Genomic DNA, 226544 nt, shown 5'->3' on the forward strand with positions numbered 1-226544 from the left:
GTGGAACGAGATGCTAGCGGGGACAAAGACACGTGGGCCAAAATCAAAGAGCGGCTTCGCGCAGAACTCGGTGAGGACGTCTATGCAAGCTGGTTCGGCGGGGTCGAACTGGCGCGGGTCGAAGAGGGCACCGTCCACCTCACCGTCGCGACGCGCTTTTTGAAGAGCTGGCTGCGCTCGCACTATTACGACTTCGTGTACCGGCTTTGCCGGGTGGAGTGGCCGGAAGTCGACCGTATCGACTTCCAGGTGCGGCAGCCGCATTTCGCCAACAAGCCGGCCAAGCCTGCGGCGCAGGAGCCGCGCACCGTCAATGCGCGGCCGGCTGCGGCCGCCACGCCGGCCGTCACCTTGCCGATGCGCACCGGCTATAAGGGCTTCGAAGGTTCGCCGCTGGATCCGCGGCTCAGCTTCAACAGCTTCGTGGTGGGCAACACCAACAAGCTCGCCCATGCCGCCGCACAGCAGGTGGCGGGACAGTGCGCCGGCTCGCAGCAGGTGTTCAACCCGCTGTTCCTGCACGGCAATGTCGGGCTGGGTAAGACCCATCTTCTGCACGCCATTGCCTGGCAGCTGACCCAGCGCAAGCCGGAGGCCGAGGTGCTCTACCTCACCGCCGAACGCTTCATGTCCGGCTTCGTGCAGGCGCTCCGGGCGCAAGACGCCCTCGCCTTCAAGGAAAACCTGCGCAAGATCGACATTCTGATCATCGACGATATGGAGTTCCTGCAAGGGCCGACCATCCAGCAGGAGTTCTGCCACACGCTGAATTCGCTGATCGACGGTGGACGTCAGGTGGTGGTTGCCGCCGACCGGGCGCCGAACAATCTGGACAAGCTGGATTTGCGCATGCGCTCGCGGCTCGCCGGCGGGCTGGTGGCCGAAATCGGCGGCATGGACCGCGATCTTCGCCACAAGATCCTCTCCAAGCGGGCGGAAGAGGCCTGCAGCGAGACACCTGGCCTGCAGATTTCCGACACCGTGCTCACCTTCCTGGCCGAGCGGCTGACCGAAAGCGGGCGCGAGCTGGAAGGAGCGGTGCATCGTCTGCGGGCTTCCTATCAGCTCACCGACCAGCCGGTGACCATCGAGGTCGCCGAGCAGATCGTGCGCGAGCTGATGCGCGGCACCGAGCCGAAACGGGTGCGCATCGACGATATCCAGCGCACCGTTTCCAAGCATTACGGGGTGAACCGGGGCGATCTTCTCTCGGGCCGCCGCAGCCGCTCCATCGTGCGTCCGCGCCAGATCGGCATGTATCTGTCGAAGCTTTTGACCTCGCGCTCTTTGCCCGAGATCGGACGGCGGTTCGGCAACCGGGATCACACCACGGTGCTGCACGCCATACGCAAGGTGGAGGAGCTGATGTCTGGCGATGCCCAGATGCGCGAAGAGGTGGAGCTTCTCAAGCGGCTGTTGCGCGATTGAGGGGGCGGGGCAGCCAGACCGGCAGATTTCCGGGACCTTGCGTGCGCGGCGGGAAACGCCCGGCGGAGGGTCCCGAAATGGCCGTCTTTTCCGTCCTTTCTGCCGGTCTGTCCGGCGGGGCTTTTGACGCCCCTCTTGGCTTGCAAAACGCCCCTTCTCGCGGCAAGGTCATGGCCGCCCGCCAAACGGCTTTCCCAGCAGGTTTTTTGGACTTTCGCTGGAGCTTGCCCGCTCTAGCGGGCGGCTTAAACTACGCCGCCCGGGGGGCATAGCAGGAGTTCCGTTCATCCGATGCAGTTGACGATCGAAAAGACTGGGCTGGTAAAGGCTCTCGGCCATGTTGCGAGTGTGGTGGAGCGGCGCACGACGATCCCGATCCTTTCCAATGTGCGGCTGGATGCCAAGGATGGCGAGCTGAGCCTGACCGCCACCGATCTCGATATGGAAATTATCGAGACCGTGCCCTGTCAGGTGAAGACGCCGGGCATGACCACGGTGCCGGCGCATATGATCCACGACATCGTGCGCAAGCTTCCCGACGGGACCGAGATCGAGCTGGCTCTGGATGGCGAGGAGAACCGGCTGGGGATTTCCTGCGGGCCGGCGCAATTCTTCCTGCAGACGCTTTCGGCGGAGGATTTCCCCTCGCTCAGCGTCGAAGATCTGACCCACCGTTTCACGCTCTCGGCCAAGGATCTGAAGCGGCTGATCGAGAAGACGCGGTTTGCCATCTCCACCGAGGAGACCCGCTATTATCTGAACGGCATCTATCTGCATTCGCTGACCAAGGACGGGGCCGAGGTGCTGCGTGCCGTGGCGACCGACGGTCACCGGCTGGCACAGATCGAGCTTCCGGCGCCTTCCGGGGCGACGGATATGCCCGGCGTGATCATTCCGCGCAAAGCCGTCGCCGATCTGCTGCGGCTGACCGAGGATGGCGACGAAGAGATCGCTCTCGAGCTGTCGGAGACCAAGATCCGCGCCACGGCGAACAAAACGGTGCTGACCTCCAAGCTGATCGACGGCACCTTTCCCGATTACGAGCGGGTGATCCCGCAAGGCAACGACAAGCAGCTTGAGGTGGACGCCATCGCCTTCGCCAAGGCGGTGGACCGCGTCTCCACCCTTTCCAGCGACAAGGGCCGCGCAGTGAAGCTCGCCATGGAAGGCAACAAGCTGACGCTTTCGGTGCACAATCCCGATAGCGGCAGTGCCACGGAAGAGCTGCCGGTCGATTATGACGGCGATGCGCTGGAGATCGGCTTCAACGCCCGCTATCTGCTCGACATCACCGATCAGCTGGAAAGCGGCACGGCGGAGTTCCTGCTCGCCGATCCCGGCTCGCCCACCGTGGCGCGGGATTCCGGCGATGCTGCGGTGCTCTATGTGCTGATGCCGATGCGGGTATGACCGGCGGGGCGACCTCTCCGATCGATCCTTCAAGCACAGGCCGCCCGGCGTCCGAGACTCGATTTTTCGTCGAGCGGCTGACCCTCACCAATTTCCGCAATTACGCCTCCGCGCGGCTCAATCTCGATGCCCGCCCGGTGGTGCTGGTCGGCGAGAACGGCGCCGGCAAGACCAGCGTGCTGGAGGCGGTGTCGCTGCTCGGTCCAGGCCAGGGCCTGCGCAGCCGCCCCTATAAGGAGCTTGCTCGCAAAGGCGGGCCCGGCGGCTGGGCCATCGCAGCGACGATCAGCGCGAATGGCGAGCCGATCGATATCGGCACCGGCTTTGGCCTCACGCCCGGCGAAGAGAGCACCGGGCGCAGCGTGCGCATTGCCGGCAAGGATACCAGCACGGCGAGCCTTGCCGATTACGTGAAGCCGGTCTGGCTGATCCCGGCCATGGACGGGCTGTTTACCGGCCCCGCCTCGGAACGGCGGCGCTTTCTCGACCGGGCGACGCTGACCATCGATCCGGCGATGCGGGTGCCGCGGGCGCGGTTCGAGCGCGCCATGCGGCAGCGGAACCGGCTGTTCCAGATGCACGAGACCTCCCCTGCGCTGTTCGCAGGGCTCGAGGAGCAGATGGCCGAGGCCGGCACCGCCATCGCCGCGGCAAGGCTGGATGCTCTGGCCCGGCTTACGGCGCTGATCGAGACGAGCAAGGCGGATCTGATCCGCGACCGCTTCCCCTGGGCTTCGCTGGAGCTGGCCGGCACGCTGGAGGCGGCGCTTTCGGAGCATTCGGCGGTCGAGGTGGAGGATTTCTACCGCGCGCGGCTTTCCGAGATGCGCGAGCGCGACCGGGCCGCGTTCCGGGCGCTGGAGGGGCCGCATCTTTCCGACCTGGTGGTGTTCCACGGACCGAGCAACCGGGAGGCAGAGCTTTGCTCCTCCGGCGAGCAGAAGGCGCTTCTTCTCGGCCTGATCCTGGCTCAGGCGGAGCTGATCAAGACGCAAGACGGAGCAGCACCGCTGATCCTCTTGGACGAGGTGGCGGCACATCTCGATGCGGCACGGCGGGAAGCGCTTTTCGCCGAACTTCTGCGGCTCGGTTCGCAGGCCTGGATGACCGGGACCGACGAAGCCTTGTTCGCGCCGATTCTGGAGCAGGCACAGCTCGTCCAAATCGCCGACGGCACATTGCAGAATTGAGCAAATCCGTTCGAATTTGAACGATTCCCGGAAGGGTTATTCGACCTTTCACCGCTAATCTCCCATTAAATCAACACTATGGGAGTGAACGCATGACCTCGTCGGCCCGCGAGCAGACCGGCGGAACGATGCACAGCGCCGAACGCGACGCGCTAGAGGATTCGCTTTCCAAGCTTTCCCGATACCGCCACGACGCCATTCTGAACGCCGTGGCGCTCAGCGCCAAGACGCTGCTTCGCTCGCACGATCTCAAACAGTCTTTCGTCGAGGTGCTAGCGCATATCGGGACGGCTGCCGCCGTGGATCGCGTGCATCTGTTTCAGACCGACCCGGAGAATCGGGCCGCGGGAGCCACCATCGCGCATTACTGCTGGAACGCGCCCGGCGTGACTATGCCGGACGAGATGCACGACATAACCGATCAGAGCCTTCTCGATGCAGGACTGGCCGACTGGATCGGCCGGCTGCGCCGCGGCGAGGTGATCGTTACCGAGTCGAACAAGATCAGAGGTCCCGCACGCGGCTTCCTGAAACGGACCGGCGTCGGCGCTGTGGCGGTGGTGCCGATTTTCGCCGACGGCGAATGGTGGGGCCAGCTCGGCTTCGACGACCGCCAGCCGCGCAATTGGACCTCGGCGGAAATCGACACGCTGCGCACCCTGGCGGAGATCATCGGCGCGGCGGCGGAGCGGGCCGAACGCATCCAGACCCTCGCTGACGCCAAGCGGATTATCGAGGAGAGCCCGACGGTTCTGTTCCGGCTGGAGCCGAAGCCGCCATACGCCCTCACCTATATCTCCGAAAACATCCGCCGCTACGGCTATGAGGCCGAGGCGCTTCTCGCCGAACCGACGAAATGGGCTGAGCTGATCGATCCGGCCGATCACGCGGTGATGCAAGGCGACATCCGCCGCATGACGGAGGGCAAGCAGGATCATGTCCAGAGCGATTTGCGCCTGATACGGGCCGACGGGGAGCGGGTCTGGCTAGACGGCGAAGGGCGAGCCTTGCGCGACCGAGACGGCACGCCAGTCGGCATTGAGGGCGTGCTGAGCGATATCACTGAGCGCAAGCGCGCCGAGAAAGAGCTTTCCTTCTCCCACGTCCTGTTGACCACGGCGCTGGAATGCTCGCCCGATGCGGTGCTCGTGGTCGACGAGAACGGCAATATTGTTGCCTTCAATCAGAACTTCGTCTCGCTCTGGGAGGTCCCGAAAAACCTGCTGGACCGGAAACACGACCCGGCGGTGCTCGATTGGGGGGCCCGGCAAGCGAAGGATCCGGACGCGTTTCTCGCACGCGTCCGCTATCACTACGACAATCCGGAGCTGCGGAGCCATGAAGAGGTGGAGCTCAAAGACGGACGCATCCTCGACCGCCATTCCGGCGCGCTCCACGATGCCGAGCATAACTATCTGGGCCGGGTCTGGTTCTTCCGCGACATCACCGAGAAACGCCGCGCAGCCCAGAAGATCGAGGCGCTGGCGCGTTCCGACGCGCTGACCGAGCTGGCCAATCGCGGCGCCTTCGTCGAACGCCTCAAGCTGGAGTTCGCGCGTGCCAAGCGGCAGGGCAATAGCTTCGCGTTGCTCTATCTCGACCTCGACCATTTCAAGGACGTCAACGATACGCTGGGACACCCGGTGGGCGACGCACTGCTTAAAGCCGTCGCCGAGCGCTTGCGTAACTGCGTGCGGGAGACCGATTTGGTCGCCCGCCTCGGCGGCGACGAGTTCGTGATCGTGCAGGACAACCCGCCAGAGCTCGAGAGCGTCGAGACGTTGGCGGCGAAGATTGGCTCGGTTCTGGCCGAGCCCTACAAGATCGAAGGCAACCGGATCGACATCTCCGCCAGTATCGGCATCGTGCCATATCAGGGAGACATCGAAAGCCCGGAAATGATGATGACCAAGGCGGACCTGGCGCTGTACCGGGCAAAAAAGGAAGGCGGAAACCAATACCGCTTCCACGCCGCCGAGCTCGACAGAGAGGTGTGGAAACGCCTGGATACTGGGCGCGATCTGCGGCGCGCGCTGGACCAGCACGAGTTCGAGCTGTTCTATCAACCACAGGTGGAGCTCGCCACGGGGCGCATCGTCGGTCTGGAAGCGCTGATCCGCTGGAACCATCCGAGCCGCGGGCTGGTGCTGCCGAATGCCTTCATCCCGATCGCCGAGACCACCGGCAGCATCGACGCCATCGGGCGTTGGTGCATCGGCGAGGCGTGCCAGCAAATCCGGCATTGGGAGGATTTGGGACTGACACCCCCGACCATCTCGGTCAATCTCTCGGCGGCCCAGTTCAAGCTGACCTCAGATCTGCACAAGACCATCGCAGCGGCTTTGAAGCGCTACGGCCTCCGGCCGCGGCAGTTGGAGCTCGAACTGGCCGAGACGGTGCTGGTGGAGACGGCGAAGAAGCACAAAGCCGCGCTGAAGCGCTTGCGCGAAATCGGGGTGCAGATCGCCATCGACGATTTCGGCACCGGCTATTCCTCGCTCAACTATTTGCTCAATTTCCAGGTGGCGCGGCTGAAGATCGATCGCAGCTTCATCGCCGAGGTGACCAGCAATCCGAATGCCGCCACCATCGTGCGCGCGGTGATCGGGCTCGCCCGCGAGCTCGATCTGGAGGTGGTCGCCGAAGGAGCGGAGACAAAAGAGCAATGCATCTTTCTCGCCGAGGCCGGCTGCACGGTGGTGCAGAGCAACTTTTTCAGCCCGCCAGTTCCGGCCGCCAAGGCGGCAGAAATGCTGCACCGGACGCCCTGTTTTTCGCCGCTTCGGGCCCCGATACCGGCCTAGGCGCGGGGCCTCCCGGAAGGGCCCAAAAGCCGGCGCGATTCGCCGATCCGTGCACAGATAGCCGACAAAGCGGGGCCAGTGCATAGCCGGCCCTGTTCAGCCGCCGCCAACAGCCTCCCCGGAGGCTTAGTTTTTTCTTATTTTTCAATCTATTATTGGATTCGCAGCCTGGCTGTCCGGCGCGCTCCGCCAAGTTAGGACAAGCTGCCGCAAGCGAAGACGGCGGCGGCGTTTTGGGGTATAATTCGCGTCAAGGTGGAAGGTCGTTTTTCGGGCCGTTCTCCCCGCCTTTCAAGCGCACGGTTGAGATTTAGGATTCACGACTAGGTTCCACATGGCCAACACCCCGGACGAAACACCCGAGATTCCCGAATATGGCGCAGACTCCATCAAGGTCCTGAAGGGCCTCGATGCGGTGCGCAAACGTCCGGGCATGTATATCGGCGACACCGATGACGGGTCGGGCCTGCATCACATGGTCTACGAGGTGGTGGACAACGCCATCGACGAGGCGCTGGCCGGCTATGCCGACGACGTCACCGTGATCCTCAATCCAGACGGGTCGGTGACGGTGGAGGATAACGGCCGCGGCATCCCGACGGAGATGCATGGCGAGGGCATGTCCGCCGCCGAGGTGATCATGACCCAGCTGCATGCCGGCGGGAAGTTCGACCAGAACTCCTACAAGGTCTCCGGCGGCCTGCATGGCGTCGGCGTCTCGGTGGTGAATGCGCTCTCCTCCAATCTGGAGCTGACCATCTGGCGCGGCGGCAAGGAACATTTCATGCGCTTCGTGCATGGCGTCTCCGAAGCGCCGCTGGCCGAGGTGGGCCCGTCGGACGGCAAGACCGGCACGCGCATCAGCTTCACGCCGAGCTCCGAGACCTTCACCATGGTGGAGTTCGATTATGCGACGCTGGAGCACCGCCTGCGCGAGCTGGCCTTCCTGAACTCGGGGGTGCGTATCGTTCTTTCCGACCATCGCGGCGTCGAGCCCAAGGTCGAGGAGATGAACTATGAGGGCGGGCTTTCGGCCTTCGTGAAGTTTCTCGACCGGGCCAAGCACCCGCTTCTGACGGATCCGGTGATGGTCACCCGCGAGCAGGACATGATCTCGGTGGAAGCCTCGCTGTGGTGGAACGACAGCTATCACGAGAACGTGCTGTGCTTCACCAACAACATCCCGCAGCGCGACGGCGGCACCCATCTGGCCGGCTTCCGCGCCGCACTGACCCGCACGGTCAATACCTATGCCGCCGAATCCGGCATCGCCAAGAAGGAGAAGGTTTCGCTCACCGGCGACGATGCCCGCGAGGGGCTCACTTGCGTGCTTTCGGTGAAAGTGCCGGATCCGAAATTCTCCAGCCAGACCAAGGATAAGCTGGTCTCCTCCGAGGTGCGCCCGGTGGTGGAGAGCGTGATGGCCGAAGCGCTGTCGCAGTGGTTCGAGGAGAACCCCAACGAAGCCAAGCTGGTGGTGCAGAAGATCGTGGAAGCCGCCGCAGCGCGCGAGGCGGCCCGCAAAGCGCGCGAGCTGACCCGGCGCAAAGGCGCACTGGACGTCGCCTCCCTGCCCGGCAAGCTCGCCGATTGCCAGGAACGCGATCCGGCCAAGTCCGAACTGTTCCTGGTCGAGGGCGACTCGGCCGGCGGCAGCGCCAAGCAGGCGCGCGACCGGGCTTTCCAGGCGGTGCTGCCGTTGCGCGGCAAGATCCTCAATGTGGAGCGAGCCCGCTTCGACCGCATGCTGTCGAGCCAGGAAATCGGCACGCTGATCACCGCGCTTGGCACCGGTATCGGGCGGGAGGATTTCGATCTCTCCAAGCTTCGCTACCACAAGATCATCATCATGACCGACGCCGACGTGGACGGCGCCCATATCCGCACGCTGCTGCTCACCTTCTTCTACCGGCAGATGCGCGAGCTGGTGGAGGCGGGGCATCTCTATATCGCCCAGCCGCCGCTCTATAAGGTGAAGCGCGGCAACTCGGAGCAGTATCTGAAAAACGAGACGGCGCTCGAGGATTACCTGATCGATCAGGGGCTCGAGGAGGCGGTGCTGGTCACCGGCGACGGGACCGAGCGCGCCGGTGCGGACTTACGCGAGATCGTCGACAAGGCGCGCTCGGTCGTCAATGTGCTGAACGGGCTGCATAGCCGCTATCCGCGCTTCATCGTGGAGCAGGCGGCGATCGCCGGCGCCCTTACCCCGGAGGTGATGCGGGACGAGACGAAGGCGCAGGAGGCGGCGGGCTATATCGCCAAGCGGCTGGACGCGCTGTCGGAGGAGACCGAGCGCGGCTGGCATGGCGAGGCGCTGGCCGAGGGCGGCTTGCGCTTCTGGCGCGAGCTGCGCGGGGTGATGGAATCCCATCTGATCGACGGGCCGTTCGTGGCATCCGCCGATGCACGGCGCCTGGATCAGTTCGCCACCTACCTGCAGGAGGTCTTCACCCACCCGGGCAGCTTGCGGAAGAAGGACACCTCGCTGGCCATGCACGGGCCGAGCGAGCTGCTCGAGGCGGTGATGACGGCGGGCCGCAAGGGCATCTCCATGCAGCGCTATAAGGGTCTTGGCGAGATGAACCCCGAGCAGCTTTGGGAGACCACGCTCGACCTTGAGACCCGCACCTTGCTGCAGGTGAAGATGAACGAGCTGGACGAAGCCGACGAAGTGTTCTCGCGGCTGATGGGCGACGTGGTGGAACCGCGTCGCGAGTTCATTCAGGCCAACGCGCTGCAAGTCGCCAATCTGGACGTTTAGGCCAGCAGCACGGGCTCGGCCCACGGCACGGGTCATACCGGCGCAAGCCGGTATCTAATCACAGCACAGGTTTTTCCGATTTGCTGGAGGCCGGCTTACGCCTGACGGCGTTTGCCGAACGGCAGCTGCGCTTCAGCACCTTCGTCATGCCTGGCCTTGTGCCGACAATGACACCCAAAACGGCTAGTTCGACTTTTCGAGCTGCGGCTGGGTTTCGCCGCCCTGCGGGGCGAAGGATTTGCCCTCGCCGCCGAAGGTCTTCTTGATGTAGTCGACGAAATAGTCGTCGAGCACCGGGAAGTCGCGGGCGAAGCGGATGAAATCCTTCTTGGCGACGAACAGCACCTCGGTGTCCTCCAGCGCCTCGACCAGGCCGGTGCGCATGATCGGACGGATCAGCACGCGCTCGCCGAAATGCCCGCCGGGGCCGAACTCGCGCACCAGATGCTCGCCGGTCTCCTTGTTGTCGATGGTGAGCTTCAGCTTGCCCGACAACACCAGATAGAAGCCGTCCAGCACCATGCCGGGCTCGAACACCACATCGTCCTTGCGGTAGTGGATGTAGCGGGTGGCCGGCGGCGGCCCCTGGATCAGAACCAGGTTCGGCGGCATGAACACGTTGAGCAGCCAGGTAGCCAGAAGCCGCGCCTTGGCCTGGAAGCCCGGAATGAACGACAAGTAGAAACCGCGCCAGAGCAGCCAGGCGAAGAAGCCGGTGAGTTTGAGGCCATAGACATCGGCCACCGCCTTGGTGGTGCCGAGAGAGGCCAGCGCGCCCTTGGACTCGTAAGAGAACGGCTTCAGCGTCTTGCCGCGCAGCTCGGCGAGAAGATTGTCGGCCAGCTGCTTGCCCTCGCGCACGGCGAACTGCGCGGTCTGCGGCGCATAGGCCTGCGGGTCGTCGCCCGGCTCGTCCTTCATCGGGATCAGCGCCGCATCGCCCACCGCCCAGACATCGGGCTGCCCCGGCACCTGCATGAAGCGGTTGGTCTGGATGCGGCCCCATTTCATGTCGAGGCCGAGGGACGAGATCAGCTGGCGCGGCCCGTTGCCGATGGTGGCGACGATGGTGCTGGTCGGGATCAGCGCGCCCGTGGTCAGCTCGACCGCGGTGGAGGTGGCCGATTTGGTGCCGACGCCGGTCAGCACCTCGATGCCCTGCAGCTTCAGGCGCTGGGTCGCGTAATCCGCCAGCTCCTTGGAGAAGGTCGGCAGGATACGATCGGCATATTCGACCAGCAGCACCCGCACGTCGTGGCGGGTGAGATGGGGGTAATAACGCAGCGCCTGATGGATCAGCGCGTTCACCTCGCCCACCGTCTCCACGCCGGAGAAGCCTGCGCCCACCACCACGAAGGTCATAAGCTGGCGCTTGGCCGCATCGTTGGTGGCAACGTCGGCCCGCTCCAGGCAGGAGAGCACATGGTTGCGCAGCTTATGGGCGTCGGAGACCTGCTTCATGGTGAGGGCGTGCTCGGGCAGCCCCGGGAAGCGGTTCAGATCCACCGTGGTGCCAAGTCCGACGATCAGCTCGTCATAGGGCAGCTCCACCGGGATACGGCTCGCCCCCTGCACCACGATGACCATCTTCTTGTCGAAGTCGATGCCGGCCACCTCGGCCTGGCGGAACTGGACCTTGGGCAAAAGCTGGCGCAGCGGCACCACCGCATCGGAAGAGTGGATGCCGCCGGCGGCGACCTCCGGCAGAAGCGGCTGGAAAACGAAGTAGTTGTTGTCGTTGATCAGCTCGACATCGATCAGGTCGCGCCCGCGCTCCTCCAGCTCCTTGGCGGCAAATACGCCGCCGAAGCCGCCGCCTAGAACCAGGACTTTCTTCTTCGCCAATGTCTTTCCCAAATCTTCCCGGATCGCCGTAAGCGATTTGCCGCTCATCAACACAACCTTGCACCGATAGGTACGCTTATGGCGGGCTACGTCAAGTCGCCACCGCCTATCGGCCGATTATGGCTGCCAACCGGTTACGATTTGGCAATGGCGAGCGTCTCTTCGCTTTTCCGGGCACCGAGATGCGCCCAGGCCGGACGCCGGAACAGGAAGGCGAACCACGTATTCCTGACCAGCACGAAGAAGATCAGCGGGGTGATCGCCGCAACAGTGGTGACGAGCAGCGCAGTGACGCCGAGATTGAGCTCGGGTGCGAATTTCAGCAGCACGGTGCGCGTCACCGCCATGGGCAGGAAGAAGGCGAGATAGACCACGATGGAATTCTGCCCTGCGAAGCGCAAAGGCAGGGCCCAATTCCTGGTGGAAAGCAAGGCCGAGACGGCCACCACCGCCATGGCGCCCACGAAGCCGAGGCCGAGCCCGACGACGGGCAGCGCCGAATAGCCGAAATAGACCATCAGCGCCTCGAACAGTGCCCAGGCGCAGAGGAAAAGCACCGCGTCGCGCCGATTGGCCATGACGTTCTCGGCGAAGCGGAACACGTAAGGGGCGAAGGCATAGCCGGTATAGAAATAGACGAAGCGGGAGCAGAACTCGTCGACCACGACGAGGCCGGTCTCGGGCGAGGCGATCTGAAGCGCGCAGGCGGCGACGAACATCACCGGCACGGGCACGTTCCGGGCCAGCTTGGTGACCACGAAGAAGATCGGCAGCAGATAGATGAACCAGAGCGTGCCGAAAGGCTGCACAAAGGAGAGGAGATATTCCTCCACCACGCCCACCCAGCCGAGCTCGGCGGCGAAGCCCGGCGCCTTGAAGGCGAATTGGATGGTGACCCACAGCGCGTAGAAGTAAGCGAAATGGACGACTTTGCGGTCGAGATAGTCGGACCAGTCGCGGTCGATGACGCGGGCGAGAAACAGGCCGGAGATCAGGAAGAAGTCGGGCATGCGGAAGGGTTTGGCGAAGGCGACGATCCACCCCATCCAGCTCGCATCGCCGGCGGCATGCTCCACGCCGAGGGTCGAATGCATCATCACCACCATGACGATGCAAAACCCCTTGGCGTAGTCGACCCATGCGACCCGCTGGCGATCGACCTCCAATGCGCGCATCTTCGTGGCCCCGTCCTGTTGCGATACGTGGGCAAAAGACCTTGCAAGACGCGGGCAGGTCAACGCCTTGCGTCGGAAATGGTGAAATTGCCCGGAAAGCTGCACCAATCGGGGCCAATAACGGCACGCTGGCCTGCGTCTGGCGGATCAATTTGGCACAGATGAACGGATGGGACCGACTCGATACGGCGGAGAACCACGCAAGCGCCGAGGCAGCAAGGGCTTGGCGACAGGGATTTCGCGGCAAGGAGAGACGCGGCTAGGAGAGACAAGGGCTTGGCAAATCGCCCGCCCCGCCTTAAAGCTCATCCCCCGGCGCAATTGCCCTGCACAGCCGCCTCGGCTAGTGTCGCGGCACGGTAAGCACCCGTAGCTCAGCTGGATAGAGCGCTGCCCTCCGAAGGCAGAGGTCACAAGTTCGAATCTTGTCGGGTGCGCCAGTTTTCTGGCCGGTGGATCCCTCTACCGGAAGGATCCCGCCAGCTCGGTCGCGCCTTTGTCGATGCCGGCTTTCGCGGCGGACAGCTTGCCCATGGTCGCACGGACGTTGTAGGCGCCGGGATATTGCTTGGCGACGAAGGCGAGGAGCAGCCGGTTGCTGCTGGCATCGAAGACTTCAACGCCGTACATCACGGCGCCGGTGAAGGTCCCTTCGCCTCCTCGCGCGCTCTGCACCCCGTTGTAGACTGCGCCGGCCATGTCGAAGCGTGACAACATGCCGATCACCGGCTTGGTCAGGGACGCGCCCGTGAGGGTCAGCTTCACGCGGATGGTCCCCCGGCCGGGGCTGCGGGTCATCGAAAAGCGCTGGCCCAGCGCCCGCGTGAATTCCTGCTGCATATAGGCTGCGAGCACCTTCTTGTCGGTCTCGCTCACGCCGTCGAACTGACTATCCGAGCCGCGATAGATGGCGACCGAGTCGAGGATGGCCTTGTGATATTGAGACCAGGCTACGTTTTGCCGGTAGCTGTATGGGATCTTCGAGGCAGTTTTCGTGGTGTTCGGCGTCATGGCGGAGGCCGAGCCGAGCCCACTATAGCGGGTCGGCTTGGCCGTCTGGCAGGCTGCCAGGGCAAACGACGTCAGACCAATAAGAAGAACAATATTTGGAGGAACAAGCACTGTTTTGATTCCGGACGAATGACTTCAGACAACAAGATTTCGTTCCTCCAAGCATAGGAATAGGCGGCGTTACATCGTTTGTTTTAAAGTGTAGAAATGTTTCGACCGGCGAGCCGGAATGGAAGGGGCTCGAATTGCCTCAAGCAGCCGCCTTCTGTCGGCAGCGCGCGGCTCCGCGTTCGACCGGACAGTCGCGATCCTCGCCGCAGGCCTCCTCATCGCAAAGACGGCACATTGGAAAGCGGTCGTCTTCCTGCTTCACCAGCGCCTCGAGCATGCGCTCGATCAATCCCGAAAGCGCCGCTTGCTCCTTTGGCGAAAGGACGGCCAGCGCGTCGCCGAGCGCCTCGGCACGCTTACGGAGAATGGTGCGCATGCGAGCCTTGCCTGGCTCGGTCAGATAAAGGCCGAGGGTCCGGCGATCGTCGCCTCTCCGCTTTTCGATAAAGCCGGCGCGTTCGAGCTGTTGCACGGCCCGCACGGTGCTGGATTGGACGCGGCCGAGCTCCACAGCAAGACGTTCAATCAGGATCCCGGGCTGCACATCCACGGCGACAAGAATCGCCGGTCCCATCCCGCCAAGGCCGGCGATATCTTCCGCTTGCGCCTGAATGCGGTCGGACAGGGTCAGGGCGAGCGCGCCAAGAACGTTTGCAGCCTTACCGGTGGTCATCGAGACCCTCCATCGTTCGAAAACATCGCCTCCAGACAGCGGATGATTTTGCGACCGTCGGAGAGATCTGCATCGTTGTCGGGGTTGTAGCAGGCGAGCGACATACCAATCAGATGCGACGACCCGATCAAGGGCCGCACGAGTTCAATCAGCTCGGTCCAGCTCAAGCCGTTCGGCATAAGATAGTCCGAGGAGGGGAACTGCTCCTCATCGAGAACATCCCAGTCGAGATGAAGCCAGAAACGGCCAGGTCCGGCGCGCAGATGCTCTAAGGCGGCCTTGGCGGCGGAGGCCATCCCCTCGCGCCGCAGTGCATCCGCGTCACGGCGGTAAAGCGAGTCTCCGATGTCCTCCGGCATCAGGGAACCGGCCGGCGCGGCGATATACGCATCGCGATAACCCAGCATCGCGACCTCCTCCGGAGCAAGGACACCGTTCGGTCCCATGGCGTCAGCGAGAAGGTCCCCGGCACGCCCCAGCAGAAACGCCATCGGCATGTCGGCACAATCGCCCGCAGGCGAGGTCTGGCCATCGTAAAGGTCCGAGTGGCCATCGACATAGGCCAACCCGACGCCTCCAAGCACGTCGCGCGCGCCGGCCATCGCACCGATAAGGGGTGCGCAGCAGCCGCCGACGATCAGGGGCATGCGCCCCAGACCAATTTCGCGCGCAATAGCCGATCGTGTCTTTGCAGTGAGCACGACGACCTCGGGGGCCGCCTTCATGCCGCTGACCGGGTCCCGTTCGGTGCTCGCTATGGAGACCGGCAGATCGCCAATATCCGCATCGTGGGGCACCACGTCGAGAAGCCCGAGCTGCCGCAAGACACGCGGCCCCCGGGACGTGCCGGCCAATGTTCCCTCGCTGTCGACGGGCACGCCGATGATGCTGAGGTTTTCGAGCAAGACAGCCTCTCGACAAAAGATCGATGATGCATGCATCTTTATAATTCGATCATTGGACCGTCAAGGTGCGCCATTTGGCCCTGCGGGCCGCAGCCTGCCACCTTTCAAATCATCTGCTGGACTGAACTTGGCGCACCGGCTATTGTGCGACCCAACCGTCTGCGATCCGCCGGATGCCCAGCGGCCTCGCATTACCGCGCCATCAGCGCGAACACGCCCCAGCCCAGGTATTCGCGCGCGTAGGCGGCATAGCGTTCTGGGGCCGAGGTCAGCTCGGCTCGCACTTCCTTCGCGAAATCGTCGCCGGGGTTCGCTTCCAGCCATCGGCGCATGGTGAGCCACTTGGCCGCCTCGTACCGGTCCCAGCTATCTTGGTCTGCCAGAACCATTTCCACGACGTCGTAGCCGAGCGTTCCGAACGACGCGAGAAGTCCTGGAAGCATGAGAAAGTCGGAGATCGAACCGGCACGGCATCCCTTGGCGACCTCTTCCGTCGGCGGTAATTGCCGCCAGTATGGCTCACCGATGAGAATGATCCCTCCGGTGCAAAGGCTCTTGGCCAGAAGCTCGATGGCGCCGGCGACTCCCCCACCGATCCACGTGGCACCGACACAGGCTGCCACGCCGACCTTTTCGTCGGCGACATAACCAGCAGCGTCGCCATGGATGAACCCGACGCGATCGGCAACACCGAGTTCTTCGGCGCGGCGTTTCGCCTGTTCGGTGAACAACTGGCTCATGTCGATGCCAGTGCCACCGATTCCGTAATCGCGCGCCCAGGTGCACAGCATCTCGCCCGAACCGCTGCCGAGGTCGAGCACACGGGTCCCCGGTTCCAGGCGCAACGCCGCGCCGAGAGTGGCGAGCTTTTCCGGCGTGAACGGATTATGGATCCGGTGGGCACTTTCAGCGACGTTGAAGATCCGCGGAATGTCCAATGTGGAAGCGCCTTTTCGCGGTGTGAATGGGCTCGGTACGCTTGCAATACTACGTAATTATACGCGCTGCGTGTCGATCTCACACGACCGCCAGCTTCCGCCCGGCCTTTTCCCGCTCAAGGCTGAGCCAAGGCCCGGGGAACGGCGCAATACGTTTGAACGCTCTCCTCCCGGCTACCCCAATTTTCTCGGAAAATTAGATTGCCGCATCGGAATGCTTCACCTCCGACTGTAGCGCCGGCTTGGGCGCGATCGCCGCCGGGTTTGTATCATCGCGCGGCCCCCTGTCCCGCACCACTTGCGTCGCAGCATAGAAGACCAGGGCCGTGGCACAGATCAGCAGCAGGTTGAAAACCAGCTTGCGGACTCTCGGCCCATAGATCTTCGGCTTCTCCTCATACGCAATAAGGGCGCTTGCGCCCAAGACAGCAGGCAGCCGGTTGAGGGGGTCGATACGGCGGTGCTCAATCGTCATTGCTCGCTCCACAAATACAGCTCCAGACGGCTCAAGTGTTGCCGCCCCAATACGGCGGAGCCCGCCCTGAAAGCCGGCCGAATGAAGGCGCTTTGCGAAGAGATGTTTCAGCCGGTTACTGCGGTGTGACGCAGCAGCAGCGGGATGTGTTGTTTTGCCGGTTTTCGCCCATCGAGGCTCCGCAGACCGTTTTCATCAGTGTGCGGTATTTATGCACTAGTTAATTCAGACTTTTTTTATCAGCTTTTTTGACTGGCTTGGGGGCTGGGATTTTTGGGGGATGGGCGATTGCGCGGTGGGGGCTGCGCATCGAACGGCTGAATACCTCCTAATCACGTCTGGCACCTCGGACCTCGAAAACAAGTCAATCGCCGGGGACTTCCCGGCGTGTCGTGAATTTGGGAGGTAGCTTCGTGCGTACTGTGAGCATCGCGTCGCTCGCGATCATATGTGCCGGTCTCGGCTTCGATTATTCCCCTGCAAAAGCGCAAGAGACGGATCCGCCGGTTTCCGAGGTGCCAGCACCCCTGCCGCCGCCGGAGGCGGTGGCGGAGGATCCGTATGACGATGCCCTCGTGCTGCCGGAAGTGGTGGTCGAATCCGCGCCGGCCAAGCGTAACGAGAAGAAGGAGGTGCTGCGCGCGTCGGGGCCGGCGGCGACCAGCGCCGACGATACAGGCTCCGGCGACAATATCGCCGCGCTGCCCGGTGTCGTGGTGGAAGGAGAGAAGATCCTCCGCACCATGCGCGACACGACCACGAGCGTCGGCATCATCACCGGCGAAGACGTCACCGAGCGCCAGATCTTCGACCTGAAGGAAGCGATCTCGCAGACGGCAAATACCGTGGTTGCGGACGACAACTCCGGCTTTGCCATACGCGGCATGAGCTCCGAGGGCCTGACCGGGCTTCAGCATATCTCCGGCGTGCCGGTGATCGGCGTCGTAATCGACGGCGTCACACAAAATCCGGATGCGGTGCGCCGCGGCGCCCGCGGCATCTGGGATATCGACCAGATCGAGGTTCTGCGCGGTCCGCAGTCGACCTTGGAGGGACGCAACTCACTGGGCGGCGAAGTGATCGTCAAAACCAACGACCCGACCTACAAGACCGAGATCATCGCCGAAGGGACGATCGGAACGGATGAGTTGTGGGATGGCGGCTTCGTCGTCAACACGCCGATTGCGGCAGGGCAATCCGCCATCCGCATCGCCGGCTACAAGTTCGATCACACCCGGGACATCGATTATGCCGATCCGGATAACGACGTCATGGGCGAGGACCGCTACCAGAGCATTCGCGGCAAGCTCTTGTTGGAGCCCGACAGTCTGCCAGGGCTGAGCGCTCTATTCACCATCGCGCGCACCATCGACGAGCCCGGCACCTCGATGGTCTCGAGCGTCGATGGCGATCCAATCGCGACCGACGCGGAGTTCTTCAAACGCAAATTCGTCTATTCGTCGGGGTTCACGGATTTCCGGGACGCGACCTCCAACAACTACGCCGCCGATATCGCCTATGAGATCCGCCCGGATATGACGCTGCGCAGCGTCACGGCCTACGCGGATACGAATACCAAGATCAAGACGGCAGCGGACGCGGCCTTCGCGCGCTATGGCGACGAGACCGACGGCCAGGATTTCACCCAAGATCTACGGCTTGAGATGGCCAATGACGGCAACGGTCTTTCCGGCGTGCTCGGACTGTTCTACGGCTATTTCGAGCGCGACGCCTATAATGACCATGACATCTATCTGCCGTTTTTCTTCCCGGGCTTTCCGGACGAGCGGACTCCCTACGCCAAGGGTACCTATAACGCGCAGACCGACAGCATGGCGGCCTATGCCGATCTTCGTTACCGCTGGAACCGTTGGCAGCTGATCGGCGGCGGACGGCTGCTGCGGGACAAGGTCACTACGGATGTGGACTCCGTCGGGCTCGACCTGGCGACCTTCACCTATAAGACGACGGTGGAGAACTCCGAAGCGACCTTCAACGAGTTCCTGCCGAAGCTCGGACTGACCTACGATCTGACGTCCAACCAGACCATCGGCGTCAGCTACAATAAGGGCTACCGCACCGGTTTCGAGCAGCTGACCCCGGACAACCGCTACGTCACGGTCGATCCGGAATATCTGGAGGATTACGAGTTCTCCTATCGCTCGACCTGGATGAACAACACGCTCGATCTCAACTCGAACGTCTTCTACTACGACTACCAGGATCAGCAGGTCGCCGTGCTCAATCAGTATTACGGTGTGGCGGAGATCCTGAACGCCGGCAGTTCCCATGCCTATGGCGCGGAGATCGAGGGCCGCTGGCGGCCGATCAAGCCATTGGAGCTGTTCGCATCGGCAGGCTTCCTGGAGACCAAATTCGACAAGATGGTCACCAGCCAAGGCGACTTCTCAGGCAACGAGTTCCCCGAGGCGCCGCCTTTCACCTTCTCCGCCGGCGGTATGTATCGCTCCGAAGCGGGCTGGTTCGTTGGCGCCAATCTGCGCCTGACGGACGGCTATTACAGTAACGGCGGGCTCTCCAATAGCCCGCTCGTCGCCGTGGACGGCTACACGGTCGTGGATGTTCGCGCGGGTTGGGCGTGGGACCGCTTCACGCTGACGCTGTTCGCCAAGAATCTGTTCGACGAGCAGTATCTCACCCAGGTGGACCGGAACAACGCGCCGCCGCTCGCATCTGCCTACGCCTTTGTCGGCGAGGAGCGGCTGGTCGGGCTGACCCTGAACGGCACGTTCTAGGTCCGCTGGACCGCTGCGCGGTTCACATATGACGTTGAAACGGCGCTGCCTATCGCGGCGCCGTTTCTGCATCCGCTCACGTCTTCGCGGAGATGAGGAAGACCTCTTCTTCGGGCCCGGCAGACTCGCCACCGATAAGGACCTTTAGGCTTTGGCGACGTCCAGCTCGGCAAGGAACGTCGAGAGCTCCAGCATGCTGTCGAGCACGAGATCGGCATGAGGCTCCAGATCCTCCCGCGGCGACGGGCCGGTGAGGACGCCGATGCGAAGACCGAAGCCGGCGCGGCGCCCCATCTCCAGATCGTGGACGGAATCGCCGATGATGGCGCAGGCCGAGGGCGGAGCGCCGATCGACTCGGCAAAAGCAAGGCCGACTGCGGGGTCCGGCTTGGCGCCATAACCGCTGTCGCAGGCGGCGAGAAACGGGAAGAAGTCGATCAGATCGCCGCAGCGGCCCATAGAGGCGTGCAAGCCGCCATGGGTGTCGTTGGTGGCGATGCCGAGCCGGTAGCCAGCCTCCTGCAGCACGACGATTTCCTCACGCACGCCTTCCATGATGACGGCGTATTTTCCGCCACCTTCGCGCAGATGTCTGGTGATCATCTCCCGCAAATCTTCCGGGGTTGCCTCCTGCATCACCTCGGTGAAGCAGGCGATCAGGTTTTCGATCCCCGCGCCCTGGAAGATCGAGCCGGAGGCAAAGGTCTCGGTCTCGGGGTCCAGTCCTCCGGCAAGCAGCAGCGCCTCGGTCACCGCCTCGTCGCCGCCGGCAGCTTCGGTGGCAAGGTCTCGGCAGATCGGGGTCCAGGTCTTGAAGAAATCGAGCAGCGTGCCGTCCTTGTCGAAAAGGAGGCCTTGAATTTCAGCCATTGTCAGATTTTCCGTTGCTTGCTCAAGCCACGCGGACCCGGTTGCCGTCGGCATCGAAGGCAAGGATTTCGTCCGGGTTGAGATAGAGGGCGATCGGCACTCCCGGCTTGAGATCGCTCGCCCGTGGAGCGCGTACCACAAGGCGCGGCCCGGCGGTCTCGACCTCGAAGATGGTCTCGGCACCGAGCTGCTCGACCGCATCGACGGTGCCCTTGATCTCGATCGCCTTCGGCTTCTTGGCGAGGCTAAGATGTTCGGGCCGCATGCCGATGCAGGCGGACTGAATGCTGGCGCCCGGATGATCCTTGGGCAAAGGAAGCTTCAGCTTGCCCATGGTGATGGCGCCATCGGCATCGGTCTTATGAATGGGCACGACATTGATGCCGGGGCTGCCGATGAACTGGGCGACGAACTGGTTTGCCGGATCGTCGTAGACGTCGAGCGGCGTGCCGATCTGCTGGGCGATGCCGCCATTCATGATCACGATGCGGTCGGCCATGGTCATGGCCTCCATTTGATCGTGGGTGACGTAGATCATCGTCGCCTTCAGCTCGTTGTGCATCTGGATCAGCTCGCTGCGCATGGTGCTGCGCAGCTTGGCATCCAGATTTGACAGTGGTTCGTCAAACAGGAACACGGCGGGGTCGCGGATCATGGCGCGGCCCAAGGCGACGCGCTGGCGCTGACCGCCGGAAAGGGTGCGCGGGCGGGCATCGAGCATGCTGTCGAGACCGAGCGTCTTAGCGACGGATTTCACCCGGGTTTCGATCTCATCCTTCGGCATCTTCGCCAGGCGCAAAGCGAAGCTCATATTCTCCGCCACCGTCTTATGGGGATAGAGCGCATAGGACTGGAACACCATGGCCACGTCGCGCTGACGCGAGGGAACGTCCGTCACCTCGCGATCGCCGATATAGATCTGGCCGTTGGTGGGGCTTTCGAGCCCGGCGAGCATGCGGAGCGTGGTGGTCTTGCCGCAGCCGGAGGGGCCGAGCAGAACGATGAACTCTCCGTCCTCCACGTCCAGCGAGAAATCCTCGACGACGACCTTCTCTCCGAAACGCTTGTTGAGGTTCTCAAACCGCACGCTGCTCATGACATCAATCCCAGATAGACCAGCTCGAAGAGCAGGAAAATGACCACGCACCAGAATGCCGCCTCGCCGGCTTCGAGCACGTCATACTTGCGGCTCCAGCCGGCAAGCGCGAATTGGAAGGGGGCCGCGATGGCGAGGACGATTAAATGACCGATCATTCGGACCTCCCGGCGACCCGCAGAATTGCCATCGTGAAGACCGTCGCCAGCAACGGACAGACAAGAGTGGCCGTGGTGCTGATCCAGATCGGCGCAACTTTGAGGCTCGCCAAAAGGCTGCAGCTGAGGATCAGCGTCAGACAGAAGAGGAGAGCCCAGATGGCTTCCCGGTAATAGCGGATTGCGGCACCGAGCCGGCCGGCGCGCGCCTCAGCGCGCACCGGCTCGGCCACGGTTCGTCCCGCGTTAGAGGGGCCGTCCGTTTCGGTCACGGATTGACGACCTCTTCGGCTTTCTCCTGGATGTCGGCCAGGGCCTCGTCCGGCTCCATCTGGTCGGCGCCGGCAGCGCTCAGGCCTTCCATGATGATCTGCTGAAGCTGGATCCATTCCGGCAGCGCCGGGCGGGGATAAAGCGCATCCTCGTCGAGCATCTTGCGGAAGATCAGCACTGCGCCGTTGTCGTCCCAATCGGGCATTGCCAGCACATCGGTGCGGAAGGTCGCGCAGCCGAACGCCTCACAGCGGGTCTGCACATCCTTGCTTGCAAGCCACTGGGCCAGCAGGAAGGCAGCTTGCTGCTTGTCCGATTTGGACGGGATCACGAAAGCATGACCCTCGGAGACGGTCTTGTGGGTGCCGGGATGCAGGAAGTAGCCGATCTTGCCGGCGACTTCCGGGCACTCCTTCGGATCTTCGAAGAAGGCGGTGGAGTCGGCCCAGGAGGGAACCGAGAATAGCGTGCCGGAGCAGAAGCCGGAATACTCGTCGTCCCAGGTGTACTCCTTGTAGGAGGGGGGCGAGAATTTCCGCCAAGCGAGCATGGTGTCGAGGGCTTCCTTGGCTTCCTTGGTGTTGAAGCCGACCTTCTTGTCGGCAGAGACCATCTCGCCGCCCATGCCGAGCAGCATGCGCTCATAGTCGTAGACGACGGTCAGGTGGCGCTTGAAGGCGGCGGCCGTGCCGTAGACGTCGTGGTCGAGCTCGACACCGGCCAGGGTCTCGCCCTTCTTGCGTCCGAAGAACTCGGCCGCGTCGGTCCATTCCTTCCAGGTCGGCACGTCGATGACGAGATCACCGTTGAACGGAGTCTCGTAGCCGTATTTCTCCTTGAAGGCGGCCTGTTCTTTCGGGTCGGCGGCGATGTCCTTGCGGTAGATGCCGAAGGGCGGCAGGAAGCTATAGGGCATGCCGATCAGCTCGCCGTTATAGGTCATCTGCTCGACCAGGGCGGGCACAACATCGTCCAGCGAGAAGCTCGGATCGCGCAGCTTCTCGTCGTCCAGGAAGGTCTTCATGGGCACGGCGAACTTCTGCGCGCCCCAAGCGCCCGTGGAGAACGGGTTGATCTGCACCAGGTCGTAGATCTGCGTGCCGGTCAGGGCATCGGTCAGGATCTGCTGCTGGATCTGCGCGATATCGCCGGCCTCGACCTTCACGGTGATGCCGGTCTCCTTCTCGAATTCGGGGATCAGCTTCTGATAGGCAAGACACGGCGCATAGGCCTCGCAAGCCAACGTGATGGTGGTTCCGGAATAAGGTTCGGCGGCCTCTTTGAGAGACCAGGCATGGGCCGCTGATGGTAGGGCAGCAACCGCGAGCATCATCGGAGCTGCCAAGCTGCTCCTCAATGCACCCCAGAAATGCAAAGTCATGGTTCTTCTTTCGTCCTCGTTTCTTTGCGCGGTTACTGACGCCCCCACGCACTCGTTACATCCGAAAAACCATCCTTGATTGTTTGGCGCGGCTATATTTGCCGCGCTCCTCCCACTTTCCCGTATTTTTGTTCGTGATCGGACAGGATTTTTTCGAATCGCTCGTAATTGATGATCCCGTAGCCCTCGTAGCCGGCGGGCAGGTCGGGATGGAGTTCTTGCATCGAGGCCGCAACGACCTCCTCGGGCACGTGGGAGACCAGCTCCTGCACTGGCGCCCAGATATATTCACGGAGCGCGGCGACCACGGCGAAGACCGAGAGCTCGTAGCGCAACCGGTCGTCGACCTCGCCGCAGCAAATCTCGATGGCGCGATCCCACTGCTCCAGCGGCACGTCGGCATTGTTGAGAAAGCTGGAGAGGTCGTTGAAGGGGTGGCCGATGCCGCCATGGTCCCAATCGACCAGCTTTAGCTCGTCCTCCGGGCCGCCGAGAAAATTCTGCGGCAGCGGATCGTTCTGGGTCAGCACCGGGGTGAACGGGCTGATCTCCTTTTCCAGCGTGTCGAGCAGCGCGTCGTAGCGGGGCAACTCGTCGATCACCCGGCTTTCCAGGCGGCGAAGCAGCGCGACATAGCCGCGGGTGTGCTGGAAGTAGCAGACGTAACGGATTGGCCCGCGGACCGCGCCGGTGCCTTGGTGCAGGCGGCGCAGCAAGCCGATCGCCCGTTCCATGTTCTTCGGCTCTGAGGCCGTCTCGGGCCGCAGTGTGCCGCCGGGAACGAAATCCATCACCGCCAGACGCGGCTCGATATAGCGGATCGCCGGCGCAACGCCGATCTCGGCCGCCGCTCGCATCGCCGTCTGAATGAAGACGTCATACATGTCGTGATCGGGAAGATCGAAGCCGACCCGGGCGACATAGTTGGTGTCGCCGTCTTCAACCAGGAAAACCAGATTGGTGAGCCCGCCGGCCATCGGGCTGATCGCCGGTTCGCCGCTCCAAAGGGGAAGGCGCCCGATATAGGCCTTGATCGCGTCTATGGTCCAACCGGGTTCGATCATGCAGGCCAGCCGACTTCCTTATCGTTGGTAGAACCAATTTGGAACCTTCCACACTTTTGAGTGTGAATGCCAACATTTATGTTGTCAAATCCAAGTCTCATTGCGCGTGAACTTCCTCACCGCTCGCGTCATGGCGGCACCGGCTAAATCAGGGCTGCATATTGTGGGGTGGCGACCATCACCTCGATCGCGGCGGCATCGATCGCCTCGGCAAGCTCGCCTTCGGGCGCCTGATCGGTGATCAGAACGTCGAGATCCATCAGATCGCAGATCAGCTCGAGCCGCACATTGCCGAACTTGCTGTGATCGGCGAGCAGGACGGCCTTTTGCGATCGCTCGATCATCGTGCGGACGTTCCACGTGATGCTCGACAAGGATTCATAAGGCCCGTCCACTGTGAGACCGCTGGCGCCGATAAACACGGTATTGGCGCGGAATTTTTCGATAAATACACTGGTCTCGGGACCCGCCACCGCAGCCTCGTTGGGCTCCAGATCGCCGGGGGTGAGGATCACCCGGATGGAGCTATTGGCGCCGAGTGCGGTGGCCGCGTTGAGGCTGGTGGTCAGCACGGTGAGGTTCGAGGCGGACTGGGCCAGGTGCTGAGCGAATTGCAGGGTGGAGACGCCCGAGGAGATGAACAGCACCTCTCCCGGCTTCACCAGGGTGACGGCGCGCTCGGCCATGGCATCGCGGGCCGGCGCGTTGTGCTGCAGGCGCTGGTTCAAGCTCGGATCGACGCCGAGCGGCACCAGGGCGGCACCGCCATAGGTGCGGTTGATCAATCCTTGGCGCCGCAGTTTTTCCAGATCCCGGCGGATGGTCTCGCCGCTGACCCCGAACTGCTCGGCAAGCGCGCTGAGGCGGATGGAGGAATTCACCCGCAGGATCGCCAGGATGCGGCGCAGCCTTTCGGCGCGGCTCAGCTTGCGGTCGGGTGCGGGTTCGCCGGATAAAAAATCGCTCATCCTTTAACGGCTCCGAATGTGAGGCCCTGAACCAGGTGCTTCTGCACGAAGAAGGTGAACACGATAACCGGAATCGACTGAAGGACCGAGGCGGCCGCGACCTGTCCCCACAAGGTGCTGGTCTGAGACACCAGGGTCGGGATCATCACCGTGATGGTGCGGTGCTCGCCTGAGGTGAGGATAAGGGCGAAGAGAAGCTCGTTCCAGGAGAACAGCAGGACGAAGATCATCACCGTGGCAAGGCCCGGCCAGGCCATGGGCAGGCTGATCCGGAAGAACACGCCGAACGGGGTGCAGCCGTCGAGTTCGGCCGCCTCCTCCACCTCGCGAGGCACGTCCTCGAAGAAGGAGCGCATCATCCAAACCACCAGCACCAGATTGAAGCTGGCATGGGCAATGACGATCGCCGCCATGCTGTTCAACAGGCCCATCCGGTAGAAGATCAAGTACATCGGCAAGGCATAGGCGACGGGCGAGCCGAGACGCGTGGACAAGATCCAGAAGAACAGATGATGCTTCGCCGGCATGCGGAAGCGGGCAAACGCGTAAGCGGTCAGCGTGCCGATGGTGACGGCAAGGATGGTGCTGAAAGCGCCGACATAGATGGAGTTCATCAGATATCCGCCGAAGCCCTTGTCTTCGAGGATGGTCTGATAATTCTCCCAGGTCGGGGAGAAGGTGAAGCTCGGCGGGTTGGCGAAGATCGCAGCGCGCGGCTTGAGGCTCGCCAGCAGCATCCAGATATAGGGCACCAGCGCAACAAGCAGCAAAAGCGCCAGGGGAACCGCCCAGGTAATGGCTTCGGCCGCGCGGCCTGCGGGGCTATGGCGTCTCACGATGCGCTCCTCTGGTTGCGCGCCACGGCGGTATAGAACAGCGCCGCGGCGATGACCGCGAACAGCACCAGGACCTGACAGACCGCGGCGCCGTAACCGAGCTGCCAGGTGACGAATGTCGTCTTATGGGCGAACAGGGTGATCGACTCGGTGGCATCGGCGCCGGGCCCGCCGCCGGTCAGCACGTAGATGGTGTCGAAGATCTTGGAGGCGTCGATGCTGCGGAACAGCACCGCGACGATAATCAGCGGGCGAAGCAGCGGGATCTGAATATGGAACAGGATCTGCAGCGGCGAGGCGCCGTCCATCTGGGCGGCCTCGATGGGCTCCTTGGGCATGGCGCTGAGACCCGATAGCAGGATCAGCATCATGAAGGGGGTCCATTCCCAGATGTCGATCACCATCAGCGTGGCCATGGCGGATATCTCGCCGGAGAACACCGAGCCCTCGGAGAGAAATCCGAGCTGGCGCAGGTAATAGGTGAACAGACCGAAGGTCGGCATCATCAGAAAGCGCCAGGTCATGGCGACCACCACAGGCGCGATCATGGTGGGGATCATCACCAAGGTGAGCACCAGACGCCGGCCGGGAAACGGATCGAGCAAATAGAGCGCGATCAGAAGGCCGAGGGCGAATTCGATCGGCACCACCACGAGCACGAACAGCGCGGTGCGTCCGAGCGAGCCCCAAAATTGCGGATCATCGCCGAGCAGCTTGCGGTAATTGTCCAGCCCGACGAAGCGGTTCTGGCTGCCGAAGGCGGTGAGGTTCCAGGCGGTCATGCTGTCGGCCAGCGCAAGGATGCCGGGGATGACCGAGGTCAGGATCAGGAACAGAAGAAGCGGGATGATGCAGAAGAGAATGAAATTCCGCTGCGTGAGGAAATCCGCGGCGGTGGAGCGCCATGAGGGATGTCCGATTTTCTGCATCTCTTCTGCTCCCCTCTTCGCCCCTTACGTGGCCTGCTCCGGTGCGGCGGGCGCCAGAGGCAGGATCTCCACCGGCACCCGTTCCGTCCTGACCTCGACGGTGCAGCCTTGCGGCGGTTTGCCGTCGGTCCGGATATAGCCCAGCGCGATGGAGTTGCCGCCTTGGCGGGCCCCGCCACTGGTGGTCCAGCCGATCTTCTCATCGCCGAGATAGATGGCTTGCTTGCCTGAGAGGCTGGCATTTGGGTCGGCGCAGATCACCTTGGCAAGACGCCGCTCCGGCGCCGCACCCTTTCGCCCTGCAAAAGCTTCGGCGCCGATGAACTCCTGGCCGTTTGCGCTATCGATCTCGCCTTCGAGCCCGGCTTCGGCCGGCGAGTCCTCGACGCTGAAATCGATACCCCAAACCGGCTTGCCCGCCATTTGCGAGAGCCAGGAGAGAGACCGGCGGCTGGCGAGGACCATGCCCTGCTCGGCACCGGCCTCAACGATCGCGTCCCAGACGGCGAGCGCATATTCGGTCGGAACGTGGAGGGTCCAGCCGATCACATCGCGTTCCGGCTGATGCAACAGCCAGACCGGCGACAGCGCGGCGGTCGTCTCGAAGCCGGTGCCCGGCGCCAGTCCGGCGCGCCATTTGCGCGGCTCCACCACGGCTTGCAGAATTGCCGGCGCGTTGGGGCCGGCAAGACCGATAATGGCCCAGCCGGAGGTCTCATCGACGAGGAAAGCATCTTCGCGGGTCTCCACGGCGCGGCGGAGCTGCTCGAAAAGAAGCGTCGCCCGCGCCGTATCGCCGATCACCAGATATTCCTCGGCCGACTTGCACAGCACATCAGCCTCGGCGCGGATGCGCCCCGAGGGGGTGAGCATCAGCGCACGGGAAATGCTGCCGGGCTCCGCGCCAAGCGGCGTCGCAAAAACCCGCTTCAGCACAGTCGCCGCACCCGAACCAAGCACGGCGAATTTCGCCGCCGGGCTGAGGTCGCTCAGAATCGCAGTCTCCTCGGCGGCCTTACAGGCGGCAGCAGAAGAAGTATCGGAGCTTCCGTCACCGTCCGTCTCGAACCAGGCGGGGCATTCCCAGCCGGCGATGGGCTCGAACACCGCGCCGGCATGCTTCAGCCGATCGTAGAACGGCGTGCGGCGCAGCGGCCGGCCCAGCTTCTCCAGCAAGGCCGGATCGCCCATGCCGTAGTGATTGGCGAAACCTTCATACGCATGGAGCCGGACATGTTCGTCCGAGCGGTGGTGGCGAGTGAAGCGGCAGATATCGACGGGCCAGAGATCGTAGGGCGCCTCGCCTTCCAGCACCCAGCTCGCAAGCGCCTTGCCCGCGCCGCCGCCGGCAGCGATGCCGAAGCCGTTAAAGCCGGCGCCGACGAAGACACCGCGCACTTCCGGCGCTTCGCCGAGAATGAACATGCCGTCCTCGGTGAAGGAATCGAGGCCGTGCACCCAGCTGCGGATACCGGTCTCGGCCAGGGCGGGAATACGGTGCAGCCCACCGGTCATGAAGGATTCGAACTGCTCCAAATCCTCCTGGAACAGATAATAGGGCTCTTGCGGCAGCTTCGGATCGGTATAGGCGACCGGGTTGAGCTCGTAGCCGCCGAGCATGATGCCGCCCACCTCTTCCTTGACGAAGATGAGATGGTCGGGGTCGCGGATCGACGGGGCATGCAGAGGCAGGCCCTCGATCGGCTCGGTGATGGCGTATTGGTCGAGGGTCGGCTGCAGGGGCACGTTAACGCCGATGGTGGCGGCCAGCTGGCGGGTCCAGAGCCCGGCACACAGCACCACGGCCTCGCATTCGATGCGGTGCTCGCCCACCAGAACGGCGGTGATCTGGCGGTCCTTAACCTCCAGCCCGGTGACAGCGGTGTTCTCGAAGATCTTCACCCCGCGCATCCGCGCGCCTTTGGCAAGCGACACGGTGACATCGCTGGGGCTGATCTTGCCGTCGCTCGGCATCCAGGCGGCACAGAGCACGTCATCCACCTGCATGACCGGGAACAGCGATTGCGCTTCGGCCGCAGAGATCATCTGCGCATCGAGGCCGAAGGTGCGCGCCATGGAGACCGAGGCTTCGATCTGAGTGCGCCGCTCCGGCGTGCAGGCGAGCCGCAATGAACCGGTCTGCACCCAGCCCGTCGCCTGCTCGGTCTCCGCCTCGAGGCGGCTGTAGAGCGCCGTCGAATCCTGAATCAAGCGGGTGATGCTGGCGCTGCTCCTCAGCTGACCGACGGCTCCGGCGGCATGCCAGGTGGTGCCGGAGGTGAGCTGCGCCTTTTCGAGAAGAACCACATCCGAACAGCCCTGCGCCGCCAAGTGATACGCGGTGGAGCAACCAGCGATGCCTCCTCCGATAATAACGATACGGGCCTGTGTGGGAATTCTAGACAAGTGAAGGTCTCCTGCCGCCGGTCAGTCGAAGGCCTCACGGTACCTATGGATTTTCCAAACGTAAAGTGTGGATTTTCCACTACCTGATGGTTTAGAGTTTCCTTCGGTCAGGGGCGATGGGTGTCTGTGTTTTTGTCGGCGCACCGCCTAACGGCCGCTAACTAACTGATTTTGCACGGTTTTTTTGTGCAAATGGAAACGGGTCGGACTGGATCGAGGATTGCGATCGAAAGGCTGAGCGCGATGGACGGTGCCCTCATTGAGGCTTGGGCTTTGTGTGGAACCCTCCAATTTGGGGGCCGAATCACGTCTCCGGGACCGTGCGGCTTCCGTGCCGCGCGGCTTGGCACTTGCTCCGGGAGGACGTATTCGCCGTGACCTCCGTGCTTCCGACCATCCGTCCGCAGCAAACGCCGGCCTGGACTCCAGACCGCGCTTCGTCGATCCGGCAGATCGGCCTTCTGGTTCTCGACAATTTCTCGATGGTGGCGCTGTCCTGCGCCATCGAGGTTCTGCGCACCGCCAATCGCCATAGCGAGACGGCCGACTATGCCTGGAGCGTACTCGCGCTCCGGCGTGGCGCAGTGCGCTCCGTTGACGGCACGGCTGAGATCGCAGCCATCGGCTATGACGAGGCCGCGCCTCTCGATCTGGTGCTGGTCTGCGGCGGCACCGAGATCGAAGCGCCGGTCGACGATGCTCTGATTGGCTTACTGCACCGCATCGCGGGCGACGGCGCCGCTCTCGGCGGGGTGTGCAACGGTGCCTATGCGCTGGCAAAGGCCGGGCTTCTCGACGGGTATCGCTGCGCGCTGCAAAGGCCCGATTTGCCCCGTCTGCGGCGGGAGCATCCCGATGTGGTGTTCCTGGAGCGGCTTGCGGTGATCGATCGCGACCGCATGACCTGCGGCGGCGGTATCGCCACGGTCGACATGATGCTGAGCCTGGTGGCGCGGCGGCTCGGACGGGAGCTGGCGAACACGGTCTCCAAGCATGTCGGCCTGCCGCACCGCGCCGATGGCGAGCATGCTTGCGTCGAGGTCGAGCACCAGACATTGGCGACCATTATCGCGCTGATGCAGACCAATCTGGAGGAGCCTCTGTCGGCGCAGGAGCTTGCGAGCCATGCAGGGATCTCGCTGCGTCACGTGCAACGGATGTTCCAGCTGACCTACGGCACTACGCTTTCGCACTATTATCTGAGCCTGCGGCTGAGGCGTGCGCGGGAGATGGTGACGAATTCGAGCCTGTCGCTGACCGAGATCGCGGTGGCGTGCGGCTTCGCCTCGCCTGCTCATTTCAGCCGCACCTATAAGGCGCAATACGGCAAGGCGCCGAGCGCAGAGCGTCCACCAAAATGAAAACCCGCCGGCGGATGCCGGCGGGCCCTCTTACAGGTCGTGATGCTAAGCTGCGGGTTTAGCCGGCCTGCGGGAGCTCTGCCGGCTCGATGCCGTAGGTCTCCTTCACCGCTTCGGCGGTGATCTTGCCTTCGCGAAGATCGCGGGCGATGGCGGCCTTGTCGCGGGCTTTCGGATCGCCATATCCGCCGCCGCCGCCGGTGACGGCGATCAGCTTGTCGCCGGCCTGGACCAGAACGCGGTTCTTATGGATATCCATGGTGCTGCCGTCGGCACGCTCCAGGATCAGCTTCGCCGGCCGGCCCGGCCGACCTCCGGCCTTGCCCCAAGGGGCAAATTCCGGGTTGGTCTGCTCGGTGTAGAAAACCACGTCGCAGGTATCCAGGAACTCATAGACCCGCCGGATGCCGAGGCCGCCGCGATATTCGCCGACGCCAGCGGAATCGACGGCCAGCTCGGTGGTGCCGATGCGGATGGGATATTGCAGCTCGCAAATCTCCATCGGCAGGATGCCGACATTGCCGAGATAGGTATCCACCGCGCTCAAACCATCGCCGCCGGTATGGCCGCCGAGCCCGCCGCCGAGATCGTCGGACATGACGACCGGCAGGTTGGAGCGCGGATGCCGGCATTCCGCCGCCATGCTGGAGAAGCCGACAAAGGCGCCGGCGCTCTCGAGCTTCGGATTGATCTCGGCGAGCGCCCGGATCAGCGTATCGCAGACCCGCTGCGCCGCCAGGTGGCGCAGGCTGACCGCGGCGGGAAAGCGCGGATTCACCGCCGAGCCTTCCGGCAGGATCATCGTGATCGGCCGCAGGCTGCCGGCGGTCTGCTCGCCATCGGCATCGAAGCCGGCCTTGACCGCGAACATCACCGCCGCCATGGCCGCGGTGCTGGAGGCGTTCATGCCGCCTTCCATCTGCGGGCCGGTGCCGGTGAAGTCGACGACGATCTCGTCGCCCTTGATCTCCACGCTGATCTCGATGCGGACCGGCTCACCGCCGCAGCCGTCATCGTCGAGATAGCCGACGGCGTTGGACTTGCCGTCCGGGCAGGCCGCGATGGCGGCGCGCACCCGGCGCTCGGACTGGTCGATGCGCTCGGTCATGGCGCTGCCGATAACGGAGGCGCCGTATTTCTCGATCAGTGCATCCATGCGGCGGACGCCCAGCTTGGCGGCAGCAACCTGCGCCCGCAGATCGCCGAGGCTGGAACGCGGGTCGCGCACATTGTTCTCGATATAGCGGAACAGCGGCTCGCAGGCCTTGCCCTCCTCGAACAGCTTCACATACGGGAAGCGCAGGCCCTCCTCGAACACCGAGCGGTTGGCGAAGCCTTCGGTTCCCGGATTGGTGCCGCCGATATCGGCGTGGTGGGCCAAATTGCCGACCCAGGCGACCAGCTTGCCGTCGGCGAAGACCGGCGCGAAGAGGTGGATGTCCGGCGTATGGGTGCAGCCCCGATAGGGGTCGTTGCCGATGAAGATGTCGCCCGGCTTGATGGTCGGAAGCGGGTTCTCCTTCAGCAGCTCCGGCAGCGCCATCACCATGGAATTGAGCAAGGCCGGGATCACATCGTCCTGGGCCACGGTATCGCCTTCGGCGGTGAAGATGGCGCAGGAATAGTCGAACATCTCGCGGATGATCGGCGAATGGGAGGAGCGGCGGAGCGCTTCGCCCATCTCGCCAACGGTGGCTCTGAATGCGCTGCCGATAACGGCAACGGTCACTTGATCGATCACGCTGCACTCTCCTCACTGATGACCATGTTCTCGCTAGCGTCGATTTTGGCGCCGTAGCCCGGCAGCAGGACGGTGGTGGTGTCGAGCTGCTCGACGATGGCGGGGCCGGAAATCGTCGTGCCCGGCTTGAGGGCGTGGCGCTTGTAGATCGGGGTGGCGACATAGCCGCCCGCCTCGTCGAACCAGACCTCGCGGGTCTCCGGCTCGGCGGTGACCTCATCGCCTTCTTGCGTCTCGACGCGCGGGGCGTCGAACAGACCCCAGCCGATGATCCGGGCGGCAACGATCTCGGCGCGGTCGTCGACGGAGGAGTGGCCGTAGACCCGCTCATGGGTCTCGTGGAACCGCTCCAGAACCTTCTCGATGGCTTCGCCCTTCTCGCAGGGCACGGTGACCGCAAATTCCTGGCCGAGATAGCGCAGGTCGAGGGCGAACTCGACGCGGCGGCGTTCGGCCGGGATACCGTCGGTCTCCAGCACCTCCAGCGTCCGCTTCTCCAGATCGTCCTGGGCCGCTTCGATGGCGGCGAGATCGGGCTCGTCGGCAAACATGATGAGCGGCAGGGACAGATCGTGGCGGAGCTTGGCGGCCAGAAGCCCGGTGGCGCTGAGGAGCCCCGGACGCTTCGGCACCAGCACGCGCGGAATGCCGAGGGTCTTGGCGAGCGCCACGGCGTTCAGCGCGCCGGCACCGCCGGCGGCCACCAGGGTGAAGTCGCGAAGGTCGTCGCCATGGCGCGCCGCGCATTGGCGGATGGCGCCGGCCATATCGGCCTCCATGACGGCGACGACGCCGAGCGCCGCCTTCTCCACCGAGAGGTCGAGAGTCTCGGCAATATTCGAGAACGCCTCGCCAGCGGCACCGCGGTCGACACTGAGATCGCCGCCGAGCAGGCCTTGCGGGTTAAGACGGCCGAGCAGAACTTGCGCGTCGGTCACGGTCGGCTCGGTGCCGCCCTTGCCGAAGCAGACCGGTCCCGGATCGGCACCGGCGCTGATCGGGCCGACCCGCAGCGCGCCACCGGCGTCGACCCAGGCGATGCTGCCGCCGCCCGCACCGATGGTCTCGATCTCAAGATTGAGCAGGGTGAGCGGAATGCCGTTGGGCAACGGCATGTCGTGGCGCACGCGCGGACGGCTATCGACGACGATGCCGATATCGGCGCTGGTGCCGCCGACATCCAAGGTGACGAGATTCTTCATCCCCATGGGCTCGGCGGCGAAGATGGCGCCGATGACGCCGGCCGCCGGGCCTGAGAGCACCAGCTGATGCGCCTGCTCGCCGACGGAGCGGGCGGCGGTGCCGGTGCCGCCATTGCTCTGCATGATGTAGAGCGGGCAGCTCAGCCCCTCATCGCGCAGGCTGTTCTCCAGATTGGAGATGTAGGGATCCAGCAGCGGCGCCAGGGTGGCGTTGATCGCGGTGGTGGCGAAACGGGGATATTCGCGCGGCTCCGGCGAGATCTGCGCCGAATGGGCGACGTAGATGTCCGGAAATTCCTCGCGCAGCATGGCGGCGATGGCGCTCTCATGAGCGTTGTTGACGAAGGAGAACAGCCCGCCGACGGCGAAAGCCTGCACGCCGTCATCGACCAGCCGCTTGGCGGCTTCCTTCGCGGCATCCAGATCGAGCGCCTCGATCTCGGTGCCGTCGGCAGCGATGCGGCCGGGGACTTCCACCCGGCGGTCGCGCTCGATGATGGCCGATTTCTCGCGCTGCTGCAGATCGTACAGATCGGGCCGCATCTGGGTGCCGATCTCCAGCACGTCGCGGCAGCCGCGGGTGCCGATGAAACCGCCGCGCACATAACGGTCCATGATCACCGCGTTGGTGGCGATGGTGGTGCCGTGATAGACGGCGTCGATATCGCTGGCGGGAAGCCCGGTCTCGTCCAGAAGCTTCAGAATTCCGTTCAGAACCGCCCGGTCCGGATGTTTCGGCTGAGAGGGCACCTTGGCGACCGCCATGGTGCGCGCTTCATCATCGATGAGCACGCAATCCGTGAACGTGCCCCCAGTGTCGACGCCAATCCGTCGCATGCTACTCCCCTACAAGCTGGTGATGGCGCGCGGCCGGCCGGGGAACCGACCAGCCGCACGTTTTCGTGGTTTCGGATCGTGGCTTAGCGGACTGCCAGCACCCGGTCCTTGCCAGGCGTCAGCACCTCGCAGCCGGTCTCGGTGACCGCCACGCTCTCGCTGAAGCCGAGGCCATATTTGTCGGACGGGACCCAGACGCAGATCGGCAGATGGAAGGTCATGCCGGGCTGCAGCACGTCTTCGGAACCAGGCGAGATGTAGACCGGGTTCTCGGTCCAGGTCGGCTGGAAGCCCATGCCGATGGAGTAGCCGAAGCCGCCGTGGAAGTAGGTGCCTTCCGGAGCATCGTCGAGGCCGCGCTGGGCGTCCTTGGCGACATCGTCACCGGTGCGGCCCGGCTTGATGTTCTCCAGAAGCAGCTCGACCACCTTGATGCTGGCATCGGCCAGGCGCTTGGTGCCATCGGGCGGGGTGCCGACCACGGCACTGCGCATGGAGGGCGCGTTGTAGCGGTGATAGCAGCCGGAATATTCCAGATAGACCGCCTCGCCCTTGGCCACCGGAATGCGCTTATACGGAGCGTGCGGCATATAGGCCGCGCGCTTGCCGGTGGCGATCATCGGATCGATGGACATCAGCTCCGAGCCGGCCGAAACCATGGCACCGTAGCCGGCGCCGGCGATCTGGGTGTCGGTGGCACCTTCGGTGACCGCGGCGATGGAGGCCTCAAGGCCGATGGCGGTGTACTCGCCGGCCTTGCGCATATAGTCGAGCTCCTTGGCCGTCTTGATCAGCCGGACGTCGAGCACCAGGCGGGTCGCGTCGTAGAACTTGGCGGTCGGCAGCAGGCTGGCGAGCTTCAGATAGCTCTTGGTGTCGAAGGCACCGCTGGCGAAGGTCTCCGCATAGCCCATCTCAAGACCGATGGTCTTACCCTCGGCACCGAGCCCTTTCAGGATCTCGGCGAGCTGAGTGGCGGTGTCCTGGGCCTCGTACCAATAGAACACCCGGATGTCCTTGATGTTGCTCATCAGCATGGCGCAGGTCGCTTCGAGCTCAGAGGCGTGCAGGATGACATCGCCCGTGGTGCCCAGAATGCCGATGGTGTAGCCGGGCGACATGCAGGTGTCGTAGCCGGTGAGATAGCAGAGGTTCGGGGTGTTGCTGATCAGCAGAAAGTCGACGCCCTGCTCGACCATCTTCTTCTGCACCTTCTGTACACGCTCGGCGTACTCGGCCTCGGTGAACGGGAGCTCCCTGGGAAGCGGCGACTCTTGGAGTACGCTTACGAGATCCATTACTTCGTCCTTCTCTCCATGCTGTGAGTGGTGATTTTTCGGAGGGTTACTTCGTGCCGCCAGACGACGAACTGCGCGCCCTTCGGGGCTTGGGCGCCGCCGCCTGATCGTCCACGGCGAGGCTGAAGTCGTATCGGAACTTGCGGACGTCCCACATCTTGTAGACGTCGGCTTCGATGAAGCCGGGGATGCGGCTCCACAATTCTTCGCGATAGGCGCCGAAGGCGCGGTCGTCCTCCATCGCGACCTCGAACATGACGTCGTAGTCGTTGATCAGGAGGCCGATCCAGCCGACCTGCCGTTGCTGCGACAGCAGCTCCACCGCCTCTTCCATGCAGCCGGGCTTCAATTTGAGCCCGACGGTGGCGTGGAAATGCAGACCCATGCGCCAGGGATTGGGGACGGCGATCACTTCGACGACGCCGGCCTCGTGCAATTCGTTGTAGCGGCTGCGCGCGGTCGCCGGCGAAACGCCGAGACGCTTGCCGATCTCTCGGAACGAGGCACGCCCGTCTTTTTGGAGCTCCGCAATGAGCCGGCGGCTGAGCTGATCGAGCTCAAATTCATCAGTTTTGCTCATTTGATAAGCAATCCTGCTATTTGTTGTTCATATGAACGCTACTATCGAAAAAAGTAGATCATCACATTCACAAAATCAAGATTTTTCGTCATAATGATCAATGTATTCACCGCTGTTTAGGAGGTAGTCGCATGCGAGGGCTCTATCATCGCGATGCGTATGATCTCGGCCGCAAAGTGCCGAGCTTTTGGGAACACAGCGCCGGGCCGGCGCCGGACGGCTGCCGTCCCATCGATGGCGATGTGGATTGCGAGATCGCCATCATCGGCGGCGGCTACACCGGACTTTCGGCGGCGCTGCATCTGGCGCAGGACTCGGGCGTCGAAGCCGTTGTGCTGGAGGCCGGCGAGATCGGCTGGGGCGCCTCGGGGCGCAATGGCGGGTTCTGCTGTCTCGGCTCGCACAAGCTCGGCAATGAAGAGCAGATCAAGCGTTTCGGCCTGGAGGCGACGCGCGCCTATTTCAACGCGCAGGTCGAGGCCATCGACCTGGTCCGCGATCTCGGCCGGCGGGAGGCGATCGATTTCGACGCCACGGGCTCCGGCGAAACCGTGCTCGCCCATCATCCTTCGCGCCTCGCGGAGCTGCGGGAGGAGCAGGAGTTTCTGTTCGAGACCTTCGGCGTGGAATCGACGCTGCACACGAAGAATGCTCTCGCCGAGAGCGGCATGAGCAGCCCGGCGGTCCATGGCGGACTTCACGTGCCGGTCGGCTTCGGACTGCATCCGGGCAAATATGTGCGCGGGCTGGCGCGGGCGGCGATCAAGGCCGGCGCGCGGGTGGCGACGCGCAGCGAAGTGACCGGCTGGAGCAAGGAGGGCGGCCGCCATGTGCTGACCACGCCAGGCGGACGGGTGCGCGCCAAGAAAGTGCTGATCGCCACCAACGGCTATACCAGCGACTCGCTGACCAAGGCGGTTTCGGGCCGCACCTTGCCGGCCTTCTCCAAGGCGATCGCGACACGTCCGATGAGCGATGCGGAGCTTGCCGCGCAAGGCTGGACCACCACCGAGATGGTGTTCGACACGCGCACGCTGCTGCATTGGTTCCGGCTGTTGCCGGACAAGCGCATGGTGTTCGGCGCACGCGGCGACTTCAATGCCGACCGCGCGGGCGAAGCGGCGCGGAAGGCCGATCTGGTCGCCGATTTCCACGCCATCTTCCCGGCCTGGAAAGATATCGATATCCCGTTCTTCTGGTCGGGGCTGGTCTGCCTTGCCTTCGACCGGGCGCCGCATCTCGGCGCGTTCGATCCGGGAAGCGGGGTGTTCTACTCCCTCGCCTATCACGGCAACGGCGTTGCCATGGCAAGCTGGTCGGGCCGGGCGATGGCGCGGCTGATGACCGAGGGCGAGAAGGCCGCCGGCATTCCAGCGATCATGCGCAAGCCGCTGCCGCGCTTTCCGTTCCCGGCCTTGCGTCTTCTGTATCTGCGTGCGGCCTATGGCTATTACGGCCTCCGCGATGCGCTGTCCTGATGGCGTTCGGTGACGCGCTGCCTCAACCGCGGTAGCGCGTCACCCACAGTGCGATTGCCGTCATCCCGATGGTCAGGCAGATGATCACCGTGCCCACCGCATTGATGGTCGGATCGATGGTGGTGCGCAGCATGCCCCAGATCAGGGTCGACAAGGTGTTACCGCCGCCAAGGGTGAAGAAGGTGATGACGAAATCGTCCAGCGACAGCGCCATGGCGATGAGCGCACCGCCGATGATCGAGGCACGGGCCACGGGCAAGGTCACCGTCATGAAGGCCTGCAGCGGGGTGGCGCCGCAATCGCGCGCTGCCTCGACTGCCGCATAATCCATCTGCCGGAGCCTGGCATGCACCACGGCGATGACGAAGGGCTGGGTGTAGACGAGATGGGCGAGGATCACCGAGATGCGTCCGAGCGGCATGCCGATCAGCGAATAGCAAGTAAGCAGCGCCAGGCCGATCACCAGCGGCGGCAGCATCAGCGGCAGGCCGAGGGTGCTGATCGCGACGCCGGCGGTCTTCTCCTTCAACTTGATCAGGCCGAGGGCCGCGAGCGTACCGGTGATCGCGGAGGCGAGACCGACCGTGCCGGAGACCGCGACGGTGGTCTTCAGCGCGCTCCAGAATTGCGGCCAGTCGAAAACCTCGCGGTACCAGTCCAGCGTCACACCACCCATGGGAAAGGTGGTGAGCTGGTTCTTGCCGAAGGAGAACAGCACCACCAGCAGGATCGGCGTGAGCAGAAAGATCGCGACCAGAACCGCGAACCAGGTGGAGGGTCTGAGCAAACGGTCGATCATCGCGGGCTCGTCAGTCGTGAGAGGAACCAGAGGCCGATGATGATCGCCAGGCAGACCACCAGCATGGTGAAGGACATCGCCGAGCCGAGCGGCGCGTTCATGCGGAGACCGAACTGGCCTTCGATGAAATTGCCGAGCATCGAGGTCTGGGTGCCGCCGACCAGACGCGGCGTCACGTAATCGCCGGCCGAGACCAGGAAGCTCATGGCGAAGGCGGCGATAACGCCGAAGCGGGCCTGAGGCAGCACGATGCCGAGCATGACCCGGCCGCGCTTGGCGCCGAGATCGCGGGCCGCCTCGAGCGCATGATCGTCGACATCGATGAGCGAGCCGTAGATCGGCAGAATGGCCAGCGGCAGCAGGTAATGCACCAGGGTGATGATCACCGCGAACGGGCTGTAGAGCAGCATGGTCAGCGGCTCGTCGATGACGCCGACCCACATCAGCGCAGTGTTGAGAATGCCCTCGCGGCCGAGGATGGTCTTCCAGGCATAGATCTTGACCAGATAGCCGCCGAACAGGGTGAACAGCGCCATGAACAGCAGCAGCGGACCGAGCTTGCCGGCGCGGAAGCGGATCACATAGGCGAAGCCGAACGCCAGCGCCGTGGTGACGAACCCGACCGTGAGCCCGATGACCAGCGTGAACAGCAGCGAGCCGGAATACTCCTGAAAGGTCTTCGCATAGTTGGCGAAGGTGAAGGTCGGCACCAGCGCGAACAGCTTCACCTGCCAGAAGCTGACGACGAAGAACATCGACAGCGGAGCTACGAAGAGCACCGCGAAGACGATGATTGCGGGTGCCGCCGAGAGCCAACCTTGTCGTTGCTTCAGCATCTTAGGTATCGAGCGTCCGCTGTTGATCGTAGTTCCAGCCGAGCTTCACGCGATGGCCGACCTCGATATTGCAGACCGCCGTCTCGTCGGTGGTATGGGCGATCAGATCGGTGCCGTCGTCGAGATGGAAACGAAGCTGGACGTAGGAGCCGAAGAAGATGACGTCGACGAGCTCGCCCTCGATGGAGACATCCATGGGCGCATCGCCGTCGATCAGGATGTTCTCGGGGCGGACGATGACATTGACGTGGGTATCGGGGCCCTCGTCGGGAAATTCGATCCCGGCTTCGAGCTTGACCACGCCGCCCTTGCGCTCGGCGGAAAGCACGTTGGCATCGCCGATGAAGGTGGAGATGAAGCGGGTCGCCGGCTCGCGGTAGATCTGCCGCGGGCTGCCTTCCTGCACGATGGAGCCGGACTCCATCACTGCCACCCGGTCGGCCAGAGACATCACCTCGCCCTGGTCGTGGGAGACCAGCACGAAGGTGCCGCCGATGGCGTGATGAATATCGCGCAGCTCCGCATGCATGGCCTTGCGCAGCTTCAGGTCGAGCGCGGCAAGCGGCTCGTCGAGCAGCAGCACCTTGGGCCGCATGACAAGCGCGCGGGCCAACGCGACGCGCTGGCGCTCGCCGCCGGAAAGCCGCGTCACGTCGCGATCGGCGAAATCGTGCAGATGCACGAGCTTCAACACCTCGGCGACGCGGTCGTCGATCTCCGACTTGGCGACTTTGGCGATACGCAGGCCGTAAGCCACGTTCTGGCGCACCGTCATATGGACGAAAAGCCCATAGCTCTGAAACACCATGTTGCTGGGCCGGCGCTCCGGCGACAGGGCGGTCACGTCGGCGCCGTCGATCTCGATGGTGCCGCCGGAAGGCTTCACGAAGCCGCCGATCATGCGCAGCAGAGTGGACTTGCCGCAGCCCGAGGGCCCCAGGATGGCGAAGAACTCGCCCCGCTGGATGGTCAGGTCGGTCGGCTTGACCGCGATCTTGCGGCCGTATTTCTTCGTAACGCCGGTCAGGCGCAGAATGGGCTTCCGCGCCTGACCGGACGATGTCGGTCCTGACAAGGTCACGCCTTCAGGAACCGCTCGTAGCCTTCCAGCATCTCGTCATAGGTGACGTATTTGCCATCGCTCTCGAGCGGGAACATCGGATAGAGATGCGCATTGGCGAAGTACGCGTCGAGATCGCTGAAGTCGTACAAAGCCTGGACCTCTTTCTTCAACTGCGGAACCGCGTCCTTATTGACGACACCCAGCAGATTGTCATTGCCGAATTTGGCCTGAGCCTCCGCGCTGACGCACTGGTTCACGAAGGCAAGATCGAGATCGTAGTTCGGCGCATCCTTGGCGATATTGATCGTGTCCAGGAAGCCCCAGGTGCCTTCCTTCGGCTTGGCGATCTCCACCTTGGTGCCCTTCTCGGCGCACCAGACGACCATCGGCTCCCAGCCCATGATCATGGCGACCTCGCCGCGTGCCAGCATGTCGGAACCATCACCCAAACTGGCCGGCATGGCGCGGGCATGGTCCTTCTTGATCTTGATCAGCAGCGCGATGGTCTCGTCGAGCTGCTTCTTGGTCATCCGGGTCGGCGTGTCGGTGCCGGTGGCGACGCGGGCCCAGACCAGGACGTTGGTCATGGCATCGCTGAACAGCGCGACCTTGCCCTTGTATTCGGGCTTCAAGAAGTCTTCCCAGCTGGTCGGCGCCGAGGAGACCATCTCCGGATTATAAAGCAGCGCGCAGGACGAGAAGGTGAAGGGCAACGCATAGGTCTTGCCGTCGATGACGAAGTCGTCGTTCTGAAAGTTCGGCAGCAGGTCTTTCGAATTCGGAACCTTGGCGAGATCGATCGGCTCGAGCAGGCCGGCGGCCTGGCCGATGGCGACATACATCTGATTGAGGGTGGCCAGGTCGATAGAGCCGACACCGCCGGCGCGCAGCTTGGTGATGATGTCCTCAGTGGTGTTGATGTAGGTGGCGTCGAGAGTGGCGTCGTTGTCTTTGAGGAAATCGCCGATGCGGTAGACGTCCTCATAGCCCTGCCAGCCGAGGAAGGTCACGTTACTGGCGGCCGAAGCCCGCCGCGAGAAGCCACTGCCGATTGCTGCGGCACCTGCCGCTGCGCCCATATATCCAAGCACGATCCGACGCGTTACCGGCGCTTTCAAATGGCCATTCTCTCGGCGGCTCCGGCATACCGGCGCCAAGTCTTTGGTGGTCATTGCGTAACTCCCTGTTACTTCGGCGACCGCTGCGGCCGAACATCCGCAGCAACGGCACACCCCTGCTCACATCGTCCCAGTCACGATCAGCTGTTTCTGCTCAAATAGACATCAAAATGATGTTTTTTTGATCATCTGATCAATGATATTCACGATGCTAACTTATCACGTCGAAAAGTACAGGGTTTTCCGCTCAAAAGATCAATGGCGCACTCGATCATTGACGAAATGACCAGTACAGCTGGCACTCCTGTTCCGTTTGATCAGAGGACCTCTACGGGTCAGCCAGCAACTAATCGCCCCTATGGATATCAAGAAGGGCGAAATAGGGGGAAAGTGGCTTTGATTGTATCGCCGATTCCGTCGGTACAGTCTGGGGACGATCCCCGGCTGTCTTTAATCCATTCCGGTTTGTGTAGTGGTCCGGCGGCTTGTATTTCGACCGCCGGTAGGTCACTCGTAGCCTGGCCGGCGCTCGGACAAGACTCCGCTGTCCGAAACGGGCGCCGCACGGAGTGCCGTCGAGCTATTGGGCTGCGACGCCGCCACGCGCCCCCAGACGTGGCAAGCCCTGCCCGACGCCGCTACAACGCGATGACTGCAAGGCTTCTATCCGTGCCGCCTTCCTCACGCCGTCCCGACTGCCACTGCCTTCGTGCGAGACATTTGCCATGAGCCGTCCCATTGTCGTCATCCCGTGCTGCGCCAAGCGCATCAACGACTACACATTCGATGCGGTGAAGCGGGAGTATTCCGCCGCGGTCGCGCAGGCTGCCGATTGCCAGCCGCTGCTGATGCCGATCGGCGCGGCGCTGATCGATGTCGAGGCGGCGCTCGCCATTGCCGACGGGCTGCTGTTCACCGGAAGCCCGTCCAACGTCCATCCCAGCCATTACGGCGACGAGACGCCGGCCAACCCCGAGGCGCTGGACCTTGAGCGCGATGCGGTGACGCTGCCGCTGGTCCGCACCGCCATCGAGCGGGGCGTGCCGATGCTCGCCATCTGCCGGGGTTTTCAGGAGCTCAACGTCGCGCTCGGCGGCAGCCTGTTCCAGGAGGTCCATAGCCAAGAGGGCTATATGGACCACCGCGAAGGCCCCTCGCCCGATGTCGAGGAGCGCTGGGGTCCGAAACATCCGCTGCAGCTGACCGGCAAGTTGAAAGAGTGGATCGGCGAGGACAAGATCATGGTCAACTCGCTGCACGGCCAGGGCGTCTCGCGGCTTGCCGAGGGCTTGCAGCCTGAGGCCTATGCCGAAGACGGGCTGGTCGAGGCGGTGCGCGGACCGAACGACGATGCGTTTTGCGTCGGGGTGCAGTGGCATCCGGAATGGGACGCGACCACCAATCCCGCTTCGAAAGAGCTGTTCACGCGCTTCGGTGCGGCCGCCCGGAGCCGCAAGTGACCGACGTGACAGACGAACGCTACCTGACGGCGGAGGAAGCCGAAGACTTCCTCGCCCGGCACCCGACGCTGCAATGGGTCGACATTCTGCTGTTCGACATGATCGGCATCGGTCGGGGCAAGCGCATCCGCGCCGCCGAGCTGCCGGCGCTCGCCAAGAAGACGGTGATGTTCTGCTCCACGGTCTATCTGATGGATACGCGGGGTACGTGCTGCGAGGAGACCGGGCGGCTGTGGGAGACCGGCGATCCGGATCTGAAGTTCCGCCTGCTGGCCGACACGCTGGCGCCGGTCGATACCGGCGAGGTCACCCATGCTCAGGTGGTGATGGTGCCGGTGGAGGATGAAGGCGGGCTGGATCCGCGCCGGCTGCTTCAGCGCCAGGCGACAGCGTTCGCCGCCGAGGATCGCTTTCCGGTCGCCGCCGTGGAGCTGGAATTCTATCTGATCAAGGCCTGCCCCGATGGCGACTTCAAGCTGGAGACGCCCGCAGGCGCGATCACCGATCCCGATTGGGAGCAGCTCTATCAGTTCGACGAGCTGAACTGGGCATCCGCCTTCATCGACGACGTCTACCGCATCGCCGAGGGCCAAGGCCTGCCGGTCGATACCATGATCCAGGAATCGGGCCCGGCGCAGTTCGAGATCAATCTGCAGCACCGCAGCGATGTGGTGCAGGCGGGGCTCGAAGGGCTGCTGCTGAAGCGCGCCATCAAGGCGGCGGCGAAGGTCCACGGCATGGACGTCACCTTCATGCCGAAGCCGCATCACGATTGGGCGAGCTCGGGCATGCATGTGCATATGAGCCTGGTCGATGTGGCCGGAAACAATCTGTTCGCCGGCGATTCCGTCTCGCCGCTTTGCCGCAACGCCATCGGCGGATTGCGCGAAACCATGGGCGAGTTCATGGCGCTCTGGGCGCAGTCGGCCAATGCCTACCGGCGCTACCAGCCGAAAGCCTATGTGCCGCTTGCCGCCAACTGGGCCTACAACAATCGCAATGTCTCGCTGCGCGTGCTGACCGAGCCGGCCGCGGCAACACGGATCGAGCATCGCATTGCGGGCTCCGACGCCAATCCCTATCTGGTGCTAGCCGCCATGCTGGCCGGCATCCGCCACGGCATCGCCGAAAACGTCGATCCGGGCGAGGCTTGCGAAGGCAGCGCCGAAAACGGACCGGCACTTGCTCTGCCGCTGACCTGGGAGAGCGCGATCGCCCGGTTCGGTGCGTCGCCCATTGTACGCGAGGCTTTCGGCGAGCCGTTCCAGACCGTGTTCACGCGACTGAAGCAAGCCGAGCGGGATCATTTCGCCCGCATCGTCACCGCGCTCGATCACCAATGGTACGCCCATGCAGTCTAGAGCCACGCCGTCTCGGCACGTCAAACGACGATGCCATCCTCACCAAAATACGCGGATATGACATCCGCCCCACTCACCTTCGCTGATAGGTATTCTCATGACGATTGAAACGAAGAAATTCCCCACGGACGCGCTGATTGGCGATACGTGGGTCAAATCCGACAAGACGTTCCCGGTCACCGATCCGGCGACCGGCGAGGAGATCGCAAAGGTTGCCGATCTCGGCGCGGCGGAAACGATGCAGGCCATCGACGCGGCCGAGAAGGCGCTTCCGGCCTGGTCGGCGATGACTGCGAAAGCACGGGCCGCGATTCTGAGACGCTGGTACGAGCTGGTGACGGCCGAGACCGAGGCTTTGGCGCGGCTGATGACTCTGGAGCAGGGCAAGCCGCTGGCCGAGGCGCGCGGCGAGATCGCCTATGGGGCGAGCTTCATCGAGTGGTTCGCCGAGGAGGGAAAGCGGGCCTATGGACGAACCATCCCGACCACGACCGGCGGCAAGCGCTATCTGACGCTGAAGCAGCCGATCGGCGTCACTGCGGCGATCACGCCGTGGAACTTCCCCCACGCGATGATCACCCGGAAAGTCGCGCCGGCGCTGGCCGCGGGCTGCACCGCGGTGGTGAAGCCGTCCGAGGAAACCCCGCTCTCGGCGCTTGCGCTCGCCAAGCTGGCCCTGGATGCAGGCGTGCCGCCGGGTGTGATCAACGTGGTGACCTCGATGGATGCGCCGGCCGTCGGCAAGGCGCTGTGCGAGGATCCGCGGGTGCGCAAGCTCTCCTTCACCGGCTCCACCGCGGTCGGCAAGACGCTGTACCGCCAGTGCGCCGACACGGTGAAGAAGCTCACCCTGGAGCTTGGCGGCAACGCGCCGATGATCATTTTCGACGATGCCGATCTGGATAAGGCCATCGCCGGCACCATGGCCTCGAAATACCGCAATGCCGGCCAGACCTGCGTCTGCGCCAACCGCATTCTGGTGCAGGCGGGGATCTATGACCGCTTCGCCGAGGCACTGGCCGAAGCGGTCAAGAAGCTCGCCGTCGGCCCGGGTATCGCGGAAGGAAGCACTGTCGGTCCGCTGATCAACAAGGCGGCGATCGACAAGGTGACTGTGCTGATGAGCGATGCGCTCGGCAAGGGCGCCAAGGCGGTGGTCGGCGGAGACGAGTCTGCCGAGGCTTCGCTGTTCTGCAGCCCCGCCGTGCTGCGCGACGTCACCACGGATATGCGCATCGTCAGCGAGGAGATTTTCGGCCCCGTTGCGGCACTGGTCCGCTTCGAGACGGAAGAGGAAGCGGTGGCACTCGCCAACGACACGCCGTTCGGCCTCGCCTCCTATCTGTTCAGCGAGAACCTGTCGCGGGCCTGGCGCGTGGCGGAGAAGCTGGAATCCGGCATGGTCGGCGTCAACGAAGGCGTGTTCTCCAACGAGGTTGCCCCGTTCGGCGGCATCAAGGAATCCGGTCTCGGCCGCGAGGGCTCCGTCGAAGGGCTGGACGAGTATATGGAGACCAAGTTCATCTGCCTGGGTTCGATCGACGGATGACGACTTCAAGCTTCGACATGAACAAGCCGCAGGCCGGCGCTGCGCGGCCGCGGACCTATTACAGCGGGACCATGCGGGAGGACACCGCGTATCCGAAGCTGCAGGATCATATCGAAGCAGACGTCGTCATTATCGGCGGCGGCTTCACCGGCGTTGCCACGGCGGTGGAGCTGTCGGAGCGCGGCTTCAAGGTCGCCCTGGTCGAGAGCAACAAGATCGGCTGGGGCGCTAGCGGGCGCAATGGCGGCCAAGTCACCGGCAGCCTTTCCGGCGACGAGGCCATGCGCAAGCAGATGCGCAAGACGCTTGGCGAGGCGGCGGACGACTTCGTCTGGAACCTCCGCTGGCGGGGCCACGAGATCATCCAGTCGCGCGTCGAGAAATACGGCATCGAATGCGATCTCCGCCACGGCCATATCCAGGCAGCGATGACGCCGGCGCATATGCGCGAGCTGGAAGAGACCTATGCCGAAGCCCAGCGCCGGGGCATGGGCGCGTATGTGACCTTGCTCGACGAGCCGGGGGTGAAGCAGCACCTGAAGACCGACATCTATATCGGCGGTCTGAAGAACACCCGGAACATGCATCTCCACTCGCTCGATCTTTGCATCGGCGAAGCACGGGCGGCCGCGGGGCTCGGCGCGCAGATCTTCGAGAACACCGAAGTGGTGGAGATCGTGCATGGGCCGCGCCCGGCGGTGATCACGGCCGAGGGGCGCATCGATGCCCATCACGTGCTGCTTGCCGGTAACGGCTATCACCGGCTGGAGCAGCACTCGCTGGTCAGCCAGATCTTCCCGGCCATCGGCGCTGTGGTGGCGACCGAGCCGCTGGGGGCGCTGGACAAGGAGCTGAATCCGGAAGGGCTTGCAGTCTATGACTCCCGCTTCGTACTCGACTATTACCGGCCTACAGCCGACGGACGGCTTCTGTTCGGGGGTGGCGCCAACTATTCGGGCCGCGGCGTGCGCGATGCCGATGCGGAGCTGCGTCCGGCCATCGAGGCGACCTTCCCGCAGCTGAAGGGCGTGAAGATCGACTATGAATGGACCTGCGCTATGGGCATCGTGCTGAACCGCATTCCGCAGCTCGGCAAGCTATCGCCCAATGTCTGGTATGCGCAGGGCTATTCCGGCCACGGCATCGCCACCACCCATATCGTGGCGGAGGTCATGGCCGAGGCGCTGACCGGCACGCTGGAGCGGTTCGACGCCTTCGCCAATTGCTCGCATATGCGGGTGCCGTTCGGGCGCGCCCTGGGCAGCCCGCTGATGGGCATCGGCATGTGGTACTACCAGCTTCTGGAGAAGCTGCGCTGAGGCGCGGCCGGCAGAAGCGAGCGGAATAAAAAGGGCGGGATCAGATCCCGCCCTTTTTCGTATCCTAATTCGTGTTCCCTATTTCATCTCCGGGAAGGCGAACTCGGCGCCTTTGGCGATGCTGTCGGGCCAGCGCTGCATGGCCGCCTTGTGGCGGGTATAGAAACGCACACCCTCGGGGCCATAGATATGATGGTCGCCGAACAGGCTGGCCTTCCAGCCGCCGAAGGAGTTGAAGGCCATCGGCACCGGGAGCGGCACGTTCACGCCGACCATGCCGACATTGATGTTGTGGGTGAACTCGCGGGCGACGCCGCCATCGGAGGTGAACAGCGCAACGCCGTTGCCGTACGGGTTGCTCTCGATCAGCTCCACGGCGCTCTTCAGATCCGGCACGCGGACTACGCAAAGCACGGGCCCGAAGATCTCCTCCTTATAGATCTCCATCTCTGGGGTGACCTTGTCGAACAGGGTGCCGCCGCAGAAGAAGCCGTCCTCATAGCCGTCGATCTTGGCATCTCGGCCATCGACCACCAGCACGGCGTTCTGGTCGACGCCGGTACCGATCAACTCGTCGATACGCGCCTTGGCGGCAGCGGTGACGACCGGGCCCATCTCGGCGCCTTCGACATTGCCTTCGGCGATCTTGATGGACTTCACCCGCGGGCTCAGCTTCTCGATCAGCTTGTCGCCGACATCGCCGACGGCGACGGCCACGGAGATCGCCATGCAGCGCTCGCCGGCGGAGCCGTAAGCAGCGCCCATCAGCGCATCGCAGCACTTGTCGAGATCGGCGTCGGGCATCACCACCATGTGGTTCTTGGCGCCGCCGAGCGCCTGCACCCGCTTACCGGCGGCGGTGCCGGTGGAGTAGATATACTGCGCGACCGGGGTGGAGCCGACGAAGCTGACCGCCTCGACATCCGGATGCTGCAGCAGCCGGTCGACGGCGACCTTGTCGCCCTGCACCACGTTGAAGACGCCTTCGGGGAGACCGGCCTCGGTCAGAAGATCGGCCAACATCAGGCTGGCGGAGGGATCGCGCTCGGACGGTTTCAGCACGAAGCTGTTGCCAGCGGCGAGCGCCACCGGGATCATCCAGAGCGGCACCATGGCCGGGAAGTTGAACGGCGTGATGCCGGCACAGACGCCGAGCGGCTGGCGGATCGACCAGGCATCGATGCCGCGGGAGACCTGCTCGGTATATTCGCCCTTGAGAAGCTGCGGCATGCCGGTGGCGAACTCGATTACGTCGATGCCGCGGGCCACCTCGCCCAGAGCGTCGTCGAACACCTTGCCGTGCTCGCGCACGATATGAGCAGCGAGCTCCTTGCGGTGCTCCTGCATCAGCTGCAGGAAGCGGAACATCACCCGGGCGCGGGCGACGGGCGGGGTCTGAGACCAGGCGGGGAAGGCCGCCTTGGCCGCGGCGACGGCGGCGTCGACCTCGCTCTCATCGGCGAGTACCACCTTGCCCACGGGCACGCCGAGGGCGGGGTTGAACACATCCGCCGCGCGGCCGGATTTCGACTCCACCCGGGCGCCGTTGATGTAGTGCTGCACGGTGTAGCCTGCGCCAGCTTGCGCGGCGCCGGCCGCGCCGGTGGGGCGCGTTTCCTCGGTGATAGACATAAAAACTTCTCCTGTAGCGTTTCAGGCGTCGGGGCTGGTGACCGCGCCAATGACCTTGCCGAGGGTCTCGCACATATTGGCGAGCTCCGCCTCGGACGAGATGAAGGGCGGGGCCATGGCAATGGTGTCGGCGGTGAAGCGGACCAAGAGTCCCGCCTCCATCGCCTTCTCGAAAACCCGCAGCGCGCGGATGCCCGGGCGGCCTTCGAACGGCTCCAGCTCCACCGCGGCGGCGAGGCCGAAATTGCGGATGTCGCGGATACCGGGCGTGCCCTTCAGCGCATGGACCGCCTGCTGCAGCACCGGCTCCAGCTCGGCGGCACGGTCGATCAGACCTTCCTGCTCCATGACGTCCAGCGTGGCATGGCCGGCGGCCGCCGCCATGGGATGGCCGGAATAGGTATAGCCGTGGGCGAACTCCACCGCTTCGGGCGCACCGTTCATGAAAGCGCCGTAGACCTCGTTGCTGGTGACCACGCCGCCCATGGGGATGACGCCGTTGGTGACGGCCTTGGCGAAGGTCATCAGATCCGGGGTCACGCCGAGGCGCTGGGAGGCGAAGTTCTTGCCCGTGCGGCCGAAGCCGGTGATGACCTCGTCGAAGATCAGCAGGATGCCGTGCTTGGTGCAGATCTCGCGCAGGCGCTCCAGATAGCCGACCGGCGGGACGACGACGCCGGCGGAACCCTGCATCGGCTCGACGATCACCGCGGCGATGGTGGAGGCGTCGTGCAGCGCGACCAGACGCTCAAGATCGTCGGCGAGATGAGCGCCCCATTCCGGCTGGCCCTGCGAGAAGGCCATCTCTGCGTGATTATAAGTGTGCGGCAGATGATCGACGCCCGGCATCATGACGGGGGCGAACATCTTGCGGTTGCCCACCATGCCGCCGACCGACAGGCCGCCGAGACCGACACCGTGATAGCCGCGCTCGCGGCCGATGATGCGGAAACGCTGGCCCTCGCCCCGCGCGCGGTGATAGCCGACCGCGATCTTGATGGCGGTGTCGACCGCCTCCGAACCGGAATTGGCGAAGAAGACCTGGTCGAGCCCCTCCGGTGCCATGGCGGCGACGCGGTTGGCGAAGCTCAGGGTCACCGGGTTGGTGAGCTGGAAGGTGGTGTTGTAGTCGAGGGTTTCGGCTTGGCGCTTGATCGCCTCGACGATATGCGGATGGCCGTGACCGAGAGGACAGCACCACAGGCCGGACAGGCAGTCGAACAGGCGGCGGCCGTCGGGGAGCGTGAAATAAGCGCCCTTGGCCGAGGCGATGATCTTCGGGTTCTCTTTGAAATACCGGTTGGAGGTGAAGGGCATCCAATAATGCGCCATTCCCTCCAGGCTGCCGGTCGGGACAATTTGCTCGTTCATGATTAGGACTCCTCGGCTCAGGCGGCGAGCGCCTCTGCCGGTGCTACAAAATTATGGTGCAGGGCCTGCGCGACCGGCTCGTTGGTGATCATGCCCTTGTGCACGTTCAACCCATCGCGGAGATGGGGATTCGTCTCAAGCGCGTCCAGACCATTATTGGCCAGGGCAAGGACATACGGAAGCGTCGCGTTGTTCAGCGCATAGGCCGATGTGCGCGGCACGGCGCCCGGCATGTTGGCGACGCAGTAATGCACGACACCGCCGACCTGATAGGTCGGATCCTGGTGGGTGGTGGGGTGCGAGGTATCGCAACAGCCGCCCTGGTCGATGGCGATGTCGACGATGACCGAGCCGGGCTTCATCGAGGCGATGATGTCCTTGGTGATGAGCTTCGGCGCGGCGGCGCCCGGCAGCAGCACGCTGCCGATAACCAGATCGGCGCTGGCGCAATGCTGCTCGATGGCCTCGTTGGTGGAGAACACCGTGTTCAGCGCGCTGCCATACTGGCGCCAGAGCTTGCGCAGCACCTCGACATTGCGGTCCAGGCACCAGACCTCGGCGCCCATGCCGAGCGCGATATTGGCCGCGTGGCTGCCGGCGACACCGCCGCCGATGACCACGACCTTGGCCGGCTCGACGCCGGGGACGCCGCCGAGCAGCGTGCCGGAGCCGCCATGGGCCTTCTCCAGGAAATAGGCGCCGGCCTGGATGGAAAGACGGCCGGCCACCTCGGACATCGGCGCCAGCAGCGGCAAGCCGCCATGGGGCGAGGTCACGGTCTCGTAAGCGATACAGGACGCACCGCTGGCGACGAGATCGTCGGTCTGGGCGGGATCGGGCGCCAGATGCAGATAGGTGAACAGGATCTGGCCAGGACGAAGCATCTTGCGTTCGACGGCCTGAGGCTCCTTGACCTTGACCACCATGTCGGCCTTGGCGAAAACCTCCGCGGCATCGGCCGCGATGGTCGCGCCGGCCGCCTCGTAAAGCGCGTCGCCCGCGCCGATGCCGTCGCCGGCGCCGGTCTCGACGAGCACCTTGTGCCCCAGGGCGGTGAGCTCGCGCACATTGGCCGGCACCAGGCCGACACGGAATTCCTGGGGTTTGATCTCTTTTGGAACGCCAACAAGCATGTCGGCCTCCTCCCTTGAAAATGCGATTGCACTCCGACTCGCGATGGGCGAGCGGATTTGATCAGATAATAGGTATTGCGCCCGTGCCACCCAATACAGGACACCAGTACACCTAGCGGATTTGCGGCCAACTGTACTGCACGCTATGGTGCGGTGTATTTTTGTATGGGCAAGGCACGCGCGCCATGAGTGAGACAAGCGAAATTTCCGGCGAAACGACCGGAACGGCCAGCCTCGGCCAGAGCGGCCGGTCGGTCTCGATCGAGATTGACCGGAGCAAGGATCAGGGGCTGGTCGAGCAGATTTTCAGCCAGATCGAGGATGCGGCGACCCGCGGCGCGCTGCCGGCCGGCGCCAAGCTGCCCTCGGTGCGCAATCTCGCCAAGCAGCTGGGGGTCAGCGCCTTCACGGTGGCGTCGGCCTATGAGCTGCTGGCGGCGCGCTACGTGGTCTCCGCCCGCCGCGGCGCGGGTTATTTCGTGCTGCAGAAGGGAAGCGTCTCGCCGCCGCCGGCCGGACCTGACAAGGCGACCACGGTCAGCGATTTCTGGCAGGCCTCGGACGTGTTCACCCATGGCCGCCGGCTCGCCACGCCGGGCGGCGGGTGGCTACCCTCCTCCTGGTATTCGCAGAGAAGCGTGGTCAGCGATGCGATCCGCCGGGTTGCGCGCACCAAGCCGGAGCATCTGGTGGCTTACGGCAATCCGGCCGGCTACGACCGGCTGCGCCAGCATATCGCCCGGGACCTCGGCGAGCGGTCTCTGGCGATCTCGCCCAATCAGATCGTGCTGACCAATGGCGTCACCCATGCGCTGGACCTGGTGGTGCGGACCTGCTTGCGGCCCGGCGACAGCGTGCTGGTGGAAGATCCCGGCTATTCCAATTTGAACAGCCTGCTGGCCCGCCATGGCTGCAAGCTGCTGCCGGTGACGCGCGGGGCGGACGGGCTCGATCTGGAGGCGGCGGAGAAGCACGCCGAGATGCACCGTCCGAAGGCGATGTTCGTCACCACGGTGCAGCACAATCCGCTCGGCACGACGCTCAAGCCGACCGACGCCTATCGTCTGATGACACTCGCCGAGCGGTTCGATTTTCTCATCGTGGAGGACGATATCGCACGCCGGTTCGGCACCGATTACGACCCCTGGCTCGCCGCCATGGACGGGCTGTCGCGGGTGATCTCGGTGAACGGCTATTCCAAGACCATCGCCCCTTCGCTGCGCGCCGGCTATGTCGCCTGCAACGAACAGCTGGCCAAGGAAATCCTCACCACCAAAATGCTGACCGGGCTGACCACCTCCGAAATCACCGAGCGGATCGTGCTGGAGGCGATCTCCGATCCGAACCACCGCCGCACGGTGGAGCAGATCGCAACCCGCATGACGCAAGCGCGCGAGAGCTGCTCGCGGGCGCTGGAAGAGGCCGGCTTGCGGCTGCTCACCGTCCCCGATGGCGGCATGTTCGTCTGCGCCGGCTGGCCAGTGGCACCGACCAAGGCGTGCAATGCACGGACCATCGCCGAGGATGCTCTGAAGCAAGATATCGCCCTGGCGCCGGGTGACTTTTTCTGCATCAAGCCGCCGGAGACCATCTGGTTCCGGTTCAACGTGGCGCATCAGGATACCGAGCGGCTGCATGATTTTCTGCGCGCAGTTCCGACGCGGTGCGGCTGGAGCGCCTAGCGGCGAATGGCTAGCCGTCGGCGGCGACTGGGCAGTCCTGCGGGGCCGACGCGGCAAGCTGGCGTTCGCTGCGCGGGGTGCGGCCATAGAAGGCGCGGTATTCGCGGCTGAACTGGCCGATGGAATGGAAGCCGCAGCAGACGGCGACCTCGGTGACGGACATTTGCGACTGTAGCAGCAGCTCGCGGCCGCGACGCAGACGCAGGTGCTTGTAATATTCCGACGGCGTCAGATCGAGCGCGGCCTTGAACATGCGCTGCAGCTGGCGCAAGGAGAGGTTCACGGTTTGCGCGATGGCGGCGGCGGAAAGCGGCTCTTCCAGATTGGCTTCCATGATCGCGGCCACTTTCACCAGCACCGGATTGTTGAAGCCGCAGCGTGCCGCCGGGGGCACGCGCTGGCGGTCGCGGCTGTCGCGCACCCGCTCCAGGACCAGCTGATCGGCGATCTCGGCCACCAGGGACTTGTCGAAGCGAAGCCCGACCAGCGCCAGCATCATGTCGATGGGCGCGATCCCGCCGGCGCAGGTGATGCGGTCGCGGTCGAGAACGAACAGCTCCTCCAGCAATTGGATATCGCGGTGGCTCTCTTGCAGGTTCGCCAGATTGTCCCAATGGATGGTGCAGCGATAGCCGTCGAGCAGCCCGGCTTTGGCCAGGGCATAGCTGCCGTTGCACATGCCGCCGAGCATGACGCCGTCGCGCGCCATGCGCCGCAACAGCGCGACCGTGTTCTGGTCGGCGTGTTTGGCCACATTCGCCCCGCCGCAAACCAGCACGATGTCGCGATTGTCGCCGCCGGCGTAGTCGGCGGTCTGATGAAGCGCCAACCCGTTACCGGAGACGACCGGCTCGCCGCCCGGAGTGATAATCGACCAGGAATAGCTGCCGGGGCCCGTGATGCGCTCGGCAATGCGCAGCACTTCGATGGCGCTGTCGAGCACGATGGCGGGGAATTCGTCGAGGATCAGAAAGGTGAATTTGCTGAGCGAGGCGAGTTTCGCGGCGGAATCCTCACCGCCCGCCGACCCGTTCAGATCGGCGCGATGCGGGCTTTCCGCTCCCGCGTATAAGACCGCCTGCCGCGCATCGGTGGCGGCACGGTCCGATATCAGCTCGCTCATCTAAGCCCCGGTCCCCCGACAATTCATCCATGGCACAGCATGCGGATGCCAGACGCGAATAGTTGAACCTATTCAATTTAATTCTGAAGCCTGCCGGCCCTGGCGACAACACGGTCGACCGCAACACATTCGCGAATCTTGGGAAATCGATGTGATTTCAAAGACGAACTGTCTGAGCAATTCGCCAGTACAGTTTGCCTGAGCCTTGGCCTGCCATACCGGTCTTGCCGCGCAATTCCCGCGGAAAGGCTTCCATTGCAAGCCTTGGGCGTGATTAATGGTCGGCACGGCGCAACGTCCCGCCACGAAGGGCGGCCGCCATCCGGATCGGGGCCTCTTCCGTCCCAAACCCCAAGGAGCCAAGCATGATCAAAGTCAGTGTGATGTACCCCAACGAGCCGGGGGCACGGTTCGACCACGAATATTACGCCGAAAAACATATGCCCATGGTGGCATCGAAGATGGGCAATTCGCTGCTGCGCTACACCGTCGATCGCGGCATTGCCGGCGGCGCGCCGGGAACCGATGCCGCCTTTGTCGGCATGTGCCACTTGTTCTGCGACTCGGTCGAGAGCTTCCAGGAAGGCTTCGGCCCGCACGCGGACGAGATCATGGCCGACATTCCCAACTACACCGATCTTTCCCCCGTCATCCAGATCAGCGAAGTCGTCGTCGAGTAGCGGCTTTCGTTCCGAACGCGACTTTCCAGCCTTTCCGGCCGCATTAGACCTTTCATCGCGGCAAGCCGGGCGTCTATCCTCGCCAGGGGACATTCCCTTTGGGGACAAACCGAAGACGCCGGGACTGCCGAATGCTATATCAAGATGCGTTTCTGGAAAGGCTGGAGACGGGCTTGCGCGAGGCGCTGCCCAATTGGGGGCTGCCGAGAAGCGCACCGGTTTCGCTGCTGACCATCTCCGAAAACGCCACCTATCTCGCCGAAGACGAGGCGAAGGGGCGCAAGATCATCTTCCGGGTGCACCGGCCCGACTATCACACCGAGCAGGAGATCCGCTCCGAGCTCGCCTGGGTCTCGGCGCTGCGGGAGGGTGGCGTGGTGGCCACGCCAAGCCCGATCCCGACGCAAGACGGCGCCCTGCTCTCCTCCTTTCTCGATGACGGCCAGCTCCGCTATATCGCCGCCTTCGAATTCATGCCGGGCAAGGAGCCGGATGCGGAGGACGATCTGGTCAAATGGTATGGCGAGCTCGGCGAGATCAATGCGCGGCTGCATGCCCATGGCCGCGCCTGGGAGCGGCCGGCAAGCTTCATCCGCAAGACCTGGAATTTCGATGCGATGATCGGCGATAAGCCGCTCTGGGGCGACTGGACGGAAGCCCCCGGACTGACGCCGGAGGGGCGCGCCATCCTGGAGAAGACCTCTGCGCTGCTAAGGCAGCAGACGAATGCCTATGGTTCGGGTCCGGATCGCTTCGGCCTGGTCCATTGCGATCTGCGCCTGGCCAATCTCCTGGTCGAAGGCGACAGGCTCGGGGTGATCGATTTCGACGATTGCGGCTTCTCCTGGTTCGGCTACGACTTCGCCGCCTCGGTGAGCTTTCTGGAGCATGAGCCCTACGTGCCGGAGCTGATGGCGGCCTGGGTGGAGGGCTACCGCGAGGCGGCATCGCTTAGCGCCGAAGAGGAAGCGGCGCTTCCGATGTTCGTCATGCTGCGGCGGATGCAGCTCACCGCCTGGATCGGCTCCCATGCGGAGACGCCCACGGCGCAATCCATGGGCGTCCCTTATACGGAAGGCAGCGTGGCGCTGGGCGAGGCCTATCTCAGCCGCAACAGCTAGGCGCTAGCCATCCATCTCGTCGAGGGCTTCGGGGCTCTCGGGAAGAACCTGGCCGCCATCCACCACGATGGTCTGTCCGGTGACATAGCCGGCCTCGTCGGCGGCAAAATAGAGCGCCGCATAGCCGATATCCTCGACCGCGCCGAGCTCGCGCAAGGGGATCGCCGCCTTCATGCCGTCGAGATACTCATCGCCCATATCGGCCAGCCCCTCGGTCATGATATTGCCGGGCAGCACCGAATTGACGGTGATCTTGTACGGCGCAAGCTCGATCGCCGCGGTGCGCATGAAGCCGAGCTGGCCCGCCTTGCTCGCGCCGTAATGGGACCAGCCGGGGAAGCCGGTGATCGGCCCGGTGATCGAAGAGGTGAGGATGATGCGGCCCTTGCCTCGGCTTTTCATCGCCGGAAGCACGGCGGAGACGCAGAGGAAGGTGCTCTTCAGATTGGTGGCGATGACGTCGTCGAAATCCTCCGGCGTCATCTCGCCGAGCTTGGCGGAGGGAAAGGCGCCGGCATTGGCGCAGAGGATATCGATGCCGCCATAGCGGTCCACGGCCGCTTCGGCCATCGCCTTGCAGGCTTCCGGATCGGTGACGTCGGCGACGAAACCGGAGGCCTTATCGCCGATGCCTTTGGCCACGGCCTCCGCCTCCTCCAGATTGCGCGAGACCACCAGCACGTTGCAGCCGGCCTTGCCGAAGACTTCCGCGATGCCCTTGCCGATCCCCTTGCTGCCGCCGGTGACGATGACGGTCCGGCCTTCCATCGAATTCCACATATTGCCCTGCCTTTGTCCCTTCTTGTCGCCTTGCTCATCGCGCGTCATGCAGCGCTGACCGAGGCTTAGGTGCAGCGCAGCATGCGCGGTCTCAACAATGCGGATGCGGCAGAGGGTTGTAAACCGCGCCAGGGGCTGGCACGCGCGCAATTTGGGGCGGATTCTGCGGGCGGCCGCCGAAAGCGGCCTGTTCCACGCCGAAAAATCAGGCTCAGAACGGCAGGATTTATGCCGTTTGACGGCGTGTTAATTGCCAGATTTACTCTCCTTATACGGGAGAATTTGGCATGCGCATTCTGATTGCTTTGGCGGTGTTACTGGTTTTCGCACCGCAGGCCGAGGCGGCCAAGATGCTCGGCTTCGCCGTGAGCATCCGGGATGGCGATACCTTTTCGCTCTGCGAGGGGCGGGCCTGCAAGGATGTCCGGCTTTGCGGCATCCGCACCCCGAAGGAAGGCGAGGCCGGTTTCGAGGAGGCGCGCACGGCGCTGACCACAGTGCTCGGCGGCAACATGGTCAAATGCATCTCCATGGGGGCCGGCACGCCCTGCGACGGGCTGCCGAAGCCGAAGACGGCGGAGCCCATCATGGTGCAATGCTTCATCGGAAGCCGCGATATCGCCGCCACCATGGTGGAAAGCGATTTCGCCTGCGACCTTACCGGCGAGCACTACGCCAAGGAGGGCGCCGGCAAGGCCTGCGCGCCGGCGGAGTAACCGGGCAGCGCTACCTCACATTGCCGCAATCGTCGGACACCCAAGTGGCGTCGACCTTATGGGTCATCTCGATCGGCCCGGCGCCGTGCTGGCCGGTGAATTTCATCTGGCCGGAATAATGGGTGTCACTGTCGAAGACGTATTCCATGTGGCCGTTGCCCTGGAATTGCCCGCCATCGCAAACGAGGTCGGCGGCCATGGAACTGCCCGTCACCTTGCGGTTCTCCACCCGGCACTGCTCCATATCCTTGGGCTTCAGAGCGCCCTGATTGTCGATCATCTCCTGGGTGATGCAGGTCTTGGCCGATATGGTGCTCGGCTTGGAGAAGTCGGGAAGCTTGATGCCCATGGCTTCCATCTGCTTACGCTGAGCGTCCGAGATTTGCGGCATCTTCGGCATGCCCATACCGCCCATATTCATGGTGATGTCCTGCTGCCAGAGACCGGGCCGGACCTGCTGTGCAGAAGCGCCGGTCGCAACAATCACGGCCAACAGGCCCAGGCAAAATGTCAGACAAGGTCTCATCGAGCGGTCCTCCTCCAGCACTTTCGGTTGTTGGCGCCTTCCCGCGCAACCGCAGCCTAACCGCCGACAGTGATTTTCGCCACGCTTTACCGTGTCTCTTTACGTTTCCCGCCTCCCTTGCGGCGAAGATGCACAGGGCGGCGCCCTTCGGAACGGGTGCAGCCGCTATTACTTATTAGATACAGCGGCGCGGATTAGCGGGCCGCTCCGGCTCTAAAACGAGGAGGACGAAGATGGGACGTGTTGAAGGGAAAGTTGCGTTGGTCACAGGCGGCTCGCACGGTCTCGGCAAGGCGATGGCCGTGCTGCTGGCCAAGGAAGGGGCCAAGGTCGTCATCACCGATATCAAGGATGAGGAAGGCGAGGCGACGGCCAAGGAGATTGGCGATGCGATCTACCTTCATCACGATGTGGCCAAGGAAGAGGAATGGGAGGCCGTCGTGGCCAAGACCCTCGATCAGTTCGGCCGGCTCGATGTGCTGGTGAACAATGCGGGCGTTGCGATGGAGAGCAAGCCGGAGGAGACCAGCCTCGAGAAGTGGCGCTGGCTGATGAGCATCAATCTCGACGGCGTCTTCCTCGGCACCAAGCACGCCATTCTGGCGATGAAGAAGAACAACCCATCCAAGGGCTCGATCATCAACCTCTCCTCCATCGAGGGGCTGATCGGCGATCCCATGCTGTCCTGCTACAACGCTTCGAAAGGCGGCGTGCGGCTCTACACCAAGGCGGTGGCGCTGTATTGCGCCAAGAACGGTCTGGGCATCCGGGTGAACTCGGTCCATCCCGGCTATATCTGGACGCCGATGGTGGAGAAGCTGATGGCCGACACGGTCGGCATCGAGGAAGGCCGCAAGCAGCTCGCCGCGCTGCATCCGATCGGAGATGTCGGCGAGCCGAACGATATCGCCTATGGCGTGCTGTATCTGGCCTCCGACGAATCCAAATTCGTCACCGGCTCGGAGTTGGTGATCGACGGCGGCTACACGGCCCAGTGAGCTTCACTTGCGCCCGATCCATTCGCGGGCTTGGGGCGCATCGGCCAAAGGGAAGGCTTTCATCTCGGCTGGCATCATGATGGCGAAGAAGCGCACGCTGTTGGCGATCCACTCCACATCGGTCACCACGGCGATGCGGCGCCAGCGCGACAGATGCTCCATGCCGAGCTTGAAGTCTTCCCAGGCCGCGGTCGGATCGACACCTGCGAAATCGGTGCGGATCTCGTAATAGATCGAGATCTTATCGTGGGTTTTCAGTGCCTTCTCCACGGCCGGGATCAGCACCATCTCATAGTCTTTGCGGGTGATTTCGCCGGTGAAGGCGATGGCGACGACATCGTCGGGGAAGCCCTCCAAAAGTTCGATCACGGCAGGTCTCCTTTCGCGGGGGAATGGGCGGTTTAAGCGCGCAAAACCTTCTTTCCTCCGCCCGCGCACGGCCGAACGTCAGTCGGAGAACAATCGCAAATTGCGGCGCAAAGGCCGCGGTTCTACGCCTTACAGAGTCGCCAGAGCCAGAATGGCGAGGATCGCCAAGATGCCGCCGGCGGCCAGCGCCATAAGCCAGACGAACCCGTGAAAGGTGCGCCAATGCTCGGCCATATCGATCTCATGAGAGTCGGAGTGTGTGACGGCCATCTCAAGCCTCCTTTACCCCTATCGTTCCTGAGACCGGAATAATTCGCGCAAGGGTCCCTAGGTTCCCGCCCCTCGGTTCCTGGTAGGCGTCGGGCGCCGGGCTAGAGATCGGCGCAGGGCTCCTTGCTGAGATGGGTGACCACCTTGCCCGCGGCCTCCAGGGTCTTGCTGACCGGGCAGCGATCAGCCGCCTGGAGCAGACGTTCGCGCTGCTCTTCGCTCAAATTGCCCTGCAGATGAATGGTGCGTTCGAACTGATCGGTCTTGCTGCCGTCGGGGGCCTTGACCCTGTCGTGGCGCACCGAGACCGTCACTTGCTCAAGCGGCCAATGGTGACGATCCGCAAAGGCGCGCAAGGTCACGGTGGTGCAGGCGCCGAGACCTGCCTTCAGATATTCGTAGGGCGTCGGTCCGGTGTCCTTGCCACCGACATCTTCCCCCTCGTCGGCGCGGAGTTGATGCCGGCCGATGAGCACCAGCTGTCCGTACGGCGCATCGTCGCTCTCGGAGACAATCACGGGTCGGCTCATGCGCGGCTCCTCCTTCGTTGTGCACCACCTAGAGCATAGCGCGCCTTACGAGCCGTGAAGATGCGGCGCTTTCGGCCGCGCCATTCCCACATATTGCGATACATGCATGAATATTGTTGACGTATATGCAGGCTATACGCCGTCATAGCTGAAGAGCCGATTCGAAGGCCAGCGACGCGGGAGGAACGCGATATGAGTGGTGAGCGCAGCGATTGGATTTATGTTTGGGACCCGTTCGTTCGGATCTTCCATTGGGTGTTGTTTATCGCCTTTACCGTCTCCTACCTCACCGGAGACGAGGTGATGGGGGTGCATGTCTGGTCCGGCTATCTGATCTGCCTGCTGCTGATCACGCGTATCATCTGGGGCTTCGTCGGCCCGGAGCATGCGCGCTTCTCGTCGTTCATCTACCGGCCCTCGGCGGTGTTCAGCTATCTCGGCGATCTGCTGCGCTTCCGCGGCAAGCGCTATCTCGGCCACAGCCCGGCGGGCGGCGCTATGGTGATCGCGCTGCTTCTGTCTCTGACCATCACGGTGACAAGCGGCCTGCTCAATCTCGGCGCCAACGACAATGCCGGCCCGCTGGGGTCGTTCTTCCCCGAGGTCGTCCATGAGGAACCAGCCGGTCATACCCATGATGAGGCCGCTACCGATGGGGCCGCTGCGCATGACGAAGCGGCCGCCGGCGAGGAAGAAGGCCACGTGCACACACCCTTCGGAGATGCTGCGCACGAGGTGCATGAGATCTTCGCCAATATCACCCTGGCGCTGGTGATCTTGCATGTGCTGGGCGTGATCCTTGCCAGCATCGCCCATCGCGAGCACCTGCCGCGCTCCATGGTCACCGGCTATAAGCGGCCCTAAGAGGCGGCAGCGTCCGCGCTATCTTCGGCCTCGCTTTCCGGGGTCGGATCCAGGGTCGCCGACATCGGCGTGGTGTTGGGGAAGGATTGGAAGGGCTGCTGCGCTTCGGTCGGGATCGGCGAGCCGATCCAGTGGCGCCAATAGGCGAACAGCGCAGCACCCCCGGCACAGACCCCGATAAACAGGAACAGCCCCGGACCGCCGAACACTGTCATGGTGGCGGCGGCAAAGAGCGGCCCTATCGCGGCGCCGACCGAATAGACCAGCACCAACCCGCCGCTGGCGCCGACGCGCTCATCCAGCTCCACCTGGTCGTTGGCGTGGGAGACGCAAAGCGGATAGAGGGCGAAGGCGATACCGCCGAACGCCATGGCGAGGATCAGCAGGGTCAAGCCGGGGCTCGCCACGAAGGTCAGTGCCATGCAGACGACGAAGGTGGCGGCGAAGCAGCCGACGATCACCAGGCGCCGGTCATAGCGGTCGGAGAGCCAGCCGAGCGGCCATTGCAGCAGCACACCGCCGGAAATCACCACCGTCATGAAGAAGGCGGTGGCGGTCAGGGTGAGGCCGAGCTTGGCTGCATAGACGGCGCCGAGACCATAGAATGCGCCGAGCATCACCCCCGCCGCCATGGCTCCGGTAACGCCGAGGGGCGAGATGTCGTAGAGCCGGCGCAAGGAAAAGCTGGGCTGATCGCCTAGCCCCGGCTGGGAGATGCGGGTCAGCGCCACCGGCACCACCGCAAGCGACAGCACGATCGCCGCCAGCATGAACGGCAAGGAGGGCAGATGCTCGCCGGTGGTGAGCAGAAGCTGTCCGATGGCCTGGCCGGAGAAGGTGGCGACCATGTAGCTGGCGAGGATCGCACCGCGGGTCGAGACTTCCGCCTTCTCGTTGAGCCAGCTTTCCAGGCAGATGAACACGCCGGCCATGCAGAACCCGTCGACGAACCGCAGCATCGACCAGAACATCACATCCTGATGAATGGCGTAGGCCAGGGTGCTGGCCGAGTAGATGGAGACGAAGCTGGCGAAGGAACGGATATGACCGACCCGCTGGATCACGGAGGCGGCGCGTAGCGAGCCGATGGTCAGGCCGAGAAAGTAAGCGGTCGCCACGAGGCCGATGAGCAGCGAGGAAATCCCGTCGCGCTCCATCCGCACGCTAAGCAAGGTGGCGAGGAAGCCCGTTCCCGCCATCATCATGAAGATGGCGAGAAGCAGCGTCCGGATCGGCAGGACGGCTTGCAACATTAGCTGGTGGCGCCGGCCCTCGAAGCCTCTTCGATATCCATCTCGCGCAGCTCGCGTTCGGAGGCCTCGGTGCCGGGAAGCTCGGTGCCGCGGATCGAGCAGCCGGCCGTCTCGATAACGAAGACGAGCGCCACCGCGCCGATCACACAAGCGCCCATCATGACATAAGCGGGAACCAGCGGATTGCCGGTCAATTCGATCAACCCCTCATTGAGCGCCGGAGCCGTGCCGCCGAAGATGGACGTGGAGACATTATAGGCGATGGCAAAGCCGGCGAATCGGACCTGGGTCGGGAACATCGCCGGAAATGTCGCCGAGATCGTGGCGAGCTGCGGCACATAAAGCAGGCCGAGCACGGCAAAGCCGATAAGCGCCCCCCAAAGGCCGGTGGCCATGAATTCGTAGAGCGGGACCGCCAGAACGAAGAGCCCGATCAGCGAGAACCACCACATCGGCTTGCGCCCGATCTTATCGGAGAGATGGCCCGCGAAGGGCAGGAACAGCATCATGAACAGCATGCCGATGATGGGCACCACCAAAGCCTGGTCGGTGGTGAGCCCCAGCTGCTTGGCGAAATAGGTCGGCATGAAGCTGAGCAGCGTATAATTCACCACATTCAGCGCCACCACCATGCCGCCAAGGGTCAGAAGGATCGGCCAGTAGTCGGAGATCAGATCCTTCAGTTCGGTGCCGACCTCGGTCTCCTGCTCCTCGAAGCTCTCGATTTCCTCGAAGACCGGCGTGTCCTCCATATGGGAGCGCAAATAGACGCCGACGAAACCGAGTGGCGCGGCGACCAGGAAGGGGAGCCGCCAGCCCCAATCGTGCATGGCCTCGGTTCCCAGCGCCAGGGAGGCGCCGAGCATCAAAAGCGCGCCGAAGGAGAAACCGCCCAGCGTGCCGAATTCCAGGAAGCTACCGCAGAAACCGCGCTTATCGTCGGGGGCGTATTCGGCCATGAACGTCGCCGCGCCGCCATATTCGCCGCCGGTGGAGAAGCCTTGGATCATGCGCAAGGCGATCAGCAGCACCGGGGCCCAGATGCCGATGGTCTCGTAAGACGGGACCAGGCCGATGCAGAAGGTCGAGCCCGACATCATCAAAATGGTCAGGGCGAGGATCTGCTTGCGGCCCAGCGTATCGCCGAGCGGCCCCCAGAAAATGCCGCCGAAGGGACGCACCAGGAAGGAGATGGCGAACACGGCGAGGGTATAGAGCGTCGCCTCGGTGGCGCCTTCGGGGAAGATCGCCGTGGAGATATAGACCACGCCATAAGCATAGATGCCGTAGTCGAACCATTCGGTGGCATTACCGATGGCCGAAGCGGCGATCGCTTTGCGTAAGACACCGGGCGGGGCGGCTTCTTCGGAGCCGGGGGTTACAAAATGGTCCTCGTCCGCTGCCGATGCCATAAGCCGTGTCAGTCCTTCCTGATTTGGGCGTTTCGCCCGCTAGCCAGATCGTCCGGAGGCCTTCAGGCGGCCTCCTGATTGTGATTGGAGCCGCTATCGGCGTTCACCACCAGCGCCTTGTGCAGCGCCTTGATGGCGGCCTCGTAATCCGCCGGATCGAGGATGAACTGAATATCGACATTCCGGATCTGGTACTGCATGGCCATGATCTCGACGCCGGCCTTGCCCAGCGCATCCAGCGCCGTGGGCACCAGCCCCGGGCGGTTGATGTCGCTGCCGATCACCGCGACCATGCAGATCGGCTGGGTGGTGATGGCGGCTGCCGGGAAGCGCTCTTCCAAATCGGCCACCACGGCATTCACCGTCGCCGAATTGCCTTGCAGGTAATGGGTGATGGTGTTGGCGTTGGAGGACTTGCTGACGATCCAGGCCTTGTGCCGGGTCAGCACTTCCAAGATGCCGGCGTCGTAGCCCTTCTCGCCGACCATGTCCTGCTCGAAGAATTGCATCGCGTACATGTGGCGGAGGCCGGCGACGATCTCGACGCGCGGCTTGTCGGAAACATAGTCGCCGCAGATCAGCGTGCCCTCGTCCTCGCGATCGAAGGTGTTGCGGACGCGCAAGGGAATCTCGGACTGGCGCAGGCCCCGGCCGGCACGCGGATGGATCGCCTCCATGCCGATATTGGCGAGCTGGTCGGCGACGTCGTAATTGGTGCGGCCGATCTTGCGGGCATCGTCTCCCACCAGACGCGGGTCGGCGCTGGAGAGATGGAATTCCTTATGGATGATGGCCTCGCGCGCGTCGGTAAGTACGGCGATGCGGGAAAAGGTCATCTCCGAATAGCCGCGCGCATAACGGCGCACCATGCCGCCTTCGCAGCCAGCATAGCCGGTGACGATGGGCATTTGCGTGGTCAGGTCGATGTCGTCCAGACCTTTGTGGATGCGCTCGTCGAGGCTCATGGGCTGGGTTTCGTCCCAGCCGGTGAGGTCGACGAAGACGGCGTTGACGCCGCGATCCTGCAAAAGAAGCGCAGTGCAATAAGCGCTATGAGCTTCGCCGAGGCCGGCCAGCATCTCGCGCACCGTGGCGAACTGCTCGGTGAGGCGGAAACGGCCGTGGGAGCGCAGCCGGTCGAGATCCGACAGGCAGGCGCGGGCGCCGTCGATCCGCTCATCGACGAAACGGTCGGCCTGGGCGCAGCTCATGGGCCGGGCGAACATCTCGCTATTGCGGGTATGCATCGCCTCGCGGACGCGCTCTAGCGCATCGCGCCAGGAGACATCCGGATCGTTCTTGGCGAAGGCCGAATAGACGCCCGCCTCGCTCGACTTCTTATGCTCGAGCAGCAGGTCGGTCATGCCGCCATAGGCCGAGACGACGAAGATGCGGTTATAGAGATCGGGACCGCGCCGTCCTGCGATCAGGACATTGTCGAACACCGTCTGGGTGGCGGAAATCGAGGTTCCGCCGATCTTTTCTACGCTGTGAGATGCGGTCATGCGGCCGGCGCCTCCTCGTCGCTGGTATCGGCCGGATAGGCGCCGGTCTCGTCATGAACCTCGCGGCCGGTGACCGGCGGGTTGAACACGCACGCCGTCACGATCTCGGTCTTGGGACGCAGGATATGACGATCGTGATTGTTCAGCGCATAGAGGATGCCGGGACGAAGCTCATGCACCTCGCCGGTGCCGAGATCCTCGATGGTGCCCTCGCCCGAGATCACATAGACCGACTCAAGATGGTTCTTGTAGTGGATGTGGATTTCCTTACCGGCATAGAGCTTGGTGATGTGGAAGGAGAAGCCCATGCCCTCTTTCTTCAAGAGCATGCGGGCGCTCTCCCACTCATCGGCCACAACGTTACGGTCGGAGGCGCGAACCTCCTCAAGATCGATCACAAGCATGGAAGCCCCCCTTACTCGGCAGCCACGTTAAACGCCGGGGTCATCGCCTCGCGGACACTCTCTTCCAGAATGTCGAGACCGGTGTTGAGCACATCATCGTCAATCACCAGCGCGCAGAGCACCTTGACGACCTCGTCATGGGCACCGCTGGTCTCGATGATCAGGCCGCGCTTGAAGCAGCCCTGGGTGATCTGCTCGGCGATGTCGCCGGAGCCGACATTGATGCCGCGCATCATGCCGCGGCCGCGGGTGGTGAAGCCATGGCGCTTGGCGATGGCCTCCAGACGATCCTTCAGGATCTCGCTGCGGCGCTTGACGTCGTTCTGGAAGCTGTCGTCGCTCCAGAACTCGCGCAAGGCGGCGGTGGCAGTCACGAAGGCGTGGTTGTTGCCGCGGAAGGTGCCGTTATGCTCGGCCGGCGACCAGATGTCGTATTCCGGCTTGAACAGGGTCAGCGCGAAGGGCAGGCCCATGCCGGAAAGCGACTTGGCCAGGGTGACGATATCGGGGTCGATACCGGCCTCCTCGAAGCTAAAGAAGCCGACGGTGCGTCCGCAGCCGGCCTGGATGTCGTCGGCGATCAGCAGCGCACCATGCTTCTTGGCGATGGCGGCGATGGAGCGCAGCCACTCAGGCGAAGCGGCATTGAGGCCGCCCTCGCCCTGCACCGTCTCCACGATGATGGCGGCAGGCTTGTCGAGACCGCTGGACGGATCGGACAGCTTCTTGTCGAGCAGCTCGGCGGTGTCGATGTCCGGGCCGTAATAGCCGTCGAAAGGCTCGTGGGTGACGCCGGAAAGCGGGACGCCGGCACCGGCACGCTTCTTGGCATTGCCGGTCAGCGACAGCGCGCCCAGCGTCATGCCGTGGAAGGCGTTGGTGAAGGCGATGATCTGATGGCGACCGGTCACCTTGCGGGCAAGCTTGATGGCCGCCTCGACGGCGTTGGTGCCGGTCGGGCCGGTGAACATCACCCGGTAGTCGAGCTTGCGCGGCTCCAGGATCAGCGCCTCGAAGGTCTTCAGGAAATCGGCCTTGGCATCGGTGTGCAGGTCCAGGGCATGGGTAATGCCGTCGCTCTCGATATAGTCGAGCAGCGCCTGCTTCAGCACCGGATGGTTATGGCCGTAATTCAGGCTGGAGCAGCCGGCCAGGAAGTCGAGATAGCGGCCGCCATTATCGTCGTGCATCCAGACGCCCTCGGCCCGGTTGAACTGGCGGGGCATGGAACGGGCATAGCTGCGCACGGCGGATTCGCGGCGCTCATAGATCTCGGTATCGGGATCGCTACGTGTCGGTTTCGGTGTGGCCTTCATCATAATGTCCTCTGACAGTCGTCGGTCTTAGGTTTCCAGCGGGCCGATCGTGGCCTGCCATTCGGTATCGTGCTTGCCGGCGAAATGAGCCTCGCGCTCGAAAAGCGGCGCCTTGCTCATGGTCATGCCGTGCTTCTTGGCAAAGCCGCCGAACATGGCCCAGGAGGCTCCGTTGTCCTCCGTGACCGTGGTGATCAGCTCCCTCGCGCCTTTAACGGCTGGGCGGCGCATAAGTTCGTCGAGCATGCGCCCGCCGAGCCCCTGCCCCCGTCCGTCAGGGTGAACCGCGACCTGCCAGACGAAGATCTGGTCGGGGTTGGACGGCGGGCGATACGCCGAAATCCAGCCTAGGATCCTACCCTCGCGCTCGGCCACGATGCATGTCGGCGCGAAATGCGAGGCCTGGAGAAGATTGCAATAGGCCGAATTGGTATCGAGCGGCGGACAAGCGGCGATCAGCGCCGTTATCTCAGGGCCGTCCTCTGGGCTCGGCATGCGGAAGCGAAAGTCAGACTTACCCGTCTCGTCAGTCGCTTCCCGGTTGTCGGGCTCAGGGGCCGGCCGGCTGCTCTCCGGCGGCTTGGCTATGGTGATTGTTTCCTCTCCCGAAGCTTCTTTTCCGCACGCGAAGGATACGGAGTTCCCTCTTGGCGGCTTAGATACGCAACTCGATGATCTATTTCAACCACCCATGAGGTGATAATATGGCGACAGAGGATGATTTCGGCAAAGGTTCAATAAAATTTCGTCTGGAATACTATTTATCTATTCATGGGCACTCTTATATATCTATGTAATTACCCTTTAGACCGATGTTCATTCCGTTAAATATTCACTAAAGTCGAATATTCGTCTTTTTTATAAACCTCCGGGCGGAATTGCCGCAGAAATACAACTCTGTGGAGGCAATCGGCCCTGTTTCGTGGCTAAGACGCTTTGGGGTGGGCGGCGTGGCTTGCGGAATCGAGTCCCGATGCCTGGCATCACGGTGCAGCCATACCCGTGCTAGACTTCAGACGCGCCGCATCGGCGGCGATGGAGGAAGCCCATGGTCCGCATGTTTTTGGCCCGCATGCTTTGCCTCATTCTCGCGCTTGTGCTGGGGATGCCGGCGCTGGTCTCGCCGGCCCATGCCCTGCCGGCCCCGCTGAGCGAAGAGACGCTGACCGAGAAAAGCGATCTCGTGGCGCTGATCCGCATCAACAAGGTGGAATGCGTCGGGGCGACGGTGGACTTGCGCCACTTGAAGCCGCTGCTCGCCTATCAGGCGCAAGCGGAGATCGTCGAGGTGAAGAAGGGCGACAAGGCGCCGGGCGACATCGTCATTATCGAGTTCAACGAGCTGCCGGAGGACGAGCCGGGGCCTTACGACGTGCTGTATTACCCGGGCGAGGAGGTGTGGACGCACCTGATAGCGCGCGGCCCCAATTACCGCAGCACCTGGTGGAATGCCCGCGGCAAGCTGGTACAGCCTTCGACGATGCGAAAGCTGCCCAAAGTGCCTAACCAGAGCTTCGAGGCGCCGAAGCCCGAATAGGCTTTAGAGGCGCCCGAAGATCGGAAGCTCGCCGACCAGCGGCTCGCAATAATCATAGAAGGACGGCGTCACGTCGTAGCCGGCGAGGAACTCTTCCGGCATATGGCGGGTGTGGCGCGCCACCTTGGCGAGATCCACGCGCTCGCAAGCACTGCGATAGCCCGGTCCGTTGCCGCTACGGGTGATGATCACCGAGGCGCTGGAATCGCCGGCGGCGGCGAGCTCGGCCGCATAGAGCCCAACTGCGCGGGCCTCCGAGGCATCGACGGGAGAGGGCTCCGGCCAGCAGCGCTGGATATAGCCGAAGGTGTCTGCACGGACGCGGGGCGCCTTGCCGCCGGCAGGCGTCAGCCCCTTCTTGATCAGATTGGCGAGGCCATCTCCCAAGGCGCCTGTGCCGGAAAGCTGAATATTGCCATGGGCGTCGCGCTCGGCGGCGGCCATCAGCTTGGGCCCGATCTCGTCGCCATTCTCGTCGCAAATGCCTTCGCTCACTGCGATCTGGCAGCGGCCGAGCTTGGAATAGACGGAATCGACATCGCGCAGGAAGGCGTCCTCGCTGAACGGCACTTCCGGCAGATAGATCAGATGCGCCGCATCGTAGCCTTGCGGCTCTTCGGCCGCCCGGCTCTCGCCGCGGGCCAGCGCCGCCGCCGCGGTGAGGAAGCCGGCATGACGGCCCATCACCACATTGATCTTGATGCCGCCGAGGCTCTTATTGTCCAAAGAATCGCCGAGGAAGGCCATGGCGACGAAACGCGCCGCGGAGGGATAGCCCGGGGTGTGATCGTTCTCTTTCAGGTCGTTGTCGATGGTCTTCGGCACATGGAAGCAGCGCATCTCGTAGCCGGCCTCGGCGGCCTTCTCCGAAACGATGCGGCAGGTATCGGCGGAGTCGTTGCCGCCGATATAGAAGAAGTAGCGGATGGAGTGGCGCTTGCAGCCTTCCAGGATGCGCTCGCAATAGGCCTCGTCCGGCTTGTCGCGGGTGGAGCCCAGCGCCGCGGACGGTGCGCGGGCAAGCATCTCCAGCGTCTCGTCATTCATCCCCGTCAGATCGACCAGCCCGTCCTGTCCTTCGGCGGTCAGGCCGCGCACGCCGTGGCGCATGCCGTAGATGTGCTCGATCTTGCCGTTCGCGGCGAGCCCCGCGCGCAAGCCCTGCACCACACCGACCAAGGATTGGTTGATCACCGCCGTCGGCCCGCCCGATTGGCCGATGGCAGCATTCCCGGACATCAGATCCGCCACGGAAGACTCCCTTCATTGCATTGCCCGGCGCGACAATGCCCCGGTTGCCCGCGCCCTGGCAAGACGCGGGGCGGCAGGTCACAAGAATTTCGTGAGGCTCCGTCTCGTCGTCATGCCGGCTCCAAGCCGGCATCCAGCCAAAGGCCGCGGCATCTGCAGCTGGGTACCGGCTGTTGCCGGTATGACGGGCGCTATTGAAACCGCTCCGGCGAGCCTCGTCCGTGGCGTGAAGAAACGGCATGGACCCCCGGATCAAGTCCGGGGGTGACGATGGAGGTGGGCCGCAACGCAGACCGCCTCTCCTTCGAGACGCGGGCCAACCCAGGCGGTGCCACTTTGCTGGTTGCGCGCAATGCCCGCCCTCAGGATGAGGCGGTCTAGGGCCGTGCTCTTCGTCCTATCCCCTCATAGTGAGGGCGCTTCCATCGCTTTTCTCTCGGCTACTGGATCGCCCGGTCAAGCCGGGCGATGACGCCGAAGAGTGGATAGGTCGGGACTAGGTCGAGGCTAGCCCGGCAGGCGCAGGAGGTGCAGGCTGAACAGGGCGTCGTCGTCGACCCACAGCGCCTCATGGCGCCAGCCGCTATCGGTGGCGAGCAGGCGGAACTCCGGCAGCGAATATTTGTGCGAGTTCTCGGTGTGGATGGTCTCGCCTTCGCGGAAGCGGAGGCGCTGGCCGAGCAGCGTCACGGTCTGGTCCTCGAGGCTGATCAGATGCATCTCCACCCGGCCGAAGCGCCCATCGTAGATCGCCTCGTGGCGGAAGGCGGAAACATCGAAATCGCCGCCGAGCTCGCGATTGATGCGGGCCAGGAGGTTGAGATTGAACTCGGCTGTGACACCTCGGGAATCGTTATAGGCGCGGATCAGGGTCTCGGGCCGCTTGCGCAGATCGGCGCCGATCAGGAAGCCAGCGCCGGGGCCGAGAGAGCGGCCGGCATTAGTGAGGAAGCGACGCGCCTCTCGCTGATCGAGATTGCCGATGGTGGAGCCGGAGAAGAAGCCGAGCCGCGCACCGGACGCTGCCTCCGGCAGCTTGACCGGCTTGGTGAAGTCCGCGACCTGAGGCAGGATTTCGAGCGATACGTAATCGGCCTCCAGCGCCGCCTTGGCCTGGGCCAGACAGCTCTCCTCGATATCGAGCGGAACGTAGGTCTCAAGCCCGTCCAGCGCGTCGATCAAGAGACGCGTCTTGCGGCTGGAGCCGGAGCCGAACTCGACGAGGGTCTTGGCGGGACCGGCCGCCTCGGCCATCTCGCCGGCATAGCGCTCCAGGAGCCCGATCTCGGTGCGGGTCGGGTAATACTCCTCCAGCCCGGTGATCTCCTCGAACAGCTCCGAGCCGCGCGCATCGTAGAGGAAGCGCGAGGGAATGGCTTTTCGAGGTGCGGAAAGTCCGGCGAGCACGGCTTCGGCGAACTCGGCCTGTTCTTCGGGAAGCGCGGCAGCGTCCAGCGACGCCGCGGCGGCCACCTCCTTGGGCGAAGATTTCTCGGGCAAAGACTTCTTGGACAAAGACTTGCTCACGCTCAAGCGTCCGCCGCGAGGCGCAGCCCGGTGAACTGCCAGCGCTGGAAGGGATAGAAGAAGTTGCGGTAGCTGCGCCGGATATGGCCTTCCGGGGTGGCGCAGGAGCCGCCCTTCAGCACGAACTGATTACACATGAACTTTCCATTGTATTCGCCAACCGCGCCGACCGCCGGCTTGAAGCCGGGATAGGCGAGATAGGCGCTTGCGGTCCATTCCCAGACATCGCCGAACATCTGCTGCAAACCCTCGCCGCTTGCGGCGGGCATCGGGCGCAGATGATCGGCGCCGAGGGTGCGGCCCGTCTCGGGAAGATCGCGGGAGGCGACCTCCCATTCGAACTCACTCGGCAAGCGGGCTCCGGCCCAGCGGGCGAACGCATCGGCCTCGAAGAAGCTGATATGGGTGACGGGGGCGGCCGGGTCTACCGGGCGGAACCCGCGCAGGCTCATCTGCAGATAGCCGCCATCGGCCTTCTCCCAATAGAGCGGCATCTCCCAGCCTTTTCGCTGGATGCGGGCCCAGCCGTCGGAGAGCCAGAGGGTCGGCACGCGATAGGCGCCGTCCTCGATGAATTCGATCCATTCGGCATTGGTGACGCAGCGGTTTGCCAGCTTGAACGGGCGGATCAGCTGCTCGTGCCGCGGGCCTTCATTGTCGTAGGCGAAGCCATTGCCGTCATGGCCGACCTCGAAGATGCCGCCATCGAAGGACGACCAGGTCAGCGGCGCCGGACTTTCCGCATTGGTGCCCATGGGGCCTTCGCGATAGGCCGGCCTCAGCGGCTCGGCTGCGAACAGCGAAAGGATATCGGTCAGCGCCAGCTCCTGGTGCTGCTGCTCGTGATTGATGCCGAGCTCGATCAGGTCGCGCGCCTCGCCGCTCAGTTCCTCCTGGAACAGGGTTTCGAGCGCCTGATCGACATAAGCGCGATAGCCGCGCACCTGCTCGGCCGAGGGGCGGGTGAGCAGACCGCGCTTGGCGCGGGGGTGGCGGTCGCCGACCGTGTCGTAATAGGAGTTGAAGCAATATTCGAAGGCCTCGTCATAAATGCGATAGCCGGGCAGGAAGCTCTTCAGGACGAAGGCCTCGAAGAACCAGGTGACGTGGGCCAGGTGCCATTTGGTGGGGCTAGCATCGTCCATGGCCTGGACGACCTGATCTTCGTCGCTGAGCGGCGCGGCCAGGCTGAGTGAGGTGCGCCGCGTCTGCATCAGCCGGGCCAGAAGCGGATCGTCTTCCCCGTGCGACTCGGTTTCCGGGCCCGTATGGACCGCTTCTGAAATGCTCAAAACGCGCCTCCTTATCCCCGCCCGCGGCAAACCCTAGCCCAGGCAATCGTATCGGCCAAATGCCTCAATGACAGGATGGTTCCCCGCGCGCCTTGCGCGCACGTGCTGCGGCTTTCGGGATCTTGTTTCGGGATCTTGCGCCCGGCTTGCCGCGCCGCGGCGAATGGGACAGCATAGAGGCCGATCAAGACGATGACGCGAAGATCCATGACCGCCAGCAACGCACCGCTCAACGCATCGATAGACGAAACCGACGACCCGGTGAGCTGCCCCGACGGGCGGCAATCGCCTGCCGCGGCTGCGCTGCAGCGCGGGGTAAGCCGGGCCTTGCGCGCCCTCGGCCATTCGGTGGTGACCGAGCTGGTGCTCGCCGGCGGGCGCCGCGCCGATGTGGTGGGGCTGTCGCCGTCGGGCGATATCTGGATCGTGGAGATCAAATCCTGCCTGGCGGATTTCCAGGCGGACAATAAATGGTTCGAATATCTGGACCATTGCGACCGGCTGTATTTCGCGGTCGCAACGGACTTCCCTATTGAGGTGCTGCCGGGCGAAGCCGGGCTAATCCTGGCCGACCGGTTCGGCGCGGAGATCCAACGCGAGCCGAGCGAAGACCGGCTCACCGCGGCGCGGCGGAAAGCCATGACGCTTTCCTTCGCGCGCGCAGCAGCGCTCCGCCTGCAGCGGAGCATCGATCCCTATTGCGGGAGCTGACTGGGATTGCCGATTATTTGGGGGCGCGCTTGGCCAGGATGCGCTGGAGGGTACGGCGGTGCATGTTCAGCCGGCGCGCCGTCTCCGACACATTCCGGTTGCACAGCTCATAGACCCGCTGGATGTGCTCCCAACGCACACGGTCGGCCGACATCGGATTTTCCGGCGGCGGCGCCTTGCCGTCCTTGGTGATCAGGGCGTTGTAGACATCGTCGGCATCGGCCGGCTTGGCGAGGTAATCGACCGCGCCGAGCTTCACCGCGTTCACGGCGGTGGCGATATTGCCGTAGCCGGTGAGAACCACAGCGCGGGCCTCGGGCCGAAGATCCTTGAGCGCGGCAATAACGTCGATGCCGTTGCCGTCGTCCAGCCGCATATCCACCACGGCAAAGGCCGGCGGGCTTTTGCGGAGCGCGGCGAGGCCTTCCTCCACGGTCGGCGCAGTCTCGACGTGGAATCCGCGCGTCTCCATGGCGCGCGCCAGGCGCGTCAGGAATGCCTTGTCATCATCGACGATCAGCAGCGACTTGTCGTACTGATCCGCTTCGATTTCGATCGCTTGAGCTTCCATGATCTTCACTTTCTATCGTCCGGAACCGCCCCGCTCCAGTTTAAAATCCCTAGAAGGTAAAGCTCTTCCGTGGCTCTGTTCGGGAGCCAAGCTCCCGGAATGGCTAGGAATTCTGTCTATATAGGGGATTGTTTAGCAGAATCCCACTAGCGATGACCAATTTCGCCACAGAACCCTTAATAGGCCCTTGGTATCCCTGTCTTGCATTGAACCTTGGTATTAGAGCCGCGACGCGGCGGAATTACTGCCAGGGTTCTTCGAATCGCGCCCGCGGCCAGATCACCGTCACCACCGCGCCGCCGGGGGATTTGTCCCGGTTGGCGAGCTTGAGCCGAGCGCCGGAGCGCTCCAGCAGGGTTTTGGCGATGAAGAAGCCGAGGCCCATGCCGATATGCTCGTCCGGCGCCTCCTCGCCCCAGCTCTCGCTAGGCCTTGTGGTGACGAAAGGCTCGCCGAGCTGCTCCAGCACGTCGGCCGGGAAGCCGGTGCCGTCATCGGCGATGGTGATGCGCACCTCGTCGGCGGTCCAGACGGCTTCCGTCTCCACCTTATTGGCGGCGAAGTCGATGGCGTTCTCGATCAGATTTCCCAGACCGTAGAGCACACCGGGATTGCGCTGCATCACCGGCTCGCGGGCGGCCGGCGTTTCGGGCTCGACGCCGGGCGGCGGTCCGGTCTTGATCTCGATCGGCACGGTGACCAGGCGGTGCGGCGCCACCACCTCTTCCATCAGCTGGGTGACCGGCATGCGGGAGACGATCAGATCGTTCTGCTCGGCCTTGGCGGCGAGTTGGGCGAGGATCTCGCGGCAGCGCTCGGCCTGGCTGCGCAGCAAGGCCAGATCGTCATGGCGGGGATCGCCTTCTTCGACGTCGCGCAGCAGCTCCTTGCTGACCACGGAGATGGTGGCCAGCGGCGTGCCGAGCCCGTGCGCCGCCGCAGCGGCAAGACCGTCCAGCGCCGAAAGCCGCTGCTCGCGGGCCAACACCATTTCGGCGGCAGCCAGGGCCTCCGCCATGCGGCGGCCCTCCTCCGCGGTGCGCCAGGAATAGAAGCCGATGAACATCAGGCCGGAGACCACCGTGGCCCAGATACCGAGCACATAATAGAAGGGAAGCTGCAGCCCGCCCGGCTCGAACCAGGGCAGAGGGTGGTGATAAACGGTCAGCAGGCTCGCCAGCAAAATCGTCAGCGCGCCAAGCGCCAAGGTCACCCGCGGCGGCTGGGTCGCCGCCGAGACCGTCACCGGTGCGACAAGCAGGAAGGAGAACGGGTTCTCCAGCCCGCCGGTAAGATAAAGCAGCGCGGCCATCTGCAAGATGTCGTAGGCGAGCATCAGCAGGGCGGCCCGGCTCGGCAGGCGCTGGCTCGCCGGATAGACCAGGCGCAACGCCACGTTGAGCCAAGCCGAGCAGGCAATGGCGATCAGGCAGCCGGCGATGGGGAGATCGATCCCCAGCACCCAATAGACCCCGACCACCGTAGCGCTCTGGCCGAGGATGGCCAGCCAGCGCAGGCGGACCATGGTCTGAAGGCGCAGCCGCGTGCGGCCGCGCTGCAGCCATTCGGGTAGACTCGTCGCAGCGCGACGCTGGATATGCTGTTCGGCAACACTCATGGTGCACTCGCCATAATTCGGTCAAAGCGGGCGCGCAAGGCCAACACGTCCTAAATCATAGGGCCTGGGGCTACGTCCGGCTCCCGATTTCTGCTACGAACCGCGCAGGTTTCGCTACGCAGAAGCCTCTACGCGGTAAAGAACGCCTAATTTTCGGTTTTCCCAATTCTCGGATTCTTATGCCTCGCCTCCTCACCGTTATCGTCATCGCCTTCGTGATCGGCGCCGCCGGCGGATTGGCCGCGCTGCTGATCGCCAACCCGCCCAGCGAGCAGGTCAAAAGCTCCGGTACGGCGCTGATCGGCGGGCCGTTCACCCTGACCGATCAGAACGGCAAGCAGGTCACCGACGAGGATTTCCGCGGCCGCCACATGCTGGTGTTCTTCGGCTTCACCCATTGCCCGGATATTTGCCCGGCGGAGCTGCAGGTGATGGCGGCGGCGATGGACGAGCTCGGCGATAAGGCCAAGGAGATCGTGCCGGTGTTCATCAGCGTCGATCCGGGACGCGACACACCGGAGGCGTTAAAAGCTTATTTGAGCAATTTCGGAGACGAATTCGTCGGCCTCACCGGGACCGACGAGCAAATTGCAAAAGTGGCGAAGGAATACCGCGTCACCTATTCGACCCATAAGGAAGAAAGCGCGGAGAACTACACCGTAGATCATTCCGCCATCGTCTATCTCATGGGCCCGGACGGGAAATATCTCGATCACTTCTCCTACGGCACAAGTGCTTCCAAAATGGCGCAGACGCTGAAGCGCTACCTTTAGCCGCGCCAGACCTCCCCCATCCACGCCATAAACTTACGTTGCAATGCAGCGAAAGTGTCCCATTTTTATGGTGCACTGCGGCATAAGCCAGAGGTCACACGATGCTCTACCATCTCTATGAATTCAATCACGCGGCCCTCAGTCCGGCACGCGCGGCGGCCGACGCCTACCGGCTGATGTTCCGCCATCCGCTGAATCCGGCCTCGCATACCCCGCTGGGGCGCACCGCGGCGGCGGCGCTGGAGCTGTTCGAGCGCACCACACGGCGCTATCGCCGGCCGGCCTGGCGTATCGACGAGGTGACCGTGGACGGCGTCAAAGTGCCGGTGCGCGAGCGCACGCTTCTGGAGAAGCCGTTCTGCCGCCTGGTGCATTTCGAGCGCGACCTGACCGGCGTGCGCCGCAAGCGCGACAACAAGGTGCTGATCGTGGCCCCCATGGCGGGGCATTTCCCGACCCTGCTCCGGGGCACGGTGCGCGACATGCTGGCCGAGCACGATGTCTACGTCACCGAGTGGGAGGATGCGCGTAATGTGCCGCTGGCCGCCGGCTCCTTCGACCTCAATGACTATGTCGACTATATCGTTGATTTTCTGCGCTTTTTCGGCGGCGATGTGCATGTCATGGCGGTCTGCCAGCCGACCGTGCCGGTGTTTGTCGCGGTCTCCCTGATGGAGGCGGCGAAGGATCCCGCCGTGCCGAACTCCATGATCCTGATGGCCGGACCGCTGGATGTGCGGGAGAGCCCGACAGCGGTGAACTGCTTCGCCCACGACCGGGGCCTGGACTGGTTCAAGCGCAATGTGATCACGCAAGTGCCGTTCCCTAATCCGGGGGTAATGCGCGACGTTTATCCCGGTTTTCTGCAGCTCACCGGCTTCATGGGCATGAATCTGGACCGCCACATCACCGCCCATCGCGATCTGTTCCAGCATTTGGTCCAGGGCGATGGGGATTCGGCGGAGAAGCACAGGGAATTCTACGACGAATTCCTTGCGGTGATGGATCTGACGGCCGAATTCTACCTGCAGACCATCGACGAGGTCTTCCTCAGGCATACGCTGCCCTCAGGCGAGATGACCCATCGCGGCGTGGCCGTGGATCCCTCGAAAATCGAGCGTGTGGCGCTGATGACCGTTGAAGGCGAGAAGGACGATATCGCCGGAATCGGCCAAACCAAGGCCGCGCACACGATGGCAAAGAAGCTTCCCGACAACATGCGCGAGCATTATGAGCAGCCGGGCGTCGGACACTATGGCGTTTTCAACGGTTCGCGCTATCGTGCCGAAATCGTGCCGCGAATTCGCGATTTCATTGCGATGCATAACCGCAAGGAAAGCCGCCTGGCCCGAGCCTTCGGAAACCTGATCGGCTAGCTTTCGCGGACGCCAAGACCCGTTACAGGGCTATGGTAGTGTATGGGGGAAAACCGCTGATTCGTGGCGGTTTTGCACGTGTCAGGGAGTCCGTTAATGCTCAAGCGGCTGAAGCCAAGCCGGGGAGAAACCATCGAACTTAGCGTGAAGGGTCTGGATATCCCGATCCTTCTGAAACGCAGTCCGCGTGCGCGGCGCTTCAGCCTCCAGGTCTCGGAGGCAAAGCGCGGCGCCATGCTGACCATGCCGAGCTATTCCAGCTTCGCGGAGGCGGACGAGTTCCTGTCCCGCCATCTGGATTGGCTGAAAGAGCGGGTGGCGGGCTTGTCCGAGCCGGTGCCGTTCACCGACGGGGCCATCGTTCCCTTGCGCGGCTTCGCTCATACGGTGCATTTCGCCGGCTCGGTGCGCCGGCGCGGCGTCGTCTGGGTGGAAGACGGCGAGGATACGCTTGCCGCTCCGGCCTGGCCGGAAGGGGTGGCGGAGGATACCGATCTCTTGCCCAAGCTCTGCGTCTCGGGCGAGGAAGATCACGCCCCGCGCCGGCTGATGGATTGGCTGCGGCGCCAGGCGCATCACGATCTCAAGGACCGCGTCGCGTTCTTCGCCCAGCAAATGAAGCTGGAGCCGAAGCGCATCTTCATCCGCGATCAGACCACCCGCTGGGGCTCCTGCTCCACCTCGGGCGCGCTGTCCTTCTCCTGGCGGCTGATTCTGGCGCCGAGCTTCGTGCTGGATTATCTCGCCGTGCACGAGGTGGCGCATCTGGCGCATATGAATCACGGGCCGCGCTTCTGGAAGCTGGTGGAAAAAACCATGCCCGATTACGAAGAGGCGCAAGCCTGGCTTCGGGTGCATGGCGCGAGCCTGCATCGCTATGGCGCCGAGGCAATGAAGCCCGCGGGCGCGGCGAGCTCGCCAGCGCGATCCATCGAATAGAGGTAAAACGTCGGCCGCTAGTTGGTGCTGCCGGTGAAGACCGACAGCATGCGCTGCAGCCAGGCTGAGCTGTCGCCGCCGCCACGCGGCTGCCAGCCGGCCTGGCCTGCGGCCGAGGCGATGCCGGGCGTATAGGTGCCGGGAAGCGCATAGGGCACCTTGTCCCGGTGGGCGGTGAGCATGGTGTCGTGCCAGACCTCGGCCGGGATGGTGCCGCCGGTCACCTTCTTCATCGGGCTGTTATCGTCATTGCCGATCCAGACCCCGGCGAGGTAATGCGCCGTGTAGCCAACGAACCAGGCATCGCGGGAATCCTGCGTGGTGCCGGTCTTGCCGCCGGCCACATGAGAGGGGATGCCGGCGCGCTTGCCCGTGCCGCTGACCACCACCGCATTCAGCATGTCGTTCATCGCTCCGATCTGGGCGGGCGCGACGGCCGGCGCGGCAGGCGATTCCTTCCAGACATAGAGCGTGCGGCCATCGGCGTTGCGGATGCGCTGGATGACATGAACTTGCGCACGCATGCCGCCATTGGAGAACGGGGCGTAAGCGGCGGTCAGCTCCAGCAGGCTGACCTCGGCGGTGCCGAGCGCGATGGAGGGCTGCATATGCAGAGTGGATTCGATGCCGAGGCGGTGGGCGGTATTGACCACCCGCGCGGCGCCGATCTTGGCGACCAGCTTCACCGCCACGGAGTTGATCGAGTGCTCCAGGCCTTGGCGAAGCGTGACCTCGCCGCGATAGCTCTTCTCGTAATTCTTCGGGGTCCAGCCCTTCACCGTCACCGGCGAATCATAGGCGATGGAATCGGGGGAGTAACCGGCCTCCATCGCCGCCAGATAGACGAACGGCTTGAAGGCAGAACCCGGCTGGCGCTTGGCCTTCACCGCCCGGTTATAGGGGCTGGTCTGATAGGAACGCCCGCCGACAAGCGCCTGCACCGCGCCGGTGGGGCTGAGCACCACGATGGCGCCTTCCGATGCGTTCTTCTCCTTGCCCTCTTTCTCCAGCCGCTCGGCAAGGCTCGTCTGGGCTGCCTTCTGCAAGCTGGAATCGATGGTGGTGTCGACGATCAGATCGCCGTGGCTGTCGCCAACATATTGCGGCAGAAGCTCCGCCACCCAGTCGACGATATAAGGATAGCCGGCCTGATCGCCCTCGGCGCGCAGCCCTAAGGGCTCGGCGGCCGCCTGCTTGGCCTCGGCCTGGGAGATGAAGCCGGCCTCGACCATGTTTTGCAGCACGATCTCCAGCCGCGAATTGGCCAGCGCCCGGCTGCGTGTCGGGGCATAGGTCGACGGCGCCTTCAGCAGGCCCGCCAGCATGGCGGATTCGGGTAGGTTCAGATCCCGCGCCGACTTGCCGAAATAGCGCTGGGAGGCGGCCTCGACGCCGTAAGCGCCGCCGCCGAAATACACGCGATTGAGATAGAGCTCCAGGATCTGCTCTTTGTCGAAGCGCTTCTCCAGCCAGATGGCGTAGATCATCTCCTCGAGCTTGCGGGCGATGGTGCGGTCCGGCTTGAGGAACAGGTTCTTGGCGAGCTGCTGGGTGATGGTGGAGCCGCCCTCAACGAAGGCGCCGGCCATGATGTCGACCCAGGCGGCACGGGCAAGGCCGATCGGATCGATGCCGAAATGGCTGTAGAAGCGGCGGTCCTCGGTGGCAATCACCGCTTCAATCAGGTGCGGCGGCAGCTCGGCGAAGCTGACATGGCCGCGGCGAAGGCCCTTCTCCGCCAACACGGTGCCGTCGGCGGCGACCACTTTCACATTGGGCGGGCGGTCGTCCAGCGCCAGCAGCACCGGATCGGGCAGCTTGGAGGTGAGGTAGATGCCGACGACGCCGAAGGCCAGCGCGCCCAGCAGGCAGACCAGCACGACCAGCTTGATCGCGCCGCCGAGAAACGAGCCGCGCTTGGCGTCGCGGCGCGCCGTCTTGCCACGGGCGCCGGATCTGCTGCCGGACTTGCGGCGGACCGCTTTCCGCGGTTTATCGAAATGGGGTTCGATCCGCTCACTGCGGGACGCGCCCCGTCCTGCAGGCCGCTTCTTACGCTGCGTCGCCATTCGCTCTGTCGGCCTGGTCCGTCAAGTGTACGATTTACCGGAATCTTGCCGCGAGCATAGAATTGCGGTCTTGCTAACGCGTTAAGCCGAAACCTTCGAAAAAGCCATCTATGTCCCCGCCTGTCCGGTCCATCACAAGCGACGAAACTCTTCCCCAATCCGCCGATCTCGTCATCATCGGCGGCGGCATTGTCGGCTGCTCTGCCGCCTACTACGCCGCGTCACGCGGCCTCTCCGTCGTGGTGGTGGAGAAGGGCCATGTCGGCGGCGAGCAATCGAGCCGCAATTGGGGCTGGGTGCGCCAGCAGGGCCGCGCCGTGGCGGAGATGCCGCTGTCACGGGAGAGCTTGCGGCTATGGGGCGAGTTGCAGACAAAGTCGGAGGCCGATCTCGGCTTCCGCCATGCCGGGGTGCTCTACGTCACCGAGGATCAGCCCGACATGGAGCGCTGGGAGCGCTGGCAGAAGAAGGCCGCCCAGCATCAGATCGAGAGCCGGCTGTTAAGCGCCACCGAGGCCAAGGCGATGACGCCGGGCTGCACCATCCCCTGGATCGGCGGGCTCTATACGGAGAATGACGGCCGCGCCGAACCGGCGCTGGCCGCACCCGGCATTGCCGAGATGGCGCGCAAAGCGGGCGCGGTGATCGTGCAGCACTGCGCGGCGCGCGGGCTGGAGCTGGAAGCGGGCCGGGTCTCCGCCGTGGTCACCGAGAAGGGCCGGATAAAGACCTCGCGCGCGATCGGCGCCGGCGGGGTTTGGTCGGCGCTGTTCTGCCGCCGCCACGGGGTCGAGGTGCCGATCCTCGGCGTGCGCCACACCGCGGCGGCAACGACGCCCGCCCCGGAGGTCACCGGCGGGATGATCGGCACCTCGCCTTTCACCATCCGCCGTCGCACCGATGGCGGCTATACCCTCTCCAAGCGAAGCCCGCTTCTGTTCGAGCTGACGCCGTCGGCCTTCCGGCATTTCTTCGCCTTCTGGCCGGCTTTCCTGCGCGAAGGCAAGTCTATGAAGATCCGCTTCGGGCGGGCCTTCTTCGAGGCTTTGGCAACGCCGAAAACCTGGCCGCTGGACGGCCCCTCGCCGTTCGAGAAGGAAAGCGCGCGCGTGCTGGACCCGGCGCCGGATCCGCAGCTTCTGAAGCTGGCGCTGGACAATCTGCGCAAGGCCTATCCGGCGCTTTCGAAGACCGAGCTGGCGATGAGCTGGGGCGGGACCATCGATGCGACGCCCGATGCGATCCCGGTGATCTCGGCAGTCGATCCGATCCCCGGTTTCTTTCTTGCCGCCGGCCATAGCGGCCATGGCTTCGGCACCGGACCGGCGGCGGGGCATCTCGCGGTAGACCTTGCCACGGGTGTGGCGCCCATCGTCGATCCCGCCCCGTTCCGCTTCTCGCGCATGGTGGACGGCAGCAAGCTGATTCCCGAGACGGGGTTTTAGGGGCGGCCCGGGCCTTCATGGTTCGAGACGCGCTTCCTTTGGAAGCGCCCTCACCATGAGGAGGTAGGACGAGGCGCGCGGCCGACGAGGAGCACGGCCTAAGACCGCCTCATCCTGAGGGCGGGCATTGCGCTCAAGTAGCGAAGCGGTAGCGCATGGGCTTGCCCGCGTCTCGAAGGAGAGGCGGTCTCACTCGCACCGGTCATACCGGCAACAGCCGGTATCCAGCGGCAAATGCCGGGACCGCTAGCTGGATGCCGGCTTGAGCCGGCATGACGGATGAGTGTTGGCTAAAGCGCTCACAAGAATCGTCATGGCCGGGCGTGTCCCGGCCATCCACGTCTTTAATCGTTGCAGCCATTGTTTCGTGGATACCCGGCACATTTTTGGACGCTACCGCGCTTCGCGCTACTTGAGCGGGGCCAGGCAGGACGATGGAGGGGGACGAAGCTCTCATGTGGGCAGTGCGCTCAGCGCTGCTGACGGGGATGGCGCGAGCGCCTATATTCCCCCTCATCATGAGCCTCATTGACAGCGCCGAGCGCGCCGCGGCCAAACCCGTCGCTAAGGGAGACCATGTCTATCTGGTCGACGGGTCCGGCTATATCTTTCGTGCCTATCACGCCCTGCCGCCCCTGACGCGCCCCTCCGACGGGCTGCCCATCGGCGCGGTGCACGGGTTCTGCGCCATGCTGTGGAAACTGCTCCGCGACGCCGGGGAGCTGCAGCCGCCGACCCATCTGGCGGTGGTGTTCGACTATTCGGAGAAGACCTTCCGCAACGAGCTCTACGCCGATTACAAGGCGCACCGGCCCGAGACGCCGGAGGATCTGCGGCCGCAATTTCCGCTGATCCGCGATGCGGTGAAGGCGTTCAACGTCGCCTGCATCGAGCAGAAGGGCTACGAGGCGGACGACATCATCGCCACTTATGCCGCCCAGGCCGCCTCCGCCGGGGCCGACGTCACCATCGTCTCCTCCGACAAGGATCTGATGCAGCTCGTGCAGCCGGGCGTCGCCATGTACGACACCATGAAGAACAAGGTGATCGGCGAGGAAGAGGTGGTGGAGAAGTTCGGCGTGCCGCCGAACAAGGTGATCGACGTGCAATCGCTGATCGGCGATCCCACTGACAACGTGCCCGGCGTCCCCGGCATCGGGGTGAAGACCGCCGCGCTGCTGATCAACGAATATGGCGATCTGGATTCGCTGCTCGGCCGCGCCGAGGAGATCAAGCAGAACAAGCGGCGCGAGAACCTGATCGAATATGCCGACCAGGCGCGGCTTTCCCGCAGCCTGGTAACGCTGGAGCAAGACGTGCCGCTAGAGGTGCCGCTGGACCTGACCGCGGTGCGTGCCCCGGAAGCAGAAGCGCTGACCGGCTTCATGCGCGAGATGGAGTTCACCACGCTGCTGCGCCGGGTGGCGGAGGGGTTGGGCCACGAGCTGCCCGAGGGCGTTGCGCCGGCCAAGAGCAAGGCGCGCGCGAAAAAGGACAATTACGATCACCCGCTTCGCAAGCGGACCGACGGCGCCGCCGATATGACCGCGCCGATGCGGGCCGACGGCGAAGCCGGCTCGCCGGGGCAGCTTGCGCTGAACCGGGAAGCCTCGCTGCAGGCGATTCCCTTCGAGCGCGAGAAATACGAGGTGGTGACGGACCTCGCCCGGCTGGAGGCGCTGCTGACCGCGGCACGGGAATGCGGCCATCTCGCCTTCGCCGCCAAGCTGACCGGCCCTCACCCCATGGCGGGCGAGTTGGCCGGATTTGCGCTGGCGGTGGAGCCGGGCAAGGCGACCTATGTGCCCCTGACCCATCGCAGCGAGGAAGGTTTGGAGCTCGGCGGCGACAAGCCGGAGCAGATCGCCATGCGCGATGCGCTCGATGCGATCAAGCCTGTGCTGGAGGATGCCAGCCTGCTCAAGATCATGACCGGCGCCAAGTTCCAGCTCATCGCAATGCAGCGCACCGGCATTGCGATTCAAGGCTTCGACGATCCCTGTCTGATCTCCTATGCGCTGGATGCGGGACGCAGAGACCATCTGCCCGACAAGCTCGCCTTCGCGCTGTTCGGCCATATCTGCCTGACGCCCAAGGAAGTGATGGGCACGGGAAAATCCGCCGTCACCTTCGACCTGGTGCCGATCGAGCGGGCGGCAGAGGCCGCCGGCGAAGAGGTGGATGTGGCGCTGCGGCTTTGGCTGGCGCTGAAACCCCGTCTGCCGGCGGAGCATGTCACCACCGTTTACGAGACGCTGGAGCGTCCGCTTGCCCCGGTGCTGGCGGAGATGGAAGCGCGCGGCGTGCGCATCGATCGCTCCTTCCTCGGCGGGCTGTCGGGCAAGTTCGCCCAAGAGCTGGCGCGGATCGAGATGGAGATCGAAAGCCTGGCCGGCGAGACCTTCAATATCGGCTCGCCCAAGCAGCTCGGCGAAATCCTGTTCGACAAGATGGGGATTCCCGGCGGCAAGAAGACCAAGACCGGGGCCTGGTCGACGGATGCCTCGATCCTGGAAGAGCTGGCGGCAAGCGGCCACGAGCTGCCGGAGAAGGTGCTGCAATGGCGGCAGCTCGCCAAGCTGAAGAGCACCTATACGGACGCGCTGCCGACCTTCATCGACGAGACGACGGGCCGGGTGCACACCTCTTACGTGCTGGCGGCGACTACCACGGGCCGGCTCTCCAGCCAGGACCCGAATCTGCAGAATATCCCGGTGCGCACCGAAGAGGGCCGCGCCATCCGCAAGGCCTTCATCGCGGAGCCGGGCAAGCTGCTGATCTCGGCCGATTACAGCCAGATCGAGCTGCGCGTGCTGGCGCATATGGCCGATATCCCGGCCCTCACCCAAGCCTTCGCCGACGATCTCGACATTCATGCCATGACGGCGAGCGAGATGTTCGGCGTGCCGATCGAGGGAATGGATCCGAGCGTCCGCCGCAAGGCCAAGGCGATCAATTTCGGCATCATCTACGGCATCTCGGCCTTTGGCCTCGCCAATCAGCTGCGCATCCCGCGGGGCGAGGCGGCCGATTACATCAACACCTATTTCGAGCGCTTCCCCGGCATCAAGGACTACATGGAAGCGATGAAGGCGGAGTGCCACCACACCGGCTATGTCTCCACCATCTTCGGGCGCAAGGTGCATTACCCGCAGATCAACACCAAGAACCCGAGCCTGCGCGGCAATTTCGAGCGGGCGGCGATCAACGCGCCGATCCAGGGCTCGGCGGCGGATATCATCCGCCGGGCGATGATCAAGATGTCGGCGGCGCTGGAGGATGCGGGGCTTTCCGCCAAGATGCTGATGCAGGTGCATGACGAGCTGGTGTTCGAGGCGGACGAGGCGGAAGCCGAAGCGACGATGAAGATCGCCCGAGAGGTGATGACCCGCGCCGCGGAGCCGGTGCTACAGCTCAAAGTCCCGCTGAAGGTCGACGCCCGCGCGGGCGCCAACTGGGAGGCCGCGCATTAGGGGAGCGCGGCGCTCCCTCTTCTACAAATAGACGTCACCCTCGGGCTTGACCCGAGGGTCCATGCCGTTGCCGAGCCGCTTGCTCCTGACGTTACGTCGGCCGCTGATCGAGACGTGCGGTAACGGCGTGGATGCCCGGAGCTCTTTTTGCGCTACCGCGCTCCGCGCTACTTGAGCGTGGCCGGGCATGACGAAAGAGGACGTGGCACGGCGCCGTGCCCCCTCGGAGGCCGTCATATCGGCAACAGCCGGTATCCAGCTCCACAGGGAGAACTTGCCTCTGGATTCCGGCTTTCGCCGGAATGACGCCGTGCCTATCTGAATGGCGTCATGGCCGGGCGTGTCCCGGCCATCCACGATTTACCCGGCGCTAGGGCTGTCTCAGCTTTTTCATCCCCGCTTCATGCAAGATGGGCCTTGCGCGCGTAACATGGCTTTGCGCGCAACCAGGCGCAAGCACCCCGCATTGCGCCTTCTAAGAAACGCCGAAGGAGAACGCCGATGATCCGACATGGTCTGGCGGCGATGCTGATCGCCGCAGCGACGAGCCTTATGTTGAGCCAAGCCGCCTTCGCCGCCGAGGACGGCATCACCGTGGTGGAGAGCGAAAAGTTCGGCCCCTATATCGCCGACAGCGCGGGCAAGCCGCTTTATCTGTTCACCAGCGACAAGCAGGGCGCCGGCTACGCCACGCCGTCGAGCGTCTGCAAGGATGACTGCGCCACGGCCTGGCCGCCTTTCATGGTGGGGAAATCGCCGGCGCCGGGCGATGGGGTGAAGGCGCATCTGGTCGGCACGATGAACCGATCGGGCAAGAGCCAAGCCACCTATAACGGCTGGCCGCTGTACTATTTCATCAAGGATGAGGGCAAGGACGCCCCGCAAGGCCAGGACAAGCACGGCTTCGGCGGCGAGTGGTATCTGCTGACGCCCGACGGCGAGAAGGTGCACGAGGGCGACGAGGACTAGCGTCGTTCCCCCGGCGCCAGACTGGCCAACGCTGATCGAGACGAGCGGTAACGGCGTGGATGCCCGGATCAAGTCCGGGCATGACGACGGAGGGTGTGGCAACCACAGTGCCCCAAGCAAAGCGTCATGGCCGGGCGTGTCCCGGCCATCCACGATTTGCTTATCCGCTTTCCAAAAGAGACCGCCATCCTTCGAGGCGCGCTAAAGCGCGCTCCTCAGGATGACGGACACTCTGCCCGCAAACGTCATACCGGCAACAGCCGGTATCCAGCTCCAAATGCCATGCCCGTTTCTGGATTCCGGCTTACGCCGGAATGACGCCGTGCCTACCTGCACAGCGTCATGCTGAGGCGCACGCCAAAGGCGTGCCTCGAAGCAGGCGCATTGCGCTCCAGCTCCATCCTTCGAGGCGCGCTAAAGCGCGCTCCTCAGGATGACGGCTGCGGCAGCGCGCCGGAAGCCGACTAAACCACGATGCTGGCCCCGCCGCGGCGGGGGTCGCCGGCCCCTTCCAGCGTGCTGTCGGCGTCGAGCTTTGCCGCATGCACCCCGCCGAAGAACAGGTTCGGCGCGGGCCAGGGCTTGACGTCTTCCGCCTCGGCGACCGCCTGCTCGATGCCCCCGATCCCCGGCTCGAAGCTGAGCGTGCCGCATTTCTCCACATGCATGCGCGGGGCGGAGACCGCATCCTCGAGGCTCATGCTGCGCTCGATCAGATTGAGGGCGACTTGCAAGACGGCGGTGCGGATACGGTTGGAGCCGCCGGTACCCAATGCCGCCACGCTGCCATCGGCGCCCATGATCACCGTCGGCGCCATCATCGAGGAAAGCCGCGTCCCCTCGCACCAGCCTTCCGTGCCGACCAGATCCTCCTCGCCCAGCATATTGTTCAGCATGAAGCCGTGCTCGCCGACCATATGGCCGTTGCCCTCGCCATTGGAGACGGTGACGGCGGCGGCGTTTCCGGCGGCATCGATGACGCTGATATGGGTGGTGCCGCGATAGGCCGGCTTGTGCCCTTTGAGCGATGCGATCTCGTCCTTCAGCTTGCCGGATTGCAGCAGATCGCCCAGCTCGGCGCCATGGCTCTGGCGTGCCTGGTTGGTGGCGCAGAGCGCCCGGTAAAGCACGAGGCTATTTGCAGGGCCGTCTCCGCCCGCTTCCAGCGCCGCAAGGCCGTAGGCGATTAGCGCCCCGCTGGCAGCGGGCGGCGGGTTCAGCGCCAGCTCGGCGCCGCGATGCCGCCAGAGGAGCGGCTTCCGCCGCGCGACTTGGTAGCTGCGCAGATCCTCCAAGGCGAGATGACCGCCCTCCGCCGCCGATTGCTCGGCGATGGCCTGAGCGATCTCGCCCTCGGCAAAGGGGCGCGGGCCTTCCTCGGCCAAAAGCGCCAGACTTTCCGCCGCGCCGGGATTTTCGAAGCGATCGCCTTCGCCCAAGAGCTTGCCATTGGGGGCAAAGACGGACGCGGCGCTTTCGCTGGCGGTCAGGATCGGCGCCACCACCTGGAACAGATAGGCCTGGAACGCGCTCAACGGAAAACCCTGGCGTCCGGCCGCGATGGCATGCTCGAACAGCTGGGAAAGCGGCCGGGTGCAAAGCGCGCCGTGAATCTCGGCGATGCCCTGCGCCATGCCGGGCGTGGCGCTAGCGCCGAGCCCGATATGGAATTCCTGGGTGGCGGGGCCGAAATCGGCGAGGATGGCGAGCAGCGCGGTCTCGTCGGCCGCACGGCGCTTCAGCGGCGTCTCGACGAAGAAATCGTAGAGCGCCGCGTCGCCGCCGGCGGGCTTGGCCATCAGAAAGCCACCGCCGCCGAGCGAAGCCAGCACCGGCTCGACGATGGTGGCCATGGCGAGACCGGCCAGGGCGGCGTCGAACGCATTGCCGCCCTCGCTTAGAATTTCTGCCGCGGCCTCGGCAGTCAGAGGATGACCGGCCGCGACGACACCTTTCTGCATGACTTGAACTTACGCCGCTTTGGCGCGGGCCTTCTGCGCCAGGGCGACGAGGGCCTTATGCACGTCTTCGGCGGCGGTGGCCCGGGCATCGAAGGGAAGCCGCAGCATGTCGGGCCCCAGCTGCAAATCGCAGCCTTCGCCATCGCAGGAGACCATGCGCCAGGGCCCGGGCTTTGCGCCCAGAAGCTGGGTGGCGTAGAGCTCGATGGCGTCGGCATGATCGTCGTTCATATGCTCGATCATGCCCTGCTCGGCTTCGAACAGCCCCTCCAGCCCGCTGACATCGGCCAGCAGCTCTTCGGGGGTGAAATCGAGAATGCGGCCGAACCCGCCGATATAATGGGCGCCTTCGGGCACCAGGCGCCAGAAGCCGAAATCCTTGAAGCTTTCATAGCCGGACGCGGAGGGGTGGCGGGCGACGAAACGCTTGGCCAGCAACGCATCCTCCACCGGTTCGGCCTTGCCGTGCACGGAGATACGCGCCCCTTCCAGCGGATTGCCGAAACCGTCCGTGCCGTCGATGAGGATTGAAGCGCGCGGATCAGACACTAAATTCTTAGTATGGCGGGCCAGGGTCGAGATCAGAAAGGTCGGCGCGCCTTGCGCATCGGTGGCCAAGGTCACCAGGGAGGCGTAAGGATAACCTTGCTCGGCATCCAATGTCGCCAAAGCTCCTTTCAAGGCGCTGCGTAGTAGCGTCCTTGCATCTGCAGCCAATTCCTCCCGGCTCGGGTTATTCTCAGCAGGCATATTTACTTGAACCTCAATGGTCTATATTGATTTCGCGCATAATCGGCCGCGATACCGCGCCCCTAATGCTGCCATAATTTAAGGCAGCTTTGCGCCCCACACCCAATGACCGACTCACCCCCTGAAGGGGCAAATGCCTTAGAGGCCACTATCAATGCCAACAATCGCACTTGTCGACGACGACCGTAACATTCTGACGTCCTTGCGCATGGTGCTCGAGGCGGAGGGCTATAAGACACAGACTTACAATGACGGCGCAAGTGCGCTGGACGGTCTGTCCGAGAATCCGCCCGATCTCGCCATCCTGGATATCAAAATGCCACGCATGGACGGCATGGAGCTGCTGCGCCGCCTGCGCCAGCGCTCCGAGCTGCCGGTGATCTTCCTCACCTCCAAGGACGAGGAGATCGACGAGCTGTTCGGCCTCAAGATGGGCGCCGACGACTATATCCGGAAGCCCTTCCCCCAGCGGCTGCTGGTGGAGCGGGTGAAAGCGGTTCTGCGCCGCGCCGCGCCGCGGGACGGCGCCGCCATCGCCGAAAGCAAGACCAAGGTGCTGGAGCGCGGCAAGCTGCGCATGGATCCGGAGCGCCATACCTGCGTCTGGGACGACCATCCGGTGACGCTGACGGTGACGGAATTCCTGATCCTGCAGGCACTGGCCCAGCGCCCCGGCGTGGTGAAGAGCCGCGATGCGCTGATGGATGCCGCTTACGACGATCAGGTCTATGTGGACGACCGGACCATCGACAGCCATATCAAACGCCTGCGCAAGAAGTTCAAAGCGGTCGATTCCGATTTCGACGTGATCGAGACCCTCTACGGCGTAGGATACCGGTTCAAAGAGTGACGCTGAAGGAGCGACATGACCGCCGAGGCGGATAGGTCTTGGCCGGAGGCCGGTGATCCCGGACTTTCGGGCAGGCTACGGAATGTCCTGGCGGCGCTTGCCCGGGCCGGGCGTAAAGTCACGTCTTGGATCGGGCGCCGGCGTCCGTTCCGCTATGGGTTTCCAAGCCTGATCCGCCGCATCGTGGTGCTGAACCTGATCGGTCTGGCGATCCTGGTTTCGGGCATTCTCTATCTCAACCAGTTCCGCGCCGGGCTGATCGATGCCCGGGTGCAGAGCCTGCTCACCCAAGGCGAGATCATCGCCGGTGCGCTGGCGGCGTCCGCCGGGATCGACACCGACGAGGTGCAGCTCGATCCGGAGAAGCTGCTGGAGATCGAATCCGGCCAGGCCAGCAATCTGGACGACGAGGCCTTGAGCGGGCCGCTGGAATTCACCATCGATCCGGAGCGCGCCGCGCCGATCCTGCGCCGGCTGGTGAAGCCGACCGGCTCGCGGGCGCGCATCTATAACCGGGACGGCGCGCTGATCCTCGATTCCGACATGTTCTATAGCCGCGGCCAGGTGCTGCGCTACGACCTGCCGCCGCCCAGCGCCGAGGAGCCGGATGTGCTGACCTCGTTCTGGCGGGCGGTGAAGACGCGGATGCGACAATACGATCTACCGCTGTACGAGGAGATCGGCGGCGAGAACGGCAAGGCCTATCCGGAGGTCGCCGCGGCGCTGGCCGGCACGCCGGTGCCGATCGTGCGCGTCAACGATAAGGGCGAGCTGGTGGTCTCGGTGGCGGTGCCGGTGCAGCGCATGCGCGCGGTGCTTGGCGTGCTGCTGCTCTCCACCCGCGGCGGCGATATCGACAATATCGTTGCGGCGGAACGCTGGGGCATCGTCCGGGTGGCGCTGTTCGCCGGCGCGGTGACGGTGATCTTGTCGATCATTCTCGCCAATACCATCGCCGGGCCGGTGCAGAAGCTGGCGGCCGCAGCGGAGCGGGTGCGCCACAGCGTCAAGGCGCGGGCCGAGATCCCCGATTTCACCAGCCGACGCGACGAGATCGGCCATCTCTCCGGCACGCTGCGCGACATGACCAACGCGCTGTATAACCGGATCGATGCGATCGAGAGCTTCGCGGCGGATGTGGCGCATGAGCTGAAGAACCCGCTCACCTCGCTGCGCAGCGCGACGGAGACCCTGCCGCTGGCCAAGACCGACGAGGCGCGGGAGCGGCTGCAGGAGATCATCCAACACGATGTGCGTCGCCTGGACCGTTTGATCAGCGATATTTCCGATGCCTCGCGTCTCGATGCGGAGCTGGCGCGGGAAGATCTGGTCGCCCTCGACATGGCGGAGCTGCTGCGCACCACGGTGGCGCTGTTCAACGACATCCATCGCGGCGACAAGCCGGAGGTGGTGCTCGACATCGCCTATACGCCCGGCGACAAGCCTTATGTGGTCAACGGCCATGACAGCCGAATCAGTCAGGTGATCGTCAATCTTCTGGAGAACGCGATCTCGTTCTCGCCGCCTGGCGGCCAGGTGCGGGTCTCGGCCAAGCGCGAGGGCAAGGAGATCGAGGTGGCGATCGAGGATGAGGGCCCCGGCATTCCGGAGGAAAATCTGGAGCGCATCTTCGAGCGCTTCTATACCGACCGGCCGCAGGAGAATTTCGGGCAGAATTCGGGGCTCGGCCTCAATATCTCGCGCCAGATCGTCGCCGTGCATGGCGGACGCATCTGGGCGGAGAACCGTCCCTTCGACTGGCGGGCGCAAGGCCGGGCGCAGGAAACCCCGCATCCGGAGCGGACCAGCGGCGGGGCGCGTTTCGTGATCCGGCTGCCGGCGGCGGCGTAATTTTCGAACGCGCCGCGGGCGGCAAGGAGACTGTTTTGGCGGAGTTGGTTTACGGGAGCTGCGTCGCCTTCGGGCCTTACGCGGCGATCTTGCGCGGGGAATCGGGCAGCGGAAAATCTGACCTTGCCTTGCGCTGCCTCTCCCTGGTCGACGATGCGAAGCACATGCCGCGCCTGGTGGCCGACGATCAGGTGAACGTGAGGCGAAGCGAGGACGGCCTGTTGCACGCCTCGCCGCCCAAGCCCTTGGAAAACAAAATGGAAGTGCGCGGGCTCGGCATTATCGATGTCGAATGCCTGCCGGAGGCGCAACTGGTGGCGGTCTGCGATCTGGTGGAGGAAGCGGCGGTGCCGCGCATGCCGCCCGAGCACCCCGATACGTTGACTATTGACGGGGTTGCACTTCCGATCATACGGCTTGCCCCCTTCCATGCTTCGGCTGCGATGAAAGTACGTCTTGCCGTGCTCGCCGCAGCGAGTTCTAGTATCAGGCGATAGGAACGGACTTGCACACGTATCGTCAGACGACAAAGATAGCCCCCCGTGACTTCGGGGCGGACGGGAATGGGGCAGCATGATCGGTGTCGTCATCGTCACGCACGGAAAGCTCGCTGACGAGTTTCGTGCCGCGCTCGAACATGTGGTCGGGCCGCAAAAGCAGTTGGAGACGGTCTGCATCGATGCGGATGACGATCTCGATCTTAGGCGCGACGAGATGCTGAAGACCCTGGCCAAGGTGGATACCGGCGACGGCGTCGTGGTGCTCACCGATATGTTCGGCGGGTCTCCGTCCAATCTTGCGATCTCCGCCATGGAACGCGACAATGTCGAGGTGATCGCGGGGGTCAATCTGCCGATGCTGGTGAAGCTTGCGAGCGTGCGGGGCACCTCGAATCTGGACGAAGCGCTTTTGAAGGCGCAGGAGGCGGGACGCAAATATATCAGCGTCGCCAGCCAGATCCTCGCAACCGACTGACGCCCCCTTGAGCCAGATGCGGGACATCAAAAAGCGGGGCCGGCTTTATTTCGCCGAGGTATTGATCCCCAACAAGAAGGGGCTGCACGCCCGGGCCTCGGCGCAATTCGTGCGCGTCGCCTCGAAATTCAATTCCGATATCCGCGTCACCCGCGAAGGCAATACCGTGGGCGGCACCTCGATCATGGGGCTGATGATGCTCGGCGCGGCACAAGGCCAGACCGTGCTGCTGGAGACCGAGGGCGAGGATGCGCGCGCGGCGATGAACGCGCTGATCGACCTGATCGAGGATAAGTTCGGCGAGGGCGAGTAGCGGCCCGGCTAGACGCTGGTGCCGACCAGCGCGCCGATACCGTAGGTGACAGCCATGGCCAGCGCGCCCCAGAAGGTCACCCGCGAGACCGATCTCCAGATTTTCGCACCGCCGGCCGAGGCGCCGAGGAAGCCGAGCAGGGCCAAAGCGGCGATGGTGCAGACCGCCACGGCGGGGACGAGATAGGTTTCCGGCGAGAGGATCACCACCAGAAGCGGCGCGATGGCCCCGGCGGCGAAAGTGCCGAGCGAGGTAAACGCCGCCTGGATCGGCTTCGCCGCGGTGATCTCGGAGATGCCGAGCTCGTCGCGGGCATGGGCCTCCAGCGCGTCCTTCTCCATCAGCTGCTTGGCGACCTTATGAGCGAGCGCCGGTTCCACCCCGCGCCCGACATAGATTTCAGCCAGCTCTTCGGTCTCCAGCTCAGGATCGGCGTCGAGCTCGCTGCGCTCGCGGGCGAGGTCGGCCTGCTCGGTGTCGGATTGCGAGCTGACCGAGACATATTCCCCGGCCGCCATGGACATGGCGCCCGCGACCAGCGCGGCGACGCCGGCCAGCAGGATCTGCTGCTTGTCGGCGGAAGCGCCGGCCACGCCGAGGATCAGGCTGGAGGTGGAGATGATGCCGTCATTGGCGCCAAGCACCGCGGCCCGGAGCCAGCCGATGCGCGAGACCACATGGGTCTCGGCATGGGTCTTCAAGATCTGCCGTCCCTCGGCATGAGGATCGGTTTTGCCTTCCGCCATGTCTCAGCCCCCGCGTCCGCCCCGAATCGCTGCGCGCGACAAGCATAGCCGGTCGCCCATGTCGGGTCAGTGACCGAACTGAGAAGGGTAGCACTCGCCTCTCCGCGTCATGCCCGGACTTGTTCCGGCCATCCACGTCTTGCGATCCGGCGCGGTTTCCGTGGATGGCCGGGACACGCCCGGCCATGACAAAGACTGGCGAAGAACGCTTTGGAGATCAGGAATTTGGGAAGCCGAGCCGCGGCTCGGCATTCTCGAAGGTCACGTCCATGGCGTAGTAGGGCAGAAACCACAGCGGAAGATGGCCGTAGATCGGGGTCAGCTGGGACTCGGCGAAGAACTCCGACCCGTCGGCCACGCCTGCGATGTAGAACGCCGAGGCGAGGCCGGAGCGGTCGGCGCCGTCCAGACAGTGGATCAGCACGGGCGGCTCCGCATCGGCGAGCACCGCCAGCAACAATTCGACCTGATCGGGGCTGAGCACCCGCTTGGCGGAAATCGGAAAGTCGACGAGCGTGATGCCCTTGCGGCTGGCGACGGTGCTCTCCGCCTTGTACCAGTCGAGATCGGGATGGGCGCCGCGCAGATTGATGATGGTCTTGATGCCGTAGCGCTCATGCAGCTCGACAATCCGCTCCGCGCTCGGCTGGGCGGAGCGGTAAAGCACACCCGGGATCACGGTGTGGAAATTGCCGGTCAGGAAGATGAATGCCGTATAGCAGCCGGCCAGCGCGAGCGCGGCGAGACTGAAGCGGAATGCCGTCCGGCGGCGGCCGGGTGGAAAAACGTTCATCGAAGTCCCTCAAGCAAGCCAAGTTGCAATTTTAGCGTGTTGCGGGTGCCGGGACCAGCCTTTCCGAATAGCCCAATTTGCCGCGCTTGCCCCCTAGCCGGGGCAGACTTAAGAGGGTATATAACGACTTCTTTATATCTTTATTGTGGATGAGTGGACGTTCGTAGATGACCTATCACGTCAAAGACATCGAGCTCGCCGATTGGGGCCGTAAGGAAATCGCCATCGCCGAGACGGAAATGCCCGGCCTGATGGCGTTGCGCGACGAATATGGCGCAGCCCAGCCGCTGAAGGGCGCGCGCATCGCCGGCTGCCTGCATATGACGATCCAGACCGCGGTTCTGATCGAGACGCTGAAAGCGCTCGGTGCCGATGTGCGCTGGGCCTCGTGCAACATCTTCTCGACCCAGGATCACGCCGCGGCGGCGATCGCGGCGACGGGAACCCCGGTTTTCGCTTTCAAGGGCGAGAGCCTGGAAGAGTATTGGGATTTCGTCGACCGCACCCTGGAGTGGCCGGCCGGCGAGACCGCCAATCTGATCCTCGACGATGGCGGCGACGCCACGATGATGGTGATCCTCGGCTCGAAGGCCGAGAGCGATCCGAGCCTTCTCGACAATCCGACCAATGACGAGGAGCGCGCCGCTTACGCCACCATCAAGAAGCGGCTGGAAAAGGAGCCGGGCTTCTATTCCAAGTGCCAGGCGAATATGCGCGGCGTCTCGGAAGAAACCACCACCGGCGTGCATCGTCTCTACGACATGCAGAAGGCGGGCAGCCTGCCCTTCCCGGCGATCAACGTGAACGACAGCGTCACCAAGTCGAAATTCGACAATCTCTATGGCTGCCGCGAGAGCCTGGTGGACGGCGTCAAGCGCGCCACCGACGTGATGCTGGCCGGCAAGATCGCCGTGGTCTGCGGCTATGGCGATGTCGGCAAGGGCTGCGCCGAGAGCCTTCGCGGCCAGGGCGCGCGCGTTGCGGTCACCGAGATCGATCCGATCTGCGCGCTGCAGGCCTCCATGGAGGGCTACGAGGTCACCACCATGGAAGACATGGCGGCGAACGCCGATATTTTCGTCACCGCCACTGGCAATGCCGACGTGATCACCACCGATCACATGCGTCAGATGAAAGACCGCGCCATCGTCTGCAATATCGGCCATTTCGATTCCGAGATTCAGGTGGCCGGCCTGCGCAATTACAAATGGCACAATGTGAAGCCGCAGGTGGACGAGATCGAGTTCCCCGACGGCAAGCGCATCATCCTTCTGGCCGAGGGCCGTCTGGTCAATCTCGGCTGCGCCACCGGCCATCCGAGCTTCGTGATGAGCGCCTCCTTCACCAATCAGGTGCTGGCGCAGATGGAGCTGTGGGAGAACGGCGACAATTACGACAACAAGGTCTATGTGCTGCCCAAGCCCCTGGACGAGAAGGTGGCGGCGCTGCATCTGGGCCGTCTCGGCGCCAAGCTGACCAAGCTGACCGACGAGCAGTCGAAATATATCGGCGTGCCGCAGGAAGGCCCGTTCAAGCCGGATCACTACCGCTACTAAGCGCAAAAGACGGTTTCGCAATTCAGCCGCGCTCCGGGTCTTCCGGGGCGCGGCTTTTTTGTATGGGCCGGCATCGCGCAGAGCTTGTGCACAGGGGCGAAGTTCCGCTCGCACGGGAGGCCAAAATCTCCCATCCTCTGCACCCTGACATGCGGGGGCGTTGATGGTCGGGATTGCGGGGCGTTCACTACTGCTGCTGGCTTTGACGCTGGGCTTTGGCCCGGCTGCAGCCCAGGACGCGCCGGGCGGACCGATGCCGGGCCAGGCTGTGACGAGCCATGACTGGTCCGGTTTCTATCTCGGCTATCATTCGGGCGGGGCGCTTGGCCTTGCCGATGTCGGCGATCCGTACGGCAAGTCCATCTTCGGGGATACGGTGCGCACCCCCGGCGCGCTGGCCGGCGGGCAGCTCGGCTATAACTGGCAGCGCGGTTCGCTGCTCTACGGCGTCGAGGCCGATGCCAGCCTCGCCGAGATGGACGGCACCAATACCTGCTTCGGCTATAGCGGCTTTGCGCTCGGCTCCAACTGCCGCAGCGAGATCAAGGCGCTCGGCACGCTGAGCGGCCGGCTCGGCTGGGTGCTGCCTTTCGACGGGCGCACGCTGGTTTACGGTAAGGCGGGCCTCGCCTTCGCCCATTACGAGCTCGCAGCCAAGCCCAATGGCGGGCTCGGCCTGCCGGCCAGCCGTGAGAGCGACGTCGCCTGGGGCTGGACGATCGGCGGCGGGCTGGAACGGGCGCTGACCCCGCGCTGGTCGGTGAAGGCGGAATACGGCTATCTCTCCTTCGACGAGAGCTTCCGGGCACCGGCGAGCTTGCAACAGACCGCGCCGCCGAGCGGTGGGTATAGCGGCTTGGCGGGCGCGGGCACCGATAACGATCTCGGCATTCATCAGTTCAAGCTCGGGATGAATTACAAGCTCGGTGCGCCCGCCGGCGACTTCCCCGATGCGCCTTCGGCAATGACGGCGCCGGGCGGCTATGTGCTGACCCTGGGCACCCGCTATGTCTATGGCTGGGGCCAGTTCCATAAGGATCTCGGCCTGCAGAAGCGCGGCCTGACCTCGCTCGCCTCGCGGCTCACCTATGAGAACGAGTCCACCCATGGCTGGGAAGGCTTCGCCCGCCTCGATACGCCCTTCCGCGGCGTGGTGAAGGGGATGATCGGCGGCGGCAGCTCCGGCGGGCAGTTGAACGACGAGGATTGGGATCTGCCGTTCGGCCCAAGCCTCATCCCCTACTCCAACACGATCTCCGCGGTGGATAACGACGTCCGCTACGGCTTCATCGATGTCGGTTACGCGCTGCGCAAGGGACAGCGCTACAGCGTCTCGCCGTTTATCGGCTACACCCAGTTCCGCCAAAACATGGCGGGGCTCGGCTGCCGCCAGATTGCCAATCCCAACTCCGATTGCGGCACGCCGATCCCCACCAATGTCGTCGGCATCACCGAGGACGATGTCTGGGAGGGGCTTCGCCTCGGCAGCTCCGTCGAGGTGGAGATCGCACCGCGCATCCATTTCACCGGCGATTTCGCCTATCTGCCTTATGTCAGCTTCGAAGGCATGGACGACCACCGGCTGCGCAATCTGGTCTCGCCGGAAAGCGGCGACGGGGTCGGCGTGCAGCTGGAAGCGATCCTTTCCTATGACGTGACAAAGGCGCTCAGCTTGGGGATCGGCGGGCGCTACTGGTCGATGTGGACCACCGACGGCGATGTCGATTTCGGCGGCACCGGCACGACCATCCCGATGCGCTATGCCTCCGAACAGGCGCAACTCCTGGTGCAAGGGGCTTACAAATTCGGCGGACGCAAGCCGTAATAGCGACCTCTCCACCGCCATTCCTCGACCTTGGCGGCGCGCAATATCGACGCGGTTAATAATTGCTTAACCGGGAGCGCTCACCTCTGGTGTGCAAGCATCGGCGATGTAGCTAAGCTACGTGTGATTCGTTCGGTTAGCCTTGCGGGTTTTGCACTCCCGTACACAGTCTGTTGCGTTTGGTACCGGTGTCGCAGGTGACGGACGGAAGCGAGCGCAATGCAGACCAAATGGGGGAGGGCTGCAGCGGTGGCGGTTTTCCCGCGCCCATATTTTCCATCTGCCTTGACGGCCGTCGCGACCTTCCTGGTCAGCGCGGGCGACGCTTCGGCACAAACGGCCGCGGTGGCTGAGCCCGCGGCCACGGTCGACGCACGCATTCTGTTTACCCTCGGCATCTCGCTGGGGGTCATCGCCTTTGCCACCGGCATGGCGGTCTATTCGCTGCGTGCCGTGCGGCGTGCGCGCGAAGCGACCGACGAAGCGGCGGCCGAGGTGCAGGCTTTGCGCAAGCGCAAGGACCGGCTGGAATCGGTGCTGGCCGCCGAGCCGCAGATCCTGTTCGCCTGGACCGACTCGCCGCGGCCGCGCCTGCTTGTCGCCAATCTTCCGCCGAGCCTCGGCGTTCCCTCCGCACCGACGGCGTTTCTGGATTTTCCCGCCTGGCTCGATGCCGACGGCATCGCCGGGCTGGAGCGCGCCCTGGGCGGGCTGATGGAGAATGGCGAAGCCTTCAATCTGATGCTTCGTACCCTCACCGACCGCTATATCGAGATCGACGGTCGCGCGGCCGGGGCGGCGCTCACCGTGCGGGTGCGCGATCTGGCCGGACAGCGGCTGGAGGCAGCGCGCCAGGAACGGCGGCGCCAGGCGATGGAGAGCCAGTTCGGCGTGTTGAAGCGCCTGCTCAACACCCTGCCCGAGCCGGTGTGGCTGAAAGGCGCCGACCGGCGTATCGCCTGGGTCAACAAGGCCTATGCCGAGGCTGCCGATGCCGGGCTGGAAGAAACGGTGATCGCCGATCAGATCGACCTTCTGAACCAGACCGACCGGGCCGACGCCGAAGCGAGCTTGGCGCGGGGGCAGGCCTTCCAGCGGGAGGTGGAATGCCTCACCGAGACCGGCCCGCAGCGCTTCCTCGCAACGATGACCGGCGACGGGATGACGGCGGCAGGGATCGCCTCCAAGACCGCCGGCGGCGCGGCGGCGCCGAAGGGCGATTTCCAAACCAAGCTGCGCAGCTTCGACCGCATGTCGACGGCATTCGCCGTGTTCGATTCCGGCCGGCATCTGGTGCATTTCAATCAGGCCTATGCCGATCTTTGGCAGCTCGATCCGGCCTGGCTCGCCTCCGGCCCCTCCGATGGCGAGATCCTCGACCGCCTGCGGCTTTCCCGCCTGTTGCCGGAGAAGGCGAATTATCAGGAGTGGAAGGAGCGCTGGCTTTCCAGCTACGGCAAGGATGTGCAATTCGACGAGACCTGGCATCTGCCGGACGGGCGCATGCTGCATGTGGTGACCGACGCAACGCCGGGGGACGGGGTCACCTATCTGTTCGAGAACGTCACCGAGAAGATCTCGCTGGAGAGCCGCTACAATGCGCTGATCCAGGTGCAGCGGGAGACCCTGGATACGCTGCGCGAAGGCGTGGCGGTGTTCTCCGCCGACGGGGCACTGCGGCTGTATAACCGCGCTTTCGCCTCGATCTGGCAGCTGCAGCCGCATCAGCTCGACGGCGAGCCGCATATCGACGAGGTGATCGGCTGGTGCCGGGCGCTCTACGACAATGCGGAGGAGTGGGAGCGGACCAAGACGGCGGTCACGGCCATCACCTCCGACCGGCATCCTTACGAGAGCCATCTCGACCGGCCCGACGGCAGCGTGATCGCTTGCGCCGCCCTGCCGCTGCCCGATGGCGGCACGCTGCTCACCTATGTCGATGTCAGCGACACGGTGCGGGCGGAGCGCGCGCTGATCGAGAAGAACGAAGCGCTGGAAGCGGCGGACCGGCTGAAGACCGCCTTCATCAGCCATGTCTCCTATGAGCTGCGCACGCCGCTGACCAATATCATCGGCTTCACCGATCTTCTCTCCAACCCGGCGACGGGGGAGCTGGCGCCGAAGCAGAAAGAGTATCTCAACGATATCGAGGCCTCGGGCCGAACGCTGCTCGCCATCATCGACGACATCCTCGATCTCGCCTCTATCGATGCGGGCGACTTCCAGCTGGAGCGCAGCGCGGTGGATGTGCACCGCGTGGTGGAGAATTTGAAGACCGGGCTTCGCGACCGGCTGAAGCAGAGCGGCGTGCGGCTGGATGTCCGCATCGAGCCTTCGGTGAGCGAGCTTGCCGCCGACGAGCAGCGCCTGGCGCAGATCCTGTATAATCTTCTCTCCAACGCCATCGGTTTTTCGCCGGAAGGCGGCGAGGTCAAGCTGACCTGCGAAGCGCAAGGCGACATGGTCGGCTTCAGGGTGGAAGATCAGGGAGCGGGCATCCCGGAGGAGTATCAGCGCGCCGTGTTCGACCGTTTCGAAAGCCGCACCGACGGCTCGCGCCATCGTGGCGCCGGGCTCGGGCTTTCCATCGTGAAGAATTTGGTGGAGCTGCATGGCGGCAGCATCGTGCTGAGCTCTGAATTCGGTAAAGGCACCAGCGTCGAAGTCTGGCTGCCGCGGGCCGAGCCCTCCGATAAAGGGCGTTTGGCCCGCCCGGCGGAATGAGCGGGGAAGACGCGCCGCTTCAATGGCGGCTGCGCGAAGAGGACCTCGCCGGGCTCGACCGGCTTTCCCAATACATCGCCTTCTTCCTGAGGCCGGGGGACGCGGTGGCGCTGAAAGGCCCGCTCGGCGCCGGCAAGACCACCTTCACGCGGTTTCTGGTGCGGGCCCTGGGCAGCACCGACGAGGTGCAAAGCCCGACCTTCGGCCTGGCCCAGAGCTACGAGACGCCACGCTTCGCCCTGCATCATTGCGATTTCTATCGGCTGGAAGAGGGCGAGGCGGAAGAGCTCGGTCTGGAAGACTATCTGCTCGACGGGGCGCTGATCGCCGAATGGCCGGAGCGGGCGCCGGAAAGCCTTCCCGCCGATGTTCTGGAGATCGATATCGCCGAGACGGCATCGCCCGATATCCGGGATATCACACTGGTCGCCGCCGGTTCCTGGATCCCGCGCCTTGCCCGGCTGAAATCGATGCGCGGCTTCGTGGCGGAGACGGATTTTTCGGACGCTACGCTGTCCTACATGCAAGGCGATGCCTCGACCCGGAGCTATGCACGGCTGACGTCGGAGGACCGCTCGGCGATCCTGATGAACGCGCCGCGCACCCCGGACGGACCGCCGGACTATGACGGCAAGCCCTATAGCCAGGCGGTGCATCTGGCCGAGGATGTGACGCCGTTCGTGGCGGTGGGCGAAGCCTTGCGGGCGCGAGGGCTGGCGGCGCCGGAGATTTATGCCGCCGACCTCGAAGACGGCTTCCTGCTGCTGGAGGATCTCGGCCCCCGCGTCTTCGGCGCCGAGTTCGCACGTGGCGAATCCCAGGCGGTGCTGACACGCGAGGCCGTCGACGTGCTGCTGCATCTCGCCAAGCTGCCGCCGCAGGATGCGCTGCCGGTGCCAAACGCGACGGCCTATGCGCTTCCCAGCTTCGATGTGGAAGCGATGCTCACGGAAGTCTCGCTGCTGGTCGATTGGCTGTGGCCGGCTTTGCATGAGACCCGCGCCGAAGACGGCAAGCCGCCAGCCGATCTTAGCGAAGACTTCCTGGCGATCTGGCGGCCTCTCTTGCAGGATATCGCCGCGGACGATCCCGGCTGGATCTTGCGCGACTACCACTCGCCCAATCTGATCTGGCTGCCGGAGCGGGATGGGCTGCAGCGGGTCGGGCTGCTGGACTATCAGGACGCGATGCGCGGGCCGCTGGCCTACGATCTCGTCTCGCTGCTGCAAGATGCGCGGGTCGACGTGCCCGCGGCGCTTGAGGCGGAGCTGCTCGATTACTACTGTGCGAGCCGCGATGGATTCGATTCCTCATTCTCCTCCGACCGGTTCTTGCGCAGCTATGCGCTGCTCGGCGCACAGCGCGCCTCGAAGATCCTCGGCATCTTCGCGCGGCTGGCCAAGCGCGACGGCAAGCGCGGCTATCTTGCCCATATGCCACGGGTGGCCGGTTATCTCGCCCGCGATCTCGCCCACCCGGCGCTGCTCCCGTTACGCGACTGGTATGCCCGCGAGCTTGGTGCGCTGGAAAACCTGCCGCCCGCTTCTCTGTGAGCCACCGCCCATGAGCGCTAAGGTGGAGACGGCCATGGTGCTGGCCGCCGGCTACGGCATACGCATGCGCCCGCTGACAGAGACCACGCCGAAGCCGCTGGTCGCCTTACGCGACCTGCCGCTGATCGACCATGTGCTGGACGGGCTGCTGGATGCCGGCGTCTCCAAAGCGGTGGTCAATGTGCATTACCTCGCCGACCAGATCGAAGCCCATGTGGAGACCCGGCTGGCGGCGGGCGAAGAGCCGGAGATCGCGATCTCCGACGAGCGCGCCGAGCTGCTGGACACCGGCGGCGGCACCAAGCACGCGCTTTCTCTGCTCGGGTCAGGCCCGTTCTTCGTCCATAATTCCGATGCGGTCTGGCAGGAGGACCAGGGAATGGCACTTTCCCGCATGGCCGCCATGTGGGACCCTGAGACCATGGATGCGCTTTTGCTTCTCGCCGACAAGGAGACGAGCCTCGGCTATAGCGGTGCGGGGGATTTCTCGCTTGGCGAAGACGGCCGCCTGGCCCGCCGGGGCGAGGATGCCGCCGCGCCCTTCATCTTCGCCGGGGTTTCGATTTGCGATGCGCGGCTGTTCGAGGGCGCGCCAGAGGGGCCGTTCTCGCTCAATCTTCTCTGGGACCGGGCGCTTGAGAAGGGGCGGCTGATGGGGGTGACGCTGGGGGGACGCTGGATGCATATCGGCACGCCGGAAGCCCTGGCCGAGGCCGAAGCCCTGCTGGATGCCGCCGATGGCTGAGAGCCGCCCCCGGCTCTATACCATCCCGCCGACGGCGCCGTTTCTGGATAGCCTCGCCCGCGCGGTGCTGAACGGCGATCTGCCGGCGGCCGGCGGGGATGCGCCCGATCCGCTTCAACTTCCCAAGACGACGATCTACCTGCCGACCCGGCGTTCCGCCCGCGGCCTGGCGCAAGCCTTCCTGCGCCAGGGGAAACGGCCGGCGCTGCTCTTGCCGCGCATCCGCACGCTTGGCGATCCGGAAGAGGAGGCGCTGTTCTTCGAAGAGCAGGAGAACGACGCCCTCCCCGGCGCGCCGGCGATCGATCCGCTGCAGCGGCGGCTTGCCCTGATGCGGCTGATCGCGGCCTGGCAGAAGGCGATGGAGGATCGCGGCGGGCTGAGAAGCGATCCGGAAGGGATCGGCCAGCCGCCGATCACCCCCGCGCAAGCCTCGCGGCTCGCCGCCGATCTCGCCCGCTTCATGGATTTCGCCGAGACGGAGGAAGCCGATCTTTCGCGTCTGAAGGACCTCGCGCCAGAGGAGCTGGCCGAGCATTGGAACCAGACCATCGATTTTCTGGAAATCGTCACCAAGCATTGGCCGGCCTATCTGGCGGAAGCGGGGCTAGACTCGCCGGCAGCACGGCAGACTCGGCTGCGGCAGGCGGAGAACGCCCGGCTTCTAGAGACGCCGCCGGACGGGCCGGTGATCGCGGCGGGCTCCACCGGCACGGTGCCGGCGACGGCGCGGCTGCTCGCCACCATCGCATCGCTCCCCAATGGCGCGGTAGTGCTGCCCGGACTCGATCTTTCGCTGGACGAAGAGAGCTGGGCGCGGCTCGCCGCCCATCCCGAACATCCGCAAAGCGGCATGGCGGAGCTGCTGCGCCGCTTAGAGGCAAGCCGCGGCGACGTCGCCTGGCTGCCCGGAACGGAACCGGACGAGCACGCTTCGAAGCGGCTTCATTTCGTCAGCGAGGTGCTGCGCCCGGCGGAGAGCACCGAGCGCTGGCAGCATCTTCTGACCGAAGAAGAGACGCTGGAGGTGCCGGCAGGGCTCCGCCTGATCGAAGCGGAAAACCCGCAAGACGAGGCCGAAGCGATCGCGCTGATCCTACGTTCGGTGGTCGAGCGGCCGGAGAAGACCGCCGCTTTGGTGACGCCGGACCGGGACCTTGCCCGGCGTGTTGCGGCGCGGATCAAGCAGTTCGGTCTGCGGATCGACGATTCCGCCGGGCTGCCCTTGCGGCGGACGGTGCCGGGCGCATTTCTCGATCTGATCCTCGAGGCGGCGACCAGCAATTTCGCGCCGCCGCAGGTGATGGCGCTTCTGAAGCACCCGCTGACCCGCCTGGGGCGCAGCCCCGCGGCGATCCGCGAGGCAGCACGGCGGCTGGAGCGGACGGTGTTCCGCGATGTCTATCTCGGCCAGGGGATGTCCGGAATCCGCGGCGCGCTCGATCCGATGGCAACGCAGCTCGGACGGCGGCCGCTCGATCCGGATAGCGCGAACTTCCGCGAAACGCTGGCTCTGGTCGGCGATCTGGAAGATGCGTTCGCGCCGATGCTGGCGCTGACGGAGGGGCAGCATTCCGCGGCATCTCTAGCGGAAGCCCATATCGCCACCGCCGAAGCCTTGGCGCGCGACGAAACCGGGTCGGCCGATGCGCTCTGGCTCGGCGAAGGCGGCGAATCGCTGTCGGTGCTGATCGGCGAGCTGATGGCGCATGGCACGGCGCTGATGATGAGCCTCGACGATTACGCGCCCTTCTATGGCAGCCTGGTCTCCGGCCAGTCGGTGCGCCCACAGCGCGGCGCCCATCCGCGCCTGTTCATCTGGGGCCCGCTGGAAGCCCGCATGCAGCGCCCCGACGTGGTGGTTCTCGGCGGGCTGAACGAGACGGTCTGGCCGAAGCCGCAAGATCCCGGCCCCTGGCTCAACCGGGCCATGATGGCGGAGCTCGGTCTGCCGGCGCCGGAGCGGCGCATCGGGCTTTCGGCGCATGATTTCGCCCAGAGCCTCGGCGCGCCGGATGTCTATCTCACCCGGGCGATGAAGGTGGACGGCGTGCCGACGGTACCCTCGCGCTGGCTGCAGCGGCTGGAAGCGCTGACGGCTGCGCTGGGGGTGGACGGGCAACTCAAGCCGGAGCGGCCCTGGACCGGCTGGGCGCGGCTTCGCGACAGCACCGAGGAGTTCGCGCCCTGCGCCGCCCCTGCCCCGCGCCCGCCGCTTGCCGCCCGCCCGCGCAGGCTTTCGGTGAGCCGTATCCAGCGATGGATCGCCAATCCTTACGATATCTACGCGCAGGACATTCTGAAGCTGCGCCCGTTGAAGCCGCTCGGCCATGAGCCCGATGCGGCGCTGCGCGGCCAGGTGGTGCACGCGGCGCTCTCCGCCTTCACCCAGGCGCACCCCGATGCGTTGCCGGTGGATATCGCCGGGGAGCTGGTGCGGTTCTCCGACGATCTGTTTGCGGCACTCGGCGGCTCGGCGCGGGTGGAGGCGTTCTGGCGGCCGCAATTTGAATGTTTCGCCGCCTGGTTTGCGCGCAGCGAGGCAGCGCGGCGGGAGGGCGTCGCGGCGATCCATAGCGAGCGGGACGGATCGCTGCATCTTGACCCGCACGATTTCACCGTGACGGCGCGGGCCGACCGGATCGATATCGGCGAAGACGGCAGCGCGGCGATCTACGATTACAAGACCGGCGCACCGCCAGCGGTGCGCGAGGTCGATGACGGGCGGGCGCCGCAATTGCCGCTCGAAGCTGCGATGCTGCTTGACGGCGGGTTCGGCGATGTTTCCGCCGGCTCCATCGCGGCGCTCCGCTATATCCGCGCCTCCGGGCGGCGCGAGGGGGGCGAGGAGCGCGAGGCGGGCAAGGACGCGCCGGATCATCTGGCCGCTGCGGCGGTGGAGGCGCTGACCGGGCTGGTCGCCGCGTTTAACGACGAGGCTCGCGCCTATGAGGCTCTGCGGCGGCCGAGCTTCAAGAAGGCTTATGCGTTCGACGACTACGCCCAGCTCGCCCGGGTGCTGGAATGGGGCGCGGCCGGCGGCGAGGGGGAAGAGTGATGGCGGCGCTGAGCCTGCAGCAGACGGCCGACGCCAATCAGGCGAAGGCCTCCGATCCGGAAGCAAGCGTTTGGGTGTCGGCCAATGCCGGGACCGGCAAGACCGCCGTGCTGGTCAATCGCGTGCTGCGGCTGCTGCTGGCGGGCGCGTCGCCGGAGAGCATTCTCTGCCTCACCTATACCAAGACGGCGGCGGCGGAGATGGCGAACCGGCTGCTGAAGCGGCTGGCGAGCTGGACGGCGCTTAGCGACGACGACCTTATAAAAGACCTCACGCGGCTGATGGGACGTGAGCCGGCGGCGACGGAGCGCGCCGCGGCGCGGCGGCTCTTCGCCTGCACGCTGGAGGCCAAGGGCGGGCTGAAGATCCACACCATTCACGGCTTCTGCGAGCGCATCTTGCAGCGCTTTCCGCTGGAGGCCGGGATCACGCCGAATTTCGAGATCCTCGACGATCAGGAACAAAAACGGCTGTTGGATACGGCCTTCACCACGGTGCTGGGCCAGGCGGCACGCGACAGCCAAGCTCCGCTGGGGGCTGCGCTCAGCCGCATCGCGCTGCGCGAAGCCGAGCAGAGCGTACAGAAGCTGATTGCCGAAGCGCTTCACAAGCGGCGCGAGATTTTGCGAATCCAGGGGCTGTACGGCGCGCGCGAGAATTGGACGGCGCGGGAGGGCGAGGCCTTGCGGGCGCTGTTCGGGCTCGGCGCGGACGCGAACGAAGCCTCGCTTCTGGCGGAGGCCCAAGACGCCATTCCGCAGGCTCTGGTCGAGACGATCCTGGAGACGCTTTCGCCGGTCGCCACCTCCAAGACCGAGGTCGATTTGTTGCAGCTCCTGCAGGATGTGCGCTCGGCGTCGAGCGAGATGCGCATCGCCGCCTCGCGCGCCCTCGTCTACACCTCAAGCGGCATCCGCAAGCGGCTCTTCACCAAGGCCGTCACTGAGACCTATCCGGAGCTTTGCGAAGGGCTGAGAGAGGCGATCCTCCGCTTCGCCGCCATCGATGCCGATATCGGCAAGATCGCCTGCGCCGACGGCACGGCGGCCCTACTGCTGCTGGCCGACGCGGTGGCGCAAGATTACGAGGCGCGGAAACGGGCGCGCGCCGTGCTCGATTACGACGATCTGATCGAGACCACGCTGACCCTGTTCGAGCGCAGCATGGCCGCGCCCTGGGTGCTGTTCAAGCTGGATGGCGGCATCGACCACATCCTGGTGGACGAGGCGCAGGACACCAACGCGGCGCAGTGGCGGATCGTCGAGGCGCTGGCGGAGGAGTTCTTCTCCGGCAAGGGCGCCAAGGAGACGCCGCGCACCCTGTTTGCGGTCGGCGACGAGAAGCAGTCGATCTACAGCTTCCAGGGGGCGGAGCCCGCCTGTTTCGGCGAATACGGCCGCAAATTCGCGGTACGGGTGAAGGATGCCGGCCAGGTCTGGCATCACCTGCCGCTGACCCTCTCCTTCCGCTCCACCGAGGCGGTACTGGCGGCGGTGGACGATGTCTTCGCGCAAACCGAGGCGGCGAAGGGGCTGACCTGGCAGCAGGAGACGGTGATCCAGCACAGCGCCTTCCGCACCGGCGAGGCCGGGCTGGTGGAGCTGTGGGAGACCGAGCAGCAGGAAGAGCCGCCGCTGGTGCCCGCTTTCGAGCCGTGGAACGAAGCGAAGGCGACGCGGGCCGCGGTGGAGGCTTTGGCCGAGCGCATCGCCCGCACCATTCGCGGCTGGCTCGACAATGGCGAGATCCTGGCATCGGAGGGGCGGCCGATCCGTGCCGGGGACGTTTTGATCCTGGTGCGGCGGCGGGCGCATTTCGTCACTCCGATGATCCGCTGGCTGAAGCGGCTCAACATCCCCGTGGCCGGCGCCGACCGGATGCGGCTTCTGGAGCAGGCGGCGATCCAGGATCTGGTGGCGCTGGCCGATACGCTGCTGATGCCGGAGGACGATCTGGCGCTGGCGGTAACGCTGAAGAGCCCGTTCTTCGGTCTCAGCGACGACGATCTGTTCGACCTTGCTTACGATCGGGAGGGCTCGCTGTGGGCGGCGCTCCGGGCGCATGCCGCCGAGCCGCGCTTTGCCGAAGCTGCCGAGACGCTGGAAGGCTGGCTCTCCCGCACCGACTTCCTGCCGCCTTACGAATTCTTCGCCGAGGTGCTGGGCGCCGAAGGGCAGAAGATGCGCAAGCGCCTGCTCACCCGGCTCGGGCCGGAGGCAGCGGAGGCGATCGACGAGATGATGGAGCTGGCGCTGCATCATGACGGCGAGGAGGCGCCCTCTCTGCAAGGCTTCATCCATCAGCTGCGCAGCGGCGATATCGAGATCAAGCGCGATATGGAGCAGGCCCGCGACGAGGTGCGGATCATGACCGTGCATGGCGCCAAGGGTTTGCAGGCGCCGATCGTGTTCCTGCCCGATCACTGCGAAGCGCCGAAGAGCCCGCGCAAACTGATCTTCGAAGCCCCGCGCAAAAGCGACCGTCCCGACGCGCCGCCGCATCTGATCTGGCCGGCGGGCGCCAAGGAGATCGAAGCGCTGAAAGACGCGCAAGCCGCGGTGAAGGATGCCGAGATCGAGGAGCGCCACCGGCTGCTCTATGTGGCGCTGACACGGGCGCGGGACCGGCTCTATGTCTGCGGCTGGGGCAAGCCGAAGGAAGGCAATGGCAGCTGGTACGATCTGGTGCGCTCCGGCCTGCTCGGAACCTTGCAGGAGACCGAGACGGAAGATGGGCGGATTGTGCATCGCCTGGTCTCGGAGCAGACCAAGCAGGTCGCGCCTGCGGAAGCGCGCGAAGGCGAAGCCGCGCCCGAGACCCTGCCCGATTGGGCGATGCGCGCCCCGCCGGCCGAGCACGCGCCAAAACCCGTCACCCCATCGAGCATGCCGCTGGAGGCGGAAGAGCCCGAGGCGGGCGGGCTCGGTTTCGAGCCGGCGGCGCTGGGACCGACATCGCTTTCCACCGACAATCGGTTCTTGCGCGGGCGGCTGATCCACGCGCTGCTCGAGCATCTCCCCGATGTGGCACCGGACAATCGCCAAGCTGCGGCGATGCGCTATATCGCGGCGAAGGGCGCGGGCATGCCGGGAGAGATGCGGCAGGAAATCGTCGCCGAGGCGCTTCGCATCGCCAACGATCCGCAATTCGCCCCCTACTTCGCGGCCGACAGTCTGCCCGAAGTTCCGGTGGTCGCCCGAATCGGAGAGGGCGACGGAGCCTATGAACTGAACGGTCAGATCGACCGGCTGGCCATCCTGGAAGAGGGGTTGTTCGTCCTCGACTATAAGACAAATCGTCCGCCGCCCCTTGCGGTGGAGGATGTCGCGCCTATCTACATCGCCCAGTTGGCGGCTTACCGAATCGCCCTCAAGGGTTTGTTTCCGGGCCAGAAAATCCGTTGCGGCCTACTTTGGACCGACCGGCCGGCGCTGATGGAAATCCCCGAAGAGATCCTTGAGCGAGCCGAAAGGAAGATGTTGCAAAGAAGCCAGCCTTGACGCTCAAGAGGGGCGTACCTAGGTTGGCCGGTAGAGGCGAACGGGGCTTGTTTTCATCGGTCCCCGCCGCGGCATAGGAGAATGAGATGGCGACCTCCACGATTACAGACGACAGCTTCGAAGCCGAAGTTCTGCAGTCCAGCACCCCTGTGGTTGTTGATTTTTGGGCCGAATGGTGCGGCCCCTGCCGTCAGATTGCGCCCGCGCTCGAGGAGATCGCGGCTGAGTATGGCGGCAAGATCAAGGTCGCCAAGATCAATATCGACGAGAATCCGCGCACCCCGTCCCGCTACAATGTGCGGGCGATCCCGACGCTGATGATCTTCAAGGATGGCGAGCTGGCCGCGACCCATACGGGCGCACAGCCGAAGAGCCGCCTTGCCGAGTGGATCAACGGCACGATCGGCGCGGCGGCCGCGTAAGCGGTCCTTCCCGCTCTTCTAAGACAATCTGAGTTTGCGGCTTAGTCTCTATCTTGCCGGTGCTGCTTAAGCACGTCGCCGGCGAGATAGAGCGAGCCGCAGATGAGAACGCGGACCGGCTGTCCGTCGGTGCTCGCCCGCGATTTCTCCAACGCATCGGTGACGCTTTCCGCCACCACGGTCTCGAAGCCTTCTTCGCTGGCGATCTCCGCCAGCGCATCGGCCGGGAAGGCATTGCTCTCGCCCGGGATCGGCACGGTGTAGATGCGCTCGATCAGCCCCTTGAACGGGGCGAGGAAGGCGTGGGCGTCCTTGCCTTCCATCATCCCCCAGACAAGATGCAGCGGCTCGGGCACGCGCTCGTCGAGCTCGGCAAGGGCCAGCGCAAGGGCGCTGCCGCCGGCCGGGTTATGGCCGCCGTCGAGCCAGATCTCGCTCCCCTCCGCGACATGCTCATAGAGTGCACCAGGGCCGAGCCGGTCGAGCCGCGCCGGCCATTCGGCCGAGGTGAGCCCCTTCTCCAAAGCCTCGATGGTGAGCGCTTCGCCAAAGACGAGGCGGGCCGCAGCGATGGCCGCGCCGGCATTGTCGATCTGATGGCGGCCTTGCAGGCGCGGCAAGGAAAGATCGATCAGCGTCTCGTCGCTCTCGAACACCAGCCGGTTATGCTGCTCCATCACATGCCAATCCTGGCCGGCAATCAGAAGCGGCGCACCAATCTCTTCGGCGCGCTTCTCGATCACTTCAAGGGCTTCGGGCTCTTGCGGTGCGACGATGCAAGGCACGCCGGGCTTGAGGATACCGGCCTTCTCGCCAGCGATCTCGGCCAGGCTGCCGCCGAGGAAGGAGACGTGGTCGATGGAGATCGGCATGATGATGGTCAGAGCCGGCTTCTCCACCACATTGGTGGCATCCAACCGGCCGCCGAGCCCGGTCTCAAGCAGCAGCAGATCGGCGGGCGCCTCGGCGAAGGCGAGCAATGCCGCGGCGGTGGTGATCTCGAACAGGGTGATCAGCTCGCCCTGATTGGCGGCCTCGACGCGGGCCAGGCATTTCACCAGATCGGCTTCGGGGATCGGGGTGCCGCCCTGCGCGTCGGCCAGCACGATGCGCTCGTGGAAATCGACAAGATGGGGCGAGGTATAGACATGGGGCTTGCGGCCAAGGCTGCGGGAAATGGCGCGCAGGAAAGCGATTACCGAGCCCTTGCCGTTGGTGCCGGCGACATGAACCACCGGCGGCAGCTTCTGCTCCGGGTGGTCAAGGGCGGCGAGCAGCCGCTCCATGCGGCCGAGCGACAGGTCGATCACCTGCGGATGCAGCTGCTGCAGGCGCTCCAGCAATGTAGCGCTGGTATAGGCACCGTCCGGCGGGGTGCCCAGGAAGTCGGGAGGCTGCCTATTCAAGGCGGCGGCGCCTAAATGCTGCGGGGGCGCTCGGCATCCGCCCCGTTCGACGCAGCGGACGTCTCGTCCGGCGTTTCGTCGCTATGGTCGTCCTCGCTCGCCGCGGCGACGCCATTGCCCTTCTTATAGGCCGGGGCCTCGCCCGATGCCGCCATCATGGCTTCGCCGTCGCCGGCGGTGATGGTGGATTTCGGCATGTCGGCGGCTTCGACGCCGTTGAGCTGCTCCGGCAGGGCGATCTCGCGTCCGCGCTCGCGCTCCATCAGCAGGCCGCAGAGGCGAGAAAGCGTGTCGCGCAGCTCGTGGCGATGGACCACCATATCGACCATGCCGTGCTCCAGCAGATATTCGGCGCGCTGGAAGCCGACGGGAAGCTGCTCGCGGATGGTCTGCTCGATGACGCGCGGGCCGGCAAAGCCGATCAGGGCGCCGGGCTCGGCGATATGGATGTCGCCCAGCATGGCATAAGAGGCGGTGACGCCGCCGGTGGTCGGATGGGTCAGCACCACGATGTAGGGCAGGCCCGCTTCGCGCAGCTCCTGCACGGCGACGGTGGTGCGCGGCATCTGCATCAAAGAGAGAATGCCTTCCTGCATGCGGGCGCCGCCGGAGGCAGCGAACAGAATAAACGGCGCGTTCTGCATCACCGCGGTACGCATGCCGGTGACCACCGCCTCGCCGGCGGCACGGCCCAGCGAGCCGCCCATGAATTGGAAGTCCTGCACGGCGGCGACGGTCTTCAGCCCGTCAAGGCGGCCGGAGGCGACCATCACCGCATCCTTCAGCCCGGTCTTGTTGCGGGCATCCTTCAGGCGCTCGGTGTAGCGGCGCTCGTCGCGGAATTTCAGCGGATCGGGGGAAACGTCCGGGAACGGGATGCTCTCATAGTCGCCGCCGTCGAACAGGGATTTCAGCCGCACCTCGGCGCTCATGCGCATGTGGTAGTTGCTGCCCGGCACGACGAAGCCGTTGGCCTCGAGATCCTTGTAATAGATCATCTGCCCGGTCTCGGGGCATTTCACCCAGAGGTTATCGGGCACCTCTTTTTTACGGAGGATGTTCCTGATCTTCGGCCTGACGACTTGGTTGATCCAGTTCACGGTCTATACGCTCTCAACAAACCTGGTCACAAACGCTCAAAATCTTGCTTCAGAGTCTCGTTTCTAAATCTTGAGCCTGGGTTACAGCGCCTCGGCCTGCTCGGTCCGGCGCAGGGCTCCATTGAGGCTCTCCACGAGGCCGACAAGCCGGTCCTTGGTTTCGGGCGTGGCCCGACCGTCTTCATCCAGACTTTCGGCAATCGCCGTCACCAGAGCCGAGCCTACCACAACCGCTTCGGCACCGTCCGACAGGGCACGGGCCTGCTCCGGCGTCTTGATGCCGAATCCGACGGCGACGGGCAAATCCGTCTTCGCCTTGATGCGCTGGACACGGTCCTTAACCTTGCCCACATCGGGCGCCGCGGTGCCTGTGATCCCGGCGATGGACACGTAATAAACGAAACCGGAGGTGTTGGCGAGCACCTGCGGCAACCGGCGCTCATCGGTGGTCGGGGTGGCCAGGCGGATGAAATTCAGCCCCGCGGCAAGGGCCGGCAGGCACAGCTCCTCATCCTCTTCCGGCGGCACGTCGACGACGATCAGCCCGTCCACGCCGGCGGCGATGGCATCCTCCAGGAAACGGTCCACGCCGTAGATATAGATGGGGTTGTAATAGCCCATCAGCACGATGGGGGTGGTGTCGTTCTCCTCGCGGAAGCTGCGCACCATGGCCAGCGTCTTGATCATGGTCTGGCCGGATTTCAGCGCCCGGAGCGAGGAGGCCTGGATCGCGGGGCCGTCGGCCATGGGATCGGAGAACGGCATGCCGAGCTCGATCACGTCGGCGCCGGCGGCGGGCAGCGCTTTGAGGATCGACAGCGCGGTGTCGTAGTCGGGGTCGCCGGCGGTGGTGAAGGTGACGAGCCCGGCCCGGCCTTCCTGTTTCAGCGCGGCGAATGTCTTGTCGATACGTGTCTGGGTCATCAGCCCATCTCCATGCCGAGATGCTCGGCGACGGCGAAAATATCCTTATCGCCACGGCCGCACATATTCATGACCAGCAGATTGTCCTTCGGCAGGGTGGGTGCCAGCTTCTTCACATAGGCGAGGGCATGGGACGGCTCCAGAGCCGGGATGATGCCTTCGAGCCGGGTGCAGAGCTGGAACGCATCCAGCGCCTCCTTATCGGTGACCGGCACATAGGTGACGCGGCCGGATTCCTTGAGCCAGGAATGCTCCGGGCCGACGCCGGGATAGTCGAGGCCGGCTGAGATGGAGTGGCCCTCGAGGATCTGCCCGTCGTTATCCTGCAAGAGATAGGTGCGGTTGCCGTGCAGTACGCCGGGGCGGCCGCCGGTCATGGAGGCGGCGTGGCCGTTGGGCACGTCGATGCCGTAACCGCCCGCCTCGACGCCGTAGATGGAGACCTCCGGATCGTCGAGGAAGGGATGGAACAGGCCGATGGCGTTGGAGCCGCCGCCGATGCAGGCCACCAGCGTGTCGGGCAAGCGGCCCTCAGCTTCCAGCATCTGCTCCTTCGCCTCCTTGCCGATCACCGACTGGAAATCGCGCACCATGGCGGGATAGGGATGCGGGCCGGCGGCGGTGCCGATGATGTAGAAGGTGTCCTCGACATTGGCGACCCAGTCGCGAAGCGCATCGTTCATGGCGTCCTTCAAGGTGCCGGAACCGGAGGTCACAGGCTTCACCTCGGCGCCGAGCAGGCGCATGCGAAAGACGTTGGGCTTCTGCCGGGCGATGTCGGTGGCGCCCATATAGACGACGCAAGGCAGGCCGAAGCGGGCGGCGACGGTGGCGACGGCCACGCCATGCTGCCCGGCGCCGGTTTCGGCGATAATCCGCTTCTTGCCCATGCGGCGGGCGAGCTGGATCTGGCCGAGGCAGTTGTTGATCTTGTGGGAGCCGGTGTGGTTCAGCTCGTCGCGCTTGAAATAGATCTTGGCACCGCCGAGCTCTTCGGTCAGGCGCTCGGCGAAATAGAGCGGGCTCGGACGGCCGGCGTAATGCTTCAGGAGATCGTCGAGCTCGGCCTGAAAGCTGGGGTCCTGCTTGGCGGCCTCATAGGCCTGCTCCAGCTCCAGGATCAGCGGCATCAGGGTCTCGGCGACAAAGCGTCCGCCGAACAGGCCGAAGCGTCCGCGCTCATCAGGCCCTGTGGAAAAGCTGTTTAAAGTTTGGGTTTCGGTCATCGTTTGCTCACGCTGTCTTGTCACGCTCTCTTGCGCTCGGGCCGGCCGAAACTGGTAACACTGATAAAGGCGCGGATCAGTTCCTCGTCTTTCACGCCGGGAGCGCTCTCCACCCCGGAGGAGACATCGATCAGATCCGGCTCGGCGATATCGATGGCTTCCAGCACATTGCCGGCATCTAGACCGCCGGAAAGTCCGAAGGGGCGGATCACATCCGGGCCGGAAAGAAGCGTCCAGTCGAAGCTCTTGCCGGTGCCGCCGGGAAGCCTCGCGCCCGGCACCTTGGCATCGAACAAGATCAAGTCGGCGATCTCGCCATAGGCCCGGGCGCCGTCGATATCGCTCTTCTCGGCGACCGGCACCGCCTTGATCAGCGAACGCCCGCTCCGCAGCTTGATGGCGGCCAAACGCTCCGGGCTCTCGCCGCCATGGAGCTGCAGGTAGTCGGGCTCAACTTTGGTCACAATATGGTCGATCAGAGCGTCGTCCGGATCGACCAGCACGGCGACGGTCGGCACCCGGCCGCCGATGCTCTGCACCAGGCGCGCCGCGTCGTCTGCAGCGATATTGCGGGGCGATTTTTCGAAGAACACCATGCCGATATAATCGGCGCCAGCGGCAATGGCTGCCTCGGCGATCTCCGGGGTTCGGACGCCACAGATTTTGATCTTCACAGCCACTTGGATGCTCTTTCGTCGGAGGATGCTTGCGGCCGCTTCTTCCGCGCCCCGCCCGCGGCGCTACCCTAGGCAATCGCCGGTCTCAAGTCTATGTAAGCGCGCTCGCGTTGGTTTCCAGCGCCTGACCGGCAATCCCGTTTTTGAAAAGCCGGTCTCGGCCCGGCGAAGCCGCCGTCAATCGGCGGGAAGCTGCGCCTGGCGGGGCGTTTGGTCGATGCTCTCCAGCTCCCGCTCCAGCCGGTCGGTCTGGCGCCGCAAATCGGTCGCCTCGCGCTGGCGCTGCCGGGCGGCTTTGCGCCATTTGCCCTGACCGAGCCAAGCGGCGAAGCCGCCGATCAGAAGGCCGATAGCGAAGACGGCAAGGATCAGCAGAAACAGCGGGATCGAGACGATAAAACGCCCGCCGATGGGATCGAGCACCAGATCGACGGGGGCGCGATTGGCCACGGCAAGCGCCACCAGCACCACCGCCAACGGCAAGATAATCAGAACGGAAACGAGCTTACGCCACACGAGACGCTTTCCTCATGCCGGACATCCGCCGGAACGCGCGGCGAAAAGCAGACCCGCGCTAGTTGAAATCCGTGGAGGAACTGCCTTCGCCTTCACTGTTGTTCAGGCGCTCGCGCAATTCCTTGCCCGTCTTGAAGAACGGAACGAACTTATCCTCGACGAAGACGGTATCGCCGGTTCGGGGATTGCGCCCCTGCCGGGCGGCGCGATGCTTCACCGTGAAGGCACCGAAGCCACGCAATTCGACCCGTTCGCCGCGCGCCATGGCGGCGATGATTTCGTCCAGAATGATGTTGATGATCCGCTCGACATCGCGCTGGTAGAGATGCGGATTTGCTGCTGCAATCCGCTGAATCAACTCGGATTTGATCATTGTACGCCCCACTCGGCCGATAATTTTATCATTTTTCGACCGGCCCCCAATTAACGGCTCGTAGCGTGCCAAAGCGAGACCAGACCGTCAAGCTGGAGGGGCTCGGTTGCCTGGCTCACAAGTGCACTGAATTCGTCGATCGGGACCCCGGCGGAGCGGGCCATATTGCGGAACAATCCGCCCCAAATTCCGGGCGACTCCTCCTGCACGCTCCAGTCGACAATGCGCATATTCTTGGACATGCCCTCCTGGCTTTCCAGCCAGCGGCGGGCGGTGCGCTCGTCGCCGATCTCATCGGCGAGCTTGAACTTCACCGCCTGGCGGCCGGAATAGATGCGGCCCTTGGAAAGGCCCGGCACATCGTCGATCTCGATATCGCGGCGGCGCTCGACCAGGCCGAAGAACCAGCGCTTGGCATCGTCGACCATCTCACGAGTCAGATCGCGCGCCTGCTCAGAGGTCGGCTGGAACGGGTTGGGCACGGCCTTCAGCGGGCCGGAGCGCTCCTCTTCGACCTTCACCCCGACCTTGTCCAAGAGGCCGGTGACGTTGACCCATTGGAAGATCACGCCGACCGAGCCGGTCAGGGTGTTGCCGAAGACCACGATATGATCGGTGGCGATGGCGGCGATATAGGCGCCGGAGGCGGCGAGGCTGCCGCAGCTCGCGACGACCGGCTTCTCCTTGGCCAGACGGCGGATCGCCATATAGAGGGCTTCGCCGCCGGTGGTGGTGCCGCCGGGGCTATCGATGGAAAGGATGACGCCCTTGACCTGATCGGATTTGCGCAGCTCGTCGAGAAGCTCGATGCGCTTCGGGTCCTCGGTGATCATCCCGTCGATCTTCACCCGGGCGATATGGGGCAAGACGCTGCCCCGTCCGGCGAATTCCTGATTGGTGGCAAAAAGGCCGACAATCGCGAGCACGGCCATGAGGACCGCAGTGAAGCGCCAAAAGGTAAGCCGCCGGCTCAAGCGCCGGCGCGCGATCACGGCTTCGGTTTCCAGCCCCATAACATGCACTCGTAAAAGAAAGGGCGCCGGAGCGGTTATCCCGCCGGCGCCCTTATCGACTTATTTTTCTTCGTCGCTTGCCGTGTCCTCGGCGGGGGCTTCTTCCGCAGCGCCCTCGTCCTCGGCGGCTTCATCTTCCGCCTTGGCCTTGGTCTTGCGCTTCGGCTTGGCCTCCTCCTCGGCAGGCTCGTCGTCGCCCTTGGCCTTGTTCAGGGCCGCACCGAGAATATCGCCCAGCGATGCACCGGAGTCGGTGGAGCCGTATTGCGCCACGGCCTCCTTCTCCTCGGCGATCTCGAGCGCCTTGATGGAGACGCCGACCTTGTGGGCCTTGGGATCGAACTGGGTGATCACGGCGTCGAACTTCTCGCCGGCGGCGAAACGGTCGGGCCGCTGCTCGGAACGCTCGCGGGACAGATCCGAACGGCGCACGAAGGCGGTCAGATCGTAGTCGATCAGCTTGACCTCGAGGCCGTTATCCTTGACCTCGGTGACCTCGCAAGTGACGCGAGCGCCCTTCTTCAGCTTGTCGCCGGACGCACCCTCGCCCTGGAAGGGATCGCCGCCGAGCTGCTTGATGCCAAGCGAGATGCGCTCCTTCTCGGGGTCGGCCTCGAGCACCACGGCCTTGGCCATGTCGCCCTTCTTGTAGTCCTTGAGAGCTTCTTCGCCGGAGCGGCTCCAATCCAGGTCGGAGAGATGCACCATGCCGTCGATGCCGCCCTCCAGGCCGATGAACAGGCCGAACTCGGTGATGTTGCGGATCTCGCCCTCGATCTCGGTGCCGGCCGGATGGCTGTCGGCGAAGGCAGACCACGGATTCTCCTGGGTCTGCTTGAGGCCGAGAGAGATGCGGCGCTTGACCGGATCGACCTCGAGCACCTGCACCTCGACCTGCTGGCTGGTGGAGATGATCTTGCCAGGATGGACGTTCTTCTTGGTCCAGCTCATCTCGGAGACGTGGATCAGCCCCTCGACACCGGGCTCCAGCTCCACGAAGGCGCCGTAGTCGGTGATGTTGGTGACGGTACCCTGGAAGCGGGCGCCCACCGGGTATTTCGAGGCGATGCCTTCCCACGGATCGGCTTCAAGCTGCTTGATGCCGAGGGAGATGCGCTGGGTCTCGGTGTTGATGCGGATGATCTGCACCTTCACCGTGTCGCCGACGGTGACGATCTCGCTCGGATGCGAGACGCGGCGCCAGGCCATGTCGGTGACGTGCAGCAGGCCGTCGATGCCGCCGAGATCGATAAACGCGCCGTAATCGGTGATGTTCTTCACCACGCCCTCGATCACCTGGCCCTCTTCCAGACGGCCGACGATCTCGGAACGCTTCTCGGCACGGGTCTCCTCCAGCACGGAACGGCGGGAGACCACGATATTGCCGCGGCGGCGGTCCATCTTCAGGATCTGGAACGGCTGGGGCATGTTCATCAGCGGCGAGACATCGCGCACCGGGCGGATATCCACTTGGCTGCCCGGCAGGAAGGCCACGGCACCGTCGAGATCGACAGTGAAGCCGCCCTTCACACGGTTGAAGATGATGCCTTCGACCCGCTCGTTGTTCTTGTACTTCTCCTCGAGGCGGACCCAGCTCTCCTCGCGGCGGGCCTTCTCGCGGGAGAGGACCGCTTCGCCGAGGGCGTTCTCAACGCGCTCGAGATACACGTCGACCTCGTCGCCGACATTGAAATCTTCGGATTTCGCGGTGGCACCGAATTCCTTCAGCGCCACACGGCCTTCGGTCTTAAGGCCGACGTCAATAACCGCAACGTCCTTCTCGATGCCGACGACGGTTCCCTTAACGACAGTGCCCTCTTCAAGCGCGGTATGGGAGAGCGACTCCTCCAATAGCGCTGCGAACTCATCGTGGCTCGGCTGGGCTACTTCGGTTTGCGGTTGGCTCATCAAAACTCCTAATGCCCTACGGGCGTTTACGACGGTCCTGTCCGTCCTCGTCCGACCGTTTCCGATCGTCCAGATTTTCTGTCCATACACCTTGAGGTCATGCGTTAACGCAGTATCGCCATGACCTCTCGGTAGCTCTGTTCCGGCTGCAAGCTGCGCCTGTTCGTCCGGCCGCGAATTTATCAGTGGCGGAAAGGCGAAATAGGGGACCGATCGCGGTTCGCTCTCAGGAAGCGGCCCCGGTGCGGCCCAGAGTGCCATCGATCACATCTATGGCAGCCTTGAACGCCGCGTCTATAGCCAAATTCGTGGTGTCGAGCAAGTATGCGTCGACAGCCTGAACCAGTGGCGCGGCCTCTCTATTCTTGTCCCGTTCATCGCGGCGCCGGATATCGGCAAGTACTTCGGCCTCGCTGACGCCGATCCCGGCCTCCGCCAATTGCAGATAGCGGCGGTGCGCCCGCTCCTCCGGGCTGGCGGTGACGAACAGCTTCACCTCCGCCTCGGGGCAGATCACGGTGCCGATATCGCGGCCGTCCAAAACGGCGCCCGGCTTCTTCTGCGCAAATTCCCGCTGATAGCTGAGAAGCGCTTGCCGTACCGCTTCGTGACGGGCCACCTGCGAGGCGGCCTCCCCCAGACGTTGCGCCCGCAAGGCCTGATCGTCAAGGGTGGCAGGATCGACCTTCTTGGCCGCTGCAGCCGCGGCTTGCGCATCCGCCGGATCGCCGCCATTCGCAATAGTATCGCGGGCGACGGCGCGGTAGAGCGCGCCGGTATCGAGATAGGCAAGGCGGTAATGGGCGGCGACAAGCTTGCTCAAAGTGCCCTTGCCGCTGGCGGCCGGTCCGTCAATGGCGATGATCATAGCGCGTTTCCTAGCCGGTCCTGGCTTCTGCCGGAAGGTTTAGCGGTTAAGGCCCTAGCGGATTCTCGCGCCAAGCCCGGTCATCAGATCGACGAAGCCGGGGAAGCTGGTGGCGATCATGGTGCCGTCATCGACGCTCACCGGCTCCTCCGCCCCCAGGCCGAGCACCAGAAAGGCCATGGCGATGCGGTGATCCATATGGGTGGTCACGGTAGCGCCGCCCTTGACGGCTCCGATGCCGACCACGATGAGATCGTCGCCCTCGATACGGGCTTCCACGCCGCAAGCCGCAAGCCCTTCGGCGGTGGCGGCCAGGCGGTCGCTCTCCTTCACCTTCAGCTCGCTGAGCCCCTCCATATGGGTCTCGCCCTCGGCATAGGCGGCAAGGCAGGCGAGCATCGGATATTCGTCGATCATGCTCGGCACGCGCTCGGCCGGCACGGTAATGCCCTTCAGCTTGGAGGATCTCACCTTGATATCGGCGATGCTCTCGCCGCCGGCATCGCGCTGGTCGAGGATCTCGATATCCCCGCCCATCTCGATCACCGTCTCGATAAAGCCGGTGCGGGTGGGGTTCATCAGAACGCCTTCGATCACGACTTCCGAATTCGGGGCGATCAGCGCCGCGGCGATGGGGAATGCGGCCGAGCTCGGGTCGGCGGGAACCGCGATCTGGACGCCGCTCAGCTCCGCATCGCCCCCGACGGTGACGATCTTGCCGCTGCCGTCGCGGTCCTCCACGGCGATCTCGGCGCCAAAATAACGCAGCATCCGCTCGGTGTGGTCGCGGGTCGGGACCGGCTCGATCACGCTGGTGCGGCCCGGCGCATGCAGGCCCGCCAGCAGGATCGCCGACTTCACCTGGGCGGAGGGAACCGGCAGCTCGTAGCGAATTGGGATCAGGTCCTGGGTGCCGCACAAGGTGAGCGGCAAGGTGGTGCTCTCGCCTTCCACCTCCAGCCCCATATCCTGCAGCGGGGTCAGCACGCGGCCCATGGGGCGGCGGCAAAGCGATTCGTCTCCGGTGAACTCCGCCGTCATGGCGTGACCGGCGACGACGCCCATCATCAGCCGGGCGCCGGTGCCGGAATTGCCGAAATCGAGCGGGGCTTCGGGGGCGCGCAAGCCGCCGACGCCGCGGCCCGTCACCTGCCAGCCATCGCCGTCCTTGGCGATGTCGGCGCCGAGGGCGACGAGCGCACGGGCGGTGGCCAGGATATCCTCGGCCTCGAGCAGGCCGGTAATTTGGGTTCGCCCAGTGGCGAGCGCCCCGAGGATCAGGGCGCGGTGAGAAATGGACTTATCGCCGGGAACTTTGAGACGACCGGTGAGGCCCTCGGAGCGGCGAGCGGTCAGAGGTTGGGACATTGTCTTTTCGATGATGTTGCGACCAGTTCCATTAGCTTTTGACAGCACTCGAAAGCCGTGGCAATGGGGTGAAAAAATCGTTTGATGGACATGAGGAGCGGAAATGTCGACAGCCGCACGGGGGACCAAGCGCGTTTGCCCGAGCTGTGGGGCCAAGTTTTACGACCTGAACCGGTCGCCTATTACTTGCCCCGTATGTCAGGCGGTTTACCAGATGCCATCATCGGGACGTCGTAGCCGAGCGGCGGCGCCGACGGAAGAGGCCAAAACCTCGGAAGTCACCGATGATGTCGAGGAGGTGACCGAAACCGACGACACCGAGATCATCAGCCTGGAAGAGGCGGATGAGGGCTCGGATGGCGATTCGAAGGACGACGACGACGAGGATCTGGGCGATCTCGGCGAGGACGATGCCGATATCCCCGATGACGGCGACGACGACGCCTTTTTGGAAGACGACGAGGACGACGATAGCGGCGTAAGCGGCATTATCGGCGGCTCGAACGACGACGACGACGATACTTAAGGCTCGTATCGAACCTTGCATCGGGCGCCGCACAAGGGTATTGAGCACTCCCTTGTCGCCCAACGTTCATTTTACTTGAACCGGGCGCGCGGACGGCCTAGATGCAGGGGCCGAGCGCGGCCGAGGCGGCGCTTCCAAAAAAACCCAAGATGGGGCCATAGCTCAGTTGGGAGAGCGCGTGAATGGCATTCACGAGGTCGGCGGTTCGATCCCGCCTGGCTCCACCATCTTTTCTTATATCTCACGCCAGTGAGCTTCGCTCACGGCTCCGATGGGGCGGCCTAACGGCCGGGACGCAGTCGCGTCCTGGCGAGCGCCTAGGCGCCCGGTTTCTTTTCCCACAACGGATCTACGATGAAGCGAGCCGGCGCGCGGACGCCTAAGACACGTTCAGCAGCGTGGTGCGTTTGCGCAGGATCTTGGAGACCGCGTAGAGGGTGAGGCCGAGGGCGAGGAAAATGGCCCAGTCGGGCTCGCGGACGAGCCAGGCGGTCAGCGGCTCATGCTCGAAGACCACGTCGTCCATCAGCTCGAAAAGGGCGAAATAGCTCACCACCAGCACCCAGCCCGGCGGCTCGCGGCGCAGCACCTTGCGCCAGGAAAAGCCCCGCGCGGGCGCCTTCCACAATAGCGGATTGGGGAAGAAGGCCGGGGTCTTGGCGGCCCAGCTGCGGTAGCGCTCGCCGAACTTGCCCTCCAGGAACACCTCCTCGGCGGCGGCGATGCGCTCGTAATAGACGAAGAAGGCCAGCGTCGCGATGAGGAAGAAGCTCAAGCTCTGGAACGGCAGCAGGAAGCCGGCGAAAACGATGTAATTCGCCGTGTAGAGCGGGTGGCGCACCATGGAATAGACGCCGGTGGTGTTGAGCTCGTCGGCCTTCTGCTCGGTGGTGTTGCGCCCCGAGGTGTTGGCCGGGGTGAAGCCGACGGTAAAGCCGCGCAAGGCCAGCCCCAGCAGCGAGATGCCTAAGCCGATATGCTGCACGACGATGTCGGCGCTCTCGAAATTGGCGGCGGAGATAAAGCCGTAGAAATAGTAAGCGGCAAGCGGAACGATCAGAAAAGGCAGGAAGGACCGATAGCGGAAGAGCCGGTTTCCCTGCCGAGTCATGTCATCGAAGATCATGGCCAGTCCCTCAAAATTCCGGCCGCGTGGCGCGGCTTGTAATGAAAAACACAGGCCCCCATATATAGCGCAACTGGTGACGTTCGGCGCCTAATTATGGGCCGGACGCGTTTTCGGGGTGCCTTGATAGGGCTTCGAAACGAACCGGGATATCTCTGAAGCCGCTTGAAAGCGAGGGCTTTTCGATGTCGCGGATGGTACTTCTTAACGGCGCAGTGTGGCTAGGCCAAGGCAACAGCCAAGGCAGCCAAAACGGCGCCGGACGGTCCAAACCGGACGGTTATCCTCCCTTCAATGTCGAGCTTTTGAACCCCGGTGCGGATGAAGCGCAGCTCTTGCGTATCACCCTGGCCGTGGCCGGCTTCAAGCGGGAACAGCTTGAAGTCACAGTCGGTCATGGCGAATTGGTGATCCAAGGCGCACAAGGCGAAGACGACGCAGGCAGGGACCGCGACTATCTCCACAGGGGAATCGCGGCGCGACAGTTCAAACGCAGCTTCGGGCTGGCGGAGGACGTCGAAGTCTGCAAGGCTGAACTCGATCATGGTCTTTTGACCATCGAGCTTCGGCGTCTCCGGAAAGCGGATCCGGTGCGCAAGGTGGGGATCGTCGCTACAGGCGGCGGCAACCACGGGCCAAGGGCACCGCAACGTCCTTCGCATGAGGAGTAAGAGTCGATGAACGAGCACGAAAAAGAAGAGAGCCAACTGCCTCTGCCGATCTCGGAAGGAGAGCTTGCGATGCTGGGCGACGGTGAAGTGGCCTATATCAAGCAGCTCGATCCGCAGGTGGCGCAGAAGCTTTTCCCGGCGCTGCATCACGCGCCCGAGGGTATCAACCTGTTCGCGGTGCTCGGCGCCGACGGCACGCCCTTGGCCCTGACCGATAGCTGGAGTTCGGCTGTCGCCAATGTGATGCAGAACGACCTGGTGCCGGTCAGCGTGCACTAAGGCTCGGCTCGCAAAAGCCAAGACGATCTAACGATCACGATCAACGCCCGGCCCTCGCCGGGCGTTGGCGTTTTTGGGACTGGCGGCGCGGATCTCCCTCCCCCTGCAAGGGGGAGGGTCGGGGTGGGGGTCTCGTAGATCTTGGCTCGCTCAATACGATAGAGGTGCTGCTGCGAAGCAAGTGACCCCCACCCGAATTGGCTAAAGCCAATTCGACTTCCCCCTTGCAGGGGGAGGTGTCGGCACCTTTTCCCCCGGGTCACGCCCGGAGATGACGACGTGCCGACAATTTCCTTGGTAGCAGCTTTCTTGGAGGCTTCCGCTCCGGGCCTCATGGTTCGAGACGCGCCCGCTTGGCGGGCGCCCTCACCATGAGGTCTTGGCGAATGCCTTAGGCCGCGTCGGAGGCGGCTTCCTCGGTGAGGATGGCATAGAGCGCGTTGCGGTCCTTGGAGCCGCGCAGCTTCTCCAGCGCGTGGCGGTCGCGCAACAGCCGCGAGACGCGCGCCAGCGCCTTCAGGTGATCGGCTCCGGCCCCTTCCGGCGCCAGCAGCAGAAACACCAGATCGACCGGCCTGCCGTCGGCGGCATCGAAATCGATCGGCACCGCCAGATGGGCGAAGATGCCGATGATATGCCGGAGCCCTGCGATCTTGCCGTGGGGAATGGCCAAGCCTTCCCCGAGCCCGGTCGAGCTCAAGCGCTCACGCTGCAGCAGCGTGTCGAAGATATCGCGCTCCTCCAGGCCAGTGAGCTTGGCGGCATGCGCCGAAAGCTCCTGCAAGAGCTGCTTCTTGTTCTTGACCTTGAGCGAAGGCGAGACCGCCTCCGGACTGATCAGATCCCCTAATTCCATCCTGCAAATTCCGTCCAACTGCCGGCCGAAGCGGCCTGGGTCCGGTGCGCTTTACGCCTTACGCGTTACGCTTTCTCGTCACGCCTTCTTGCCGGCCAGATCGATCCAGCCAATGTGACCGTCGCTGCGGCGGTAGACCAAGTTCACCGCGCCGCTTCCGGCATTGCGGAAAACAACCACCGGGCGATCGGAGAGGTCCATCTGCATGACCGCGTCGCTCACGGTCATATCATGCACGAGCTGCTCCGATTCTGCGATGATCACGGGGTTATCCCCATGTTCCGCTTCGTCTTCGGTCTCCGGCGAGGCCTGAATCACATAGGTCGCGGCCGCCGTGCCCTCGCTCTTCGCGGCTCGCTCGCCGCTATGATCGTTCAGCCGGCGCTTATAGCGCCGCAGTCGCTTGTCCAGCCTTTCGCACGCCAGATCGGCGCTCTGATGCGGATCCGGCGCCCGGCCTTCCGCCTCCAGGGACATGCCCTGCCACAGATGCACCAGACAGGCGGTGCGAAACTGTCCATGTTCCTTCTCGATACGCACATGCCCGGAGGGCTCGCGGCCGAGATATTTGTCGAATGTATGTGCGATGCGGTCGCGCACATATTCCCGCATCGCCTCGCCGACATCGAGGTTCTTGCCCGTAACTTGTATGGTCATCGCCACTGGGAGACTTTCGATACGCCTTCTTCGCCTGCTTCAAGCCCGATGCGTAAGAAGGTGCCACATGTGCCGGCTCGAAGCGCCGGGCGCTGCCTGCGGCCAATCCCACCCTTTTTGCGGGGCCGGAAGCTAGACCGACCTGAGATGGGTGTCAAACGCGTTGGGGGCAAGTTTGGCTCCTCAATTTTTTTCTTTTTTCAAACAAGAGCATCGGCGCGCTTATGCACTCGCGCGCAGAGCCATACGCTTGATCCGGCGGCGCTGCACCGAGGACGGAATCCGCAGAGTCTCGCGATATTTCGCGACCGTGCGGCGGGCGATATCGATTCCGTCATCGCGCAACTTCTCCACAATTTTGTCGTCCGAGAGCACGTCTTGCGCGTGCTCGGAGTCGATCATTTCCTTGATCCGGTGGCGCACCGATTCCGACGAATGAGCATCGCCATCGCCCGCCGCCGGCACCGATGAGGTGAAGAAATATTTCAGCTCGAACAGGCCGCGATTGGTGGCCATGTATTTGTTGGCGGTGACCCGGCTGACGGTGGATTCGTGCATCTGGATGGCGTCGGCCACGGTCTTCAGATTGAGCGGCTTCAGATGGCGGACGCCATAAGTGAAGAAGCCGTCCTGCTGACGCACGATCTCCTCGGCCACTTTCAGAATAGTACGGGCGCGCTGGTCCAGGCTCTTCACCAGCCAGTTGGCGGTGTGGAAGCATTCCGACAGGTAGCTCTTGTCGTTCTTCGACTTGGTCGATTTGGAGACCTTGGCGTAATAGGCCTGATCGACCAGCACGCGCGGCAAGGTCTCTGAGTTCAGCTCCACATACCAGCTGCCGTCAGGCAGCGGCTGCACCAGCACATCCGGCACGATGGGCTGGGTGGGAGCGGCGCCGAAGACCAAGCCCGGCTTCGGGTTGAGGCGCTTCAGCTCGGCGATCATCTCGCGCAGATCCTCGTCGGAGACCTTGCAGATGCGCTTCAGGCCGGGCAGGTCGTGGGCCGCGAGGAGCTGCAGATTCTCGATCAGCGCCGCCATGGCCGGGTCGCAGCGATCGATCTCTTTCAGCTGCAGGCTCAGGCATTCGCGAAGATCGCGGGCGAAGACGCCTGACGGATCGAAGCCCTGCATGATCTTGAGCGTCTCCTCGACCTGATCCAGCGGGGCGTCGAGGATCTCCGCGACGGTCTCCAGATCGGTCTGCAGATAGCCGGTCTCGTCGACGGTATCGATCAGGTGCTGGCCGATCAGCCGCATTGCCGGATCGGAAACGCTGAGCAGCAGCTGTTCGGAGAGATGGGCGCGCAAGGTGGTCGCGGCGGCGACATAGGCCTCGACATTGGGGGCATCGCCCTCGCCCATCTCGAAGCCCTGCGGGCCGGCACCAGCACCGCCGCTAATGCCGCTCCAGCCGGAATCGTGCAAGGCGGGCGGGGCGGCGGCTTCTCCGTCGGGGAAAATATCCTGCGGGTCGGCGTCGATGCTGTCGCTGGAAGCGGTGTTGTCCTTGGATTGCAGGTCGACCCAATCGCCGTCGCCGCCGTTCTCATCGTCGCCGGCGCGGCTCTCCCGCTCGCCGCCCGCAGGCTCGGCGGCGCCGTTCGCGTTCCCCGCAGGCTCATCGGTCTCGGCCCGCTCAAGCAGCGGGTTGCGCTCCAACTCCCGGTCGACGAAATCGATCAACTCGAGATTCGACAGTTGCAGCAGCTTGATGGCCTGCTGCAGCTGCGGCGTCATGACCAGGGTCTGCGCCTGCCGGAACTCCAGCTTCGTTGCGATCGACATCTAACTGTTACTCCACAAACAGCCGATCAAATTTTGAACTGCTCACCAAGATAAACGCGACGGACATCCTCGTTGGCGATGACTTCCTGCGCCGTCCCGTGGGTCAGCACGTTGCCATCATAGATGATGTATGCCCGGTCGATGAGCTCCAAGGTCTCGCGGACGTTGTGATCCGTGATCAGCACCCCGATGCCCCGCTGGGTAAGATGCCGCACCAGGGCGCGAATGTCGTTAACGGCGATGGGATCGATACCGGCGAAGGGCTCGTCGAGGAGCATGAAAGACGGGCGTGTGGCCAGGGCGCGCGCGATCTCGACGCGGCGGCGCTCACCGCCGGAAAGCGCCAGCGCCGGAGATTTCCGAAGCCGCGTGATGCGGAATTCGTCGAGCAGCGAGTCGAGCTGAGCCTGGCGGGCATCGCGGTCGGGCTCGACCATCTCCAATACGGCGAGAATATTATCCTCAACGCTCAGACCCCGGAAAATAGAGGCTTCCTGCGGGAGATAGCCTATCCCGAGACGGGCCCTGCGGTACATCGGCAAACGCGTCACATCGCGCCCGTCGATGGTGATGGTGCCGCTATTCGGCGGTATTAGCCCGGTAATCATATAGAAAACGGTGGTCTTGCCGGCGCCGTTGGGGCCGAGCAGGCCGACCGCCTCGCCGCGGCGGATATCCAGGCTGACGCCGCGCACCACGGTGCGCTTCTTGAAGCTTTTGACGACAGAACGGACCATCAGCCAGCCTGCCTGCGGCGCGGGCCGGGCGGTCGGCTGAGGATTTTGGCGCTGGTTCTGGGGTCGCTGGTCTTGGGGACGAACCCCCTGCTCAGCGCCTTCCCGATGGTCTGGGAACGATAACAACTTGCCCACTGACCCTTCCGTTACGTCGGTTTCCTGGACGTCCGGTCCCAATCCGTCTGCACGAGGCACGGGAGGCAAGCTCTATCGCTGGCTATCCGGGACGAGTTGGATCGGTGCCGTCTCGGCTTCGTTTCCATTGCTCTGCGATGCACGCGCCGCGCCCTTCTGCTTCGAGCCGGCCGCGCCCGCTTTCTTGCCCTTACCGTCCTCCTGCGGCATGAACAGAGCACGAATACGGTTATTTGCGGCACTATCTCCCGGATTTTCAAACCGGCTTTCGCCTGTCTTCATATTTATGACAAGCTTACTCCCCTTTAGCACATTCTTGCCTTGGGTTAACACAACATTGCCGCCTACGGTTACCAGCTCGGTTGCAACATTGTAGATCGCCCAGTCGCTGGTGGCGGTTTGATCCTTGCCGCTATTGATGGTCACGTTGCCGCGCACGGTGACCGTATCCTTCTCCATGTCGTAGACCGCAGTATCGCTTTTCGTGGTCTGCTTGTTCTCGTCCCTGATGGTGACGCCACCCCCGGCGGTCACGGTCTTGGCGGCCACGTCATAGGTGGCCCATTTGCATGTGGTGCTCTGGTTCTTCTCGCCGGTGATGTGGACGTTGCCCTTGGCTTCGATCTTGGTGATCTGAGTGCCAAGCCCGCCAGGCGCCTCCCCGGCCGGCGCATCGTCCGCCGGCGTCTCGGCGACTTCGGTCTGTTCGGCCGCGCCACCCCCCATGGGATTGGCCGAGCCTTTGTAGAAAACGTCGAGCTGGTCGGAGCGCAGCGACGTCTTGCCCTGCACCGCGTTCACCTTGCCGGTGAAGACCGCCTGCTTCTTGTCATCGTAGATGGTCAGCTTCTGCGAATTGATATCGATGGGCTCATCGGAGCTCTGGCCGAAAGCGCCGAAAGCGCCTTTCGGAGCCTCCATCGTGGCCTCGGGCGTGGGGGCTTGCGCGGCGGCAGGACCGGGCGTTGCCAGCCAGGCCGCAGCGGCGAGGCCGAGCGCCAGGACACGGGCCATCAGGGCAATCTCCCGGCTGCACCCTGCGCCGCAGGATCGGTTGGCGCAAAGCCGAGCCCGGTCTGGGGCGTGGGAAGAACGCTGGGCCGCCGCTCCGGCGCAGGCGGCGGTGCGGTCTCCTCCGCCACTTGCGGCGCGGCAGCGGGCGCATCCTCGCCCGGCGCCTTCTTCGGGGTCAGATGCACGCGGACATCGCCCTTGAATTCCAAGGTTTTCTTGTCCGAGCGCCAGGTCATCTCCTTGGAGCGCACGGTGCCGCTTTCGGTCTCGAACAAGACCGGGACCGGCGAATGCAAAAGCTGCTCCTTCAGATCCATCTCCGCATAGGTCATCGCGCCGGTGATGCCGGTGCTGGTGGAGATGTCGATCCGGTCCTTCATCACCAGGGTTTCTTTTTCGCTGTCATAAGTGCCGCGGTCGGCGGTCATGCGCGACCAGCCGTCGGGGCCGTTCTTGAGGTCGGCCGTAATGGCGTGAAGCTCGATGATCTTCGGCGTCTTGACGTTCTGATCGGCGTATTCGGCGGTGATGGTGTAGGCGCCGTTCTTCTTGTCGACGCCCTTCATGGTCGGGTTGGTCATGCGCAGCACGCCGTCATTCACCTCCACGCCGCTGATCGAGGCGGTGACGTCGCCGACGGTGACGCTCATGCTGGAGGAGATGAAATAGCCGAGGGTCATCAGCACGGCGAAACCGGGAAGCCCAAAGCGCAAGATGCGCACCAGGCGCGAATGGCGCGAGGCGTTCACGAAAGCCTTGGCGCGCTCGGCTTCGGTGCGGAAGCGTAAGCCTTCGTGCTGTTGCGGCGCGTTATAGGCCTGGGTGCTCATGCGTGCTTGCTCGATGCTCCTTAGGAGCTGGGTCCGGTGCGTTTGTGTTGAGAGCCTAACGTGACGAGTTTGATCACATTGCGACCGAAAAGTTGCGGTCTTCGCGCCGCCCGCTCGCCTAAGGGCGGATTTTACCGGCATTTATGCCGGATTGCACAGGCTGTAATGCGCCAAGTCTAACGGGCAAAAGCCTAATGGGCGAAGGGCAAACTAGTGGGCGAAGGGATCGAGCTCGTACCAGCCGGACAGGTCCAGCTCGGCGCGGGTGGGCAAAAACTCGAAACAGGTCTGGGCAAGCTCGGTGCGGCCTTCGCGCGCCAGCATGGCGTCGAGCTTCTCCTTGATCTTATGGAGATAGAGCACGTCGCTCGCCGCATATTGGATCTGCTCCGGCGACAGCTCGGCGGCGCCCCAGTCGGAGGATTGCTGCTGCTTGGAGATCTCGATGCCGAGCAGCTCGCGGCAAAGATCCTTCAATCCGTGGCGGTCGGTATAGGTGCGGGCCAGGCGCGAGGCGATCTTGGTGCAATAGATCGAGTTCGTCATCTGGCCGAGATAATATTGCATCACGGCGATGTCGAAGCGGGCGAAATGGAACAGCTTCAAGACGGATTCGTCGGCGAGAAGCCGCTTCAGCTCGGGCGCCTCGTATTGGCCGGCGGCAAACTGCACCAGATGGGCATTGCCGTCGCCGGCGGAGAGCTGCACCACGCAAAGCCGGTCGCGCAGCGGGTTCAGACCGAGGGTTTCGCTGTCGATCGCTACCGATTTGACGCCGTCGAACAGGCCTTTCGGCAAATCGCCTTTATGCAGTTCAACGCTCATCAGCAGCTTTCATCTTCCGGCCGGCGCTCCGACGCGCCGAATGCCTCTGCCGGAGAGGCCTTACCGGCCAGACCAAAGACTGAAATGGTGCCCAGGAGAAGACTCGAACTTCCACGCCCATACGGGCACTAGCACCTGAAGCTAGCGCGTCTACCAATTCCGCCACCTGGGCCCAGATCGCCTTGGAGGCACCTTGCCTATTATCGGCGCACCGGCTTGTCAATCGGATCGAAGGCCTTAAGCCTGTCTTCTTGCGCGGCTATAGTGATTTTATGCGTTTATGCCGCGCGCCGATTGAGATGAGAGGTTGATATGGCGATTGATCTTGGCGTTTCCAGCCGGGTGACGATTTTTGGGGGATCGGGATTTCTCGGCCGCCATGTGGTGCAGGCGATTGCGAAAACCGGCGCGCGGATGCTGGTCGGCGTGCGCCGTCCGGGGCTTGCGGGGCATTTGCAGCCGCTGGGCGGGGTCGGCCAGATCTACGCCGTGCAGGCCAATGTGCGCTATCCGGACTCGCTGATCCGGGCCGCGGAAGGCGCCGATGTGGTGATCAATCTCACCGGCATCCTGGCGCCCGGAGGCAAGCAGAGCTTCAAGGCAGTGCATGACGAAGGCGCCCGCAACGTGGCCGAGGCGGCGAAAAAGGCGGGCGCGAAGTCGTTCATCCATGTCTCGGCGATCGGCGCCGACCCGAAATCCGACTCAGCCTATGCCCGCACCAAGGCGGCGGGCGAGGAGGCGGTGCGGGAGGTGATGCCCGACGCGGTGATCTTCCGCCCCTCGGTGGTGTTCGGGCCGGAGGACGAATTCTTCAACCGCTTCGCCGCCATGGCGCGGATCTCGCCGGCGCTGCCGCTGATCGGCGGCGGGCATACCAAACTGCAGCCGGTCTTCGTCGGCGACGTGGCCAAGGCGGTTCTGGCCGGGATCAGCAGCAAGGCCAAGGCGGGCAAGATTTACGAGCTCGGCGGGCCGGAAGTCCTGAGCATGAAAGAGATCATGCAGCTTGTGCTGCTCTATACCGAGCGCAAGCGGCTTTTGGTCAATCTGCCGTTCTGGCTGGCGAACCTGCAGGCGCAGTTCCTGCAATGGCTGCCTAATCCGCCGCTGACGCCGGATCAGGTGCGCATGCTGCGGAACGACAATGTGGTGAGCGCGGCGGCGATCAAGGACGGCCGCACGCTGGACGGGCTGAATATCCGCGAAGTGCCGATCTCGGCGGTGGTGCCGGATTATCTGGAGCGGTTCCGGCCGCGCGGCCAGTTCTCGCCCTACCCGCCGGCCCATATCTAGGGCCGGCGCCGCGGCTCAGCTCAGCTCAGCAGCAGCACGGTGAGGAAGCCGGCGAGCACCATGCGGTAGATCACGAAGGGCAGGAAGCTCACCCGTTTCACCAGCGCCATCAGGAAGGCGATGGCGGCAAGGCCTGCGAAGAAGGTCAGCCCGGCGCATAGGAACGAGTCGGACGAGATCTTGTCGCCGGCGGCAAGCGCATCGCCCAAGGTGAGCACGCCGGCGCCGAGCATGGCGGGAATGCCCAGAAGGAACGAGAAGCGCGCCGCTTCGGGCCGGGTGAAGCCGAGAAAGCGGCCGGCGGTCATGGTGACGCCGGACCGGCTGGTGCCGGGAATCAGCGCCAGCGCCTGAGCGACGCCGATGAAGATCGCCGATTTCAGGGTCATGTCCTCCATGGTGCGGGTCTGCTTGCCGACATAGTCGGCGACCAGCATCAGCACGCCATAGAAGAAGGTGTTGAAGGTGACGACCACGACATTGCGCTCAAGATCGGCAAAGCCGCTCTTCTTCAGAAACAGGCCGAAGATCACCGCAGGGATGGTGGCGAGGACGATATAGGCGGCGAGCTTGCCCTCGCGTGTCACCTTGCCGCCGAGGAGTTCCAGTGTGCCCGCAGCCAGGCGCAGCACATCCCGCCAGAAATAGATCAAAATCGCCAGCAGCGTCCCCAGATGCATCATCACATCGGTGAACTGGCCCTGGTCGGGCCAACCGGTGAGATAGGGGATAAGAACCAGATGGCCGGAGGAGGAAATCGGCAGGAATTCGGTGATACCTTGCACTACGGCAAGGACGATGATCTGCTCGATTGACATTTGTCCCCCTTTTGGCCGCCTTGTTACGACAGCGTGCAGGTTCTATACGGAGCGGCCATCCCGCGCGATTCTTTTCATGGCCTAAGCCACAAACGGGTCGATGCCCCAGCTTTTACAGTATCCACTCTGCCCTTTTTCCCGGTCGATCCGGCTTGCACTCGCAGAGTGCAATGTCGAATTCGAATCAGTGGAAGAACGCCCCTGGGAATGGAGGCCGGAGTTTATCCAGATGAACCCCGCCGGCACAGTGCCGGTTTTTGTCACAGATGAGGGCGTGCCGGTCTGCGGCGCCTATGCGATCTCCGAATATCTGCACGAGACCGTGCCGGCGCCGTCGCAAGGCCGCGGCTTCCAGCTCTTCCCGGGCAATGCGGAAGAGCGGGCCGAGGTGCGCCGTCTGGTCGACTGGTTCCAGCGCAAATTCAACGAAGAGGTCACCGGCTATCTTCTGGAAGAGAAGGTGTTCCGCCGCTTCGGCCCGAAGAGCGGTTCGCCCGATGCCGATGCGATGCGCGCCGGACGGGAGAATTTGCGCTACCACTTAAGCTATATTTCGCATCTGTCGGACCAGCGGAGCTGGCTCGCCGGCGAGAGCCTGAGCTTTGCCGATCTCGCCGCGGCGGCGCATCTTTCGGCGCTGGATTATCTCGGCGAAGTGCCGTGGGAGCAGTTCGAGCTGGCCAAGAGCTGGTATGCTCTTCTGAAGTCGCGCCCCTCGTTCCGGCCACTTCTGGCCGACCGCGTGGCGGGCTTCACCCCGGCGGAGACCTATGCCGATCTCGATTTTTGATCCAGGCGCATCGCCCTGGGCAAAAAACAAGGGCGCAGATTTGGCCAAAGATCCTGGCACAGAGCTGAAGCAACACATCACCGACGAGGCCAAGGCGCTCGGCTTCGATGTGGTGCGCTTCGCTGCCGCCGAACCGCCGGACGGTGTGGCAGACGCGCTGGATGCGTTTCTGGCCGCCGGCAAGCATGGCGATATGGGCTGGATGGAGGCCCATGCCGAGCGGCGCAAGGATCCCAAAGCGCTGTGGCCGGAGGCGGAGAGCATCGTCGTGCTGGGGATGAATTACGGTGGCACGGAAAATCCGCTGGATGCGCTGAAGGACAAAACCAGAGGCGCGATCTCGCTCTACGCCAAGCGGGCCGATTATCACGACATCATCAAGAAGAAGCTGAAAGCGCTGGCGCGCCGCATGCAGGAGATGACGGCGGGTGAAGTGAAGGTGTTCGTCGACACCGCGCCGGTGATGGAGAAGCCCATCGCCGCCAAGGCCGGGCTCGGCTGGCAGGGCAAGAACACGCTGCTGACCAGCCGGGAATTCGGCCCCTGGCTGTTCATCGGCTCGATCTTCACCACGGTCAAAATCGCGCCCGACGAACCGGAGGCCGATCACTGCGGCGGCTGCACGCGCTGTCTCGATATCTGCCCGACGGAGGCGTTCGATGCGCCCTACAGCCTCGATGCGCGGCGCTGCATCGCCTATCTGACCATCGAGCATAAGGGGCATATCCCAGAGGAGTTCCGCGCATCCATCGGCAACCGCATCTTCGGCTGCGACGATTGCCTGGCAGTTTGCCCGTGGAACAAGTTCGCGAGCCAGACGCGGGAGACCAAGCTAGCGATCCGGGCCGATGCCGACAATCCGTTCCTTGCCGAGCTGCTCGCACTGGACGACGCCGCGTTCCGGGACCGCTTCCGCGGCACACCGATCAAGCGCACCGGGCGCGACCGCTTTTTGCGCAATGTGCTGATCGCGGCGGGGAATTCGAACGAGGCGGCGCTGGTGCCACAGGTCGAGGCGCTGCTGGGGGACGAGTCGTCTCTGGTGCGGGCCATGGCGGTGTGGGCGCTGTCGCGTCTTGCGCCGGACCGCATCGCCGCGCTGCGCCCTCTTTATCTCAAATCAGAGACCGATCCCGAGACAGCCGCCGAATGGCAGCGGGAGAAGCAAGCGGCGTGAGCAAGCTCTTCTGTTTCGGGCTCGGCTTTTCGGCGGAGACGCTTGCCGCACGGCTTGCGGGCGATGGCTGGGAGATCGCCGGCACCTCGCGCGACGCGGCCAAAGCGGCCCGGCTCGCCGCAAAGGGCTACGCGATGGCGCGCTTTGCCGGGGCCGAGGATGTGGCCAGCGTCCTGCCTCTCCTAGAGGGCACGACGCATCTACTGCTCTCCATCCCGCCGGGGGATGAGGGCGACCCGGCGCTGGCCTTGTTCGGCGATGCGCTTCGCAAGCTCTCCAGCCTGGAATGGGTCGGCTATCTCGGCACGGTCGGGGTCTATGGCGATCAGGGCGGGGCGTTGGTGGACGAGACGGTGGCGCCCAATCCGAAATCGAAGCGGGCGCTGGCGCGGGCCGCCGCGGAGAAAGCCTGGCTGGCCTTCGGCGAGGCGACAGGCGTGCCGGTGCAGATTTTCCGCCTGGCCGGCATTTACGGGCCCGGCCGAAGCCCGCTGGATAAGGTGCGGGAGGGGAAAGCCCGCCGCATCGTCAAGCCGGGCCAGGTGTTCAGCCGCATCCATGTCGCCGATATCGCTTCGGTTTTGGAGGCCTCCCTCGCCAAACCGAACGGCGGCGCGATCTACAACGTCGCCGATAACGAGCCGGCACCGCCGCAGGATGTGGTGGCCTATGCCGCCGAGCTTCTGGAGGTGACGCCGCCGCCGGAAGTGCCGTTCGAGGAGGCGGATCTCTCGCCCATGGCGCGGAGCTTCTATGCCGACCGGCGGCGAATCGACAATTCCCGCATCAAGTCAGAGTTGGGGGTGGAACTGGCCTATCCCACCTACCGGGAAGGCCTCGCCTCACTGCTCTAGGCAATCTCTTCGAGCACGCCTTCGATGGTCCGGGTCAGGCGGGCGATATCCTGCGGCCGCGACAGGCGGTGGTCGGCATCCTTGATCAGATCGAGCTCGACATCGCCGCCGGCCAGAATCTCCACCAGGGCCAGGGCGTGACGCCAGGGAACGTCCGGGTCCTCCATGCCTTGCAGAATGCGCACCGGGCATTTCGGATCGAAGCGGCTGCCGGCCAAGAGATGCGTGCGCCCCTCCTCGATCAGCAATTTGCTCAAAGGATATGGATCGCCATAGAGCGAGGGCTGGTAGTAGATGCCCTTCTCCTCGATCTCGCGGCGGATCTCGTCGGTGAAGCGATGCCACATCAGGCTCTCGGTCATATCCCAGGCCGGCGCGATGAGGACGATGCCGGCAAGACGATCGCCCTTTCCCGTCTCGATCAGATGGCGTGCGAGCAACAGCGACAGCCAGCCGCCCATGGAGGAGCCGACCAGCAGGATCGGGCGGTCGCCCATTCTCTCGGAGATGGCGATGGATTCCTCCAGCCAATCGCCCATGGCACCGTCGGCGACCTTGCCGCTGGAGACGCCATGGCCGGAATAATCGAAGCGCATCATCGGAAGGTCTTTTGCGGCCGCCCATTCGGCAAGCGCGCTGACCTTGGTACTCGCCATGTCGGACAAAAACCCGGAAAGCCAGAGGATGCCGGCCGGCGCATCCGCACTGCCTTCGTCATACCGGAAGGCGATTTTGCGGGGCGCGCCTTGCGGCGTGCCGCGCTGCGGTCCCAAATCCAGGAATTGCGGTTCCGTGCCGTCCACCTTATCAAGCTCCCCTGTTCAGCCTTGTCATCATTTGCGAGCGAAATGGCGCGACCGACCATATTGCAGATCGTGCCCCGGGTCGAAACCGGCGGCAGCGAACAATCCGCGTTGGAGATCAACGCCGCGCTGACCCGCGCCGGCGCCACCTCGCTGGTGGTCTCCGAGGGCGGAGCACTCGCCGAGCAGATTGCCAAGGATGGCGGCATCAACATCTATATGAAGGCGGCGAGCAAGAATCCGGCGGTGATTATCGCCAACGCCTTCCGGCTGCGGCGAATAATCGCTGAGCGCAATGTCGACCTGCTGCACGCGCGGAGCCGGGCGCCGGCCTGGAGCGCGCTGATGGCGGCGCGGATGACGGGCAAGCCGTTCGTCACCACCTATCACGGCTCCTATAGCAGCAAGGCGCCGTTCAAGACGCTCTACAACAGCGTGATGGCGCGGGGCGATACGGTGATTGCCAATTCGCGCTTCACCGCCAAGCTGGTGCATGAGCGGCACGGAACGCCTTACGAGAAGATGCCGGTGATCTTCCGCGGCATCGACACGGAGGCCTTCGATCCGGCGGCGGTGAGCGAAGCGCGGCTCGAGGCCTTGCGCAAGGCGTGGGGGATTTCGCCCAAGACACGGGTGGTGCTGCAGGCGGCGCGGCTGACCCATTGGAAAGGCCAGCGCTATGTGATTGAAGCGGCAGGGCTATTGCAGAAACAGGGGCAGCTCGGCGACACCGTCTTCGTGCTGGCGGGCGGCGCGCAAGGCCGGGAGAGCTATGCTGCGGAGCTGAACGAGCTGATCGCGCAGCTCGGGCTCGGCGACCATGTCCTGATGGTCGGCCATTGCGCCGACATGGCGGCGGCGCAGCGCCTCGCCGATATCAGCATCGTTGCCTCGACCCAGGCGGAAACCTTCGGCCGCGCCAGCATCGAGGCGCAGGCGATGGGCGCGCCGGTGATCGTCACCGATATCGGCGCCGCACCCGAGACGCTGATACCGGAGAACACCGACCGGAAGGCCTTCACCGGCTGGATCGTTCCGCCGGCCGATAGCGCCGGTTTGGCAGCACGTCTGGCCTCGGTGCTGTCGCTGTCACACGCTGAGCGCGAGTCCATTGCGGCACGCGCCACAACCCATGCAAGAGAAGTTTTTTCACTTCGCACTATGCAAAGCCAAACCCTTGAGGTGTATGATGAAATTTTGGGGGCGCGGCTCTTGGACACGTGGCGGAGTTTAGCCGCAAAACAGCCATAGTTGCCGCCTCTGCTGTAAGCTCTTGTTAACCCTGTCGGTGCGATCCTCCGAGACTGAATTGAGGCGTGGAGTTTTTATTACCATGTTGATGGAGAGCTCGAGCGCGTTCCAGGGAGAGGCTCTTCGTCAAAACGCCTCGTCGGAACCGCTCTATTTTCTTTATCATGTCCCGAAATGCGCGGGCCGCACCATCGACCGTCACCTTGGGACATTCGCGCCCGAGGGGAGCTATTACCGTTCGCGTAAGCGCAAAGGGCCGACCCGGTTTTTCCGCACGCGCTATTCGCTGGCGGGCATGCCCCATCCGGCAGGCTTGAAGGCCATCAGCGGCCACTACATCGGAACGTCCCTGGAAAATGTGGCCGGCGGCCGCGATGTCCGGCGCACGGTTTTGCTGCGCGACCCGGTCAGCCATTTCGTCTCCTATTACAATTTCCGCATGGCGCGCTATATCCGCGGCGGCGGGCTGCCTTACAGCTTCGAGCTGGCTTATGGCGCCACGCGGCGGAATTTCGTCACCCATTTCATCCTGCGCAATTTCCTCGAGACGCCGAACGCCAAGCTGATGGTGATGAGCGACGCGGAGAAATGGGAGCGGGTCAATGCGTTCCTGGCCGGCTGCTGGTTCGTCGGCGACTATAGCCGCTGCAGCGAGCTGATCGCGTCGATCGCGCCGGATCTCAAAGTACCGGGCACGGCAACGCCGGAGAACATCTTCAGCGGCGCGGGCGAGTTCGCCGATTGGCGCCCGGTGTATCTGGGCGACCTGACCGCGGCGCAGCTTTCCCGAATCCGTGAGGAAAATCATCTGGATCAGCGTCTTTGGGAAACCTGGCGCGATGCCGGGCGCGACGTCGACTCGATCCTGCCCGTGCCTTACGAGCAAGGTGCCGGGCAGAACTTCCCGACAGCCGAGGCTTCGCGGCTCATCTATCAGACGCGCCGGCGTATCGCCCGCCGCTGGTCGTCGCCGGAACGTCAAATGGCGTCTCTGTTCGGCTGGGATGACGACGACGCGCCGCAGCTCGGCTAGCCATCCCTACCTTGCGCAAAAACACACGACTTACGAATACCCTGACGAACCGCTATCTTGCGGCCACGGATTGAGTTATTGGCTTGATCGTTTCCATGACGACAGCCATTTCGCAGGGCACTTTTATGCGCAACTTCGCGACGAAGCTGGCTGTGGCGCTTCCGCCACTGTTCTTCCTTGCGCCACTTCTCTGCATCATCGCCCCGCGCTTGACCGTGACCACCTTGGTCGTGCTCGCCTCGGTGGTCATCGTTCTGGCGCTGCTGGAAGGGACGAAGCTGCGGGAGCTTTTCAAGCTCGACCTCACCTTCGTTCTGCTTATTGCCGCCGGCGCCTATCTCTTCGTCAACGCGACCTGGTCCGCCGATAGCGAGCGTGCACTCGGGAAAGCCGCGGTGTTCCTGCTCTTCGCGGTTCTCACCTACGGCTCTGTCCGTGCGTTGATAGAATGGCCGGTGCAACGGGCCAAGGCGGCTGGAATGGGCTTTGCCCTCGGCACCACTTTCGGTCTGGCGTTTCTATTGTTCGAGCTCGCCACCCATCAATGGCTGGCGCGTACGGTCTACAACAATTTCTCTTTCGCCGTGCCTCACGGCACCAAGGGGTTCGTCATCCGCCACGGGGAAATCCGGCGGATCCCGACTTTCGAGCTCAATCGCGATGTCGGCGTATTGCTGATCAGCCTGTGGCCGGCGCTGCTCTACCTCTTCGTCGCTCGGGGCGGGCGCGTGTGCCAGGCGCTCGGCACGATCCTCGCTGTCGGCAGTGCGATCGCGATCTATGCCTCCGCACACGATACCTCGCAGATCGCCTTGCCGATCAGCCTGATCGTCTTCGCCGTCGCGCTGGCTTGGCCGCGCGGCGCCTGGCTTGGTGTCACGGCAGCGTGGTGCCTGGCCTTCGCGCTGGTCATTCCGCTCGCGGTCTCTGCCTTTAACAACGGGCTGCACGAGGCCGAGTGGATTCCCTATTCCGGCCGCGCCCGCATCATCCTTTGGGCCTATACCGCGGAGGATGTGCACAAAGCGCCGATCGGCGGGATCGGCATCAGCACCACGCGCGCCGAAAGCGCCAAGCCGAAGCTGCGCGCCAAATCGCAAGAGGCGAAGAAAAAGGGCAGCTATGCCTGGTATGCGGGACCGCACGCCCATAACGAGTATCTGCAGACCTGGTACGAGCTGGGCGTGATCGGCGTCATCTTATTCATGGCCGCCGGAGCGGCGATTTTAGGCGTGATCGGCCGGCTCGCCTCGCCTAACCGAGCCTTCATGCTCGCCCATTTCGCCGCATTCGCGACGATCTCGGCGTCGGGCTGGGGCATGTGGCAGACTTGGCTTATGGCCCTAGCAGGCCTGCCGGCGATCTATGGCGCCCTAGCTGTCGTTGCGGCGCGGAAACTGCCGGCCGCCACCGAAGCCCAAAGCTAGTGACAGAGTCTGGCACCGGAGGTGCAAACATAGGGCGAGACGACGCCGTGCCAGCACAGCGTATAGGCCTGCCTGTCGACCACGGGCGAGACATAGAGGTCGTCGCGGACACCGCTGCGCCAATAGGGCTTCGGTTTCGGCTTGGCGGCGCTCATTACCCCGGTCACGCCCGGATGTTCGGTCCGCCATTCGCCGATCGCCTCCTGCAGCGCGCCGCGGGAATCGTCGACCGCCTCCGGTTTCACGATGCCGTCGGCGGTGCCGGAAAACATGACGCATTCGCTGAATGCGGCTGCCGGCGTGGCCGAGCAGGCCGCCGCAGCGACCACCATGATGGCCGATGCCATCGCCAATACCCGATTGGAAACGCGTTTTGTCCGAGCCGTGTGCATTGCCCCTCTCCGCTATCGCTATGGGGCACAATCGTCCCCCGCATGACCCCGCGCCCAGGCTTTCGCAGCATAAGTCGCGATTCTCGGCCACACTTGCCGCAGCTTAGAGCATGTGCCCTCTTGCGGCGATTGACTTGTCAGGCCTATTTCCCATCCTATAGAAATTGCAACGCAGCGCCGTAAAGGCGGGCTGTCGCGGACGACTCTAAGAAAGACATAGCCTCCGCGAACCGTTCTGCAACAGAGGAGATCGACACATCGCAAGACGGCCAATGAAGATTACTCCCAACCGGGAGGGCCCACGCACCAATGAGGGCATTCAATCACCGACAATCCAGCTTATCGACGAGGACGGCAACAATATCGGCGCCGTCGCGATCGAGGATGGTATCGCGCGCGCTATGGAGGCGGGGCTCGACCTCGTCGAGATCGCGCCGAATTCCGAGCCACCCGTCTGCAAGATCATGGATTTCGGCAAATACAAGTACCAGGCCCAGAAGAAGGCCGCCGAGGCGCGGAAAAAGACCCGCACCGTCGAGATCAAAGAGATCAAGATGCGGCCGAATATCGACATCCATGATTACAGCGTGAAGATGCGATCGATTCAGCGGTTCTTCGAGGAAGGCGACAAGGTCAAGGTGACCTTGCGGTTCCGCGGCCGCGAGATGGCGCATCAGGAACTCGGCATGCAGCTGCTCAACCGGGTCAAGCAAGACACCAATGAGCTGGCGAAGGTCGAGTCGGAGCCGAAGCTCGAAGGCCGCCAGATGGTCATGGTGCTGGCCCCGCGCTAATGGCGGCGGCGCAATCGGCACCGGCCCGCGCACTATCTCAAGCCAGATTTATGTGACACACGTTCATGCGACCTTGGGTTTGAGCTCTGCGGCAAGCTCCGCCGCCGGGTGCTGCTCGGCGGCCGGGGCCGGCTTGCCGAAGAGATAGCCCTGTCCCTGGCGGCAACCGAGCTCGATCAGGCGGCGGCGCACCGCTTCCGTCTCGATGCCCTCGGCGGTCACGTTCAGGCCGAGCGCAGCACCGAGGCGGATCATCGCCGCGGCAAGATCGCATGCCCCCTTATCCTCCGCGATATGGGTGATGTAGGAGCGGTCGATCTTCAGCGTATCGAGCTGCAATTCGCGTAGGTGCTTCAGACCGGCATAGCCGGTGCCGAAATCGTCGAGCGCAATGCGAAAGCCAAGCTTACGAAGTGCCGCCAAGGTCGTCTTGGCCTCGGCAAGCCGGCGCAGCATGGCCGTTTCGGTTATCTCGATCTCCAGACGCCGCGGCGGATAGTCGTGGCGCGCCAGGATGGCAGCGATCCGCTCGCAAAGCAGCGTGTCGGTGAATTGGCGCGGCGACAGGTTGACCGCGATATAGATATGCTCCGGCCAGTGGGAAGCGGCCGCAACCGCGCTGTCCAGCAGCTTGTAGGTGAGCTGGCCGATAAGCCCGGTATCCTCGGCGATGGCGACAAAGGCATCCGGGCCCAACCGACCGCGCGTCGGGTGATCCCAACGGGCCAGCACCTCATAGCCGACCGGCTCGGCGGAGCGGAGATCGACGATAGGCTGGAAATACGGGACGATCTCGCCCTCCTCGATGGCCTGCCTCATCTCACGCTCGAGCTGGATCCGCTGGCGAAGCCGCTCGTCCATATCGGCGTCGAAGAAGTGATAGGCACCGCGGCCTTCGGTCTTGGCGCGGTACATGGCCATGTCGGCGCGGCGCAGCAGGGTATTCACCCGGCCGCCTTCGCAATCGGCGCAATCGGTTGCGAATGTCTCAACCGGATCGTAGACGGCAATGCCGATACTGGCTCCGACCTCCACCGATAGCTCGTCGAGCAGGATCGGCTCGGAGGCTTCATGGACGATCCGCCGCGCGACCCGGAACGCCGTCTCGGAGTCGTCGAACTGCAAAACGATCCCGAATTCGTCGCCACTCAGCCGGGCCACATCGCCCCTATTGCCGACAATGGCGATCAGCCGGCGCGCAACGGTGCGCAGCGCCTCATCGCCCATTCTGTGACCATAGAGATCGTTGACCGACTTGAAATGATCGAGATCGACGATCATCACGACCAAGTTCTCGCCGGGCCGCAATGTGTCGGCGCGGTTCCCGACGAGCTCCACGAAGCCTGGACGGTTGGGAAGACCGGTCATGGCGTCGTGTCTGGCAAGCATGGAGGCCTTCTCCTCCGCCTCGACGCGCTTCCGGATCGCGCGTCTCAGATCGGTCAGCCGCCGCACCGCATAGACGAAGCCGGCAATACCCACCAGCGTGAGGGCGTGGAGCACTTCGTCGAGTTCCCACGCCTCGTTGCGAGCAAGAAAGTGATGCAGCTGGTCATGAAAGTCGATCACGTAGAAAACGACGAAAACGACAACAGCCAGGATGGCGAGCACTAGCGCGTCGCGCCGCTCGCGCCTCCGCCAGCTTCGTTTCAGCCATGCCGTAGCGCGGTTCGCACGCCATTTTGGAAGCCATAGAAAATCAGTCATACGCATGATGTAAGAAACCGAAATCTATTTATCCTTCAGACGCTTGGGTCTTATCTGATTGTAAGAACCGGCGCCCCAACCGAGTCTTAATGCTTTGGATAAAATAGAAGGCGGTCGCCGCCGCGGAATCGGCGGCAAATCGGCTCGCCAATCGCGGCCTCACACCCCTTGCCTCCCAAGGCGCCGCGCTTTATAAGGCGCTGGCTAGCAGAACGGCCTGGCGGGGCATGCCATGGCGGTTCGCAATGCTTCGTTCATCCTAATCGGATGTTTTCTGACACGCCGGGCTGCCCCGATGCATCCCGGCTTCAACGCGTAAGGAAGCGAAATGCCCAAGATGAAGACCAAGAGCGGTGCCAAGAAGCGCTTCAAGATCACGGCTAAGGGCCGTGTGAAATGCCAGGCCGCCGGTAAGCAGCACGGAATGATCAAGCGTACCAACAAGTTCATCCGTAACGCCCGCGGCACCTTCGTCCTGTCCGATCAGGACGCGAAGGTCGTGAAGCAGCATTTTCTCCCCTACGGCCGCTAGGCCCAGGGAAGCCTTTCTCTAAAGGAGCACCGATATGTCCCGTGTGAAACGCGGCGTTACCACCCATGCTCGCCACCGCAAGGTGATCAAGCAGGCCAAGGGTTATTACGGCCGCCGCAAGAATACCATTCGCGTCGCCAAGCAGGCCGTCGACAAGGCCGGGCAGTATGCCTATCGCGACCGCAAGGTCCGCAAGCGCAGCTTCCGCTCGCTTTGGATCCAGCGCATCAATGCCGCCGCCCGCGCCAACGGCCTGACCTATGGCCGCTTCATCGACGGGCTGAACAAGGCGGGTATCGAGCTGGACCGCAAGGTGCTGGCGGATATCGCCGTGCGCGAGCCGGAGACCTTCAAGAACCTGGTGGAGGCTGCCGCCTCCGCCGCCAAGGCGTAAAACGCCCACGCGTTCAAGGATTACTCGGACTTCTCAAGGACATCGACGATGACCGCGGCCACGCTCGATACACTCAAAACCGAGCTTCTGGCGGCTATCGACGCGGCGTCCGATCTGAGTGCCCTGGACGAGGTGCGCGTTGCCAGCCTCGGCAAGAAGGGCCGCATCTCGGAGCTGATGAAGACGCTCAGCGGCATGGCGCCGGAAGAGCGCAAGAGCTTCGGCCAAGCCGTCAATGCGCTGAAAGACGAGATTGGCGCCGCGCTGGAAGAAAAGCGCGGAGCGCTCGCCCGCGCAGCGATGGCAGAGCGGCTCGCCTCGGAGCGCGAAGACATCACCCTGCCGGTGCGCCCCGGGCCTTTGGCCGAGGGCCGCATCCATCCGGTGAGCCAGGTGATCGACGAGATCACCGAGATCTTCGCCGATATGGGCTTCTCCATCGCCGAGGGGCCGGATATCGAGACCGACTTCCATAATTTCACGGCGCTGAATATTCCCGAAGAGCATCCGGCGCGGCAGGACCACGACACGTTCTATTTTGGCCGCCGCGAGGACGGATCGCGCCCCGTGCTGCGCACCCATACGAGCCCGGTGCAGATCCGCACCATGCTTAAGGAAAAGCCGCCGCTGCGCATCATCGCGCCAGGCCGCGTCTACCGCTCCGATTCCGATCAGACCCACACGCCGATGTTCCATCAGGTCGAAGGTCTTGTCGTCGACGAGGAGACGCATCTGGGGCATCTGAAATGGGTGCTGGAAGAATTCTGCAAGGCGTTCTTCGAGGTGGACAGCGTGAAGATGCGCTTCCGCGCCAGCTATTTTCCGTTCACCGAGCCCTCCATGGAGGTGGATATCGGCTACGCCAAGGTGGGCGACGAGATCCGCATCGGCGAGGGCGACGAGTGGCTGGAGATCTTGGGCTGCGGCATGGTCAATCCCAATGTGCTGCGAAACGTCGATCTCGACCCGGCGCGCTATCAGGGCTTTGCCTTCGGCGTCGGCATCGACCGGCTGGCGATGCTGAAATACGGCATGCCGGATCTGCGCGCCTTCTTCGCCGCCGATTTGCGCTGGCTGAAGCATTACGGCTTCGTGCCGCTGGCCGTACCCACTCTTGCCGGGGGGCTGAGCTAGGCGATGAAGTTCACCCTCTCCTGGCTCAAGCAGCATCTTGAGACCGACGCCTCCTTAGCGGAGATTGCCGACACCCTGACCGAGATCGGTCTGGAGGTGGAGGAGATCGTCGATCCGGCCGAAGCGCTTTCCGCCTTCACCGTGGCCTACGTCGCCAAATGCGAGAAGCACCCCGACGCCGACAAGCTGCAGGTCTGCACGGTCGAGACCGGCAACGGCACGTTCCAGGTGGTGTGCGGCGCGGCCAACGCCCATGCCGGCATGAAAGGGGTGTTCGCTCCCGTCGGCACCTACGTGCCCGGCATCGATCTGACTCTGACCAAGGCGAAGATCCGCGGCGTGGAATCCTTCGGCATGCTGTGCTCGGAGCGGGAGCTTGAGCTCTCCGACGAGCATCACGGTATCATCGAACTCAGCGAAGACGCCGAGGTCGGAAGCCCGGCGGCGGCGGCACTGGGGCTCACCGATGCGGTGATCGATATCGCCATCACCCCGAACCGCCCCGACTGCCTGGCGGTCTCCGGTATTGCACGGGACCTGGCGGCAGCCGGGCTCGGGACGTTCAAAGATCAGCCGGTTGCGCCGGTGCAGGGCAGCTTTGCCAATCCGCAGCCGATCGCATTGGAGTTCTCGGCCGAGACGGCAAGCGCCTGCCCGGTCTTTGCGGGCCGCGTGGTCAAGGGCGTCAAGAACGGCCCCAGCCCCGACTGGCTGCAGGCCAAGCTGAAGGCGATCGGGCTCCGGCCGATCAACGCGCTGGTCGATATTACCAATTATATCTCCTACGACCGGGCGCGGCCGCTGCATGTCTACGACGCCGACAAGCTGTCGGGCACGATCAAGGCACGGCTCGGCGAGACGGGCGAGCGCTTCGAAGCGCTGGACGGCAAGACCTATGAGGTGGACGCTGAGGCCTGCGTGATCGCCGACGATGCACGCGTGCTCGGGCTCGGCGGCATCATGGGTGGCGAGGAGACCGGCTGCACCGAGGAGACCGTCAACGTGTTCATCGAATCGGCCTATTTCGATCCGATCCGCACGGCGAAGACCGGCCGCCGGCTGAATATCATTTCCGACGCGCGGTTCCGTTTCGAGCGCGGCGTCGATCCGGCCTTTGTGGTGCCGGGGCTTGAGCTTGCCACCGAGATGGTTTTGGAGCTTTGCGGTGGCGAGGCTTCGGAAATCGAAATCGCCGGCGAAGCACCGGAGGGTAATTCGTCCTTCAGCTTCGATATCTCGGAGGTGAAGCGGCTCAGCGGTCTGGAACTTGCGCCGGAGAAGATCGAACAGCTGCTGACCGCGCTCGGCTTCGGGCTTCGCGGCAGCGCGCCGGTGTTCGAGGTCAGCGTTCCCTCCTGGCGCCCGGATGTCTTTGGCCCCGCCGATATCGTGGAAGAGGTGGTGCGCCTGGTGGGCGTCGCCAACGTCCCGGCCACGCCGATGCCGCGCGTTTCCGGGGTCGCCAAGCCGGTGCTGACCGAGATGCAGAAGCGCCAGCGGCGCGCCCGCCGGCTGCTTGCCGGGCGCGGCCTGGTCGAGGCGGTGACCTGGTCGTTCATTCCGAAAAAAGAGGCCGAGGCCTTCGGCGGCGGTCAGGCTTCGCTGGTGCTCGACAATCCGATCTCCAGCGAGCTTTCCGATATGCGGCCGAGCCTGCTGCCGGGGCTGATCACGGCAGCGCAGCGCAATGCCGATCGCGGCCTCGATGACGGGGCGCTGTTCGAGCTCGGCCAGATTTACGGCGGCGACCAGCCGGAGGATCAGCGGATTGCCGCAAGCGGCGTGCGTTTCGGCAATATCGGGCTCGAGGGCTCGGGGCGCGACTGGGCCGGCAATGCCAAGCCGGCGGATGTGTTCGCCGCCAAGGCCGATCTCGCCGCCCTGCTCGATGCGCTGGGGCTTGATGCCTCGAATCTGATGATCGTGGCCGAAGCCCCCGACTGGTTCCATCCCGGCCGGTCCGGCTCGTTCAAGCTGGGGCCGAAAGTGACGCTTGGCGTGTTCGGCGAGATCCACCCGCTCACGCTGGAAGCGCTTGGCGCGGACGGACCGATGGCGGCGTTCGAGCTGGATCTCGGCGCGCTGCCCCAGCCGAAGCGTAAGGGCCGCAGCCGTTCGGCGCTCGGCGCCTCCGACCTGCAGGCCGTGCGCCGCGACTTCGCCTTCCTGGTGGATGCGGACGTCCCCGCCGGCGATTTGCTGCGCGCTGCCCGCGGCGCCGACAAGGCACTGATCTCGAATGTGGGCCTATTCGACGTGTTCACCGGCAAAGGCGTGCCGGAGGGCAAGAAGTCTCTCGCTATCGAGGTGACCTTGCAGCCGATCGAAAAGACCCTGACCGACAAGGAGATCGACGCGGTGGCGGAAAAGATCGTCGCCGCGGTGGTCAAAGCGACGGGCGGCGAGTTGCGGGGTTAGGCTTCGCCGCCTCCTCCGTCGTCATGCCCGGACTTGATCCGGGCATCCACGCCGTTCCCGCGCAGCTCGCGCCTCGGCACACTTCTGGCACTGAACAAGCCGAAGCGAAACGGCATGGATTGCCGGGTCAAGCCCGGCAATGACGAAGGCGGTTGAGCGAGACGTCGTGATCCACCTCTCCCAATGGGAGAGGTCGGAACGCAGCATGCGTTCCGGGTGAGGGGTTACAAACTCTCGATAGCGCGCAGCCCCCTCACCCTTTCCGCCGAACGACTTGGCCTGTGGCCAAGATCGTGGCGGAAAGCCCTCTCCCCGTCGGGGAGAGGGCGCAAGCCGTACCCTCACGCACTCCCGATGAGCACGCCGGTGGCAAAGACGATGGTGCCGCCGAGGACGACCTCGAACACCGCCTGCAGGAAGCGGGTGTCCATATAGCGGGCGCGCACCCAGGCGATGGCCCACAGCTCCACCACGACGATGACGCAGGCGACCACGAAGGCGGTCCAGAAATTGCCAATCAGGAACGGCAAGGTGTGGCCGAGCCCGCCGATGGCGGTCATGGCGCCGGTGACCAGGCCGCGCAGCCAGGGATGGCCGCGCCCGGTCAGCGAACCGTCATCGGAAAGCGCCTCGGCAAAGCCCATGGAGATGCCGGCGCCGATGGAGGCGGCAAGGCCGACCAGGAAGGTGGCCCAGGTGTCGTGGGTGGCAAACGCGGCAGCGAAGATCGGCGCCAGAGTCGAGACCGAGCCGTCCATCAGCCCGGCGAGCCCCGGCTGCACGATCTGCAGCACGAAGAGGCGGCGGCGGGTCTCCTTCTCGGCGGCTTCCGCCGAGGCATCGACGATCTTCGCCTCCAGCTTCTCGGCCAGCACCTCGTGGCTCTGCTCGGCCTGGGCGAGATCGCCTAAGAGCTTGCGGATGCCGGCGTCGGTGGCGCGTGACATGGCCTGCTCGTAGAAGCGCCGCGTCTCGTATTCCATCTCCTCGACTTGCTTCCTCACCCGCTCCGGGCCCACCGCCTTCATCAGCCAGACCGGCTTATGCTGCACGAAGCCGTGCACGTCCTGGCGGCGGATCAGCGGGATGTGCTCGCCGAATTTCTTGCGGTGGAGGTCGATCAGCCATTGCCGGTGATGGTCCTCCTCCTTCGCCATCTCGCGCAGCACCTCGGCCGAGGCGGGATAGTGCTCCTCCAGCGCGCGGGCATAGTCGCGATAGAAGCGGGCGTCCTCCTCCTCCAGGGAGATGGCGAGCGCCACGATCTGCTCTTCGGTGAGTTCGGAGAAACGTTTCATTCCGGACGTCCAATATGCGTATTTAGAATAGTTCTAAAATATAGGGTTGGCGTGTAGGTGGCAAGGGCGGTGAGGCGAATTTGCGCGGCCCATCATAGCGTCATTGCCGGGCTTGACCCGGCAATCCAGGGCGGCACGCACAGAATCCACCGCCCTGGATCCCCGGGTCTCGCTTCGCTCGCCCGAGGATGACGCCGCAGGGGCCGACCGACGCCGTTCTCGGCTTCGTCATGGCCGGGCTCGCGCTCAAGCAGCGGAGCGGTAGCGCAAAAAGACCTCCCGGCCATCCACGTCTTAGATGCGGTGCCAGTACTCCGTGGATGCCCGGATCAAGTCCGGGCATGACGACTGTAATGGGGGCGAGACCTTGGCCTCAAGCCTACTCCGCGGCGATGCGGGTGGCGGTGTCGAAGCCGAAATTGTGGTCGCGGGCGTAGAGCAGCATGGTGCGCTCGGCGAGCGCGGTGATGGTGAGCAGCGGGTTGCAGCCGATGGAGCGGGGGATCACCGCGCCGTCGCAGACATAGAGCCCGTCATGCACCGCTTCGCCGCTTACCCCGGCAAAGACCTGGCCCTTGTGATTGACCACGCCGGAGCTTGCATCCTCGCCCATGCCGCAGCCGCCGAGCGGATGGGCCGTGGCCGGCTTGGCGCCGGTGGCGGAAAGCGGATGCTTGATATAGCGGGCGCCGACGGTTTCGGCAGCCTTGGTCAGCGCCGCATCGACCCGGGCGAAGACCGGCTCCTCCTCCACCTTGGGCCAGCGCAGCTTCAGCTTGCCGTCCTCTAGCGTGAGCCTGCCGGAAGCGGTGTCGTGGGAGACCACGAAGAAGGTGTGGAGATGGGAGAGCGGGCCTTCATAGACGCCCTTCACCAGGCTTTGCGCCGCGCCGAGGAGACGCCCGCCGGAGACGAAGAAGACCGGTAGAAGCGGCGCCACCGCCGAGGGAAGCACACCCTCCTGGATGGTCATGCCGAGATTGACGTCTTGCTCGTCGGGCAGCTCGATCTGGCCGGTGACGCAAGACCCCACCGCGTCGCCGACGAATTTCGGCGGGGTGCCGACGCCAATGGCATTGACCCTTGTCTCCTTGCCCAGCGCGAAGGCGATGATATCGCCGTTGGAAGAAAAGCCGGTGCCGAGCCGGTCGGAGACGGGCAAGCCGTTCTCGCGGGAGCGGAGCAGGATCTCCGTCGAGCCCAGCGTGCCGGCGCCGAGGATCACCGAGCGGGCGGCGATTGAGCGCTCCGCGCCGTCCTTTGCACCGGTGTCGCGGATATGCACGCGCCAGCCATCTTCGGTCTTCTCCAGATGGGTGACGGTGATCTCGGTGAAGATCTCCGCGCCATGGGCCTTGGCATCGGGCAGATAGGTCAGCGCGATGGTATTCTTCGCCCCGACATTGCAGCCGGAACAGCAATCGCCGCACAGCTCGCATGCCGGCTGCTCGACGCCGGCCCAGTTGGTGCGGTCCTCGAAATTCACCACCACGGGTGTGGCCACCGGCGCCTTGCCCATCCCTTCGCCGATCTTCTGCAGGGATTTGAACTTCGTCAGACGGGCCGCTTCGGAGAACCGCGTCGGCGAGAGCCCGGCGCGGGCGCGCTCGAAGCCGAGATCGATCAGCCCGTCCTGGCGGATTTCTTCCGGCCAGGCCGCGTCCTGGAAAACGCGCGGCTCGGGCTGCAGGGCGACGGCGGCGTTGATCAGCGAGCCGCCGCCAAGGCCGCAGCCGACCAGCACGTGCATATCCTCGCCCATGCGGAAATCGTACAGCCCGGTTTCGGCGCCGGAGCGCATCTTGCCGCCGCGGATCTGCAGCTCGCGGCGCAGCTCCGGCAGGCGGGCGGGAAAATCGCCGGTGGCGACCTCGCGGCCGCGCTCGATGACGCAGACCCGCTGGCCGGCGCGGGCGAGGCGCGAGGCGGCGACGCCGGCGCCGTAGCCGGAGCCGACGACCACGACGTCATAGGCCGGCTGCATGTGCTCGGCGGATGAGCTCAAGGGTGTGCGCATCCCTACCCAATAGCGAAATCTGGGAAGGTTCTAAAGCGGTATTGCTGCGGCGGAAAAGCGGCGGTGCCGCCGCCTTGATCGCGCATCACTTCCGTTCACGGCTTTGCGAGAGGCCATTCCGGGCGGTGCGCGGCTCGCTTATCTTCACCGCAACGACAAGACGTAAGGAGCGTTCGATGGGAGAGACCCGGATAGGACGGCGCGCGGCGATGACGGCCGCGGCTCTGATGCTTGCAGCGGTGTTCGGCCTGGCGCCCCGCCCGGCCTCAGCGGAAAGCGAGACGGCGATCTTCGCCGGCGGCTGCTTCTGGTGCGTGGAGGCGGCGTTCGACGGCGTCAAAGGCGTGACCGAGACGGTCTCCGGCTATGCCGGCGGCACCAAGCCGAACCCGACCTATGGCGACCATGCCGGCTATCAGGAGGCGGTGAAGGTCACCTACGACCCGTCCAAGGTGGATTACGCCGCCCTGCTCGACACCTATTGGCACAATATCGACCCGTTCGATCCGCGCGGGCAGTTTTGCGACAAGGGCGAGGCCTACCGCTCGGTGATCTTCACCGGAAATGCGCAAGAAGAGGCGCTGGCCAAGAAGACCAAGGCGGATATCGCGACGAAATTCGGCGAGAAAGTCGACACCGAGATCAAGCCGGCGACCACCTTCACGGCGGCGGAAGACTATCACCAGAACTACCACCACAAGAATCCGATCAGCTACAAATTCTATAAATGGAATTGCGGCCGGGCTCAGCGTCTGGAAGAAATTTGGGGACCGGCACACTCGTAAAGCGGGTGGCAGGCTGAAAGGGAACGGCTCATGGCACATGAAAAAGTCATGGCGCGTGAAGTCATCTACCGGCATGCGGGCACGGTCCGCTTGACCCACTGGATCAACGTGCTCTGCCTGCTGGTCTTGCTGATGAGCGGCTTGCAGATCTTCAACGCCCATCCGGCGCTGTATTTCGGCTCGACTTCGGATTTCGCCGATCCTGCAGTCGCCATGACGTACGAGCGCGATGGACCGGACGGGCCGATCGGCGTGACCGATCTGTTCGGCACCCGCTTCGACACCACCGGCTGGCTCGGCGGCGGGTATGAGGCGGACGGCGAATTCCAGCGCTATGGCTTTCCCTGGTCGATCACGCTGCCCGGCTTCCGCTCGCTGGCCAAGGGGCGGAGCTGGCATTTCTTCTTCGCCTGGGCCTTCGTGATCAACGGGCTGATCTATCTCGGCTACACCCTCCTCAGCGGCCATCTGCGGCGGGATCTGGCGCCGGACCGCGGCCAGCTGAAAGGCATCTGGCAAAGCATCAAGGATCACGCGCTGTTCCGCTTCGATCACGGCGAGGAGGCGAAGCGCTATAACGTGCTGCAGAAGCTCTCCTATCTGATCGTGATCTTCATCCTGCTACCGCTGATGCTGGCGACCGGGCTCACCATGTCGCCCGGCATGGATGCCGCCTTCCCCTGGCTCCTGGATATTTTCGGCGGGCGGCAATCGGCGCGGACGATCCACTTCATCTCGGCCAGCCTGATCGTGCTGTTCGTCCTGGTGCATGTGTTCATGGTTCTGGTCACCGGGGTCTGGAACAACCTCCGCTCGATGATCACCGGGCGCTTTGTGATTAAGACCGAGGAGGCCGAAGGATGAGCAAAAAACAGGTCAGCCGCCGGAGCTTTCTCACCCGTGGCGCGGCGCTTGGCGGCACGCTGCTGCTCGGCGGCTGCGACAGCCTCTCCCGCGATCCGCTGGTGCAGCGGATCCTGGCGAGCGCCGAGACGCTGACGGAAGCGGTACAGCGGGCGATCCTGACGCCGAACGATCTGGCGCGGGAATATGCGCATGAGGATATCTCCGCCGACTTCAAGGCCAACGGATCGACCAATCCGCGCACGCCGGATTATCTGGCCCTGGCGGAAAACGACTTCCGCGATTGGCGGCTGGAGGTTGGCGGGCTGGTGCAGAACGAGCTCAGCCTCTCGCTGGACGAGCTTCGCGCCATGCCCTCGCGCAGCCAGATCACCCGGCACGACTGCGTGGAAGGGTGGAGCTGCATCGGCCAATGGAAGGGCGTCCAGCTCTCCCATGTGCTGAACAAGGCCGCGCTGAAGCCGAACGCGAAATATATCGTGTTCTATTGCTATGACGATCTCGGCCGCGGCGGCTCCGAAGACAGCCGCTATTACGAATCCATCGCCTTTCCCGACGCGTTTCACGAGCAGACCATCCTGGCCTACGAGATGAACGGCGAGCGGCTCGGCATTCCGCACGGCGCCCCGTTGCGCGTCCGGGTGGAGCGGCAGCTCGGCTATAAGATGGCGAAATACATCCGCCGCATCGAGGCGGTGGAAAGCTTCGACGATATCCGCGGCGGCCATGGCGGGTTCTGGGAAGACCGCGGCTATACTTGGTACGCAGGCATTTAAGGCCCACACCAGTTAAGCGACCCCCACCCCAACCCTCCCCCTTCTAGGGGGAGGGAGCTTCGAATCGCCGACGCTGCGCAGCGCGCCGCACCTCCCCCTAGAAGGGGGAGGTCGAGTTGGCTCTGGCCAACTCGGGTGGGGGGCATTTGCCTCGCCGCCGGACCTCTGCGGATATCACCTCCCAAACACCTGCCAAGTTTCGCGTCACCTCCAGATTGCTGAAGCGCAACACCGCGATCCCAAGCTCACACAGATAGCGATCCCGCCGCCTGTCGCGCGCGATGCGATAGGCGTGTTCGTTGCCATCTAGTTCGATGGCGAGTTTCAGGGACGGACAATAGAAGTCGAGTACATATGGTCCCACCGGATGCTGCCGGCGAAAGGCGACGCCAAGCTGGTCACCGCGAAGCGCGCGCCACATCTTCTGCTCCACAGGAGACATGCGCCTGCGCAACGACCGCGCACGATCAGTTGCCGCTTCGGTCCTTGAAAATCGAGAGCCCATCCTATGAGCCTAGGCCGAAGTGACCCCCACCCCACCCCTCCCCCTTCTAGGGGGAGGGAGCTCGGCCCTGCGATCTCGCCCGATGCCTTCGCACACAAAAAAGGGCCCGCCGGAGCAGCGGGCCCTTCTTTCGTCGCTTAGGGAGAGACGACTTTTACGAGGCCGCGCGCTTCGCGGCCTTGTCCATCTTGCTGGACTGCTTCTGATAGGCCTTGCAGTCGGACCGCATGGCTTTGCGCATGCCCCGGTCGTCCGGGTAGTGCTGCTTGGCGAGCTTGCGGCAGTTCATGGAATCGCCCATCGGACCGGAAAGCGGACCGGCGATGGCGGGCGCCGCGGCGCCCATTCCGAGGACGGCAATACCGGCAGCGGCAAGAACGGTCTTCTTCAGCATGGCTGAACTCCCTTATCTGGGTTTGAGGGTGTCCCTCTCAGGGACCAGCTCTAAACGCTGCAAGTTCGAAAGCGGTTTCCACGCACGCTTAAAATTATTGTGATTTTTCAGTGGTTTATCCGCCTTGTTTTGGCCGCATCTGTGGCCGCGGCAAGGCTGGCGGAAAAAGCGCCGCCGCTGCGTCCAGACTAGCGCTTGACGGGGATTGCGCCGCTGATACAAGCCCGGTCCATGGACAAAAAGAGTTTCACGCCCCAGTCCCATATCCGGAACTTCTCGATCATCGCCCATATCGATCATGGCAAGTCGACGCTCGCCGACCGCCTGATCCAGCTTTGCGGCGGGCTGACGATGCGGGAGATGAAGGAACAGGTGCTCGACTCCATGGAGATCGAGCGCGAGCGGGGCATCACCATCAAGGCCCAAACCGTCCGCCTGGAATACAAGGCGAAGAACGGCGAGACCTATGAGCTGAACCTGATCGACACGCCCGGCCATGTCGACTTCGCCTATGAGGTGAACCGCAGCCTGGCGGCCTGCGAGGGATCGCTTCTGGTGGTGGATGCGACCCAAGGCGTCGAGGCGCAGACCCTGGCCAATGTGTATCAGGCCATCGAGGTCGATCACGAGATCATCCCCGTCCTCAACAAGACCGACCTTCCCGCCTCCGAACCGGAGCGGGTGCGCCAGCAGATCGAGGACGTGATCGGGCTGGACGCCTCGGGCGCGCTGGAGATCTCGGCCAAGACCGGCGTCGGCGTCGATGCGGTGCTGGAAGCCATCGTGGAGCGGCTGCCCCCGCCCCATGGCGAGGTCGACAAGCCGCTGAAGGCGCTTCTGGTGGATAGCTGGTACGACGCCTATCTCGGCGTGGTGGTGCTGGTGCGCATCATCGACGGCGCGTTGCGCAAAGGGCAGCGCATCAAGCTGATGTCGACCGGCGCCTCCTATCAGGTGGATACGGTTGGTATCTTCCGCCCGAAGAAAGAGATGCGCGATGCGCTGGGGCCCGGCGAGATCGGCTTCTTCACCGCTTCGATCAAGCAGGTGGCCGATACCCGCGTCGGCGATACCGTCACCGACGAGAGGAAGCCGACGGAAGAGGCGCTGCCGGGCTTCAAGCCGGCCCAGCCCGTGGTGTTCTGCGGCCTATTTCCGGTGGATGCCTCGGATTTCGAGGATTTGCGCGAGGCGGTCGCCAAGCTGCGGCTCAACGATGCCAGCTTCTCCTATGAGATGGAGACCTCCGCGGCGCTCGGCTTCGGCTTCCGCTGCGGCTTTCTCGGCCTGCTGCATCTGGAGATCATCCGCGAGCGGCTGGAGCGCGAATTCAATATCGAGCTGATCACCACCGCCCCGTCGGTGGTCTACGAGATCTATCTCACCGACGGTAAGATGCTGGAGCTGCACAACCCGGCCGATATGCCGGATGTGCAAAAGATCGAGCATATCGAGGAGCCGTGGATCGAGGCTTCGATCCTGGTACCGGACGAATTCCTCGGCGCGGTGCTGAAGCTCTGCGAGGACCGGCGCGGCCGGCAGAAGACCCTCACCTATGCCGGCAGCCGTGCCATGGTGGTCTATGCGCTGCCGCTGAACGAGGTGGTGTTCGACTTCTACGACCGGCTGAAATCGGTGACCCGCGGCTATGCCAGCTTCGACTACAACATCACCGGTTATGAAGACGGCGACCTGGTGAAGATGTCGATCCTGGTCAATGACGAGCCGGTGGATGCGCTGTCGGTGATCGTCAGCCGCTCGCGGGCGGAAGCGCGCGGCCGGGCCATGGTGGAGCGGCTGAAAGATCTGATCCCGCGGCATCTGTTCAAGATCCCGGTGCAAGCGGCGATCGGCGGCAAGGTGATCGCGCGCGAGACCATCAGCGCCATGCGCAAAGACGTCACCGCGAAGTGCTATGGTGGCGACATCACCCGTAAGCGGAAGCTTCTGGAGAAGCAGAAGGCGGGTAAGAAGAAGATGCGGAGCTTCGGTCGGGTGGACATCCCGCAAGAGGCCTTCATCGCGGCGCTGAAGATGGACGCGGATTAGGCGCTTTTTCGAGGGCGCCGGGCTCCGCGCCGCTGAAGAGAGCTTTCGATGCAGCAGAAGCACGAAGCCGAAGACGACGCAGGCGGGAAGAGCCTGAGTGCGCAATTGGACAGCCGGGGACGACTTCGCGCCGGCGTGGTGCTCGCCCTCACCGTCATCGCCGTCTATGTCTGCTATCTGCTGGCAGTGCCGTTCCTTCCGGCGCTGACCTGGGCGCTGGCGCTGGCGATCCTTGCCATGCCGGCCCAGCGCTGGCTGGAGGCGAAGCTCACCAGCAGAAGCGTCTCCGCCTTCGTCGCGGTGATCGCCATCGGGCTGATCGGCGTGGTGCCGATGCTGTGGCTGGGGCGCCGCCTGCTGCAAGACGCGGCGAGCGGCGCAACGCTGCTCAGCGAGATGGTCGCGGCGGGCGAGTGGCGCGAGCTGTTCGAGGATAAGGGGCCGCTGGCGCCGGTGGTCACCTGGCTGGATGCCGCAAATCTCGACGAAGCCTTCCGGACCGTCGCCTCCTGGCTGACGACGTTCAGCGCCTCGTTCGTCTCCAGTTCGCTGCTCGGCATCATCACCTTCGTGCTGACCTTCTATCTGTTGTTCTATTTCCTGCGCGACCGGACACGGATGCTCGGCTTCATGCGGGATATCTCGCCGCTTTCGCCGGCACAGACGGAGACCGTGTTCCGGCGGGTGAAGGACATCGTCTACGCCACCGTCTACGGCACGGTGGTGGTGGCCATCGTACAAGGCAGCCTCGGTGGTCTCGCCTTCTGGTGGCTCGGCCTCCCGGCGCCAATCCTCTGGGGCACGGTGATGGGGCTGCTGGCGCTCGTGCCGGTGCTCGGCGCCTTCGTGATCTGGATTCCCGCCGCACTCTTGCTTGCCCTCGGCGGGCATTGGGAGAAGGCGGTGGTGCTGATCGCCTGGGGCTCCGTGGTGGTCGGCGGCATCGACAATCTACTCTATCCGATGCTGGTCGGGCGCCGGCTACGGCTGCACACCATCCCGACCTTTATCGCCATCCTCGGCGGCATCACGGTGTTCGGCGCGGCGGGGCTGCTGCTCGGGCCGATGATCGTGGCGGTGACCATGTCGCTGCTGCAGTTTTGGAGCGTGAAAATCGATCGGGACGGACCGGCGACAGCGGCCGGCGAAACGCCGAATTCAGCCAAGCGCAATTGAACCGCGCCGAATCAGGCGCGTCAGCTTCTTGCCCGTAACGAAGACAACCGATCGCGGCATCGGCGGGTTCCGGAAGGGAACTTCGCCCCCCTCCTCGTCCGTTTACCCGCCGTGGATCGAAACACGGACAAGAAAAGGAGGATCCCCATGCTGAAGCGAATTCTGATGACGAGCGCCGTCGCCGGCGGTTTGGCTCTTTCTGGTGTCACTGCCGCCGCCGCGGCTCCCCTGACCGTGCCGGCGCCGCAGGCACAGCCGCAGTCGCAGGTCCTCGACGTCGCCTATCAGTGCGGCGCATTCGGCTGCGTCTGGGTGCCGACCCAGCAGCCTGGCGCCACCTATTACGCACCGGGACCGATTGCGCCGAACTGCTATTGGAAACAGGGGCTGCTCGGCAACTGGAAGCAGAAATGCCGTTAGCGGGGAAGCGGGGGCGCCGGCCGCGCCTGTCCTTCTCTTAGCGGCCGGCGTCCCTGCCCGCTCGAGGCGGCATATTTCATTAACCGGGGGCGCAATGTTGCCATGCATTGCGCGCGCCTGAGCGGCAGAGTTGCAGTCCCTCAATGTGCCGAGAGTTTCGGAATAGGAGGACGAGACCCGTGTTGAAAACCGTATTGTCGTCTCTGATTGCCGCCGCGGTGCTCGCCGGCGGTGCGCTGGTCGCAGGCCATAGCAGCCCTGCCCAGGCCGCGATGAGCGCGCCACGCGTCGATATGGCCGCCAAGCCGGCTTCGCCGGTGCAGCAAGTCCGCTGGCGCTGCGGGCCTTACGCTTGCTACTGGGTGCCGAAATATCGCGGCCCAGTACCCTATTACGCCAACCGCTGGGGGCCGCCGATGCGCCCGGGCTGCTGGTGGAAACATAAGGGCAACGGCAAATGGAAGCTGAAATGCCCGTAAGCCTCACGCAGCTCTAGGATGAAGCCGGCGTTCTTCCCAAGGGCGCCGGTTTTTTTGCGGGGTTCATCGGCTTATTCCGGAAAAATACCATCTCATAGTCGCGATTTTCGCAATAGCGGCTAGGATGCGGGCGCAAAACGAAAATGTATTTGGGGTTTTGGGGGAGTTGATGTTTGCGTTCACGATCCGGCCTGGCCGGTCGGCCGTGCAGGCCGGCTTGGTGCTGGCCGTTTTTCTGACGCTGTTTTTTGCACAGCCCGCCGCGGCACTCTACGACGTCCCGTCCGGCGAAATCCCAGGAAAACCCGGCTCGATCATCCGCGTTTGGCCGCTGCAAGGCGGCGGGCCGACAGGCGCTGGCGGCAAGGCCTTCCGTATCCTCTACCGCTCCAAGGGGCTGAGAGGCGAGCCGATCGCCGTCTCCGGCGCGATCTTCATCCCCGGCGGAGCTGCACCGCAGGGCGGCTGGCCGATCATCGCCTATGCGCATCCGACATCCGGCGTGGTGCCGCCTTGCGCGCCCTCGCTCAGGCCCGACACGGCAGGGCTGATCTGGGGACTGAAGCAGATGCTGAATGCCGGCTTCATCGTCGTAGCGACGGATTATCCTGGGCTCGGCACCAGCGGCCCTCACCCCTACCTCTATGGGGACAGCGAGGCCCGCGCAGTGCTGGATTCGGTGCGCGCGGCACGGGCCATGGAGAAATCGGCCAGCAACCGCTTCGTGGCCTGGGGCCACAGCCAAGGCGGACAGGCGGTGCTGTTCACCGGCCAGATCGCACGCTCCTATGCGCCGGAGCTGAAGCTGCTGGGCGTTGCCGCCGCCGCACCGGCGACCTATCTGATCGATCTCTTCGACGACGATATCCACGATCTGGGCGGCAAGGCGCTGACCGCCATGGCGCTGTATTCCTGGTCGAAGGTGAACGGCATCTCGGCAAAATCCGTTGTGAAGTCCCAAGTCTATCCCGCCTTCGAGCGAACGGCGCAGCAATGCCTGGAATCGATCGCGCAGGTCGAGACGCTGAGCAAGGACGCCCAGCCGCTGAAAAAGGAATTTCTCACTATCGATCCGGCCAAGACCAATCCCTGGCGGCGGATCATGATGGAGAACACGCCGGGGAAGCAGCGTATCCCGGTGCCGGTGTTCCTGGCGCAAGGGACTGCCGACAAGACGGTGAACCCGGCGCTGACCAAGAAATACGGCGCGATGCTGTGCCGCCAGGGCACGCGGGTGCAGTTCGTGGCGATGCCGGGGGTGAGCCACACCTACGCGGCGCGGAACAGCGTCTCCACCGCGCTGAAATGGATGCAGGACCGCTTCCGCGGCGCGCCGGCACCGAGCAGCTGCGGCGGCTGACCAAGACACGGACGCCGGCTATTAAAGCCGGCGCCGGTCCGAGCTTCGGATCGCCGATCTACAGCGCCAGCAGCGCTAGAATCAGGATGACGACGAAGATCACCAGGAAGATGAAGAACAGAATGCGGGCAATGCCGGCGGTCGCCGCCGACACGCCGCTGAAGCCGAAGAAACCGGCGATCAGCGAAATGACGAAGAAAATCAGCGCCCATTTCAGAAGCGTCATGCGGGTTGCCTCCCAATCACAGCTTGCGAAATCCACCTCTGCCCGGCGCATCGCCTGCCGGACAGCCCCTTAGAGCCCCTTTCGGGGCCTTGCGGACACGCTAGAGGAAAGCGCCAAGCGGGCCTGGAGTTCCCGCCGCTTCCCCAGGACCTATTGCGAGATGCGGATCACCGTGTCGCCGGAGCCGTGGGTCTGCACCAGGGAATAGAGCTTGGCGGCGTTCTTCGGATGCAGCCGGACGCAGCCATGGGAGGCGGGGCGGCCGAGCGATTTGATCTCGTAGGAGCCGTGGATCGCGTAGCCCTTATAGAAGAAGATCGAATAGGGCATCGGGGCGCCGGCATATTTGCTGGAACGGTGATGCCGGGAGAGGAAGTACGGCTTAAACGTGCCGGTCGGGGTGTGATAACGGCCAACGCCGGTGGAGACCGGCCAGCTATGCACCTGACGCCCATCGACGATCACATTCATCCGCTGGTTGGCGAGACTGACCTGCGCCACCACGCCGGCATGGGCGATGGTGGTGAACAGCAGGAACGCCACGATGAAAGCCAGGATCGAGATCCCAACCCCGTACAGAAAGATCTTTCCCATTTTTCGCTTCTCCCTCAACGCGAGGTCCTTCGCTGGCGCGTCCAATGCCGCCAAAACGCAAGGACCGGTGCCAGCCCTCCGCGCCACCCTTTCCTGCGGCTCACCGGAAGACCTGCCAGTGTAAATCTGCGTCCTGAATAGGGGATGACCGGCAAAACTATTCTGAATCGGTGCAAGAAATGGCGCAAATCGGTGAACGCCCGATAAGCTTCTGTGCCAATTGGCGCCACGAATTGTGCTAAACTGCTTGCACTTTTCGTGGAGGGGCTTCGCTTTCCGCCCTTGGAAAAGGAAGCAGTCATGGCCGCAAGACCACTCGTTGCGTTCGCCGTTCTTGCTCTTGCCGCCTGTCCGGCGGCCGCCGGTCCGTTCACGCCGGAGGCCTATTCGGGCGAGGCGGAGAAGACCGCCGAGGCATCGCCTGCGCCTGCCGACGCCGCCTCTCCCACAAAAACCGCCACCAACGAAGCTACAGCGCCCACAGGTCCGGTGCCTTTGCCCGAGCGCAAGCCGCCGGTGGTACCGAGTGCGGCCGAGACCACGCCCGCGCCCGATAAGGACGCGCCGGCAAAGGAGCTGTTCGCCTCGGTCAGCGGGCCGGCCAATATGCAGGCGCGTTCCATCGGCTTTTATTCGAAAGGGTGCCTGGCCGGCGGCAAGGCGCTGCCGATTAACGGCCCCGACTGGCAGGTGATGCGCCTGTCGCGCAACCGCAATTGGGGTCATCCGGAGCTGATCGCCTATCTGGAGCGGCTGGCGAGCGACGCGCAGGGCCTGGACGGCTGGCCCGGACTCCTGGTCGGCGATCTGTCCCAGCCGCGGGGCGGGCCGATGATCACCGGCCATACCAGCCATCAGGTGGGCCTCGATGCCGATATCTGGCTCACCCCGATGCCGGACCGCATCCTCACCTCGACGGAGCGGGAGGAGATCAGCGCGGTCTCGATGCTGAAGGACCCGTTCACCGTCGATCCCGATGTGTGGACGCCGGGGCATACCAAGCTGTTGAAGCGGGCGGCGTCCTACCCGCAAGTGGCGCGCATCTTCGTGCATCCGGCGATCAAGAAGCAGCTCTGCGAGGATGCCGGTGCCGACCGGGCCTGGCTCGGCAAGATCCGCCCCTGGTGGGGGCATTTCTACCACTTCCATGTGCGGCTGAGCTGCCCTGCGGGGATGGAGGGCTGCGAGAACCAGCCGAAGGTTTCCGGCAATGACGATTGCGGCGCGCCGCTGAATTACTGGTTCGACGAGCTGAAGCAGGCGGAGATCAACAAGTCGCGCATGAAGGAGCCGGCAAAACCGGCACCGCCGCGGCGCGGCCCCTCGCTCGACGATCTGCCCGATGCCTGCACGCCGGTGCTGATGGCAGGCGGCAATGACGGCCTGCCGGCGCCGGGCGAGCCTTCGCCGATGCTGAAGGCCATGGCGAGTAAGGATGCCGGACCGCCGGCACCCTCGCTGAGCCAGTCGGAGGTCGATGTGCTGACGGGCAAGGCGCCCGCGCCCGAGACGCCGGTGCCGATGCCGACCAGGGCGCCGCGCTAGCCGCTCTTCGAACGAGACCGCGAATGCTGCAGCAGACCGCCAAACCTCAACGCAATGTGTTCGGCGAGCCGATCCAGCCCTGCTCCGACCGGCCGCTCACCGGCTTCTACCGCACCGGATGCTGCCACACCGGGCCGGACGATATCGGCATGCATACGGTCTGCGTGGAGATGACGGCAGAGTTCCTCGCCTTCTCCAAGGCACGCGGCAACGATCTCTCTACCCCGGTGCCGGATTTCGGCTTTCCGGGTCTCCAGCCGGGCGACCGCTGGTGCCTTTGCGCGCCCCGCTGGATCGAAGCGCTGGAGGCCGGGGTGGCGCCGCGGGTCTGCCTCGCCGCCACCCATGAGGCGACGCTGCAGCTCATCGAGCTCAAGGTGCTGAAGCGCCACGCGCTGGATCTGTCTTAAGAGAACCGCCCGAAGCGATGAAGGGGCCATCCCCCTCCCCCCAAGAAGGGGGAAGGCCGGGGTGAGGGTCTAAGGCTCGGAAGGAGTCCGAAAGGCCGAAATTTGACCCCCCCTCTAACTCCCCCTTTTCAGGGGGGAGGACCGCGCCGGCCCTAGCCGCGCTCCGTTCCGAAGTGATTTGGCTAGTTGATATAGACCTCGGCCCGCTGGCGCCTGCGGCCGAGCCAGAATAGCAGCACGCCGATCAGACCGAAGAGAAGCCAGGTCGGCAGGCTCAAGACGGGCAGCAGAAAACTCTCCCAGACATCAGGCCCGGCTTGGGTCTCGACCCAGCTCTTGGCGTCGGCGAAGGTCTGCGGAAAGCTGGTCTGCCATTGCTCGGCCAGCGGCGTCATCACGATGGTGCCGTCGGCGCCCAGGGTCTTGGTGGCGTCGACCACCAGGGCAACCATGGCGATGAGAAGCGCCCAAACTGCAAGAAGACGCAAGATGCGATGCATGTCGTGGAAGCCGCTGCTCGAGGACTCAAGGATTGCAAGCATTGATAGGCGAGCCGGCCCTCGCGTTCAAATCCTGAAATGGTGTTGGGGAGGGTTTTTGCGCAGTTTTAGCGCATCCCCTCTCTCGCTCCTTGCAAGGGGGCGGCGCTTCGCTATAGTGCGCGCCTTCATCGGAAAGCCAGCCGAGTGGTCGACGGCGTGTCACATTGTGAAGCACGCGCTTATCTTCGGCCCTCGGAGCAAGCTCCGGCGAAAATCTAGGAGAGGCCTGCGTGGTCGAAGGCGCACAGCATATGGCAAAGCCATATGCGTCCTTTTAAGAGAAGCGTGCGCTTTTCTTCGACAACGCGGGGCACGGCTCCGACAAAATTAGGAGAGGTGGCCGAGTGGTCGAAGGCGCACGCCTGGAACGCGTGTAGGCGGGCAACCGTCTCGAGGGTTCGAATCCCTCCCTCTCCGCCATTGTTTTATCTCACGCCAATTCGCTTCGCTCACGGCTCCGATGGGGCGCGCTTTCGCGCGACGCCCAGTCGGGCTTGCGAGCGCTGGGGCGCTCGACTCGTCGGCTCACGGTAGCTCGCTTCGCTCGCACCTCCGCGAGGGCGCGCTTTCGCGCGGCGCCCAGTCGGGCTTGTCGAGCGCAACGCGCTCGATTCCTAGCCTAACGGTCGCTCGCACCTCCGCGGGGCGGCCTGGATGGCGAGACGTTTCCATCCGCGACCGGCACCGGCATCGTCAGCTCGCACGCGCCAGGGCCACCGCGTCGGGACCTGCCGGATAGCGCAGGCGGGCGGAGCGATCGGTCGCCGCTTGCCAGACAGCCTCGGCCACATCGGTCTCCTTCGTGGTCAGCGCCGGAGCGGCGAAGGCCTCGAAGATCGGCTGGGCGAAGGCGGCATAGTCCTTGGGGATCAGAGCGGCGACGTCCATATCGGTGTTCTGCGCAAAGCGCGTGGTCGGTGCATACCCCGGCTCCACCAGTTTCACCCGCACATCGAAAGCGCCGAGCTCTTGCGCCAGCGAGCCTGTGAACCCCTCGATGGCCTGCTTGCTGGCGGTGTAAGCCGCCACCAGCGGCATCGGCGCGAGGGTGACGCTGGAGGTGACGTTGACGACGACCCCGGATCGGCGCGCGCGCATCTGCGGGATCACCGCCTGGATCATCGCCATCGTGCCGAAGGTATTGGTCTCGAACAGCTTGCGCACATGGGACATCGGCATTGCCTCGAAGGCGCCGGCGGCACCGATCCCGGCATTGTTGACCAGCACGTCGATCGGCCCGACCGCCTCCAGCGCGGCGGAAATGCTCTCCGGCACGGTCACGTCCAGCGGAAGCACCCGCAGGCGATCCGATGCAGGCAGCAGACTGTCGGCCGGATTGCGCATGGTCGCGACGACCATCCAGCCTTGGGCGTGAAAATGCCGCGCGGTTTCCAACCCATAGCCGGACGAGCAGCCGGTGATGAGAACGGTGTTCATGTCGGGTCTCCTGTTTTCGATGTTGACCCGACAGAGATAACCGGCATGATCCGTACTATCTCACATGATAATCCGTTTATCATTCGCAATAGTCCGAAATGCCCGATCCGCTGTCCCAAGTGATCCAACTTCTCCGACCCCGCGCGGTGTTCGCCAAGGGGATCAGCGGCGCCGGGCGCTGGGCGGTGCGCTATTCCGAATTCGGCCAGCCCGGGTTTTGCGCCGTGACCGAGGGGCGGTGCCGCCTCGCCGTCGATGGGGAGCCGCCGGTCGTGCTGGAAGCAGGCGATTTCGTGCTGTTGCCGGCGACGCCGGCTTTCACCATGTCCGGCTTCGAGCCGGCTCCGCCGACGCGGATCGATCCGAAGACGGCCCCTACCCCCGACGAGGAGGTGCGCTATGGCCGCCAGGACGGGCCACCGGATGTGCAGCAATTTGGCGGGTATTTCGTCTTCGACGCGCCCGACGCGGCGCTGCTTGTCTCTCTGCTTCCCCGGATGATCCATATCCGGGGGGTGCCGAGACTGGTTCAGCTGGTGCAGCTTGTCGGTGAGGAGGCGGCCAGGGACGAGATCGGCCGCGACCTCATCCTGGCCCGCCTGGTAGAGATCCTGCTGATCGAAGCCTTACGGTCGGTGCCGGGAGAAGCCGGACCGCCGGGTCTGCTGCGCGGGCTGGCAGATCCGCGGATCGCCGCCTCTTTGCGGACCATGCACGCCGATGCGGAGCGATCCTGGACGGTGAGCGATCTGGCGCGCGAGGCCGGGCTGTCCCGGTCGGCCTTCTTCGATCGGTTTGCCCGCACGGTCGGCGTCAGGCCGATGGAATATCTGCTGACCTGGCGGATGGCCGTTGCGAAGGATCTTCTGAAGGCCGGTGGCATCGCGCTGGACGAGGTGGCAAGGCGGGTCGGCTATGGCTCTGCAAGCGCGTTCAGCACCGCTTTCAGCCGTCATGCCGGAATGCCGCCCGGACGCTTCATGCGTGCCGGGGTCGAACCGCACCCGATTTCGGCTGCTGGACAGCTCGGCTGAGGCTTAGCGCGCGGCCCGGCAGGCCGGGACACATGCGCGCCCCGGCTTCGCGCGGCGCTATCCCTTCAGCGCCGCCGCTAGCACATTGGACAGCGGTGTCGTAGGCCGGCCGATCAGCGTGCTGAGCTGGCGGCTATCGTCGAAAAGCGCATCCTTGGCGGCACAGGCGTCGGATTGCGCCAGCACGGTGGCAAAGAGCTCCGGCATGCCCCCGCTGACCAGAGCCGCCGCGTAGTCGGCTTCGGAAAGATTCTGGTAGGCGATTTCCTTGCCACTCTGGCGGGAGAGCTCGGCGGCGAACTGCGCCAGCGTATAGGGCTCGTCCCCCGCTAGCTCATAGACGCGCCCGGCCTGAGGCTCCGCCGCGGTCAGCACCACCGCCGCCGCTTCGGCATAGTCGGCGCGGGGGGCGGTGGAGATCTTGCCCTCGCCCGTGGCACCGTAAAGCGTGCCCGACTTCAGAGCCACCGGAACGCCCAGGAGATAGTTCTCCGTATACCAGCTATTGCGCAGCAACGCGTAGGGCAGGCCGCTCTGCTTCAGCATGGCCTCGGTGGCGCGATGCTCCTCCGCCAGGATCAGCGGCGAGATGTCGGCGTGGAGGATGGAGGTGTAAGCGACAAGAGAGACACCGGCAGTCTTGGCCGCCTCGATCACCGCCTTATGCTGTTCCGCGCGGCGGCCCACCTCATTGCTCGAAATGAGCAGCAATTTCTCCGCGCCTTCAAGGGCGGAGCCGAGGGTCTCGGGCGCATCGTAGTCGCCATGGCGCACGACGACGCCCTCGGCGGCAAGGTCGGCGATCTTATCGGTATTGCGAGCGACCGCGACGATCTGATTTGCGGGAATGCGTTCGCGCAAGGCGGCAACGACCAAGCGGCCGAGTTGTCCGGAAGCGCCGGTGACGACGATCATGATGCAGGTCCTTTCCAGGATTGGTGACGGTCCCCTGCATCTAACCCTCGTAATTATTTTTTGTAAGTACGCACAAAAATGTTAGCTTAAAAAAATGACAAACGGCCCACACAGCACCCCGCAAAAGCTGCCCGCCGGCCTGACCGGCAAGATGGTGCGCGGCGAGATCTTCGCCGTGGAGTGCCCCTCCCGCGCGGTGCTGCGGCGGGTGACCAATCGCTGGTCGGTTCTGGTGCTGATCGCCTTGCGCGAAGAGACCTTACGGTTCAGCGCGCTGCGCCGCAGGGTCGGCGAGGTCTCCGAACGGATGCTGGCGCAGACGCTGAAGCAGCTGGAAGCTGACGGGTTCGTCAAACGCGTCGCCCATCCGGTGGTGCCGCCGCATGTCGACTATTCGCTGACGCCTCTCGGCCGGGAGCTGGTTCCCAAAGTGGCCGAGCTCGCCGACTGGATCGAGGAGAATATCGGACGCATCCGCGGGGGTGACTGACGGACGCGCGTGCCGCCGACCGATTTGCTCACCCTGCCAGCTGTTTCAATTCTTCCCACCGAGAAAGGTGCGGATGGGAGCGGCGGCCTCGGCGGGGAATTCTTCATAGAAGGAAAGCTTGCCGAACTCGGCCTCCACCGCAGTGACGTTGTCCAGCGTCGCCAGCGCCTGCATCTCGGCCTTGGAGCGGGGCGGCGTGTGGTGGCTATAGATTTCGAGGATGCCGGTCTTCACCTCGGCCGCCGTCTTAAGCCAAGCCTCACGACTATGAAACAGATCCAGCTCGCCGGAGACGAAGCGGAACGAGGCGTAGCGCGCGCCGGGGGCCTCGGTGACGCGGCGCTTGGCCTGCATGCGGGCCGGATTGAGCCAGTCGGGATCGGCATAGACATGGCCGCGCGCCATCATACCGATGACGGGGCCGTTGACATTGAGTCGGTAGAAGGCGGCGCCGATCCCCGGCAGATCGACCAGCTTAGCCAGCATCGGAAACACCCCCATCCGCTTTCCCGCCATGGTGGGCAGCGGCCCGCGCCAAGTGGGCGAGAGCAGGCAGAGCTTACCGAGACTCCCCGGCGCGTCGGCGGCTTCGGCCAAAGCGTAGGCACTGGCGTGGCCGGCGGCGATCGTCGCGAAGGGAGCGATCTTCTTCGCGAGGAAGCGGAGAAAGTCGCGATAGAGCGCGGGGCGCCAATCGACCTTCGGCCGCGGCAGCTCGCCGAAACCCGGCCAATCCACGGCGACGGTTTCGAAAGATCCGGAGAGCCGTTCCTGCAAGGGGCGCAGCTCGGCCCGAGTGGAGATGGAGCTTAGCGCCGGCAGCATGAGAAGGCGCGGTCCCGATCCAATCCGCGTCGTCCCGATCTCGACGGGCGCGCCATCGGCGATCCAGCTCAGCGTTTCTTCGATGGTCTCCATGAGCATTCCTTAGACGTGCAGGCCGCCGGCTTCGAGTGAAGACGGCGCCTGCACCCGAAGATCCGGTATAGGGCATTTCGTTAAGGGAAGGCGCAAGTGCTGCGAAAATTCCGCTATGGCGTTTGGGCCGTGACGTTCGAAACGTCTTATTTTCCAGCGCTTTTGCGATAGAGAGCGCAACCCGGCAGCGCTCCGTTTCAGACAATTCCCACGCCGTCATTTACCGGCGTTACAGAGTCTTTTTCTACAACTTGCACTTTCATATCTGCGGTGGCGCCACCGGATCTCTCCGGTGCCGATTGCCGCAAGCGAAAGGCCGGCGGTGAACGCGGATACGACTATTCTGCAGACGAGCCTGCGCAACAAGATCGTTCTGATGGCGTTGGCGATCGCGCTGATCGCTTCGCTCGCCCTTGGCGTGGCAACCCATCGGCGTTCGGTCTCGTTGGCGGAGGATCTCGGCGCTGCCAAGCTCGCCGGCGAGACCCGACTTGTGGCGTCGCAGCTTACCGATGCGGTGCGCGACATGCGGGCCGACGCGACGATCATTGCCAGCACACCGCCGATCCGAGGCATCATCCGCGCCCAGAACGCAGGCGGTATCGATCCGACGGATGGCTCGACGCTATCGCTCTGGAAACGCCGGCTTTCGACGATCTTCACCTCAATACTGGAGGCGCGGCCTGTCTATACGCAGATCCGGTATATCGGGCTTTCCGACGATGGACGCGAGCTGGTTCGGGTCAACCGAACCGAACACGGGTTTGAGCCCGTTCCCGAAGACCGGCTTCAGCAGAAAGGCAACCGCACCTATTTCAAGCTCGCTCAAGGGTTGGAGCTGGGCGAGTGGACCTATTCGGAGGTCGACTACAACAGAGAGTTCGGCCGCATCGAAAATCCCGAAATCCCGACCATCCGAGTTCTGCTCCCGATCTTCGATAAGGAGGGCAACCGGTTCGGCATGATCGTGATCAATGCCGATTACGAGGCGCTGCTGCGCCAGGCGATCAAGGATGCGGATCCGCAGAGCTACACCATCGTGGCGAACGCCAACGGCGACTTCATGACCTACGATCCGAAAGATGGGAGCACGGAATTCTCCTTTCATCTGCGGGACGACTATGCCCTACCGGCCCCGCTGCACGCCGATGCGACCGCCGACGGGCGGGGCCTGATCGCAATCGGCGAGTATTTCTTCTATTCGTTCAAAAGCGTGATCGATCTGGCCCGCGGCAACCTCGTCTTGAACGTGCTGACGCGGGAACCGAAACAATCGGTTTTGGCGCCTGCAAATCAGGCAAATCGCGAAAGCCTCTTGCTCAGTCTGGCAATTTTGATCCTCACCAGCCTGGCGGCGCTTTTCCTTGCCCGCCGGCTGACCCGGCCATTGAAGGAAATGACGCAAGAGGTCGGCCGGCTGGGACAAGGGGAGACGGAGCTCTCGCTCCCCGTCGATCAGCCGGACGAAATCGGCGCTCTGGCGCGCGCCTTCCATGAGGTCACCGGCGCCCTGGTCGAGAGCGAAGAGAAGATTCGCGCCATCATCAACGACATTGCCGATGGGCTGATCGTGACCGACGCCGAGGGCCGGATCCAGATGTTCAATCCGGCCTGCGAGGCACTGTTCGGCTATTCGGCCGCCGATGCGATCGGAAAGGATGTGGCACTGCTGCTGCCTGGCGGTCTGGCGGCGGGACTCCGCTCCGGTAACAGCGAGGTCACGGCGCGGCGGCGTGACGGCTCGAATTTCGACGCTGAGCTTTCGGTCAGTCTCGTGGCGGTCGAGGAAGGCGAACTCTATTGCGGTATCGTGCGCGATATCAGCGAACGCAAGAAGATGGAGCGGATGAAGAACGAATTCGTCTCCACGGTGAACCACGAGATCCGCACGCCGCTGACCTCGATCTCCGGCGCGCTGAGCCTGCTGCAGGCGAAGGCCGCTTCGCAGCTCGACGCCAAGAGCACCCGGCTCCTGGAGTTGGCTCAGACGGGCACGGAGCGGCTGGGACGGCTGGTGAACGATATTCTCGATGTCGAGAAGATCGAGGCCGGCAAGGTGGATTACCGAATGGAGCCGACCGAGCTGGCTCCGCTTGCCGAAGCCATCGTCGCGCGCCAAGAACCGCTGGCGGAACGCCAAGGCGTCCGGTTCGTGATCGAGAATTCGGCAGAGGGCGCGGTGGTGAATGTCGATCCGGACCGGTTCGAGCAGGCGATCGTGAACCTGCTTTCGAATGCGGCGCGCTACTCCAAGCCGGGCGATACAGTGCGGGTCGCGATCGGGCGTCTCGGTCCGGAGCAGATCCGCATCGCGGTCACCGACCAAGGTCCGGGCATCCCGGAGAAATTCCAGCCCCGCGTGTTCGACCGCTTCGCCCAAGGCGATCTTTCCGGGACGCGTAAAGGCGCAAGCAGCGGGCTCGGCCTCTATATCACCAAGACGCTGGTCGAAGCATTCGGCGGCACGATCGGGTTCGAGACCGAGCAGGGGCGCGGCACGCAGTTCTTCATCGACCTGCCGCTGGCCGGCATCTCTGCCAAAGAGGAGCGCAAAAGTGCCTGAAGAGCTGCAGCGGATCCTCTATCTGGAGGATATCGATGAGATCGCCGAGATCGGCATGATGGCGCTGGAGGATATCGGCGGCTTCACCGTGAAGCGCTGCGCCACGGGGAAAGACGCTGTCGCCGCTTTCCCCGAGTTCAAGCCGCAGCTCTGCCTGTTCGATGTCATGCTTCCCGACATTAGCGGGCTGGAGGCACTGGACGCCATCCGCGCACTGCCGGGCGGCAACGAGGCCGCCGTCGTGTTCATGACCGCGAAGGCGCAGGCCCATGAGCAGGAACAGTATCGGCAGAACGGCGTGCTGGACGTGATCTTGAAGCCGTTCGAGCCGATGACGCTCAGCGATACGGTGCGTGCGATCTGGGACGAGCATCGCTCGAAGGCCGCAGCGGGCACCTAGCCGCGCCCGGGAAACCTTCGCTTTCCTCGATTTTTCGTGCTCCGCGTCTGGACAAGTCCGACAACCTTGGATAGAGCGTGCGGCTTGCCGCGCGTCATCTGACGAAGGGAAGCGGGCAAGCTTTGGGGGAAGCGGACGTGGACGAGACCGAACTTGCCGGCCATGCGGCCCATTTGCCGATCTTCATCACCGCACCGGGGCATACCGACTGGCTGCTTGTGCTTATCGGCATCCTTCTGGTCGCCGCGGTGCTCGGCCTCGGCGCGCTGTTCCTGACTATCCATTCCCTCCCCGAACGGATTGCCCACCGGTCGAAGAAGCTGCAGCTGGAGATCGTCGCGGTGCTCTGCCTGCTGGCGCTGTTCACCCATGAGCACATGTTCTGGGTGGTGGCGCTGGTGCTGGCGATGATCGATCTGCCCGATCTCACCTCGCCGCTGAAGCGCATGGCGGTGGCGCTGGAGCATCAGGCCGGCATCCCCTCCGAACCGGAGCCAGAGACCGGCTTCGAGGAGGCTGCGCCGGAGCCAGAGACGGAGGCGCCTGCCCCGCCGGCCAAAACGCGCAAGCCGGCGGCCAAGGTGACCGCTAAGACGACGCCAGCGGCCAAGCCCGCCGCCGATAAGAAGCAGGAGAGCTGATCGATGGTCGAACTCCTGCTCTGCTCGCTGTTCACGATCCTTCCCGACTATCTCTACCGCCGCTACGCGCAAGGCAAACGGCTGGGCCACGAGATCACGCTGTATTCGGTCTGGTACGAGCTGCGCTGGGGCATCACCTCATGCCTGATGCTGACGGTGCTGCTGATCACGCTGGTGTTCTACTACCACCCCTCCACCACCGCGGCGGCCTCGTTCTTCCGCGCCGTGCCGATCGTGCCGGAGGTGAACGGCCGGGTGGCGGAGGTGCTGGTGGATATCAGCGACGAGGTGGAGCAAGGCCAGCCGATCTTCGTGCTCGACGACGCCAAGCAGAAAGCGAGCGTCGCGACGCTGAAAAGCCAGGTCACCGAGATCGACGCGCAGATGGGGTTGGCCAAGTCGGAGATCGCCACGGCGGAAGGCCAGCTGCGCCAGGCCAAGGGCGCCTACAAGCAAGCCTCGGACGAGCTGCGCACCAAGCGGGAGCTGTTCCAGCGCAACGCCAATGTGGTCTCGACCCGCGAGCTGGAGGATCTGGAGACGCTGGTCGATACGCAGCAAGGTGCGGTGGACGCGGCGGAAGCTGCGCGGGAAGAGGCGGAGCTCCGTCTCGACACGCTGCTGCCGGCGCAGAAGGCGAGCGCCGAAGCGGCCCTGGCCGAGGCGGAGGTGCAGCTTGAGAAGACCGTGGTGCGGGCCGGCGTTTCCGGCCGAGTGGAGCAATTCACGCTGCGGCCCGGCGATTTCGTCACCGCGCTGGGGCGTCCCGCCGGGGTGCTGATTCCGGAAGATGCCGGACATAACGGGCTGGTCGCCGGCTTCGGTCAGATCGAAGCCCAGGTGATCCGGGTCGGGATGATCGGCGAGGCGGCCTGCCCCTCCATGCCGCTTTCCATCGTGCCGCTGAAGGTCATCGGCGTGCAGGACTATATCGCCTCGGGCCAGGTCAATGCCGGGCAGCAATTGCTGGATCCGGCGAACCTGTCGCAGCCGGGCTCGATCCTGGTGCGGCTGGAGCCGCTCTACGACGGCACGCTGTCGCGCTTGCCACCGGGCAGCAACTGCATCGTCAATCTCTACAGCGACCATCACGCGGAAATCGCCTCGGGCGAAGCCGGCTTCTGGGGCGGGCTCTATCTGCATATGGCCGACGCGGTCGGGCTGGTGCATGCCGCCATCCTGCGCATCCAGACCTTGCTGCTGCCGATCCAGACCCTGGTGATCAGCGGCGAGCATTAGCCGACACGGATGGTGGGCGATTAGCGGTTGCGCGGGCGGGCAAACCTCTTTCTACTTTCGAACCGATGCGCCTGCTTGTCGTCTCCGATCTCCACTACACCTTGCCCCAATACGATTGGGTGCTGAGCATCGCCGACAGGTTCGACGTGGTGGTGATGGCGGGCGACCATCTGGAGATCGCCTCCCCCGTGCCGGGCCGGGCGCAAAGCGCTGTGGTGCTGAAATATTTCCAGAAGCTGCGGCAGAAGACCAAGCTGCTGATCTGCTCCGGCAATCACGATCTCAACACCCGCAATGCGCAAGGCGAGAAGATCTCCACCTGGCTGCTCGGCTCGAAGAATGACGGGCTTTTGTCGGACGGCGATTCCGTCACCATCGGCGATACGCTGTTCACCCTATGCCCGTGGTGGGACGGGCCGATCGTCAAGAAGCAGATCGGCGAGCAGCTGGCCGCGGCGGCGAAGGCGCGCAAAGCGACGCACTGGGTCTGGCTGTATCACGCCCCGCCGGTGAAGTCGGAGGTGAGCTGGGAGGCGACGCATTATTTCGGCGAGGAGCCGGTGCGCGATTGGATCGAGCAATACCAGCCCGACATGGTGTTTGCCGGTCACGCCCATCAGGCGCCTTTCGTGCAGGATGGCTCCTGGATCGACCGGATCGGCAAGACCTGGGTGTTCAATACCGGGCGCGAGTTCATCGCCCCTCCGGCGCATATCTATATCGACACCGATGCGCGCGAAGCGGTGTGGCTGTCATCGGCCGGGGCGCAGATGGTGCATCTCGATGCGCCCTTGAGCCGGCCGATCCCCTGGCTCTCCGAGCCGCCGGACTGGCTTAAGGATGTGGATCGGGCGCCCGATCCGAGCCCAGCAGAAAATCGTCCTCCTGCTGGTGAATGAGGGTTTCCAGCACGTCGCCGACCATGTTGAGGTGGCTGCCATGGCTCTCATATTGCCGCTTCACATCGGCGAGATAGCCGGTGGCGGTGTTCAGCCGCTCCGCCAGCATGCGCGCCAGGGCAAAAGCCGCTTGCGGATGGGATTTGAGGAAGGCGGGCGCATCGTCGATGACGAAGCATTCGGCCTCGGTGACGGTGCGGACGCTCGCGGTATGGGGGCAGTCGAGCAGCGCCGACATCTCGCCCAACACCGCGCCGCGCTGGCTGACCTCGGCAACCTCCATGTTGCCGCGGAACACCGCGACGCGTCCCTCAAGCAGCACGTAGAGCTTTTCGGAGCGCTCGCCCTCGGTCAGCATTTCGGTTCCCGGCGCGATGGTCTCGCGGCGGGCGTCTTGGCAAGAGTCGAGAAATGCGCTCATGAAAACGACCGTCGATTGTCAGATGCGCTTATCCTGCCCCGGAACGGCGCGCTTGGCAAAGCTGAGCAGACACCGTGTAGGAATCGATTTGGGCTCGCCCGGCAAAGTGTCAGTATCGATGCATGCGCAGAGGAGGCGCGGAGCCGATGGCAAATCGCAGAAACGGTCTGATCGCCGCGATCCTGGCAATCGGCGCCGCCGGGCTACTGGCCACCTGGTGGTGGTCGTCGGGCGATAGCTCGTCGTCACCGGATCGGACCGATGCCAATGAGAGCTTGGCGCAAGCGAATGCCGGCCCGCCGCAGCTCGACTGCATCTTCTACCGCTTCACCATCGAACGGCCGCAACTGGAGTTCCTGTTCAACCTCGAAGGCGAGCTGAGCGACCCCCGCTTCGCACAGCTCTTTATCGCAAGATCGAACGGGTCTCAGCGCGTCGTCGAGATGAAGGAAGCCCCCTATCCGGAGTGGCAATTCGATTCGGCGCCGGAGCCCAAGCTGCTGCACTCGAAGATCAAGGTGTTCGATACGTCGGCGCAAGGGCATCATTTCGAACCGATCACCATCGCGCTCTACAAATACGAGCCGACGGCCCGCGGCTCGGACTGGATGGAGGCCAGTCTGAAGAGCATCCACTATCAGAACCTGCCGGGGCAGTGCCGGCAGCTCGCCGCTATCGCCACCAACTCCGGGTCTGGCTGAGGCGCGCAGAGCGCAATGGCGGCGACGGGCGATATCCGCATCGGCATTTCAGGCTGGACCTATAAGCCCTGGCGCGGGGTGTTCTATCCCGACGGTCTCACCCAGAAGCGCGAGTTGGAATATGCCTCGCGGCAATTCCGCTCCATCGAGATCAACGGCACGTTCTACGGGCTGCAGCGGCCGGAGAGCTTCGCCCGCTGGCGGGAGGAGACGCCGGAAGGATTCGTCTTCTCGGTGAAGGCGCCGCGCTACATCACCCATCTTCGGCGCTTGCGCGAAGTCGAGGCGCCGGTCGCCAATTTCCTTGCCTCGGGCCTGTTCAATCTGAAAGAGAAGCTGGGGCCTATCCTCTGGCAGTTTCCGCCCAATATGAAATTCGAGGCGGAGCGCTTCGAAGATTTCTTCAAGCTGCTGCCGCACGACACGCAAGCCGCCTCGAAGCTCGCCAAGCGCCACGACGACAAGGTCACCGGGCGGGCGGTGCTGACCCCGGACAAAAGCCGTCCGATGCGCCATGCGGTAGAGATCCGCCATGACAGCTTCCGCAATCCGGCCTTCGTCGCACTGCTGCGGAAATACAGAATCGCGCTGGTCTGCGCCGATACGGTGGATTGGCCGCGGCTGATGGATGTCACTGCCGATTTCATCTATTGCCGGCTGCACGGCTCCGAGGAGCTCTATGCCTCCGGCTACGATGACGAGGCGCTGAAGGACTGGGCGCGGCGTATCCGGGCCTGGGCGAAAGGCGGCGAGCCGAAAGACGCGGAGCGGGTTTGCGGCGAAGCAGACTTGCGCAAAACGGGGCGCGACGTGTTCGTCTATTTCGACAATGACCGGAAGGTGCTCGCGCCGAAAAATGCCGAGACGCTGGCAAAGCGCCTCGGCATCGGGAAATAGCGCGCAGGCTACATGCTCGGGTCGACGCCCATGAACTCGAAGGGCTTGGCCTCGATGAATTCGGAGGCCGCATTGCCGGAGTAGTAATGCCCGCCGGCAATGGGCAGCTTCTTGGGGCTGGCGCCCTCGGAGAAGTCGAGATCGGAGAACTTCACCCAGAAGGTGTTCGGCGCCGTGGCGGAATCGAAGAAGTAGACCAGGTCCTTCTGATCCGCCGCGACACGCCAGATGGTGGAGGCGATATTCGGCTGGCCCGGCGTGGTGATGCCGAGCGGCACGCTGACGGCCCGGATCACCGACAATGTCTGGCCCACCGCCTGGTTGGCATAAGAGTGGCCAGGCACATCGGAGATGTAGTTCTCGGCGAGCTTCTTCTGCACCGCATCGATCAGGAAGGAGGCGCGCGCATAGCGGTCGGCGGCACGGTTGGTGCCGGGCAGGAAGCTAAGCCCGCCGATCTGCTCCCAATAGGTGTTGAGGGCAAGCTGCTGGTCGTAGGTCGGCGAGTTGGTCATCACCTTGTACTGCTTGCCGTGATGCACGACGAGCTTGCCGCCGACATATTCGAAGATCGCCGAATCCCCGCTGCTGTCGGAGATGGAAAGATGCAGCGTGCCGGCCGAGCCGTTGGGCAGCTTGGCGGTGACGATGCGGAACGGATGATCGGTGAGATGCTGCACCGCCTCGGAGACGGTGGCGAAATTGTCGAGCACATATTGCGCCCAGAGGGCAATGGAGAGCGGCGGGTTCTTGGTATCGTCGCCATAGTCGGATTCGGCGAGATAGAGCAGATTGGCGACCAGCCCCTTCTCGTTCATGCCGTCGGCACTGGCGATGTTGTAGGAGGAGGCGATCACGCTGCCGTATTTGGAGGTCCATTCCGGAGAGCCCGGGCCGGCCTCGCCGCTGCGCTTCATGCCGCGGGGGAAGACCCACAGATCGGTCTGCATGTCCTCCTTCCAATCCATGCTGCGCCCGGTGATCACGGTATCGTCGGGGCCGACATAGAGGGCGCGGGTGCAGGCAGTGGCGGTATCGGGTGCTAGGCTGCCGGCCGCGAGCAGCGTTGCAGTCAGGATCGAGAAGAGGGGCCTTGCGGACATAAGTCGTGCCTCCGGGTTAGAGCGGTGTTCGGATACGCTCTCTAGTCTAACGCTCGTTAAGACCCCGTTGTTTCAACTGGAAAAATCCGAGCATTGCTGGGGCAGGCTGCCTTGCACCGCTGTCACAAGCATCCTCTACTGCTCGTTCGCAGGGACAGCCCGTCCCCGAAGGAACGTCGACGATGCCGATCGCAGGAGACGCCGGAGGAGCCTTGATGACCGAAATTTGCGTGCTGGCGCCATGGCCGATCTTCACCGTCACCATCGAGCGGACAGCCGAAGGGAAAGACGAGATCTATTTCCACGCTGGCGGGCAAGGCTTCTGGGTGGCGCGGATGATCGCCAATCTCGGCAGCAAGCCGATCTTGTGCGGCCCGATCGGCGGGGAATCCGGCACGGTGGTGCGGGCCCTGATCGAGGCGGAGGGCATCGCGCTGCAAGCCATCGACAGCGACGAATGGAATGGCGGCTATGTGCATGACCGGCGCGAGGGCAACCGCCAGACAGTCGCCGATATGGAATGCGCCGAGCTGAACCGGCATGAATCCGACGATCTCTACGACGCGGTGCTGACCGCCGGGATGCATGCCGGCGTGGTGGTGCTCACCGGTGCGATCAAGGAAGACATTCTGGCGCCGGAATTCTACCGGCGCCTGGCACACGATCTTCATGCCAACGGGGTGAAGGTGATCGCCGATCTCTCCCGCGGGGCGCTGCTGGCCGTGGATGGCGGGATCACGTTCTTGAAGGTCAGCCATGAGGAGCTGCTCCGGGCCGGGTTCTGCGAGAATACCGAGCGGGCGAATGTGGTCGCCGGGCTGCTCAAGATCAGCGAGACATCCAAGTCGGAGAACGTCATCGTCTCCTGCGCCGAGGAGCCGGCCATCGCCTTGCTCGGCGACCGGCTGCTGGAGGTGACACCGCCGCGCTTCGAGGCGTTGGATCATCACGGCGCCGGGGATTCCATGACCGCGGCGCTGGCGGTGGCCGAGGCAAGGCGCATGAAGCCGGATGCGGCCTTGCGCATGGCCGCGGCCGCGGGCGCGCTCAACGTCACCCGCCATGGATTGGGAACCGGCAAGCTGGCGCATATCCAGGAGATCGCCTCCCATGTCACGGTGCGGCCGCTGGACCGGAACAGCCTCTAATCCGCTTGCTCTATCGGCGGACGGGAACACGCGCTATTTGTTTTTTGCCGATATTCAATCGAGACGCCGGCTGGAATGGCCCAACCGAATAACGAGGCGTCTTGGACATATTTTGGGGAGCGCCAGATCATGAGTTTCAAGAGTTTCGCAGCCGGGCTGTGCTGCACCGTTTTGCTTCTGGGCGCTTCGTCGCCGTCGCGGGCCCAGAGCGAAGAGTATGTCTGGAGCTTCTACCAATATGACGAGACCGCCTCGCTGATCTTCGGCATTCCGGAGACCGACGCGGTGCGAGCCAATGCAGTGTGCGAGGGCGGGGCGCCGAGCCTGAAGCTGGAAGCCGATGTGGGCGGGCTCTCCAATGGCGAGGCGGCCGAGGTGAAGTTTTCCGCCGGGTCCTTCTCCGAGACGCTGCCGGGCGAGGTGATCGGCATCGGCGCGGAGATGGGCATCGCCGGGGTTGAGGTAAAACCCTCCACGGAGGACGGGCTGTGGCAGGCGATCGCCGATCAGGAGACGCTGACCTACGAAGTGTCCGGGCACCGCGCGAGCGATCTCAGCCTGAAAGGGGCCGAGGCCAAGGTGGAGCACTTCCTCGCTGCTTGTAACCGGCTTGGCGGCGGCACGGCGGAAATGGCTAACGACGAGCAAGAGGCCGCTCAGACCATGGCCGAGCAGGACCCAATCGAGGCGGCGGAAGCACCGGCTTCGGAAATCTCCGAGAAGGAAGCTTTCGAGAGCGCCAAGGAGCTCGGCACGGTGGAAGCCTGGGATGCCTTCTTGAGCAGCTTCCCGACCGGCTTCCGCGCCGATCTCGCCCGCGCTTACCTGGCGAAGCTGGGCTCAGCGCCACCGGCCAAGCTTCCGGCGGAACCGACGCCGAAGGAAGAGGCGGCCGCGGCCGAGCCGGAGATCCGGCTCTCCACCGTCAATCCGGGACCCGGCACGAGTGCGTGGGTGAATTTCGACTTCCCGATGGATGAGGGGAACAGCTCGGTCTTCGCCGCAAGCGTGCAGGCGCCGGGCATCCAATTCATCACCTATTGCAATGCCAATAAGAAGCTGTCGATGAAGCTGCAGGCGACGCCGCACGGCGTCTATCCGGCGTTCGACACCCGCATCTCTCAGGGGCTGGAGACGGCGATCGGCACCGGTTCCGATCCCGATGCGGGGCGCATGCTGCTGCAATTCTCCAACGGCGCTTCGGTGGCGACCGCAGCGCGGGTCGAGGGCATGACCGGCGATGTGGTGCTGAACGATCCGGCGAATGCGAAGGGCTTCGTTCCGGCCGGCGCCACGGTGAAGAACTTCCTCACCGAGAATAGCGTCATCCTCTCGGCGCCGCCGTTCCAGACCACCTTGCAGCTGAAGGGCAGCAAGACGGCGATCTGCGCCGTGCTCAACCGCTGCGGCGCCAGCGCGCCGGACTGCGCAGCGGAAAAGGCCGCGCCGAAACCAGCCGCCAAACCGAAGCCGAAACCGAAAAACAAATCCGGCTGCGGGGCGGGGCAGATCAAGGTGGAAGGGCGCTGCATGACGCCGAGCGATGCGGTGCGCTATTGTGGACCCGGCTATAAGGCCGTTGGCGGGCGCTGCGTGCAGCGGCAATCAGCGCCGGCACAGCCACAATGTCCGCCGGGCCTGGTGTGGAGCGCGCTCGAAGGCTGTCACGAGGACGACTAGCCCTTAACCTTGAGCGTTCAACCTTGCACCCGGGCTCGACCTGCGGCATTTCCATGCGGGCCCCTGGCATTCCGCGGCTGAAACAAGCATCTGGGATGGCGGCGTTGATTAAGGCTCGGAGGAAGTCCGCTTGAGCGCGACACGTCTTTTGACCAGCGAGTTCGACGGCAGCCGGCTGGCGCTTTCCGGCGGCGGCGCCTGGACGGCGCATCACGCCGCCGAGCTGGAGGCGCTGCTGGAAGAGACGCGCGCGAAAGCCACCGGCGCCAAGACGGTGCGCATCGATATGGGCGGCGTCACCGCCTTCGACAGCTATGGCGCCTGGCTGCTGGAGCGGCTGAAGCGCGAATGGCGCGATGCCGGCAGCAAGGTCACCGTCGCCAAGCTGCCGGCGCAGGATCACGGGCTGCTGGACGAGATGGCGGAGGTCAATCTCGACACGCCGCCTCCGCCGGTACGCGGCAATCCGGTGATCGAGGGCGTGGAGACGGTGGGCCGCGCCGGGGTCGGCACGGGCCGCGAATTCATCGACTTCGCCAATATGCTGGGCTCGCTCTCCGCCGCCGCTTTCGACGTGATCAAGCGCCCGATGAGCTTCCGTCTCACCTCGCTGGTGCATCAGCTCGACCGAGTGGCCTGGCAGGCGGTGCCGATCATCGTGCTGATCACGCTTCTGATCGGCGGCATCATCGCCCAGCAGGGGCTGTTCCATTTCCGCCGCTTCGGGGCGGAGGATTACGCCATCGACCTGGTCGGCATCCTGGTGTTGCGCGAGGTGGGCGTCTTGATCGTTGCCATCATGGTGGCGGGACGTTCCGGCTCGTCCTACACCGCCGAGCTCGGCTCGATGATGATGCGCGAGGAGATCGACGCGCTGCGGACCATGGGGTTCAACCCGGTCGAGGTGTTGATGCTGCCGCGGGTGCTGGCGCTGACCCTCGCTCTTCCCGTGCTGACCTTTATCGGCTCGATGGCGGCGCTTGTCGGTGGCGGCATCGTGGCTTGGCTTTATGGCGGGATGAGCCCGGAGATCTACATCACCCGGCTCGGCGACGTGATCTCCGTCGCCCATTTCAAGGTCGGGATCATCAAGGCGCCGTTCATGGGGCTCGCCATCGGCATCGTGGCTTGCGCGCAGGCGCTCAAGGTGCGCGGCTCCGCCGAATCCCTCGGCCTGCAGACCACCGCCTCGGTGGTGAAGTCGATCTTCCTGGTGATCGTGCTGGACGGATTCTTCGCCATCTTCTTCGCATCGATCGGGCTCTAGGACATGACCTCTTTCATGGCCGACGACGTCATCTCAGTGCGCGATCTGGTGGTTGGCTTCGACGACCGCAATGTGCTGGACGGGCTCACGCTCTCGGCCCGGCGCGGCGAGGTGCTCGGCGTGGTTGGCGCCTCGGGCAGCGGCAAATCGGTGCTGCTTCGGACCATCATCGGCCTGCTGCCGAAGCGCGGCGGCACGATCGAGGTTCTGGGTCAGGACCAATCGGACGCAAGCGACGAGGAATGGCGGGGGATCGAGCGGCGCTGGGGCGTGCTGTTCCAGCAGGGCGCGCTGTTCTCCTCGCTGACCATCCGCCAGAACGTGCAGTTTTTGATGCGCGAGACGCTGGATATCTCGCAAGAGCTGATGGATCAGATCGCGCTGGCCAAGCTGGAGATGGTGGGGCTGACGCCGCAGGACGCGGACAAGTTTCCGTCCGAGCTCTCCGGCGGCATGACCAAACGCGCAGCGCTCGCCCGGGCGCTCTCCATCGACCCGGAGATCGTGTTTCTCGACGAGCCGACCTCGGGTCTCGACCCGATCTCTGCGGGGGAGCTGGACGAGCTGATCCGCACCTTGCAGCAAACCCTGGGGCTCACCGTATTCATGGTCACCCACGATCTTGAGAGTCTTTATTCGATCTGCGACCGGGTGGCGGCAATCGCCGACGGGCGCATCGTGGCCGAAGGCACCATCGAAACCCTGCTGAAAAGCGAGCATCCTTGGGTGAAAGCTTATTTCGGAGGAAAGCGCGGCGAGCTGCTGGCCGCGCAGCGTAAACAACCGCAACCGGCGAACAGGGGCGATTAATGGAAACCCGCGCACGCTATATCCTGATCGGATCCTTCATGCTGGCCGCTGTGGTGGCGGTGTTCTGCTTCGTCTACTGGATGGAGAATACCGGCGGCTTCGGACAGCGGACGACCTACAAGATCCAGTTCGATACGCCGGTCTACGGGCTCTATCCGGGGTCGCCGGTGCTGTTCAACGGCTTGCGCGCTGGCGAGGTGACGGAGCTTTCGCTCGACGGCTCGGCCCCCGACGAAGCGCTGGTGACCATCGCGGTAGACAGCAATCTGCCCTTGCGGGAGGACACCAAGGTCGGCGTCGCGGTGCAGGGGCTGACCGGCTCCTCGGCCATCGCACTGACCGGCGGAGCGCCCGACTCTCCGGTGCTGGAAGGGAAAGACGGCGCCGCGCCGGTTCTGATGGCGCCGCCCAATGCCGGGCTCGACTGGATGCAGTCGGCGCAGTCGGCGCTGCAGAAGGTCGACGGCATCCTGGCCGAGAACCGCCAGAACCTGAAAGACGCCATCGCCAATTTCGATACTTTCTCCGGCGCGCTGGCGCGGAACTCCGACAAGATCGACGGGCTGATCGACGGGCTCGCCTCGCTCACCGGCGCCGGCAAGGACGAGGTCAAGGTGCGGGTGTTCGGCCTCGCCTCGGCGAAGGATTTTCCGGCGCCGCCGAAGACCAAGCCGGACTGGCAGCTTCTGGTGCCGGAGCCCATGGCACTGCTTTCGGCCAGCACCGAGAAGATCGGCGAGTTCTCGCCCGATGGCGAACGCACCGATCTTAGCGACGCGCAGTGGAGCGATTCCATGACCACGCTGGCGGGCGCGGCGATCATCGGCAGTTTCGAGAATGCCGGCTATCTCGGCTCGGTCGGCCGGCCGGCCGATACGCTCGACGCCGATTTCCAGCTGCAGCTGGATTTCCGTCGCTTTGCCCTGGTCACCGGCGGGGACCGGCCCGAGGCGACGATCGATATGGTGGCGAAGCTCGTGGAGCGGGACGGCAAGATCGTGGGCGCCAAGAAATTCAGCTCCAAGACGCCGGTGGGTTCCGATACGGGCGCCGCGGCGGCCATGGCGCTGAATGACGGCTTTCTGAAGCTGCAGGAAGCGCTGGTGCCTTGGACGGTGGAGACGATCGCATCGGCGCCGAAGCCGGCACCAATGCCCAGCGGCGACGATTTTCCCGCTCCTCCGGGCGATGACGGCGGCATGCCCGCCGATGGCATGACGCCTTAAGGCGAAGCACGCGTCGCGCGGGCTCCCAGGCCCGCGCCTCTCCTTGCGACAATCTGTGCCGGCACGATCCCTTGCCTTGCCGCCCCATCAATATATATTATATGCAATTATATATTGATAAGCGTCTAGCGAGGAAAAGACGATGGATTTGGTTCGCGTGACTGACCGGCTCGCGGTTGCCGAGCAACCGAAGCCTGAGAATTTTGCCGACTTCTTCAAAGCCGGCTTCAAGACCGTGGTCAACGCCCGCCCCGAGGGCGAGACCGAGGATCAGCCGGGCTCCGACGCGGAGGCGAAAGCCGCCGCCGATGCCGGGCTCGGCTACAGCAATGTTCCGGTGACCACCGACAGCATCACCGAGGCGGATGTGCGGAAATTCCAGTCCGCGCTCACGCAGTCGGACGGCCCCGTGGTCGCCCATTGCAAGACCGGCGCACGGGCTCTCGGCCTTTATGCGCTGGGCGAGGTTCTGGACGGGCGGATGAAGCCCGAAGATGTCGGGCTGTTCGGCACGCGCCACGGTTTCGACCTCGGCTTCGTCGACACCTGGCTGAACCGCCACGGCGTCAAGCCGGCCGCAGGCCATCCGATCGTGAAGGGCTTTTACGAGAAGCGCACCGGCAGCATCCAATATGTCGTCACCGATCCGGAGACGAAGAAATGCGCCATCATCGATCCGGTGCTGGATTTCGACGATAAGTCGGGTGCCGTCGCCACCATCGAGGCGGACAAGATCCTCGACTACATCGCCAAGGAAGGCTTCACGGTCGAGTGGATCCTCGACACCCACCCCCATGCCGACCATTTCTCGGCGGCGCATTACCTGCACGAGAAGACCGGCGCGCCGACCGGCATCGGCGAGCATGTGATCGACGTGCAGAAGCTCTGGAAGGGCATCTATAACTGGCCCGACCTGCCGGCGGACGGCTCGCAATGGGACCATCTGTTCAAGGACGGCGAGACCTTCAAGGTCGGCAACATCCCGGCCAAGGTGATGTTCTCGCCCGGGCATACGCTGGCCTCGATCACCTATGTGATCGGCGATGCCGCCTTCGTGCACGACACCATCTTCATGCCCGATAGCGGCACGGCCCGCGCCGACTTCCCCGGCGGCAGCGCCAAGGTGCTTTGGAAGTCGATCCAGGACATCCTGGCGCTTCCCGACGAGACGCGCGTGTTCACCGGCCATGATTACGAACCGGGCGGACGTAACGCGCTTTGGGAGAGCACCGTGGGCGAACAGAAGCAGAAGAACCCGCATCTGCACAACATGACGGAGGAAGAGTTCGTCAAGGTGCGCGAGGCGCGGGACCGGAGCCTGCCGATGCCCAACAAGATCCTGCATGCGCTGCAGATCAATATCCGCGGCGGGCGGCTGCCCGAGCCGGAGGATAACGGCCAGCGCTATCTGAAATTCCCGCTGAACGCGCTCGAAGGCGCGGCTTGGGACTAAGCGCCGTGGCAATCACAGGCTTCGAAAAGACCAAAGAGCTGAGCCTGGCTGAGATGCAGGCCCGCGCCGGAGAGGTGGCAGCGCTGTTGAAGACGCTGGCCCATCCGGCGCGGCTGATGATCGTCTGCACGCTCGTGGAAGGCGAGTTCTCGGTGGGCGAGCTGGAGGCGCGGCTGGATATCCATCAGCCGAACCTCTCCCAGCAGCTCACCGTGCTGCGCCAGGCGGAGATCGTCGAGACCCGCCGCGAGGCGAAGCAGATCTTCTACCGGCTCAGCGCCGAGAAGGCGGCCCGGCTCGTCGAGGCGCTCTATCACATCTACTGCGCCGACGCGGCGAACGGAGATTTGGAATGAGTATCTATTGGCCGCAGCTGGCCGGCGGCGCCTTGATCGGCCTGTCGGTCGCACTGCTGATGCTGCTCAACGGACGGACGGCCGGGATCAGCGGTCTGCTTGCCGGCGTGTTCCGCAAGCTGGATGAACGCTTTCTGGTGAATGCGCTGTTCGTCGCCGGGCTGATTCTCGGGCCGGTGATCTACCGCGCGGTGTTCGGCGGCTGGCCGGAGATCCACATTCAGGGCGGCGTGGTTCTGCTTGCCATCGCCGGCTTGCTGGTCGGCTTCGGCAGCCGTCTCGGCTCCGGCTGCACCAGCGGCCACGGCGTCGCCGGTATGGCCCGGCTGTCGCCCCGCTCCATCGCCGCCACCCTCACCTTCATGGCCACCGCCATCCTCACCGTCTTCGTTATGGGGCTTTTCGGACTATGAGTATTTTGCGCATCGCCGCAGCGCTTCTTTGCGGCACCATGTTCGGCTTCGGCCTGTCGCTTTCCGGCATGGTGGATCCGAGCCGGGTGCGCGGCTTTCTCGACATCGCCGGTGACTGGAATCCGAGCCTTGCCTTCGTGCTGTTCGGTGCGGTGGCCGTCGCCATGCTCGGCGTGGTGATCCGGCGGGCCATGGGCCATCCGCTGTTCGATCAAGGCTTCCAGCTTCCCAGCACGACTCCGATCGATAAACGGCTGATTGGCGGCTCGGCGATCTTCGGAATCGGCTGGGGTATGGCCGGGCTATGCCCGGGACCTGCCATCGCCGATCTGGCTCTCGGCGTAACACCGATCGTCGTGTTCGTCACCGCCATGGTGATCGGCATGCTGATCCATGACAGGGCGGTGTCCTCCTCGTCATGCTGACCGGCAATCTTCTTGCCATCGGCTGCGGTGCCCTGGTGGGCTTCGCTCTCGGGCTGATCGGCGGCGGCGGCTCGATCCTGGCGACGCCGCTTCTGCTCTATGTGGTCGGCATCGAGCAGACCCATGTCGCCATCGGCACCAGCGCGCTGGCCGTCTCGGTCAACGCCTATGCCAATTTGATTTCCCATGCCCGCGCCGGCCATGTCTGGTGGCGCTGCGCTATCGTCTTTGCCATCGTCGGCTCGCTCGGCGCCCTGCTCGGCTCAAGCCTCGGCAAGGCGGTGGATGGGCAGCAGCTGCTGTTCCTGTTCGGCATTCTGATGGTGGTGGTGGGCGTGCTGATGCTTCGCCCGCGCACCGCATGCGCCCCCGGCGAGCGGAATGCCAATCTCAAGACCTGCGTGACGACCGGTGCGCTGGCGCTGCTCGCCGGCGCCGGATCCGGCTTCTTCGGGGTGGGCGGCGGCTTCCTGATCGTGCCCTGCCTGATCGCGGCAACGCGCATGCCGACCATCAACGCGGTCGGCTCCTCGCTGCTCGCCGTGGGCACGTTCGGGCTGGTCACCGCCATCAACTATGCCCGCTCGGGACTTATCGACTGGCCGGTGACGGCGGAGTTCATCGCCGGCGGCATCCTTGGCGGGCTGGCCGGCATGATGCTGGCCAAGCGCCTCTCCGGCGAGAAGGATTACCTCAACAAGATCTTCTCCGTGGTGATCTTCGCGGTCGCCGCTTATATCCTCTATCGTTCACGAGGCGCCTTTTTGGGCTAAAGCAACGAAGAGCGCCTAGCGCTCTTCCTCCACCTGGCCTTCGGTCTCCGGGCAGTCGGTGCTGACGAACTTGCCGTCGATGGTCATGCCGAAATGATCCATGCCACCCATGGGCGGATCGAAGGTCATCTTCACCACGGCGTGGTAGCGCTTGTCGAAATCGCCGGACAGCGCCGTAGAGATTACCTGCTTGGCGCCGTTTTGCATGCAGGTGACGTTGACGATGGTCTCGCTGCCGGCATCCAGAACTTCCGGCTCACCGCATTCGCCGGCATTTTCCGGAATCGCGATATTGTCCTTGTCGGTCACGCAGATATCGAAGACGCGCTTGCCGACGCCGGGCGTAACGGTGGTGAGTTCCCAATGGCCGAGCTTGCGCTTAGGGACTTCGGTGGCCGAGGCCGGGACGGTAGCGAGAGCAAAGCCGCAAAGCAGCATTGCAATGGCCATCTTGGTGGAGACGTGAACGCTGGACATGGGATCCTCTTGGGTCGTTTCCGTATTGGATTTTTCTGGCTGGATTTTTTTTCTGGCTCGACCTTGTTTGCCGGTCGTGATCGAGGCGGACAATAGCGCAGATGGGCCTGGCACGAATGCCCGACTTCACAGGATAATTTTTCCTGCGCCCTGCCTGCGATTTCCGCCTGAGCCCGAAGCGATGCTAGACTTGCTTTCACTGGCAATGCGAGGTCGGCGGTTTCATGCGCGGACTGAAAGACACCGGATATGTCCTGAAAAAGCTCGCCTGGATGCGGGACGAGGCGATCTGGCCGAACGGCCTGCGCTACCTTTGGACGGATGCTTTCGGGCTGGTGCTGCTGGTGTCGCTGTATGAAGAGCTGAACGAGCCGCGCTATCTCGATGAGGCGAAGGCCTTAGTCGCCGAGGTCGACCGGGTGCTGGGGCGCAAGCGCGGCATCCGCATCGGCGAGGAAGCCGACCGCGACGGACAATATTTCCACTATCTGGCGATGTGGCTCTACGCGCTCTCGGTGCTCGGCCGGCACGATCCGGCTTACCGCGAGAAGGGCGTGGCGCTGGCCAAGGATGTCCACCCCGCCTTCTACGTGCCCGGCCGCGGGGTGTGGTGGAAAATGGAAGAGGATCTTTCCGGCCCCTATCCCGGATACGGCTTCGGCGCGCTGGACGCCTTCGACGGCTATGTTTCCTACCGGATGCTGGACGAGACGGCGCTGGCGCCGGAGATCGCGCAGATGCGGACGCTGATCGACCAGACCGCGCCGCAGCTGACCATCACTCAGGATCTCGGCATCGGCATGATGCTGTGGATGAGCCATTTCTTCCCGCAAGAGCCCTGGGCACGCGAGCAGCACCGCCGCTGCCTCGCCGTGCTCGGCCATATGTGGATCGAGGAGGGCTATTTCTGCCGCGAGCCGGGCCTACCGCAGATCCGCTTCGCCTTCACCAATTACGGCGTCTCGGTGGGCTTACAGGCGGTGGATGCCTGGCCGGAGCAGGTGGAGGCGCTGAACCGCTATTTCGAGAGCTACCGTTCAGGCGACGAATACGACCGGGCCGCGATCACCCATGTGATGGCCTGCAGCTCGCATTTTCCGGGGCTGCTGATCCCCAGCTAGCGCGGAAACGGCCGCGCCGCCGTCTACACGTCGATCAGGCCGAGATAGATCGCCTTCACGACGCCATGGGTCTTGTTGCTTGCTCCCAGCTTGGCGATGGCATGGCGCAGATGGGTCTCGACGGTGGATTCGGAGATAAACAGAATGCCGGCGGTATCGGCGACGGTCTTGCCGCGCGCCGCCCAGGACAGCACATCCCGTTCGCGGTCGGTCAGGGTGATCGCAGTGCGCGGGTCCTGCTGCGCTTCGAGGATCCCCTGGCGATTGCGGTGCTGCTCGGCGACGATGTCGATCGCCCGCTGCGCCCAATAGATCATGATCAGGTGCAGGTCGTAGCGTTTGCGCGAGAGCAGGAAGCGGTATTTCTTGACCGGATCGGTCCAATAGAAAGCGCTGGAGCTGGAATAGACCCGCCCCAACGGGTCGGTGTAGTGGAAGGGCACCACGAAGCCTTCCCGGAAACCGTGGTCCTGGGCGGCCTCCATGGTCTTCCAAGCGCCGGACTTGCGCCCGGTTCCCTCGTATTTCGGGACATCCACATCGCCCCAGGAGAAGGGCGTATTGCTGCGGCGCACACGGGCCACGCAAGGATCCACATGAACGAAACCGTTGGAAATATAGGTCGAAACCCAATTTTCGGGCGTCGTTCCAATATAAAAAGGCACGTCTACATGGGGATTTCCAGCATCCAGCATGTTAAACGAGGAAAATCCATAGTCCTCAATAATACCTTGAAGCGTATTCTTTAACTCTTCGGTGGAGCTACACGTCTCTATAGCTCCAACTGCCTCATCCACCTTCATCATAATTCAATCTCCCGATTTTTCGGGACTGGTTTGCCTGCCCTCTCCTGACGACAGTGGGACCGGTAACATATTCCTCACGGCGATTATGGGTCATGGCACCACAGGCGCAAATCTACAGAGCGGTTTTCTGCCGCGCAAAAACCGATCCGTACACTGTCTATGCACTACAGCGCTTCCGCAAGTCGCTGTTCGTCGACGAGCTCGGCTGGGATTTGACCACATTTGGCGACCGCGAGTCAGACCAATTCGACACCGATGCTGCAGTGCACTGCGCGCTCTTCAAGGACGACGCCATCATCGGCGGTTTCCGGGCGCTTCCGACAGATACTAACTACTTGGTCCGAGACGTTTTTCCCCAGCTCGCAACTCTGCGCGCTTATCCCTCGCGGGCAGATGTGTGGGAGATAAGTCGCTTCGGTGTGGCTCCCTGCACCGAGCGGCTTTATCTCGCCCGCGTCCTTTATTCGCTCATGTTCCGGTTCGGCCACTCCCGTCAGGCAACGGCTCTCGTGGCGCTGGCCGACCTCACCTATGAGCGATTTTTGACACGGCTGGGCATCCGGACCCGGCGCTACGGGCCGCCTCAGGTGATCGGGACCGATCGCTCCGGGCGCAACCTCCGGGCCGTCGCGGGCGAAATTCCTCTTCAAGATCAGAACGGCGAGAAGTTCCAGCAGCTTTTGTCGCTGGCCAGCAAACTGGATATCCAAGATGAAGCACATGTTCGCAGATCTGAGCGCATTTCGGCGTGATCCCCTCGGCTTCATGCGCGAGAAGGGCAACAATAGCGGCAACGAGCCGCTGGTGCGCCTCGCGCTCGGCCCCAATCCGATCTATCTGGTCGCCTCGCCCGAATGGGTGAAACCGATCCTGAACCGGTCGGAAGAGGAGATCTACAAGGGCGCGTTCATCCGCAAGCTGAGGCCGGCTTTCGGCGAGAGCTTTCTGCTGCTCACCGGGGATGAGCATAAGCGCCGCCGCGGCGTGGTGCATGCCAAGCTCGGGCGGTCCACGGTGCTGGAGCAGGTGCCGGCGATGGCGGCGTCGATCCGCCAGCTGGCCGGTTCGCTGGCCCGCGAGGAGAGCTTCGACGCTCACAAGATCACCGGGCCTTTGACCTTGCGGCTGATCTCGATTGCGCTTTTCGGCCATCAGGTGCTGTCCCCGGCCGACGAGATGGCGCTGCTGCGCGCGGTCAATCTGATCGAGTACGAGCTCGACCAGGACATGTTCCGGGTGATCCCGCGCGGACCCCGCGCCTGGCTGCGGCGGCGGCGCAAATATGCAGAGGCCCATAAGATCATGGAGCTGGTGGTGCGGCGGGTGCGCGCCAATGCCGGCCAGGGCAGCGTGCTCGGTTCGCTGGAGGAGCTGGGTCTCAGCGATAGCGATATTCGCGACGAGATTCTGACCATGCTTCTGGCGGGCCATCACACCACGGCCTCGGCGGCGGTGTGGCTGCTTTACTATCTGACCACGGAGCCCGGCCTTGCCGACCGGATCGCCCAGGAGTGCATGGCGATCACCGACGGCGGGGGCGATATCGTTGCGGCGGACCTGAAGAATGCCCCGCTCAGCATGGCGCTGGCGCGGGAGGTGTTGCGGCTCTACCCCTCGGCCTGGTGGTTCTCGCGGGAAACCAAGAAGCCGGTGGAGATCGCCGGCCATAAGCTGAAGAAGGGCACCTCCTTGCTGTTCTGCCCCTGGCAGCTGCAGCGGCATCCGGACTATTGGGACGACCCGGACAATTTCCGCCTCGACCGGTCTTTCAACAACAAGTCCTACATCCCCTTCGGGGTCGGGCCGCGGACCTGCGTCGGCATGGGCGTGGCGCTGCTGGAGCTTCAGCTCCTGGCGCTGGAATTTGCCTCCGCCTACAGCATGTCGCTGGTGAGCGAGATGCCGGCGCCGGCGCCGAAAGTCTCGGTGACGCTGATCCCGCCGCCGATCGAGCTGCGGCTGAGCATCCGCGAGAACTTCCAATTCGGCGAGGCCGCCGCCTAAGGATCGACCGCCATGGCGCAATCGGGGCCGTACAAAGGACGCAGGGGCGAGATCATCCCGCTTCCCCGGACGGCAGCCAGCGATCTGGGACATGGCCGCTCGATTTGGCCGGTCATCGCGGCGATGGACTATCTGCTGGAGAATCTGGAGGAGATGAGCCCGATGAGCGCCCATCTCCTACGCATGTCGCGGCAGAACCTCCTCGACGAGTTCCTCCCCAGAGCGACCAAGATGGGGCCACGCGAAAGCTCCTAAGCGCCAGCTCGCGGGACGCTTCGCCGCTCCCATCTTGGCGTTGCCTCCGGCAAGTGATATTTGGCCCATCCCGCGCACCGCACTGGGCGGCGCGCGGCTTATCTGCTCGACAATCGGCTTTCACAAAAGGACCGCCGGTCTGTCCCGTCCCCTTGCCGGGTGCGCGGCGGCATCGGCGTCTTCAGCTCATGGCCTCCAGCGTCAACGACCATAGCTCTGCCCGCGAAGCGGGCGAGAACACGGTGGTTGCGATCCTGATCGCAGTCAGCGTCTGTCACATGTTCAACGATGTGATCCAGTCGCTGATCCTTGCGACCTACCCGCTGCTGAAGCAGAACTTCGCGCTGGATTTCGGCCAGATCGGGCTGATCACCTTCGCCTTCCTAGGCACCGCCTCGCTGCTGCAGCCGGTGGTCGGCTATGTCACCGACCGCTATCCGACGCCCTATTCGCTGGTGGTCGGAATGGGTTCCTCGCTGGCCGGACTGCTGCTGATGGCGGCGGCCTCCAGCTTCACCATGGTGCTGATCGCCGCAAGCCTGATCGGAATGGGATCGTCGGTGTTCCATCCGGAGAGCTCGCGGGTAGCGCGGCTCGCCTCGGGCGGGCGGCACGGGCTGGCGCAATCGGTGTTCCAGGTGGGCGGCAATTTCGGCACCGCCATCGGGCCGCTGCTCGCCGCCTTCATCATCCTGCCGAACGGGCAGGGGGCCATCGCCTGGTTCGCGATCATGGCGCTCGTGGGAATGATGCTGCTCGGCGGCGTCGGCTCCTGGTACGGCAAGACGCTGAAGCTGAAACGCGTCTCGATGGAAGACGAACGCAAAGCCGTGGAGGCGGTGACGCGCAAAAGCGTGGCCAAGCCGATCGCGATCTTGCTGGCGCTGACCTTCTCCAAGCATTTCTACCTGGTCAGCCTCACCAGCTTCTACATCTTCTATCTGATCCAGAGCTTCGATATCTCGGTGCAGGGGGCGCAAGTCTATCTGTTCGTGTTTCTGGGCGCGGTGGTGGCCGGAACCGTGATCGGCGGTCCCATCGGCGACCGGATCGGTTCGCGCCGGGTGATCTGGTGGTCGATTCTCGGCGTGCTGCCGTTCACCCTGGCGCTGCCTTACGCCAATCTGTTCTGGACGGTGGCGCTGACCATTCCGATCGGCGTGATCCTGGCCTCGGCCTTTCCGGCCATCGTGGTCTATGCCCAGACGCTGATTCCAGGACAGGTGGGCATGGTGGCCGGGCTGTTTTTCGGATTCGCCTTCGGAATCGCCGGCATCGGCGCCGCTCTGTTGGGCTGGCTGGCCGACCGGACGAGCATCGATTTCGTCTATCACATCTGCGCATTTTTGCCGGCAATCGGGCTTTTGGCCGTGTTCCTGCCGGAAACTGGCGCGGCGATGCCGAAAATGGCCGAAAAACCGTCCACAGTTTAACCACAGGCGGATTAACTCATGGTGCTAATTGCCTTTTTCCTGCCTGCAAGACGTGGCGAAATAGGAGTTTGAGTAACGGGCCAAGGCCTTTGGCCATAAGGGGGCGGCCCATTTTGAAAGGAAGCGGGGGACGATGCGCGACATTCGTAAAGATTTGCAGGACCGAGCACAGATCCTTGAGGACGAGATCAATGCCGCCCAGGTTCAGTTCGACAAGAAGGTCGAGCAGCTAAAGGTCGAGCGGGATACGCGGATCGAGGAGATCCGCGACGAGATCGCCGCGCTGAACCGGCTGATCGAGGCGGAGAAGCGCCGCATCGATCAGGCAACGCCGCAGGCTCCGGCTGCGGTAGCGTTGAGCCCCGGACAGCAGGCTCTGGTGGATTTCGTGCTGCGGACGCTAAGCGAGCACGGCCCGATGTCGGTCGAGACCTTGCGCGACTGGTCGATGCGGGAAGGCTTCTTCACCGAGCCGGATTCGGCAACGCGCGGCATGCAGGCCGTGCTGATGGCGACGGTGAAGAGCGGCCGCATCCGGCAGCTGCCGAACGGCACCTTCGCCTCTGCATTGCTGATGGATCAGCTGCGCCAGCGCCAGGCAATCTAGACAGCAATTTCGTAGAGACTTGTTCGTAGAAACTTGCGCGCGGCAGGTTAGACCAATTTGCCAGGCCAATATGTCAGGCCGGCTCAGGCAACGGCCTGCCGCGCGATAGCTCGATCACATCGTGACGGACCTTGGTCTCCGCATAGCGGGCCAGGGCCTTGCGGTCCTCGAACTCGGCCAGCGGAACGGGCGGACCTAGGCGGATCGAGACATCGAGGGGGCCCAGCCCCAAGAGCCGCCAGCCGTGGCTTCCCATATCCATATCGCCATACCAGCCGATGAGATGGCGCCGGCGGCAGCCGACCGGAAGCCCGTAGATCCTGCGATAGCTGACGGCGAGGGTTTGCGCGGTCAGATCCTTCTGGGCGGCCTCCTTGCCGCGCGGTTTCACCGAGGCGAAGAGCGAGGTCTTGAACGGCAGCACGTAGTTGCCGTCGCTGCTGGTACCCTCGGCGAACAGCACCACATTGTCCCCGGCCCGCAGGCGGTTCAGAATCTCGCTGGCCTTGGTGCCGACTTCTTTCGGCTTCTCGCGATCGACGAAGACCGAGCGCTGCAGCTTGGCCAGCCAGCTGACGAAGGGCCAGGTGGAGACTTCGCGCTTGGCGATGAAGGACACCGGCGCCACCGCCGAGAGCACCGGAATATCGAGCCAGGAGACGTGGTTGGAGATCAGCAGCACGCCGGGTTTGCCTGGCTGGTGCTCGGCAATCTCGCCTTCGACATGGACGCGGATGCCGAGGATCTTGCAGACCCAGCGGTGATACCAATGGGGAAAGGTGCGGGCGCGGTCCGAGCCGAACTTGAGAAAAAGCAGCTGCACCGGCATCAAGGGAAGGGTAAAAATCATGAACGTGGCGAGCACGAAAAAGCTGCGGACATGCTTCATAGCTGGCGTTACCCCTCCTCGCCGCGTTTGATCGGCGTGCCGAACAGCTCCAGCCGGTGGCCGGTGAGCCGATAACCCAGCTCGCGGGCCACCGCCTCCTGAAGACGCTCGATCTGCTCGTTGCGGAACTCGATCACCTTACCGGTTTTCACGTCGATCAGATGGTCGTGATGTTTGTGATGAGCGGATTCGTAGCGGGCGCGACCATCGCCGAATTCGTGGCGTTCCAAAATGCCTGCCTCCTCCATACGCCGCAACGTCCGGTACACGGTGGAAAGCGAGATGCGGTCGTCATGGGCGCTGGCGCGGCGGTGGACCTCCTCGACATCGGGATGGTCCTCAGACTCGGAGAGTACCCGCGCAATGACACGGCGCTGCCCGGTCATCCGCATGCCGTGCTGGGCGCATTGGCGCTCGAGCCTGGTTTCCGCTGTCGCAGGTTTCGACATCATCGCTTCCGGACCTTCCTCCCCGACTTGCTAGCCCCGCCGGTCCGTTTTCACCGGCATCATCGGCAACCCTCTTCTAAAGGGCAAGGCTGAAGATGGCAGCGTCGCCGCCGTCGGCATAGTAGCCTGGACGCTCGCCCACCGGGGCCGCGCCGAGGCTCTCATATAGCGCAAGAGCGCCGGTGTTTTTCGTATCTACTTCAAGAAATAACGTGGCAACACCGCGCGCCTTCAGCCCTTCCATCGCGGCCTGCATCATCGCCTTCGCGATCCCTTCCCTTCGCTGCTCCGGGGCGACGGCGATGGTCAGAAGCTCGGCCTCGTCGGCCGCGATTCGGGTGAGCAGAAATCCGGCGCAGCGCCCCTCCGCGCGTTCGGCATTGAGGCAGAGACATTCGGGGCTGGCGAGGAAGACGGCGATGGATTGAGCGTCCCAGGCCGGATCGAAACAGCGCTTATGCAGCTTTGCGATGTCTTGAGTGTCGGCGAGATCGGCCCGGCGGATCGAAGCTGCCGGCGCGGGCGCGGGCGCGCTCATTTCCGGGCCACCGATTTTCCGGTCTGCGGCTTGGCGTCGGGCGGGCGCAAATAGAGTGGGCGAAGATTGGGCATCGCATCGCCGCCCTGCAGGGCCAGAAGGCCGAGGCTCACGGCATCGGGCTGCAGATCGGGAGCGAGGGCGTCGAGCTGGCGGCCTTCCTTGCCGGCTTCGGCCCTTAGCATCTCCGCCCCACTGCCGAGCACGCGCGTGACGGAGGCGGGCAGCAGGCCAAGCGCATCGGCCGGGCTGACGATTTGCGGCCCGCTCTGCCGGGCGGCCTCGGCATCGAAGACCCCGAAATACAGGCGCTCGCGCTTGGCATCGACGGCGATGGCGAAATCCGCATCGCCGTTCAGCGCTTCCTTCGCGGCGCGCTTGGCCATCACCGACAAGGCATCGGTGCCCCAAAGCTCGGCGCCCGTGGCCAGCGCCAGACCACGGGCGGCGGCAATGGCAATACGCACGCCGGTGAAGCTGCCCGGGCCGGTGGTGGCAGCGATGCGGTCGAGATCGGCGAAGGCGAGCCCCGCCTCGTCCATCGCCTGCTCGATCATCGGCATCAGCGCCTCGGCATGGCCGCGGGCCATGGCCTCGGCCCGGGAGGCGAGCACGCGTGGTGCATTGCCGCCGCGCAAGACGGCAGCGGAACAGTTGCCCATGGCGGTGTCGAGCGCCAGGACCGTCGCGTCGTGCTGCATGGCGTTCCCCGGCTAAAGGATCTCGGCGGTCTCTTCGAAGGTCAGGCGCGGATGCCGCGGCATCAATGCGCTTTCGTCGCCATAGCCGAGATTGCAGAGGATATTGGACTTGATCGGCGTACCGGCGAAGAAGGCTTCGTCGACGCCGTCATTGTCGAAGCCGGACATCGGCCCGCAATCCAGCCCCAGCGCGCGGGCGGCGAGAATGAAATAAGCCGCCTGCAGGCTGCCATTGCGGAAGGCGCTCTGGAAGATCTTCTCGTCCTTGCCGACGAACCAGCTCTTGGCGTCGGTATGGGGGAAAAGCGTCGGCAGCTTTTCGTAGAACTCCAGGTCGTAGGCGATGATGGCGCAGACCGGCGCCTGCATGGTCTTGTCGCGATTGCCTTCGGAGAGGAACGGCTTCAGCTTCTCCTTCGCCTCGCTCGACTTCACGAAGACGAAGCGCGCCGGGCAGGAATTGGCCGCTGTCGGCCCCCATTTGGCAAGATCCACCAGCTCGCGCAGCAGGAAGTCGGGAATATCCTTGTCGAGCCACTTATTGTGGGTCCGCGCCTGACGGAATAGCTGATCCAGCGCGGGCGCCTCGAGCCGCGCCTCCCTGTCGCCCCCGTTTGCCATCAGACGACCGGCCGGACTTCTTCCACCTCGGGAATGAAGTGGCGGAGCAGGTTCTCGATGCCGTGGCGCAAGGTGGCCGTGGAAGACGGGCAGCCGGCGCAGGCACCGCGCATATGCAGATACACCACGCCGTCGCGGAAGCCATGGAAGGTGATATCGCCGCCATCCTGAGCTACGGCGGGGCGCACCCGCGTCTCCAGCAGCTCCTTGATGGTGTTGACGATCTCCTCGTCCTCCGGCTCGAAGAACTCGTCCGCCTCGCCGCTATTGTCGCCGAAATTGCCTTCGGTGACGGCGGCGCCGGACATGTAGTGCTCCATGATGGCACCGAGAATGGCGGGCTTCAGATGCTGCCATTCGGCGGCATCCTTGGTCACGGAGATGAAATCGGAGCCGAAGAACACGCCCGAGACGCCGTCGATATCGAACAGGCGACTGGCAAGCGGCGACGAGGCGGTCTCCTCGCCCTTGCGGAATTCCAGCGTGCCGCCGCTTTCCAACACCGGACGGCCGGGCAGGAACTTCAACGTCGCCGGATTCGGCGTTGCTTCGGTCTGAATAAACATCGTCTTGGCCTTTTCAAACGGCTGCCGCCGGCGCCAGAAGCGGCATTCTTAGAATGGGTCTACACTTGGTGTCGTCAAATCGGAGTTTAAAGGGAAAGATAGGCGAAATCAGCCCTGTTCAGAAGGGGTTGCGGCGATTCCAGCATCGATTCCCGGGACCGGGCCGGCCCTTTAGGCCATTTCGAGGATTTCTTCGATGCCGAGACAACCGGGGACGACGGTGATGGGGATGTGGAAGCTGCCGGCGCGGCCGGCAAGCGAGGAGACCAGCGGGCCCGGGCCGGAGGGATCGCGCGATGCGCCGAGCACCAGCACGCCGATATCGGCATCCTCGTCGATCAGCTTGGTGATCTCCTCCGCCTTGTGGCCTTCGCGGATGATCTCCTCGGGCACGATCTTCTCGAAGCCCATGGTTTTCAGCTTGCGGCCGAACAGGCGAAACACGGCGCGGGCCTTGTTGATGCCCTCCTCGCGGGCGATTTCCTCGACCCCCAGCCAATGCTGGAAGTCGCCGGGCTCGATGACGAAGAGCAAGGCGAGCTGGCCGGCCGTGCGCTTGGCGCGGCTGGCGGCATAGGCGAGCGCGCTTTCGCATTCCGGCGTCTCGTCGACCACGACCAGAAGCTTGCGCTTATGCCCCTCATGGAAGACTTGCCGTTTCCTGCGGGGCCGAGGCGTATCGCTGCCGGTTTTCGCGCCAGCCTTGGCGGCACTCTTGGCAGCAGTCTTCGCCGGCGCTTTGGCCGCCGCGCGCGACTTGGTCTGAGGTTTCGGGGCCATGGCGAGCATGCTGCCACTAACCCCCCGGCCCAACAAGGATTTCCGTTAAGCCTGCGTCACCGGGTGATAAAGCCCACGATTTCCTTGGTTTTCGCCAGAATCGGATCGGCGATGGCCCGGGCCCGCTCGGCGCCGTCGGCCAAAATCGCGTCGATGTGAGTCGGATCTCCGAGCAGCGCCCGCATCTCCGTGGCGACGGGCTCCAACTTAGTGGTGGCAAGCTCGGCCAGGGCCGGCTTGAAGGTGGAGAAGCTGGAGCCGCCGAATTCGGACAGCACCGTGGCCGTATCGGTCTCCGCCAAAGCGGCGTAAATCCCGACCAGATTGCGCGCCTCGGGGCGTTCCTTCAGCCCGTCGATCTCGGAAGGAAGCGGCTCCGGATCGGTCTTCGCCTTCTTGATCTTCTTGGCGATGGTGTCGGCATCGTCGGTCAGGTTGATGCGCGACATGTCGGAGACTTCCGACTTCGACATCTTCTTGGTGCCGTCGCGGAAGCTCATCACCCGGGTGGCGGGGCCGGAGATCAGCGGCTCGGGCAGGGGGAAGAACTCTTCCAGTTCGCCGGCCTTGGCGATCATCTCGGCATAGTCGTTGTTGAACTTCTGGGCGATGTCGCGGGCCAGCTCCAGATGCTGCTTCTGGTCCTCGCCCACCGGCACATGGGTGGCGTGATAGATCAGGATGTCGGCGGCCATCAGCACCGGATAATCGTACAGCCCGACGGAGGCGTTCTCGCGGTCCTTGCCGGCCTTCTCCTTGAACTGGGTCATGCGGTTCAGCCAGCCGATGCGGGCGACGCAGTTCAAGATCCAGGTCAGCTCGGCATGGGCCGGAACCTGGCTCTGGTTGAAGACGATATGGCTCTTGGGGTCGATGCCGGCGGCGATGAAGGCGGCGGTCACCTCGCGGGTGTTGTGACTGAGCTCGGCCGGATCCTGCCACATGGTGATGGCGTGCATATCCACCACGCAATACAGGCACTCATGGGTGTCCTGCATGGCGACGAATTTCTTGATCGCGCCGAGATAGTTGCCGAGATGCAGATTGCCGGTGGGCTGAACGCCCGAAAGAACCCGGTCTTTTGAGGCTGGCATGTCCCCGTATCCTCCTAAGAAACGTTGGGCGTTATGGCGCGGCGGGCGAGGCGAGGCAAGACGCAAGCGCCTCATCCGGTAAATCGACGTGGTTTCAGGCCGCGTTGAGGTTCTTCAGCACCCGGCGCAAGGTCATCACGCCGAACAGCTCGGCGGCGCCGAAATAGACGCCGAGCCCGGCTCCGACCAGAACCAGCAGCGCCAGAACCTGGATCACGAGCCCGTTCTCCGGGCCGAACCAGGGCCAGAGCAGGCTGCTCGCCAGATAGAGCGCAACGCTCATCAACACGGTGGCGAGGCAAATACCCCGGAAGCGGCGGCGGAAGGTCATATCGAATTTCAGCCCGTCGCGCTTCTTGAGGTGATAGGCGAGGAGCCCGGCATTGATCCAGCCGGCGATGGTGGTGGCCAACGCGATGCCGACAGCGCCGAGCAGCACGAACAGGACGATGCTCAGCACCGCATTGGCGGCCAGGGCATGGCCGGCGCAGAGCATCGGCGTCTTGGTGTCCTCGCGGGCGAAGAAGCTGGGGTGGAAGATCTTCACCAGCACATAGGCCGGCAGGCCGAAGGCGAAGGCGGTGAGGATCGAGGCGGTGGCGCGGGAATCGGTGGCGGTGAAGGCGCCATGCTCGAACAGCACGCGGATGATCGGCTCGGCGATGAGGATCAGCGCCAGGGCGGCGGGCAAGGTGAGCAGCAGGCCGAACTCCATGGAGCGGTTCTCCGCCTCGATCACCGCTTCATGATCCTCCTCGCGCAGGCGGTGGCTGAGCTCGGGCAGCAGCACCACGCCGATGGCAACGCCGATGACGCCCAGCGGCAATTGGAAGATGCGCTCGCCGTAATACAGCCAGGAGACGGCGCGGTCCTGGAGCGAAGCGATGATGGTGCCCAAGATGATGCTTGCCTGTGCGATGCCGCCGGCAAGGAGGCCCGGCGCGGCGAGAGTGGCCAGGCGGCGCATCTCGTCGTTCCAGACCGGCCTTGTGAACCTCAGCTGCAGGCCGGTCTTGGCGGCGGCGAACAAGATCACCACGACCTGCAGCAGTCCGGAGGCGGCAACGCCCCAGGCCAGCGCATAGCCCACCGTGGTCTGATCCGCCCGGTAGCCGAAGGCGACGAGGCCGAGCAGCACGGCGATCAGCACCACATTGAGCAAGGTGGGCACGAAGGCGGCGATGGCGAAGCGGCCAAGCGAATTCAGCATGCCGCTATAGAGCGCCACCACCGACATGCACAGGAGATAGGGAAGCGCGATGCGGGCGAGCCAGACGGCGAGCTCGAATTTCGGCGGATCGGCGGTGAAGCCCGGTGCCAGCAAAAGCATCAGCCAGGGCATGGCGATCTCGCCGAGGATCGTGAATATCACCAGGATGCCGGTGAGCCCGGCCAGAGCCTGGGCGGCGAAAGCCTTGGCCGCCGCTTCTCCCTCTCCGTGATAGCGCTTGGCGAAAAGCGGCACGAAGGCGGAATCGAAGGCGCCTTCGGCGAAGAGACGCCGGAACAGGTTCGGAATGCGGAAGGCAACGAAGAAAGCATCGGCCGCAGCCGAGGTGCCGAGCAACGCCGCCATCAGCATATCGCGCAGGAAGCCGAGAACGCGGCTTACGACCGTCATGCCGCCGACAGTGGCGAAGGCGCGATAGAGGGCCATCGGCTCTAGCGCCTAGACCGGCTGCAATGCCGCGGCGCGGTGCCCATCAGGCCGCGGACTCGGTATCTTGGCTGCGCTCGCGCAGCACGTGGCGAAGCCGCTCGCGGATCGCCGCCTCGCGCTTGGGCTCCTTGATCTTCTTGCCCGTCAGATCGGTGACGTAGAACACGTCGACCGCCTTCTCGCCGAAGGTGGCGATATGGGCGGTGGCGATATCCAGCTTCAGATCGGTGAAGGCGCAGGTGATCTCGTAGAGAAGGCCCGGCCGGTCGAGCCCGTTGACCTCGATCACCGTGTGATTGTCGGACAGGGTGTTGTCGATGATGACCTGGGGCTCGACGGTGAAGACGGCGACTTTCGGCACGGGCGGCTGACCGTCGGAGACCACGTCCTCGAGCCTAAGCTCGCCGCGCAGCAGCTTCTCGATGGTCTGGCCGATGCGGCCGGCGCGGCGCTCCTCGTCCTCGCTGAAATCGAATTGCCGCTCCAGATGGATGGTGTCGAGCGCCATGTCGTCGAGCGTGGTGGAGATCTGCGCATCGGCGATATCGGCGCCGGCCCGGTGGCAGGCGCCGGCGATCATCGACAGAAGCCGCGGATGGTTGGGCGCCAGGATGCTGATCTGGGTGACGGCGCGGAAGGCGTCGGTGGAGATATGGGTGGCCAGCGATTTGCCGGCCTCTTCCGCCTCGCGCACCAGCTTGGCGTGCTCCACGACAAGATCCGGATCGGTGCGCAGCCAGTAATCGGGGCTGTGGCGGTCGATGAAGCGCTGCACCGTCTCGGCGGGCCAGTCGGAGAGGCGCGTCCGCAGATCGTCCTTGGCCTGGTCGATGCGCTGAGAGCGGCTCATGGCGGTATGGCCGCCACTCAGAAGCGGTTCGGTCTCGTGATAGAGGGTGCGCAGCAGCTGCCCCTTCCAGCCGGTCCAGACGCCGGGACCGACGGCGGAGATATCGCAGACGGTGAGCACCAGCAGCAGCTTCAGCCGCTCGCGGCTTTGCACCAGATCGGCGAAGTCGCGGATGGTCTTGGGGTCGTTGAGATCGCGGCTCTGGGCGTATTGGCTCATATCGAGATGATGCTCGACCAGCCAGGAGACGGTTTCGGTCTCGGCGGCGGAAAGCCCCAGCCGCGGGCAAAGCTCGCGGGCGACGCGGGCGCCGGCAATAGAGTGATCCTCGTCGCGGCCCTTGGCGACATCGTGCAGCAGCGCGGCGACATAAAGGGCGCGGCGATTGTCGATACTGCCGATGATCGAGCTGGAAAGCGGATGCTCCTCGGCATAGTCGCCCTTCTCGATCCCGGCGAGATAGCCGAGGGTGCGGATCAGATGCTCGTCCACGGTGAAGTGGTGATACATGTTGAACTGCATCATCGAGACGACGCGGCCGAAATCGGGGATGAAGCGGCCTAGCACGCCCGCCTCGTTCAGCTTGCGCAGGATGCTCTCGGTATCGCGCGCCTCGGTGAGAAGCTGCAGGAACATGGCATTGGCCTGCTTATTCTCGCGGAAATCGTCGTCGATCATGCCGAGATTGGCGCGGAGCAGGCGCAAGATGGCCGGCGAGAACGAGACCTGGTGCTGATCGGCGATGACAAAGACGCGCAGGATGTTCAGCCGATCGCGCTTGAAGATGTCCTTGTCGGCGAAGATGCGGCCGTTCTCGATGCGGAAATCGGAGGTGTAGCGGACCTGCAGGCGGCGGCGCCAGCCGAAGGGCGAGAGCAGCGCATCCAGCGCGGGCAGGGATTTGAGCTGCTTCATCTCCAGCGCCGTGCAGACGATGCCGGTGAGATCGCCCACCTCCTTGGCCACCAGGAAGTAGTGCTTCATGAAGCGCTCGACGGCGCGCAGCCCGTTATGGGAGCGGTAGTGCAGCCGCTCGGCCATACGCTGCTGCAGGTCGAAGGAGAGGCGCTCCTCGGCCCGGCCGGTCAGGAAATGCAGGTGACAGCGCACCGTCCATAGGAAGCTCTCGCAGCGGCAGAAGCTGCGATATTCGCCGGGGGTGAACACGCCGACCTCGACGAACTCCTCCTCCGCCTTGTCGGGATAAAGATGCTTGGCGAGCCAGTGCAGCGTGTGCAGGTCGCGCAGGCCGCCCTTGCCTTCCTTGACGTTGGGCTCGACCCGGTAGCGCGAGGCGCCGGAGCGGGCGTGGCGCTCGTTGCGCTCCTCCAGCTTGGCGTCGATGAAGGGGCGCGGATTGGCGGAGAGCACATCGTCGCGGAAGCGCTGCTGGAACTCGGCGAAAAGCGCTTCGTCGCCGAGAATGCGGCGGGCATCGAGCAGCGCGGTGCGGATGGTCATATCCTCGAAGGAGAGGCGCACGCATTGATCGACGCTGCGGGTGGCGTGGCCGACCTTCAAGCCGAGATCCCACAGCAGATAGAGCATGAATTCGGCGACGCTCTCGCCCCAGGCAGTCTGCTTATAAGGCAGCAGGAACATCAGATCGATGTCGGAGCCCGGCGCCAGGCGGCCGCGGCCGTAACCGCCGGTGGCCACCACCGCCATGCGCTCGGCGGCAGACGGGTTCTCAGCGCGGTAGACATGCTTGACGATCACGTCATAGGCGAGACGGATCAGCGCATCCTGGAATTCGGAGATGCTCTCGCTACAGCGGATGCCGTCGCCATCGGCATTGAGCTGGCGCTCGGCCTGGGCATGGGCTTCGTCGATCAGGCCGCGGAAGCGCTTGGCCATGGCGTCGCGCAGCGCCAGCTCCTTGCCGGCACAGCCTTCGGCAAGCGCCGACATTTCGGAGCGCAAGGCTTCGAAGTCGAAGAAGGGTGCGGGAATGAGCGTCGTTTGGTCCATATCCGGTCCATGGACGGGGCGGCCGGGCCACCAGACCGCGCAATCCTAACATAGGGTCCCCTAAGCTAGGGTTCACGACCGTCCAAGATCTGCTTGAGGCGATAGAGAGCTTCCAGGGCTTCTCTAGGCGTCATTGCGTCGGGCTGCAACTCTTGCAGGGCCGCATCCAGGGCCGAAGGGGCCTCGTCTTCCTCATGGGCGGCCGCGGCGGAGAACAACGGAAGGTCGGCGGCAAGGTCCGTCGGCTTGGGCCTGCCATCGGCACGCTCCAGCTGGTCCAGCACTTCGGAGGCCCGCGCCAGCACCGGTTTCGGCAGGCCGGCGAGCTTGGCGACATGCAGCCCGTAGGAGCGGTCGGCGGCGCCGGAGACGACGCGATAGAGGAAGACGATGCTGTCGCGCCATTCCTTCACCTCGACGGTGGCATTGGCGGCGCGGTCGAGCTTTTCGGCCAGGGCGGTGAGCTCGTGATAATGGGTGGCGAAGAGGACGCGCGAGCGGTTCACCTCGTGCAGGTATTCCAGCGTCGCCCAGGCGATGGAGAGCCCGTCGAAGGTCGCCGTGCCGCGGCCGATCTCGTCCAGCACCACGAAGGAGCGTTCGGTCGCCTGATTGAGGATCGAGGCGGTCTCGACCATCTCGACCATGAAGGTGGAGCGGCCGCGGGCGAGATCGTCGGCCGCGCCGACGCGGCTGAACAGCCGGTCCACCACGCCGATATGGGCTTTGTCCGCCGGCACGAAGGAGCCCATCTGGGCCAGCACCACGAGCAGCGCGTTCTGGCGCAGGAAGGTGGACTTGCCGGCCATGTTCGGGCCCGTGACCACCAGGATGCTGGCGGCATCGCGCGCCCCGTCGCCAGCAAGGCGGCAATCGTTGCCGATGAAGCTGCCCGAACCGCCCCCGGCCAGCGACTGCTCCACCATGGGATGGCGGGCGTTGGTCACCTCGAACATCAAGCCGTCATCGACCTTCGGCCTTGCGTAATTCTCTTCTTCCGCCAGCTCGGCGAGGGAGACGAAGCAATCGAGCTCGGCAAGCGCGGCACCGGCGGCGGAGAGCGGCGCCTGGGCCTCCAGGATCGCATCGGAGAGCCGGTTGAAGATCTCCATCTCGCAGGCCAGCGCCTTGTCGGCGGCCATGGTGATGCGCGCTTCCAGCTCGCCAAGCTCCTTGGTGGTGAAGCGCATGGCATTGGCCATGGTCTGGCGGTGGATGAAGGTCTCCGACAAGGGCGGCTCGGTCAGCGGACCGGCCTGGACCTGGGTCACCTCGACGAAATAGCCGAGCACATTGTTGTGGCGGACCTTCAGGGATTTGACGCCGGTCTGAGACGCGTAAGTCGATTGCAGCCCGGCGATGACCTGGCGGCTGCCGTCGCGAAGGACACGGTTCTCGTCCAGCGTGGCGTCGTAGCCCGCTTGCACGAAGCCGCCATCGCGCTTGTTCACCGGCAGATCGTCGGACAGCGCGGCGGAAAGCTCGTCGTGCAAGGGAAGCGGCGCGGCCTTGAGGCGTTCGGCGATATCCTGCAGCTCGTCCGGAAGCCCCAACCCATCGCCCTTCTCGATCAGCTTTGCGGCGAGATCCTGGGCGGCGCGGATGGCATCGCGCACCGCACCGAGATCGCGGGGGCTGGCGCGGCCCAGGGAAAGCCGGGCCAAGGCACGGGCGAGATCCGGCACGGCGCGGAGCGAATCGCGCAAGGCGCGGCGGGCGAGCGGGCGCTCGGCCAGATGGCCGACAGCCTCGAGCCGGGCATTGATGGCCTTCACGTCCGCCAGCGGGCTTGCCAGACGGTTGGCCAGCTCGCGCGCTCCTGCTGGCGTCACGGTGCGATCGATAGCGGCGAGCAGGCTGCCTTTTCGGCCCCCTTGGCTGCCGCGAGAAATCTCCAGATTGGCGCGGGTCGCCGCATCGATCAGCAGCAAGCTGCCGGTGGCAATGCGCTTCGGCGCCCGGAGCAGCGGCGCTTTGCCGATCTGCGTGATCTGCACATAGGTGAGGAGGCCGGAGAGGGCGGCCAGCTCCAGCCGGTCGAAACTGCCGAATCCGTCGAGGGTGGCGACTTGCAGCGCCTCCTTCAGCAGCGTGTCGCCGCGGGTGGAATCGAAATGGGCCTTCGGTGCAGGGGTGACCGCCGCGTCCAGCCCCTCGACCTGACGGCGCAAGGCAGCATCGCCCGCCAGATCGTCGGCCATCAAGACCTCGCGGGGCGAGAAGCGCATCAGCTCGCCGGCAAGATCCGCCGGCCGCACAAGCGCGGTGAACAGCTCGCCGGTGGAGATATCCAGCGAAGCGAGCCCGAACTGCGCCCCGCCCTCGCCCGGCCCCTGAAACAGGGCGGTGAGGAAATTGTGGGTGCGGGCATCGAGCAGGCTGTCCTCGGTCAGGGTGCCGGGGGTGACCAGGCGGACCACGTCGCGGCGCACCACGGATTTGGCGCCGCGCTTCTTGGCCTCGGCCGGGTCTTCCAGCTGCTCGCAGACGGCGACGCGGTGGCCGCCGCGGATCAGGCGCTGCAGATAATCGTCGGCGGCATGGACCGGCACGCCGCACATGGGGATATCTTCGCCCAGATGCTTGCCGCGCTTGGTCAGCGCGATGCCGAGGGTGCGCGAGGCGGTGACAGCGTCCTCGAAGAACAGCTCGTAGAAATCGCCCATGCGATAGAACAAGAGGCAATCGGCATTAGCCGCCTTGATCTCTAGATATTGGGCGATCATCGGCGTGGCGCCGGCCGGCACCGGCTTCACCGCGGGCGCTTTTTCGGCGCTTTCGCTGGGTGTTTGAGCGGATTTCGTCTCCGCATTCTCGTCGCTTGCCGGTTCTGCCATATCCATCCCTGCCGTCGGCGCCCGCCCTTTGCCTAGCGGCTTGCGCGCTGCCCGGCAAGGTGGCCCATCTGCCCCGCGACGCCTAGACCGGGATAAGGACTTTTCCCCGTATCGCGGCTCCTCTACGGTGCGCTTCGAAATTTGCCCAAGGAGAATTTTATCTATGCGCCCATCGAAACGCGCGCCCGACGCTTTGCGCCCCATCAGCTTTGAACGGGCGGTCTCCCGCCATGCGGAAGGCTCCTGCCTGGTGAAGTTCGGCGAGACCCATGTGCTGTGCATGGCGAGCGTCGCCGACGGGGTGCCGCCCTGGCTGAAGGGGACGGGCCGCGGCTGGGTGACGGCGGAATACGGCATGCTGCCCCGCGCCACCAATGAGCGGACGCGGCGCGAGGCGACCGCCGGCAAGCAGACCGGGCGGACCCAAGAGATCCAGCGGCTAATCGGGCGCTCGCTGCGGGCGGTCACCGATCTCAACGCGCTGGGCGAGCGGCAGATCACCATCGACTGCGACGTGATCCAGGCCGATGGCGGCACGCGCACCGCCTCGATCACCGGGGCGTGGATCGCGCTGCACGATGCACTGGCCTGGATGGCGGCGCGCAGCATGGTGCGGGACAATGTGCTGAAGGATCACGTCGCCGCGATCTCTTGCGGCATCTACAAGGGAACCTGCCTGCTGGATCTCGATTATGCCGAGGATTCCGAAGCCGAGGCGGATGCGAATTTTGTGCTCACCGGCGGCGACGGCATCGTCGAGGTGCAGGCGACGGCGGAGCAGGATCCGTTCAGCCAGGAACAGCTCGACGAGCTGACCGTGCTGGCGCGCAAGGGCGTCGCGGAGTTGGTGCAGCTGCAGAAGCTGACGGTGAGCTAGCCGCATGAACGAGAGCCCTCGGCCGAAGGCCCTGCATGCGGGCGACCGCGTGGTGGTGGCGAGCCACAATATCGGAAAAGTCTGGGAGATGGCCGAGCTGCTGGCCCCTTACGGCATCGAGACCTTGGCAGCAGCGGAGCTGAACCTGCCGGAGCCGGAAGAGACCGGCACGAGCTTCATCGAGAATGCGGCGCTGAAGGCAGTCGCGGCGGCAGAAGGCGCCGGCCTCCCTGCGCTTGCCGACGATTCCGGACTGGAAGTGGCGGCGATCGGCGGCGATCCGGGACTGTTCTCGGCGCGCTGGGGCGGGCCGAAGCGGGATTTCGGTCTCGCCATGGAGAAGGTGCATCAGGCGATGCTGGAAAGCGGCAGCGCGGACAAGACCTGCAACTTCACCTGCGCGCTAGCGTTGGCCTGGCCCGACGGCACCGTCCGCACGTTCGAGGGCAAGGTGTTCGGCACCTATGTTTGGCCGCCGCGGGGCGAGAACGGTTTCGGCTACGATCCGGTGTTCCTGCCCGACGGGCAGGCGGAGACCTTCGGCGAGATGGATCAGGACGAGAAGCACGCCATGTCCCACCGGGCGGTGGCGTTCGCAGCCATGATGAAAGCGCTCTATAACAGCGATGTCTGAAGCGGCTTTGATCGAGACGGAAACGACGGCGCCGTTCGGCGTCTATGTGCATTGGCCGTTCTGTCTCGCCAAATGCCCCTATTGCGACTTCAACTCCCATGTCCGCCATGGCGGGCTTTCGGGCGAAGATCAGGCGCGGTTCCGCGACGCTTATCTCACCGAGCTCGCCGGCTTCGCCGCACGCACCGGGCGGCGGCCGGTCACCAGCGTCTTCTTCGGCGGCGGCACGCCCTCTTTGATGGCGGCGGAGACGGTGGGCGCTATTCTCGACGAGATCGGCAGGCTTTGGGGTTATGGCGAGGATCCGGAAATCACCCTGGAGGCAAACCCGACTTCGGTCGAGGCGGGGCGGTTTTCCGGCTATCGCGCCGCCGGGGTTAACCGGCTCTCCATCGGCATCCAGGCGCTGAACGATCCCGATCTGAAGGCGCTCGGCCGCCAGCACACGGCGAAAGAAGCGCTGGCGGCGCTGGATATCGCCAAGCAGCGTTTCGACCGCATCTCCTTCGATCTGATCTACGGACGCCAGGGGCAATCGGAAGCGGAATGGGAGGCGGAGCTGAAAGAGGCACTCGGCTATGCCGCCGATCATCTGTCGCTCTATCAGCTCACCATCGAGCCGGGCACCGCATTCCAGGCGCTCTATGAGGCCGGCAAGCTGAAGATGCCGAGCGGGGAGCGGGCGGAGCGGCTCTATGCCATCACGCAGGAGCTCTGCGAGCGGGCCGGCTTGCCGGCCTATGAAGTCTCCAATCATGCCCGTCCGGGATCGGAATCCCGCCACAACCTGATCTATTGGCGGGCACACGATTATGCCGGGATCGGCCCCGGCGCCCATGCCCGCATCACAGAAGGCGGCACCCGCGCCGCGCTTTCGGCAATCCGGAACCCGGAAGCCTGGCTGGACGCGGTGGAAGCCAAAGGCAGCGGGCTGGAAGCGGAAGAAAAGCTCAGCCGCGCCGAGACGGCGGACGAGTATCTCTTGATGGGCTTGCGGCTTTCGGAAGGGATTTCGCGGCACCGCTTAGAAGCGCTGTCCGGCACGCCGCTCCCCGACCGGACTCTTGCCGCCTTGATGCGCGAAGGGCTGCTGTTCTGCGGCGAGGACAGCATCAAAGCGACGGCTCAGGGCCGCATGGTGCTGGATCGGCTGATCCTGGAGCTTTCCGCGTAGGCGGCGCCTAATTCCCGGCGTTGTAGCTCTGATTCTGGCTGAAGCTGCGCGGCGCACCCTGGATCACTCGCGCACCGGACGGCTGCACCTGCAAAATCGCCAGACCGCGTTCCGCGGTGCCGTCGGGGCGGAGACGGAACAGCCCGTCAACGCCGGAAAAGCCGGTGGAGCGGGTGAGCTGGGCGTAGGTATAGCGCTGGCCGGGCGGGTTCTTGGATAGCGAGATGGCAAGGCTCACCGCATCGTAGGCCAGGCTGGCGATGCGCGGCGGCGTGCTGCCATAGGTGCGCTGGTAGCGGCCGGCGAAACGGCTCCAGCCCTTCGGATCGGGGGCGGCATACCAGCCGCCGATCAGGGCCTGTTGCGAGCCGACGCCGGGATAATCCCACTGGCCGGTGCCGAGAAACTGGACCTTGTCTGAGGCGATGCCGTTGGAGGCAAGCAGCGGGGCGAGCTGAGGCAGCTCGTCGCTGCCGGCAGGCAGGAACAACGCATCGATCTGCTGGCCGCCGCGGATCGCGTTTGTAATCTGCTGCACGGGAGACACCATGCCGGAGCGGCCGCCTGAATAGGTGGCGCGGACCACGGTGCGCCCGCCGCCGCGCGCCACGGTCTTGGCGAAGGCGCTCTCCGCCACCTGGCCGTACGCGCTCTGCGGGATCAACACGGCGAAGTTCTTCTTGCCCCGGCTCATGGCGTAGCTGGCGACGCGGCCGACATCGGCATCGGCCAGGAAGCTCAGGAGATAGACGCCGTTGCCGGCGACGTTGCGGTCGGTGGAGAAGGCGATGACGGGGATGCCGTTCTGCTGGGCGATGGGCGCCACGGCGCGCACCTCGGCGGCGAAGAGCGGGCCGATGATCAGCTCCGCCCCCTCATTGACCGCTTCTTGCGCCGCGGCACGGGCGCCGCCCGCCGAGCCGCCGGTATCCTTCGGGATCAGCGCGATATTGGGCTTGTTGAAATCGAACAAAGCTAGCTCGCCCGCCTGGCGCAAAGCTTGCGCCACCTGGGAGGCGTTGCCCGGTCCGCTGGAGGGCAAGAGCAGCGCGACCTTGACCGCGTTGGGGTCCTGATTGAGGGCGCCGGTCTCATCGCCAAGACCGCTGGTGCCGCCGCCCGGCGTGGTGCAGGAAGCGAGCGCGACGGAGACGGCGCATAGAAAGACCGGGGTGCAAAAAGCGCGCGTCAGGCGGAAAATCCGTTGTGAAAGCCGCATCGGCTTGGTTCTCGCTCCACCCCCGTGGAGGCCTCACTTCTTGCGCAGCGCTTTCGCGCTTAGGCTTCAATAGCGGTGCAAAGATGGCGTTGCTTTGCACGTTGGCGGCAAAGCGGCGGGCGAGAGCGAAACATTTGCCCGGCATCGTTAAACGCGGCCGCCTGCGTCCGAACATGTGGACTTCGCCCAGAACCGCCAATGGCATTATAACGGGCCGGGCAATGCGGCGTAGCGGTCCTCCATGTCGCAGTGATGCGCAACGGCCACAAACGATAGCGGAAAGAATAGGTGCCCTTGGTGGAGCAGAAGACCGACGAGAGCGAGGTGCAGGACCGGCTTGCGGGGCTCGGCGCGGCCGTGGCGCGGACGCTCAATGACGAGGCGGAGAAGCCGCTTCTGCCCGGGCTCTATCTGGTGGCGACGCCGATCGGCAATCTGGCCGATATCTCGCTGCGCGCGCTTGCCGTGCTGGCCAAGGCGGATCTGGTGGCGTGCGAGGATACGCGCCATTCCGGGCGGCTGCTTTCGCATTTCGGCATCGCCGCGCAGCTCACCCCCTATCACGAGCACAATGCCTCGAAGGCCCGGCCCGCGCTGCTGGCCAAGCTGGAGAAAGGCGCGCGCATCGCGGTGATTTCGGACGCCGGAACGCCGCTGATCTCAGATCCCGGCTATAAGCTGGTGCGCGAGGCGCTGGATGCCGGGATCTCGGTCACCGCAATTCCCGGCGCCTCGGCGACGCTTGCCGCCTTGAGCAGCGCCGGGCTTCCCACCGACAGCTTCTTCTTCGCCGGTTTTCTGCCGCCGAAATCGGCCGCCCGAAAGGCGCGGCTCGGAGAGCTGAAGAGCGTGCCCGGTACGCTTCTCTTCTACGAGACCGCTTCGCGGCTCCCCGCCATGGTCGCCGATCTCGCCAGCGTATTGGGCGACCGGGAGGCGGCGCTCGCCAAGGAGCTGACCAAGCTGCATGAGACCGTTTCGCGGGGGCGGCTCAATGCGCTTGCCGTGGAGCTGAGCGAAACATCCTCGCTCAAAGGCGAATATGTGGTGCTCGCCGGCCCGCCAGGGGAAGAAGCGGAGATCGGCGATGCCGACATCGCCGAGGCCCTAAAGCGGGAGCTCGCAACCAGCAGCTTGCGCGATGCGGCGCGGAGCGTTGCCGCCGCGCTGAAGGTGAAGCGAAGCCGGGTCTATCAGCTCGGACTTTCGCTCACGGGCGAAGAGCGGTGAGCGAAAAGCGGCGCAAGGCTTACGCCCGCGGGGTTCTCGCCGAGAGCCTGATCGCGCTGCTGCTGCGCTTCAAGGGCCACCGCATTGTTGCGCGCCGCTACCGCACGCCTGTCGGGGAGATCGATTTGATCGCCACGCGCGGCAGAAGGCTCGCCTTTATCGAGGTGAAGCGGCGCAGCACATACGAGGCCGCCGCGTGGAGCGTGCCGACCCGGCAGCGGCGGCGCATCGTGCGGGCAGCGCAATATTGGCTCGCCGGGCATCCGGGCTTCCAGGGCTATGAGATGTCCTTCGACGTGGTGCTTTCCGCGCCGTGGTCTTTCCCGACGCTGATCGAGAACGCGTTCGAGGTGTAAGCCAACGCGCCGATTTGTACTTTGGCGCGCGCCGCTCTACGCCCTATATGGGTCGAAACGACAAGCCACAGAAAGATTCCCATGGCCCTCAAGACCGCCTTCCAGATGGACCCGATCGATAAAATCGATATCAAGGGAGATTCCAGCTTCGCGCTGCTGTTGGAAGCGCAGGAGCGCGGCCATGAGATCTTCTATTACACGCCGGATCAGCTCTCCTTGCGGGAGGGGACGATCATCGCCAGCGGCCATAGCCTGGCGGTGGAGGACAAGCCGGGCGATCACTATCGGCTCTCGAACCCACGCACCGTGGACCTCAGCGATTTCGATGTGGTGCTGCTGCGGCAGGATCCGCCCTTCGACATGGCCTATCTCACCACCACGCATCTTTTGGAGCGGCTGAAGGGCAAAAGCCTGGTGGTCAACGATCCGGCCTGGATCCGCAATTCGCCGGAGAAGATCTTCGTCCTGGATTTCCTCGACCTGATGCCGCCGACGCTGATCACCCGCTCGCTCGACGAGGTGAAGGCGTTCCGCGAAAAGCACAAGGACATCGTGGTGAAGCCGCTATTCGGCAATGGCGGGGCGGCGGTGTTCCGCATCGCGCCGGGCGATACCAATCTCAACGCGCTGGTGGAGCTGTTCGGCATCGTGTTCCGCGAGCCGATGATGGTGCAGCGCTACCTGCCCGAGGTACGCCAGGGCGATAAGCGCATCATCCTGGTGGATGGCGAGTTCGCCGGGGCGATCAACCGGGTTCCGGCTGCGGACGAGACCCGCTCCAACATGCATGTCGGCGGCACGCCGCATCTCTCCGATCTCACCGAGCGGGAGAAGGAGATCTGCGCCCGGCTCGGGCCGGAGCTGAAGCGGCGCGGGCTGATCTTCGTCGGCATCGACGTGATCGGCGATTACCTCACCGAGATCAACGTCACCTCGCCGACCGGCATCCGCGAGGTGAAGCGGTTCGGCGGCGGCGATATCGCGGTCATGGTTTGGGACGCGATCGAGAGGAATTGCGCGAAGTAGACGCGCGCCTCCGTTTGGCGGCCGGCTTGCGGGTCTGGCTGCGGGCCGGTTTCGAGGCCGTCTTGGTCTGCCCGATCTTCTTGACGGCGATCGCAGCATCCGCCTCGCGCTTGGTGCGCCGGTAGGCGAGGAAGCCATGGCCGGCAACGCCGAGGCCCCAGAGAACCAGCACCCATAGGAACCAGGGATGCTCCGGATCGCGGGCGATATTGAGCACCGCCAGGCCGAGCATGACCACGGCGAAGATCGTCAGATGAATGAGAAAGCCTTTCGGCGGGAAGCCTGGCGGCATTTTCGTCCCCTTCCACTAAGCGTTTGAAACGCTAGCAGCTTTGCGGCGCGGATAAAGCACTGCCGGCGCGCGATGGGGCGAATTTACCCTGCCGAAAATTGATGTTCTCATATTGTTCTTGACAGGGGTCCGGTTGCGGTTAGGCTCCTCCTACACGTGAATTGCACGTTTTCCGGGGGGTTCGATGTTCGCGCGGGTCACGACAGTCGCATTCGAGGGGATCGAGGCGCGGAGCGTCGACGTCCAGGTGCAGATCGGGCCGGGCATGCCGGCCTTCTCCATCGTCGGCCTGCCTGACAAGGCGGTGGCCGAGAGCCGCGACCGGGTGCGCGGGGCGCTGAACGCCATCGGCCTGGCGCTGCCGCCGAAACGCGTCACCATCAATCTGGCGCCGGCCGACCTGCCGAAAGAAGGCAGCCATTACGATCTTCCCATCGCGCTCGGGCTGATGGCGGCGGTGGGAGCTGTCGCCCCCGATGCGATCGAGGGCTATGTCGTCCTCGGCGAGCTTTCGCTGGACGGCTCAATCGCCCGCGTCGACGGCACGCTGCCGGCGGCGATCGGCGCCAACACGTTGGATAAGGGGCTGATCTGCCCGAAGCCTTGCGGAGCGGAGGCGGCCTGGGCGGCGGCGGATATGCCGATCCTGGCGCCAGCCAATCTCCTTGCCCTGGTCAATCACTTCAAAGGGCTGCAGAGCCTCTCCCGGCCCGAACCGGAGCCCGAGCCGGAACCTGAGGCGATGCCCGATCTGAAAGACGTGAAGGGCCAGGAGAGCGCCAAGCGGGCGCTGGAGGTGGCGGCGGCGGGCGGCCATAACCTTCTGATGATCGGGCCGCCGGGCTCCGGCAAGTCCATGCTGGCGCAGCGGTTGCCGTCGATCCTGCCGCCGCTGGAGCCGTCGGAGATGCTGGAGATCAGCATGATCCGCAGCCTGGCCGGCAATTTGAGCGGCGGGCGGATCGGCCGGGCGCGGCCTTTCCGCTCCCCGCATCATTCGGCCAGCATGGCGGCGATGGTCGGCGGCGGCACGCGGGCGCGGCCGGGCGAGGCGGCGCTGGCCCATCACGGCGTTCTGTTCCTCGACGAGCTGCCGGAGTTTCAACCACAGGTTCTGGACGCGCTGCGCCAGCCGCTGGAGACCGGCGAGACGGTGATCGCGCGGGCCAATCACCGCATTTCTTACCCTTCCCGCATCCAGCTGGTGGCGGCGATGAATCCGTGCCGCTGCGGCCGGGCCGGCGAGCCCGGCTATAGCTGCCGCCAGGGCCAGGGGTGCGCCGACCGCTATCAGGCGCGCATCTCCGGCCCCTTGCTCGACCGTATCGACATCCAGATCGAGGTGCCGGCGGTGAGCGCCGCCGATCTCTCCCTGCCGCCGGCCAGCGAAGGCAGCGCCGAGGTACGCCGCCGGGTGGTCGCGGCGCGGCAGATCCAGGCGGCCCGGCTGGAGGAGCTCGGGGAGAAAAGAGCTCGCACCAACAGCGAATGCGACGGGTCGCTTCTGGAGGCCATCGCCGAACCTGATCCGTCCGGCCTCACCTTGCTGCGCGAGGCGGCGGAGACGCTGGGTCTCAGCGCCCGCGGCTATCACCGCTCTTTGCGGCTGGCCCGTACCCTTGCCGATCTCGACGGCGAAAGCCGTATCTCGCGGCTGCATATTGCCGAAGCCTTGAGCTATCGCGGCGAGACCTTGCGGGGAGCGTCCGGGCAAGGGGCGCGGCTGAACCAGACGGTTGCCGCCTGATCTTGTGTGCAGCCTCGATCGGCGGGCTGGCGTCCCGGCGATAAGACGCTAGTATCCCCCTCTTGTGACGAGCAAATTCAGCCGGCTCTGCGCCGCCGGCTGGGCCACCAGTGTAGAGTAACGGGGGACGTGTCGGAGGGAATGCGCGGGCCGAATGCTATCGATTTTTGGCGCGGTTACGCCCTTCTTTGCATCTTCGTCGACCATATTCCCGGCAATCCGCTCGAACACATCACGCTTCGGAATTTCGCAATTGCCGATGCGGCGGAGCTGTTCGTGTTCCTGGCCGGATGGTCGATCTCGCTTGCGACGGGGGGCCCGGAAAAGCCGAATAGCTGGGACCGGGTGATCCTTCGCACCCTATTGCGCACCATCGAGGTCTATCGCGCCCAGCTCACCATCACCTTGATCGCCCTCGGCATCCTGGCCGGCGCCGCGATCTGGCTGGAAAACGACCTGTTTCTGGAGTGGCACAATGCCGAGCCGGTGTTCACCGCGCCGGTCTGGACCACGCCGGCGCTGGTGCTGATGACCCACCAGCTGGGCTATTTCAACATTCTGCCGCTCTATGTGGTGCTGCTGATCTTTGCCGGGCCGCTGGTGCTGCTGGGGCGGCGCTCCTTGATCCTGATGCTGGCGGTTTCGTTTGCGGTTTATGCGGTGGCTCTGGTCTTCAAGATCAACCTCCCCTCCTGGCCTTATGCCGGGGTGTGGTTCCTCAACCCCTTCACCTGGCAATTCCTGTTCTGCCTCGGCTTCGCCTTCGCCGAGCTCGCGGCGAAAGGTCACTTGGAGCCGATCCGGCGCAAGCTGTTCTGGCCGGCTATGGCGATTTTCGCCGCCGGCATCGCGATCCGCTTCACCGGCTATTATCCGGACCCCTTGCAGGTGCCGAGCCCACGCCTCATTTTCCTATTCGATAAGACGTATCTTTCGCCGGCGCGGCTGATCAGCCTGCTGGCGCTGGTGATTTGTTTTAGCCATGCCTACCGGCCCATTGCGGAGGCTTTCCCGCGGGTCGTGACGGTGGTTTCCGGGCTCGGTCGAAACTCGCTCGCGGTGTTTTCGATTGGCTCTTTGTTAAGTCTGATCGGTCAAATCGTACGATTCCAGGCGGGGGGGCTTGTTATCGTCGACTTGGGCTATTCGGCGGTGGGGATCGCGATTTTGATCTTTACCGCGTGGTTTGTGGAATGGCGCATACGTTCAAAAAGGCCCTCCTCCCCGCCCTCATCGGCATAGCCGCTGCGGTGTTCGTCTATTATTCGGCGGACGATCCGCTTATCACCCAGCCGCCCAAGGTTGTTCTTTCAGAAGACCAGCTGTTCCAGTCCACCGGCTGCGTCTCAGACCGCACCGTCAAGCCGAAGCCGGCGCCGCTGCAAACCATCGCCACCGCGCTCGACGACGATCAGCCGCTGACCATCCTGGTGGTCGGGCCGGCATCCTACGAGGAAGGCCCGTTCGAGGAGAGCGAGAGCTATCCCGACCTCCTCGCCTCTTATTTGCGCAAGGTGTTCAAGGGGCATGAGATCACCCTTATCTCGCGCAATATCGCCGGCGAGATCGCCGACGATGCGGATGCCCGCATGCGGCTCGCCGTGGCCGAGACCGAGCCGGACCTGGTGGTCTGGCAGCTCGGCGCCACCGATCTTCTGGCGCGGGTCGATGTGAGCGCGTTCGAAGACTCGCTGGCCTCCACGCTGGATTGGCTCGCAAGCCACGATATCGATGCGGTTCTGGTCGATCCGCAATATGTGCCCGAGCTCGCCGACGATGCCGATTACCGGCAGATGGTGGAGGGCGTGGCGGCGATCGCCGAGACCGCCGATATCCCGCTGGTGAAGCGCAACACCATGATGCGGGTGCTCGCCGCGCAGGAGCGCCCGCTTGCCCCGATTCCGGCGAAGGCGGCCGATCTCGACAAGCGCTGCATGGCTGAGAAAGTCGCCGAGGCCATCGTCACCGGTCACCGCATCGCCATGGCCCAGCGCAAGAAGGCGCGCCGGCCCGGCGAGCGCTAAAGCCTTTTTCAAGTTTTTTCTGGTTGTTTCTCAGTCTTTTCCGCCCGGCGTGCGTTTGCGCCTCTAGGGGTTGGAGGCGTCACGTCTATGCGCGAGGAGCAGGAATTGGCCGAAGCCGCCGAGACCAAGCCGAACCCCATCGAAACATCCGCGCCGGGGTCCGACGGCTCCGCCCGGCGCCGCATCTTTTCCCGCCAGAGCCTTTTCCAGCTGCTTCCGGGCGCGGCGCTGCTGATCGTCGCCGCAGGCGCCATCGCCGGCGGTACGCTGGGGGTCCTGTTCTTCTTCGTCACCCTGCTTGGCATGGGGATCGGCGCGGCGCTCCTCATCGTGCTGCAGCGGCGCGGCCTGGTGCAGGGCGGCGCCAGCGACAGCCCCCATCGTCTCGATGCCGATCTGGAAGTGCTGCACGATCTGCAATGGGAGATGCGCGAGCGCGATTCCCGCTACCGCGACCTGCTCGACCATCAGGGCGAGGTGATCTTGCGCCGCGATGTCGCCGGACGGCTCACCTTCGTGAACGATGCCTATTGCCGGACCTTCGGGGTGAGCGCCGATCGAGCCCTCGGCCATCCCTTCAGCCTGCCGCTTGCCGCCGACGGCAGGCAGGCGATGCGCGCTTTGGCGCCGGACGAGACCGCCGCGCCGCGCCGCAACACCATCGAGCTGAAGACCGCCAAGGGGCCGCGCTGGTTCATCTGGGAGGATTTCCCGATCCTGACGGCCGACGGCACGCTGGAGGAAATCCAGAGCGTCGGCCGCGATATCACCGAGCAGCGCGAGGCCGAGCGGGCGCTGGCGCAAGCGCGCGACCAGGCCGAAAGCGCCAATAAGGCGAAGTCGCAATTCCTCGCCTCGATGAGCCACGAGATCCGCACACCGATGAACGGCATTCTCGGCATGACCGGGCTTTTGCTCGATACCGAGCTTTCGCCGGAGCAGAACACTTATGCCCGCGCCATCGGCACCTCGGCCAAGACGTTGCTGGCGCTGATCGACGAGGTGCTGGATTTCTCCAAGATCGAGGCGGGACGGGTGGAACTGCATTTCGCGCCGTTCGATCTCGGCGAGGCGGCGCAAGGGGTGATCGAGCTGCTCGGCCCGCGCGCCCTCGACAAGGGGCTGGAGATCGGCTGGCTGGCCGAGCCGTCGCTGCCGCGGACGGTGATCGGCGATGAGATGCGCATCCGCCAGATCCTGATGAATCTGGTGGGCAACGCCATCAAGTTCACCGAGCGGGGCGGCGTCGCCCTCAAGCTCGGGCTGACGCCGGGGGTGGAGACCGACCCGAGCGAGGGCGATGCCTATTCGCTGCGCTTTTCGGTGCAAGATACCGGGCCGGGCGTCGCCTCGGAGACCATCCAGCGGCTGTTCCTGGAGTTCGAGCAGGGCGATTCCGGCCCCAGCCGACGCTATGGCGGTACCGGGCTCGGACTCGCCATCTCCCGCCGCCTGGTGGAGGCGATGGGCGGAGAGATCACCGTGGAGAGCAAGCCGGGCCACGGGGCGAGCTTCATCGTCGACCTGCCGCTCGCCGCCCCGCCGAAGACGCGGCTGATCGAGGCCGACTGGCCAAAGCCGAAGCCGGGCGAAAAAATCCTAATTGCCGCAAAAGCCTCGGTCGAGGCGGCGCTGGTGGAAGAGCTGCTGCGGGCGCTGGGCGCGGAAACGTGCCGTGCCGCGCCGGCGACCGTCGACCATCTCCTCGCCGAGGCGGCGGAACGCGGCGCGCCCTATAGCGCGCTTCTCACCGACCGGGCGGCGCTCGCGGCCATGCCGGAGAGCTTCGGCCGCGCGCTTGCCGCCGGCACCTACCGCAACTTGCGGGCCGTCGCAATCATCGACCCTTCGGCGCGGAGCGAAATCCCCAAGCTGCGGGCGCAGGGCTTCGGCGGCTATCTGGTGCGCCCGATCCGACCGCGCTCGCTGCTGGTCCAACTTTTCGGCGAACCCAATGCCGACGACGTCCGGCCGCTCAATCCGCCGGCCGACGCGCCGGTCTTCTTCGGCGCGGCGCGCGGGGCCCCCTACTCGGTGCTGCTGGCGGAGGATAACGACATCAACGCGCTGCTCGCCCGCACGGTGCTGGAGAAATCCGGGGCCCATGTGGTGCGCGCGGTCAACGGCGCCGAGGCCATCGAAAAAGCCAAGCACGCGCTGGACCGGCCGGAGGGCGGGTTCGACCTCATCCTGATGGATATTCACATGCCGGATATGGATGGGGTTGAGGCGGCCGGTCATATCCGCGATCTCTATCCGGACGGCGCCCGGCCAGGGCTGACGCGCCCGCCGATCGCCGCGCTCACCGCCAATGCCTTCGCCGAGGACCGCAAGGCGTATCTCGCCGCCGGGCTCGACGACTACCTCGCCAAACCGTTCGACAAGGCCGATCTCGTATCGCTGCTGGGGCGCTGGCAGTGCCATTCGGCGCGGCCCGGCAGAGGCGCCGAACAGGCAGGCTGAGGCCGGCGCAGCACCGGTTTTCCATATTTTCCAGGCCGTTCAGGGGACTTGCCCCGCAAAATTGCCTCCACAGCGGTTTCGAAAGTTGTCATACAGCCTTCGAAGAGGATTGCTATCGGAGCCTGAATGTGGCCGAATCATAGCTCCTCAGGCCTAGTTGCCTCGTTCGCCTGAGTGGCCGCGATTCCGGCCCATCGGATTGGTCCCGGCGGCCCGTGCGGCCGTCAGTTTGGGTTCTCGCGGCGCAGAGAAATTGCGCGGAGGCATGATGTTTCCAGGACTGACTTTTCGGCCGGCCTATAGCGGCGGCCTGGCATTCGATGCCCGCCGGCTGTTTACTCCACCCGCCTTCATCTTGCGCGAGCCGCCCAAGACCTATGGGCGAATCGGCTCGCTGGAGGTGCGGCTGGGCCGGAAGAAGAGCGATATCCGGCGCGCCCAGCGCTTGCGCTACAAGGTTTTCTACGAGGAGATGTCGGCCACGCCCAACGCGCTGACCATGCTATCGCGGCGGGATGAGGATCCGTACGATCCGATCTTCGATCATCTTCTGGTGCTGGATCATCAAAACGCCGAGGCCAGCCGCGGCTGGCGGCGCCCGCAAGTGGTGGGCACCTACCGGGTGCTGCGCCAGGAAGTGGCGGACCGGCATGACGGGTTCTACACCCAGCGCGAATACGACGTGGCGCCACTGATCGAAGCGCGGCCCGACCATTCCTTCATGGAGCTCGGCCGGTCCTGCGTGCTGAAGCCCTATCGCAGCCGCCGCACGGTGGAGCTTCTGTGGCAGGGCATCTGGTCTTATGTGCGCGAGCACCGTGTGGATGTGATGCTGGGCTGCGCCAGCTTCGAAGGCATCGACCCGAAAGCCCACGCCACGGCTTTAAGCTTTCTTCACCATAACGCCCTGGCGCCGGAGGAATGGCGCGTCAGGGCGCATGACGATCAGCATGTCGACATGAACATGATGCCGGCCGATCAGGTGGATTTGCGTGCTGCGATGAAGGCGCTGCCGCCGCTGATCAAGGGCTATCTCCGGCTCGGCGCCTTCGTCGGCGACGGGGCGGTGATCGACCACCAGTTCGGCACCACCGATGTGCTGGTGATCTTGCCGGTCGAGGCGATCCGCTCGCGCTATTTCAGCCATTTCGGCGCCCCGGACGGGCTGGATCCGGCCATCATGCCGGCGGCGGGCGCGCTGAACTAGCGCGGCGTTTTCGCTCCGGCGCGCACTAAAACGGCGCTTCAATCGCATGTGATGCGGTTTTGCGGGTTTGACGCCCCTCAAGCCTGTGCCTAAATTCCAGCCATGCGTTACGACGATATCAGCGGCGCGCTGAGCGCCGCCCAAGGCTCGGATGGAAAGCTAGGCCAGCTCAACGAGCGGTCGCGCGCGATTTTCAAGCGGATCGTCGAGACTTATCTGGCCACCGGCGAGCCGGTTGGCTCGCGCAATGTCAGCCGCGCGCTCCCCATCACCCTCTCCCCCGCCTCGGTGCGCAATGTGATGAGCGACCTCGAGGCGCTGGGGCTGATCTATGCGCCGCATACCTCCGCCGGGCGCCTGCCGACCCAGTCGGGCTTGCGTCTGTTCGTCGACGGTCTCTTGGAGATCGGCGATATCAGCGAGGAGGAGCGGCGGCAGATCGAAGGGCGCATCTCAAATAGCAGCGGCCATCAGGCGGTGCAGGACTTCCTCACCGAGGCCGGCGCCATGCTCTCGGGCCTGTCGCGCTGTGCCGGCGTAGTGCTGGTGGACAAGCAGAGCAAGGCGCTGAAGCAGATCGAGTTCGTCAATCTCGGCGGCGGCCGGGCGCTGGTGGTGCTGGTCGACGAGGACGGCGACGTGGAGAATCGCATCATCGCGGTGCCGGAAGGCCTCCCCGTCAGCTCGCTGCAGGAAGCGGCCAATTACGTGAATGCGCGCATCGGCGGCGCCACCTTGGCCGAGGCCCGCACCCGCATCGAAAAAGAGATCGAAGAGAAGCAGGCCCAGCTCGATGCCCTGACCGCCCAGGTGGTGAAGGACGGGCTGGCGACCTGGTCGGGCGAGGAGGCGAGCGAGAAGTCGCTGATCGTCTGCGGCCGGTCCCATCTCCTGGAAGACGTCCGGGCGATGGAGGATCTGGAGCGGGTGCGCCAGCTGTTCGAGGATCTGGACGCCAAGGAGGATCTGATCCGCCTGCTCGGCCTCGCCGAGCGCGCCGACGGGGTGCGCATCTTCATCGGCTCGGAGAACCAGCTGTTCTCGATGTCCGGATCGGCGCTGGTGGTCTCGCCGTTCAAGGATTCGGAGCAAAAGATTGTGGGCGTTCTCGGCGTTATCGGCCCGACCCGCTTGAACTATGGCCGGATCATCCCGATGGTCGACTATACGGCTAGGCTGCTGGGCAAGCTGGTCCCTTGATTTTAAGCCCGCCGCGGTCGATATCCCGCGGTGATTCTCGAAGATTTAATCAGAAGACATTACCGGTGCGGCTATGAGTGAGAACACGACCGATCCACGCGATCAGCGCGAAGAGGGCGAAGAAGACGCCGGCGCGCAAGACAAGGGCGCGGCACAAGAGACCGAGGCGGCTTCGCCTGCGGACGATCTGCAGGCCCTGGCCGACGAGAACGCGGAATTGCGCGACCGGCTGTTGCGCGAGATGGCGGAGATGGAGAATGTCCGCCGCCGTGCCGAGCGCGAGAAGGCCGATACGGCGAAATACGCGATCTCGAATTTCGCCCGCGACGTTTTGACGGTCGGCGACAATATCCGCCGGACCATCGAGCATGTGCCGGCTGAGGCGGCGGCGAAGGATCCGGCGCTGAAGAGCTTCCTGGAAGGCATCGAGCTGACCGAACGGGAGCTGCTCAACATGCTGGAGCGCCACGGCGTCACCCGCATCGATCCGCTGGGCGAGCGCTTCGACCCCAATAATCACCAGGCGATGTACGAGGTGCCGAACCCGGAAGTGCCGGAAGGCACGGTGGTCGACGTGATGCAGGCCGGCTACGTGATCGGCGACCGCTGCCTGCGGCCGGCGCTGGTCGCGGTGGCCAAGGGCGGCGCCAAGCAATCGGCGGAAGCCGGGCGCGCCAAGCCGGCGAATGACGACTTCCCCGAAACCATGCAGAATGGCGGCGGCAAGGGGGACAGCTAGATCCGCGCCCCTTACGCCAAGGGATGAGGGCAAGAGCAAGAAGAAGGGGCAGCGAAGTTGGGATCGAGCGTGATTGAGCGAGACGCCGCTAAAGAGCGTCAGCGTCTGATGGACATCATCCGCGAACGTTCTTACGCCTTCGGGGTCAGCGTCACGCTGGCCTCGGGCAAGGAGAGCAGCACCTATTTCAACATGAAGCCGACGCTGCTGCATCCGGAAGGCGCCTTCCTGGTGGCGGCGCTGCTGCTCGACGAGATCGCCAAGCTGGATGCCGATTATGTCGGCGGGCTGGAGCTCGGCGCGGTGCCCATCGCCGCGGCGGTGACGGCGCGGAGCTTCGCTCTCGGCCATCCGATCCCGGCGCTGATCATGCGCAAGAAGGTCAAGGATCACGGCACCAAGCAACGGCTGGAAGGGCTGACCGCGGAGGAAAGCCTGGACGGCAAGCGCATCGCCGTGGTGGAGGACGTCACCACCAGCGGGCGCTCGGCGCTGATTGCGGTGGAGGCAGTGCGCGAGCTCGGCGGTATCGTCGATACGATCGTCACCGTGCTGGACCGCGAAGAGGGGGCGAGCGAGGCCCTCGCCAAACAGGGCATCACCCTGGTCTCGCTGTTCAAGGCCTCGGATTTCACGGGGTAGGCGAGCCGCACTCGCTCCTATCCGTCGTCATGCGGCGGAATCCTCCCCCCTGAAAGGGGGGAGTTAGAGGGGGGTCGTATTTCGGCGTCGGCGGGTTGGGATTCACGGCGGTTTGGGATTCACGCTGCTGACCCCCACCCCGGCCCTCCCCCTTCTAGGGGGAGGGAGAAGGCTGTACCGACGCTCTACGGCATTGCCGCGACTGTCATCCTCTCGCTTGCGGCGAGACGGTGTCGGCCATGCAATCCCTCACCCGTCATGCCGACAACAGTCGGCATCCAGCCAAATGCACTGGACTCGCCGCTGGATTCCGGCTTCCGCCGGAATGACCCCGTGCTTGGGACTCCGATCCGCACCTCAAGCCGGCGTCACGCGGCGCAAGGTGAGATTGATGCGGCCGCCTTTGGGCAGGAGGCTGGACGAGCCCGGCACGATGCGGTCGATGCCGTGATAGGTCAGCCGGTCCTCGCCCCCCATCAGGAACACATCGCCGGATTTCAGCTCAATGCGTCGGGTGGGATCGCGCCGTTTCAACCCGCCGATGCGAAACAGCGCGGTATCTCCCAGCGATACCGAGAGCACCGGCGCATCGAAGGTCTGCTCGTCCTCATCGCGGTGCAGGCCGAGCTTGGTGCCCTTGGCGTAGTAATTGACCAGACAGGCCTCTGGCGGGGCCGGATAGCCGGAAAGCTCGTCCCATAATCTGAGGAGCAGCGCGGGGATCGGCGGCCAGGGCTTGCCGGTCACGGGGTGGACGGGCTCGTAGCGGTAGCCCTTCTCCTTGTCGGTCAGCCAGCCGAGCGACCCGCAATTGGTCATCTTCACCGACATCGGCTTGCCGGTCCGTGGCATGGTGGGGGTGTAGAAGGGGGCTTGCGCGACCGCGTCCCGCAGCTCGGCGAGCAGCGTCCTTTGCGCGTTGTCATCAAGCCTTTGTGCGAAATGGTCTAGGGACAAGGTTTCGCCTCCGTCTGTCCCCCGCAATCCCAATCCTTATTTAGAGCGACAATCGCCATATAGAGCGACAACCGCCTTGGAGAGCCGCCGATGACGCCAGCCCCGACGCGCCACGATGACACCGAACCGGACGGCTACGTCCATGCCCGCGACATGGCAGAGTACGAGCGCTTGCGCAAGCAGGCGCGGGTCTGGGAGGCGGCGACGCGCCAGGTGCTGGGCCAGGCGGGGCTGATGCCCGGCATGCGCTGCCTGGATGTCGGCGCGGGGCCGGGCGCGGTGATGCAGATCATGGCCGAGGGCGCCGGCCCGAAAGGCACCGTGACCGGACTTGAGATCGACGGCGCGCTGGCTGGGCAGGCGCTGGAGCGGCTGCAACGCTCGAATGGCAGCCAGTACCGGATGATCACCGGCGACATCAACGCGCTCTCCGATCTCGACGGTGCACCGTTCGACCTCAGCTTCTGCCGTCTGTTCCTGATGCATATGGCCGACCCGGTGGCGGTCCTGAAGAAGATGGCGGGCTGGACCAAGCCCGGCGGCGTGGTCGTGGCTCAGGAGTTCGATTTCATCTCCTTGAGCGTGACGCCCGCCTGCCCGGCGATGGACGAGTTCCTGCGCGTTTTCGAAGGCGTCTTCGAAGCCCATGGGCGCAGCAGGACGGCGGGACGCGATCTTCCGGCGCAATTCGAGGCCGCCGGAATCGGCACGCCGGAGGGGACCGATGCGGCGGTGAAATTTCTGCCTCTTTCGGAGATGGCGCCGATGCTGATCGCAGTTTATCAAAGCCTTTACGATCACGCCGCCAAATTGGGCCTTCTCGACGAGGCGCGGGCCCGCCGCTTCGTGGAGGAGATGACGGAAGCGGCAAGGGATCGAAGCGTTTATTGCCTGACCCCGACCTTGATCGCCGCCTGGAAGCGTTGCGACTGAGGTTGCATCCAAGATTTCGTCGGAAAACACCTGCAAGACGGCCAGTTTGGCGCAGGCCCTCGACTTGCGGGCGAAAATCCCGGCCCCTATATATCCGCGGAAACCCTGCCGCATAATTCGGCGGGATCGCCGGCATTCATTTAAGGGGACCGGCGCCACGCTTCCGACGATGCGGGCGCATCAGCCGGGTGCCAGATTGGGCCCGGACGGTCTGCCAGAAAGAGAGGTTTGAATATGGCGAAAGTAATCGGAATCGATCTCGGCACGACCAACTCGTGTGTCGCGGTCATGGAGGGCAAGAGCCCCAAAGTTATCGAGAATGCCGAAGGCGTACGCACCACGCCTTCGATGGTCGCCTTCACCGATGAAGGCGAACGGCTCGTCGGCCTGCCGGCCAAGCGCCAGGCGGTCACCAATCCGGAAAATACGCTGTTTGCGATCAAGCGCCTGATCGGACGCCGCTTCGACGATCCGACCGTGGCCAAGGACCAGAAGCTGGTCCCCTATCACATCGTCAAAGGCGACAATGGCGATGCCTGGGTCGAAGCCCAGGGCAAGAAGTATTCCCCGTCCCAGGTTTCCGCCTTCATCCTGCAGAAGATGAAGGAGACGGCCGAGAGCTATCTCGGCGAAAAGGTCGAGCAGGCGGTAATCACCGTTCCGGCCTACTTCAACGACGCCCAGCGCCAGGCCACCAAGGACGCCGGCAAGATCGCCGGTCTCGAGGTGCTTCGCATCATCAACGAGCCGACGGCTGCGGCGCTCGCCTACGGGCTTGAGAAGAAGGACGGCAAGACGGTCGCCGTGTACGACCTCGGCGGCGGCACCTTCGATATCTCGATCCTGGAGATCGGCGACGGCGTGTTCGAGGTGAAGGCCACCAATGGCGACACCTTCCTCGGCGGCGAGGATTTCGACATGCGGCTCGTCGACTATCTGGCCGATGAGTTCAAGAAGGAGAACGGTATCGACCTGCGCGGCGACAAGCTCGCTCTGCAGCGCCTGAAAGAGGCGGCCGAGAAGGCGAAGATCGAGCTCTCCTCCGCGACCCAGACCGAGATCAACCTGCCGTTCATCACGGCCGATCAGTCCGGTCCGAAGCATCTGACCATGAAGCTCACCCGCGCCAAGCTGGAAAGCCTGGTCGACGATCTGATCCAGCGCACGATCACCCCGTGCCAAAACGCGCTGAAAGACGCCGGGCTGAAAGCGGCCGAGATCGACGAGGTGATCCTGGTCGGCGGCATGACCCGCATGCCCAAGGTCTCCGAGGTGGTGAAAAACTTCTTCGGCCGCGAGCCCCATAAGGGCGTGAACCCGGACGAGGTGGTTGCCATCGGTGCAGCGATCCAGGCCGGCGTGCTGCAGGGCGACGTCAAGGACGTGCTGCTGCTCGACGTGACCCCGCTGTCGCTGGGCATCGAGACGCTGGGTGGCGTGTTCACCCGGCTGATCGACCGCAACACCACGATCCCGACCAAGAAGAGCCAGGTGTTCTCCACGGCGGAAGACAATCAGAACGCCGTGACCATCCGGGTCTTCCAGGG

At 64.3% G+C, this 226544-nt stretch carries 206 protein-coding genes and 4 tRNA genes (1 of these 210 running past the window's edge); 108 read left to right on the plus strand and 102 right to left on the minus strand.

Going from position 1 to position 226544, the window contains the following annotated elements; translation table 11 throughout:
• The 5 genes from dnaA (at position 1) to gyrB (ending at position 9596) form a co-directional block, all read left to right on the plus strand.
• Positions 1-1428 carry a chromosomal replication initiator protein DnaA gene (gene dnaA, locus HT051_RS00005; RefSeq protein ID WP_174540128.1) on the plus strand — a complete coding sequence of 476 codons (1428 nt, stop codon included), beginning with the start codon at positions 1-3 and terminating at the stop codon, positions 1426-1428.
• A gap of 291 nt (positions 1429-1719) precedes the next feature.
• Positions 1720-2838, plus strand: a complete 1119-nt coding sequence (gene dnaN / locus HT051_RS00010; RefSeq protein ID WP_174540129.1) for a DNA polymerase III subunit beta — start codon at positions 1720-1722, stop codon at positions 2836-2838.
• The gene (gene recF, locus HT051_RS00015) at positions 2835-4028 is read left to right on the plus strand and encodes a DNA replication/repair protein RecF (RefSeq protein ID WP_174540130.1); all 1194 of its coding nucleotides are present in this window, start codon (positions 2835-2837) and stop codon (positions 4026-4028) included. Before dnaN ends, recF begins: the two co-directional genes overlap by 4 nt.
• Positions 4029-4120: 92 nt before the next feature.
• Positions 4121-6832 carry an EAL domain-containing protein gene (locus HT051_RS00020; RefSeq protein WP_174540131.1) on the plus strand — a complete coding sequence of 904 codons (2712 nt, stop codon included), beginning with the start codon at positions 4121-4123 and terminating at the stop codon, positions 6830-6832.
• A 334-nt stretch (positions 6833-7166) separates the two neighbouring features.
• Positions 7167-9596, plus strand: coding sequence for a DNA topoisomerase (ATP-hydrolyzing) subunit B (gene gyrB / locus HT051_RS00025; protein ID WP_174540132.1), 2430 nt, complete (start codon positions 7167-7169; stop codon positions 9594-9596).
• 183 nt (positions 9597-9779) lie between these two features.
• Here gyrB and HT051_RS00030 read toward each other — a convergent pair whose 3' ends face one another.
• Positions 9780-11489 carry an FAD-dependent oxidoreductase gene (locus HT051_RS00030; RefSeq protein WP_174540133.1) on the minus strand — a complete coding sequence of 570 codons (1710 nt, stop codon included), beginning with the start codon at positions 11487-11489 and terminating at the stop codon, positions 9780-9782.
• An 86-nt stretch (positions 11490-11575) separates the two neighbouring features.
• The gene (locus HT051_RS00035) at positions 11576-12616 is read right to left on the minus strand and encodes an acyltransferase family protein (protein WP_174540134.1); all 1041 of its coding nucleotides are present in this window, start codon (positions 12614-12616) and stop codon (positions 11576-11578) included.
• 363 nt (positions 12617-12979) lie between these two features.
• Here HT051_RS00035 and HT051_RS00040 point away from each other — a divergent pair.
• Positions 12980-13056, plus strand: a tRNA-Arg gene (locus HT051_RS00040).
• Positions 13057-13078: 22 nt separating this feature from the next.
• Here HT051_RS00040 and HT051_RS00045 read toward each other — a convergent pair.
• From HT051_RS00045 to HT051_RS00065, 5 genes are all read right to left on the minus strand, one after another.
• Positions 13079-13738 carry a DUF3313 domain-containing protein gene (locus HT051_RS00045; RefSeq protein WP_174540135.1) on the minus strand — a complete coding sequence of 220 codons (660 nt, stop codon included), beginning with the start codon at positions 13736-13738 and terminating at the stop codon, positions 13079-13081.
• 139 nt (positions 13739-13877) lie between these two features.
• Positions 13878-14411, minus strand: a complete 534-nt coding sequence (locus HT051_RS00050; RefSeq protein WP_174540136.1) for a MarR family winged helix-turn-helix transcriptional regulator — start codon at positions 14409-14411, stop codon at positions 13878-13880.
• Complete coding sequence (locus HT051_RS00055; protein ID WP_174540137.1) at positions 14408-15316, minus strand: arginase family protein; 909 nt, start codon at positions 15314-15316, stop codon at positions 14408-14410. Before HT051_RS00055 ends, HT051_RS00050 begins: the two co-directional genes overlap by 4 nt.
• Positions 15317-15507: 191 nt before the next feature.
• The gene (locus HT051_RS00060; protein ID WP_174540138.1) at positions 15508-16254 is read right to left on the minus strand and encodes a cyclopropane-fatty-acyl-phospholipid synthase family protein; all 747 of its coding nucleotides are present in this window, start codon (positions 16252-16254) and stop codon (positions 15508-15510) included.
• A gap of 196 nt (positions 16255-16450) precedes the next feature.
• On the minus strand, positions 16451-16729 hold the full coding sequence (locus HT051_RS00065) for a hypothetical protein (RefSeq protein WP_174540139.1): 279 nt from the start codon (positions 16727-16729) through the stop codon (positions 16451-16453).
• Positions 16730-17142: 413 nt separating this feature from the next.
• On the opposite strand from HT051_RS00065, the gene HT051_RS00070 reads away from it, so the two are divergent.
• Positions 17143-19485 carry a TonB-dependent receptor gene (locus tag HT051_RS00070; RefSeq protein WP_174540140.1) on the plus strand — a complete coding sequence of 781 codons (2343 nt, stop codon included), beginning with the start codon at positions 17143-17145 and terminating at the stop codon, positions 19483-19485.
• 144 nt (positions 19486-19629) lie between these two features.
• Here HT051_RS00070 and HT051_RS00075 read toward each other — a convergent pair whose 3' ends face one another.
• The 10 genes from HT051_RS00075 to HT051_RS00120 form a co-directional block, all read right to left on the minus strand.
• A complete protein-coding gene (locus HT051_RS00075) occupies positions 19630-20355 on the minus strand; it encodes an HAD family hydrolase (protein ID WP_174540141.1) in 726 nt (241 codons plus the stop codon).
• Between the two features lie 22 nt (positions 20356-20377).
• Entirely contained in the window at positions 20378-21451 is a 1074-nt protein-coding gene (locus HT051_RS00080) for an ABC transporter ATP-binding protein (RefSeq protein WP_174540142.1), read from the minus strand.
• Complete coding sequence (locus tag HT051_RS00085) at positions 21448-21609, minus strand: hypothetical protein (RefSeq protein WP_174540143.1); 162 nt, start codon at positions 21607-21609, stop codon at positions 21448-21450. Before HT051_RS00085 ends, HT051_RS00080 begins: the two co-directional genes overlap by 4 nt.
• A complete protein-coding gene (locus tag HT051_RS00090) occupies positions 21606-21881 on the minus strand; it encodes a hypothetical protein (RefSeq protein ID WP_174540144.1) in 276 nt (91 codons plus the stop codon). The genes HT051_RS00085 and HT051_RS00090 overlap by 4 nt, the downstream gene beginning before the upstream one ends.
• The gene (locus HT051_RS00095) at positions 21878-23215 is read right to left on the minus strand and encodes an ABC transporter substrate-binding protein (protein ID WP_208454345.1); all 1338 of its coding nucleotides are present in this window, start codon (positions 23213-23215) and stop codon (positions 21878-21880) included. The genes HT051_RS00090 and HT051_RS00095 overlap by 4 nt, the downstream gene beginning before the upstream one ends.
• Positions 23216-23355: 140 nt before the next feature.
• Positions 23356-24327, minus strand: a complete 972-nt coding sequence (locus HT051_RS00100; RefSeq protein WP_174540146.1) for a phosphotransferase — start codon at positions 24325-24327, stop codon at positions 23356-23358.
• Between the two features lie 143 nt (positions 24328-24470).
• Complete coding sequence (locus HT051_RS00105; protein ID WP_174540147.1) at positions 24471-25295, minus strand: DeoR/GlpR family DNA-binding transcription regulator; 825 nt, start codon at positions 25293-25295, stop codon at positions 24471-24473.
• Complete coding sequence (locus HT051_RS00110; RefSeq protein WP_174540148.1) at positions 25292-26131, minus strand: carbohydrate ABC transporter permease; 840 nt, start codon at positions 26129-26131, stop codon at positions 25292-25294. The genes HT051_RS00105 and HT051_RS00110 overlap by 4 nt, the downstream gene beginning before the upstream one ends.
• The gene (locus HT051_RS00115) at positions 26128-27060 is read right to left on the minus strand and encodes a carbohydrate ABC transporter permease (RefSeq protein WP_174540149.1); all 933 of its coding nucleotides are present in this window, start codon (positions 27058-27060) and stop codon (positions 26128-26130) included. Before HT051_RS00115 ends, HT051_RS00110 begins: the two co-directional genes overlap by 4 nt.
• 24 nt (positions 27061-27084) lie before the next feature.
• Positions 27085-29466 (minus strand): FAD-dependent oxidoreductase, encoded by a 2382-nt coding sequence (locus HT051_RS00120; RefSeq protein ID WP_174540150.1) that lies wholly within the window; start codon positions 29464-29466, stop codon positions 27085-27087.
• A 374-nt stretch (positions 29467-29840) separates the two neighbouring features.
• On the opposite strand from HT051_RS00120, the gene HT051_RS00125 reads away from it, so the two are divergent.
• Positions 29841-30827, plus strand: coding sequence for a GlxA family transcriptional regulator (locus HT051_RS00125; RefSeq protein ID WP_174540151.1), 987 nt, complete (start codon positions 29841-29843; stop codon positions 30825-30827).
• Positions 30828-30885: 58 nt separating this feature from the next.
• Here the strand turns inward: HT051_RS00125 and HT051_RS00130 are convergent, their stop codons facing one another.
• The 4 genes from HT051_RS00130 to HT051_RS00145 form a co-directional block, all read right to left on the minus strand.
• The gene (locus HT051_RS00130; protein ID WP_174540152.1) at positions 30886-32568 is read right to left on the minus strand and encodes a hydantoinase B/oxoprolinase family protein; all 1683 of its coding nucleotides are present in this window, start codon (positions 32566-32568) and stop codon (positions 30886-30888) included.
• Positions 32565-34607 (minus strand): hydantoinase/oxoprolinase family protein, encoded by a 2043-nt coding sequence (locus HT051_RS00135; RefSeq protein ID WP_174540153.1) that lies wholly within the window; start codon positions 34605-34607, stop codon positions 32565-32567. Before HT051_RS00135 ends, HT051_RS00130 begins: the two co-directional genes overlap by 4 nt.
• An 83-nt stretch (positions 34608-34690) precedes the next feature.
• The gene (locus tag HT051_RS00140; protein ID WP_174540154.1) at positions 34691-35905 is read right to left on the minus strand and encodes a Xaa-Pro peptidase family protein; all 1215 of its coding nucleotides are present in this window, start codon (positions 35903-35905) and stop codon (positions 34691-34693) included.
• 46 nt (positions 35906-35951) lie between these two features.
• Positions 35952-36485 carry an Lrp/AsnC family transcriptional regulator gene (locus tag HT051_RS00145; protein WP_174540155.1) on the minus strand — a complete coding sequence of 178 codons (534 nt, stop codon included), beginning with the start codon at positions 36483-36485 and terminating at the stop codon, positions 35952-35954.
• Positions 36486-36616: 131 nt separating this feature from the next.
• Here HT051_RS00145 and HT051_RS00150 point away from each other — a divergent pair, with 131 nt between their 5' ends.
• On the plus strand, positions 36617-37963 hold the full coding sequence (locus tag HT051_RS00150) for an FAD-binding oxidoreductase (RefSeq protein WP_174540156.1): 1347 nt from the start codon (positions 36617-36619) through the stop codon (positions 37961-37963).
• Between the two features lie 22 nt (positions 37964-37985).
• Here HT051_RS00150 and HT051_RS00155 read toward each other — a convergent pair whose 3' ends face one another.
• From HT051_RS00155 to HT051_RS00170, 4 genes are read right to left on the minus strand one after another with little or no spacing between them, the layout of a single operon-like run.
• Positions 37986-38762, minus strand: coding sequence for an ABC transporter permease (locus HT051_RS00155; RefSeq protein ID WP_174540157.1), 777 nt, complete (start codon positions 38760-38762; stop codon positions 37986-37988).
• Complete coding sequence (locus HT051_RS00160; protein WP_174540158.1) at positions 38759-39598, minus strand: ABC transporter permease; 840 nt, start codon at positions 39596-39598, stop codon at positions 38759-38761. Before HT051_RS00160 ends, HT051_RS00155 begins: the two co-directional genes overlap by 4 nt.
• 1 nt (position 39599) lies before the next feature.
• Positions 39600-40673: an ABC transporter ATP-binding protein gene (locus tag HT051_RS00165; RefSeq protein WP_174540159.1), complete on the minus strand. Its 1074-nt coding sequence runs from the start codon at positions 40671-40673 to the stop codon at positions 39600-39602.
• Between the two features lie 2 nt (positions 40674-40675).
• Positions 40676-41779, minus strand: a complete 1104-nt coding sequence (locus tag HT051_RS00170; protein ID WP_174540160.1) for a PotD/PotF family extracellular solute-binding protein — start codon at positions 41777-41779, stop codon at positions 40676-40678.
• Positions 41780-42504: 725 nt separating this feature from the next.
• On the opposite strand from HT051_RS00170, the gene HT051_RS00175 reads away from it, so the two are divergent.
• The 4 genes from HT051_RS00175 (at position 42505) to HT051_RS00190 (ending at position 47468) form a co-directional block, all read left to right on the plus strand.
• Positions 42505-43239: a gamma-glutamyl-gamma-aminobutyrate hydrolase family protein gene (locus HT051_RS00175; RefSeq protein WP_174540161.1), complete on the plus strand. Its 735-nt coding sequence runs from the start codon at positions 42505-42507 to the stop codon at positions 43237-43239.
• Complete coding sequence (locus HT051_RS00180; protein ID WP_246810118.1) at positions 43236-44600, plus strand: glutamine synthetase family protein; 1365 nt, start codon at positions 43236-43238, stop codon at positions 44598-44600. Before HT051_RS00175 ends, HT051_RS00180 begins: the two co-directional genes overlap by 4 nt.
• A gap of 97 nt (positions 44601-44697) precedes the next feature.
• Positions 44698-46149: an NAD-dependent succinate-semialdehyde dehydrogenase gene (locus HT051_RS00185; protein ID WP_174540163.1), complete on the plus strand. Its 1452-nt coding sequence runs from the start codon at positions 44698-44700 to the stop codon at positions 46147-46149.
• Positions 46146-47468: an FAD-binding oxidoreductase gene (locus HT051_RS00190; RefSeq protein WP_208454346.1), complete on the plus strand. Its 1323-nt coding sequence runs from the start codon at positions 46146-46148 to the stop codon at positions 47466-47468. The genes HT051_RS00185 and HT051_RS00190 overlap by 4 nt, the downstream gene beginning before the upstream one ends.
• Before the next feature lie 78 nt (positions 47469-47546).
• On the opposite strand, the gene HT051_RS00195 is transcribed toward HT051_RS00190, so the two are convergent.
• Genes HT051_RS00195 through ald form a run of 3 tightly spaced genes read right to left on the minus strand, consistent with a single transcriptional unit; the run spans position 47547 to position 51604 of the window.
• Positions 47547-49100, minus strand: coding sequence for a CoA-acylating methylmalonate-semialdehyde dehydrogenase (locus HT051_RS00195; RefSeq protein ID WP_174540164.1), 1554 nt, complete (start codon positions 49098-49100; stop codon positions 47547-47549).
• Positions 49101-49121: 21 nt separating this feature from the next.
• A complete protein-coding gene (locus HT051_RS00200; protein WP_174540165.1) occupies positions 49122-50471 on the minus strand; it encodes an aspartate aminotransferase family protein in 1350 nt (449 codons plus the stop codon).
• Between the two features lie 17 nt (positions 50472-50488).
• Positions 50489-51604: an alanine dehydrogenase gene (gene ald, locus HT051_RS00205; protein WP_174540166.1), complete on the minus strand. Its 1116-nt coding sequence runs from the start codon at positions 51602-51604 to the stop codon at positions 50489-50491.
• Between the two features lie 185 nt (positions 51605-51789).
• Between ald and HT051_RS00210 the strand changes: the two genes are divergently transcribed.
• On the plus strand, positions 51790-53286 hold the full coding sequence (locus HT051_RS00210; protein ID WP_174540167.1) for a PLP-dependent aminotransferase family protein: 1497 nt from the start codon (positions 51790-51792) through the stop codon (positions 53284-53286).
• Between the two features lie 10 nt (positions 53287-53296).
• Here the strand turns inward: HT051_RS00210 and HT051_RS00215 are convergent, their stop codons facing one another.
• Positions 53297-54409 carry a GlxA family transcriptional regulator gene (locus tag HT051_RS00215; RefSeq protein WP_174540168.1) on the minus strand — a complete coding sequence of 371 codons (1113 nt, stop codon included), beginning with the start codon at positions 54407-54409 and terminating at the stop codon, positions 53297-53299.
• 365 nt (positions 54410-54774) lie between these two features.
• On the opposite strand from HT051_RS00215, the gene HT051_RS00220 reads away from it, so the two are divergent.
• Together HT051_RS00220 and HT051_RS00225 are read left to right on the plus strand one after the other, a co-directional pair.
• Positions 54775-55089 (plus strand): EthD family reductase, encoded by a 315-nt coding sequence (locus HT051_RS00220; protein ID WP_174540169.1) that lies wholly within the window; start codon positions 54775-54777, stop codon positions 55087-55089.
• A gap of 131 nt (positions 55090-55220) precedes the next feature.
• Positions 55221-56210, plus strand: a complete 990-nt coding sequence (locus HT051_RS00225) for a phosphotransferase enzyme family protein (RefSeq protein ID WP_174540170.1) — start codon at positions 55221-55223, stop codon at positions 56208-56210.
• 3 nt (positions 56211-56213) lie between these two features.
• Here HT051_RS00225 and fabG read toward each other — a convergent pair whose 3' ends face one another.
• Entirely contained in the window at positions 56214-56990 is a 777-nt protein-coding gene (fabG, locus tag HT051_RS00230) for a 3-oxoacyl-ACP reductase FabG (RefSeq protein WP_174542785.1), read from the minus strand.
• Between the two features lie 287 nt (positions 56991-57277).
• Between fabG and HT051_RS00235 the strand changes: the two genes are divergently transcribed.
• Entirely contained in the window at positions 57278-57706 is a 429-nt protein-coding gene (locus HT051_RS00235; RefSeq protein WP_174540171.1) for a thermonuclease family protein, read from the plus strand.
• A gap of 10 nt (positions 57707-57716) precedes the next feature.
• On the opposite strand, the gene HT051_RS00240 is transcribed toward HT051_RS00235, so the two are convergent.
• On the minus strand, positions 57717-58193 hold the full coding sequence (locus HT051_RS00240; protein ID WP_208454347.1) for a DUF3617 domain-containing protein: 477 nt from the start codon (positions 58191-58193) through the stop codon (positions 57717-57719).
• Between the two features lie 272 nt (positions 58194-58465).
• On the opposite strand from HT051_RS00240, the gene HT051_RS00245 reads away from it, so the two are divergent.
• The gene (locus HT051_RS00245; protein ID WP_174540173.1) at positions 58466-59230 is read left to right on the plus strand and encodes a glucose 1-dehydrogenase; all 765 of its coding nucleotides are present in this window, start codon (positions 58466-58468) and stop codon (positions 59228-59230) included.
• Between the two features lie 3 nt (positions 59231-59233).
• Here HT051_RS00245 and HT051_RS00250 read toward each other — a convergent pair whose 3' ends face one another.
• The 3 genes from HT051_RS00250 to HT051_RS00260 all read right to left on the minus strand — a co-directional run bounded on the left by HT051_RS00250 (position 59234) and on the right by HT051_RS00260 (position 60399).
• Entirely contained in the window at positions 59234-59599 is a 366-nt protein-coding gene (locus tag HT051_RS00250) for an STAS/SEC14 domain-containing protein (RefSeq protein WP_174540174.1), read from the minus strand.
• A 129-nt stretch (positions 59600-59728) separates the two neighbouring features.
• A complete protein-coding gene (locus HT051_RS00255) occupies positions 59729-59869 on the minus strand; it encodes an aa3-type cytochrome c oxidase subunit IV (RefSeq protein ID WP_174540175.1) in 141 nt (46 codons plus the stop codon).
• Between the two features lie 101 nt (positions 59870-59970).
• Positions 59971-60399 carry an OsmC family protein gene (locus HT051_RS00260; RefSeq protein ID WP_174540176.1) on the minus strand — a complete coding sequence of 143 codons (429 nt, stop codon included), beginning with the start codon at positions 60397-60399 and terminating at the stop codon, positions 59971-59973.
• A 192-nt stretch (positions 60400-60591) separates the two neighbouring features.
• Between HT051_RS00260 and HT051_RS00265 the strand changes: the two genes are divergently transcribed.
• The gene (locus HT051_RS00265) at positions 60592-61263 is read left to right on the plus strand and encodes a cytochrome b/b6 domain-containing protein (protein WP_174540177.1); all 672 of its coding nucleotides are present in this window, start codon (positions 60592-60594) and stop codon (positions 61261-61263) included.
• Here HT051_RS00265 and HT051_RS00270 read toward each other — a convergent pair.
• From HT051_RS00270 to ectA, 6 genes are all read right to left on the minus strand, one after another.
• Positions 61260-62516 carry an MFS transporter gene (locus HT051_RS00270; protein WP_174540178.1) on the minus strand — a complete coding sequence of 419 codons (1257 nt, stop codon included), beginning with the start codon at positions 62514-62516 and terminating at the stop codon, positions 61260-61262. The two genes, HT051_RS00265 and HT051_RS00270, sit on opposite strands and share 4 nt — an antisense overlap.
• On the minus strand, positions 62516-63928 hold the full coding sequence (locus tag HT051_RS00275; RefSeq protein WP_174540179.1) for an MFS transporter: 1413 nt from the start codon (positions 63926-63928) through the stop codon (positions 62516-62518). The genes HT051_RS00270 and HT051_RS00275 overlap by 1 nt, the downstream gene beginning before the upstream one ends.
• A gap of 62 nt (positions 63929-63990) precedes the next feature.
• The gene (locus HT051_RS00280; protein WP_174540180.1) at positions 63991-65433 is read right to left on the minus strand and encodes an aspartate kinase; all 1443 of its coding nucleotides are present in this window, start codon (positions 65431-65433) and stop codon (positions 63991-63993) included.
• A complete protein-coding gene (locus tag HT051_RS00285) occupies positions 65430-65837 on the minus strand; it encodes an ectoine synthase (protein WP_174540181.1) in 408 nt (135 codons plus the stop codon). The genes HT051_RS00280 and HT051_RS00285 overlap by 4 nt, the downstream gene beginning before the upstream one ends.
• Positions 65838-65848: 11 nt before the next feature.
• Positions 65849-67156, minus strand: coding sequence for a diaminobutyrate--2-oxoglutarate transaminase (gene ectB / locus HT051_RS00290; RefSeq protein WP_246810119.1), 1308 nt, complete (start codon positions 67154-67156; stop codon positions 65849-65851).
• A gap of 24 nt (positions 67157-67180) precedes the next feature.
• Positions 67181-67648 carry a diaminobutyrate acetyltransferase gene (gene ectA, locus HT051_RS00295; RefSeq protein ID WP_174540182.1) on the minus strand — a complete coding sequence of 156 codons (468 nt, stop codon included), beginning with the start codon at positions 67646-67648 and terminating at the stop codon, positions 67181-67183.
• 553 nt (positions 67649-68201) lie between these two features.
• On the opposite strand from ectA, the gene HT051_RS00300 reads away from it, so the two are divergent.
• On the plus strand, positions 68202-68690 hold the full coding sequence (locus tag HT051_RS00300) for a hypothetical protein (protein WP_174540183.1): 489 nt from the start codon (positions 68202-68204) through the stop codon (positions 68688-68690).
• A gap of 3 nt (positions 68691-68693) precedes the next feature.
• Here the strand turns inward: HT051_RS00300 and HT051_RS00305 are convergent, their stop codons facing one another.
• The 3 genes from HT051_RS00305 to egtB form a co-directional block, all read right to left on the minus strand.
• On the minus strand, positions 68694-69929 hold the full coding sequence (locus HT051_RS00305) for a 6-phosphofructokinase (protein ID WP_174540184.1): 1236 nt from the start codon (positions 69927-69929) through the stop codon (positions 68694-68696).
• A gap of 519 nt (positions 69930-70448) precedes the next feature.
• Positions 70449-71468, minus strand: a complete 1020-nt coding sequence (gene egtD / locus HT051_RS00310; RefSeq protein ID WP_246810120.1) for an L-histidine N(alpha)-methyltransferase — start codon at positions 71466-71468, stop codon at positions 70449-70451.
• Between the two features lie 2 nt (positions 71469-71470).
• Positions 71471-72754 (minus strand): ergothioneine biosynthesis protein EgtB, encoded by a 1284-nt coding sequence (gene egtB / locus HT051_RS00315; protein WP_371740616.1) that lies wholly within the window; start codon positions 72752-72754, stop codon positions 71471-71473.
• Positions 72755-72967: 213 nt separating this feature from the next.
• On the opposite strand from egtB, the gene HT051_RS00320 reads away from it, so the two are divergent.
• Positions 72968-73471, plus strand: coding sequence for an MmcB family DNA repair protein (locus HT051_RS00320; protein WP_174540185.1), 504 nt, complete (start codon positions 72968-72970; stop codon positions 73469-73471).
• Positions 73472-73484: 13 nt separating this feature from the next.
• Here the strand turns inward: HT051_RS00320 and HT051_RS00325 are convergent, their stop codons facing one another.
• Positions 73485-74042 (minus strand): ActR/PrrA/RegA family redox response regulator transcription factor, encoded by a 558-nt coding sequence (locus tag HT051_RS00325; RefSeq protein ID WP_174540186.1) that lies wholly within the window; start codon positions 74040-74042, stop codon positions 73485-73487.
• A 241-nt stretch (positions 74043-74283) separates the two neighbouring features.
• Positions 74284-75660 carry an ActS/PrrB/RegB family redox-sensitive histidine kinase gene (locus HT051_RS00330; protein WP_174540187.1) on the minus strand — a complete coding sequence of 459 codons (1377 nt, stop codon included), beginning with the start codon at positions 75658-75660 and terminating at the stop codon, positions 74284-74286.
• A gap of 179 nt (positions 75661-75839) precedes the next feature.
• Here HT051_RS00330 and HT051_RS00335 point away from each other — a divergent pair, with 179 nt between their 5' ends.
• From HT051_RS00335 to HT051_RS00345, 3 genes are all read left to right on the plus strand, one after another.
• Positions 75840-76433 carry an SCO family protein gene (locus HT051_RS00335; RefSeq protein ID WP_174540188.1) on the plus strand — a complete coding sequence of 198 codons (594 nt, stop codon included), beginning with the start codon at positions 75840-75842 and terminating at the stop codon, positions 76431-76433.
• A gap of 101 nt (positions 76434-76534) precedes the next feature.
• Positions 76535-77809: a polyhydroxyalkanoate depolymerase gene (locus HT051_RS00340; protein ID WP_174540189.1), complete on the plus strand. Its 1275-nt coding sequence runs from the start codon at positions 76535-76537 to the stop codon at positions 77807-77809.
• 96 nt (positions 77810-77905) lie between these two features.
• Positions 77906-78748: a M48 family metallopeptidase gene (locus HT051_RS00345; RefSeq protein WP_174540190.1), complete on the plus strand. Its 843-nt coding sequence runs from the start codon at positions 77906-77908 to the stop codon at positions 78746-78748.
• A 17-nt stretch (positions 78749-78765) separates the two neighbouring features.
• Here the strand turns inward: HT051_RS00345 and HT051_RS00350 are convergent, their stop codons facing one another.
• The gene (locus HT051_RS00350) at positions 78766-80817 is read right to left on the minus strand and encodes a transglycosylase domain-containing protein (RefSeq protein ID WP_174540191.1); all 2052 of its coding nucleotides are present in this window, start codon (positions 80815-80817) and stop codon (positions 78766-78768) included.
• A gap of 110 nt (positions 80818-80927) precedes the next feature.
• Between HT051_RS00350 and HT051_RS00355 the strand changes: the two genes are divergently transcribed.
• The 3 genes from HT051_RS00355 to HT051_RS00365 all read left to right on the plus strand — a co-directional run bounded on the left by HT051_RS00355 (position 80928) and on the right by HT051_RS00365 (position 86704).
• Positions 80928-82262: an FAD-binding oxidoreductase gene (locus HT051_RS00355; RefSeq protein ID WP_174540192.1), complete on the plus strand. Its 1335-nt coding sequence runs from the start codon at positions 80928-80930 to the stop codon at positions 82260-82262.
• 518 nt (positions 82263-82780) lie between these two features.
• Positions 82781-85735: a DNA polymerase I gene (gene polA / locus HT051_RS00360; RefSeq protein ID WP_174540193.1), complete on the plus strand. Its 2955-nt coding sequence runs from the start codon at positions 82781-82783 to the stop codon at positions 85733-85735.
• A gap of 501 nt (positions 85736-86236) precedes the next feature.
• The gene (locus tag HT051_RS00365; RefSeq protein ID WP_174540194.1) at positions 86237-86704 is read left to right on the plus strand and encodes a hypothetical protein; all 468 of its coding nucleotides are present in this window, start codon (positions 86237-86239) and stop codon (positions 86702-86704) included.
• Between the two features lie 464 nt (positions 86705-87168).
• Here the strand turns inward: HT051_RS00365 and HT051_RS00370 are convergent, their stop codons facing one another.
• Positions 87169-88665, minus strand: a complete 1497-nt coding sequence (locus HT051_RS00370; protein ID WP_174540195.1) for a gamma-glutamyltransferase — start codon at positions 88663-88665, stop codon at positions 87169-87171.
• A 9-nt stretch (positions 88666-88674) separates the two neighbouring features.
• A complete protein-coding gene (locus HT051_RS00375; protein WP_174540196.1) occupies positions 88675-89415 on the minus strand; it encodes a HugZ family protein in 741 nt (246 codons plus the stop codon).
• Positions 89416-89569: 154 nt separating this feature from the next.
• Between HT051_RS00375 and HT051_RS00380 the strand changes: the two genes are divergently transcribed.
• The 5 genes from HT051_RS00380 to HT051_RS00400 all read left to right on the plus strand — a co-directional run bounded on the left by HT051_RS00380 (position 89570) and on the right by HT051_RS00400 (position 93404).
• Positions 89570-90265 (plus strand): response regulator transcription factor, encoded by a 696-nt coding sequence (locus HT051_RS00380; protein ID WP_174540197.1) that lies wholly within the window; start codon positions 89570-89572, stop codon positions 90263-90265.
• A gap of 15 nt (positions 90266-90280) precedes the next feature.
• Positions 90281-92116 (plus strand): sensor histidine kinase, encoded by a 1836-nt coding sequence (locus HT051_RS00385; RefSeq protein ID WP_174540198.1) that lies wholly within the window; start codon positions 90281-90283, stop codon positions 92114-92116.
• 35 nt (positions 92117-92151) lie between these two features.
• A complete protein-coding gene (locus HT051_RS00390) occupies positions 92152-92613 on the plus strand; it encodes an HPr kinase/phosphorylase (protein ID WP_174540199.1) in 462 nt (153 codons plus the stop codon).
• Between the two features lie 76 nt (positions 92614-92689).
• Positions 92690-93091: a PTS sugar transporter subunit IIA gene (locus HT051_RS00395; protein WP_174540200.1), complete on the plus strand. Its 402-nt coding sequence runs from the start codon at positions 92690-92692 to the stop codon at positions 93089-93091.
• Positions 93092-93107: 16 nt separating this feature from the next.
• The gene (locus tag HT051_RS00400) at positions 93108-93404 is read left to right on the plus strand and encodes an HPr family phosphocarrier protein (RefSeq protein ID WP_174540201.1); all 297 of its coding nucleotides are present in this window, start codon (positions 93108-93110) and stop codon (positions 93402-93404) included.
• A gap of 8 nt (positions 93405-93412) precedes the next feature.
• Here the strand turns inward: HT051_RS00400 and HT051_RS00405 are convergent, their stop codons facing one another.
• Positions 93413-94150 carry a VIT family protein gene (locus HT051_RS00405; protein WP_174540202.1) on the minus strand — a complete coding sequence of 246 codons (738 nt, stop codon included), beginning with the start codon at positions 94148-94150 and terminating at the stop codon, positions 93413-93415.
• Positions 94151-94367: 217 nt separating this feature from the next.
• A complete protein-coding gene (locus HT051_RS00410) occupies positions 94368-94943 on the minus strand; it encodes a dual specificity protein phosphatase family protein (protein ID WP_174540203.1) in 576 nt (191 codons plus the stop codon).
• Between the two features lie 167 nt (positions 94944-95110).
• Here HT051_RS00410 and ahcY point away from each other — a divergent pair, with 167 nt between their 5' ends.
• The 8 genes from ahcY (at position 95111) to trxA (ending at position 110326) form a co-directional block, all read left to right on the plus strand.
• Entirely contained in the window at positions 95111-96499 is a 1389-nt protein-coding gene (gene ahcY, locus HT051_RS00415) for an adenosylhomocysteinase (protein WP_174540204.1), read from the plus strand.
• Between the two features lie 163 nt (positions 96500-96662).
• The gene (locus HT051_RS00420) at positions 96663-98324 is read left to right on the plus strand and encodes an outer membrane beta-barrel protein (protein ID WP_174540205.1); all 1662 of its coding nucleotides are present in this window, start codon (positions 96663-96665) and stop codon (positions 98322-98324) included.
• A 345-nt stretch (positions 98325-98669) separates the two neighbouring features.
• The gene (locus tag HT051_RS00425; RefSeq protein WP_174540206.1) at positions 98670-101048 is read left to right on the plus strand and encodes a PAS domain-containing sensor histidine kinase; all 2379 of its coding nucleotides are present in this window, start codon (positions 98670-98672) and stop codon (positions 101046-101048) included.
• A complete protein-coding gene (gene tsaE, locus HT051_RS00430) occupies positions 101045-102601 on the plus strand; it encodes a tRNA (adenosine(37)-N6)-threonylcarbamoyltransferase complex ATPase subunit type 1 TsaE (RefSeq protein WP_174540207.1) in 1557 nt (518 codons plus the stop codon). The genes HT051_RS00425 and tsaE overlap by 4 nt, the downstream gene beginning before the upstream one ends.
• A 10-nt stretch (positions 102602-102611) precedes the next feature.
• A complete protein-coding gene (locus HT051_RS00435) occupies positions 102612-103346 on the plus strand; it encodes a nucleotidyltransferase family protein (protein WP_174540208.1) in 735 nt (244 codons plus the stop codon).
• Complete coding sequence (gene addB, locus HT051_RS00440; protein WP_174540209.1) at positions 103339-106404, plus strand: double-strand break repair protein AddB; 3066 nt, start codon at positions 103339-103341, stop codon at positions 106402-106404. The genes HT051_RS00435 and addB overlap by 8 nt, the downstream gene beginning before the upstream one ends.
• The gene (addA, locus tag HT051_RS00445) at positions 106404-109904 is read left to right on the plus strand and encodes a double-strand break repair helicase AddA (RefSeq protein ID WP_174540210.1); all 3501 of its coding nucleotides are present in this window, start codon (positions 106404-106406) and stop codon (positions 109902-109904) included. Before addB ends, addA begins: the two co-directional genes overlap by 1 nt.
• Before the next feature lie 86 nt (positions 109905-109990).
• Entirely contained in the window at positions 109991-110326 is a 336-nt protein-coding gene (trxA, locus tag HT051_RS00450) for a thioredoxin (protein ID WP_174540211.1), read from the plus strand.
• 41 nt (positions 110327-110367) lie between these two features.
• Here the strand turns inward: trxA and HT051_RS00455 are convergent, their stop codons facing one another.
• The 11 genes from HT051_RS00455 to aroA all read right to left on the minus strand — a co-directional run bounded on the left by HT051_RS00455 (position 110368) and on the right by aroA (position 121705).
• A complete protein-coding gene (locus HT051_RS00455) occupies positions 110368-111732 on the minus strand; it encodes a folylpolyglutamate synthase/dihydrofolate synthase family protein (protein WP_246810121.1) in 1365 nt (454 codons plus the stop codon).
• Positions 111733-111743: 11 nt separating this feature from the next.
• Positions 111744-112832: an acetyl-CoA carboxylase, carboxyltransferase subunit beta gene (accD, locus tag HT051_RS00460; protein ID WP_174540212.1), complete on the minus strand. Its 1089-nt coding sequence runs from the start codon at positions 112830-112832 to the stop codon at positions 111744-111746.
• An 81-nt stretch (positions 112833-112913) separates the two neighbouring features.
• On the minus strand, positions 112914-113756 hold the full coding sequence (gene trpA, locus HT051_RS00465) for a tryptophan synthase subunit alpha (RefSeq protein ID WP_174540213.1): 843 nt from the start codon (positions 113754-113756) through the stop codon (positions 112914-112916).
• Positions 113756-114982 carry a tryptophan synthase subunit beta gene (gene trpB / locus HT051_RS00470; protein WP_174540214.1) on the minus strand — a complete coding sequence of 409 codons (1227 nt, stop codon included), beginning with the start codon at positions 114980-114982 and terminating at the stop codon, positions 113756-113758. The genes trpA and trpB overlap by 1 nt, the downstream gene beginning before the upstream one ends.
• 20 nt (positions 114983-115002) lie before the next feature.
• Positions 115003-115662, minus strand: coding sequence for a phosphoribosylanthranilate isomerase (locus HT051_RS00475; RefSeq protein WP_174540215.1), 660 nt, complete (start codon positions 115660-115662; stop codon positions 115003-115005).
• A gap of 174 nt (positions 115663-115836) precedes the next feature.
• Entirely contained in the window at positions 115837-116175 is a 339-nt protein-coding gene (locus tag HT051_RS00480; RefSeq protein WP_246810122.1) for a LapA family protein, read from the minus strand.
• A 58-nt stretch (positions 116176-116233) separates the two neighbouring features.
• The gene (ihfB, locus tag HT051_RS00485; protein WP_174540216.1) at positions 116234-116548 is read right to left on the minus strand and encodes an integration host factor subunit beta; all 315 of its coding nucleotides are present in this window, start codon (positions 116546-116548) and stop codon (positions 116234-116236) included.
• Between the two features lie 50 nt (positions 116549-116598).
• Positions 116599-117480, minus strand: coding sequence for a signal peptide peptidase SppA (gene sppA / locus HT051_RS00490; protein ID WP_174540217.1), 882 nt, complete (start codon positions 117478-117480; stop codon positions 116599-116601).
• A gap of 141 nt (positions 117481-117621) precedes the next feature.
• On the minus strand, positions 117622-119469 hold the full coding sequence (gene rpsA, locus HT051_RS00495; RefSeq protein ID WP_174540218.1) for a 30S ribosomal protein S1: 1848 nt from the start codon (positions 119467-119469) through the stop codon (positions 117622-117624).
• A gap of 226 nt (positions 119470-119695) precedes the next feature.
• On the minus strand, positions 119696-120337 hold the full coding sequence (gene cmk / locus HT051_RS00500) for a (d)CMP kinase (protein ID WP_174540219.1): 642 nt from the start codon (positions 120335-120337) through the stop codon (positions 119696-119698).
• A 54-nt stretch (positions 120338-120391) separates the two neighbouring features.
• Positions 120392-121705: a 3-phosphoshikimate 1-carboxyvinyltransferase gene (gene aroA / locus HT051_RS00505; protein ID WP_174540220.1), complete on the minus strand. Its 1314-nt coding sequence runs from the start codon at positions 121703-121705 to the stop codon at positions 120392-120394.
• A gap of 103 nt (positions 121706-121808) precedes the next feature.
• Here aroA and HT051_RS00510 point away from each other — a divergent pair, with 103 nt between their 5' ends.
• Both HT051_RS00510 and HT051_RS00515 read left to right on the plus strand, forming a co-directional pair.
• Positions 121809-122231, plus strand: coding sequence for a TIGR02300 family protein (locus tag HT051_RS00510; RefSeq protein ID WP_174540221.1), 423 nt, complete (start codon positions 121809-121811; stop codon positions 122229-122231).
• 151 nt (positions 122232-122382) lie between these two features.
• Positions 122383-122458: transfer RNA gene (locus HT051_RS00515), tRNA-Ala, on the plus strand.
• A 152-nt stretch (positions 122459-122610) separates the two neighbouring features.
• Here HT051_RS00515 and HT051_RS00520 read toward each other — a convergent pair.
• The gene (locus HT051_RS00520) at positions 122611-123357 is read right to left on the minus strand and encodes an isoprenylcysteine carboxylmethyltransferase family protein (protein ID WP_174540222.1); all 747 of its coding nucleotides are present in this window, start codon (positions 123355-123357) and stop codon (positions 122611-122613) included.
• 185 nt (positions 123358-123542) lie between these two features.
• Between HT051_RS00520 and HT051_RS00525 the strand changes: the two genes are divergently transcribed.
• Together HT051_RS00525 and HT051_RS00530 are read left to right on the plus strand one after the other, a co-directional pair.
• On the plus strand, positions 123543-124028 hold the full coding sequence (locus tag HT051_RS00525) for an Hsp20 family protein (RefSeq protein WP_246810123.1): 486 nt from the start codon (positions 123543-123545) through the stop codon (positions 124026-124028).
• Positions 124029-124034: 6 nt separating this feature from the next.
• Positions 124035-124307, plus strand: coding sequence for a DUF1150 domain-containing protein (locus tag HT051_RS00530; protein ID WP_174540223.1), 273 nt, complete (start codon positions 124035-124037; stop codon positions 124305-124307).
• Between the two features lie 391 nt (positions 124308-124698).
• Here HT051_RS00530 and ptsN read toward each other — a convergent pair whose 3' ends face one another.
• The 8 genes from ptsN to HT051_RS00570 all read right to left on the minus strand — a co-directional run bounded on the left by ptsN (position 124699) and on the right by HT051_RS00570 (position 131321).
• Positions 124699-125163, minus strand: a complete 465-nt coding sequence (gene ptsN, locus HT051_RS00535; RefSeq protein ID WP_174540224.1) for a PTS IIA-like nitrogen regulatory protein PtsN — start codon at positions 125161-125163, stop codon at positions 124699-124701.
• A 78-nt stretch (positions 125164-125241) separates the two neighbouring features.
• Positions 125242-125820: a ribosome hibernation-promoting factor, HPF/YfiA family gene (gene hpf, locus HT051_RS00540; RefSeq protein WP_174542792.1), complete on the minus strand. Its 579-nt coding sequence runs from the start codon at positions 125818-125820 to the stop codon at positions 125242-125244.
• A gap of 222 nt (positions 125821-126042) precedes the next feature.
• Entirely contained in the window at positions 126043-127608 is a 1566-nt protein-coding gene (gene rpoN / locus HT051_RS00545; protein WP_174540225.1) for an RNA polymerase factor sigma-54, read from the minus strand.
• Between the two features lie 26 nt (positions 127609-127634).
• The gene (gene lptB, locus HT051_RS00550; RefSeq protein WP_371740593.1) at positions 127635-128480 is read right to left on the minus strand and encodes an LPS export ABC transporter ATP-binding protein; all 846 of its coding nucleotides are present in this window, start codon (positions 128478-128480) and stop codon (positions 127635-127637) included.
• A gap of 72 nt (positions 128481-128552) precedes the next feature.
• Positions 128553-129494: an LptA/OstA family protein gene (locus HT051_RS00555; RefSeq protein WP_174540226.1), complete on the minus strand. Its 942-nt coding sequence runs from the start codon at positions 129492-129494 to the stop codon at positions 128553-128555.
• The gene (gene lptC, locus HT051_RS00560) at positions 129494-130324 is read right to left on the minus strand and encodes an LPS export ABC transporter periplasmic protein LptC (RefSeq protein WP_174540227.1); all 831 of its coding nucleotides are present in this window, start codon (positions 130322-130324) and stop codon (positions 129494-129496) included. The genes HT051_RS00555 and lptC overlap by 1 nt, the downstream gene beginning before the upstream one ends.
• Positions 130325-130534: 210 nt before the next feature.
• Positions 130535-131149: a ribonuclease D gene (locus tag HT051_RS00565; RefSeq protein WP_174540228.1), complete on the minus strand. Its 615-nt coding sequence runs from the start codon at positions 131147-131149 to the stop codon at positions 130535-130537.
• Between the two features lie 85 nt (positions 131150-131234).
• Positions 131235-131321, minus strand: a tRNA-Leu gene (locus HT051_RS00570).
• 140 nt (positions 131322-131461) lie between these two features.
• Here HT051_RS00570 and HT051_RS00575 point away from each other — a divergent pair.
• Entirely contained in the window at positions 131462-132445 is a 984-nt protein-coding gene (locus HT051_RS00575; protein ID WP_174540229.1) for a complex I NDUFA9 subunit family protein, read from the plus strand.
• Positions 132446-132465: 20 nt separating this feature from the next.
• On the opposite strand, the gene HT051_RS00580 is transcribed toward HT051_RS00575, so the two are convergent.
• Positions 132466-133263 carry an undecaprenyl-diphosphate phosphatase gene (locus HT051_RS00580; RefSeq protein WP_174540230.1) on the minus strand — a complete coding sequence of 266 codons (798 nt, stop codon included), beginning with the start codon at positions 133261-133263 and terminating at the stop codon, positions 132466-132468.
• Positions 133264-133363: 100 nt separating this feature from the next.
• On the opposite strand from HT051_RS00580, the gene HT051_RS00585 reads away from it, so the two are divergent.
• Genes HT051_RS00585 through HT051_RS00595 form a run of 3 tightly spaced genes read left to right on the plus strand, consistent with a single transcriptional unit; the run spans position 133364 to position 136084 of the window.
• On the plus strand, positions 133364-134053 hold the full coding sequence (locus tag HT051_RS00585; protein WP_174540231.1) for a glutathione S-transferase family protein: 690 nt from the start codon (positions 133364-133366) through the stop codon (positions 134051-134053).
• A complete protein-coding gene (gene queG / locus HT051_RS00590; protein WP_174540232.1) occupies positions 134034-135230 on the plus strand; it encodes a tRNA epoxyqueuosine(34) reductase QueG in 1197 nt (398 codons plus the stop codon). The genes HT051_RS00585 and queG overlap by 20 nt, the downstream gene beginning before the upstream one ends.
• The gene (locus HT051_RS00595; protein ID WP_246810125.1) at positions 135227-136084 is read left to right on the plus strand and encodes an SDR family oxidoreductase; all 858 of its coding nucleotides are present in this window, start codon (positions 135227-135229) and stop codon (positions 136082-136084) included. Before queG ends, HT051_RS00595 begins: the two co-directional genes overlap by 4 nt.
• Here the strand turns inward: HT051_RS00595 and HT051_RS00600 are convergent.
• Entirely contained in the window at positions 136081-136887 is an 807-nt protein-coding gene (locus HT051_RS00600; RefSeq protein WP_174540234.1) for a carboxylesterase, read from the minus strand. The two genes, HT051_RS00595 and HT051_RS00600, sit on opposite strands and share 4 nt — an antisense overlap.
• Positions 136888-136932: 45 nt before the next feature.
• On the opposite strand from HT051_RS00600, the gene HT051_RS00605 reads away from it, so the two are divergent.
• The 3 genes from HT051_RS00605 (at position 136933) to HT051_RS00615 (ending at position 140598) form a co-directional block, all read left to right on the plus strand.
• A complete protein-coding gene (locus HT051_RS00605) occupies positions 136933-138138 on the plus strand; it encodes a glycosyltransferase family 4 protein (protein ID WP_174540235.1) in 1206 nt (401 codons plus the stop codon).
• An 82-nt stretch (positions 138139-138220) separates the two neighbouring features.
• Positions 138221-139171, plus strand: coding sequence for a sulfotransferase family 2 domain-containing protein (locus HT051_RS00610; RefSeq protein WP_174540236.1), 951 nt, complete (start codon positions 138221-138223; stop codon positions 139169-139171).
• 125 nt (positions 139172-139296) lie between these two features.
• Complete coding sequence (locus HT051_RS00615) at positions 139297-140598, plus strand: O-antigen ligase (protein ID WP_174540237.1); 1302 nt, start codon at positions 139297-139299, stop codon at positions 140596-140598.
• Here HT051_RS00615 and HT051_RS00620 read toward each other — a convergent pair.
• On the minus strand, positions 140595-140945 hold the full coding sequence (locus HT051_RS00620; RefSeq protein ID WP_174540238.1) for a hypothetical protein: 351 nt from the start codon (positions 140943-140945) through the stop codon (positions 140595-140597). The two genes, HT051_RS00615 and HT051_RS00620, sit on opposite strands and share 4 nt — an antisense overlap.
• 317 nt (positions 140946-141262) lie before the next feature.
• Here HT051_RS00620 and infC point away from each other — a divergent pair, with 317 nt between their 5' ends.
• Entirely contained in the window at positions 141263-141784 is a 522-nt protein-coding gene (infC, locus tag HT051_RS00625) for a translation initiation factor IF-3 (RefSeq protein WP_174540239.1), read from the plus strand.
• Between the two features lie 63 nt (positions 141785-141847).
• Here the strand turns inward: infC and HT051_RS00630 are convergent, their stop codons facing one another.
• Positions 141848-143395: a bifunctional diguanylate cyclase/phosphodiesterase gene (locus tag HT051_RS00630; protein WP_208454348.1), complete on the minus strand. Its 1548-nt coding sequence runs from the start codon at positions 143393-143395 to the stop codon at positions 141848-141850.
• A gap of 424 nt (positions 143396-143819) precedes the next feature.
• Here HT051_RS00630 and rpmI point away from each other — a divergent pair, with 424 nt between their 5' ends.
• The 4 genes from rpmI to pheT are packed head-to-tail and all read left to right on the plus strand — an operon-like array spanning position 143820 to position 147969.
• Positions 143820-144023, plus strand: a complete 204-nt coding sequence (rpmI, locus tag HT051_RS00635; protein WP_174540241.1) for a 50S ribosomal protein L35 — start codon at positions 143820-143822, stop codon at positions 144021-144023.
• A 34-nt stretch (positions 144024-144057) separates the two neighbouring features.
• Positions 144058-144417 (plus strand): 50S ribosomal protein L20, encoded by a 360-nt coding sequence (gene rplT, locus HT051_RS00640; RefSeq protein ID WP_174540242.1) that lies wholly within the window; start codon positions 144058-144060, stop codon positions 144415-144417.
• A 48-nt stretch (positions 144418-144465) separates the two neighbouring features.
• Positions 144466-145551: a phenylalanine--tRNA ligase subunit alpha gene (pheS, locus tag HT051_RS00645; protein ID WP_174540243.1), complete on the plus strand. Its 1086-nt coding sequence runs from the start codon at positions 144466-144468 to the stop codon at positions 145549-145551.
• Positions 145552-145554: 3 nt separating this feature from the next.
• Complete coding sequence (gene pheT, locus HT051_RS00650) at positions 145555-147969, plus strand: phenylalanine--tRNA ligase subunit beta (protein ID WP_174540244.1); 2415 nt, start codon at positions 145555-145557, stop codon at positions 147967-147969.
• Between the two features lie 341 nt (positions 147970-148310).
• Here the strand turns inward: pheT and mbfA are convergent, their stop codons facing one another.
• Both mbfA and HT051_RS00660 read right to left on the minus strand, forming a co-directional pair.
• Positions 148311-149267 (minus strand): iron exporter MbfA, encoded by a 957-nt coding sequence (gene mbfA, locus HT051_RS00655; protein WP_174540245.1) that lies wholly within the window; start codon positions 149265-149267, stop codon positions 148311-148313.
• Between the two features lie 379 nt (positions 149268-149646).
• Positions 149647-151272: a GMC family oxidoreductase N-terminal domain-containing protein gene (locus HT051_RS00660; RefSeq protein ID WP_174540246.1), complete on the minus strand. Its 1626-nt coding sequence runs from the start codon at positions 151270-151272 to the stop codon at positions 149647-149649.
• Between the two features lie 221 nt (positions 151273-151493).
• Here HT051_RS00660 and msrA point away from each other — a divergent pair, with 221 nt between their 5' ends.
• From msrA to HT051_RS00675, 3 genes are read left to right on the plus strand one after another with little or no spacing between them, the layout of a single operon-like run.
• The gene (msrA, locus tag HT051_RS00665) at positions 151494-152069 is read left to right on the plus strand and encodes a peptide-methionine (S)-S-oxide reductase MsrA (RefSeq protein WP_246810126.1); all 576 of its coding nucleotides are present in this window, start codon (positions 151494-151496) and stop codon (positions 152067-152069) included.
• 48 nt (positions 152070-152117) lie between these two features.
• Complete coding sequence (locus tag HT051_RS00670; RefSeq protein WP_246810127.1) at positions 152118-152933, plus strand: cytochrome b/b6 domain-containing protein; 816 nt, start codon at positions 152118-152120, stop codon at positions 152931-152933.
• Positions 152930-153709, plus strand: coding sequence for a molybdopterin-dependent oxidoreductase (locus HT051_RS00675; RefSeq protein ID WP_174540248.1), 780 nt, complete (start codon positions 152930-152932; stop codon positions 153707-153709). The genes HT051_RS00670 and HT051_RS00675 overlap by 4 nt, the downstream gene beginning before the upstream one ends.
• Before the next feature lie 97 nt (positions 153710-153806).
• Here the strand turns inward: HT051_RS00675 and HT051_RS15245 are convergent, their stop codons facing one another.
• Positions 153807-154214: an endonuclease domain-containing protein gene (locus HT051_RS15245; RefSeq protein ID WP_174540249.1), complete on the minus strand. Its 408-nt coding sequence runs from the start codon at positions 154212-154214 to the stop codon at positions 153807-153809.
• A gap of 154 nt (positions 154215-154368) precedes the next feature.
• Positions 154369-154608: a hypothetical protein gene (locus tag HT051_RS00685; protein WP_174540250.1), complete on the minus strand. Its 240-nt coding sequence runs from the start codon at positions 154606-154608 to the stop codon at positions 154369-154371.
• Positions 154609-154839: 231 nt separating this feature from the next.
• On the opposite strand from HT051_RS00685, the gene lepA reads away from it, so the two are divergent.
• The 5 genes from lepA to HT051_RS00710 all read left to right on the plus strand — a co-directional run bounded on the left by lepA (position 154840) and on the right by HT051_RS00710 (position 160092).
• Entirely contained in the window at positions 154840-156657 is a 1818-nt protein-coding gene (gene lepA / locus HT051_RS00690) for a translation elongation factor 4 (RefSeq protein WP_174540251.1), read from the plus strand.
• A gap of 48 nt (positions 156658-156705) precedes the next feature.
• Positions 156706-157833, plus strand: coding sequence for an AI-2E family transporter (locus HT051_RS00695; protein ID WP_174540252.1), 1128 nt, complete (start codon positions 156706-156708; stop codon positions 157831-157833).
• 147 nt (positions 157834-157980) lie between these two features.
• The gene (locus HT051_RS00700) at positions 157981-158253 is read left to right on the plus strand and encodes a hypothetical protein (RefSeq protein WP_174540253.1); all 273 of its coding nucleotides are present in this window, start codon (positions 157981-157983) and stop codon (positions 158251-158253) included.
• A gap of 179 nt (positions 158254-158432) precedes the next feature.
• On the plus strand, positions 158433-158732 hold the full coding sequence (locus HT051_RS00705) for a hypothetical protein (protein WP_174540254.1): 300 nt from the start codon (positions 158433-158435) through the stop codon (positions 158730-158732).
• Positions 158733-158901: 169 nt separating this feature from the next.
• Complete coding sequence (locus HT051_RS00710) at positions 158902-160092, plus strand: alpha/beta fold hydrolase (protein ID WP_174540255.1); 1191 nt, start codon at positions 158902-158904, stop codon at positions 160090-160092.
• A 58-nt stretch (positions 160093-160150) separates the two neighbouring features.
• On the opposite strand, the gene HT051_RS00715 is transcribed toward HT051_RS00710, so the two are convergent.
• Entirely contained in the window at positions 160151-160318 is a 168-nt protein-coding gene (locus HT051_RS00715) for a DUF1328 domain-containing protein (protein ID WP_174540256.1), read from the minus strand.
• A 150-nt stretch (positions 160319-160468) separates the two neighbouring features.
• Positions 160469-160912 (minus strand): L,D-transpeptidase, encoded by a 444-nt coding sequence (locus tag HT051_RS00720; protein WP_174540257.1) that lies wholly within the window; start codon positions 160910-160912, stop codon positions 160469-160471.
• Positions 160913-161212: 300 nt separating this feature from the next.
• Here HT051_RS00720 and mepA point away from each other — a divergent pair, with 300 nt between their 5' ends.
• Positions 161213-162457 (plus strand): penicillin-insensitive murein endopeptidase, encoded by a 1245-nt coding sequence (gene mepA, locus HT051_RS00725; protein WP_174540258.1) that lies wholly within the window; start codon positions 161213-161215, stop codon positions 162455-162457.
• 23 nt (positions 162458-162480) lie between these two features.
• Positions 162481-162867, plus strand: a complete 387-nt coding sequence (locus HT051_RS00730) for a DUF2237 family protein (RefSeq protein WP_174540259.1) — start codon at positions 162481-162483, stop codon at positions 162865-162867.
• A gap of 182 nt (positions 162868-163049) precedes the next feature.
• Here the strand turns inward: HT051_RS00730 and HT051_RS00735 are convergent, their stop codons facing one another.
• Positions 163050-163409 (minus strand): hypothetical protein, encoded by a 360-nt coding sequence (locus HT051_RS00735; protein WP_174540260.1) that lies wholly within the window; start codon positions 163407-163409, stop codon positions 163050-163052.
• Positions 163410-163739: 330 nt separating this feature from the next.
• Between HT051_RS00735 and HT051_RS00740 the strand changes: the two genes are divergently transcribed.
• Positions 163740-163829: transfer RNA gene (locus HT051_RS00740), tRNA-Ser, on the plus strand.
• 273 nt (positions 163830-164102) lie between these two features.
• On the opposite strand, the gene HT051_RS00745 is transcribed toward HT051_RS00740, so the two are convergent.
• The gene (locus HT051_RS00745) at positions 164103-164846 is read right to left on the minus strand and encodes an SDR family oxidoreductase (protein WP_174540261.1); all 744 of its coding nucleotides are present in this window, start codon (positions 164844-164846) and stop codon (positions 164103-164105) included.
• Positions 164847-164944: 98 nt separating this feature from the next.
• Here HT051_RS00745 and HT051_RS00750 point away from each other — a divergent pair, with 98 nt between their 5' ends.
• A complete protein-coding gene (locus HT051_RS00750) occupies positions 164945-165880 on the plus strand; it encodes an AraC family transcriptional regulator (RefSeq protein WP_174540262.1) in 936 nt (311 codons plus the stop codon).
• Positions 165881-165937: 57 nt separating this feature from the next.
• On the opposite strand, the gene HT051_RS00755 is transcribed toward HT051_RS00750, so the two are convergent.
• Positions 165938-166795, minus strand: coding sequence for an SDR family oxidoreductase (locus HT051_RS00755; RefSeq protein ID WP_174540263.1), 858 nt, complete (start codon positions 166793-166795; stop codon positions 165938-165940).
• A 151-nt stretch (positions 166796-166946) separates the two neighbouring features.
• Here HT051_RS00755 and HT051_RS00760 point away from each other — a divergent pair, with 151 nt between their 5' ends.
• Positions 166947-167285, plus strand: coding sequence for a winged helix-turn-helix transcriptional regulator (locus HT051_RS00760; protein ID WP_371740617.1), 339 nt, complete (start codon positions 166947-166949; stop codon positions 167283-167285).
• Between the two features lie 45 nt (positions 167286-167330).
• Here the strand turns inward: HT051_RS00760 and HT051_RS00765 are convergent, their stop codons facing one another.
• Positions 167331-168203 (minus strand): alpha/beta fold hydrolase, encoded by an 873-nt coding sequence (locus tag HT051_RS00765; protein ID WP_174540264.1) that lies wholly within the window; start codon positions 168201-168203, stop codon positions 167331-167333.
• Positions 168204-168525: 322 nt separating this feature from the next.
• On the opposite strand from HT051_RS00765, the gene HT051_RS00770 reads away from it, so the two are divergent.
• From HT051_RS00770 to HT051_RS00790, 5 genes are all read left to right on the plus strand, one after another.
• Positions 168526-170766 carry an ATP-binding protein gene (locus tag HT051_RS00770; protein ID WP_174540265.1) on the plus strand — a complete coding sequence of 747 codons (2241 nt, stop codon included), beginning with the start codon at positions 168526-168528 and terminating at the stop codon, positions 170764-170766.
• A complete protein-coding gene (locus HT051_RS00775; protein WP_174540266.1) occupies positions 170759-171166 on the plus strand; it encodes a response regulator in 408 nt (135 codons plus the stop codon). Before HT051_RS00770 ends, HT051_RS00775 begins: the two co-directional genes overlap by 8 nt.
• Positions 171167-171303: 137 nt before the next feature.
• Positions 171304-171807: a hypothetical protein gene (locus HT051_RS00780; RefSeq protein ID WP_174540267.1), complete on the plus strand. Its 504-nt coding sequence runs from the start codon at positions 171304-171306 to the stop codon at positions 171805-171807.
• A gap of 3 nt (positions 171808-171810) precedes the next feature.
• On the plus strand, positions 171811-173046 hold the full coding sequence (locus HT051_RS00785) for an HlyD family secretion protein (protein ID WP_174540268.1): 1236 nt from the start codon (positions 171811-171813) through the stop codon (positions 173044-173046).
• A gap of 65 nt (positions 173047-173111) precedes the next feature.
• Entirely contained in the window at positions 173112-173945 is an 834-nt protein-coding gene (locus HT051_RS00790) for a metallophosphoesterase (RefSeq protein WP_174540269.1), read from the plus strand.
• Here the strand turns inward: HT051_RS00790 and HT051_RS00795 are convergent.
• The gene (locus HT051_RS00795; protein WP_174540270.1) at positions 173881-174366 is read right to left on the minus strand and encodes a cyclic nucleotide-binding domain-containing protein; all 486 of its coding nucleotides are present in this window, start codon (positions 174364-174366) and stop codon (positions 173881-173883) included. The two genes, HT051_RS00790 and HT051_RS00795, sit on opposite strands and share 65 nt — an antisense overlap.
• Positions 174367-174512: 146 nt before the next feature.
• Between HT051_RS00795 and HT051_RS00800 the strand changes: the two genes are divergently transcribed.
• Together HT051_RS00800 and HT051_RS00805 are read left to right on the plus strand one after the other, a co-directional pair.
• The gene (locus HT051_RS00800) at positions 174513-175067 is read left to right on the plus strand and encodes a hypothetical protein (protein ID WP_174540271.1); all 555 of its coding nucleotides are present in this window, start codon (positions 174513-174515) and stop codon (positions 175065-175067) included.
• A gap of 15 nt (positions 175068-175082) precedes the next feature.
• The gene (locus HT051_RS00805; RefSeq protein WP_174540272.1) at positions 175083-175964 is read left to right on the plus strand and encodes a DUF72 domain-containing protein; all 882 of its coding nucleotides are present in this window, start codon (positions 175083-175085) and stop codon (positions 175962-175964) included.
• 8 nt (positions 175965-175972) lie between these two features.
• Here HT051_RS00805 and HT051_RS00810 read toward each other — a convergent pair whose 3' ends face one another.
• Positions 175973-177067 carry a linear amide C-N hydrolase gene (locus HT051_RS00810; RefSeq protein ID WP_174540273.1) on the minus strand — a complete coding sequence of 365 codons (1095 nt, stop codon included), beginning with the start codon at positions 177065-177067 and terminating at the stop codon, positions 175973-175975.
• Between the two features lie 215 nt (positions 177068-177282).
• Here HT051_RS00810 and HT051_RS00815 point away from each other — a divergent pair, with 215 nt between their 5' ends.
• From HT051_RS00815 to HT051_RS00860, 10 genes are all read left to right on the plus strand, one after another.
• On the plus strand, positions 177283-178215 hold the full coding sequence (locus tag HT051_RS00815; protein ID WP_174540274.1) for a PfkB family carbohydrate kinase: 933 nt from the start codon (positions 177283-177285) through the stop codon (positions 178213-178215).
• Between the two features lie 129 nt (positions 178216-178344).
• Positions 178345-179895 (plus strand): hypothetical protein, encoded by a 1551-nt coding sequence (locus tag HT051_RS00820; RefSeq protein ID WP_174540275.1) that lies wholly within the window; start codon positions 178345-178347, stop codon positions 179893-179895.
• A gap of 130 nt (positions 179896-180025) precedes the next feature.
• On the plus strand, positions 180026-181162 hold the full coding sequence (locus HT051_RS00825) for an MlaE family lipid ABC transporter permease subunit (RefSeq protein WP_174540276.1): 1137 nt from the start codon (positions 180026-180028) through the stop codon (positions 181160-181162).
• A 3-nt stretch (positions 181163-181165) separates the two neighbouring features.
• A complete protein-coding gene (locus tag HT051_RS00830; RefSeq protein ID WP_174540277.1) occupies positions 181166-181972 on the plus strand; it encodes an ABC transporter ATP-binding protein in 807 nt (268 codons plus the stop codon).
• The gene (locus HT051_RS00835) at positions 181972-183198 is read left to right on the plus strand and encodes an MlaD family protein (RefSeq protein WP_174540278.1); all 1227 of its coding nucleotides are present in this window, start codon (positions 181972-181974) and stop codon (positions 183196-183198) included. Before HT051_RS00830 ends, HT051_RS00835 begins: the two co-directional genes overlap by 1 nt.
• Positions 183199-183340: 142 nt before the next feature.
• Positions 183341-184651, plus strand: a complete 1311-nt coding sequence (blh, locus tag HT051_RS00840; protein ID WP_174540279.1) for a bifunctional sulfur transferase/dioxygenase Blh — start codon at positions 183341-183343, stop codon at positions 184649-184651.
• Between the two features lie 53 nt (positions 184652-184704).
• Complete coding sequence (gene bigR / locus HT051_RS00845) at positions 184705-185007, plus strand: sulfite-sensing transcriptional repressor BigR (protein WP_174542796.1); 303 nt, start codon at positions 184705-184707, stop codon at positions 185005-185007.
• A complete protein-coding gene (locus HT051_RS00850; protein WP_174540280.1) occupies positions 185004-185420 on the plus strand; it encodes a YeeE/YedE family protein in 417 nt (138 codons plus the stop codon). Before bigR ends, HT051_RS00850 begins: the two co-directional genes overlap by 4 nt.
• Positions 185417-185845: a YeeE/YedE family protein gene (locus tag HT051_RS00855; RefSeq protein WP_174540281.1), complete on the plus strand. Its 429-nt coding sequence runs from the start codon at positions 185417-185419 to the stop codon at positions 185843-185845. The genes HT051_RS00850 and HT051_RS00855 overlap by 4 nt, the downstream gene beginning before the upstream one ends.
• Complete coding sequence (locus HT051_RS00860) at positions 185839-186618, plus strand: sulfite exporter TauE/SafE family protein (protein WP_174540282.1); 780 nt, start codon at positions 185839-185841, stop codon at positions 186616-186618. The genes HT051_RS00855 and HT051_RS00860 overlap by 7 nt, the downstream gene beginning before the upstream one ends.
• Before the next feature lie 15 nt (positions 186619-186633).
• On the opposite strand, the gene HT051_RS00865 is transcribed toward HT051_RS00860, so the two are convergent.
• Positions 186634-187095: a DUF3617 family protein gene (locus HT051_RS00865; protein ID WP_174540283.1), complete on the minus strand. Its 462-nt coding sequence runs from the start codon at positions 187093-187095 to the stop codon at positions 186634-186636.
• 224 nt (positions 187096-187319) lie between these two features.
• Here HT051_RS00865 and HT051_RS00870 point away from each other — a divergent pair, with 224 nt between their 5' ends.
• Entirely contained in the window at positions 187320-188216 is an 897-nt protein-coding gene (locus HT051_RS00870) for a hypothetical protein (protein ID WP_174540284.1), read from the plus strand.
• Positions 188217-188239: 23 nt separating this feature from the next.
• Here the strand turns inward: HT051_RS00870 and HT051_RS00875 are convergent, their stop codons facing one another.
• Positions 188240-189022 (minus strand): autoinducer binding domain-containing protein, encoded by a 783-nt coding sequence (locus tag HT051_RS00875; protein WP_371740594.1) that lies wholly within the window; start codon positions 189020-189022, stop codon positions 188240-188242.
• A 92-nt stretch (positions 189023-189114) separates the two neighbouring features.
• On the opposite strand from HT051_RS00875, the gene HT051_RS00880 reads away from it, so the two are divergent.
• The 5 genes from HT051_RS00880 to HT051_RS00900 all read left to right on the plus strand — a co-directional run bounded on the left by HT051_RS00880 (position 189115) and on the right by HT051_RS00900 (position 193321).
• Positions 189115-189774 carry an acyl-homoserine-lactone synthase gene (locus HT051_RS00880; protein WP_174540285.1) on the plus strand — a complete coding sequence of 220 codons (660 nt, stop codon included), beginning with the start codon at positions 189115-189117 and terminating at the stop codon, positions 189772-189774.
• Complete coding sequence (locus HT051_RS00885) at positions 189743-191026, plus strand: cytochrome P450 (protein WP_174540286.1); 1284 nt, start codon at positions 189743-189745, stop codon at positions 191024-191026. The genes HT051_RS00880 and HT051_RS00885 overlap by 32 nt, the downstream gene beginning before the upstream one ends.
• A gap of 12 nt (positions 191027-191038) precedes the next feature.
• Entirely contained in the window at positions 191039-191281 is a 243-nt protein-coding gene (locus tag HT051_RS00890) for a hypothetical protein (protein ID WP_174540287.1), read from the plus strand.
• A 188-nt stretch (positions 191282-191469) separates the two neighbouring features.
• On the plus strand, positions 191470-192714 hold the full coding sequence (locus HT051_RS00895; protein ID WP_174540288.1) for an MFS transporter: 1245 nt from the start codon (positions 191470-191472) through the stop codon (positions 192712-192714).
• A gap of 133 nt (positions 192715-192847) precedes the next feature.
• Positions 192848-193321, plus strand: a complete 474-nt coding sequence (locus tag HT051_RS00900) for a hypothetical protein (protein WP_174540289.1) — start codon at positions 192848-192850, stop codon at positions 193319-193321.
• Between the two features lie 73 nt (positions 193322-193394).
• Here the strand turns inward: HT051_RS00900 and HT051_RS00905 are convergent, their stop codons facing one another.
• From HT051_RS00905 to mutS, 11 genes are all read right to left on the minus strand, one after another.
• Positions 193395-194210, minus strand: coding sequence for a 1-acyl-sn-glycerol-3-phosphate acyltransferase (locus HT051_RS00905; protein ID WP_174540290.1), 816 nt, complete (start codon positions 194208-194210; stop codon positions 193395-193397).
• 8 nt (positions 194211-194218) lie between these two features.
• Positions 194219-194662 (minus strand): Fur family transcriptional regulator, encoded by a 444-nt coding sequence (locus HT051_RS00910; RefSeq protein ID WP_208454352.1) that lies wholly within the window; start codon positions 194660-194662, stop codon positions 194219-194221.
• 73 nt (positions 194663-194735) lie between these two features.
• On the minus strand, positions 194736-195197 hold the full coding sequence (gene rimI / locus HT051_RS00915) for a ribosomal protein S18-alanine N-acetyltransferase (protein ID WP_174540291.1): 462 nt from the start codon (positions 195195-195197) through the stop codon (positions 194736-194738).
• Positions 195194-195898, minus strand: coding sequence for a tRNA (adenosine(37)-N6)-threonylcarbamoyltransferase complex dimerization subunit type 1 TsaB (gene tsaB / locus HT051_RS00920; protein WP_174540292.1), 705 nt, complete (start codon positions 195896-195898; stop codon positions 195194-195196). The genes rimI and tsaB overlap by 4 nt, the downstream gene beginning before the upstream one ends.
• A gap of 12 nt (positions 195899-195910) precedes the next feature.
• Positions 195911-196519 carry a malonic semialdehyde reductase gene (locus HT051_RS00925; RefSeq protein WP_174540293.1) on the minus strand — a complete coding sequence of 203 codons (609 nt, stop codon included), beginning with the start codon at positions 196517-196519 and terminating at the stop codon, positions 195911-195913.
• The gene (locus HT051_RS00930; RefSeq protein WP_174540294.1) at positions 196519-197085 is read right to left on the minus strand and encodes a NifU family protein; all 567 of its coding nucleotides are present in this window, start codon (positions 197083-197085) and stop codon (positions 196519-196521) included. The genes HT051_RS00925 and HT051_RS00930 overlap by 1 nt, the downstream gene beginning before the upstream one ends.
• A gap of 171 nt (positions 197086-197256) precedes the next feature.
• Entirely contained in the window at positions 197257-197865 is a 609-nt protein-coding gene (locus HT051_RS00935; RefSeq protein ID WP_174540295.1) for a universal stress protein, read from the minus strand.
• 56 nt (positions 197866-197921) lie between these two features.
• A complete protein-coding gene (gene trpS, locus HT051_RS00940; protein WP_174540296.1) occupies positions 197922-198959 on the minus strand; it encodes a tryptophan--tRNA ligase in 1038 nt (345 codons plus the stop codon).
• A 94-nt stretch (positions 198960-199053) separates the two neighbouring features.
• The gene (gene murJ / locus HT051_RS00945; protein WP_174540297.1) at positions 199054-200616 is read right to left on the minus strand and encodes a murein biosynthesis integral membrane protein MurJ; all 1563 of its coding nucleotides are present in this window, start codon (positions 200614-200616) and stop codon (positions 199054-199056) included.
• Positions 200617-200662: 46 nt separating this feature from the next.
• Positions 200663-203440, minus strand: a complete 2778-nt coding sequence (locus HT051_RS00950; protein WP_174540298.1) for a [protein-PII] uridylyltransferase — start codon at positions 203438-203440, stop codon at positions 200663-200665.
• Between the two features lie 65 nt (positions 203441-203505).
• On the minus strand, positions 203506-206277 hold the full coding sequence (gene mutS, locus HT051_RS00955; RefSeq protein ID WP_174540299.1) for a DNA mismatch repair protein MutS: 2772 nt from the start codon (positions 206275-206277) through the stop codon (positions 203506-203508).
• Between the two features lie 163 nt (positions 206278-206440).
• On the opposite strand from mutS, the gene rph reads away from it, so the two are divergent.
• Genes rph through hemW form a run of 3 tightly spaced genes read left to right on the plus strand, consistent with a single transcriptional unit; the run spans position 206441 to position 208962 of the window.
• The gene (rph, locus tag HT051_RS00960; protein WP_174540300.1) at positions 206441-207154 is read left to right on the plus strand and encodes a ribonuclease PH; all 714 of its coding nucleotides are present in this window, start codon (positions 206441-206443) and stop codon (positions 207152-207154) included.
• A gap of 4 nt (positions 207155-207158) precedes the next feature.
• Complete coding sequence (gene rdgB, locus HT051_RS00965) at positions 207159-207788, plus strand: RdgB/HAM1 family non-canonical purine NTP pyrophosphatase (protein ID WP_174540301.1); 630 nt, start codon at positions 207159-207161, stop codon at positions 207786-207788.
• Entirely contained in the window at positions 207781-208962 is a 1182-nt protein-coding gene (hemW, locus tag HT051_RS00970) for a radical SAM family heme chaperone HemW (RefSeq protein ID WP_174540302.1), read from the plus strand. Before rdgB ends, hemW begins: the two co-directional genes overlap by 8 nt.
• A 7-nt stretch (positions 208963-208969) precedes the next feature.
• Here the strand turns inward: hemW and HT051_RS00975 are convergent, their stop codons facing one another.
• Positions 208970-210181 (minus strand): penicillin-binding protein activator, encoded by a 1212-nt coding sequence (locus HT051_RS00975; protein ID WP_174540303.1) that lies wholly within the window; start codon positions 210179-210181, stop codon positions 208970-208972.
• Between the two features lie 288 nt (positions 210182-210469).
• On the opposite strand from HT051_RS00975, the gene rsmI reads away from it, so the two are divergent.
• From rsmI to gshB, 3 genes are all read left to right on the plus strand, one after another.
• Positions 210470-211411, plus strand: a complete 942-nt coding sequence (rsmI, locus tag HT051_RS00980; RefSeq protein WP_246810128.1) for a 16S rRNA (cytidine(1402)-2'-O)-methyltransferase — start codon at positions 210470-210472, stop codon at positions 211409-211411.
• Complete coding sequence (locus HT051_RS00985) at positions 211408-211767, plus strand: YraN family protein (protein ID WP_174540304.1); 360 nt, start codon at positions 211408-211410, stop codon at positions 211765-211767. The genes rsmI and HT051_RS00985 overlap by 4 nt, the downstream gene beginning before the upstream one ends.
• Before the next feature lie 81 nt (positions 211768-211848).
• Positions 211849-212793, plus strand: coding sequence for a glutathione synthase (gene gshB, locus HT051_RS00990; RefSeq protein WP_174540305.1), 945 nt, complete (start codon positions 211849-211851; stop codon positions 212791-212793).
• Here the strand turns inward: gshB and HT051_RS00995 are convergent.
• Positions 212753-213085 (minus strand): 2TM domain-containing protein, encoded by a 333-nt coding sequence (locus HT051_RS00995; RefSeq protein WP_174540306.1) that lies wholly within the window; start codon positions 213083-213085, stop codon positions 212753-212755. The two genes, gshB and HT051_RS00995, sit on opposite strands and share 41 nt — an antisense overlap.
• A 184-nt stretch (positions 213086-213269) precedes the next feature.
• Between HT051_RS00995 and HT051_RS01000 the strand changes: the two genes are divergently transcribed.
• The 8 genes from HT051_RS01000 to pyrE all read left to right on the plus strand — a co-directional run bounded on the left by HT051_RS01000 (position 213270) and on the right by pyrE (position 223107).
• Positions 213270-214832 carry a YifB family Mg chelatase-like AAA ATPase gene (locus tag HT051_RS01000; protein ID WP_174540307.1) on the plus strand — a complete coding sequence of 521 codons (1563 nt, stop codon included), beginning with the start codon at positions 213270-213272 and terminating at the stop codon, positions 214830-214832.
• 141 nt (positions 214833-214973) lie between these two features.
• A complete protein-coding gene (locus HT051_RS01005) occupies positions 214974-216074 on the plus strand; it encodes an OpgC family protein (RefSeq protein ID WP_174540308.1) in 1101 nt (366 codons plus the stop codon).
• The gene (locus HT051_RS01010; protein ID WP_174540309.1) at positions 216026-216856 is read left to right on the plus strand and encodes a GDSL-type esterase/lipase family protein; all 831 of its coding nucleotides are present in this window, start codon (positions 216026-216028) and stop codon (positions 216854-216856) included. Before HT051_RS01005 ends, HT051_RS01010 begins: the two co-directional genes overlap by 49 nt.
• Before the next feature lie 87 nt (positions 216857-216943).
• Positions 216944-219319, plus strand: coding sequence for an ATP-binding protein (locus tag HT051_RS01015; protein ID WP_174540310.1), 2376 nt, complete (start codon positions 216944-216946; stop codon positions 219317-219319).
• A 265-nt stretch (positions 219320-219584) separates the two neighbouring features.
• On the plus strand, positions 219585-220526 hold the full coding sequence (locus tag HT051_RS01020; protein ID WP_174540311.1) for a GNAT family N-acetyltransferase: 942 nt from the start codon (positions 219585-219587) through the stop codon (positions 220524-220526).
• 102 nt (positions 220527-220628) lie between these two features.
• Positions 220629-221726, plus strand: a complete 1098-nt coding sequence (hrcA, locus tag HT051_RS01025) for a heat-inducible transcriptional repressor HrcA (protein ID WP_174540312.1) — start codon at positions 220629-220631, stop codon at positions 221724-221726.
• Between the two features lie 73 nt (positions 221727-221799).
• Positions 221800-222465, plus strand: a complete 666-nt coding sequence (grpE, locus tag HT051_RS01030) for a nucleotide exchange factor GrpE (protein ID WP_174540313.1) — start codon at positions 221800-221802, stop codon at positions 222463-222465.
• 108 nt (positions 222466-222573) lie between these two features.
• Positions 222574-223107 (plus strand): orotate phosphoribosyltransferase, encoded by a 534-nt coding sequence (gene pyrE, locus HT051_RS01035; protein ID WP_174542800.1) that lies wholly within the window; start codon positions 222574-222576, stop codon positions 223105-223107.
• A 357-nt stretch (positions 223108-223464) separates the two neighbouring features.
• Here the strand turns inward: pyrE and HT051_RS01040 are convergent, their stop codons facing one another.
• A complete protein-coding gene (locus HT051_RS01040) occupies positions 223465-224064 on the minus strand; it encodes an alpha-ketoglutarate-dependent dioxygenase AlkB (RefSeq protein WP_174540314.1) in 600 nt (199 codons plus the stop codon).
• A gap of 90 nt (positions 224065-224154) precedes the next feature.
• Here HT051_RS01040 and HT051_RS01045 point away from each other — a divergent pair, with 90 nt between their 5' ends.
• Entirely contained in the window at positions 224155-224997 is an 843-nt protein-coding gene (locus HT051_RS01045) for a methyltransferase domain-containing protein (RefSeq protein WP_174540315.1), read from the plus strand.
• Positions 224998-225231: 234 nt separating this feature from the next.
• A protein-coding gene (gene dnaK, locus HT051_RS01050; RefSeq protein WP_174540316.1) for a molecular chaperone DnaK crosses the window boundary here: on the plus strand, positions 225232-226544 show its 5' portion. It continues 607 nt past the right edge of the window; 1313 of the gene's 1920 nt are visible here — the first part of the coding sequence; it begins with the start codon at positions 225232-225234; its stop codon lies beyond the right edge, outside the window.

Source organism: Methyloligella sp. GL2 (genome assembly GCF_013341275.1).
Lineage (GTDB): Bacteria > Pseudomonadota > Alphaproteobacteria > Rhizobiales > Methyloligellaceae > Methyloligella.

Excerpts from the sequence above, each read along its gene's own strand:
- ptsN (WP_174540224.1), bottom strand. The coding sequence starts at position 125,163 with ATGGAATTAGGGGATCTGATCAGTCCGGAGGCGGTCTCGCCTTCGCTC.
- polA (WP_174540193.1), top strand. The coding sequence starts at position 82,781 with ATGAGCCTCATTGACAGCGCCGAGCGCGCCGCGGCCAAACCCGTCGCT.
- HT051_RS00870 (WP_174540284.1), top strand. The coding sequence starts at position 187,320 with ATGCGCGGACTGAAAGACACCGGATATGTCCTGAAAAAGCTCGCCTGG.
- HT051_RS00765 (WP_174540264.1), bottom strand. The coding sequence starts at position 168,203 with ATGGAGACCATCGAAGAAACGCTGAGCTGGATCGCCGATGGCGCGCCC.
- mbfA (WP_174540245.1), bottom strand. The coding sequence starts at position 149,267 with ATGAAACGTTTCTCCGAACTCACCGAAGAGCAGATCGTGGCGCTCGCC.
- HT051_RS00255 (WP_174540175.1), bottom strand. The coding sequence starts at position 59,869 with ATGGCCGTCACACACTCCGACTCTCATGAGATCGATATGGCCGAGCAT.
- HT051_RS00140 (WP_174540154.1), bottom strand. The coding sequence starts at position 35,905 with ATGGATCTCGTAAGCGTACTCCAAGAGTCGCCGCTTCCCAGGGAGCTC.
- recF (WP_174540130.1), top strand. The coding sequence starts at position 2,835 with ATGACCGGCGGGGCGACCTCTCCGATCGATCCTTCAAGCACAGGCCGC.
- HT051_RS00100 (WP_174540146.1), bottom strand. The coding sequence starts at position 24,327 with ATGATCGAACCCGGTTGGACCATAGACGCGATCAAGGCCTATATCGGG.
- HT051_RS00405 (WP_174540202.1), bottom strand. The coding sequence starts at position 94,150 with ATGGCGGAAGGCAAAACCGATCCTCATGCCGAGGGACGGCAGATCTTG.
- HT051_RS00930 (WP_174540294.1), bottom strand. The coding sequence starts at position 197,085 with ATGTTTATTCAGACCGAAGCAACGCCGAATCCGGCGACGTTGAAGTTC.
- HT051_RS00685 (WP_174540250.1), bottom strand. The coding sequence starts at position 154,608 with ATGCTGAAGAAGACCGTTCTTGCCGCTGCCGGTATTGCCGTCCTCGGA.
- pyrE (WP_174542800.1), top strand. The coding sequence starts at position 222,574 with ATGGACATCATCCGCGAACGTTCTTACGCCTTCGGGGTCAGCGTCACG.
- HT051_RS00035 (WP_174540134.1), bottom strand. The coding sequence starts at position 12,616 with ATGCGCGCATTGGAGGTCGATCGCCAGCGGGTCGCATGGGTCGACTAC.
- rplT (WP_174540242.1), top strand. The coding sequence starts at position 144,058 with ATGTCCCGTGTGAAACGCGGCGTTACCACCCATGCTCGCCACCGCAAG.
- HT051_RS00080 (WP_174540142.1), bottom strand. The coding sequence starts at position 21,451 with ATGAGCAGCGTGCGGTTTGAGAACCTCAACAAGCGTTTCGGAGAGAAG.
- HT051_RS00210 (WP_174540167.1), top strand. The coding sequence starts at position 51,790 with ATGAGTGAGACAAGCGAAATTTCCGGCGAAACGACCGGAACGGCCAGC.
- HT051_RS00785 (WP_174540268.1), top strand. The coding sequence starts at position 171,811 with ATGGTCGAACTCCTGCTCTGCTCGCTGTTCACGATCCTTCCCGACTAT.
- pheS (WP_174540243.1), top strand. The coding sequence starts at position 144,466 with ATGACCGCGGCCACGCTCGATACACTCAAAACCGAGCTTCTGGCGGCT.
- HT051_RS00410 (WP_174540203.1), bottom strand. The coding sequence starts at position 94,943 with ATGAACGTTTTTCCACCCGGCCGCCGCCGGACGGCATTCCGCTTCAGT.
- hpf (WP_174542792.1), bottom strand. The coding sequence starts at position 125,820 with ATGACCATACAAGTTACGGGCAAGAACCTCGATGTCGGCGAGGCGATG.
- HT051_RS00675 (WP_174540248.1), top strand. The coding sequence starts at position 152,930 with ATGAGCAAAAAACAGGTCAGCCGCCGGAGCTTTCTCACCCGTGGCGCG.
- HT051_RS00320 (WP_174540185.1), top strand. The coding sequence starts at position 72,968 with ATGACCGCCAGCAACGCACCGCTCAACGCATCGATAGACGAAACCGAC.
- HT051_RS00020 (WP_174540131.1), top strand. The coding sequence starts at position 4,121 with ATGACCTCGTCGGCCCGCGAGCAGACCGGCGGAACGATGCACAGCGCC.
- HT051_RS00400 (WP_174540201.1), top strand. The coding sequence starts at position 93,108 with ATGCGGGACATCAAAAAGCGGGGCCGGCTTTATTTCGCCGAGGTATTG.
- HT051_RS00995 (WP_174540306.1), bottom strand. The coding sequence starts at position 213,085 with ATGCCGCCAGGCTTCCCGCCGAAAGGCTTTCTCATTCATCTGACGATC.
- HT051_RS01010 (WP_174540309.1), top strand. The coding sequence starts at position 216,026 with ATGGCGCATACGTTCAAAAAGGCCCTCCTCCCCGCCCTCATCGGCATA.
- HT051_RS00155 (WP_174540157.1), bottom strand. The coding sequence starts at position 38,762 with ATGATCGACCGTTTGCTCAGACCCTCCACCTGGTTCGCGGTTCTGGTC.
- HT051_RS00910 (WP_208454352.1), bottom strand. The coding sequence starts at position 194,662 with ATGATGTCGAAACCTGCGACAGCGGAAACCAGGCTCGAGCGCCAATGC.
- HT051_RS00435 (WP_174540208.1), top strand. The coding sequence starts at position 102,612 with ATGAGCGCTAAGGTGGAGACGGCCATGGTGCTGGCCGCCGGCTACGGC.
- HT051_RS00905 (WP_174540290.1), bottom strand. The coding sequence starts at position 194,210 with ATGAAGCATGTCCGCAGCTTTTTCGTGCTCGCCACGTTCATGATTTTT.
- HT051_RS00810 (WP_174540273.1), bottom strand. The coding sequence starts at position 177,067 with ATGTCCGCAAGGCCCCTCTTCTCGATCCTGACTGCAACGCTGCTCGCG.
- HT051_RS00695 (WP_174540252.1), top strand. The coding sequence starts at position 156,706 with ATGCAGCAGAAGCACGAAGCCGAAGACGACGCAGGCGGGAAGAGCCTG.
- HT051_RS00065 (WP_174540139.1), bottom strand. The coding sequence starts at position 16,729 with ATGACGATTGAGCACCGCCGTATCGACCCCCTCAACCGGCTGCCTGCT.
- HT051_RS00850 (WP_174540280.1), top strand. The coding sequence starts at position 185,004 with ATGAGTATCTATTGGCCGCAGCTGGCCGGCGGCGCCTTGATCGGCCTG.
- HT051_RS15245 (WP_174540249.1), bottom strand. The coding sequence starts at position 154,214 with ATGGGCTCTCGATTTTCAAGGACCGAAGCGGCAACTGATCGTGCGCGG.
- HT051_RS00135 (WP_174540153.1), bottom strand. The coding sequence starts at position 34,607 with ATGCGACGGATTGGCGTCGACACTGGGGGCACGTTCACGGATTGCGTG.
- ihfB (WP_174540216.1), bottom strand. The coding sequence starts at position 116,548 with ATGATCAAATCCGAGTTGATTCAGCGGATTGCAGCAGCAAATCCGCAT.
- HT051_RS00305 (WP_174540184.1), bottom strand. The coding sequence starts at position 69,929 with ATGTCCGGGAATGCTGCCATCGGCCAATCGGGCGGGCCGACGGCGGTG.
- mutS (WP_174540299.1), bottom strand. The coding sequence starts at position 206,277 with ATGGCAGAACCGGCAAGCGACGAGAATGCGGAGACGAAATCCGCTCAA.
- HT051_RS00095 (WP_208454345.1), bottom strand. The coding sequence starts at position 23,215 with ATGATGCTCGCGGTTGCTGCCCTACCATCAGCGGCCCATGCCTGGTCT.
- cmk (WP_174540219.1), bottom strand. The coding sequence starts at position 120,337 with ATGATCATCGCCATTGACGGACCGGCCGCCAGCGGCAAGGGCACTTTG.
- HT051_RS00355 (WP_174540192.1), top strand. The coding sequence starts at position 80,928 with ATGTCCCCGCCTGTCCGGTCCATCACAAGCGACGAAACTCTTCCCCAA.
- HT051_RS00885 (WP_174540286.1), top strand. The coding sequence starts at position 189,743 with ATGTTCGCAGATCTGAGCGCATTTCGGCGTGATCCCCTCGGCTTCATG.
- gshB (WP_174540305.1), top strand. The coding sequence starts at position 211,849 with ATGGCCCTCAAGACCGCCTTCCAGATGGACCCGATCGATAAAATCGAT.
- HT051_RS00855 (WP_174540281.1), top strand. The coding sequence starts at position 185,417 with ATGAGTATTTTGCGCATCGCCGCAGCGCTTCTTTGCGGCACCATGTTC.
- HT051_RS00245 (WP_174540173.1), top strand. The coding sequence starts at position 58,466 with ATGGGACGTGTTGAAGGGAAAGTTGCGTTGGTCACAGGCGGCTCGCAC.
- HT051_RS01015 (WP_174540310.1), top strand. The coding sequence starts at position 216,944 with ATGCGCGAGGAGCAGGAATTGGCCGAAGCCGCCGAGACCAAGCCGAAC.
- blh (WP_174540279.1), top strand. The coding sequence starts at position 183,341 with ATGGATTTGGTTCGCGTGACTGACCGGCTCGCGGTTGCCGAGCAACCG.
- bigR (WP_174542796.1), top strand. The coding sequence starts at position 184,705 with ATGCAGGCCCGCGCCGGAGAGGTGGCAGCGCTGTTGAAGACGCTGGCC.
- dnaN (WP_174540129.1), top strand. The coding sequence starts at position 1,720 with ATGCAGTTGACGATCGAAAAGACTGGGCTGGTAAAGGCTCTCGGCCAT.
- ectB (WP_246810119.1), bottom strand. The coding sequence starts at position 67,156 with ATGATGAAGGCCACACCGAAACCGACACGTAGCGATCCCGATACCGAG.
- HT051_RS00975 (WP_174540303.1), bottom strand. The coding sequence starts at position 210,181 with ATGCGGCTTTCACAACGGATTTTCCGCCTGACGCGCGCTTTTTGCACC.
- hemW (WP_174540302.1), top strand. The coding sequence starts at position 207,781 with ATGTCTGAAGCGGCTTTGATCGAGACGGAAACGACGGCGCCGTTCGGC.
- HT051_RS00700 (WP_174540253.1), top strand. The coding sequence starts at position 157,981 with ATGCTGAAGCGAATTCTGATGACGAGCGCCGTCGCCGGCGGTTTGGCT.
- HT051_RS00365 (WP_174540194.1), top strand. The coding sequence starts at position 86,237 with ATGATCCGACATGGTCTGGCGGCGATGCTGATCGCCGCAGCGACGAGC.
- mepA (WP_174540258.1), top strand. The coding sequence starts at position 161,213 with ATGGCCGCAAGACCACTCGTTGCGTTCGCCGTTCTTGCTCTTGCCGCC.
- HT051_RS00265 (WP_174540177.1), top strand. The coding sequence starts at position 60,592 with ATGAGTGGTGAGCGCAGCGATTGGATTTATGTTTGGGACCCGTTCGTT.
- HT051_RS00350 (WP_174540191.1), bottom strand. The coding sequence starts at position 80,817 with ATGGCGACGCAGCGTAAGAAGCGGCCTGCAGGACGGGGCGCGTCCCGC.
- rpmI (WP_174540241.1), top strand. The coding sequence starts at position 143,820 with ATGCCCAAGATGAAGACCAAGAGCGGTGCCAAGAAGCGCTTCAAGATC.
- ectA (WP_174540182.1), bottom strand. The coding sequence starts at position 67,648 with ATGCCGAGCCCAGAGGACGGCCCTGAGATAACGGCGCTGATCGCCGCT.
- HT051_RS00030 (WP_174540133.1), bottom strand. The coding sequence starts at position 11,489 with ATGAGCGGCAAATCGCTTACGGCGATCCGGGAAGATTTGGGAAAGACA.
- HT051_RS00345 (WP_174540190.1), top strand. The coding sequence starts at position 77,906 with ATGCTCAAGCGGCTGAAGCCAAGCCGGGGAGAAACCATCGAACTTAGC.
- HT051_RS00530 (WP_174540223.1), top strand. The coding sequence starts at position 124,035 with ATGAACGAGCACGAAAAAGAAGAGAGCCAACTGCCTCTGCCGATCTCG.
- trpB (WP_174540214.1), bottom strand. The coding sequence starts at position 114,982 with ATGACCGAAACCCAAACTTTAAACAGCTTTTCCACAGGGCCTGATGAG.
- HT051_RS01000 (WP_174540307.1), top strand. The coding sequence starts at position 213,270 with ATGTTCGCGCGGGTCACGACAGTCGCATTCGAGGGGATCGAGGCGCGG.
- HT051_RS00605 (WP_174540235.1), top strand. The coding sequence starts at position 136,933 with ATGGCGCGACCGACCATATTGCAGATCGTGCCCCGGGTCGAAACCGGC.
- HT051_RS01045 (WP_174540315.1), top strand. The coding sequence starts at position 224,155 with ATGACGCCAGCCCCGACGCGCCACGATGACACCGAACCGGACGGCTAC.
- HT051_RS00565 (WP_174540228.1), bottom strand. The coding sequence starts at position 131,149 with ATGAGCGTTGAACTGCATAAAGGCGATTTGCCGAAAGGCCTGTTCGAC.
- HT051_RS01005 (WP_174540308.1), top strand. The coding sequence starts at position 214,974 with ATGCGCGGGCCGAATGCTATCGATTTTTGGCGCGGTTACGCCCTTCTT.
- HT051_RS00950 (WP_174540298.1), bottom strand. The coding sequence starts at position 203,440 with ATGGACCAAACGACGCTCATTCCCGCACCCTTCTTCGACTTCGAAGCC.
- HT051_RS01020 (WP_174540311.1), top strand. The coding sequence starts at position 219,585 with ATGATGTTTCCAGGACTGACTTTTCGGCCGGCCTATAGCGGCGGCCTG.
- addA (WP_174540210.1), top strand. The coding sequence starts at position 106,404 with ATGGCGGCGCTGAGCCTGCAGCAGACGGCCGACGCCAATCAGGCGAAG.
- rph (WP_174540300.1), top strand. The coding sequence starts at position 206,441 with ATGCGCCCATCGAAACGCGCGCCCGACGCTTTGCGCCCCATCAGCTTT.
- HT051_RS00710 (WP_174540255.1), top strand. The coding sequence starts at position 158,902 with ATGTTTGCGTTCACGATCCGGCCTGGCCGGTCGGCCGTGCAGGCCGGC.
- gyrB (WP_174540132.1), top strand. The coding sequence starts at position 7,167 with ATGGCCAACACCCCGGACGAAACACCCGAGATTCCCGAATATGGCGCA.
- HT051_RS00220 (WP_174540169.1), top strand. The coding sequence starts at position 54,775 with ATGATCAAAGTCAGTGTGATGTACCCCAACGAGCCGGGGGCACGGTTC.
- HT051_RS00575 (WP_174540229.1), top strand. The coding sequence starts at position 131,462 with ATGGCGATTGATCTTGGCGTTTCCAGCCGGGTGACGATTTTTGGGGGA.
- HT051_RS00385 (WP_174540198.1), top strand. The coding sequence starts at position 90,281 with ATGACCGCCGAGGCGGATAGGTCTTGGCCGGAGGCCGGTGATCCCGGA.
- ald (WP_174540166.1), bottom strand. The coding sequence starts at position 51,604 with ATGCTTGTTGGCGTTCCAAAAGAGATCAAACCCCAGGAATTCCGTGTC.
- HT051_RS00190 (WP_208454346.1), top strand. The coding sequence starts at position 46,146 with ATGACGACTTCAAGCTTCGACATGAACAAGCCGCAGGCCGGCGCTGCG.
- HT051_RS00340 (WP_174540189.1), top strand. The coding sequence starts at position 76,535 with ATGCTCTACCATCTCTATGAATTCAATCACGCGGCCCTCAGTCCGGCA.
- HT051_RS00050 (WP_174540136.1), bottom strand. The coding sequence starts at position 14,411 with ATGACCACCGGTAAGGCTGCAAACGTTCTTGGCGCGCTCGCCCTGACC.
- HT051_RS00795 (WP_174540270.1), bottom strand. The coding sequence starts at position 174,366 with ATGAGCGCATTTCTCGACTCTTGCCAAGACGCCCGCCGCGAGACCATC.
- HT051_RS00860 (WP_174540282.1), top strand. The coding sequence starts at position 185,839 with ATGCTGACCGGCAATCTTCTTGCCATCGGCTGCGGTGCCCTGGTGGGC.
- HT051_RS00300 (WP_174540183.1), top strand. The coding sequence starts at position 68,202 with ATGGTCCGCATGTTTTTGGCCCGCATGCTTTGCCTCATTCTCGCGCTT.
- lptC (WP_174540227.1), bottom strand. The coding sequence starts at position 130,324 with ATGAGCACCCAGGCCTATAACGCGCCGCAACAGCACGAAGGCTTACGC.
- HT051_RS00580 (WP_174540230.1), bottom strand. The coding sequence starts at position 133,263 with ATGTCAATCGAGCAGATCATCGTCCTTGCCGTAGTGCAAGGTATCACC.
- HT051_RS00750 (WP_174540262.1), top strand. The coding sequence starts at position 164,945 with ATGCCCGATCCGCTGTCCCAAGTGATCCAACTTCTCCGACCCCGCGCG.
- HT051_RS00715 (WP_174540256.1), bottom strand. The coding sequence starts at position 160,318 with ATGACGCTTCTGAAATGGGCGCTGATTTTCTTCGTCATTTCGCTGATC.
- HT051_RS00755 (WP_174540263.1), bottom strand. The coding sequence starts at position 166,795 with ATGATCGTCGTCACCGGCGCTTCCGGACAACTCGGCCGCTTGGTCGTT.
- sppA (WP_174540217.1), bottom strand. The coding sequence starts at position 117,480 with ATGGCCGTGCTCGCGATTGTCGGCCTTTTTGCCACCAATCAGGAATTC.
- HT051_RS00615 (WP_174540237.1), top strand. The coding sequence starts at position 139,297 with ATGCGCAACTTCGCGACGAAGCTGGCTGTGGCGCTTCCGCCACTGTTC.
- HT051_RS00760 (WP_371740617.1), top strand. The coding sequence starts at position 166,947 with ATGGTGCGCGGCGAGATCTTCGCCGTGGAGTGCCCCTCCCGCGCGGTG.
- HT051_RS00620 (WP_174540238.1), bottom strand. The coding sequence starts at position 140,945 with ATGGCATCGGCCATCATGGTGGTCGCTGCGGCGGCCTGCTCGGCCACG.
- infC (WP_174540239.1), top strand. The coding sequence starts at position 141,263 with ATGAAGATTACTCCCAACCGGGAGGGCCCACGCACCAATGAGGGCATT.
- HT051_RS00235 (WP_174540171.1), top strand. The coding sequence starts at position 57,278 with ATGCGCATTCTGATTGCTTTGGCGGTGTTACTGGTTTTCGCACCGCAG.
- HT051_RS00735 (WP_174540260.1), bottom strand. The coding sequence starts at position 163,409 with ATGCTTGCAATCCTTGAGTCCTCGAGCAGCGGCTTCCACGACATGCAT.
- HT051_RS00200 (WP_174540165.1), bottom strand. The coding sequence starts at position 50,471 with ATGAACGAGCAAATTGTCCCGACCGGCAGCCTGGAGGGAATGGCGCAT.
- HT051_RS00420 (WP_174540205.1), top strand. The coding sequence starts at position 96,663 with ATGGTCGGGATTGCGGGGCGTTCACTACTGCTGCTGGCTTTGACGCTG.
- HT051_RS00215 (WP_174540168.1), bottom strand. The coding sequence starts at position 54,409 with ATGAGCGAGCTGATATCGGACCGTGCCGCCACCGATGCGCGGCAGGCG.
- HT051_RS00275 (WP_174540179.1), bottom strand. The coding sequence starts at position 63,928 with ATGGCATCGGCAGCGGACGAGGACCATTTTGTAACCCCCGGCTCCGAA.
- HT051_RS00865 (WP_174540283.1), bottom strand. The coding sequence starts at position 187,095 with ATGTCCAGCGTTCACGTCTCCACCAAGATGGCCATTGCAATGCTGCTT.
- HT051_RS00105 (WP_174540147.1), bottom strand. The coding sequence starts at position 25,295 with ATGAGCGATTTTTTATCCGGCGAACCCGCACCCGACCGCAAGCTGAGC.
- HT051_RS00925 (WP_174540293.1), bottom strand. The coding sequence starts at position 196,519 with ATGGCAAACGGGGGCGACAGGGAGGCGCGGCTCGAGGCGCCCGCGCTG.
- addB (WP_174540209.1), top strand. The coding sequence starts at position 103,339 with ATGGCTGAGAGCCGCCCCCGGCTCTATACCATCCCGCCGACGGCGCCG.
- HT051_RS00280 (WP_174540180.1), bottom strand. The coding sequence starts at position 65,433 with ATGACCGCATCTCACAGCGTAGAAAAGATCGGCGGAACCTCGATTTCC.
- fabG (WP_174542785.1), bottom strand. The coding sequence starts at position 56,990 with ATGTGGAATTCGATGGAAGGCCGGACCGTCATCGTCACCGGCGGCAGC.
- tsaE (WP_174540207.1), top strand. The coding sequence starts at position 101,045 with ATGAGCGGGGAAGACGCGCCGCTTCAATGGCGGCTGCGCGAAGAGGAC.
- HT051_RS00175 (WP_174540161.1), top strand. The coding sequence starts at position 42,505 with ATGAGCCGTCCCATTGTCGTCATCCCGTGCTGCGCCAAGCGCATCAAC.
- HT051_RS00085 (WP_174540143.1), bottom strand. The coding sequence starts at position 21,609 with ATGATCGGTCATTTAATCGTCCTCGCCATCGCGGCCCCCTTCCAATTC.
- trxA (WP_174540211.1), top strand. The coding sequence starts at position 109,991 with ATGGCGACCTCCACGATTACAGACGACAGCTTCGAAGCCGAAGTTCTG.
- trpA (WP_174540213.1), bottom strand. The coding sequence starts at position 113,756 with ATGACCCAGACACGTATCGACAAGACATTCGCCGCGCTGAAACAGGAA.
- HT051_RS00160 (WP_174540158.1), bottom strand. The coding sequence starts at position 39,598 with ATGCTGAAGCAACGACAAGGTTGGCTCTCGGCGGCACCCGCAATCATC.
- HT051_RS00185 (WP_174540163.1), top strand. The coding sequence starts at position 44,698 with ATGACGATTGAAACGAAGAAATTCCCCACGGACGCGCTGATTGGCGAT.
- HT051_RS00325 (WP_174540186.1), bottom strand. The coding sequence starts at position 74,042 with ATGGAAGCTCAAGCGATCGAAATCGAAGCGGATCAGTACGACAAGTCG.
- HT051_RS00610 (WP_174540236.1), top strand. The coding sequence starts at position 138,221 with ATGTTGATGGAGAGCTCGAGCGCGTTCCAGGGAGAGGCTCTTCGTCAA.
- rpsA (WP_174540218.1), bottom strand. The coding sequence starts at position 119,469 with ATGAGCCAACCGCAAACCGAAGTAGCCCAGCCGAGCCACGATGAGTTC.
- HT051_RS00820 (WP_174540275.1), top strand. The coding sequence starts at position 178,345 with ATGAGTTTCAAGAGTTTCGCAGCCGGGCTGTGCTGCACCGTTTTGCTT.
- HT051_RS00790 (WP_174540269.1), top strand. The coding sequence starts at position 173,112 with ATGCGCCTGCTTGTCGTCTCCGATCTCCACTACACCTTGCCCCAATAC.
- grpE (WP_174540313.1), top strand. The coding sequence starts at position 221,800 with ATGAGTGAGAACACGACCGATCCACGCGATCAGCGCGAAGAGGGCGAA.
- HT051_RS00935 (WP_174540295.1), bottom strand. The coding sequence starts at position 197,865 with ATGGCCCCGAAACCTCAGACCAAGTCGCGCGCGGCGGCCAAAGCGCCG.
- HT051_RS00195 (WP_174540164.1), bottom strand. The coding sequence starts at position 49,100 with ATGTCTATCACCGAGGAAACGCGCCCCACCGGCGCGGCCGGCGCCGCG.
- HT051_RS00880 (WP_174540285.1), top strand. The coding sequence starts at position 189,115 with ATGGCACCACAGGCGCAAATCTACAGAGCGGTTTTCTGCCGCGCAAAA.
- rimI (WP_174540291.1), bottom strand. The coding sequence starts at position 195,197 with ATGAGCGCGCCCGCGCCCGCGCCGGCAGCTTCGATCCGCCGGGCCGAT.
- HT051_RS00375 (WP_174540196.1), bottom strand. The coding sequence starts at position 89,415 with ATGCCTGCTGAGAATAACCCGAGCCGGGAGGAATTGGCTGCAGATGCA.
- HT051_RS00225 (WP_174540170.1), top strand. The coding sequence starts at position 55,221 with ATGCTATATCAAGATGCGTTTCTGGAAAGGCTGGAGACGGGCTTGCGC.
- HT051_RS00270 (WP_174540178.1), bottom strand. The coding sequence starts at position 62,516 with ATGTTGCAAGCCGTCCTGCCGATCCGGACGCTGCTTCTCGCCATCTTC.
- HT051_RS00830 (WP_174540277.1), top strand. The coding sequence starts at position 181,166 with ATGACCTCTTTCATGGCCGACGACGTCATCTCAGTGCGCGATCTGGTG.
- HT051_RS00805 (WP_174540272.1), top strand. The coding sequence starts at position 175,083 with ATGGCGGCGACGGGCGATATCCGCATCGGCATTTCAGGCTGGACCTAT.
- HT051_RS00285 (WP_174540181.1), bottom strand. The coding sequence starts at position 65,837 with ATGCTTGTGATCGATCTTGAGGAGGTTCGCGCCTCCGACCGTAACGTT.
- HT051_RS00380 (WP_174540197.1), top strand. The coding sequence starts at position 89,570 with ATGCCAACAATCGCACTTGTCGACGACGACCGTAACATTCTGACGTCC.
- HT051_RS00330 (WP_174540187.1), bottom strand. The coding sequence starts at position 75,660 with ATGAGTGTTGCCGAACAGCATATCCAGCGTCGCGCTGCGACGAGTCTA.
- hrcA (WP_174540312.1), top strand. The coding sequence starts at position 220,629 with ATGCGTTACGACGATATCAGCGGCGCGCTGAGCGCCGCCCAAGGCTCG.
- HT051_RS00075 (WP_174540141.1), bottom strand. The coding sequence starts at position 20,355 with ATGGCTGAAATTCAAGGCCTCCTTTTCGACAAGGACGGCACGCTGCTC.
- queG (WP_174540232.1), top strand. The coding sequence starts at position 134,034 with ATGCCGATCTCGATTTTTGATCCAGGCGCATCGCCCTGGGCAAAAAAC.
- pheT (WP_174540244.1), top strand. The coding sequence starts at position 145,555 with ATGAAGTTCACCCTCTCCTGGCTCAAGCAGCATCTTGAGACCGACGCC.
- HT051_RS00900 (WP_174540289.1), top strand. The coding sequence starts at position 192,848 with ATGCGCGACATTCGTAAAGATTTGCAGGACCGAGCACAGATCCTTGAG.
- HT051_RS00145 (WP_174540155.1), bottom strand. The coding sequence starts at position 36,485 with ATGAGCAAAACTGATGAATTTGAGCTCGATCAGCTCAGCCGCCGGCTC.
- lepA (WP_174540251.1), top strand. The coding sequence starts at position 154,840 with ATGGACAAAAAGAGTTTCACGCCCCAGTCCCATATCCGGAACTTCTCG.
- rpoN (WP_174540225.1), bottom strand. The coding sequence starts at position 127,608 with ATGTCGATCGCAACGAAGCTGGAGTTCCGGCAGGCGCAGACCCTGGTC.
- msrA (WP_246810126.1), top strand. The coding sequence starts at position 151,494 with ATGACGGCCGCGGCTCTGATGCTTGCAGCGGTGTTCGGCCTGGCGCCC.
- HT051_RS00335 (WP_174540188.1), top strand. The coding sequence starts at position 75,840 with ATGCCTCGCCTCCTCACCGTTATCGTCATCGCCTTCGTGATCGGCGCC.
- HT051_RS00525 (WP_246810123.1), top strand. The coding sequence starts at position 123,543 with ATGTCGCGGATGGTACTTCTTAACGGCGCAGTGTGGCTAGGCCAAGGC.
- HT051_RS00800 (WP_174540271.1), top strand. The coding sequence starts at position 174,513 with ATGGCAAATCGCAGAAACGGTCTGATCGCCGCGATCCTGGCAATCGGC.
- aroA (WP_174540220.1), bottom strand. The coding sequence starts at position 121,705 with ATGTCCCAACCTCTGACCGCTCGCCGCTCCGAGGGCCTCACCGGTCGT.
- HT051_RS00815 (WP_174540274.1), top strand. The coding sequence starts at position 177,283 with ATGACCGAAATTTGCGTGCTGGCGCCATGGCCGATCTTCACCGTCACC.
- HT051_RS00115 (WP_174540149.1), bottom strand. The coding sequence starts at position 27,060 with ATGCAGAAAATCGGACATCCCTCATGGCGCTCCACCGCCGCGGATTTC.
- HT051_RS00890 (WP_174540287.1), top strand. The coding sequence starts at position 191,039 with ATGGCGCAATCGGGGCCGTACAAAGGACGCAGGGGCGAGATCATCCCG.
- tsaB (WP_174540292.1), bottom strand. The coding sequence starts at position 195,898 with ATGCAGCACGACGCGACGGTCCTGGCGCTCGACACCGCCATGGGCAAC.
- murJ (WP_174540297.1), bottom strand. The coding sequence starts at position 200,616 with ATGGCCCTCTATCGCGCCTTCGCCACTGTCGGCGGCATGACGGTCGTA.
- HT051_RS00895 (WP_174540288.1), top strand. The coding sequence starts at position 191,470 with ATGGCCTCCAGCGTCAACGACCATAGCTCTGCCCGCGAAGCGGGCGAG.
- HT051_RS00585 (WP_174540231.1), top strand. The coding sequence starts at position 133,364 with ATGCCCCAGCTTTTACAGTATCCACTCTGCCCTTTTTCCCGGTCGATC.
- HT051_RS00875 (WP_371740594.1), bottom strand. The coding sequence starts at position 189,022 with ATGATGAAGGTGGATGAGGCAGTTGGAGCTATAGAGACGTGTAGCTCC.
- HT051_RS00670 (WP_246810127.1), top strand. The coding sequence starts at position 152,118 with ATGGCGCGTGAAGTCATCTACCGGCATGCGGGCACGGTCCGCTTGACC.
- HT051_RS00150 (WP_174540156.1), top strand. The coding sequence starts at position 36,617 with ATGCGAGGGCTCTATCATCGCGATGCGTATGATCTCGGCCGCAAAGTG.
- HT051_RS00555 (WP_174540226.1), bottom strand. The coding sequence starts at position 129,494 with ATGGCCCGTGTCCTGGCGCTCGGCCTCGCCGCTGCGGCCTGGCTGGCA.
- HT051_RS00835 (WP_174540278.1), top strand. The coding sequence starts at position 181,972 with ATGGAAACCCGCGCACGCTATATCCTGATCGGATCCTTCATGCTGGCC.
- trpS (WP_174540296.1), bottom strand. The coding sequence starts at position 198,959 with ATGCCAGCCTCAAAAGACCGGGTTCTTTCGGGCGTTCAGCCCACCGGC.
- rdgB (WP_174540301.1), top strand. The coding sequence starts at position 207,159 with ATGAACGAGAGCCCTCGGCCGAAGGCCCTGCATGCGGGCGACCGCGTG.
- HT051_RS00370 (WP_174540195.1), bottom strand. The coding sequence starts at position 88,665 with ATGCAGAAAGGTGTCGTCGCGGCCGGTCATCCTCTGACTGCCGAGGCC.
- HT051_RS00520 (WP_174540222.1), bottom strand. The coding sequence starts at position 123,357 with ATGATCTTCGATGACATGACTCGGCAGGGAAACCGGCTCTTCCGCTAT.
- HT051_RS00395 (WP_174540200.1), top strand. The coding sequence starts at position 92,690 with ATGATCGGTGTCGTCATCGTCACGCACGGAAAGCTCGCTGACGAGTTT.
- HT051_RS00260 (WP_174540176.1), bottom strand. The coding sequence starts at position 60,399 with ATGAGCCGACCCGTGATTGTCTCCGAGAGCGACGATGCGCCGTACGGA.
- HT051_RS00745 (WP_174540261.1), bottom strand. The coding sequence starts at position 164,846 with ATGAACACCGTTCTCATCACCGGCTGCTCGTCCGGCTATGGGTTGGAA.
- HT051_RS00720 (WP_174540257.1), bottom strand. The coding sequence starts at position 160,912 with ATGGGAAAGATCTTTCTGTACGGGGTTGGGATCTCGATCCTGGCTTTC.
- ahcY (WP_174540204.1), top strand. The coding sequence starts at position 95,111 with ATGACCTATCACGTCAAAGACATCGAGCTCGCCGATTGGGGCCGTAAG.
- HT051_RS00730 (WP_174540259.1), top strand. The coding sequence starts at position 162,481 with ATGCTGCAGCAGACCGCCAAACCTCAACGCAATGTGTTCGGCGAGCCG.
- HT051_RS00510 (WP_174540221.1), top strand. The coding sequence starts at position 121,809 with ATGTCGACAGCCGCACGGGGGACCAAGCGCGTTTGCCCGAGCTGTGGG.